The following is a 220,017-nucleotide window of genomic DNA, read 5'->3' as shown; positions in this document are numbered from 1 at the left end:
CGGAAGCTGAAGCGACGTATTATCGACAACTCGACGAGTCAGCCCTGGCGGCATGACTCACACCAAAGAGCCTCCGAGATTCCCGGGGCGGTTCATGTCAGCAACTTTGGCTCCATGCGGTTGACGGTGTTTATCAGCAGTTCACTTACGTTGGCCGTACCACCCAGCCTAGCGCCTCGCCCGCGTGTTGCTCGCAGGGTCTGCATGGCGCCTCGCGGCGACCACACACCACAAACCTCGTGGGACTACATTGTCAGGACGCTTCGCACCCCGCCGTTACCGGCGACGCACTGTCCCTAGGCTACTTTCTGGCTGAACAGAAGGTCTCGTGTCCCGGCCACCTTGCGGTTTTCGGGTGAGACAATGACAGCTATGGCTTGCGCCCTACGGATAGGAGCAGCCAGCTTTTTGGACACGATCTCCCATACCTCCCCTGTACTCAAAATACGAAATACAGGCTCAGTACGAATATCGTTTTATGGTCCCCACGGTGGAAGACCGGATATTTAGGCAACGAATTGCCGAATCCTTAGCGCCTTGACGGCACCCTGAATCCGGGCTTTTGTCGCCCGGATCTCAGATTTTTAGAGCTGTTTTGCGGGAAAAGCGGCCACCAACCATGTGGTGACCGCCTAGGATGTAGCCCGCTAGGTACTCCTACCTATAGCGACTCTCGTCGCACTACATCATGCCGCCCATGCCGCCCATGCCGCCCATATCCGGCATGGCCGGAGCCGGCTTGTCTTCGACGATGTCGGCGACCATGGCTTCGGTGGTGATCATCAGACTGCCGATGGAGGAAGCGGCCTGCAGCGCGGAACGGGTGACCTTGGCCGGATCAAGGATGCCCATCTCGATCATGTCGCCATAGGTATCGGTCGCGGCGTTGAAGCCGAAGTTGCCGGAACCTTGCTTGACCTTGTCGACCACCACGCTCGGCTCACCGCCGGCGTTGGCGACGATCTGACGCAGCGGCGCTTCGACAGCGCGACGCAGCAGGGCGATACCGACGTTCTGATCTTCGTTGTCGCCCTTCAGGCCTTCGATGGCCTGCAGTGCACGCACCAGAGCCACGCCGCCGCCGGGGACCACGCCCTCTTCCACCGCCGCACGGGTCGCGTGCAGGGCGTCTTCGACGCGGGCCTTCTTCTCCTTCATCTCGACTTCGGTGGCGGCGCCGACCTTGATCACGGCAACACCACCGGCCAGCTTGGCCAGACGCTCCTGCAGCTTCTCGCGATCGTAGTCGGAGGAGGTTTCCTCGATCTGCTTGCGGATCTGCGCAACGCGGGCCTCGATGTCGGCCTGGGCACCGGCGCCGTCGATGATGGTGGTGTTTTCCTTGTTCAGCACGACGCGCTTGGCGTTACCCAAGTGCTCCAGGGTGGCGCCTTCCAGGCTCAGACCGACTTCCTCGGAAATCACGGTGGCGCCGGTCAGGATGGCGATGTCCTGCAGCATGGCCTTGCGGCGATCGCCGAAGCCCGGAGCCTTCACGGCGGCGACTTTGACGATGCCGCGCATGTTGTTGACCACCAGGGTGGCCAGGGCTTCACCCTCGACATCTTCGGCGACGATCAACAGCGGACGGCCGGACTTGGCCACGGCTTCCAGCACCGGCAGCAGTTCGCGGATGTTGGAGATCTTCTTGTCGACCAGCAGCAGCAGCGGGTTGTCCAGCTCGGCGACCATGGTGTCGGGCTTGTTGATGAAGTACGGCGACAGGTAGCCGCGATCGAATTGCATGCCTTCGACGACGGACAGTTCGTTTTCCAGACCCGAACCTTCCTCGACGGTAATCACGCCTTCCTTGCCGACCTTGTTCATGGCCTCGGCAATGATGTTGCCAATGGACTCATCGGAGTTGGCGGAGATGGTGCCCACCTGGGCGATTGCCTTGGCGTCGGCGCACGGCTTGGCCAGCGACTTCAGCTCGGCGACGATGGCATGGGTGGCCTTGTCGATGCCACGCTTCAGATCCATCGGGTTCATGCCGGCGGCAACGGCCTTCAGGCCTTCGTTGACGATCGCCTGAGCCAGCACGGTGGCTGTGGTGGTGCCGTCGCCCGCTTCGTCGTTGGCCTTGGAAGCCACGTCTTTCACCAGTTGGGCGCCCATGTTCTCGAACTTGTCCTTGAGTTCGATTTCCTTGGCCACGGACACGCCGTCCTTAGTGATGATCGGTGCGCCGAAGCTCTTGTCCAGAACCACGTTACGGCCTTTCGGGCCGAGGGTGGCCTTGACGGCATCAGCCAGGACATTCACGCCTACCAGCATTTTCTTGCGAGCGGAATCACCGAACTTGACTTCTTTTGCAGCCATTTTGATCGTTCCTCAATCTTGGATTTTCTACGGAGACTCGCGGGAATCAGGCTTCGACGACGGCGAGGATTTCGTTCTCGCCCATCACCAGCAGATCTTCGCCATCGACCTTGATGGTGTTGTTGCCGGAATAGGGGCCAAACACCACCTTGTCACCGACCTTTACGGCCAGCGGACGGACTTCGCCGTTGTCCAGCACGCGACCGGTGCCGACAGCGACGACTTCGCCACGGTTCGGCTTCTCGGCAGCGGAACCCGGCAGCACGATGCCACCAGCGGTCTTGGTTTCTTCTTCGCTACGGCGAATCACGACGCGGTCATGCAGAGGACGAAGCTTCATTGTCGATCTCTCCTAGTTTTTCTATCGTTTCAGCAACCGATGCCTTCATCGGCCCATTAGTAAAAGCCGGCACTGCCGGTTGCGGCCCGCAACGCGGGACCGCGGAAGATAGCCTGTCGTCCGACAGGAACCTTGCGGTGTCCGCTAGATGTGGGCGCTCAAGGGCATTTCAAGGGTGGTGGAGAAAAATTTTCCGTCCGCCGATCGGCCAAGGGCGAGTGAAGGCTCAGCGCGACCGAAGGGCCGACAGTGCGGCCCAAAATCCGGAGGCAAGGTGAAGGCCTGTGGATCAGAAGGAAGGGAAACGGCTAATCGTCCCGGCGCTCGTACTCGCCCTCGATGACATTGGGCCGGGAGGCATCCGGGCGGGACTGCCCGGAGCGGGCGGCTAGATCGTCGAAGAAGGCCCGCTGGCGCAAGGCCTGCTCCTCGGTGCGGCGGCGCAGCCGCTCCAGCAAGAGGTGCCGGGTGAAGGGCAGCAGGCAAGGTATGGCAAGCAGATCGCTGACGAAGCCTGGCAGCAGCAGCAGGCCGCCACCGATGGCGACCAGCAGCCCGTCGAGCATTTCCAGCTCCGGCAACTCGCCGCGGGCCAGCCGCTCGCGGGCCCGCCAGGCGGTCGCCACGCCGGCGAGTCGCAGGACCAGCCCCCCCACCAGCACACCGAGGACGATCAGCAGCAGCGTCGGCAGGACACCGATCGCAGAGCCGACCTTGATCATCACGGCCAGCTCGAGCAGGGGGAACAGCAGAAACAGCAGTAGAAAAGCACGCATCAATGATTTCCCGGACGGAAGATGTTTTCCGGTTGACTGACTACTAAATGGGCCCATTGCGCCGCCAATTCAAGCCTGTTCCTGCCCGGCGGCCGGCCAGACCGCGGCGTGGGCCAGCTGTACCAAGGCCTGGCGCACCATGGCGGGATTGTTACAGGGTGTTTGGAAGGGCAGCCAGTACAGCGCCTGAGCGATGCGCAGATGAAAGCCTTCACTGTCGATGCCGACCATTTCCGCCAGCTCGTCGGCCGGCAGCCCGGCCAGCTCGACATAATGGGCAATGGCCTCGGCATGGTCGCGATTCATGTGTTCGATCATACCGGCTTCGACCTCACCGGCGAAGGGGTTGGCCAGCTCCACGCCCTCCAGCCAGTGGATCGAGCCGAAGCCGCCGATGAAGCGCCAGCGCACCGGCTCCAGCACCCAGAAATCGAAGTCGTGGGCGCGGTGGTAGTTACGCGCAGCCGGGAAATAGCGGTAGTAGCGCGCAGCGGCCGTCTCGATCAGGACCTCGTCCTGCAGTTGTCGGGCTTCGGCTACGAGGGTCAGGCGCCCGGTGGCCTGCACGTCGAGCGCGCCGCGCTCGCCGACCAGCAGTGAACACCTGCCGTCGGCCTGAAGGTTGCGGGTGTGCTGGGCGATCCGGCTGATCAGGAGCAGCGGGCGGCCCGCCGCATCCAGGCAGTAGGGCACCGCTGATCCGAAAGGAAAACCAGGGAGGCTCTGGGACAGGGTTGCTAGCGCTCCGCGGTACTCTTTGAGTAATAATTGTCGGGCATCCTTTAGGTCCTTCACCTTCACGCTCACCTTATGACTCCTCGTCGAAGATCCGTTGCAACGGACGAGTGCCCAGCATAACGAGTAACGGCACCGGCAAGGCAACAGTGAATCCATCCCAAAGAGGGATAGCAGATGCAACTGAACGATAAGGTCATCATCATCACTGGGGGTTGTCAGGGGCTGGGGCGGGCCATGGCCGAATATCTGGCAGCCAGAGGCGCAAAGCTCGCGCTTGTCGATCTCAACGCGGAAAAGCTCGACGCCGCCGTCACTGCCTGCCGGGCGGCCGGCGGCGAGGCCCGTGCCTACCTGTGCAATGTCGCCCGGGAAGAAGAGGTCATGCGGATGGTCGACCAGGTGGCGAAGGACTTCGGAGCGATCAACGGTCTGGTGAACAACGCCGGCATCCTTCGCGACGGACTCACCGTCAAGCTCAAGGATGGCGAACTGACCACCCTGAGTCTGGCCCAATGGCAGGCGGTGATCGACGTCAACCTGACCGGCGTGTTCCTCTGCACGCGGGAGGTGGCGGCGAAGATGGTCGAATTGGGCAGCCAGGGCGCGATCGTCAACATCTCCTCCATTTCCCGGGCCGGCAACATGGGCCAGGCCAACTATTCGGCGGCCAAGGCCGGGGTGGCGGCCGATACCGTGGTTTGGGCCAAGGAGCTGGCGCGCTACGGCATTCGCGTGGCGGCCATCGCCCCCGGCTTCATCGAGACCGAGATGACCGCCAGCATGCGCCCCGAGGCGCTGGAAAAGATGACCGCCGGCATCCCGCTCAAGCGCATGGGCACGCCCGCGGAAATCGCCCATGCCGCCGCCTTCATCTTCGAAAACGACTACTTCACCGGTCGCGTCATCGAACTGGATGGCGGTCTGCGCTTATAAGGACGGCAGGCTCCGGGCAAAAGCCTGGAGCCGTTTCTCCCATGTATCCCGCAAACCACCTCAACCAAGCCCACGAGCCCGCAGCGGAGAATGCCGCCAGCCGTCGGCAGGCCCTGTACCAGACCCTGGCCAGGGTGCCGGCCGGGCAGGTGATCAGCTACGGACGCCTCGCCGAACTGGCCGGACTCGGCCGGGCTGCCCGCTGGGTCGGTCGTATCCTGGCACAGTTGCCGGAAGACACCCGCCTGCCCTGGCACCGCGTGGTCGCCGCCGACGGCCGGCTCAGCCTGGCGCTGGGCAGCCCCGCCGGCGACGAGCAACGCGCCCGCCTGCGCGCCGAGGGACTGACCGTGCATGACAATCGCGTGGATATTCGCCGACATAGCTGGAATCCGGATGACGCTGCGGTTAGAGTGCGCCCTTTGCCCGCCACCACGAAGTCCCATGTCCCATAAATCCTGGCGCGATGCCCTTGCCGCCTATGCCAGCCCTGCTACCTTGGCCCTGCTGCTGCTTGGCTTTGCTGCCGGTCTGCCGTACATGCTGGTGTTTTCCACCCTGTCGGTGTGGCTGCGCGAAGCCGGGGTCGCCCGCGAGACCATCGGATATGCCAGCCTGATCGGCCTGGCCTACGCCTTCAAGTGGATGTGGGCTCCCTTGCTCGACCAGTGGCGCCTGCCGCTGCTCGGCCGCCTCGGCCGGCGGCGATCCTGGCTGTTGCTGTCGCAGGTACTGGTCGCCCTGGGGCTGGCCGGGATGGCGCTGTGCGATCCGCAGAACTCCCTGCCCTGGCTGATTGCCCTGGCCGTGCTGGTCGCCTTCGCCTCGGCCACCCAGGACATCGCGGTGGATGCCTATCGTCTGGAGATTGCCGAAGGCACCCGCCAGGCCGCCCTGGCGGCCAGCTACATGGCCGGCTACCGGGTATCCGCCCTGCTGGCCACCGCCGGGGCCCTGTACTTTGCCGACTGGTTCGGCTCCACCAGCGGGCTCTACAAGGCTTCCGCCTGGGGTTCCACCTACCTGATGTTCGCTCTGCTGATGCTGCCCGGCCTGACCACCACCCTGCTGATGCGCGAACCTGCGGTCCCCCAGCAGACCCAGCAGGAGGCGGCGCGCTTCAGCTTCAACCACCAGATGCTGTCGATCCTGGTGTTGATCGTGCTGATGGTCTCGGTGCCGGCGACCTTCACCCAGCTCTACAGCAGCGACATCCTGCTGGTGCTGCAGGGCCGGATGGGCGTGGTCGAGCTGATCGGCGAAGATCGCGCCTTCCTGCGCTTTCTGCTCTACCTCATCCTCACCACCCTGTGCCTGTCGGCCATGGGTCGGCGCAGCCTGGCGCCGGTGCTGACGCCGATCAGCGACTTCATCCAGCGCTACCGCTGGCAGGCTCTGCTGCTGCTCGGCCTGATCGCCACCTACCGCCTGTCGGATACGGTGCTCGGCGTGATGGCCAACGTGTTCTACATCGACCAGGGCTTCAGCAAGGAGCAGATCGCCAGCGTCAGCAAGCTGTTCGGCCTGATCATGACCCTGCTCGGCGCCGGCTTCGGCGGCCTGCTGATCGTCCGCTTCGGCATCCTGCCGATCCTCTTCATTGGCGGTGTGGCCTCCGCCGCCACCAACCTGCTGTTCCTGATGCTGACCAGCATGGGTGCCAACCTGGAAATGCTGGTAGTGACCATCTCCTGCGACAACTTCAGCTCCGGCCTGGCGACCTCGGCCTTCGTCGCCTACCTGTCGAGCCTGACCAGCCTGAAATTCTCCGCCACCCAGTACGCCCTGCTCAGCTCGATCATGCTGCTGCTGCCGCGACTGATCGGCGGCTATTCCGGCGTGCTGGTGGAAAAGCACGGCTACGGCCAGTTCTTCCTGTTCACCGCCCTGCTCGGCGTGCCGACCCTGCTGCTGATTCTCTGGCAGTCGCGGCAGCAGCCTCTCGCCCCAGAGCCCTCGGAAGACGGCGATGCGGTGACCGAACGGACCTGACCCTGGCGCGCCCCACAATGCAATCGCCCCGGCCTGACCGGGGCGATTGCATATCGGACACAGCGTCCCGAGGCGCGGAGCGGGTCAGTCGCGGAAGTTGTTGAACTGCAGCGGCATGCCCAGCTCTTGGGTGCGCAGCAGAGCGATGGCCTCCTGCAGGTCGTCGCGCTTCTTGCCGGTGACGCGCACCTGCTCGCCCTGGATCGCCGCCTGCACCTTGAGCTTGGCGTCCTTGATCAGCGCGACGATCTTCTTCGCCAGCTCCTTGTCGATGCCTTCGCGCAGGACCACCTCCTGCTTGACCACTTTGCCAGAGGCGTAGGGGTCCTTGTATTCCAGGCACTGGATATCGATCTTGCGCTTGATCAGGGCCAGCTTGAGGATCTCGATCATCTGCTCGAGCAGGAAGTCGGCCTCGGCGGTCAGGGTGACCGTCTTCTCCTTGAACTCGAAGCTGCCTTTGCCGCGCAGGTCGTAGCGCCGGTCCAGCTCCTTGATCGCATTGTCGATGGCATTGGTGACTTCGTGCTTGTCCAGTTCGGACACCACGTCGAACGAGGGCATGGGATTCCTCCAGTTGGGGGCGCGGCCGACATCGCAGCGGGCGCCTGGCTTGACGGTTGAAATGACCAGTCATTATAACGGCTCGACCAAGGCGCACTGCACAACGACCGCCGCCCTTGCCCGCCCCAAAGCCCACCAGCGAGTCCAGCCATGTCCCTGCCCCCGCTCGATGCATCCCAGTCCCCTGCCAGCGAGACGACCTGGCACGTGCTCGGCGCCGGCAGCCTGGGCAGCCTCTGGGCCGTGCGCCTGTCCCGCGCCGGCCTGCCGGTGCGGCTGATCCTGCGCAATCCAGAGCGGCTGGCCGCCTACCGGGTCGCCGGCGGCCTGCGGCTGGTGGAGGACGGGGCCGAACAGCTGTATCCGATTCCGGCCGAGAGCCTCGGCGCCGCTACGCCCATCCGCCGCCTGCTGCTGGCCTGCAAGGCCTATGACGCGGCAGCGGCGGCCGAGCGCCTGGCGCCCCGGCTGGGACCGGGCGCCGAACTGGTCCTGCTGCAGAACGGCCTCGGCAGCCAGGAGGCGGTTGCCGCCCGGCTGCCCGGACGCCGCTGCCTGCCCGCCTCGACCACCGAGGGTGCCTTCCGCGACGGCGACTTCCGGGTGGTGTTCGCCGGCCAGGGGCATACCTGGCTCGGCGATACAGGTCGGCCGCCGGCCTGGCTGGACGCACTGGCCGCAGCCGGCATTCCCCACACCTGGAGCGAGGCGATCCACGGCCGGCTATGGCGCAAGCTTGCCCTCAACTGCGCGATCAACCCGCTCAGCGTCCTGCACGACTGCCGCAACGGCGGCCTGCAGGCGCATGCCGGGGAAGTCGCCGCGCTCTGTGCCGAGCTGGCCGAACTGCTGCGCCATTGCGACCAGCCGGCCGCCGCCGAGGACCTGCAGGAAGAGGTCGAGCGGGTGATCCAGGCCACGGCGGCGAACTATTCGTCGATGCATCAAGACGTGGCCCGCGGCCGGCGCAGCGAGATCACCTATCTGCTCGGCCATGCCTGCCGCGAGGCCGAACGCCGGGAACTGCACCTGCCACGCCTGCAGGCGCTGCAGCAGCGACTGCAGCGGCATCTGGCCGAGCGCGGATTGCCGGTCGACTGAGGCCCGCGCTACCCTGCCCACTCCTTCCCCCGCCGCGTGATGCCCATGGGTCTGCGCCAGCGCCTCGAAAATCTGCCGGTCGGCCGCAAGCTCCTGGCGGCTCTGGTGATCCTGCTCGCTGCCGTGCTGCTGCTGGCCAACCTGGCTTTCATCAGCGCCGCCTACTGGATCTCCCAGCAGAGCATGACGCCCCAGGCACTCGGCAGCCTCGGCCAACTGATCGCCAGCCCGCCGCTTGCCCACCAGGCCCTCGCCTCGCCGGAGGCGGCCCGGGAGGTGCTGCAACGCCTGGAGTCCTATGCACCGCTGCGCAGCGCCGCCCTGTATGGCCACGACGGACGGCTGCTCGCCCAGCTGCAGCGGGGCGACAGGCTGCAGCTGCCGGAGCATGTCGACAAAGTGCGGGCCTGGCGGCTGCTCGAATTCCGCGTCACCCAGCTGATCGAGCTGCCGCAACCGGGACAGCTCCCCGGCCATCTGCTGCTGGTCGCCTCCAGCGAGTTGCCGGGAGCCTTCTATACCGGCACTCTCAGCGCCAGCCTGCTGATCCTCGCCTTCAGCGTGCTGCTGTGGATGCTGGTGGCCCGGCAGATTCGCCGACTGGTCACCCGGCCGATCCGCAAGCTGGAGGAACTGTCGCGCCGGGTCACCCTCGAGGAGAACTATTCGCTGCGCGCCAAGCGCGGCAACCAGGACGAGATCGGCAACCTGGCCGACGCCTTCAACACCATGCTGTCGCGCATCGAGGCTCGCGAGCATCAGCTCAAGCGTGCCCGCGACGAGGCGCAGAGCGCCTTCGACCAGGCTCAGAGCCTGACCGAGGAAACCCGCCGCTTCAACCGCAAGCTGGAGCTGGAAGTCCAGGTACGCAGCAAGATCGAGAAAAAGCTCACCGGCTTCCAGAACTACCTCAACAGCATCATCGACTCCATGCCCTCGGCGCTGATCGCCCTCGACGAACAGCTCTACGTCACCCAGTGGAACCAGGAGGCCAGCAGCCTGTCGGGAACGCCCCTGCACGAGGCCCTGAACCAGCCGATCTTCCTCGCCTTCCCGCCGCTGCAGCCGTTCCTCAACCAGCTCCGCCACACTGTCGAGCGGCACCACGTGGAGAAGATCGAGCGCGTCACCTGGATGCGCAACGACGAGCCCCGCCACTACGCACTGACTTTCTACCCGCTGATGGGCGGCGGCGGGCGCGGCGTGGTGATCCGCATCGACGACATCACCCAGCGCCTGTCCATGGAGGAGATGATGGTGCAGTCGGAGAAGATGCTGTCGGTCGGCGGCCTCGCCGCCGGCATGGCCCACGAGATCAACAACCCGCTGGGGGCCATCCTGCACAATGTGCAGAACATCCGCCGGCGCCTGTCAGCGGAGCTGCCGAAAAACCTCGAACAGGCCGAGGAATGCGGCCTTTCGCTGGCTGCAGTGAACGACTACCTGGAGCGGCGCGAGGTGCCGCAGTTGCTCGACGGCATCCAGCAGGCCGGAACCCGCGCGGCGAAGATCGTCAGCCACATGCTCAGTTTCAGCCGGCGCAGCGACCGGCAACTGACCCCCACCCTGCTCCCGCCGCTGATCGACCAGGTCCTGGAAATCGCCGGTAACGACTTCGCTCCGGCGGAGAGCTTCGACTTCAAGAACATCCGCATTCAGCGCGATTTCGACCCGAACCTCGGTCCGGCGCTGGTCATCGCCAACGAACTAGAACAGGTGCTGCTCAACCTGCTGAAGAACGCCGCCCAGTCGATCCACCAGCGCCAGAGCGGCCCACCCGGGCGCATCGTCCTGCGCACCCGACTCAATTCGCCCTGGGCGGAGATCATCATCGAGGACAACGGCATCGGTATCCCCGAAACCGTGCGCAAGCGCATATTCGAGCCGTTCTTCACCACCAAGGAAGTCGGCCAGGGCACCGGCCTCGGCCTGTCGGTGTCCTATTTCATCATCACCAACAACCACAAGGGACGGATGGAGGTGCAGTCGCGGCCCGGCCAGGGCAGCAGCTTCACCCTGCGCCTGCAACTGGCCGAAACGCCGGAAGGTGCCGAGCTCTGAGCCCGCCAGACAGAGACAGATATGGGCAACCGACTCTCGAAGATCTACACGCGCACCGGCGATGCCGGTGAAACCGGCCTGGCCGATGGCCGCCGGGTACCCAAGGATCATCCCCGGATAGAGGCCATGGGCGAGGTCGACAGCCTGAACAGCCAGCTCGGCCTGCTGCTCGCCGAGCTGGACGAGCAGCAGGGGCGTTGGCCGGGCCTTGGTGAGCTGAGCGAAATCCTGGCGCCCTGCCAGCACCGCCTGTTCGATCTCGGCGGCGAACTGGCGATGCCCGCCTACCAGGCGCTCGAGGCGCGCGAGATCGCTCGCCTGGAGGCCGCCATCGACCACTGGAACGCCGAGCTGGGGCCCCTGCAGGACTTCATCCTGCCCGGGGGCTCGCGGTTGATCGCTCAGGCCCATGTCTGCCGCAGCCAGGCCCGCAACGCCGAGCGGCGCTGCCAGCAGCTGAATACCGTCGAGGCACTGCGCCCGGAACTCCTCGCCTATCTCAACCGGCTCTCCGACCTGCTGTTCGTCGCCACGCGGCTGCTCGCACGCCGTCAGGGCCGGGCAGAGATCCTCTGGCGGGCAGCCAATCCGCCCGCCTGATCAGTCCGGCCAGAGCCCACGGATGCCGGCGATGCCCTGGGCACCGGCCTGCCAGGCACGCATCAAATGCTGGCTGTCGAGTCCACCGAGCAGAAAGGCCGGGCGGTCGAAGTCCTGCAGCAGTTCGGCTGCCTGCTCCCAGCCCAGGGGCCGGACTTCGGGATGACTGCGGGTGGCCTCGATCGGCGACAGGGTGACGAAGTCCACGCCCATCCGCGCGGCCAGGGCCAGTTCCTCAGCATCGTGGCAGGAGGCCGCCAGCCAGCGCTCGGCCGGGAAGGGTCGGCCGTTGGCGGCGTATTCGCGCAGCTGGCGGGCGGTCAGGTGCCAGCCGGCGGCCGGGAAATCGCCGAGCCACTCCAGCGGCCCCTTGAGCATCAGCTGTGCCCGTCCGGCGCAAAGCCCCTGCACATCGACTGCCATATCGCGGTATTCGGGATCGTACATATTCGGCGCGCGCAGCTGGACCAGGCGGACACCTCCTTCGAGGGCGGTTCGCAGGCCCTGCAGCAGCGCCTGCGAAGGGAGATTGTCCGGCGTGATCAGGTAGCGCTCGGGCAGCCGGGCAGCGGCGACGATCGGATAGTTGGCGGCAGGAAACTCATATTCCGGCAGCTGCCGCGGGGCGACCCAGGCCAGCGCCTGGCCTTCGGCACCGTGGGGCTCGCCGGCGAAAGCGCCAACCTCCCAGACATCCAGCAGCACGCGCTGGTCGGGGTAGTCGTGGCGTATCTGGATCAGCGGCCTGGCAGCGGCCACGCGGATGCCCAGCTCCTCCTCCAGCTCGCGGGCCAGGGCGGTCTCGACCGCCTCCCCCGCCTCGACCTTGCCGCCGGGGAACTCCCAGAGGCCGCCCTGATGCTTGTCCTCGGGGCGCCTGGCGAGCAGGACCCGGCCGTTGGCACCGCGAATCACTGCCGCCGCGACATGCACACGCTTCATTCGATCGTCTCCGTTTCCTGCAGGGCCGCCTGGTACCAGCGCTGGAAGGCTGGCCACTGGTAGAGGGTTTCCACGTAGGCCGCCGCCGGCTCCGGCAGGGCCACCGCATAGCCGCGCAGCCGCGCCGCCACCGGCGCATAGAAGGCGTCGGCGATGCCGGCATGGCCGAACAGGAAGGCTCCGTCCGCACCGAAGCGCTGCCGGCAATCGGCCCAGAGCGCGCAGATGCGGCCGATATCCTCCTGCACGGTAGCCGGCAGCGGCAGTGCCAGCGGTTTCGGGCGGCGCCTGAGGTCCATCGGCAGGTGGCTGCGCAGCGCGGCAAAGCCGCTGTGCATCTCGGCACACACCGAGCGCGCCACTGCCCGCGCATATTCGCCGCGTGGCCAGAGATGGCACTCGCCGTAGGTTTCGGCCAGGTACTCGGCGATTGCCAGGGAGTCCCAGATCGGTCCCTCCTCGGTCAGCAGCACCGGCACCTTGCCGGTCGGCGAGTGGCTCAGCAGGCGGGCGCGACTCGCCTGCTGATACAGGGGAATCCGCACCTCCGCATAGGGCTCCTCGGTCAGCTCCAGCACTAGGGCGGCGCGCATCGACCAGGAGGAGTAGTTCTTGTTACCGATGATCAGGGTCAAGGACATGGCAGTCTCCTTGGCTGCGGGCCGCTCGCGGTGCGAGTGCCGCCGGAAGCCCGCAGCCGGTGGCGCGAGGCGGCGCTTACGTCCGGTACTCGGCGTTGATCTTCACGTACTCGTGGGACAGGTCGGTGGTCCAGATGGTTTCGCTGCAGTCGCCCCGGCCCAGCTCGATGCGGATGCCGATCTCCGCCTCGGCCATCACCGCGGCGCCCTGCTCCTCGGTGTAGGTCGGTGCACGGCCGCCCTGCCTGGCGATGCAGACCTCGCCGAGGAAGACGTCGATCCGGCTCACGTCGAGCTGCGGCACACCGGCGCGGCCGACGGCGGCGAGGATGCGCCCCCAGTTCGGGTCGGAGGCAAACAGCGCAGTCTTGATCAGCGGCGAGTGGGCCACGGCGTAGCCAACGTCCAGACACTCCTGATGGGTGGCACCGCCGTTGACCTGCACGGTGACGAATTTGGTCGCGCCTTCGCCGTCGCGGACGATGGCCTGGGCCACCTCCATACTCACCTCGAACACCGCCTGCTTCAGCTTGGCGAACAGCTCGCCCTTCGCTTCGCGGATTTCCGGCAGCGCCGCCTGGCCGGTGGCGACCAGCATGCAGCAGTCGTTGGTGGAGGTATCGCCGTCGATGGTGATGCGGTTGAAGGACTTGTTCGCCGCATCGCGCAACAGGTCCTGCAGCACCGGCTGGGCGACCCTGGCATCGGTAGCGATGTAGCCGAGCATGGTGGCCATGTTCGGACGGATCATCCCGGCGCCCTTCGAGATGCCGGTGACGGTGACGGTCACCCCGTCATGCACGAACTGCCGGCTGGCGCCCTTGGGCAGGGTGTCAGTGGTCATGATGGCTTCGGCGGCGACCGCCCAGTTGTCGACCTTGAGATCGGCCAGAGCGGCCGGTAGCGCGGCCTCGATCTTCTCCACCGGCAGCGGCTCGCCAATCACCCCGGTGGAAAACGGCAGCACCGCCCCTTCATCGACCCCGGCCAGCTCGGCCAGGCGGGCACAGGTATGTGCGGCAGCCTGCAGGCCTGGTTCGCCGGTGCCGGCGTTGGCGTTGCCGGTATTGGTCAGCAGGTAACGCACGGTGCCCTGCACGCGCTGTTTGGCGAGGATCACCGGCGCCGCGCAGAAGGCATTGAGGGTGAACACCCCGGCAACCGTGGAGCCTTCGGCACAGCGCATCACCACCACATCCTTGCGCCCGGGGCGCTTGATGCCGGCGGAGGCGATGCCGAGTTCGAAACCGGGGACCGGGTGCAGGATGGGCAGAGGGCCAAGACCGACAGCCATGAAGGGCTCCTTCGTATAGATTCTGTTGAGTGAGCGTACCGGGGGTACGGGGAACGGGCGGAAAAACGCCGCGCCCGGTCCGACCGGGCGCGGCGCTGCGGACGCGGCTTTGCGCATTCCGAACCTGCTGCGTCGAAACGCAGCCTGACAACTCTAGTTGAGCTGCCCGTGGCAGTGCTTGTACTTCTTGCCGGACCCGCAGGGACAGGGCTCGTTGCGCCCGATTTTCGGCTCGGGGCGCACCGGCACGGCGCCCGCCTGGGGCTCCTCGACGACCTCAAGGTCGCCGTCCTCCGTCTGCGGGGCCAGGGCCGAAGCAGTGGCATGCTGGAACTGCATGCGCCGGGCCAGGGCCTCGGCCTCGCGGCGCAGACGCTCCTCTTCCTCGGCCGGATCCTCGCGGCGGACCTGCACATGGGAGAGCACGCGGATGGCATCGCGCTTGATCGACTCGAGCAGGGACTGGAACAGCTCGAAGGACTCGCGCTTGTATTCCTGCTTGGGATTCTTCTGCGCGTAGCCGCGCAGGTGGATGCCGTGGCGCAGGTGATCCATGGTCGACAGATGATCCTTCCACAGGTCGTCCAGCACGCGCAGCAGGATCTGCTTCTCGAAGGTGCGCAAGGCTTCGGCGCCAGCGATCTCCTCCTTCTCCCGGTAGGCCGCCAGCAGCGCTTCGAGGATGCGCTCGCGCAACGCCTCCTCATGGAGCCTGTCGTCCTCGTCGAGCCACTGCTGCAACGGCAGCTGCACGCCGAAATCACCCTGCAGGGCGGCTTCCAGACCGGCGATGTCCCACTGCTCGGGCAGCGACTGCGGCGGAATGTGCTGGTCGATGGCGGCGCCCAGCACCTCCTCGCGGAATTCGGCGATGGTTTCGCCGATGTCCTCGGCCACCAGCAGGTTGTTGCGCATATGGTAGATTACCTTGCGCTGCTCGTTGGCCACGTCGTCGAATTCGAGCAGTTGCTTGCGCATGTCGAAGTTGCGCCCCTCGACCTTGCGCTGGGCCTTCTCGATGGCATTGGTCACCATGCGGTGCTCGATGGCCTCGCCGGACTGCATGCCGAGCGCCTTCATGAAGTTCTTCACCCGGTCGGAGGCGAAGATGCGCATCAGATTGTCTTCCAAGGACAGGTAGAAGCGGCTGGAGCCCGGGTCTCCCTGGCGGCCGGACCGGCCGCGCAGCTGGTTGTCAATGCGCCGGGACTCATGGCGCTCGGAGGCGATCACATGCAGTCCGCCGGACTCGATCACCTGCTGGTGGCGCTTCTGCCAGTCGGCCTTGATCTGCGCGACCTGCTCTTCGCCCGGCTCACCCAGCGACGCGACCTCGACCTCCCAGTTGCCGCCGAGGAGGATGTCCGTACCCCGGCCGGCCATGTTGGTGGCGATGGTCACCGCACCGGGACGACCGGCCTGGGCGATGATCTCGGCTTCCTTCTCGTGATACTTGGCGTTGAGCACTTGGTGCGCAATACCTTCCTTCTTCAGCAGCAGGGAAACGTATTCGGAACTCTCGATCGAGGCGGTCCCAACCAGAACCGGGCGCCCCTGGGCCTGGCACTCCTTGATGTCGACGATAATCGCCGCGTACTTCTCTTCCTGGGTCAGGTAGACCAAGTCGTTGAAGTCCTTGCGCGCGATCGGCCGGTGGGTCGGAATCACCACCACGTCGAGGCCGTAGATCTGACGGAACTCGAAGGCCTCGGTGTCGGCGGTGCCGGTCATGCCGGCGAGCTTGTGGTAGAGGCGGAAGTAGTTCTGGAAGGTGGTCGAGGCCAGAGTCTGGCTTTCTGCCTGAATCGGCAGCCCCTCCTTGGCCTCGATAGCCTGGTGCAGCCCCTCGGAGAGGCGGCGACCGGGCATGGTCCGGCCGGTGTGCTCGTCGATCAGCAGCACCTGGTTGCCCTGCACGATGTACTCGACGTTGCGATGGAACAGGACGTGCGCGCGCAGGCCTGCATAGACATGGGTCAGCAGCGGCAGGTTGTGGGCGGAGTAGAGGTTGTCGCCCTCGGGCAGCAGGCCGACGCGGGTCAGCAGCTCCTCGATGAACTGGTGGCCCTGCTCGTTCAGCTCGATCTGCCGGGTTTTCTCGTCGACGCTGTAGTGCCCCTCCTGGGTGACCACGCCCTCCTCTTCCTCGATATGGCGCTTCAGCTGCGGAATCAGGGCGTTGATCTGCAGGTACAGCTGGGAGCTGTCCTCGGCCTGGCCGGAAATGATCAACGGCGTGCGCGCCTCGTCGATCAGGATGGAGTCGACCTCGTCGATCACCGCATAGTTGAGTTCGCGCTGGAACTTGTCCTCCAGGCTGAAGGCCATGTTGTCGCGCAGGTAGTCGAAGCCGAACTCGTTGTTGGTGCCGTAGGTGATGTCGGCAGCGTAGGCGGCGCGCTTCTCCTCCGGCGGCTGGAAGGGCGTGACCACGCCGACGGAAAGACCGAGAAACTCGTACAGCGGGCGCATCCAGTTGGCGTCGCGGCGGGCCAGGTAGTCGTTCACCGTCACAACGTGCACGCCCTTGCCGGCCAGAGCATTGAGATAGACGGCCAGGGTCGCCACCAGGGTCTTGCCTTCACCGGTGCGCATCTCGGCGATCTTGCCTTCGTGCAGAACCATGGCACCGATCAGCTGCACATCGAAGTGGCGCATACCCATCACCCGCTTGCCCGCTTCGCGGGCGACGGCGAAGGCCTCCGGCAACAGCTGGTCGAGGGTTTCGCCCTTGCCGAGACGCTCCCTGAACTCCTCGGTCCTGGTGCGCAGCTGCTCGTCCGTCAGCGCCACCATCTGCTCTTCGAGGGCATTGATCGCCCGCACGGCTCGACGCATGCGTTTGACTTCACGATCGTTCTTGCTTCCAAAGAGCACTCTCAACAAAGGCGCAAACATATCGACAGGTTCTTCCTCACATATGAATGGAGAGCGGGCACGGGGCCGACCCGGCAGCCGAAGACGGCCGCAATGGGAAAAGGGGCATTCTACTCGTAAACCCGCCCGGCAAGAAAAGCGGCATCATGCAGCATAGGATCGGCCACACGCCAAAAATGCCAAGGGCCGCATGCTGGGCGCAAGCATGACCATCAACTCCCGGAGCCGGACCGGAGGAGGTATGGGATCTGCTACCATGGGCATCCGCAGCCTCAGGCCAACCACCATGACCTTTCGCCCCTTGCCGGCCCAGGCCCCTGCCGCGCTGTTGCGCCAGGCCAAGCCACTCAAGTCACTGTTCAGTCAGGCACAACAGCTGGCCCAGCTGCAGCGGCTGCTCGACAGCCAGCTGCAACCTGCCGCACGCGGGCATTGCCATGTGGCCTCGTGGCGCGAAGGCTGCCTGCTGCTGATCGTCACCGACAGCCAGTGGGCCACCCGGCTGCGCTACCAGCAACGCCGCCTGCAGCGTCAGTTGCTGACCTTGGAGGCGTTCCGGGGGCTGACCAGGATTCTCTTCAAGGTGCAGCCGCCCATGCAGACGGGGTCCTCATCCAGCCGCACGATCAAGCTGTCCCCGGCCGCTGCTGAAAGCATCCAGACTGCCGCCGAAGGCATCGACGACCCCAGGCTCCGCGCCGCCCTGGAGCGGCTGGCCCGGCATGCCCAGCCCGAGTAGCCAAAAGAAAGGCCACCGGCAGGTGGCCTTGATAAGGAAAAGGAAAAAGGGAAAAAACGCCAGGTTCAGACAGCTGCCACAGGGCGCATGTAGGAGATGGGAGCAGTCGAAGAGTCCTCGAAGGTGACAACCTCCCAGGCATCCTTCTGTTCGAGCAGAGTGCGCAGCAGACGGTTGTTCAGGGCATGCCCCGACTTGTAGCCACGAAATTCGCCGATCAGGCTGTTGCCCAACAGGTAGAGATCGCCAATGGCGTCGAGGATCTTGTGCTTGACGAACTCGTCCTCGTAGCGCAGGCCATCTTCATTCAGCACACGATTCTCGTCGACCACGATGGCGTTATCCACGCTGCCACCGAGCGCCAGATTGTGCGAACGCAGGTATTCGATGTCGCGCATGAAACCGAAAGTTCGTGCACGACTGACTTCCTTGACGAACGAGGTGCTGGAGAAGTCGACGCTCGCCGTCTGGGTGCGACCGCGGAACACCGGGTGATCGAAGTCGATTTCGAAGCTCACCTTGAAACCGTCGAACGGCAGGAAGACGGCACGCTTGTCGTCTTCCTCCACCGCTACCTCACGCTTGATGCGAATGAACCTCTTGCAGGCTTCCTGCTCCTGCAAACCTGCCGACTGGATCAGAAAGACGAAGGGACCGGCACTGCCATCCATGATCGGCACTTCGGACGCTGAGAGTTCGACGTAGGCATTATCGATCCCCAGACCAGCCATGGCCGACAGCAGATGCTCCACTGTATCTACCTTGACTTCACCCTTGACCAGCGTAGTGGACATGGTGGTTTCACCGACGTTTTCGGCCCTTGCGGGGATGTCCACCACCGGATCGAGATCGATACGCCGGAACACGATCCCTGTGTCGACGGGGGCGGGCTTCAGGGTCAGGTAAACCTTTTCCCCCGAGTGCAAACCCACTCCCGTGGCACGGATAATGTTCTTCAGGGTGCGTTGTTTGATCATGGCTTGGCCGCTAGCAGTTGCGAATCTTTTTCAATAAACAGCAGAAATAATAGCAGAACCGATCTTTGCTGGACACCAATCAAAGCAATACCCCTGATAAATACAGTCAATCAGCCTGGCGACGCAGGAAGGCCGGAATGTCCAGATAATCCAGATCGTCCTGCGGGTTGAGCTTGGCAGCCGTGGCACTGGCGGCATGGCTCTGGCGCTGTACGGTGGGACGCTCGTAGTCCTTGTAGTTCACCGTCTGATCGCCACGCGGCGCGGCGGGGGCGCTGGTAGCGCTGGCCGGCTGCAGGGTGTTGTCAACCACCTTCATCGGCTTTTCGGTACGTGCCCCCAGACCAGTGGCGACCACGGTCACATGCAGTTCGTCGCGCATATCCGGATCGATCACGGTACCCACCTTCACCATGGCCTGATCGGATGCGAACTGCTCGATGATGTTGCCCACATCGGAGTACTCGCCCAAGGACAGATCGGGGCCGGCGGTAATGTTCACCAGGATGCCGCGAGCGCCCTGCAGGTGGACGTCTTCCAGCAGCGGGTTGCGGATCGCCGCCTCGGTGGCCTCGCGGGCACGGTTCGGGCCGCTGGCACAACCGGTCCCCATCATGGCCATGCCCATCTCGCTCATCACGGTCTTCACGTCGGCAAAGTCGACGTTGATCATCCCGGGACGCTTGATGATGTCGGAGATGCCGCGGACTGCGCCGGCCAGCACGTCATCGGCCTTGGCGAAGGCGGACAGCAGACTAGCATCCTTGCCGAGGATGGTCAGCAGCTTCTCGTTGGGAATGGTGATCAGCGAATCGACGTGCTCGGCCAGCAGGCGGATGCCCTCCTCGGCAACCTGCATGCGCTTGCGCCCTTCGAACGGGAACGGACGGGTCACCACGGCCACGGTCAAGATGCCCAGCCCCTTCGCCACCTCGGCGATGACCGGTGCCGCGCCGGTACCGGTACCACCGCCCATGCCGGTGGTGATGAACACCATGTCGGTGCCCTGCAGCACCTCGGCGATACGCTCGCGGTCTTCCATGGCAGCTTCGCGGCCGACCTCGGGATTGGCGCCGGCGCCCAAGCCCTTGGTCACCCCCGAACCCAGCTGCAGTACAGTTCGTGCAGTAATGTTCTTCAGTGCCTGGGCATCGGTATTGGCGCAGATGAACTCGACGCCCTCGATGTTGGTGGCCGCCATGTGATTCACGGCGTTGCCGCCACCACCACCGACACCAATAACCTTGATCACTGCACTTTGCGGAACGTTGTCTACGAGCTCGAACATATTCCCTCTCCTTTCCTTTTCTTTTTTACTGCCTACTGCCGTTGTCAGAAGTTGCCCTGGAACCAGCGCTTGAGTCGCTCCAGGACAGATGGCTTGGTGTCTTCGCTGTAACTGCCGGAACCGGACAGAGGCACGCCATCGGCCTGTTTCTGCAGTCCGTAGAGCAGCAGCCCCACCCCGGTGGAATAGATCGGATTGCTGATCACATCATCCATTCCCCTGACGCTGTGCGGCACGCCCAGACGTACCGGCATGTGGAAAATCTCCTCGGCCAGCTCGACGGCCCCTTCCATCTTCGCCGAGCCCCCGGTGAGAACGACGCCGGCAGGGATCAGATCCTCGTAGCCACTGCGCCGCAGCTCGGCATGAATCAGGCTGAATAGCTCGTCGTAACGGGGTTCGACCACCTCGGCCAGAGCCTGGCGGGAGAGCTCCCGCGAGGGACGCTCGCCAACGCTGGGAACATTGATGGTTTCACCGGCACCAGCCAGCTTGGCCAGGGCGCAGGCATAGCGGATCTTGATTTCCTCGGCATACTGGGTCGGGGTGCGCAACGCCATGGCAATGTCGTTGGTGACCTGATCGCCAGCTATCGGAATCACCGCGGTATGGCGGATTGCCCCCTCGGTAAAGATGGCGATATCGGTGGTACCGCCACCGATGTCCACCAGGCATACGCCCAACTCCTTCTCGTCCTCGGTGAGCACCGCATGGGCCGAAGCCAGCTGCTCGAGGATGATGTCGTCCACCTCCAGATCGCAGCGGCGCACGCACTTCTCGACGTTCTGCGCCGCGTTCACCGCGCAGGTCACCACGTGCACCTTAGCCTCCAGGCGCACGCCGGACATGCCCAAGGGCTCGCGCACGCCCTCCTGGTTGTCGATCACGTAGTCCTGCGGCAGGGTATGCAGCACCCGCTGGTCCGAGGGAATGGCCACCGCCTGGGCCGCATCCAGGACGCGCTCCAGGTCGGCCTGACTGACCTCGCGATCACGGATGGCGACAATCCCGTGTGAGTTCAGACTGCGGATATGGTTCCCCGCCAGGCCGACGAAGGCCGAGTGAATCTGGCAGCCAGCCATCAGCTGGGCCTCCTCCACCGCCCGCTGGATGGACTGTACGGTGGATTCGATATTCACCACCACACCCTTCTTCAAGCCCCGCGAAGGATGGGAACCGATTCCGACGATTTCCAGCCGGCCATCGGCCGCCACCTCGCCTACCAAGGCCACCACCTTGGAGGTACCGATGTCGAGACCAACGATCATCTTGCCACTCTGCGCGCTTGCCATATTTGTCTATCTGCTCCTCAACTCAGTGCACGGCGGCGGGTTCGGCCCCCGCCGTGGGCGCGACCGGCTCTCGCCACGCCACGGCAAGGCCGTTGGCATAGCGCAGATCGATACGCGCGATATTCGCGTTCTGCTCTTTCAGGGCCCGCTCGTAGATGGCGCTGAAGCGGCGCATCTTGGCGAGCAGATGATCACGCCCGAGCAACAACTCGATGCCCTGGGTGGTGGTGACGTACCAGCTGCCACGCTCGCGCAGCTCCAGACGGGCGATGGAGAACCCCAGCGGCCTGAGCAACTGGTTGAGCACATGATATTGCTGCATCACCTTTTCCTGCGCCTGCTGGGGACCGGCCAGCTGCGGCAGGTGCTCGTAGTGAGATACCTCGCTCGGAGCGAAGGCCTCGCCCTGGTTGCTCAGCAACGCCTCGTCGCCCCAACGCGCTATCGGCAGCTGCTCCTCCAGATGGACCACCAGCCGATCCGGCCATACACGCCGCACTTCGGCCTTGGCGATCCAGGACATGCTCTCAAGCTCGCTGCGGATGCCGGCCAGATCGACACTGAAGAAGCTGGCCTGACGGAAGGGTGCGATGCGATCGAGGACTGCCTGGCTGCTGACATAGCTCAGATGCCCCTCGAGCTTGACGTCGGCGATCGGCTGGTCTGCATAGGGCATCAGGCGCAGCCCCAGGAAATAGCTACCGGCCCCGAGGGCTGCCAGCAACAGCAAACCACCCAGCTTTTTCAACAGGCTCATGCCCAGCTTCGACAGACGTGCCGACACGGGCGGCTTGGCCACCATGCGGCTAGCCCCCCGACGCGCCGGCATGCGCCCCGCGCCCGGCTGCCGATGACGAAGCATGGTGCCGTACATGGCTTACCCCCTTGCCGCGCCGCTGTCGGCCAAGACCGCCAGCACCAGCTGCTGGAAATCCAGTCCGGCAGCGCGGGCCGCCATTGGCACCAGACTGTGGTCGGTCATGCCCGGCACCGTATTGACCTCGAGCAGCCAGAAGCGGCCTTCGGCGTCCTGCATCACATCGACCCGGGCCCAGCCCTGTACGCCCACAGCCTCGCAGGCGCGAGCGCACAGTCCCTTCAGCTCCTCTTCCTTGCCGGAATCAAGTCCGCAGGGAATCCGGTACTGGGTATCCGAAGCCATGTACTTGGCGTCGTAGTCGTAGAAGCTGTGCGGCGTGCCCAAACCGATCGGGGGCAGCACCTGGCCGCGCAGCAGGGCCACGGTGAATTCCGGCCCCTGGATCCACTGCTCGACCAGCACCTGGGGATCGTAGGTGCGGGCGGCCTGCCAGGCGGCGATCAGCTCATCGATGCCGTTCACCTTGGCCATGCCGATGCTGGAACCCTCGTGGGCCGGCTTGACGATCAGCGGGAAGCCGAGAGCCTGCGCGGCCGCCCGGCAGTCGGCCTCGCTGGCCAGTACCGCATGGCGCGGCGTCGGCAGCCCCAGACTCTGCCAGACCTGCTTGGTGCGCAGCTTGTCCATCGCCAGGGCCGAGGCGAGGACGCCACTGCCGGTGTAGGGAATGCCGGCGCACTCGAGCAGGCCCTGCATGCTGCCATCCTCGCCACCGCGGCCATGCAGGACGATGAAGGCGCGGTCGATCCGCTCGCGGCTCAGCCGCTCGAGCAGGTCATCGCCGACGTCGATGCCGAAGGCATCCACCCCGGCGCTCTGCAGCGCTTCCAGCACGGCCTGGCCGGACTTCAGGGAAACTGCGCGCTCGGCGCTCTTGCCACCGAACAGCACGGCGACACGACCGAAGGCTTGCGGGGCCAATGTGGATTGCAGGGCGTGAGTCATGGCATGTCCCTCTGGGCGACCGCTTCGGGCGAGCCGCCGAACAACGGATTCTGGAGCAGTTGCGGCGCCAGGCCGCCGATGTCGCCGGCTCCCTGGCAGAGCAGGATGTCACCGGGGCGCAGCAGCGGCTTGAGCAGCGGCGCGATATCCGCACCACGCTCGACGTAGATCGGGTCCAGCTGGCCGCGCTGGCGGATGCTGCGGCACAGGTTGCGGCTGTCGGCACCGGGTATCGGCTCCTCGCCAGCCGGGTAGACCTCCATCAGCAGCAGCACGTTGGCATCGGACAGGACCTGAACGAAGTCCTCGTAGAGGTCGCGCGTCCGGGTGAAGCGATGCGGCTGATAGACCATCACCAGGCGACGCTCCGGCCAGCCGCCGCGGACCGCCTTGATCACCGCGGCGACCTCGCGCGGGTGATGACCATAGTCATCGACCAGCATCACGCCGCCGCCGTCGACCTGCAGTTCGCCATACACCTGAAAGCGCCGACCGACGCCCTGGAAGCCCGACAGCCCCTGGACGATGGCGGCATCCTCGATACCCTCGTCGCAGGCGATGGCGATGGTGGCCAGGGCATTCAGCACGTTGTGCACCCCAGGCATGTTGACCGACACCTCGAGCGGCGCGCGCCCCTGGCGCAGCACGGTGAAGTAGGTATGCATCCCCTCCTGGCGGATGTCGATGGCGCGCACGTCTGCATCCTCGCTGAGGCCGTAGGTGATCGTCGGGCGCGCGACCTGGGGCAGAGTCTCGCGCACCACCGGGTCGTCCACGCAGAGCACCGCCAGACCGTAGAACGGCAGGTTGTGCAGGAAATCCACGAAGGTCTTCTTCAGCCGGCTGAAGTCACCCTCATAGGTATCCATGTGGTCGGCGTCGATATTGGTGACCACCGCTACCAGGGGCTGCAGGTGCAGGAAACTGGCATCACTCTCGTCGGCCTCGGCAATCAGGTAGCGGCTGCTGCCGAGCTGAGCATTGGTGCCGGCGGCATTCAGCCGGCCACCGATGACGAAGGTCGGGTCCAGCCCGCCGGCAGCGAACACCGAGGCGATCAGGCTGGTGGTGGTGGTCTTGCCGTGGGTACCGGCCACGGCAATGCCATGCCGGTAGCGCATCAGCTCGGCGAGCATTTCCGCCCGAGGCACCACCGGAATGCGCCGCTCCAGGGCAGTCGCCACTTCCGGGTTGGAGCTGTTCACCGCACTGGAAACCACCAGCACGTCGGCGCTGGCGGCATTCTCGGCGCGATGACCGATGTAAATCTGTGCGCCGAAGCTTTCCAGGCGCGCGGTGACTGGCGAAGCCTTGAGGTCGGAGCCGGAGACTTCGTAACCGAGGTTCAGCAATACCTCGGCAATGCCGCACATGCCGACCCCGCCGATACCGACGAAGTGAATGCGCCCGATGCGGCGCATGCGGCGGATTTCGGCCTGAATCGCGTCCTTGGACTTAACCACGCGCCACCTCCAGGCAGATATCCACGACCGTGCGGGTTGCATCGGGTTTGGCCAGGCGGCGGGCACTGGTGGCCATGCTTTCGAGTCGTTCGGGGTGCATCGATACCTCGGTCAGACGCGCGGCCAGATCGGCAGCCGCCGTAAATGCTTGCGGCAGCAGGAAGGCCGCGCCTTCCCGCGCCAGATAATCGGCATTGCGGGTCTGGTGGTCGTCAATGGCATGGGGCAGCGGCACCAGCAGCGCCGGCAGTCCGGCGGCCGCCAGCTCGCTCACGGTCAAGGCGCCGGCACGACAGACCACCAGGTCGGCCCAAGCATAGACGCGGGCCATGTCCTCGACGAAGGGCACGACTTCGGCCTCGACTCCGGCCTCGCGGTAACGCTCGGCGGTGATCTCGTGGTGCTGTCGGCCAGCCTGATGAAAGATCTCCGGCCGCTGCCCAGCAGGGATCAGTGCCAATGCCGCGGGCAGCAACTTGTTCAGGGGCTCGGCGCCCAGGCTGCCGCCCAGGACCAGCAGACGCAGCCTGCGCCCCTCCAGGGGCTGGCGCGGCAACTCCAGAAACAGCTCGGGGCGCACCGGATTGCCAGTGGTACGCCGCTTGTCGGTGACGCCGAAGGTATCCGGGAAGGCTTCGCAGACCCGGCTGGCGAGTGGCGCCAGTGCCCGGTTGGAGGTGCCGGCCACGGCATTCTGCTCGTGGATGATCAGAGGCACACCAGCCAGCTTCGCCGCCACACCGCCAGGGCCGGTGACGAAGCCCCCCATGCCCAGCACGCACACCGGGCGCAGCTCGCGCATGACCCGACGGGCCTGGAACAGAGACTTCAGCAGCTGGAAGGGGGCCTTGAGCAGAGTCGCCAGCCCCTTGCCACGCAGCCCGCCAATCTGGATCCGATGCAGCGGCAGCCCGGCCGAAGGCACCAGCTCGTTCTCGATTCCCCGCGGTGTGCCCAGCCAGTGCACGGCATAGCCACGGGCCTGGAATTCGCGGGCACAGGCCAGCGCCGGGAACACATGTCCCCCGGTACCGCCGGCCATGATCAATACGTTAGCGCCCATCAGCTTGCTCCTCGTGGTCCTCGGCGAAATCCTCCTCGCTGAACCGCGCATTCTCGTTGCCCAGCTGGGTGCGACGCTCCCAGTCCAGACGCAACAGCAGGCCCAGGCTGACGCAGCAGATCACCAGCGAGCTGCCGCCATAGCTGAGGAAGGGCAAGGTCAGGCCCTTGGTCGGCAGAAGACCGACGTTCACCCCGATATTGATGAGGAACTGGCCGATCCACAGGAAAGCCAGTCCATAGGCCACATAGGCCGAGAAGTAGTGCCGGGCCTTCTCCGCCCACAGTCCGAGATAGAGAGCACGCACGCAGACGAAGGTGAACAGGCCGAGGGTGGCCAGCGCACCGAACATACCCAGCTCCTCGGCCAGCACGGAGAAGACGAAGTCGGTATGCGCTTCCGGCAGGTAGAACTGTTTCTGCACACTGTTGCCGAGCCCGACGCCCAGCCATTCCCCGCGCCCGAAGGCGATCAGCGCCTGGGTCAGCTGGTAGCCGGCGCCGAATTGGTCGGCCCAGGGATCGGTAAAGGTGATCAGTCGTTGCAGGCGGTATTCCTGGGTCTGCACCAGCACGAACACCGCCGCGATGGCGGCGGCGGCCAGCAGGATGAAGCGGAACAGGCCGACCCCACCGAGGAACAGCATGGCCGCAGCAGAGCCCAGCATCACCACGGTGGCGCCGAAGTCCGGCTCCAGCAGCAGCAGTCCAGCCAACGGAATCAGCACGATGATCGGCTTGATGAAGCCGATCCAGCGCCGGCGCACCTCATCCTCGCGGCGTACCAGATAGCCGGCGAGGTAGATCACCACGAACAGCTTGGCGATCTCCGAGGGCTGGACGTTGAAGGCGCCGAAACCGATCCAGCGCATCGAGCCGTTCACCTCGCGACCGATGCCCGGAACAAGCACGAGGATCAGCACACCGAAGGCGGCCAACAGCAGCTTGCCGCCCATGCTCTGCCAGGTTTCCAGCGGTACCAGCATCACCACGCCGCCGGCGACGATGCCAATCAGCAGATACACCAGGTGACGGACCATGTAGTAGAAGGTGTTGCCGGCCTGCACCGCCGCCACTTCGGAAGATGCCGAGGTGATCATCACCAGCCCCAGACCGAGCAGCGTCAGACAGCCCGCCAGCATCGGGAAATCGACATCGAAGCCGCGCCGGCTGAACAGCGGCGACGGATAGGGACGCAGCAAGGCAAGCATCAGGAGAGCGCCTCCACCGCCCGGGCGAACAGCTGTCCGCGCTCTTCGAAGTTTCGGAACATGTCCAGGCTGGCACAGGCTGGCGACAGCAGCACGGCGTCACCGGCCTCGGCCAGGGCAGCCGCGCGCTCGACCGCCTCCTCCAGCGTCCTCACCCGGACCAGCGGCACGACACCCTCCAGCACTGCGGCAATACGCTCGGCGTCGCGGCCGAGCAGAATCACCGCGCGGCAGTGTTCGGCGACTGGCTGGCGCAGGCTGGAGAAATCCGCGCCCTTGCCGTCGCCACCGGCAATCAGCACCAGCTTGCCGACGATGTCCGCGCCCAACCCCTCGATTGCGGCCAGCGCGGCACCGACATTGGTGGCCTTGGAGTCGTCGTAATAGCCGACCCCCCGCAATTCCCGCAGCCACTGGCAGCGGTGCGGCAACCCGGCAAAGCCCTTCAGGGAGTCCAGCATCGGCGCGAACGGCAAGCCGGCCGCATGGCCCAGCGCCAGTGCCGCCAAGGCATTGGCCTGGTTGTGGGCACCGCGGATCTTCAGCTCGCGGACCGGCAGCAGCGCCTCGAACTGGAAGGCCAGGTGCTTCTCGCCGCTTTCCTCGAGCAGGCCGAAGCCCTTGAAGTCCGGCTTGCCGAGACCGAAGGACCAGCACGGCAGTTGGTCGGCGACCAGCGGGCGGGACAGCGCGTCGTCGCGGTTCACCACCACCTGGTGGGCACCACGAAAGATGCGATGCTTGGCCAGGTGATAGGCCTGCAGATCGGCATAGCGATCCATGTGGTCTTCGCTGACGTTGAGGCAGGTGGCCACCTCGGCATTCAACCGTTCGGTCGTCTCCAGCTGGAAGCTGGAGAGTTCCAGCACGTACAGCTCGACGCTGTCGTCCAGCAGGTCGAGGGCCGGCGTGCCCAGATTGCCGCCCACCGCCACGCGCCGGCCGGCCGCACGGGCCATCTCGCCGACCAGGGTGGTCACAGTACTCTTCGCGTTGGAGCCGGTGATGGCGACGATCGGCGCCCGGGCATGCCGGGCGAACAGCTCGATGTCGCCGGACAACTTCACCCCATGCGCCGCCGCAGTCTGCAGCGCCGGCGTGGCCAGTGCCAGCCCCGGACTGACGTAGAGCTCGCTGGCTCGGCAGAGAAAGTCCACGTCCAGCGGGCCGCAGTGCACCTCGACCTGCGGGTAGTCGCGCCGCAGCGCAGCCAGCTCCGGGGGATTGGCGCGGGTGTCGACCACGGCAAAGTGTGCACCCTGGCGGGCCAGGAAGCGCACCAGGGACATGCCGCTCTTGCCGAGACCGACGACGATGCGGAACTGGTCGGAAGCGATCAGGCTCATGTCCCGGTCCTCAGCGCAGCTTCAGGGTCGCCAAGCCTATCAGCACCAGTACCACGGTGATGATCCAGAAACGCACGATCACCCGCGGCTCCGGCCAGCCTTTCAGCTCGAAGTGGTGGTGGATCGGCGCCATGCGAAACACGCGCTTGCCGGTGAGTTTGAAGGAGGCGACTTGGATCATCACCGACAGGGTTTCCATGACGAACACCCCGCCCATGATGAACAGCACCACTTCCTGGCGGACGATCACTGCGATGGTGCCGAGCGCCGCTCCCAAGGCCAGCGCGCCGACGTCGCCCATGAAGACCTGCGCCGGATAGGTGTTGAACCAGAGAAAGCCGAGGCCGGCGCCAATCAGCGCACCACAGAACACGATCAGCTCACCGGCCCCTGCCACGCTGGGAATCAGCAGGTATTCGGCAAAATTCACGTTGCCGGACAGGTAGCAGAAGATTCCCAGGGCGCCACCGACCATCACCGTGGGCATGATCGCCAGGCCGTCGAGGCCGTCGGTCAGGTTCACTGCATTGCTCGAGCCGACGATGACGAAATAGGTCAGCACGATGAACGCAGCCCCAAGGGGAATCTCGATGGTCTTGATCAGCGGCAGGATCAGGGTGGTCTCGACCGGGGTTTGTGCAGTCATATAAAGGAAGAGCGCAGCGCCAAGGCCGAAAACCGACTGCCAGAAGTACTTCCAGCGGCTCGGCAGGCCACGAGAGTTTTTCTCGATCACCTTGCGGTAATCGTCAACCCAGCCGATGGCGCCGAACAGCAGAGTTACGGCCAGCACGACCCAGACGTAGCGGTTGGACAAATCCGCCCAGAGCAGGGTGCTGATAGCGATAGCGGACAGGATCAGCGCGCCGCCCATGGTCGGCGTACCCTTCTTCGACAGGTGCGATTGTGGACCGTCGTCGCGCACCGCCTGACCGATCTGGCGAATCTGCAGGGTCCGGATCATCCAGGGGCCAAGGCACAGAGCCAGGATCAGGGCGGTCAGCACCCCGAGAATCCCGCGCAGTGTCAGGTACTGGACGACCGCGAAACCGGTATGGAACTGTTGCAGATACTCTGCCAGCAGCAGCAGCATTTAGTGAATCTCCTCGCTGGAACCGCAGAGAGCCGAGACGATCTTGTCCATCGCCGCACTTCGCGAACCCTTGATCAGAATGGTGGTATTGGGATGCTGCTCGCCGCGCAGGGCCTCGAGCAGGGTGGCCTGGTTGGCGAAATGCCGGCCGTTGTCTCCGAACGCCGCGACCGCATGCGCCATCAGCGGCCCGACGGCATATAGGGCATCGACCTTGCCGGCAGCATAGGCGCCCACCTGACGGTGGCCCTCCTCCGCCCACGCGCCCAGTTCGCCCATGTCACCCAAGGCCAGGACGGTGCGTCCGGAAAAGCCGGCGAGTATATCGATAGCCGCGCACATTGACGCGGGGTTTGCGTTGTAGCTGTCGTCGATCACCCGCATGCCGTTCGGCGCAAGCTGCGCCACGGCGCGCCCCTTGACCGGTTGCAGGCTCTCGAGCCCGGCCTGGATTCCGACCAGCGGCATACCCAGGGCATGAGCCGCAGCAGCGGCCGCCAAAGCATTGGCCACATTGTGCCGACCGAGCAGATTGAGCTGGATACGCGCCTCACCGGCGGGCCCCTGCAAGGTGAAAGCCGGGCAGCCACGGGCGTCGGGCTGGATATCCCTGGCCCGAAAATCGGCATCGCCATCGTCCAGAGCAAAACTCAGCACGCGCCGCTCGCCAGCACGCCGCTGCCAGGTGGCGAACGCCCGATCGTCGCGGTTGAGCACGGCGATACCGCCGGCCGGTAGTCCCTCGAGGATCTCGCCCTTGGCCTCGACGATCCTTTCCGGTCCGCCGAACTCACCGACGTGGGCCGTGCCAGCATTGGTGATGATCGCCACCTGCGGACGGGTCAGGCCGACGGTGTAGGCGATCTCACCGACCCGCGAAGCGCCCAGCTCGATCACCGCACCGACATGCTCGGGCGCCAGCTCCAGCAATGTCAACGGCACACCCAGGTCGTTGTTCAGGTTGCCGCGGGTAGCCAGCACCGGGCCACGGGTGCGCAGGATGCTGGCGAGCATTTCCTTGACCGTGGTCTTGCCGCTGGAGCCGGTCACCGCGGCCAGCGGGCCGCTGTAGGCCTGGCGGTTGAAGCCTCCCAACTGGCCGAGGGCAAGCCGGGTATCGGCCACCTGCAACTGCGGCAGTCCCGCTTCCGGCATCGTGCGCTGAACCAGAGCGGCCACTGCCCCCCTGGCAGCAACCTCGGCAAGAAAGGCATGACCATCGAAACGCGGCCCGACCAGCGCGACGAACAATTGCCCCGGGCAAATCGCCCGGCTGTCGGTACCGACCGAATCGAAAGCCACATCGCCCCCTACCAGGCCCCCCCGCAACAGACCGGCGACTTCGCTCAGATGCAGAGCCTTAAGCATGGGCCGCCTCCCAGGCGCTCAGAGCCTTGGCGGCCTCTTCAATGTCGGAAAAAGGCTGGCGCACGCCATTGATCTCCTGGTAGTCCTCGTGTCCCTTGCCGGCCAGCAACAGCACGTCGCTCGCCTCGGCATTGGCGATCAGGTGGGCGATGGCCTGGCCGCGCCCATGCAGGTAGGCGACCTTTTCCGGTGCGTCAATGCCGCTGCGGATATCGGCAAAAATCTGTTCGGGAGATTCGCTGCGCGGATTGTCGTCGGTGACCAGCACCTCGTCGGCCAGCCGCTCGGCAACCGCCGCCATCAACGGGCGCTTGCCGCGATCGCGGTCGCCGCCACAGCCGAACAGGCACAGCAGCCGCCCGCGGACATGAGGGCGCAGCGCCTCCAGCACCTTCTCAAGGGCATCCGGGGTATGGGCATAGTCCACCACCACCAGCGGTCTGGTGCCGCCACCCAGGCGCTGCATGCGCCCGACCGGCGCCTGCAGCTGCGGCATGACGCGCAGAATCTCGTCCAGCGCGTAATCCAGTCCCAGCAGCGCACCGACCATGGCCAGCAGGTTGCTCAGGTTGAAGCGGCCCAGCAGCGGGCTGTGCAGCAACCCTTCTCCCTGAGGGGTCACCACCTCGGCTCGCACGCCCCGCTCGTCGAAATGCACCCAACGACAGTGCAGCTGGGCGGAGCGATCCTCCAGGCTATAGCCGATCAGACGGGAGGACTGCGTCTCTTGGGCCAGCCGGCGACCAAAGGCGTCATCTAAGTTGAGCACCCGGCAACGCAGGCCGGGCCAGGCGAACAACTGGGCCTTGGCCGCGCCATAGGCGTCCATGGTGCCGTGGTAGTCCAGATGGTCACGCGACAGGTTGGTGAAGACCGCCACATCGAAATCCAGCGCCGCCACCCGCCCCTGTTCGAGACCGTGGGAGGAAACCTCCATGGACACGGCACGGGCACCGGCCTGCTTCAGCCTGGCCAGGGTCGCTTGCACGCCAAGCGGATCGGGAGTGGTATACCGGCCACTTTGCAGATCGCCGTGAAAACCATTTCCCAGAGTACCGATGATGCCGCAACGCTCGCCGAGCAGGTCCAGAGCCTGGGCCAGCAACTGGCTGACACTGGTCTTGCCGTTGGTGCCGGTCACACCGATCAGGCACAGGGCTCGGCTTGGCTCGCCATAGAAGCGTCCGGCGATCGCTGACAACTGCCCCGCCAGCCCCCTGATCGGCACCAGCGGCACGCCATTGCCGGCGGGCACCGCTGCACCCTCGGCCTCATAGGCCACGGCAGCCGCACCCCGGGCGAGCGCATCGCCGATATGGCTGCGGCCATCCTGCCGACCGCCGGGAACCGCGAGGAACAGATCGCCCGGACGCACCTGGCGGCTGTCCAGGGTCAGCTCACGGATCAACACCGCGCTCTCGGCCTGGGGCAACAGTTGATTGAGGGGCATGGGCATCAGATACGCTCTCCTGGGCCAAGTGCTTCCTTGTCGGCCGTCTTCGTCTCGACCGGTGGCGGCAGGTTGTCCGGCGCCACGTTCATCAAACGCAGCGCGCCGGCCATGACCCTGCCGAACACCGGCGCCGAAACAAGGCCACCAAAATAGGTGCCGTTGCTCGGCTCGTCGATCACCACGGCCATGGCGATGCGCGGGTTGCTGGTCGGAGCGAAGCCGGCAAATAGCGAGCGATATGACTTTTCCTTGTAGCCCTTGGCGCCCACGCTGGTCTTGCGCGCGGTACCACTCTTGCCCGCGACGTGATAACCCGGCACCTTGGCGCGGAACGCACCGCCCGGCGCCTCGACGACCTGTTGCAGCATGCCCTGAATGCTCTTGGCGACACTCGGGGAAATGACCTGGACGCCCTCCGGCTGATGCTCCTGCCGAGCCAATGCCAGCGGTACCGAGCGTCCATCGTTGGCCAAGGTGCCATAGGCATGGGCCAACTGCACGGCCGTCACCGAGAGACCGTAGCCGTAGGACAGGGTGGCCGTCTCCGCCTTGCGCCATTCGCGGTGGTTGGGCAGGTTGCCCACCCGCTCGCCGGGAAAGCCCAGGCCGGTATCCTGGCCAAAGCCGACGCGTTGCATAAGCGAGTAGATGGATGCACCACCGATATCGAAGGCCACCTTGCTCATGCCGACATTGCTTGACTTGATCAGGATGCCGGTCAGGTCCAGCACACCGCCCTCGGCGCGTGACACATCGCGAATGGTATAACGCCCGATCTGCAACCTTCCCGGAGCCACCTCCACCCTATCTTCCGGCTTCCAGCGTCCGGTTTCCAGCGCGGCGCTCATGGACAGCGGCTTCATCGTCGAACCGGGCTCGAACACATCGACCAGGGCACGATTGCGCATGGCCGCGGGGTTAAGGTTGCGTTTGTTGTTCGGGTTGTAGGTCGGCTGGTTGACCATCGCCAGCACTTCGCCAGTTTTCACATCGAGCATCACCAGGGTACCGGCCTTGGCGCCGACCTCGGTGATGGCGTTGCGCAACTCGCGATGTGCCAGGTACTGCAGACGCAAATCAATGGACAGTTCCAGTGTCTTGCCGGCCTTGGCATTCTGCACCACCTGCACATCCCGGATCAGACGGCCACGACGGTCCTTGAGCACCTGCCGCTTGCCAGGCACGCCGGCCAGCCACTCGTCGAAGGCCAACTCCATGCCCTCGCGACCGCGATCGTCGATATCGGTAAAACCAAGCACATGGGCAGTGACCTCACCCGCCGGGTAGAATCGCCGGAACTCTTCCAGTGCATAGACGCCCGGAATCTTCAGATCCAGTACGGCCTGCCCCTGCTCGGGGGTCAGCCCCCGAGCCAGATAAGTAAACTCGCGCCCAGCCAGTTGCTCCAGACGCTCGGTCAGCGCTTTCGCATCCTGGCCCAGAGCCTTGGCCAGAGCGGCCCACTGATCGCGCGCACCGATCAACTCCTTCGGATTACCCCACAGGGTGGTGACTGGAGTACTGACTGCCAGCGGCTCGCCGTTGCGATCGGTGATCAGCCCGCGATGCGCAGGAATGGGGATGTGCCGCATGCTGCGCGCATCGCCCTGCCCCTTGAGAAAATCATGGTCGAAGACGTGCAGGTCGATGATGCGCCAGGCGATGGCAGCCACCATCAGCGCCAGAAGAATCAGCACCAGACGGAAACGCCAAGGATAGAGTGCGCCCTCAAGCTTCATCATGGGGACACCAGCCGCACTTCTGCCGGGTCGGGAATACGCATCTTCAAGGTTTCGCTGGCCAAGGCCTCGACCCGGCCGTGCGCGGTCCAGGTGCTCTGCTCGAGAATCAGCCGCCCCCACTCGGCTTGCAGCTTGTCACGCTCGCTCAACTCGCCATACAGGGCATTGAGCAGTTGACGGTTCCAGTAGGCGCTGTAGGACACCGCGATGGCAGAAAACAGGGCGGCAATGAAGAGCACCAGCATCAGCACACTGCCGGCTGGCATGGCCTTGTCCGATATGCGCGTCATCGAAGCTTCTCCGCCACACGCATGACCGCACTGCGGGCACGCGGATTGGCCTTGATTTCGGACTCGGAAGCGTATTGGGGCTTGCCGATCAGCTTGAAGCGCGGCTCGAAGGCAGCCGGACGAATCGGCAGATCGCGCGGCAGCTTGTCCGCCTCGCCCTTGGCCTGGCGACGCATGAACTGCTTGACGATGCGGTCCTCCAGCGAATGGAAGCTGATCACCACCAGACGACCGCCGACCTCAAGCGCCTCCAGCGCTGCCTCGAGCCCCTGCTCAAGATCGCCAAGCTCATTGTTGATATGGATACGCAAGCCCTGGAAAGCACGAGTCGCCGGATTCTTGCCCTTCTCCCAGGCAGGGTTGGCGACTGCCAGCACTTGCGCCAGGTCGGCAGTGCGCTCGAACGGCCTTTCCTGGCGACGTTGCACCACGGCCTGCGCCATGCGTCTAGCGAAGCGCTCTTCACCATAATCCTTGAACACGCGGGCAATTTCCTCGACAGAGGCCTTGGCCAGCCATTCGGCTGCGCTCACGCCACGCCCCGGGTCCATGCGCATGTCCAGCGGACCATCGTTGAGAAAGCTGAAACCACGCTCGGGATCGTCCAGCTGCGGCGATGACACCCCCAGATCGAACAGCACACCACCGACCTTGCCGATCAGCCCGCGTACTTCCAGTTCGTCCGCCAGTTCGGCGAAACTGCGCTGCACAACGACAAATCGCCCATCCTCGGCAGCCAGTGCCTGCCCGGTGGCGATCGCCTGAGGATCCTTGTCGAACCCCAGCAAGACGCCATCCGGCCCGAGACGCCCGAGGATCAGCCGGCTATGCCCGCCCCGCCCGAAGGTGCCATCCAGGTAGCAGCCGTCTGCGCGGACGGACAGGGCATCGACCGCCTCTTCGAGCAGCACGGTGATATGGCTGAAGCCGCTATTCATAGTCACAGGATCAAGTCGCGCAATTCTCCCGGCAGATCACCGGGTTGTTGTTTGATAGCCGCCAGATCTGCATCTGCAATCGCGATCCAGGCTGCCTCGTTCCACAGCTGAAACTTGTTCAGTTGGCCGACCAGCATTGCGTGCTTGTCCAGATTCGCATGCTCCCGCAGACGTGGCGGGATCAAAAAACGTCCACTGCCATCCAGCTCAAGATCCACGGCATTACCAATCAGGAGACGCTGCAAACGGCGACTTTCCTCACGTAACGAGGGAAGCTCGCGCAATTTGGCCTCGATGAGTTCCCACTCTGGCAGGGGATATATGCATAGACAGGGATCCATCGCATCGATGGTGACAATGAGCTGACCTGCAGAGCGCGCAACAAGCTCGTCACGATACCGGGCAGGCATCGAGATCCGCCCCTTGGCGTCGAGACTGACGGCATTTGCTCCGCGAAACACGGTCGCGCTTCCCCTGACTGCAAGCTTCCCTGCCCACTAAAACCCACTTTATGCCACTTCGTACCACCCTACGCACACTATAGGAATGCCCTACCCCACCGTCAAGGCAGGGCAAAATGAAAAAATCCTTATGGGACGGCGATTTAGCTGAATATGAGAGAGGGAAATCGCAACTAATGAGGAACAAGTTCAAGAAAATCAACAAGCTGAAGCCAGCTCTTAAAACTGACTATGAGATGAAGGGGCTTTTTGCCACTCTTGGGAAGGCTTTGCAAAGGGTGGAGAAGAAAAAAGAGGGGGAGAGTCGATCTATAAGCCGGGTTCTGTCGAGGACAGTCATTCCTCTACGACGACCATCGCTGGCCGCCTCTAGCAACCTACCCGGATCCAGCGCGGGCCACGCCAACGGATCCCTATTTGGTCTTGCTCCGAGTGGGGTTTACCTAGCCACGGACTGTTGCCAGCCGTGCGGTGCGCTCTTACCGCACCTTTTCACCCTTACCGGCGCTTGCGCACTTAGGCGGTTGTTTTCTGTGGCACTTTCCGTAGGCTCACGCCTCCCAGGCGTTACCTGGCACTCTGCCCTATGGAGCCCGGACTTTCCTCCCTTCCATATTGGGGAACAATATGGAACAGCGACTGTCCGATCGACTCTCCGCCGACAAGAGTAATGGTCACGGAGACCATCCGCAAGCACTCCCAGATGCAGTGGCCAGGCCAACCTCACCCCTGGCGCTCCAAAGCCGCCTGATAGAGCAGATTCTTGCGTACTCCGGTGATTTCGGCCGCCAGTGCTGCAGCCCGCTTCAAGGGCATCTCCTTGAGCAGAAGCTCGAGGACACGGAGCGCCGCCGCCGGCACCGAGTTTTCGGCAGGCGCCTGCCAGCCTGCAACCAGCAACACGCACTCACCGCGCTGCTGATTGCCATCGGCAGCAACCCAGGCGCGCAACTTGCCGAGCGGCAGTCCCTGGAAAGTCTCGAACGCCTTGGTCAGTTCCCGCGCCATAACCGCCAAACGATCAGCCCCCAGGATCCGCTCGAGGTCCGCCAGACAGTCCAGCAATCGATGCGGCGCCTCGTAGAAGATCAGCGTGCGAGGCTCCTCCTTCAACTGCTCCAGACGTGCCAGCCGCCCAGCCGTCTTGGCCGGCAGAAAGCCTTCGAAGACGAAACGATCAGAAGGCAGACCCGCAGCGGACAAGGCGGCAATCAGAGCACAGGGCCCAGGCACCGGCACCACTCTTATGCCGGCAGCACGCGCCTGGCGCACCAGATGAAAGCCCGGATCGGAAATCAGTGGGGTACCGGCATCGGAAATCAGTGCTACATCCTCACCGCCCTGCAGGCGTGCCAGAAAGCGTCCACCTTGATCACGCTCATTGTGCTCATGACAAGCCACCAAGGGTGTCGTTATGCCAAAATGCTGCAACAGACGCGCCGAATGGCGCGTATCTTCGGCCGCGATCACGGCCACCTCACGCAACACCCGCAGCGCTCGCGCAGTGATGTCGTCAAGATTGCCAATCGGGGTAGCAACGACATAAAGCATGCCCGGCATTGGACTCAGAGCAGCGGACGTACTCACGGCAATTCACCCAAAACAGTCGAAACGCGCATTGTAGCCGGTTTCCCGAGCACGACATCGCACCCGGGACAAGGCTTGGGTACAATTCTCCAATTGTCTTGAGCATCAGGAACGCCTCAATGATCGCCTGCCTGCGCCCTCTTCCCGCCCTTTTCCTTGCCGGCCTTCTGGCGGCCTGTGCCAGCTCGCCGTCATCCAGGCTGGGCGAGCTGCCTACCCCCACACAAACCAGCGTCCAGCAACTGCTACAACAGGCCAGCGAAAGCAGGCCGGAAAAGGCCGCACTCCTACGCCTGACGGCCGCCGACCAGGCCTACCGCCAGAAGGATCTAGCCCAGGCCGTGCGTATTCTCGAACAGACGCCTCTGGATAGCCTCAAACCCGCCCAGCAGATCTTTGCCAGCACCCTCAGCGCAGAGATTGCCTTGGCCCGCAACAATGCCAAGGCGGCGCTCAAGGCCTTGAACCACCCCAGCATGCAGCACCTGGGCGAACTGCCCGTCCAGCAGCAGACCCGCACCCAACTGACTCGCGCCCGCGCCCTGGAGGCGGACGGCCAGCACCTGAACGCCGCCCGCGAGCGGGTATTCATTGCTCCCCTGCTGAGCGAATCGACGGCCAGCGAGAATCATGAAAGCATCTGGCGCCTGATCCAGGCTCTGCCGCAGGACGCTCTGAACGTGCCCGGAGAGGAGAACACCGAACTGGGCGGCTGGCTGGCCTTGGCACGCGCGACGAAAAGCGCTGGCACCCTGGAGCTGCAACAGGCAGCCATCGATAAATGGCGTACGGCAAACCCGCAACATCCGGCAGCCCTGCAATTGCCGGCACCGTTGCGCAAGCTGCGGGAACTGGCCAGCCAGCCCCTGAACAAGATCGCCCTGCTGCTTCCGGAGGAAGGGCAGCTCGCCTCGGTGTCCCGCGCCCTGCGCAACGGCTTCATGGCAGCCCACTACCAGGCACAGCAAAGCGGTCAGCGGCCGCCCAGCATCGAAGTCTACGACAGCAGCCGACTGACCTCCCTCGACGACTTCTATCGCCAGGCCCAGGCCGCCGGCGTGCAACTGGTCGTCGGCCCCCTGGAAAAGCCCCTGGTCAAGCAGCTCGGCGATCGCGAGCAACTGCCGATCACCACCCTTGCACTGAACTATGGCAATGCCGGCCAGGAAAGCCCGCCGCAACTCTTCCAGTTCGGCCTGGCGGCTGAAGACGAGGCTCGCGAAGCCGCCCGCCGCGCCTGGGCCGACGGCATGCGCCGGGGCGTCGTCATGGTGCCCTCCGGCGAATGGGGTGACCGCGTACTTCAAGCTTTCCAGCAGAACTGGCAAGCCGCCGGCGGCGGTTTGATCGCCGTCGTGCGCATCGACCAGCCCGCTCGCCTGGCCCAGCAGATCGCCGAGCTGTTCCAGCTGCGCCAGAGCGAGGCACGTGGCAAGCGCCTGCAGAGCGTGCTTGGCGGCGAGGTGGCGGCCCAACCCTCACGACGCCGGGACATTGACTTCATTTTTCTCGCAGCCACTCCGCAGCAGGCCCAACAGATCAAGCCGACCCTTGCCTTCCAGTATGCTGGCGATGTACCAGTGTATGCCACCTCGCATCTCTACAGCCCGAAGGAGGAGCAGAACTATTACCTCGACCTCGAAGGCATCCAGTTCTGCGAGACCCCCTGGCTGCTCAATACCAACCCGAGCGACAACCTCCCGCAAGTGATTGGCAGCCAATGGCCACAAGCCAGCAGCAGCTTGGGACGCCTCTACGCCATGGGAGTCGACGCCTACCGACTCGCTCCTCGTCTGGCACAACTCAAGGCCATGCCCGAAACCCGCATCGATGGCTTTTCCGGCAGCCTCAGTCTGAGCCCCGATCAACGCATCCAGCGCCAGCTGCCCTGGGCCGCGTTCCGCGACGGCCAGGTACAGCGCCTGCCGGCCAGCTACTGACATGGACAGGCAGCGCAGCGGACGCGATGCCGAGGCCCTCGCCCACCGACATCTCACAGCGCAGGGGATGCGCCTCTTGGCGCAGAACTGGCGCTGCCGATGTGGCGAGCTCGATCTGGTCATGCTCGACGGCGATACAGTAGTATTTGTCGAAGTACGCTATCGGCAACATCTTGCCTGGGGAGGCGCACTGGAGAGCGTCGATGCGCGCAAGCGCATGAAGCTCGTCCGTACCGCTCACTACTTCCTGCAGAAAGAGCCACGCTGGGCCAGGCACCCCTGCCGCTTCGACGTCATTGCCATCAACGCTGACAAGGGCGTATCCAGCCAGCTGAATTGGATTCGAAACGCCTTTGATGCCTGACCCTGCAACCGCATCGGTCTCGCGCCAGCAAGAGCCCCTGGCACCCAGTAGCCCCACCTCCCCCTGAGCCAGGGACACCTCCTGGCCACAGCGGACACCCGACTTTGAAGGTTATCGCCGATGGACATGCTCTCCCGCATCAGCCAACTCTTCCAGGCCAGCATCGAAACCAAGCAGCAGGCCATGGAAGTTGTCCTCCCCCACATCGCCCAAGCCAGCGAACTCATGGTCCAGGCGCTGCTCAACGAGGGCAAGATCCTTTCCTGCGGAAATGGCGGCTCGGCCGGCGATGCGCAGCATTTTTCCTCGGAGCTGCTCAATCGCTTCGAGCGCGAGCGCCCCAGCCTACCGGCCATGGCACTGACCACCGACAGCTCCACGCTTACCTCGATTGCCAACGACTATAGCTACAACGAAGTCTTTTCCAAGCAGATCCGCGCCCTTGGCCAGCCCGGTGACGTTCTGCTGGCCATCTCCACCAGCGGCAACTCTGCCAACGTGATCCAAGCCATCCAGGCGGCTCATGACAGGGAAATGCTGGTAGTTGCCCTGACCGGCCGTGACGGCGGCGGCATGGCCGCACTGCTGCTCCCCGAGGACGTCGAGATCCGGGTGCCCGCCAAGGTCACGGCACGCATCCAGGAAGTGCATCTGCTGATCATCCACTGCCTGTGCGACCTGATCGACAACCAACTGTTTGGAAGCGAAGAATGAAGCGCTCACTACTGCTGATGGCTGCCGCTCTGGCAGCAGGCCTTGCCTTGGGCGGCTGCAGCAATCGCAGCATCGGCCATTCGATCGACGATCAATTCATCGAACCCCAAGTCGCCGAGAAAATCCGCCAAGCCCATGCCGACCTGGGCAGCAACAGCTCGCATATCGTGGTCACTACTTACAACGGCGTCACCCTGCTCGCCGGCCAGACGCCCCGCACCGAACTCAAACAACTAGCCGAGCAAGCTGCCCGCTCGGTCCCCGGCGTGACCAGAGTACACAATGAACTGCAGATCCTCCTGCCCACTTCACTAGTGGTCCGCAGCAACGACTCACTACTGACCACCAAGATCAAAACCCAGATGCTTGCCGACAGCACAGTGCCTGGCTCGAAAATCAAGGTGGTCACCGAGAACGGTATCGTTTACCTGCTGGGCCTGATCACCCGCCAGGAGGCGGATCGGGCCGCCAATCTGGTCCAGAGCGTTTCCGGCGTACAGAAAATCGTCAAGCTGTTTCAGTACACCGATTGAAGATATGAACAGAATAAAAAGGCGATCCTGGATCGCCTTTTTATGAACTACTATTTGACCACCTTCAGGCTGGGCCGCCCGGCCGGCCGCGGCGGCTCGCCACCCGAAGGGCCATCGTCATCCGGACCGGCACTGCCCTCCGCAGCCGGCGGCTCGATCTCGAAGACCATGCCCTGACCATTCTCCCGCGCATAAATGGCCATGACAGCGTCGGAAGATATGTACAGACTATGGGCAACACCACCGAAGCGACCTTCGAAGCTCACCCCCTGATTATCCATGTGCAGATTCCGCACAGCGCTGGGGGAAACATTGAGAACGATCTGCCCATCGTTCACATAACCTGCCGGAACCTGCACGTTTGGCATCTCGGCATTGACCAGCAGATGGGGCGTACAGTCATTGTCGACAATCCACTCGTAGAGCGCGCGGAGTAGATAGGGACGACTGGAGTTCATAGCAACCTCCTTCATATTGGCCGCATATCGCGTTCGACAGCGGACAGGCTGGCCTGAAAGGCCTGGCGAGCGAACTGGCGCTCCATGTATTCGAGCAGCGGCTTCGCACTGCGTGGCATTTCTATACCCAGCAACGGCAACCGCCAGAGCAGCGGCAAGAGGCAGCAGTCCACCAAACTTGGCTCCTCACTGAGGAAATAAGGCTTTTCGGCGAACAAGGGCGACACATCAAGCAAGCTCTTCAGCAGCTCCCTACGCAACTGGTTGCAAACACTTTCCCCACTGCACCGATCGAGGATCCGATCAGCCAGCACACACCAGTCGCCCTGGATGCGGTGCATCAGCAGACGGCTGTTGGCGCGAGCCACAGGATACACCGGCAGCAGCGGCGGATGCGGATAACGCTCCTCAAGGTACTCCATGATCACCCCCGGCTCGTACAGAAGTAGATCACGATCGATTAGGGTGGGTAGCGAGCCATAGGGATTGATCTCGGCAAGCTTGCCCGAGCCCTGCTCCGGATTGATGTCGAAGACCTGCACAGCAATCCCCTTTTCGGCAAGCACCATCCTCACACGATGGGAATAGTGGTCAGCCGGATCGGAGTAACAGATCAAACGATTGGCCATACCCATAGCGAACTCCTCGCTCGCAGGTCATATTTCCAGAATAAAAAAACACACGCGCCCCTAGGGGCGCGTGTGTTTATAACTACAAGTGCAATGGATCAGTGCACGTCTTTCCAGTATTCGCGCTTGAGCAGATAGGCGAACACGAAGAAGACCGCCAGGAACAGGAGCACGTAGCTACCGATACGCTGGCTTTCCAGCTTGACCGGGTTGGCCGAATAAGCCAGGAAGGTCACCAGATTCTTGACTTTCTCGTCAAACTGATCCGCATCCAGAGTGCCAGTCTTCGGCAGGACGGTCAGCTGCTCACAAGCCTCGTGAGTGATCTCCGCCCCAGTGAGCGGGTCGTACTGCTTCTTGCCATCCTCAACCACCTGTACCTGCTTGCAACCGAAGACCTGACGCCCCTGCAGGCCAGCCAGCACGTTGGGCATGCCCACATTCGGGAATATGGTGTTGTTCACTCCCAACGGGCGCGACGGATCCTCATAGAAGCTGCGCAGATAGCTGTACAGCCAGTCGTTGCCACGCACCCGGGCGACCAGCGTCAGATCCGGCGGCGCCGCACCGAACCAGACCTTGGCGTCCTCGGGACGCATGCCGATCTTCATGTGATCGCCAATCTTGGCGCCAGTGAAGACGACATTTTCCAGCATCACCTCTTCCGGAATGCCAAGATCCTTGGCTACCCGCTCGTAGCGCTGGAACTGGGCACTATGGCAGCCCATGCAGTAGTTGGTGAAGGTCCGCAAACCATCCTGCATGGCCGCCTTATCGGTCAGATCGATGTCGACTTTGTCCAGTTCGGGCTCAACTCCCGCGGCAAATGAAAAAGCCGGCAGAATCGCGAAAATCATTGCAGCAAATTGCTTTTTCATCAGCCAGTCACCCTTTCCGGAACCGGTTTGGTCTTTTCCATCCTGGTGTAGAACGGCATCAGGATGAAGAACGCGAAGTACAGCGCCGTGCACACCTGCGACAACAGCGTGCGAGCGGGAGTCGGCGAGAGCACACCGAGCACGCCAAGGGTCAGGAAGGCGATGCAGAACACCAGCAGCCACAGCTTGCTCAGCCAGCCCTTGTAACGCATCGACTTGACCGGGCTGCGATCCAGCCAGGGCAGAACGAACAGCACGGCGATAGCCGCCCCCATGGCGATGACACCGAGCAATTTGTCCGGCACAGCCCGCAGGATTGCGTAGAACGGCGTGAAATACCACACCGGCGCAATATGCGCGGGGGTCTTGAAGGCATTGGCCTGTTCGAAGTTCGGCTTCTCGAGGAAATAACCTCCCATTTCCGGGAAGAAGAACACCACGGCACAGAAGACGAAGAGGAACACCACCACGCCAACGATATCTTTTACGGTGTAATAGGGATGGAAGGGGATGCCGTCCAGCGGCTTGCCGTTGGCGTCCTTGTTCTTCTTGATCTCGATGCCGTCCGGGTTGTTCGAGCCAACTTCGTGCAGCGCCAGGATGTGCAGCACGACCAGGCCAAGCAGGACGATCGGCAGCGCAATGACATGCAGGGCGAAGAAGCGGTTCAGGGTGATGCCGGAGATCAGGTAGTCACCACGGATCCACTGGGTCAGGTCCTCGCCGACTACCGGGATGGCGCCGAACAGGGAGATGATTACCTGGGCACCCCAGTAGGACATCTGTCCCCAGGGCAGCAGATAGCCCATGAAGGCCTCGGCCATCAGGCACAGATAGATTAGCATGCCGAAGATCCACACCAGTTCGCGCGGCTTCTGGTAGGAACCATAAAGCAGGCCGCGGAACATGTGCAGATAGACCACGACGAAGAATGCCGAAGCGCCGGTGGAGTGCAGATAGCGAATGATCCAGCCGTATTCGACATCACGCATGATGTATTCGACGGAGGCGAAGGCCTCCTCGGCGGACGGGGTGAAGCTCATGGTCAGCCAGATGCCGGTGAGGATCTGGTTGACCAGCACCAGCAGTGCCAGAGAGCCGAAAAAGTAGAAGAAGTTGAAGTTCTTCGGTGCGTAGTATTTGGACAGATGGTCTTCCCACATCGAGGTGGCGGGGAAGCGGGCATCGATCCACTCCATGAACTTGCTCATCAGGCCTTCTCCTGGTCCACGCCGACAATGATCACATCATCCGATTCATAGGTATGCGGAGGTACCGGCAGGTTCAAGGGAGCAGGTTGTGCCTTGTAGACGCGACCGGCCAAATCGTACTTGGAACCATGGCAGGGACAGAAGTAGCCCCCCATCCAGTCGGCTCCCAGATCCGCAGGAGCGAGTTCTGGCCGGAAGGAAGGGGCACAACCCAGATGGGTACAGAGGCCGACCAGAACCAGGATTTCCGGCTTGATCGAGCGCAGCTTCCGGTCAACATAGGCTGGCTGAACCGAGGCGGCCGAGTCGGGGTCCGCCACTGCAGATTCGACCTTCTTCAGGTTGGCGAGCGTCTCCTCGGTACGGCGGACGATAAACACCGGCTGGCCACGCCATTCAGCCACTATTTGTTGCCCCGGCCCGATTTTGCTGACATTCACCTTTACCGGTGCACCTGCGGCCTTGGCCTTGGCACTTGGGAACCAGGATCCCACGAACGGGACCGCAGCCCCCACCGCTCCTGCCGCACCCACCACTGAGGTGGCTGCAACCAGAAAGCGACGCCGGCCGACATTCACGCCGTCATTGCTCATTCAGTTGTCTCCCATCAACTTTGCGGCCCGTTATCCGGACCTGTAATAAAAAAACGAGGCGCGCGAAAAAATCGGCAAAATGTTAAAGAAAACCCTTAAGCCTGACAAGGTAATAGCCGGATACAATAATACCGAAGCCCCCGGAAAGGACGGCATCAAACTTGCGACAAGCTGTCGCAGAGATCATCTCCAAGCATAAAAAAACGCCCGGCATTCTTGCGAATGCCGGGCGTTCCTTGAACACGCCGAGATTAGCGCTTCGAGTATTGCGGACGCTTGCGTGCCTTGCGCAGACCGACCTTCTTACGCTCGACTTCGCGAGCATCGCGAGTCACGTAGCCAGCACGGCGCAGCGAGCTACGGAAAGTCTCGTCGTACTCGATCAAAGCACGGGTAATGCCATGACGAATAGCACCAGCCTGACCACTGACGCCACCACCGATAACGGTGACATAGACGTCGAACTTCTCCACGGTTTCGGTCAGCTCGAGCGGCTGACGCACAACCATGCGAGCAGTTTCACGACCGAAGAACTGCTCGAGGGAGCGATTGTTGATGGAAATCTTGCCAGTACCCGGTCGCAGGAAGACGCGAGCGGTAGCAGTCTTACGACGGCCGGTGCCGTAGTTTTGAGTCGCCGACATGATGAGCTATCCCCTTAAATCTTCAGTTCTTGAGGCTGCTGAGCGGTGTGCGGGTGAACGGCACCCTTGTACACCTTCAGCTTGCGGTACATGTCACGACCCAGCGGGTTCTTCGGCAGCATGCCCTTGACCGCGGTCTCGATCACACGCTCGGGAGCCCTGGCGATCAGCTTTTCGAAACTGATGGACTTGATACCGCCCGGGAAGCCGGAGTGGGAGTAGTACATCTTGTCGCTGCTCTTGGCACCGGTAACCCGCACCTGCTCAGCATTGATCACAACGATGTAATCACCGGTATCGACATGCGGAGTATATTCGGGCTTGTGCTTGCCACGCAGACGGCTGGCGATTTCAGTAGCCAGACGACCCAGAGTCTGGCCGGCAGCGTCGACGACGTACCAGTCGCGCTTAACGGTTTCCGGTTTCGCAGTAAAAGTTTTCATTCGTTATAGCCTCAGGGGCCACCCTGAAAATAAGGCGGCAAATCTTACTGAATAGTGCTTGCCTTGACAAGGTCGAGGCGGCCGGAAACAGACGCTATCGGGGGCTCGGGTCAGCGCGTCCGCAACGGCAGGGTCGGTAGGCTAGGCATCCCCTACCTGATTTCCAGCGAGCTAGGCATCCTCACCAGAAAATCCTTAAAATCATACCGACTGCAGGAAAAATAGCAACCGTCTATCTGCCAGGGCAGAGAACAGAAGCCACGCATAACAAAAAGCACCCTCCCGGAGGGCACCGAAAGCTACCCTAGCCAACCAGGCCTCACCTCAGGCAGGCGGTGAATATCCTGCCCTTCGCGAGGCGAGCCGATCGGCCAGCCGCGTCGGCTCAGGCAAGCGATAGCGCGTGACGCAGGCCATGACCAGCCCTGGCGCACTGGCCAGACTGACCCGATGCCCTGGCGAAACGATCAGCGGCCGCACCCCGTCCTTGCTCCGCAGCACCGTCCCCAGCACATCGCCCCGATACATCAAAGGGACTTGGTCGCCGCGCTTGGATCCCAGCTCGGCATGAGTACCGACGAGAATCTTTTTGGCCACGCCAATGGTCGGCAGGCCGCTGGCCACACCCAGGTGGGCCGCGATTCCCAACCTGCGCGGATGGGCGATCCCTTGTCCATCGCAGAAGACCAGATCCGGAACCCGAGGCAGCTCCGCCAGGGCACACAAGACGGCCGGAAGCTCGCGAAAGGACAGCAGACCCGGGATGTAGGGCATCGAGGTCGGAATGCGCACCAGTCGCTCGGCAAGCGGCTCCAGGGTATCAGCATCGAGCAATACCGCCGCCGCTCGGGTAATGCTCCCGCCGCCTTCGAAGCCGACATCCACACCGGCAATCAGGCGCAGGACTGGAAAATCGTCCTGCAGCACGACCCGCTTGGCCAACTCCTGCTGCAGAAGGCGGGCTCCGGCAGGCGTACCGTCCCAATCACCGAAAGGCGAGTCGGGCGCAACCAAGGGTGCAGACATGTCTTCAATGCCCTCCAGCACGGCCTGGCCGGCAAGCAGAAAGCTCCAGACGACACCTTACAACAGCAAGGACCGCCTCAGTGGCGGCCCTATCGATCACGGCTTGTGCGGCCGCGCGAGGAACTCGTGGGACTGCATCTCCAGCAGACGGCTCAGGGTGCGCTGGAATTCGAACTCCAGACGACCGCCAGCATAGAGATCCTTGAGCTCGACCTCGGCAGAAATGATCAACTTGACATTTCGGTCGTAGAACTCGTCGACCAAGTTGATGAAACGCCGCGCCATGTCGTCCTTGGAAACATTCATCTGTTCAACATTCGACAGCAATACTGCCTCGAAGATCTTGCCCAGCTCGATGTAGTCGTTCTGGCTGCGCGGACCGTCGCACAACTCGCGGAACTCGAACCAGGCCACGTCGTTGGCGGTTTTACGTGCGCGAATCTCGCGGCTCTCGATCAGCAGGACATCGTTGTCCTTCACCGCACAGTGCTCGGTGAGCAGGCTGTTGAAGCTGCGCTCCAGGCTCCTCTCCGCTTCGGCATCCAGCGGCCAGTGGTACAACTCGGCCTGCTCCAGGGCACGCAGGCGGTAATCGATGCCACTGTCGACGTTGACGATCTCTGTGTGCTCCTTGAGCAGGGCGATCGCCGGCAGGAAACGGGCACGCTGCAGGCCGTCCTTGTAGAGGCCGTCCGGCACGATGTTGGAGGTGGCCACCAGGCTCACGCCGTTCTTGAACAGCTCCTCCAGCAGGGTGGCGAGAATCATCGCATCAGTGATATCGGACACGAAGAATTCGTCGAAGCAAATGACCCGAGCCTCACTGGCAAAGCGCTGGGCAATGATGGTCAGCGGGTTCTTCTCACCCTTGAGGGTCTTCATTTCCTCGTGCACCCGCTTCATGAAGCGATGGAAATGGGTGCGCATCTTCTGCTCGAAGGGCAGAGCATCGTAGAAGGTGTCGACCAGATAGGTCTTGCCGCGGCCCACGCCCCCCCAGAAGTAGATGCCCTTGACCGGGCCCCTCTGCAAACTCTGCGGCTTCTTGCCGAGCAGCCTGTCGAACAATCCGAGCTTGCTGCCCGCAGCTAGCCCCTGCGGGCCGACGCTGATCAAATCGTCGTAGAGGCGCTGCAGGTGACGCACAGCGTTTTCCTGAGCGGCATCGTGGAAGAAATCCGGGCGTTTCAGGTCGGCTTGATAGCGCTCAAGGGGAGTCATGGCAGAATCGGCATGGAGTCGGGGGGAGGCCGCCTTGGCGGCGCCCTCGGCTGTTGGGAATGTCGTCAAGTCGTTCAAAACGGGCCACCCTCATCAAGAGTTCAAAGGTTCGCGACCATCCGAGCCAAAGGCTGAAAATCCGGCACAGGGTCGCACGGCAATCAGTCGGCAAGCCCTGCAATCGCTTCTCGCAGGCGCAGCATGGCTGCCTCCAAGGCATCCGGATCGGCATACACCGGACTGTCGGCCATGCATTCGCCGTCCAGCCAGAGACTGAACTGGGCGCCCTCGTCGGCACGCAATTCGAGTGCATCCGGCCCCAGAGCAATCAACCGCTGGCTGATCCGCCCCACCGCCTTGGGATCGTCAAACGGCCGCGACAGCAGCAATTCCTCGCCATCGGCAGCCAGAAAACGGAAACGAAACCTTCCATCGGTTTCGCGGAAACTGACGAAACGCGCGGCTTTTGCCGCTTTCTTCCTGCCGCTGGCAGCCTGACTATGCACGTCGCTACGGAACGAGCGCAATCCAATCGCTTCGCGCAGCTCGCCGAGGAAGGGGGTGGCGATCTTGCGCGCTTTGGCCGCACCAGCCTGGAGAATGTCCTCCAAGTCAAGCGGTCTCGCAATCAGCGTTTGGTAGCGCTCGCGAGCTTCACCCAATTCGTTTTCCAGCAACTGGAGCAGGCGCTGCTTGGCCTCCCCCCAGGCCAAACCGGCAAGCAGATCGGCACGAAATCCGGCGAGTTGCTCGGGCGTGGCGAACGCCTGGTAGAGCGTGAACAGATGCGAGCTGTCCGGATCCTTCGGCTCACCCGGCTCTCGCGAATCGGTGATGATGCGAGCGATGGCATCCTTCAGCTGACGGGCCGAGCCGAACAGAGGAATGGTATTGTCATAGCTCTTCGACATCTTACGGCCGTCGAGCCCCGGCAGGGTGGCGACCTCCGCCTCGACCACCGCCTCCGGAAGGGTGAAGAACTCACTACCCCGGCCAAACAGATGATTGAAGCGCTGCCCGATATCACGCGCCATCTCCACGTGCTGGATCTGATCGCGACCGACCGGCACCTTGTTCGCGTTGAACATCAGGATATCTGCCGCCATCAGCACCGGATAGCTGAACAGCCCCATGGTCACCCCGGCATCGGGGTCCTCGCCGACCTCAAGATTCTTGTCCACCGAGGCCTTGTAGGCATGCGCACGGTTGAGCAGACCCTTGGCCGTCACGCAGGTGAGCAGCCAGGTCAGCTCGGTTATCTCGGGAATGTCCGACTGGCGGTAGAAGGTCGTCTTCTCCGCGTCCAGCCCGCAGGCCAACCAGGTGGCGGCGATTTCCAGACGCGAGCGCTGAATGCGCTCCGGGTCGTCGCACTTGATCAACGCATGGTAGTCGGCGAGGAAATAGAACGAGTCGGCATGGGGGTCGCGACTGGCAACGATCGCCGGGCGGATGGCACCAGCGTAGTTGCCGAGATGCGGAGTGCCGGTGGTGGTGATACCGGTGAGGATTCGAGTGGTCATGGTGTGCGCTTGTCTATGCTCAAAGGCGTGAACTGACCAAGTCCTTCAACTCGCCCAGCTTGCCATGGAAGAAATGCCCGCATTCTGCCACTTTCAGCAACTCGTGGGGACGCTGTAGGGCTGCCGACCAGTCGTAGACCAGTTGCGGACTGACCACCTCGTCCTGCTCCGGCTGGATGACCGTCAGACTGCTGCCCTGTGGCGGCACCATTGTCTCGCTCTCCAGGCGCATCACCGCCGGCGCGACCAGGAATATCCGCTCCGGCACCTGCCCCTGTGCAGCCAGGCGCTCCGCGAGATTGAGCGCGACGTAGCCGCCGAAGGAAAAGCCGAACAGACTCAAGGGCAGCTGCGGCCACTGCTCGCGTACCCACTGAACGACGGCTTCGGCATCATCCACCTCGCCGCTGCCCATGTCGTGACTGCCTGCGCTGGTGCCGACGCCACGGTAGTTGAAGCGCAGCGTGCTGTAACCGGCATCCCGGGCGGTGCGTTGCAGGGTGGAGACGACCTTGTTCAGCATGGTCCCGCCCTTCACCGGATTGGGATGACAGAGCAGAGCCAGGCCACGGGCCTGCGGCAGTTCGAGGTAGAGCGCTTCGAGCGGACCGCAGGGCCCATCGATGAACAGGGAACTTTCACGATTCGACAAACTGTATCTCCGTGAGCCCGCCTGGGGCCGGCTCGTCTTGGATGGTTGGATCGCCACGCCCCGCGGAAAGACCGTCTAGCACAAAGATGTGCTGCAGCAGCATTCGTGCCGGACCATGACTAGGCTTGCGCAATGGCGGCACGAATCGCTGCATGCGTCTAGACCGGCTATACAGGGCAGACTGGAGCCGCTAACGTAAAACAAAGAAGCCTATAGAGGAAGGATCGTGGAACAGACGCTCATGGCCTGGTTGCTACCGGCCCTCACCCTGCTTGTCGGCATCACCATCGGCTTCGTTGCCGCTCGTCTATTGCCCAATGCGGCACCCGGCCGGACACAACGCCAGCTGGACGAGTTGCAGGAGCGCTTCGACACCTATCAAAATGAGGTGATCACCCACTTCAACACCACCGCCAGCCTGGTGAAGAAGCTCACCCAGAGCTATGCGGAAATTCAGGAACACCTGTCCGAGGGTGCCAGCCGTCTCGCGCTCGACGAGTTGACCCGCCAGCGCCTGCTCGCCACGCTGCAGAACCAAGAGAGCCTCGGCGATCATGAGCGCCTGCCCGGCGCAACGGCACCCGAAGCGCCCAAGGATTATGCCCCCAAGATCGCCAACGCCCCCGGCATGCTGGACGAGCAATTCGGCCTGAAAGGCAAGCACTGAAGCCTGGCCGACGAGCGGCGCTGACGAACCTGGCTGTGCATGCCTGGGAGTGCTTGTGCCTGGGAGTGCTTGTGTCCGTGCCCGAATGCACGCCAGCCTGCCAGAGGGAGCGGACTACCCCCTGAACACCAAGACAGCCTTCTTCTAGAAGATGATGCATCTGAGCCCCCAAAACCCTCGCAGCCGGGGGCTGCGAGGGCCTGGTCGAGACGGCAGGTCGTCTTAGAGGGCGCCGCGGCTGCGCAGCAGTTCGAGCACCTGCTTCACCCCCTCCTCCACCGAGTGATGCTGGGTATCGATCACCAGATCGGCATCCAGCGGTATGTCGTAGGGGAAGGACTCGCCGGGAATGTTGTCGCTGCCGGAAGCATACAGCCCTTGCGGATCGCGCTCGCGGCAGGCCAACGGCGAGGCCTGTACATAGACGGTCATCAGCCGCTCGGCGCCGATCAGCGCCTGGGCCTGGGCGCGCCCCTCGGCATCCGGAGCGACAAAGGCGGCCAAGGTCAAGAGGCCAGCCTCGTTGAACTGCCGGGCCACCTGAGCGGCGCGCCGCCAGTTCTCGGCACGCCCGACGCGATCCAGCGGCAGGCCCTTGTTCAGGTCGTGGCGCAGGTTCTGCCCGTCCAGCACATAGACCGCTCGGCCCATGTCGAACAGCTTGCGCTCCAAGGCATAGGCCAGGGTGCTCTTGCCGGCACCGGACAGGCCGGTGAACAGCACCGTGGCCGGCTGCTGGCCGAAGCGGGCGGCGCGCTCCCCGGCACTGACATGGGCAAGCCGGCCGTGGTGATTCCCGGCGTTCTGCCCGGACAGCGGCTCGGCGGCGATCATGCCGGCGCCGACGGTGCCGTTGGTCAGGCGGTCGATGACGATGAAGGCGCCGCTGGTGCGGTTGTACTCATAGCCGTCGAGGGCGATGGGCGCGTCCAGACTGATCCGCACGCGGGCGATCTCGTTGAGCTTCAGCTCGCTGGCCGGCGCATGCTCGAGGGTGTTGACGTCGATACGGTGCTCGATACCGACGATATTGCCCGGCACATAGCTGGTGGCGCGCTTGATATCGTACTTCTTGCCCGGCAGCATCGGCTCCTCGGCCATCCACACCAGCATGGCCTCGAAACCGTCGGTGACCTGCGGGCGGTTATCGGCATGCACCAGCATGTCGCCGCGCGACACGTCGATCTCGTCCTCCAGGGTCAGGGTGACCGCCTGGCCGGGAATCGCCTGCTCCAACTCGCCGTCGTAGGTGACGATGGAGCGCACTCGGCTGGTCTTGCCCGAGGGCAGCACGGCGACTTCGTCGCCCTTGTGCACGATGCCGCTGGCCAGGGTACCGGCGAAGCCGCGGAAGTTCAGGTTCGGCCGGTTGACGTACTGCACCGGAAAGCGCATGTCGGCCAGGTTGCGGTCGGCGGCGATCTCGACGGTCTCGAGGATTTCCATCAGCGACGGGCCCTGATACCAAGGCGCGCGCTCGCTCCGGTTGACCACATTGTCGCCCTTGAGGGCGGACATCGGCACGAAGTGCAGCGAGCTTGGCTTGAGGCCGAGACGCTCGGCAAACTGCAAGTAGTCGGCCTGGATGCGCTCGAAGACGCCCTGATCGAAATCCATCAGGTCCATCTTGTTGATGGCGACCACGATGTGCCGGATGCCCAGCAGCGAGGCGATGAAGCTGTGCCGGCGGGTCTGGGTCTGCACGCCGTAGCGGGCGTCGATCAGGATGATCGCCAGGTCGCAGGTGGACGCCCCGGTGGCCATGTTGCGGGTGTACTGCTCGTGTCCGGGCGTGTCGGCGATGATGAACTTGCGCTTGGCGGTCGAGAAATAACGGTAGGCCACGTCGATGGTGATGCCCTGCTCGCGCTCGGCCTGCAGGCCGTCGACCAGCAGCGCCAGATCGACCTCGTCACCGGTGGTGCCGACCTTCTTGGAGTCGCGAGTGATGGCTTCCAGGTGATCCTCGTAGATCATCTTGGAGTCGTGCAGCAGGCGGCCGATCAGGGTGCTCTTGCCGTCGTCGACATTGCCGCAGGTGAGGAAGCGCAGCAGTTCCTTGCGTTCGTGCTGGGCCAGGTAGGCGAGGATGTCCTCGCTGATCAGTTCGGATTGATGCGACATGAGGCGAAGACCTTAGAAGTAGCCCTGACGTTTCTTTTCTTCCATCGAACCGGCACCATCATGGTCGATGACCCGGCCCTGGCGTTCGGAGGTGCGGGTCAGGAGCATCTCCTGGATGATGTCCGGCAGGGTGGCGGCGGTGGACTCCACGGCGCCGGTCAGCGGGTAGCAGCCGAGGGTGCGGAAGCGCACCATCTTCTTCTGGATGCGCGCCCTCTCCTCGTCGGAGAGATGCTCGAGGATGCGCTCGTCGTCGATCATGATCAGGGTGCCGTTCTTCTCGATGACCTCGCGCTCGGCGGCGAAGTACAGCGGCACGATGGGAATCTGTTCCAGGTAGATGTACTGCCAGATGTCCAGCTCGGTCCAGTTGGACAGCGGGAACACGCGGATCGACTCACCCTTCTTTACCTTGCCGTTGTAGACGTTCCACAGCTCGGGGCGCTGGTTCTTCGGGTCCCAGCGGTGCTTGCTGTCGCGGAAGGAGTAGACGCGCTCCTTGGCGCGGGACTTCTCCTCGTCGCGCCGGGCACCACCAAAGGCAGCGTCGAAGCCGTACTTGTCGAGAGCCTGCTTGAGACCTTCGGTCTTCATGATATCGGTGTGCTTGGCACTGCCGTGGGTAAAGGGGTTGATACCCTGCGCCACCCCTTCGGGATTGACATGGGTGATCAGCTCCAGGCCCATCTCCGCGACCATCTTGTCGCGAAACTTGTACATTTCCTGGAACTTCCACTGAGTATCGACATGCATCACCGGGAATGGCAGCTTGCCCGGAAAAAAGGCCTTGCGCGCCAGATGCAGCATGACGGCAGAATCCTTGCCGATGGAATACAGCATCACCGGGTTGTCGAACTCGGCGGCCACCTCACGGATGATGTGGATGCTTTCCGCCTCCAGCTGTTTCAGATGCGTCAGTTTGTCGACCATGGCTACTCACGGATTGCGGATGGGTTACGGCCTGCGGGCCGTGGGACGTTGGCGCACTCTAGCACAGACCATTCTTCTAATAGGATCACCTCTTAGATCAAGACGATCTAGAGATATAGCTACCGCTCAGACCGGGTTGGGACAATCGACGAACAGGTGTTCGATGCCGAAGGTCCGTGCCAGGTATTCGCCGAGGGCCTGCACGCCGTAGCGCTCGGTGGCATGGTGCCCTGCCGCCAGGAAGTTGATGCCGCTCTCCCGCGCACAGTGCACGGTGGCTTCGGAAACCTCGCCAGTCAGGTAGGCGTCCACGCCGGCGGCGATCGCCTGCTCGATATACCCCTGCGCCGCCCCGGTGCACCAGGCGATACGCCGGATCGGCCGGTCGGCCTCGATCAGCAGGGGCTGGCGATCCAGCGCCTGCCGCACTCGGCGGGCGAACTCCTGTGGCGCGAGTGGCTCGGGCAGATTGCCGACCAGACCGACCGACCGAGGATTGCCCGGCTCCAGCGGCCCCTCCACGCGCAGCCCGAGGCGCTCGCCCAGTTGCACGTTGTTGCCCACCACGGGGTGCACGTCCAGTGGCAGATGATAGGCCAGCAGGCTGATGTCGTTGCTCAGCAGGGTCTGCAGCCGGCGGCGCTTGCTGCCGACGATGCAGGGGTTCTCGTTGCGCCAGAAATAGCCATGATGCACCAGCACCAGATCCGCCTCTGCCTCGACCGCGGCATCCAGCAGCGCCTGGCTGGCCGTCACGCCGCTGATGATTCTGGCGACCCAGGCCCGCCCCTCGACCTGCAAGCCGTTCGGGCAATAATCGGTCATGCCGGACGCCGCCAGATAGCGATCGGTTTCCTTCACCAGCTCGGACAGGGCAATGGCCATCGATGTCTCCATGAAAGGTTTGCGAGCCGCTAGCCAGTCGGCGGCTCACTCGTATAATGGCGCACCTTACGGTCCCCCCTTAGCCCTCGCAACCCCAAGGACTCCCGCTCCATGCTAAAGGCCCTGCGTTTTCTCGGCTGGCCCCTGGCGGTCGGAGTGCTGCTGGCCCTGCTGATCATCCAGCGTTATCCGGAGTGGGTCGGCCTGCCGCAACGCAACGGCAACGGACCGCAGCCCCCCCTGCCCATTCTTTCCCCACAAAGCCCCGCCTCCTATGCCAACGCCGTTAGCAGCGCCGCGCCGGCGGTAGCCAACCTGTACACCACCAAGGTCGTCAAGAAACCAAGCCAGCCGCTGTTCGATGACCCACTGCTGCAGCAGTACTTCGGCAACTCTCTGCCCAGCCAGCGACGCTTGGAGTCCAGCCTGGGTTCCGCGGTAATCATGAGCCAGGAGGGCTATCTACTGACCAACAACCACGTCACCGCCGGTGCCGACCAGATCGTCGTCGCCCTGAGGGATGGCCGCGAAGTCCTTGCCCGGGTGATCGGCAACGACCCGGAAACCGACCTGGCAGTGCTCAAGATCGATCTGGACGAGTTGCCGGTCATGCATCTGGGGCGCTCCGACAGTATCCGCATCGGCGATATCGCCCTGGCCATCGGCAACCCCTTCGGCGTCGGCCAGACCGTGACCATGGGCATCATCAGTGCCACCGGGCGCAACCAGCTGGGGCTGAACACTTATGAGGACTTTATCCAGACCGATGCGGCAATCAATCCGGGCAACTCGGGAGGCGCGCTGATCGATGCTAATGGCAACCTGATTGGCATCAATACCGCCATCTTTTCCAAATCGGGCGGTTCCCAGGGTATCGGCTTCGCAATTCCGGCGAAGCTGGCTCTGGAGGTGATGGAGGAAATCATCAAGCATGGCCAGGTGATTCGCGGCTGGCTCGGTCTCGAAGTGCAGCCACTGACCAAGGAATTGGCCGAATCCTTCGGCCTGGAGGGCCGGCCGGGCATCGTCATCGCCGGCATCTACCGGGACGGCCCTGCCCAGCGGGCCGGTCTGCAACCGGGCGATCTGATCGTCAGCATCGACGGCCAGCCAGCCGCCGACGGGCGCCATGCCATGAATCAGGTCGCCCAGACTCGACCGGGAGAGACCATCGAGATCGAGATCCTGCGAAACGGCCAAGCCCTGACCCTGACCGCCGAGATTGGCCTGCGCCCACCGCCCACCGCCGTACAGCCGTAAAGCACCCCGCCCGGAAACGGACAAGAGTAGTGCCACCTACGACTCAGCAGAGGCCTGCCAGCGCATCGATCAGCGCCTGATTCTGCTCGGGGGCACCGATGGTGATGCGCAGGAACTGGCGAATCCGCTCCTGCTTGAAGTGACGGACGATAACCCCCTGCTCGCGCAGCCCTGCCGCCAACCCCTCGGCATCGCGCCCGGGATGTCGGGCGAAGACGAAGTTGGCTGCCGACGGCAGCACCTCGAAGCCCAAGCGCTGCAGCTCACCAACCAGTTGTTCGCGGCTGGCGATCACTTGGCGGCAGGTCTGCTCGAAGTAGGCGCGATCCTCGAAGGCCGCAGCCGCCCCAACGATGGCCATGCGGTCCAGCGGGTAGGAGTTGAAGCTGTTCTTGATCCGCTCCAATGCCTCGATCAGCTCAGGGTGGCCGACCGCCAGGCCGACCCGTAGCCCGGCCAGGGAGCGCGACTTGGACAGGGTCTGGGTGACCAGCAGGTTGGCATGGCGATCGACGAGCGCGATCGCCGTCTCGCCGCCGAAATCCACGTAGGCCTCATCCACCACCACCACTGAATCCGGGTTGGCCTCGAGCAGCCGCTCGATGGCCTCAAGCGACAACAGACATCCGGTCGGCGCATTGGGATTGGGGAAGATGATCCCGCCGTTGGGCCGCGCATAGTCCTCGACGCGGATGCGAAACTGCTCGTCCAGCACCACGGTTTCGAAGGGGATCCCGTACAAGCCGCAGTACACCGGATAGAAGCTGTAGGTCACGTCGGGGAACAGCAGCGGCCGGCCATGCTGAAACAGTCCATGGAAGATGTGCGCCAGCACTTCGTCGGAGCCATTGCCGACAAATACCTGGCCGCTCTGCACACCATAGTAGTCGGCAATTGCCTGCTTCAGGCGCTCGCCATTGGGGTCCGGGTACAGGCGCAGGCTGTCGTTCAGCTCGGCCTGCATGGCGGCAATCGCCCGAGGCGACGGCCCGTAGGGATTTTCGTTGGTATTGAGCTTGACCAGCCTGCTCAGCTTCGGCTGCTCGCCCGGTACGTAGGGCACCAGGTTCTTGACGAAGGGGCTCCAGAATTTGCTCACGCCCTTCTCTCCTCGAATGCGGTTCGGTCTGCTTTGCATAGGAGCCAGCTCTCTGGCGATCTTCTCGGACATGAATCGCCAGCAAGCCGGCTCCTACGGGTTCGGGGGCGGCCTCAGCCCTTGATCCGGTACTCGGCGCTGCGCGCATGGGCGGTCAGCGATTCGCCACGGGCCAGCACCGAGGCGGTCCTGCCCAGCGCAGAAGCCCCGTCCGCCGAGCAGAAGATGATCGATGAGCGCTTCTGGAAGTCGTACACGCCCAGCGGCGAAGAAAAGCGCGCGGTACCGGAAGTCGGCAGCACGTGGTTGGGGCCGGCGCAGTAGTCGCCCAGCGCCTCGGCGGTGTAGCGGCCCATGAAGATGGCACCGGCATGGCGGATCTTCGGCAGCCACTGCTGCGGCTCGGCCACCGACAGCTCAAGGTGCTCGGGAGCGATGCGGTTGGCCACGGCGATGGCCTGCTCCATGTCGGCGACCTGGATCAGCGCGCCGCGTCCCTCCAGCGAGGTACGGATGATCTCGGCGCGCTCCATGGTCGGCAGCAGGCGGGCGATGCTCTCGGCCACCCGCCCGAGGAAAGTGGCGTCCGGGCTGACCAGGATCGACTGGGCGTCCTCGTCATGCTCGGCCTGGGAGAACAGGTCCATGGCAATCCAGTCCGGCTCGGTCTGACCGTCGCAAACCACGAGGATTTCCGAAGGGCCGGCGATCATGTCGATGCCGACCTGGCCGAATACATGACGCTTGGCCGTGGCCACGTAGATATTGCCCGGGCCGACGATCTTGTCCACCTGCGGCACGCTCTCGGTGCCGTAGGCCAGCGCGGCCACGGCCTGGGCACCACCGATGGTGAACACCCGATCAACGCCGGCCACGCAGGCAGCGGCCAGCACCAGCTCGTTGAGCTCGCCACGCGGGGTCGGCACCACCATAACCACTTCGGCAACACCGGCCACCTTGGCTGGAATGGCGTTCATCAGCACCGAGGATGGATACGCCGCCTTGCCGCCCGGCACATACAGCCCGGCGCGATCCAGAGGCGTGACCTGTTGGCCGAGTACGGTGCCGTCGACCTCGGTATAGGTCCAGGAGTCCTGCTTCTGCCTTTCATGATAGAGCCGCACGCGCTCGGCAGCCTTTTCCAGGGCCTCGCGCTGCTCCGGAGAGATACGCGTCAGAGCCAGCTCCAGGCGCTCGCGCGGCAGGATCAGCTCAGCCATGGAGCCGGCCTCGACGCCGTCGAAGCGCCGGGTAAACTCGACCACGGCAGCATCGCCACGCTCGCGTACGGCCTGGATGATTTCCAGCACACGCTGGTTGACGGCCTCATCGGAAACGCTTTCCCAGCTCAGCAGATGATCCAGATGGCGCGGAAAATCCGGATCGGCGGCATCGAGTCGGCGAAGGGCGATGGGTGCGGTCATAACGGGCCTCTTGAATGGCTGGAACTCGGGCGCCGCTAGCCTAGCAAGCCTTCCGCGCGGGCACCCGAGAAATTTCGCTATGACACGGATAGGCGTTGGCGGGTCGGAATCAGGCCGGGTGTCGACTCTCGACGGCTTCGCGCAGGGTATCGATCAGGGCCTGGATGCGCGCATGCTGCATCTTCATCGAAGCCTTGTTGACGATCAGCCGCGAGCTGATGGTGGCGATCAGCTCCTGGGGTTCCAGACCGTTGGCGCGCAGGGTGTTGCCGGTGTCGACCACGTCGATGATCTTGTCGGCCAAGCCCACCAGCGGCGCCAGCTCCATGGAACCATAGAGCTTGATGATGTCTACCTGGCGCCCCTGCTCGGCATAGTAGCGCTTGGCCACACTGACGAACTTGGTGGCCACCCGCAGACGCCCGCTGGGCGCCCCGGCACCGACCTTGCCCGCGGTCATCAGCTTGCAATTGGCAATCTTCAGGTCGAGCGGCTCGTACAGCCCCTGACCGCCATACTCCATCAGCACATCCTTGCCGGCCACCCCCAGGTCGGCAGCACCGTTCTCGACATAGGTCGGTACATCGGTGGCGCGGACGATCAGCAGGCGTACATCCTCCTGGCTGGTCGGAATGATGAGCTTGCGGCTCTTGTCCGGATTCTCGATCGGCACGATGCCGGCTTCGGCGAGCAACGGCAGGGTGTCGTCGAGAATCCGGCCTTTGGACAGGGCAATGGTAAGCATGAAAACGGGTGTCCTTGGATATTGGCCCCTCGGGGGCTGAGGCCGGCACCACAGCGGGCGCCGAACCTACCCCGGGATGCGGCGGATCTTGGCGCCGAGCAGCTGCAGCTTTTCCTCGATGCATTCGTAGCCGCGATCGATATGGTAGATGCGGTCGATCAGGGTATCTCCCTCGGCCACCAGGCCGGCGATCACCAGGCTGGCGGAGGCTCGCAGGTCGGTGGCCATAACCGGAGCGCCCTTCAGACACGGCACGCCGGTAACGATAGCGGTATTGCCCTCCACCAGAATGCGCGCGCCCATGCGATTCATCTCGTAGACATGCATGAAGCGGTTTTCGAACACGGTTTCAATGACCGTTCCCGTGCCTTCGGCAATGGCATTCAGGGAAATGAACTGGGCCTGCATATCAGTGGGGAACGCCGGATACGGCGCAGTGCGTACGTTCACCGCCTTGGGCCGGTTGCCCTTCATGTCCAGCGAGATCCAGTTGTTGCCAGTATCGATCTGCGCACCCGCCTCTTCCAGCTTGAGCAGTACCGCCTCGAGGATAGTGGGATCGGTATCCTTGAGCTTGACCCGCCCCCGGGTAGCGGCCGCAGCCACCAGATAGGTACCGGTCTCGATACGATCGGGCATCACGCTGTAACGACCGCCGCCCAGACGCTTGACGCCCTCAATGACGATGGTGTCAGTACCGGCACCCTTGATCTGCGCACCCATGCCGTTCAGGAAGTTGGCCAGATCGACCACCTCCGGCTCGCGGGCCGCATTCTCCAGCACGGTACGCCCATTGGCCAGCGCGGCAGCCATCATGATGTTCTCGGTGCCGGTCACGCTGACGATATCGAAAAAGAAGTGTCCGCCACGCAGACCCCCGGCCGGAGCCTTGGCCTTGATATAGCCGCCTTCCATTTCGATCTGTGCACCCAGCGCCTCGAGACCACGGATGTGCAGGTCGACCGGCCGCGAACCGATGGCGCAACCTCCCGGCAAAGCCACCTCGGCCTCGCCGAAACGGGCAAGCATCGGACCGAGCACCAGAATCGAGGCGCGCATAGTCTTGACCAGCTCGTAGGGGGCTACCAGCGTCTTGATGCTGTTGGCATCCACTTCCACGCTGAGCTTCTCGTCGATCACCGGCTGCACACCCATGCGGCCGAACAGTTCGATCATCGTCGTGATGTCGTGTAGGTGCGGTAGATTGCAGACGGTGACCGGCGTATCGGCCAGCAGGGTCGCAGCCAGAATCGGCAGCGCCGCGTTCTTTGCTCCGGAAATACGGATCTCGCCATCGAGGCGCTGGCCGCCGGTAATGATCAGTTTGTCCATGTTCTCTCGCGCAGGCAGGCTCAGGAACGCTCGGCCCAAGCGGCGCGACTGAAGAATTTCATGGTAATGGCATGAATGCGGCCATCGACGATCCAGTCGTTCAGCTGGGCATAGACCAGTTGCTGGCGCTTTACCGGACTCATGCCGGCCAGTTCATCGCTGATCAGGTTGAGCTGAAAATCGCAACCCTGCCCCTGCACCTCGACCTGGGTGCCGGCCAGCCTACTCTCCAGAAAGCTTTTGACTTCGGTGGGCTGCATGCATACCTCGGAAGCTGTCATGAATTACTCCTGCGGTGGATGTCGGCGCAAAGCAAACGGAATCGAGAGATCACCGGCTTCCTGGACACCCGGAAAGCCGCCCATCTTACAAAAAAGCCCGCCTACTGCGAACCCTGCAAATAGCGGCCCCGACGGAGAGCCCTGTGCGAGCCATCAAGCATCCAGCGGCAGCAACTCAAGCAGACCGCAGACCTGGGCAATCTCGCGCATGTCCTGAGGCAGTGCACGTATCCGCAGGCGCTTGCCAGCGGCCTTGGCGTCACGCAGATAGGCCAGCAGCAGGGACGGCCCGACACTGCTGGACTTTTCCACGCCCGCACAGTCGAGCACCAGGTCCTTGGCCTCGGCTGCGCCGATCAGTACCCGCCCCTGCTGACGCAGGGCCGGGCCAGTGCTGTAGTCGAGCACGCCGACAAGGGCGAGCACGCCAGGTTCGTCCTGGCGAATCGAGGCCTCGCTCATTGCCCCGCAGCCTTCTTGCCTTCTTCACTATCCTTGGCCTTGGCTACCACGTCAGCCCAGCCATCGATGGTCTTGTCCAGATTCTGGCCATTGCGCTGCATGCTCTCGGCGAACTGATCACGGAACAGTTTGCCGATGTTGATGCCATTGATGATGACATTGCGCAGCATCCACTGGCCCTGCTTATTCACCATGGTGTAGGAGACCGGGTAGACGGTACCCTGAGTATCGCGAACCTCCATGCCGACACTGGCTCGGTCACCTTCGACTGGCACGGAGGAAGGTAGAACACGAATATCCTGATTGTTGTACTCCAGGAGAGCGTTGCCATAGAACTGCATCAGGCTGCGCTTGAAATTCTCCTGAAAGCGGGTCATCTGTTCCGGAGTCGCCTTGTGCGAATACTTGACGGTCATGATGCTGCGGGAAATTCCGTCGGCATCCACCACAGGCCCGAGAATCCGGTCCAGCGCATCGTAAAAAGCCTGCGGGTTGCTTTTGTAGGCGGCCTTGTTCTTTTTCAGATCGCCAAGCAGGTTATCGGTGGTCTGCTGCACCACCTGATGAGGGGTGGTCGATGCAGTTGCAAACAGCGGCATGAGAGCCAGCAGCACCAGAAAACCACGACGCAAAACAGTAAGCATAGGGATATCCTCTGTGACCTATTCTTCTTTGTCCTTGTTGACGGAGTTCATCAGGAACTTGCCGATCAGATCCTCGAGCACCAATGCCGACTGAGTATCCTGGATGGAGTCACCATCCTTCAGCAATTCTTCCTCGCCCCCGACACTGATACCGACATACTTCTCGCCCAGCAGGCCCGCAGTCAGGATTGACGCCGTGGAGTCACTCGGCAGATTGTCGACGCGCTTCTCCAACTCCATAGTCACGCGACCGGTATAGCTGTTGCGATCCAGGTCGATGGCCGTGACCTTGCCGATAGCGACGCCCGCCATGGTCACTTTTGCCCGGACCGTCAGGCCGGCGATGTTATCGAAATACGCATAGAGCTTGTAGGTATCGCCATTGGTGCTGACCGTCAGGCCGCTGACACGCAGTGCCAGCAACAGGAGGGCCAGCATACCTGCCAGGATGAACAGGCCGACACCGGTTTCTAGGGTGCGGGTTTGCATCAGTTATCTCCAAACATCAAGGCTGTCAGAATGAAGTCCAGTCCCAGCACGGCCAGCGAGGCATAGACCACTGTTCTTGTAGTAGCGCGGCCGATTCCTTCCGAAGTCGGCTCGCAGTCGTAACCCTGGAACACGGCGATCCAGGTCACCACGAAGGCGAAGACAACGCCCTTGATCGCACCATTGATCACGTCGTCGTAAAGATCCACGCTGCTCTGCATGCTGGCCCAGAACGAACCCTCGTAGACCCCCAGCCAGTCCACCGCGACCATGGCACTGCCCCAGATGCCGACCACGTTGAAGATCGCGGCCAGCAGCGGCATGGAAATGAAGCCGGCCCACAGGCGCGGCGCGATGATGTACTTGAGCGGATCGACGCCGATCGTCTCCAGACTGGAAAGCTGCTCGGTGGACTTCATGTTGCCGATTTCCGCAGTGAGCGCCGAACCGGCACGCCCAGCGAACAGCAGGCCGGTGACGACCGGCCCCAGTTCGCGCAACAGGGTCAGGGCGACCAACTGGCCGACCGCCTGCTCCGAGCCATAGCTGACCAGGATGTTATAGCCTTGCAGCGCCAGCACCATGCCAATGAAGAGACCAGAAACGACGATGATCGGCAACGACAGCACGCCGATCGAATGAATCTGCCTCATCAGCAACTGGAAACTGCTGCCAGCACCACCCCGACCGAACATGGTATGCAGCAGGAACAGAGCGGAACGCCCCATTGCCTCGACCACGTCGATGGCGGAGCGACCCAGCAGAGCGATCTGTTCGAGGAGGGATCTCCTGTGCATCAGCGCCTCCCCAGAAGGTCGTTGTGATAATCGGGCGCCGGAAAATGAAAAGGCACCGGGCCATCCGGCAAACCCTTCATGAACTGGGTGACGCGCGGATTCTTGGAGTTCATCAAGTCCTGGGGAGTCCCCTCTCCCAGCACCTGACCATCGCCCACCACATAGAGGTAATCGGCGATGCTGGCCGTTTCGGCCAAATCGTGGGAAACCACTATACTAGTAATGCCCAAGGCATCATTGAGCAGGCGAATCAGCCGCACCAGTACGCCCATGGCGATCGGGTCCTGGCCGACGAAGGGTTCGTCATACATGAGAATCTGCGGATCGAGAGCAATTGCCCGAGCCAGCGCCACGCGACGCTTCATGCCGCCGGAAAGCTCGTCGGGCATCAGGTCGATGGCACCACGCAAGCCGACCGCCTGCAGCTTCATCAGCACGATGTCGCGGATCATTTCATTTGGCAGCTTGGTATGGACCCGCAGCGGAAAGGCAACGTTCTCGAACACATCCAGATCAGTGAACAGCGCACCGCTCTGGAACAGTACTCCCATCTCCTTGCGCACATCGAACAGCTCGCTGCGCGACAGATGCGGAAGGTTATGCCCATTGACCCAGACTTCGCCGCTTTCCGGCTTGAGCTGGGCGGCTATCAGACGCAACAGAGTGGTCTTGCCACACCCCGAGGGCCCCATGATGCCAGTGACTTTGCCGCGCGGTATGCGGATGTCTACATTATTGAAGATGCTGCGCGAGCCTCGCTTGAAGGAGACCCCCTTCAGCATGACTGCGTAGTCGTTTGAGTCGCTCATCTAGACTCCTTGTGAATACCCCCTCGGCTAAACGCCGCTGCCCCCAGGACAGGAGGGCGCCGTACCGCTTGACCGAACTGGCGGGCACTATAACACTGCCAGCACCGGCGTCCCAAGCATACAGGCACCGTAGACCGCTTTGGTCGCAATCGCGCCGCGAGAGCATGAGCAAATATGACTTTACCGCTATAATCGGCGCCTTTTTCAAGCGACGAGCCGCCACCATGCCTCACTCGAGCAACCCGATCCAGTCAGCCCAGCGAACCATACGCCTGGAAATCGAGGCCATTGAGGCACTTCTTGCGCGCATCGACGATGACTTTGCCACAGCCTGCAAGCTGATCCTGGACTGCAAGGGACGGGTCGTGGTCGTCGGCATGGGCAAGTCCGGGCACATCGGGCGCAAGATCGCCGCCACCTTGGCGAGCACCGGTACGCCGGCCTTCTTCGTTCATCCTGGCGAGGCCAGCCACGGCGACATGGGCATGATCACTCGCGATGACCTGGTACTGGCCCTGTCCAATTCCGGCTCCACGGCGGAAATCATCACCCTGCTGCCCCTGATCCAGCGCCTCGGCATCACCCTGATCAGCATGACCGGCAAGCCTGACTCCCCCCTAGCGGAAGCAGCTGCGGTCAATCTCGACGCCAGCGTCAGCCAGGAAGCCTGCCCGCTCAACCTGGCGCCCACCTCCTCCACCACCACCGCCCTCGTGCTCGGCGACGCACTGGCCATCGCCCTGCTCGAGGCACGCGGATTCACCGCCGAGGACTTCGCCTTCTCCCACCCCGGAGGAGCACTCGGTCGTCGCCTGCTGCTGAAGGTGGAAAACATCATGCACGCCGGCGACAGCCTGCCCTGCGTGCAGCGCGGCACCACGCTGCGCGACGCGCTGCTGGAAATGACCCGCAAGGGCCTCGGCATGACCGTGGTACTCGAGACCGATGGACGCCTGGCCGGCATCTTCACCGACGGCGATCTGCGCCGCACCCTGGATCGCAATGTCGACGTGCGCCAGGCAACCATCGACGAGGTGATGACACCCCACGGCAAGACTGCCCGCGCCGAGATGCTCGCCGCCCAAGCCCTGAAGATCATGGAGGACCACAAGATCAACGCTCTGGTGGTGGTCGATGGTGCCGACCGGCCGATCGGCGCACTGAACATGCATGACCTGCTGCGGGCGGGAGTTCTATAGAATGAACGACGAACTGCTGCAGCGGGCCAGGGGCATCCGCCTGGCGATCTTCGATGTCGACGGTGTTCTTACCGACGGGCGCCTGTATTTTCTGGCCGATGGCAGTGAATTCAAGACCTTCAACACCCTTGACGGTCACGGCATCAAGATGCTGATCAATTCCGGCGTACGCACCGCCATCATCAGCGGCCGCACCACACCGGTCGTCGAACGCCGCGCCCGGAATCTGGGCATCCAGCACCTCTACCAGGGGCGCGAGGACAAGCTGGTCGTACTGGACGAACTGCTGGCCGAACTGGGACTCGACTACGAGCAGGTCGCCTACCTCGGCGACGACCTGCCCGACCTGCCGGTTATCCGTCGCGTCGGCCTGGGCATGGCCGTGGCCAGCGCCGACAGCTTCGTTCGCCGGCATGCCCATGGCGTCACCCTGGCACGCGGCGGCGAAGGCGCGGCCCGCGAATTCTGCGAACTGATCCTGCAGGCCCAGGGCAACCTCGAAAACGCTCAGGGCGCTTATCTATAGAGGCGATCATGCTGCGCAAACTCCGCATCCCCCTGACCCTCGCCGCCTTGGCCGCCGTACTGGTGGCAGTGGGCTATTGGAATATCCGCCCGGCGAGCTTCATGGACAAACCCGGCATCTCCCCAGACGACAGCGCCATCGACTTCTACGTCACCAATGCCCATACACTGCAATATCAGGCGGAAGGCGCGCTGCACTACGAGATGACCGCCGACAAGGTGGAACACCTGAAGAGCAGCGAGATCACCCTGCTCACCCAGCCCGACCTGCTGATTTTTCGCGGCACCCCCACTCCCTGGCATGTACGCAGCGAGCGCGGCGAGGTCAGCCCCCAAGGCGACCAGGTTGAATTGATCGATGCGGTACGGGTCGAGCGCACCGATACCCAGGGTCGTCCTACCGTCCTCACCACCAGCCGCCTGAGCGTGTTCCCGGAGCGGGAATATGCCGAAACCCAGCAACCCGTTAAAATCGAGGCGGCCAACGGAGTCACCACGGCTGTCGGGATGAAAGCGTATTTGGATGACAGCAGGATGCACCTGCTGTCCAGTGTAAGAGGCCAGCATGAGGTTCGCTAACCGTTTCTCCCACCGGGCCCTCCCTCTCCTGTTCAGTCTGTGCTCCGCACTGGGCGCAGCGAGTGCCTGGGCTCTCCCCTCCGACCGCGACCAGCCGATCCGCGTCCAGGCCGACAGCGCCGAACTCGACGACAAGCAAGGGGTTGCGGTTTACCATGGCGACGTGGTCATCACCCAGGGCACGTTGAAGATCACCGGCAACAAGGTCACCATCACCCAGGATGACAATGGTGACATCAAGGTCTTCACTTCGGTCGGCAATCCCGCCTACTACGAGCAGAAGCCGGCGCCTGACAAGAGCATCGTCCAAGCCTACGGCCAAACCATCCAGTACTTCGCCGAAAACGAACGCATCGTGCTGATCGATAAAGCCCGGGTAATTCAGGACGGCAACACCTTCGAAGGCGAGAAGATCGTCTACGACACCCAGCGACAGATCGTCAATGCCGGTCGCGCCACGGGAACCAAGATATCCAGCCCGAAACCACGGATCGACATGGTCATCCAGCCGAAAAAGAAACAGCAGCCAGGGCAGACACAGTAATGGCCACCCTCAAAGCCCAGCATCTGGCCAAGAGCTACAAGGGCCGCCAGGTCGTCCGCGACGTCAGCCTCTCCATCGAAAGCGGCCAGATCGTCGGCCTGCTCGGCCCCAACGGAGCCGGCAAGACCACCTGCTTCTACATGATCGTCGGCCTGGTGCGTGCCGATCAGGGCCGCATCCTGATCGATCAGGACGATGTCACCCATCTGCCCATGCATGGCCGCGCCCGGGTCGGCATCGGCTACTTGCCCCAGGAGGCCTCGATCTTCCGCAAACTCACGGTAGCCGACAACATCATGGCGATCCTCGAAACCCGCAAGGATCTCGACGGAGAAGGCCGCCGCCAGGCTCTGGAAGCCCTGCTGCAGGAGTTCCACATCAGCCATATCCGCGACAGCCTCGGCATGAGCCTCTCGGGCGGCGAACGGCGCCGGGTCGAAATCGCCCGCGCCCTGGCCACCACACCGAAGTTCATCCTGCTCGATGAGCCCTTTGCCGGTGTCGACCCTATCTCGGTCAACGACATCAAGCAGATCATCCATCACCTGAAGAACAAGGGCATCGGCGTCCTGATCACCGACCACAACGTGCGCGAGACGCTGGATATCTGCGAAACCGCCTACATTGTCAACGATGGGCAACTGATAGCCGAAGGCAATGCCGAGGCCGTCCTCACCAACAAACTGGTGCAGGAGGTCTATCTCGGCCATGAATTCCGACTATGAGACCCCCCATTCGATGGGATAGACCAATCAAATTCCGTTATAATCAGGCATGTAATTTGCCTTAGAAAGGCGCATCGTCGCCTCGTAGTGATTGACGCGAATGCTTCGGCAAATATGGTGCTTCCTACAATATGAAACCATCGCTAGTCCTTAAGATGGGCCAGCAGCTGACGATGACCCCGCAGCTGCAACAAGCCATCCGTCTGCTTCAACTGTCGACCCTGGATCTTCAGCAGGAAATCCAGGAGGCCCTCGACTCCAACCCCATGCTGGAACGTCAGGAAGACGCTGAGGACTACGACAGCCCGGATACGCTGGCCGAACATGGCGACCAGTCGGCGATCAATGCCACGTCTGACTCCTATCAGGAGAGCTACGACCGTGCGTCCGCCAACGAAGAAGGTGGCAGCCTGGAGGATGGTGACTGGCATGAACGCATTCCCAGCGAGCTGCCGGTGGATACTGCCTGGGAGGACATCTACCAGACCAGCGCCAGCAGCCTGCCGAGCAGCGACGACGACGAGTGGGACTTCACCACCCGCACCTCCACGGGCGAGAGCCTGCAGAGCCATCTGCTCTGGCAGCTCAACCTGGCGCCGATGTCTGATACCGACCGCCTGATCGCCGTCACCCTGATCGACAGCATCAGCAGCGACGGCTATCTGGAAGCTTCTCTGGAGGAAATCCTCGCCTCCCTGGACCCGGAGCTGGGTATCGAACTCGACGAACTGGAAATGGTGCTGCGCCGCATCCAGCAGTTCGAGCCGGCAGGGGTCGCCGCCCGCGACCTCAGCGAATCGCTGCTGCTGCAGCTGCGCCAGCTACCGACCGATACGCCCTGGCTGGAAGAGGCGCAACGGCTGGCCAGGGATTACCTCGACCTGCTCGGCAACCGCGACTTCACCCAGCTGATGAGGCGCATGAAGCTCAAGGAGGAAGAGCTGCGTCCGGTGATCGAACTGATCCAGAGCCTCAACCCGCGCCCTGGCTCACAGATCGAGGCCAGCGAACCCGAGTACGTGGTGCCCGACGTCATTGTGCGCAAGCACAACGATCGCTGGCTGGTGGAGCTCAACCAGGAGGCCGTACCGCGCCTGCGCATCAACCCCCACTACGCCGGCTTCATCAGACGTGCCGATGCCAGCGCCGACAACACCTTCATGCGCAACCAGCTGCAGGAGGCGCGCTGGTTCATCAAGAGCCTGCAGAGCCGCAACGAGACGCTGATGAAGGTATCCACGCAGATCGTCGAGCACCAGCGCGGCTTCCTCGACTATGGTGAGGAAGCCATGAAGCCTCTGGTACTGCATGACATCGCCGAGGCTGTCGGCATGCACGAGTCGACCATTTCGCGGGTCACCACCCAGAAGTACATGCACACCCCGCGCGGCATCTACGAGCTGAAATATTTCTTCTCCAGCCACGTCAGCACCGCCGAGGGTGGCGAGTGCTCCTCCACGGCGATCCGCGCCATCATCAAGAAGCTGGTTGCGGCGGAAAATCCGAAAAAGCCATTGAGCGACAGCAAGATCGCTGGTTTACTGGAAGAACAGGGCATACAGGTGGCTCGTCGCACAGTCGCCAAATACCGGGAATCGCTCAGTATTGCGCCTTCCAGCGAACGCAAGCGACTCATGTGACAGGATTGAGCCGGCCGTTGAAAGGGCAGCAGCCTTATCAGCGGCAGTCGAAGCAGCGTATACCGGTGGCAGGCCCGTCAGCCTGCGTCAAAACAGAAACAAGGAGAAAGCGGTATGCAAGTCAACATCAGTGGACATCAGCTGGATGTGACCGACGCCCTACGCGACTATGTTGAGGAGAAAATCAACCGACTCGAGCGCCATTTCGATCGCATCACTAATGTGCAGGTGATCATGTCCGTCGAAAAGCTCAAGCAGAAGATCGAAGCGACCTTGCATGTCTCCGGTGCCGAAGTGGTCGCCAACGCCGAGCATGAGGACATGTATGCAGCCATCGACCTCCTTGTCGACAAGCTCGACCGTCAACTGATCAAGTACAAGGAAAAGCAGATCGAACGCCAGCAGGGCGCTACGGCCCGCTGACTCTTCCGTCCCATGATCAGACTCGAAGACATCCTGACTCCCGGCCGTTCCCTGGTGAACGTGCCGGGGGGAAGCAAGAAGCGCGCTCTCGAATACATCGCCAATCTGGTCGCCCGCGAAATGCCCGACCTGGATCAGCAGACCATTTTCGAGAGCCTGATTGCCCGTGAAAAACTGGGTTCGACCGGTTTTGGCAATGGCATCGCCATTCCCCATTGCCGCCTGCCCGGTTGTCCTGCCCCGATCAGTGTCCTGCTTCGTCTGGAGGCTCCGATCGATTTCGATGCCATCGATGGCGCACCGGTCGACCTGCTGTTCGTCCTGCTGGTTCCGGAGGCCGCCACCGACGAACATCTGCAATTGCTTCGTCAGATCGCCAGCATGCTCGATCGCGGCGAGATACGCGAACGCCTGCGTCAGGTCGAGAGCAGCGAAGCCCTTTACCAGGTCGTGGCGGACGCGCAGAAGGGCCAGTAGGGTTCCGCGTCCGGGAGTGCGGAGGTTCGTCGACTGTGAACGAGCAATTGGCAGCCCAGCTTTCGGCAACCACTCCTGACGACGGAAAACCCCCATCATGCGCGTGATCATCGTCAGCGGCCGCTCCGGCTCCGGCAAAAGCACCGCCCTCGACGTACTGGAAGACAACGGTTTCTTCTGCATCGACAACCTGCCGGCCGTCCTGCTTCCAGAGCTGGCCGAACGGGCGCTGCTGCATACCGAACTTATCCAACCCCAAGTCGCGGTATCCATCGATGCACGCAACCTGCCCAGCCAGCTGAAACGCTTCCCCGAGTTGCTGGCCGAGGTGCGCACCCGCTACATCCTCTGCGACCTGCTCTATCTGGACGCCGACGACGAAACCCTGCTCAAGCGTTTCTCGGAAACCCGTCGACGCCATCCGCTGACCAACGAGAACCGCTCGCTGGCCGAAGCGATTCGCGACGAGAGCCGGCTGCTCGCGCCGATCAAGGATCTGGCCGACCTCAAGATCGACACCAGCCACCTCAACCTCCATCAGCTACGCGACACGCTCAAGCTGCGCCTGCTGGACAAGCCGGAACCGGGCACGGCTTTTCTGATCGAATCCTTCGGCTTCAAGCGGGGAATGCCGGTGGATGCGGATCTGGTGTTCGATGTGCGCTGCCTGCCCAACCCCTACTGGAAACCGGACCTGCGCAACTTTTCCGGCCTGGATCGACCGGTCGCAGACTATCTCGCCGCCCAGCCGGACGTCGAGGAGATGTATCAGGACATCCAAGCCTATCTGCATAAATGGCTGCCCCGCTTCGCTGCCAGCAACCGCGCCTATGTCACCATCGCGATCGGCTGTACCGGTGGCCATCACCGCTCGGTCTACCTGGCCGAGCGGCTGGGCCGAACATTGAAACAGTCACTCAAGAACGTTCAGGTTCGCCACCGCGACCTCTGCTGAAGGATGGATAACGCGATGCCCGCCTGCGAAATCACCATCATCAACAAGCTTGGGCTGCATGCCCGGGCAGCGGCCAAGTTCGTCGGGGTCGCCGGGCGCTACGCCTGTGCGGTGCGCATCGGCCGAGCGCCGGAGAGCCTGGTCGACGGCAAGAGCATCATGGCGGTCATGATGCTGGCCGCCGGCAAGGGAACGCCCATTCACCTGCATACCGAAGGCGAACAGGACTGCGAGGCGCTGGAGGCACTGGTCGAGCTGATCAACAATCGCTTCGACGAAGACGAATAAATACGCGACGCCTCTGCCACCGGGCCGTCCGGCGGCAGACGCCTCGGCCGGCATCACTTCGCTCAGCTTCCTGCCAGGGTCATTCGCTCGACAAGCACCGAACCGGTGCAAATGTTGCTGCGGTGTTCCAGATCGTTACCCACTGCAACGATCTGCCGGAACATGTCGCGCAGGTTGCCGGCGATGGTCACCTCCTGCACCGGGTACTGGATCTCGCCGTTCTCCACCCAGAAGCCGCCGGCACCACGGGAATAATCGCCGGTCACCAGATTGAGCCCCTGCCCCATCAGTTCGGTCAGCAGCAGTCCGCGCCCCATCCGGCGGATCAGTGCGGCCTGATCCTCCTCGCCATGGCTGACGAACAGGTTGTGCACCCCACCGGCATTGGCCGTGCTCGGCATGCCCAGCTTGCGTCCCGAATAGGTGCCTAGGGCATAGCTGGCCAGACGGCCCTGCTCGACGAAATGCTTGGCGCGGGTCGGCAGCCCGTCGGCATCGAAGGCCGCACTGCCTAGAGCCCGGGGAATGTGCGGACGCTCGTCGAGGTTCAGCCATTCGGGGAACAACTGCTCCCCCAGGGCGCCCTCGAGGAAGGAGGCGTGCCGATAGAGATTGCCGCCGGTGATGGCGCCGATGAAATGGCCGAACAGCCCGGTGGCCAGTTCGGCGGAGAACAGCACCGGTACCTCGCAGGTCGGCACCGGCCGCGCGCCGAGACGCCGTGCCGCCCGCTCCGCCGCCCGCCGGCCGATCGTCTGCGGATCGGCCAGCGCCTCGCCGCGCCGGTTGACGTCATACCAGTAGTCGCGCTGCATCTGCCCTTCGCCTTCGGCGATCATCACGCAGCTGAGGCTGTGCCGGGTGCTGGCATAGCCGCCGATGAAGCCATGGCTGTTGCCGTAGACCCGGCAGCCCTGATGGGAGTTGAGCGAGGTGCCGTCGGCGTTGCGAATCCGCGGATCGGCGGCGAAGGCCGCCGCCTCGCACTCCAGCGCCCGCTCGATGGCCTGTTCGGGGCTGATCGCCCAAGGATGGAAGAGATCCAGTTCCGGAAGTTCGCCGGGCATCAGCGCAGCGTCCGGCAGGCCGGCGCAGTCGTCCTCGGAGGCATGCCGGGCGATCGCCAGCGCGGCGGCCACGGTTTCCCGGATCGCCGCCTCGCCGGTCGCCGAGGTGCTCGCCGAACCCTTGCGCTGGCCGAGATAGAGGGTGATGCCGAACCCTTGGTCGCGATTGAACTCGACGGTTTCCACCTCGCCTTGGCGCACCGTGGTGGACAGGCCCTGCTCGATGGATACGGACACCTCGCAGGCCGTGGCACCCTGATGCGCGCTCTCGGCGAGTATCCGCTCGACCTTGGCCCGCAACTCCGGCAGCGCCTGCGGACCGACCATTTCTGCTGAATTCATAACTACTCCTGTCAGGTCCGGGCCAGTCGCTCCGGAGCTGCTGTTATCATGGCGGCGTATATCTCTGGACCACCACCATGTCTGAATTTCACCAAGACTTCTCCGAGGAGAAGAGCAAATCCCAGGTCAAGCGCGAACTGCATGCCCTGCAGGAACTCGGCGAGCGCCTGACCACCCTCAGGCCCGAGCAACTCGATCGCCTGCCGCTGACCGACGCCCTGCACCGTGCCCTGCTGGATGCGTCGAAACACACCGCGCACATCGCCCGCAAGCGGCACCTCCAGTACATCGGCAAGCTGATGCGTGACCAGGACGTCGACGCCATTCTCGCTCTCTTCGAGCAGTTGGATGCCTCCAGCCGCCAGTACAACGAACGCTTCCACGCCCTCGAACGCTGGCGCGACCGGCTGCTCGCAGGCGGCGACGACGCGCTCGAAGCCTTCGTCGGCGACTACCCGGACACCGACCGCCAGCACCTGCGCGGCCTGATCCGCCAGGCCCGCCACGAAACTGAGCAGAACAAGCCGCCGGCCGCCAGCCGCAAGATCTTCAAGTACATCCGTGATCTCGACGAAAGCAAACGCGGGCTGCGCTGACGGCACAGGGCGGCCCGGCCATCCTGTCCCGCCTCAGGCACCGGTACCGCCCACGGTGATCGCATCGATCTTCAGGGTCGGCTGGCCGACGCCAACCGGCACCGACTGGCCATCCTTGCCGCAGGTGCCGACGCCGCTGTCCAGCGCCAGGTCGTTGCCGACCATGGAAACCCGCGTCATCACCTCCGGACCGTTGCCGATCAGGGTCGCGCCCTTGACCGGCGTGGTGATCCGGCCATCCTCGATCAGATAGGCCTCGCTGGTGGAGAAGACGAACTTGCCGCTGGTGATGTCCACCTGACCGCCGCCCAGGCTGGCACAGTAGATCCCCCTCTTCACCGAGGCGATGATCTCCTCGGGCTCGCTCTGCCCGGCCAGCATGTAGGTGTTGGTCATCCGCGGCATCGGCAGGTGCGAGTATGACTCGCGGCGGCCGTTGCCGGTCGGCGCCACGCCCATCAGGCGGGCGTTCAGCTTGTCCTGCATGTAGCCGCGCAGGATGCCGTTCTCGATCAGCGTGGTGCACTGGGTCGGCGTGCCCTCGTCGTCCACGCTGAGCGAACCGCGCCGGCCGGCCAGGGTACCGTCGTCGACGATGGTGCAGAGGCTGGAAGCCACCCGCTCACCGACCCTCCCGCTATAGGCCGAGCTGCCCTTGCGGTTGAAGTCGCCCTCCAGACCGTGACCGACCGCCTCGTGCAGGAGCACGCCGGACCAGCCCGGGCCGAGCACCACCGGCAGCGTGCCGGCCGGCGCCGGAATCGTCTCGAGGTTGACCAGCGCCTGACGCACCGCCTCGCGGGAATACTCCATGGCGCGATCCTCGTCGAGGAAGAAGCGGTAGTCGGTGCGTCCGCCGCCGCCCTGCCCGCCGCGCTCGCGGCGGCCGTTCTGCTCGACGATGACACTGACGTTGAAGCGCACCAGCGGCCGCACATCGGCCCCCAGGCTGCCATCGCTGGCGGCGATCAGGATGTGCTCCCAGACTCCGGCCAGGCTCACCGTGACCTGCTTGATGCGCGGATCCAATGCCCGGGTGGCGGCATCGATGCGCTTGAGCAGCTCGACCTTCTCCGCCCGGTCGATCACCTCCAGCGGATTGCCCGGCGCATAGAGACGCGTCACCGGGGCCGCGGCGAAGGCCTGCACGCGGCCCCGCTGCCCGGCACGGGCGATCGAGCGGGCCGCTTGGGCCGCCTGGCGCAGCGCCTCGCCGGTGATCGCATTGCTGTAGGCGAAGCCGGTCTTCTCGCCGGACTGGGCGCGCACGCCGACACCCTGGTCGAGATGGAAGCTGCCCTCCTTGACGATGCCGTCCTCCAGCACCCAGGACTCGGACACCTGGCTCTGGAAGTACAGGTCGGCCGCGTCGATGCCGGGACCGGCCAGCTCGCCGAGCAGGGCCGGCAAGGCATCGAGATCCAGGCCGCCGGGGCTCAGCAGCTGCTGACTGACGGGTAACAACAACTCGCTCATATTCACTCCATTTCGACCGGCCGCGGCACGGCCGACACTGAAAATCGCCGATGGCGGTGCATCGGCATACGCTGACGGATCGCCGCCTGCTCCTCGGCATCGCGGCTGGCCAGCAGCACCCCCTCGCCCTGCGCCTGTTCGGCCAGCAGCCGCCCCCAGGGGTCGACGATGGCCGAATGGCCATAGGTTTCCCGGGGTCCGGGATGCCGACCGCCCTGGCCGGCCGCCAGCACATAGCACTGGGTCTCCAGTGCCCGTGCGCGCACCAGCACGTGCCAGTGGGCGGCGCCGGTCACCGCGGTGAAGGCCGAGGGGGCGCTGATCAGCTCGGCTCCGGCGTCGCGCAGGGCGCCGTAGAGTTCGGGAAAGCGCAGGTCGTAGCAGACCGTCAGGCCGAGACGGCCGACCGGGGTGTTCGCCACCACCAGCCGCTCGCCGTGGGCGTAATCGTCCGACTCGCGGTAGCGCCCGCGCTGGTCCGCCACGTCCACATCGAACAGGTGCAGCTTGTCGTAGCGGGCCACCAGCTCGCCATGGTCGTCGAACAACAGCGAACAGGCATGGGCCTTGGCCTGCGGCCGACCGGCCGGCGGCAACGGCAGGGTGCCGGCGACTATCCACAGGCCGAAGTCGCGGGCCGCCTGGCGCAGGCAGGGCAGCACCGGACCGCGGCCCTCGGCTTCGGCGCGGCCCAGGGCGGCGCCGTCGCGCCGGCCCATGGCGGCGAAGTTCTCCGGCAGGACGGCAAGGCGCGCTCCGCCGGCGGCGGCCTGTTCGAGCAGGCGGCGCGCAGTCACCAAGTTGGCCGGCACATCGTCCTGGCTGACCATCTGCAGTACCGCCACGCTCATTGGCCTTCTCCGCTGTTTCCCGGTTTCGCCCGCCCACGCTCTCGCACTTCGCCGCCCACTGCAACCCTCTTTCCTGTCAGCGCGGCTTCTCGAAGGGCTTCTCGAAGGTAATTCTAGGCTCTCGCCAGGGACCCTGGACGCGGTACTGCACGCTGGCGAAACGCGCCACGTGATTTCCGAGCAGCTTGTCGACGACGAACAGCGCCCCGCCGACCGCCGGTGCGCCGACCAGCAGTGCGGCGAGCGGCAGGTTGTTGCTGATCGGCAGGGTGACCAGCAGCTTGGCATCGATGCTGTCGCCGGGCAGGTTGAGGATGCCGTCCAGCTCGAGGTTGCTCGACGGTCCGCTCAGGGTCAGCGGGACTTCCGTCCTGAAGATCCCGTTGCGCCCCTCGACCAGACCTGTGACCTTGTCGTAGCTCAGTCCCTTGCCGAACAGGTCTGAAAAATCCAGGCGCAGCCGGCGGCCGATGGCGTTGAAATTGAGTACGCCGAACATCCGCAAGGCCGAAGCAGCCCCTTCCACCTCGCGGAACTGCCCCCGGCTCAGACTGATGTCGAAGCTGCCGGTGTAGCGCTGCAGGGCCAGGGCCGCCGGCGATCCCGGCCAGTTGCCATCGATGTCCACGCGGAACTCTTGGCTGCTCGCGCTCGGCGCAAACCCCCAGGCCAGCAGCACATCGGCGAGATCGCCGCCCCGCAGATGCCCGCGGAACCAGCTGCGGGTGGCGCCGGGCGGCCCCTGCCAGCCGGCGCTGCCAAGCACCCGCAGGCCCTTGAGGTCCAGGTTCAGGTCGCTGAACTGCACCCCGTCGGAACGCGGCCGCGCCTTCAGCGACCAGGCCCCGAGCAGCTCGGCGCCCTGCTGCAGGCGGGCAATGCGCACATCCAGCGCCGGAATCTTCCGTGGGTCGACCGCCCGCAGAGGATCCGCCGCGGCTGCCGTGGTCGTCGGCGCACCGGCCGTGCCCGGCGTGCTGGCCGGCAGCTGCAGATGGGATAGATCGACGACGATCGGCGCCTGGGCCGCCGTCGGGACAGCGACGCGCCCCCGGATCTGCGGACCGTCGAGCAGCAGGCTCCAGCCGGCCCGACTGGGGGTCATCCGGACGCTGAGCGGACTCAGGGTAGTGCCGAAGCCCTGGAAGCGGCCGATATCCAGCTCGGCGCCGCTCAGCAGGCGATCCTGCCCCCCCTGGGAGACCATGGCGCCCAAGGCCGCCTGCCAGGCATCCCAGTCCAGGTGAGCGACGCGGCCGCGCACCCACAGCCCCTGCGTCGCAGGCAGCCGGGCCTGATCGGAGCCGAGCAGCAGCTCGCCGCGGGCCTTCTGGAAACGCTCCGGCGGCGCAGCCAGAGCCAGGCTGGCCAGGTCGGCATAGTCCAGCCGATAGCGGCGCTCGGCGCCGTCCAGGGTCATGTGCCAGCGCGTGTCACGGGATTCCTGGGCCACCTTGCCGAACGGCTCCGGCAGGTCGATGCGCAGGCCGCGCAAGCTGGAGTCGGCCTGCAGCCAGCTGTTCGCGCCATCCAGCAGCAGCTCGAGGCGATAGGGTAGCTCGCCGGAGAGCGGCAGGCGCTGGGACACCTGCAGCCACCCGAGCAGGGAGGCTGCCGCCACCTGCCCGTCGGCCAGGATGCGGGTCCGCGCCTTGCCGTTGCGCCCCTCGGCGAGCGCCCGACCGCGCACCGGCCGGCCGAACACCTGGGCGCGGATCTCCGGCGCGCTGAGCCCCTTCGTCGTGTCGTAGGTGAAGGCGCCCTGCAGGCGGGTCAGTTGCAGGTTCGGCTGGGCCATCTGCAGCCGCGCGCCCTCGGTGCGCAGCTCGGCCACCACGCGCGTCGGCCGCTCCGCCTCCCGGCGCAGCGGGATGTCCAGCGTGAGCCGGCCCTGCAACGGCCCCTCGCCGGTCCAGCCGGCGAAAATCTCCCTGGTTTCCAGCGGCGCCTCCTGGAGAATGCGCAGGCCGTCGCCGACGCTGCCCTCCAGCTCGCCCTTGAGCAGCAGCCGCGGCACGCCGTCCTTGGCCGAGGGAATCTCGGCCGTGGCCGATGTCAGCCGGGTGTCGAGCACCCGCCCTTCATCCAGGACCACACGCACGCCGCTGTCCTCGACGAACACCTGCCCCTGCGCCTCGCGCAGCTCCGGCCAGCCCGGCTGATAGGCCAGCTCGGCGTCGCGCACCTTGAAGAACAGGCCGAGGCTGCGTGCTGCATCCTCGGCCCCCTTGTTCAGCGAACCCTGATAGAGGAAATAGCCCTCCTCCACGCGACCGGCGCGGATCGAGGTCTTCAGCCACTCGGCCAGCTGCGGCGACAATCCGGGCGCCAGCGTCGGCAGATATTTCTCGGCGTAACGGGCGTCGCCGTCGCGCAGGCCGACGCGCAGGTCCATGTAGTCCTCTTCGGCGGGGTCGCTACGCAGGCGGATCAGGAAATCGCCGGCGGCGCGACCCTCCTCGCCGTCCGTCTGCACATAGGGGCTGCGCAGGGTCACGCCCTGCTCGTCGATCTGCCAGAACAGTCGCCCGGCGGCATGCCGGTAATGCCAGGGGCGGGGGAATAGGCGCGCGAGATGCAGCGAGAGGTCGTTGCCATTGAACCGCAGCTCGCCGCCGGCCAGATCGCCGCTGACGCTGCCGCTGACATTGCCCGCCGCCGGCGCGCCGTACCAGGCGTCGAAGGCCACCCCCTGGAGATTGGCCGCATAGGCGAGTCGCTGGCCGCCCTCGGCCTGCGGCCGGTAATCCAGCCGCAGATTGCGCAGAGTGCCGCGCGGCCGCAAGGCCGCCAGGGCGGTCTCGGCCGCCTGCGGCAGCGGCGCCAGCGACTGCACCAGCGGCATCAGCGGGGTCAGGTCGAGCTGATTGGCGGTCAGCGTCCAGGCGTCTGGCGCATCAGCCGCCACCCGGTGTTCGAGGGCGACCTGCACACCGTCCCAGCGGGACTTGCCAAAATCGACCGCCAGGGAGTCGAGCAGCGCACGGAAATCCTCGCCATCGCGCAGGAAATGCCCGCTCAACGCCAGATCGCACACTTCGGCCGGCACCTGCCCGGCGCGGCGGACACGCAACTCGGGCGCCTGCAGGCGGGTCGCCGCGCGCTGCAGGCGGCCCTCGGCCCAGGACAGCCAGAACTCCCCACCGGCACGCAGCCGCTCGATCCGCCAGTCGCCGGTCAGACTGCGCGGCACCCAGCCCGCCCAGTCGCTCTGCGGCAGACTGACGTACAGCTCGGCAGGACTCTGCCGCCAGCCCGCGTCGGCCAACTGGCCGTGCAGGCTCCACTGCAGCGGCTGACCGTCGGGCAGACTCAGGCGACCATCGAGGCGCTGCTGCCAGCCGTCGCTGCGCAGCGTGAGGTCGACGCTCTGGAAGGAGAAAGGCTCCTGTCCGTGCGGCGCGAAGGTGATCTGGCTGTCCAGCAGCGACAGATGGTCGATCCGCTCGAGCGCGCGCAGGGACTCGTCCGGATTGAACGGCCGCTGCCGGCCGCGCTGCGGCGCCCCCTCCAGGGCCCAGCGCCCCTCGGCATCCTGCGCCAGGGTGAAACTTACCCCCTCGACCTCCAGCGCGGCGACGCGCAACTCGCGGGCCAGCAGGGTGCGCAGCAGATCGAGGCGCACCTGGACCCGCTCCAGATGCAGCGCATCCTCGCCCTCGCCGATCGTCACGTCGCGCGCCAGCAACCGTGGCGCCAAGGCGCTCCAGCGTCCCTCCAGAGCGCGGATGGCGACCGGCATGTCCAGCACGTCGCGGACCCGCGCCTGCACCTCGAGACGGGTATCGGCGACCAGCGGCGCCAGCTGGCGACCTAGGCTGACGCCCAGCGCCAGCAGCATCAGGCCGAGAAAGCCGAGCCCCAGCAGGATGCGCAGAACGACCGCAGGCAGGCGGGAGAGTCGCGGCATGGTCAGGGCTTACAGCAGGACAACATCGTACTGCTCCTGGGAGTAGGTGCCCTCGACCTGGAACTTGATGGGCCGGCCGATGAAGGCCTCGAGATCGGCGACGTTGCCCGACTCCTCGTCGAGCAGCCGGTCGACCACCTTCTGGTTGGCCAGCACCAGGTAGCCCTCGGCCTGGTAGGCACGGGCCTCCCGGAGAATCTCGCGGAAGATCTCGTAGCAGATGGTTTCCGCCGTCTTCAGCTTGCCGCGTCCCTGGCAGCAGTTGCAGGGCTCGCAGAGCACCTGCTCGAGGCTTTCCCGGGTACGCTTGCGGGTCATCTGCACCAGCCCGAGCACGGTGATGCCGATGATGTTGGTCTTGGCGTGGTCGCGCTCCAGCTGCTTCTCCAGGGTACGCAGCACCTGGCGCTGATGCTCCTCGTCCTCCATGTCGATGAAGTCAATGATGATGATCCCGCCCAGGTTGCGCAGGCGCAGCTGGCGGGCGATCGCGGTGGCCGCCTCGAGGTTGGTCTTGAAGATGGTTTCTTCCAGGGTGCGATGGCCGACGAAGGCGCCGGTATTGACGTCGATGGTGGTCATCGCCTCGGCCGGATCGATGATCAGGTAGCCACCGGACTTGAGCATCACCTTGCGCTCCAGGGCCCGCTGGACCTCGTCCTCGACCCCGTACAGGTCGAAGATCGGCCGCTCGCCGGGATAGTGCTCGAGACGGTCGGCGATCTCCGGCATCAGTTCGGCGACGAAATGCGAAACCTTCTGGAAGGTTTCCCGCGAGTCGATGCGGATCTTCTCGATACGCGGGCTGACCAGATCGCGCAGGGTGCGCAGGGCCAGGCTGAGATCCTCGTAGATCACCGTCGGCGCGCTGGCAGTCTGCATCTGCCCGGCGATCTGATCCCACAGGCGGCGCAGGTAGCGGATGTCCGCGAGGATCTCGTCGGCCCCGGCGCCTTCGGCAGCGGTGCGCAGGATGAAGCCGCCCTCGTGCTCGATCCCTTCGCCGGCCACGCAGTCGGCGACCACCTTCTTCAGGCGCTCGCGCTCGGCCTCATCCTCGATCTTCAGGGAGATGCCGACATGGCGGGTGCGCGGCATGTAGACCAGGTAGCGCGAGGGAATCGACAGATGGGTGGTCAGCCGGGCCCCCTTGCTGCCGATCGGATCCTTGGTGACCTGCACCACCAGGCCCTGCCCCTCGTGCACCAGGGCCGCGATGTTCTCCACCGCACTGCCCTCGCGGCTGGAAATCTCCGCGGCATGGATGAACGCGGCGCGCTCCAGGCCGATGTCGACGAAGGCCGCCTGCATGCCCGGCAGCACCCGCACCACCCGGCCCTTGTAGATGTTGCCGACGATGCCGCGGCGCTGGGTGCGCTCGACATGCACCTCCTGCAGCACCCCATTCTCCACCACCGCCACGCGCGACTCCATCGGCGTGATATTGATCAGAATCTCTTCGCTCATTGCATAGTCCCGAAGCTGGGCGCAGCTTGTCTGCTCAGGCGCCTTGTCATTGTTGTTGCCAGCACGGAATGCCGAACTCGGCCAGCAGTTGCGCGGTTTCACAGAGTGGCAGGCCGACCACCGCCGAATAGCTGCCCTCGAGGCCGCTGACAAACACTGCGGCCAAGCCCTGGATGGCATAGCCGCCGGCCTTGTCCAGCGGCTCGCCGGTGGCCCAGTAGGCCTCGGCCTCGGCGCTGGTGAGCGGACGGAAGGCCACCCGGCTGCGCACCACCCGCACCGCGCTGCGCCCGGCCGCGGCCAGGGCCACCGCGGTCAGCACCTCGTGCTCGCGCCCGCCGAGCGCCTGCAGCATGGCCAGCGCCTCGGCATGGTCCCCCGGCTTGCCGAGGATGCGCCCGTCCAGTACCACCGTGGTGTCCGCGCCGAGCACCACCGCCTGCCGGTCGGCGAGGCTGGCCAGGCCAGCCGCCGCCTTGCCGCGCGCCAGGCGCTCCACATAGGCGGCCGGCGTCTCGTCCGGCGCGGGAGTTTCGTCGATGGCCACGCTGAGCGGAACGAAGGGCACGCCGATCTGCGTCAGCAGCTCGCGCCGGCGGGGCGAACCGGAAGCCAGGTAAAGCGTGGCAGCCATGCGATTTCCCTCTGTCCGAAGCCCCGCCCGCCGTCTCGCCGGGGACGGGGGGTTAATTGACATTGAAGCGCAGTCGTAGGCTACGCAGGGCGGTGAACACCCAGGGCCAGAGCAAGGCGCTGACCAGGGCCGGCAGCAGGAAGGCGAGGGTCGGCGGGCGGTTGCCGGCCAGCGCATTGAGCCAGAGCTGCACCAGCTGGGCCAGACCGAAGACTACCAGCAGGACCAGGCTCTGTTGCCACAACGGAAACATGCGGACACGCTGCTGCAGCGTCAGCATCAGGAAGGCAATCAGCGTCAGGGTCAGCGCATGCTGCCCGAGCAAAACGCCGTAGAGCACATCCATCGCCAGCCCCAGCAGCCAGGTCACAGTCATGCTGACCCGCTGCGGCACGGCCAGAATCCAGTAGGTGATGAACATCGCCAGCCACAGCGGCCGGCCAACCTCCATGAAGCCCGGCATGGGCGCCACGCTGAGCAGCAGGCCCACCAGGTAGCTGGCCCAGATCAGCCAACCGTTGTGCTCGCCCATCAGCGCGCCCCGCCTGTGCCCGCCGGGGCCGGCCGCGACGGCGGGGCCGGTGCGGGAACGGCCGCTGCAGGCGCCGGCGCGGCGGGCACAGGCGCCTGGCTTCCGGCCTGTTCGGCGAGCTGGCGGTCATGCGCCTCCTGGGCCTGGGCCGCCTCGCTGGCGCGCTGCTCCGGCGAGCGCGGATCGCTGAACACCATCAGCATGTAGCGGGTGCGGTTGAGGGCCGCCGTGGGCACGGCGCGGACGATGGCGAACGGCTGCCCGGAGTCGTGGATCACCTCGCTCACCACGGCCACCGGATAGCCGGCGGGAAAGCGCTGGCCCATACCGGAGCTGACCAGCAGGTCGCCCTCCTTGATGTCGGCGGTATCGGCGACATGGCGCAGCTCCAGGCGCTCCGGATTGCCGGTGCCGACGGCGATGGCGCGCAGGCCGTTGCGGTTGACCTGCACCGGGATGCTGTGGGTGGTGTCGGTGAGCAGGAGGACCCGCGCCGTGTAGGGCATGACCTCCACCACCTGGCCCATCAGGCCGCGGGCGTCGAGCACCGGCTGACCGAGAAACACGCCGTCGCGCTCGCCCTTGTCGATCAGGATGCGATGGGTAAAGGGATTGGGATCGACGCCGATCAGCTCGCCGACCAGCACCTTCTCGTCGACCAGCGCCGCGGAATTGAGCAGTTCGCGCAGGCGCACGTTCTGCTCGGTCAGCGCCGCCAGTTTCTGCAGGCGGCGCTGCATCAGCAGGGCCTCGGCCTTGAGCTTCTCGTTCTCCGCGAGCAGTTCGCTGCGGCTGCTGAACTGCTGGTTGATGCCATCCCAGATACGCACCGGCAAATCGGCCAGCCCGTAGAAGGGGGTCAGCACCAGCCCCAGCTGGCTGCGCACCGGCTTGAGGGTATCGAAACGGGCATCCACCACCATCAGCGTGGCGGCAAGCACCGCCAGCACCAACAGGCGCATCACGAGCGAAGGCCCTTTGCTGAAGAGCAGTTTGATAGCGGGTTCCTCGCGACTACTACAAGCCTCGACCGTCAGCCAGGCGCCGAAAACGGCGCCAGGCGTCGCTTTCGGCGTACAACCCGAAGCCTGCCCCTGTGGCTCACTCGGTGGAGAGCAGATCCATGCGGTGGCTGTCGATCATCTCCAGTGCCCGGCCACAGCCGCGCGCCACGCAGGTCAGCGGATCCTCGGCGACGATCACCGGCAGCCCGGTTTCCTGGGCCAGCAGCTTGTCCAGGTCGCGCAGAAGGGCGCCACCACCGGTCAGCACCAGACCGCGCTCGGCGATGTCCGCTGCCAACTCCGGCGGGGACTGCTCCAGCGCGCTCTTCACCGACTGGACGATGGTCGCCAGCGACTCCTGGATCGCATCCAGCACCTCGTTGGAGTTGAGGGTGAAGCTGCGCGGCACGCCCTCGGCCAGGTTGCGCCCGCGCACATCGATCTCGCGCACTTCGCTGCCCGGCCAGGCGATACCGATTTCCTGCTTGATGCGCTCGGCGGTGGCCTCGCCGATCAGGCTGCCGTAGTTGCGCCGCACGTAGGTGACGATGGCTTCGTCGAAGCGGTCGCCGCCGACCCGCACCGACTCGGCGTAGACCACGCCGTTCAGGGAGATCAGGGCAATCTCGGTGGTGCCGCCGCCGATATCCACCACCATCGAGCCATGCGCCTCGTCCACCGGCAGGCCGGCGCCGATGGCCGCCGCCATCGGTTCCTCGATCAGAAACACCTCGCGGGCGCCGGCGCCCAGGGCCGATTCGCGGATGGCGCGACGCTCGACCTGGGTCGACTTGCAGGGCACGCAGATCAGCACACGCGGACTGGGCTGCAGGAAGCTGCTTTCGTGCACCTTGTTGATGAAGTACTGCAGCATCTTCTCGCAGACGCTGAAGTCGGCGATCACACCGTCCTTCATCGGGCGGATCGCGGTGATGTTACCCGGGGTTCGTCCCAACATGCGCTTGGCTTCGGTCCCAACCGCCACGACGCTCTTCTGATTGCCGTGCGTGCGGATGGCGACCACGGACGGCTCGTTCAGAACGATGCCGCGCTCGCGCACATAGATGAGGGTGTTGGCAGTCCCCAGATCGATCGACAGATCGCTGGAAAACATGCCACGGAGTTTCTTGAACATTGACAGGAACCCTGAGGCGAAGCATGGGTAAAAAAGAGCGCAGACTCTAACAATGGCAGGGATTTTGGGCAAGGCGCCCACTGTGCTAAATTCCCCGTTTTCAGCAGCCCGCAAGGCCGTCAAACGCGGCTTTCGACCAGCGGCCGGCTGCCCGTTTTTCCTGGAGAATCCCGATGGCGCTTGAACGCTCCGACGTGGAAAAGATCGCCCACCTGGCCCGCCTGGGGCTGGATGACGCCGAGATCCCACGCACCACCCAGACCCTGAACGACATCCTCGGTCTGATCGACCGGATGCAGGCGGTCGACACCCACGGCATCGAGCCCCTCGCCCACCCCCTGGAGGCCACCCAGCGCCTGCGCCCGGACGAGGTCACCGAGTGTGACCACCGCGACGCCTACCAGGCCATCGCCCCGGCCGTGGAGAACGGCCTGTATCTGGTTCCCAAGGTGATCGAGTGATGCATCGACTGACTCTGGCGCAAATCGCCCGCGGCCTGGCCGCCAAGGACTTCTCCGCCGTCGAGCTGACCGAGGCCCTGCTGACCCGCATCGGCGCGCTCGACCCGCAGCTCAACAGCTTCATCACTGTCACCGCCGAGCAGGCCCGCGCCCAGGCCCAGGCCGCCGACGCGCGCCGCGCCGCCGGCGAGAGCGGCGCCCTGCTCGGCGCGCCGATCGCCCACAAGGACCTGTTCTGCACCAAGGGCGTGCGCACCAGCTGCGCCTCGAAGGTCCTCGACAATTTCATCTCGCCCTACGATGCCACCGTGGTGGAAAAGCTCGCCGCCGCCGGCTGCGTGAGCCTCGGCAAGCTGAACATGGACGAGTTCGCCATGGGCTCGGCCAGCGAATCCAGCCACTACGGCCCGGTGAAGAACCCCTGGAACACCGAATGCGTGCCCGGCGGCTCCAGCGGCGGCTCCGCCGCGGCGGTGGCGGCGCGGCTGATCCCGGCGGCCACCGGCAGCGATACCGGCGGCTCGATCCGCCAGCCGGCGGCGCTGACCAACCTCACCGGCCTCAAGCCCACCTACGGCCGCGTCTCGCGTTGGGGCATGATCGCCTACGCCTCCAGCCTCGACCAGGGCGGCCCGATCGCCCGTACCGCCGAGGACTGCGCCCTGCTGCTCGGCGCCATGGCTGGCTTCGACCCGAAGGACTCCACCTGCGTCGATCAACCGGTCGACGACTACCTGGCCGCGCTGAACCGGCCGCTGGCCGGCCTGCGCATCGGTCTGCCGCGCGAATACTTCGGCGCCGGCCTCGACCCGCGCCTGTCCGATGCGGTGATGGCCTGCGTCGAGGAGCTGAAGAAGCTCGGCGCCACGGTCAAGGAAATCGGCCTGCCGAACATGCAGCATGCGATTCCCGCCTACTACGTGATCGCCCCGGCGGAGGCCTCCTCCAACCTGTCGCGCTTCGACGGCGTGCGCTTCGGCTACCGCTGCGAGAACCCGCAGAACCTCGAGGACCTCTACAAGCGCTCGCGCGGCGAGGGCTTCGGCGCGGAAGTGAAGCGCCGCATCATGGTCGGCACCTACGCCCTCTCCGCCGGCTACTACGACGCCTACTACCTCAAGGCGCAGAAGATCCGCCGGCTGATCCGCAGCGACTTCATCGGCGCCTTCCAGGAAGTCGACCTGATCCTCGGCCCGACCACGCCGAACCCGGCCTGGAAGCTCGGCGAGAAGAGCAGCGATCCGGTCGCCGCCTACCTCGAGGACATCTACACCATCACCGCCAACCTCGCCGGCATTCCCGGCCTGTCCATGCCGGCCGGTTTCGTCGATGGCCTGCCGGTGGGCGTGCAACTGCTCGCGCCCTACTTCCAGGAAGGCCGCCTGCTCAACGTCGCCCACCAGTACCAGCAGGCGACCGACTGGCATCAACGGGCACCGGAAGGCTTCTGAGGAATACGCACATGCAATGGGAAACCGTGATCGGGCTGGAAATCCACGCGCAGCTCGCCACCCGCTCGAAGATCTTCTCCGGCAGCGCCACCACCTTCGGCGCCGAGCCCAACACCCAAGCCAGCCTGATCGACCTCGGCATGCCCGGCACCCTGCCGGTGCTCAACCAGGAAGCCGTGCGCATGGCGGTGAAGTTCGGCCTGGCGATCGATGCCGAGCTGGGCCGCAGCAACGTCTTCGCCCGCAAGAACTACTTCTACCCCGACCTGCCCAAAGGCTACCAGACCAGCCAGATGGACAAGCCCATCGTCGGCAAGGGCCATCTGGACATCAGCCTGGAAGACGGCACGGTCAAGCGCATCGGCATCACCCGCGCGCACCTGGAAGAGGACGCCGGCAAGAGCCTGCACGAGGACTTCCATGGCATGACCGGCATCGACCTCAACCGCGCCGGCACGCCGCTGCTGGAGATCGTCTCCGAGCCGGACATCCGCTCGGCCAAGGAGGCGGTGGCCTACGTCAAGGCGATCCACGCGCTGGTCCGCTACCTGGGCATCTGCGACGGCAACATGGCCGAAGGCTCGCTGCGCTGCGACTGCAACGTCTCGGTGCGCCCCGTGGGCCAGGAAGCCTTCGGCACCCGCGCCGAGATCAAGAACGTCAACTCCTTCCGCTTCATCGAGCGCGCGATCAACCACGAGGTGCAGCGGCAGATCGAGCTGATCGAGGACGGCGGCAAGGTCGTCCAGGAAACCCGCCTGTACGACCCGAACAAGGACGAGACCCGTTCCATGCGCAGCAAGGAGGAAGCCAACGACTACCGCTACTTCCCCTGTCCCGACCTGCTGCCGGTGGTGATCGAGCCGGACTTCCTCGACGAGGTGCGCGCCGGCCTGCCGGAGCTGCCCGGCGAGAAGCGCGCGCGCTTCGAGAGCCAGTTCGGCCTGTCCGCCTACGATGCCAGCGTGCTGTCCGCCAGCCGCGAGCTGGCCGACTACTTCGAGCAAGTGCAGACCGTCTGCGGCGACGCCAAGCTGGCGGCCAACTGGGTGATGGGCGAGCTGTCCAGCCTGCTCAACAAGGACAACCTCGAGATCGACCGATCGCCGGTCTCGGCTGCGCAACTGGGCGGGCTGATCCTGCGCATCAAGGACAACACCATCTCCGGCAAGATCGCCAAGATGGTCTTCGAGGCCCTGGCCGCCGGCGAAGGCGCCTCCGCCGACGCCGTCATCGAGGCCAAGGGCCTCAAGCAGGTCACCGACTCGGGCGCCATCGAGGTGATGCTCGACGAGGTGCTGGCCGCCAACGCCGCGCAGGTCGAACAGTACCGCGCCAGTGACGAGGCCAAGCGGGCCAAGATGTTCGGCTTCTTCGTCGGCCAGGCGATGAAGGCCTCCAAGGGCAAGGCCAACCCCGGCCAGGTGAACGAACTGCTGAAGAAGAAGCTCGAAGGCTGAGCCAGCGACAACGCCGGGTCCGCCCGGCGTTGCACTTTCCGGAGCCTCGATCATGCTGCGAACACTATCCCTCGCCCTCCTCCTCGCCCTGCTCGCCGGCTATCCCGCGCCGCGGCTCGAGGCGGGCACTTACGCCACCAAGGGCATGGCCTCCTACTATGCCGCCCGGCATCACGGCAAACGCACCGCCAGCGGCGAGCGCGTGGACCGCAATGCCCTCACCGCCGCCCACCGCAGCCTGCCGCTCGGTAGCCGGGTGCGGGTGACCAGCCTGCAGACGCGCCGCAGCGTGGTGGTGCGCATCAACGACCGCGGCCCCCACTCCCGCGGCCGGATCATCGACCTGTCCTACAAGGCCGCCCGCCAGCTGGAAATGCTGAATGCCGGCGTGGCCATGGTGCGTCTGGAACTCCTCGACAACTGAGGGATCGGTGCCGGGAAGCGGCGCCATCATAAGGAGCATTGATGACCCTGATGACATTCGTCTACCTGATCGCCGGCCTGGCCCTGCTGGTCGCCGGCGCCGAGGCTCTGGTCCGCGGCGCCGCGCGCCTGGCCGCCCGTTTCGGCATCCCGCCGCTGGTCATCGGCCTGACCGTGGTCGCCTTCGGCACCAGCGCCCCGGAAATGGCGGTCAGCGTGCAGTCGGCCAGCAATGGACAGGGCGACATCGCGGTGGGCAACGTCCTCGGCAGCAACATCTTCAACGTGCTGATGATCCTCGGCCTGTCCGCGCTGGTCATTCCCCTGACGGTATCGCGCCAGCTGATCCGCCTCGACGTACCGCTCATGATCGGCGCCAGCCTGCTGGCCTGGCTGCTGGCCATCGACCAGCACTACGGCCGCCTCGACGGCCTTCTGCTGCTTGCCGGCATCATCGCCTATACCACCTTCCAGGTGCGCAGCGGTCTGAATGCCAAGACCAACGGCGAAAGCAACGAGTTCGAGGTGGAGTACGGCGGAAGGCCCGAGGGACGCCTGGCCCTGCTCGGCCACCTGGGGTTCGTCGTCCTCGGCCTGGCCCTGCTGGTCTGGGGCTCCAGCCTGCTGGTCGACGCCGCGGTGACCCTGGCCCGCGCCCTCGGCCTGTCGGAGCTGGTGATCGGCCTGACCATCGTCGCCGCCGGCACCTCGCTGCCGGAGCTGGCCACCTCGGTGATGGCCGCCCTCAAGGGCGAGCGCGACATCGCCGTGGGCAACATCGTCGGCAGCAACCTCTTCAACCTGCTCGCCGTCCTCGGCCTGGCCGCGCTGGTCACCCCCGCTCCGATCAGTGTCTCGCCCAATGCCCTGGCCTTCGACTACCCGGTGATGGTCGCGGTGGCGGTGGCCTGCCTGCCGATCTTCTTCACCGGCTACCGCATCAACCGCTGGGAGGGCCTGCTGTTCTTCGGCTACTACCTGGCCTACGCTGCCTATCAGGTGCTGTTCGCCACCGGCGCCTCGGCCGTCGCCCTGCTGCACACCGCGCTGGTCTGGTACGCCCTGCCGCTGACCGCGCTGACCCTGCTGGTCATCGCCGCCCGCGAGTGGCAACGGCGGAGCTGAGGGCGCGCCTCAGATCCAGCCGAGCCACTGCAGGACGAAGATGCCGATATTGGTGGTCACCGCCGCCAGCAGCGTGGTGATCACCACGATTCCGCCCGCCAGCTGGTGATTGCCGCCCACCGCCTTGGCCATGACGAAGCTGGCCGCGGCGGTCGGGCTGGCGAAATAGAGAAACAGCACGCCCAGATCGGCCCCGCGGAAACCGCACAGCCAGGCGCCCAGGGTCGCCGGCAGCGGCAGCCAGACCATCTTCAGCAGACTGGCGCTGAGCGCAAGCCTGCCGCTTTCGCGCAGGGCGGCGAGGGAGATGGTGGCGCCGATGCAGATCAGCGCCAGTGGCAGGGTCATCTGCGCGAAGTAGTCGCCGGAGGTGAGCAGCCAGGCCGGCAGGCCGACATGCCAGTAGGCGAACGGCAGCGCCACCAGCACGCCGATGATCAGCGGGTTGCCGAGAATGCTCTTGGCGATGCTCCAGGGGTCGGTCCGCACATGCGGGCTGTAGAACGCCAGCACCACCGAGGCGAGCGTGTTGTAGACCAGGATCACCGCGCCGGCCAGCACCCCGCCGAGGGACAGCCCGTAGTCGCCGTACAGGCTGGTGGCCAGGGCCAGGCCGACGATGCCGTTGTTGCCGCGGAACGCTCCCTGGACATAGACGCCGCGGTCGGCGCGCGGACAGCGCCACAGCGACCAGGCCCAGGCGAGCAGGAAACCGGCGACGGAAGCCAGGGCGAAATAGCCGAGCAGCGCCGGCTGCAGCGCCGTGTCCAGATCCGCGTGGAGGATCGCAAGGAACAGCATCGTCGGCATGGTGCCCTTGAACACCAGCTCCGAGGCGGTGTTGATGAAGGCGACGTCGATCCAGCCAAGACGCCGCAGCAGGACGCCGAGAAACAGCATGGCGAACACTGGCGCGGTAATGGCCAGGGTTTGCGAGAACAGCGCGAGCATGGAGAGCATCCGGAAAACGATAGGCGCCTATCATAAGCGCATCTCTCCCGCCGGAAGACAAGCGGTACGGTCTGCCCGGACACGGCCGGCATCCCGTACTCCGGGACGCCGTCGTGACGGCCTGCGGCGGACAGGCCGGAGCGTGCCGCCTCAGCGGCGGACCGGGCGCTTCTGCAGCTTGCGCTGCAGGGTGCGCCGGTGCATGCCCAGGGCGCGGGCGGTGGCGGAGATGTTGCCGTCGTTCTCGGTGAGCACGCGCTGGATGTGCTCCCACTGCAGGCGGTCCACCGACATCGGGTTGTCCGGCACCAGGCTGTTCAGATCGACGTGCTCGGAGAGCAGCGCGGTGAGCACGTCGTCGGCATCGGCCGGCTTGCACAGGTAGTTGCAGGCGCCGCGCTTGATCGCCTCCACCGCGGTGGCGATGCTCGAATAGCCGGTGAGGATCAGCACGCGCATCTCGCCGTCCAGTTCGAGCAGCTTGGGCAGCAGCACCAGCCCCGAGTCGCCCTCCATCTTGAGGTCGAGCACGGCATAGTCGGGCACGTCCTGGGTCGCCAGCTCCAGCCCCTCCTCCGCCGAACTGGCGCAGCTCACCCGGAAGCCACGGCGGGTCATGGCCCGCATCATGACTCGGGTGAAGGTCGTGTCGTCGTCCACCAGCAGCAGGTGCGGCTGCTGCTCTTCTCCCTCGATCGGATGCTCACTCATAGTAGTCTCCTGGGCCCAGGCGCGGCAGACGCAACTCGGTCAGCGTGCCGCCCTCCTCGTGGTTGTAGAGTTTCACCGAGCCGCCGGCGCGGGTCACGCTGGCCTGGCTCAGGAACAGGCCGAGGCCGAAGCCCTTGCCCTTGGTGGTAAAGAAAGGCTTGCCCAGTTGCTCGGCGATCGCCAGCGGCACGCCTTCGCCATGGTTGCGGATGCTGATGCACAGCTCCTCGACATCCCAGTCGAGGCAGATGTCCAGGTCCTCCGGGCAGGCATCGGCGGCGTTGTTGAGCAGGTTGAGCAGCGACTGGGTCAGGTCCGGCGCCGGCGCCAGCCGCGGCATCGAGCCCGTGCCGAGGATCTCGTAGCGGTAGTTTGCCTCCGGGCGCATCAGGTGCCAGCGATTGAGCGTGGCTTCCAGCCAGGCCGCCGCGCTCTGCTCCTTCACCGACTGCATGCGATCGGCCTCGGCGGCACGCACCAGCTGCTGCAGGGTGTCCTTGCACAGCCTCACCTGTTCCTGCAGCACCGCCAGATCCTCCTGCAGCAGCGGATCGTCGTGCTCCTGGCGCAACTCGGTGATCAGCACGCTCATGGTCGCCAGCGGTGTGCCCAGCTCGTGGGCCGCGCCGGCCGCCTGGGTGGCCACCGCCAGCAGCTGCTGATCGCGCATGCTCTCCTCGCGGCGCGTGGCCTGGAACTCCTCCTGGCGACGCAGTTCGCCGGCCATGCGGCCGACAAAGAAGGTGATCAGCGCCGCCGCCAGGGCGAAGCTCAGCCACATGCCGTAGATCAGCAGGGTGACGCGATGCTCCGGCGGCAGGGTAGTCGGGTTGTACCAGAACACCAGCAGGGTGTAGGCCACCAGCGCCAGGCCGGCGAGCATCACCGTGTGCAGCCTGGGCAGGGTCGCCGCGGCGATGGTCAGCGGCACCAGGTAATAGGAGACGAAGGGGTTGGTCGGGCCGCCGGTGAAATACAGCAGCAGGCTGTGGATGACCAGATCGCAGGCCAGGTGGCCGGCGTACTCCAGGTCGGTCACCGGCCACGACATGTTCAGGCGCAGGGCGGCGCCGAGGCTGAGCATCGCCGACAGGCTGAGGGTGAAGGCGAGCGCCAGCCAGGGCAGCAGCAGCAGATCGGTGAGATAGGCGAGTCCGACCGAACCGGCCTGGGCGCCCAGCACGAGGACGCGGATCAGGATGAGCCGGCGGAGATTGTGGCGGCTGGCCGACAGCATTTGAACGGGTGCGAGCATGGTATTCCTCGGATGCGCCCGCCAGTATACCCAAAAGCCTGCCAGCGACCGGCCCGAATGCGGCAACCGGACGCAGGCAGGGCTGCAAAAACTGGACTACCCCGCTAGAGTCTGGCTCAAATCATCCAACGGACATGCCCACACCTCACACAAGGACCGCCCATGCCTCGCCTTTTCCGCCTCGCCACGCCCCTCGTCCTCGCCGCCCTGGCCAGCCTGCCGGCCCTGGCCGAGGAAGCGCCCCGCTACAACCAGATCAGCCTGCAGGCCGAGGCCAGCCGGGAGATCGCCCACGACCTGATGCTGGTGACCCTCTACAGCGAAGCCCAGCACAAGGACCCGGCCCAGCTGGCCGGCGACATCACCCGCAGCCTGAATGCCGCGGTGGAGCGGGCGCGCCAGGTGGCGGGGGTGAAGGTCAGCCTCGGCCACCGCAACAGCCATCCGGTCTACGACGACCAGGGACGCCGGATCGTCGCCTGGCGCGAGCGCGCCGAACTGCGCCTGGAAAGCGCCGATTTCGCCGCCCTCTCCCAGCTGAGCGCCGAACTGCTCGGCGAGCTGAAGATCGGCGACATGCGCTTCGCCATCGCCGACGCGACCCGCAAGAAGAACGAGGACACCCTGCTGCAGGACGCCGTGAAAGCCTTCAGCGAGCGCGCCCAGCTCGCCACCCAGGCGCTCGGCGGCAGCGGCTACAAGCTGGTCAGCCTGAGCCTGAACAGCGCCGGGATAGTCCCGCCGCCCTTCCCGCGCGTCGCGATGATGAAGAGCATGGATCGCGAGGCGGGCGCGCCGGCCCAGGAGATCGAAGCCGGCAGCAGCCAGGTGAGCATCCGCGCCGATGGCGTGATCGAAGTGCAGATGCCCTGAGGTGCCGTCCAGCGTGACGTCCCGAGCCCGCCGAGCGGATCGCCCCATGCCCCGACGCCCGACCGCCCTCCTCCTCGCAGGCCTGCTTGCCGGCGCCGTCCAGGCCGCGCCGAGCAGCCTGGTGGTGTGCACCGAAGGCAGCCCGGAAGGCTTCGACATCGTCCAGTACACCGCCGCCGTCAGCGCCGATGCCTCGGCGGAGACGGTGTTCGACCGCCTGCTGCGCTTCGCCCCCGGCGGCACCGAGCTGCTCCCCGCCCTCGCCGAGCGCTGGGAGGTGTCCGCCGACGGCCTCGAATACACCTTCCAGCTGCGTCAGGGTGTGCGCTTCCAGCGCACGCCCTGGTTCACCCCGAGCCGGGAATTCAACGCCGACGACGTGATCTGGAGCTTCCAGCGCCAGATCGACCCCGGGCACCCCTGGCACAGGCTGTCGCCGCGCGGCTTCCCCTATGCCGAGTCGATGGCCGTCGGCGAGCTTATCCGGCGCATCGACCGGCTCGACGACCATCGCGTGCGCTTCGTCCTGCGCCACCCGGAGGCGCCCTTCCTGGCCAACCTGGCGATGGGCTTCGCCTCCATCTATCCGGCCGAATACGCCGACCGGCTGCTCGCGGCCGGCACCCCGGAGCGCCTCAACAGCCAGCCGGTGGGCAGCGGCCCCTTCGTCTTCGAGCGCTACGAGAAGGACGCCCAGGTGCGCTTTCGGCGCAACCCGGACTACTGGGACGGCGCGCCGGCCATCGAACGGCTGATCTTCGCCATCACCCCCGAGCCCAACGTGCGGGTGCAGAAGCTCAAGGCCGGCGACTGCCAGATCGCCCTCTACCCGCGCCCGGTGGACCTGCCCGGCCTGCGCAGGGACACGCGCATCGAAGTGCTGGAGGACGAGCCGCTCTTGACCGCCTACATCGGCATCAACACCCGCCACCCGCCGCTGGACGACGTGCGGGTGCGCCAGGCTCTCAACCTCGCCTTCGACAAGACCGCCTACCTGCGCACCCAGTACGGCGAGGACGGCGCCAGCCCGGCGGTGGCGCCCTACCCGCCGAGCCTGTGGGGCTCGGACCCGAGCCTCGAAGGCTGGCCCCACGATCCGGCGAAGGCCCGTGCCCTGCTGGCCGAGGCCGGGCACGCCAAGGGCCTGAAACTGAGCATCTGGACCCGCCCCGGCGGCGGGCCGACCAATCCCAACCCGGGCATCGGCGCCCAGCTGCTGCAGGCCGACCTGGCCGCCATCGGCATCCAGGCGGAAATCCGCGTGCTGGAATGGGGCGAGCTGATCAAGCGGGCGAAGAACGGCGAGCACGACCTGGTGTTCATGGGCTGGGCCGGCGACAACGGCGACCCGGACAACTTCCTCACCCCCAACCTGTCCTGCGCCGCCGCCGCCTCGGGAGAGAACCAGGCCGGCTGGTGCGACGAGCGCTTCGACGCCCTGCTGCGCGAGGCCCGCCGCACCACCGACCAGGCGCAGCGCGCCGCGCTCTACCGCCAGGCCCTGGCGATCTTCCACGAACAGGCGCCGTGGATACCCCTGGCCCATCCCCGCGAGTTCGCCGCCGTGCGCCGCGACGTCCAGGGCTTCGTGATCAGCCCGCTGGGCACCAACAACTTCGCCGGAGTGCGCCGCACTTCGGCCAGCGATCCGGAGTGAGCCCCACGCATGTTGTCCTTTCTCGCTCGCCGTCTCGGGCTGCTGATCCCCACCTTCCTCGGCGTGACCCTGCTGACCTTCGCGCTGATCCGCCTGATCCCCGGCGATCCGGTGGAGGTGATGATGGGCGAGCGGCGCCTCGACCCGCAGATGCATGCCGAAGCCATGCAGCGCCTCGGCCTCGACCGGCCGCTGCACGAGCAGTACCTGAGCTACCTCGGCCAGCTGGCGCAGGGCGACCTCGGCCAGTCGCTGCGCACCCGCGAGAGCGTCTGGAGCGAGTTCGCCAGCCTGTTCCCGGCCACCGTCGAGCTGGCCTTCGCCGCCCTGCTGCTGGCCGGCGTGCTCGGCCTGCTCGCCGGCACCCTCGCGGCGCTGAAGCGCGGCTCGCTCCTCGATCACGGCACCATGGGCCTGGCGCTGACCGGCTACTCGATGCCGATCTTCTGGTGGGCGCTGATCCTGATCATGTTCTTCTCCGTGGAACTCGGCTGGACCCCGGTGTCCGGGCGCCTCGACCTGCTCTATGACGTGGAGCCGGTGACCGGCTTCATGCTGATCGACACCCTGCTCAGCGAAGAACAGGGCGCCTTCCTCGACGCCCTGCGCCACCTGATCCTGCCGGCCATCGTGCTCGGCACCATCCCGCTGGCGGTGATCGCCCGCATGACCCGCTCGGCGATGCTCGAGGTGCTGCGCGAGGACTACATCCGCGCCGCCCGCGCCCGCGGCCTGTCGCCGGCGCGGCTGGTGTTCGTGCACGCCCTGCGCAACGCCCTGGTCCCGGTGCTCACGGTATTCGGCCTGCAGATCGGCTCGCTGCTCTCCGGCGCGGTGCTCACCGAGACCCTGTTCTCCTGGCCGGGTATCGGCAAGTGGCTGATCGAGGCGATCGGCGCCCGCGACTACCCGGTGGTGCAGAACGGCATCCTGCTGATCGCCGCACTGGTCATCCTGGTCAGCTTCGTCGTGGACATCCTCTATGGCCTGGCCAATCCGCGCATCCGTCACCGGCAATGAGGACATACCGATGAACACCCCCCTCCCCCTCACTGCCGAACCGGCCTGGCCCTCGCCCTTGCGCGAGTTCTGCCAGGCCTTCGCGCGCAACCGCGGCGCCCTCGCCGCCCTGCTGTTCCTCGCCCTGCTCGTCGCCTGCGCGCTGCTGGCCCCCTGGCTCGCCCCCTTCGATCCCGCCGCCCAGCACCGCGACTTCCTGCTCACCCCGCCGGCCTGGCTGGAAGGCGGTCAAGCCCGGTTCCTGCTCGGCACCGACGAACTGGGCCGCGACCTGCTCTCCCGGCTGATCTTTGGCGCGCGCCTGTCGCTCCTGATCGGCCTGGCCTCGGTGGCGCTGTCGCTGCTGCCCGGCGTGCTGCTCGGCCTCTGCGCCGGTTTCTTCCCCCGCCTTCTGGGCCCTGCGATCATGCGCCTGATGGACATCATGCTGGCGCTGCCCGCCCTGCTGCTGGCGGTGGCGGTGGTCGCCGTGCTCGGCCCGGGGCTGCTCAACACCGTGCTGGCGATTGCCATCGTCTCGCTGCCCGCCTACGTGCGCCTGACCCGCGCCGCGGTGCTCGGCGAGATCCACCGCGACTACGTCACCGCCGCACGGCTGGCCGGCGCCGGGCGGCTGCGCCTGATGTTCGTCGCGGTGCTGCCGAACTGCCTGGCGCCCCTGATCGTCCAGGCCACCCTGGGCTTTTCCGCAGCCATCCTGGATGCCGCCGCGCTGGGTTTTCTCGGCCTCGGCGTGCAGCCGCCGACCCCCGAATGGGGCACCATGCTGGCCTCGGCGCGCGACTACATCGAGCGCGCCTGGTGGGTGGTGAGCCTGCCGGGCCTCGCCATCCTCACGAGCGTGCTGGCGATCAACCTGCTGGGCGACGGCCTGCGCGACGCGCTGGACCCGAAGCTGAAGAACCTGGCCTGAGGAGTTAGCCATGAGCCTTCTGGAAATCGACAACCTCAGCGTGCGCTACGGGCCCGCCGACGCCCCGCCGGTGGTCGACGGCCTCGACCTGCGCCTGGAGGCCGGCGAGGTGCTGGCCATCGTCGGCGAGTCCGGCTCCGGCAAGTCGCAGGCCATGCTCGCCCTGCTCGGCCTGATCGACCCGCCCGGCCGGGTCGCTGCCGACCGCCTGCAGTTCGCCGGCCACGACCTGCTCGCCCTCGGCGAGCGCCAGCGGCGCAGGCTGCTCGGCAAGGAACTGGCGATGGTCTTCCAAGACCCGCTGGCCGCCCTCGACCCGAGCTACCGGGTCGGCTTCCAGCTCGAGGAAGTGCTGCGCCAGCACCTCGGCCTGCGCGGTCGCGAAGCCCGCCGGCGCGCCCTGGAGCTGCTCGAACAGGTGGAGATCCCGGCCGCCGCCAGCCGTCTGGACGCCTACCCGCACCAGCTCTCCGGCGGCATGGCCCAGCGCGTGGCCATCGCCTTGGCGATCGCCGCCGAACCGCTTCTCCTGATCGCCGACGAGCCGACCACCGCCCTCGACGTGACCATCCAGGCGCAGATCCTCGAACTGCTGCTGAACCTGCAGCGCGAGCGCGGCATGGCCCTGCTGCTGATCAGCCACGACCTCGCCGTGGTCGCCGAATGCGCCAGCCGGGTCTGCGTGATGTACGCCGGCCAGGCGGTGGAGGTCGGCGCCCTGCCCGGGCTGTTCGACGCCCCGGCGCATCCCTACACCGAGGCGCTGCTCGCCGCGCTGCCCGAGGCCGGCACCGCGCGCCGCCCGCTGCGCGGCCTGCCGGGCAGCGTCCCCGGCCGCCACGACCGTCCCGTGGGCTGCCTGCTGGCGCCGCGCTGCGCCTACGTGCAGGACGACTGCCGCGCCCGCCGTCCGCCGCTGGAAGCCAAGCGGCAGAGCCAGGCGCGCTGCTATCACCCGCGCAACCAGGAGAGCCCATGAGCCCGGTGCTGATCGCCCGCGACCTGACCCGCCACTACCGTGTCTCCCGCGGCCTGTTCCGCCCAGCGGCCAACGTCCAGGCGCTGAACGGCCTGTCCTTCGCGCTCGAGGCCGGCGAAACCCTGGCGGTGGTCGGCGAATCCGGCTGCGGCAAGTCGACCCTGGCCCGCGCCCTGACCCTGATCGAGGCGCCGACCGCCGGCTCGCTGCAGATCGCCGGGCAGGACACTGCCGGCGCCGATCACCGCCAGCTGCGCCGTGACGTGCAGATGGTCTTCCAGAACCCCTACGCCTCGCTCAACCCGCGCCGGCGGATCGGCGACCAGCTGGCCGAGCCGCTGGCCATCAACACCGCCCTCTCCGGCACCGAACGCCGCGCCCGGGTGCTGGCGATGCTCGAACAGGTGGGCCTGCGCGCCGAGCACTATGCGCGCTATCCGCACATGTTCTCCGGCGGCCAGCGCCAGCGCATCGCCATCGCCCGGGCGATGATCCTGCACCCCAAGGTGCTGGTCGCCGACGAGCCGACCTCGGCGCTCGACGTGTCGGTGCAGGCCCAGGTGCTCAACCTGTTCCTCGAGCTGCAGGAAGCGTTCGGCACCGCCTATCTGTTCATCTCCCACAACCTGGCGGTGGTCCGCCACATCGCCGACCGCCTGCTGGTGATGTACCTCGGCCGGCCCATGGAGCTCGGCCCCGCCGAGCGGATCTACCGCAAACCGCTGCATCCCTACACCCAGGCGCTGCTGGCCGCCACGCCGAGCCTGCATCCCGAGCCGGGACGCCAGCGCATCCGCCTCGCCGGCGAGCCGCCCAACCCGCTCGAACCGCCGGCCGGCTGCGTATTCCATCCGCGCTGTCCGTATGCGACGGAGCGCTGCCGAGGGGAAGTGCCGGCGCTCAGGGAGGTGGATGGGCGGGAGGTGGCTTGTCATTATGCGGAGCGGTTCGTGTGAGGCTTATGTATTTGTCGGCTTGGGCCTGACCCAAGGGGCAATGACGATGCGCTTTCCTCGGCGCGACCGACAGGTTTCGCCTTGCACGGCGACTCACTTTTTTCAGTCGCGAAAAAAGTAAGCAAAAACGCTTGCCCCTATCATCCGGCCCCGCCTGCGGCGGGGTTCCCTCCCTCCGTCGTCGCTCCAGGGGCCCGGCCCGAAGGGCCATCCATGGCCAACGGGCCTTTCGCCGCATCCATGCGGCTCAACCCCTTCCTCGACGACTCCGCTCGGCCTTCTGCAAGGGGCGTTCGGCGCTGCCTGGCAGCTCTGGCGTCAAAAAGCAAAAAGCCAGAAGCCATCGCCTGAAACCTGAAAGGTTTTGTGAAGGTTCAAGCCACACCCAAATCCCGTACAGAAGGCCGAGTGCAGGCGCTGCGTAGGGGGACGCGAGGCATGGACGCCGAGCGAGTCGCGAAGGGACAGGGACGTCCCTTCGTGACGGCCCCCGGAGCGGCGCCGGAGCGAGGAACCCGTAACGAAGCGCAACGCAGTGAAGGGCCGGATGTCGGGTGCCCTTCTTCTTTGGTTCCTTTCTTCTTGGGCAAGCAAGAAGAAAGGAACTCGCCGTGCAAGGCGAAACCTGTCGGCCGGGCCGAGGAAAGCGCTGAGATTGCTCGCGAAAGCCAAGCCAGAGAAATTCGGCAAGCGCTCAGCGCCCGAAGAACCGATAGAACTCCCGCATCTCCCCCTGCACCGCCTCCACCGCCACCCGCTCGAAACGCACCGTCCGGTGCGCCGGACACTGCGCCAGCAGCCCAAAGTCCAGCGGATGCACCCAGCCGAGGATGGGATAGCCGCCCATGGTCTGCCGATCGGCCAGCAGCACGATCGGCTGGCCGTCCGGCGGCACCTGGATCGCCCCCGTAGTCACCCCCAGCGACCACTGCCGCGCCGGCGCCCGCAGCGGCTCGCCCAGAAGACGCGCGCCCATGCGGTCGGACTGCGGGCTCAACCGCCAGGGCTGGGCGAAGAAGCGCCGGCGCTCGGCCACCGAAAAGTCCCCGGCATCGCCGCCGGGCATCACCCGCAGGCGGGGTTCGGCCCGGTAGTCCGGCACGAAGCGCCAGGGCACGCTGGTTGCGCCGGAGCGGCTGGCCGGCGCGCAGGGCAAGAGATCCCCGGCGCGCAGAGGCTGGCCGTCGCCGTGCAGGCCGCCGAGGCCTTCGCGGGTCTGGGTCGCCACGCTGCCGAGCAGCGCCCCGGCGCGAAAGCCCCCCGCCACCGCCAGGTAGCTGCGCTGGCCGCTGCGGGCGAAGCCCAGGCACAGGCACTGGCCGGCGCGCAGGGGAAAGCGCGACCAGTTCGGCCGCGGCGCCCCGTCCAGCGTTATATCCAGCTCGGCGCCGCAGAGCGCCACCCAGGTGTCGAGCCGGCTTTCCAGCTCGACGCCGCCGAGGGCGATCTCGACGAGCGGCGTGCCCCAGGGATTGTCCAGCAGACGGTTGGCCCAGGCCGCCGCCTGGACATCCAGCGGGCCGGCGGGGGACACACCGAGGTGCTGCCAGCCGAAACGGCCGGCATCCTGCAGCAGGCTGAGCGGGCCGGGGCGGAGCACCGCAAGGCCCGTCACGGCACGCCGCCTTCGGCGCGGAAGGCCGCCTCGTCGATGGCGCAGAAGCGCACCCGGTCGCCCACCGCCAGCGGACAGGGCGGCTCGGCGCGGGCGTCGAACAGGCGCCGCGGGCAGCGCCCGAGCAGGTGCCAGCCGCCCGGCGAAGCCTGCGGGTAGATCGCCGTCTGCCGCTCGGCGATGGCCAGGCTGCCGGCCGGCACCCGGGTGCGCGGACTGGCCCGGCGCGGCAGGGCCAGGCGCGCGTCCAGCTCGCCGAGATAGGCAAAACCCGGCGCGAAGCCGATGGCGCCGACCCGGTACTCGGTACCACTGTGCAGGGCGATCACCTCGGCCTCGCTCAGGGCGCAGGCACGGGCGACCTCGGCCAGGTCCTCGCCGGCGTACCAGACAGGAAGCTCATGCAGGCGCCCGAGCCGCGGGGACTCTGGCTCGGCATGCCAGTCCTCGAGCAACGGCAGCAGGCGTTTGCCGAGCTGCAGGTGGTCGGTGCGCAGCAGGTCGTAGTGCAGCAACAGGGTAGTCCAGCCCGGCACCAGATCGATGAGCAAGGGCCCCAGTTCGAGATGGATTCGGTCGGTCAGGGTGGCGATGCGCAGCGGCAGCCCGGCGTCGGGCTGCTCGGCCAGGACGATCAGCAGGGCGTCGGCGCCGGCCGGCTCGAGGCGCATCAGAGCGCGTCGAGAGCGGCGCGCAGGCGGCGCAGCACGGCCAGCGACTCGGCGTTGTCGCCGTGCACGCAGAGACTGTCGGCGCGCAGGCGCAGCGGTTTGCCGTCGAGGTCCGGGAAGGGCGCGCCGCGGGCGATGGCCAGCGCCTGGGCGAGGATGCGCTCGGGGTCCTGGTGCACCGCCCCGCTCAGCCGGCGCGGCGCCAGGCGGCCGTCGGAGAGGTAGGCGCGGTCGGCGAAGGCCTCGAACAGCAGCGGCACCCCGGCGGCCCCGGCCAGACGCGCCTCGCGGGTGTTGTCGGCCAGCGCCAGGACCATCAGCGGCAGCCCCGGGCGGAAGGCCGCGCAGGCCTCCAGCACGGCAGCGAGCAGCGCGTCGTCGCGCACTAGGTCGTTGTACAGCGCGCCGTGCGGCTTGACGTAGTCGATGGCGGTGCCGGCGGCGCGGCAGAAGGCGTCCAGCGCGCCGAGCTGGTAGAGCACCTGGGCACGCACCTCGTCGGGCGAGCAGTCGAGATGGCGACGGCCGAACCCGACCAGGTCCGGGTAGGCCGGATGGGCGCCGATGCTCGCCCCGTGGCGCAGCGCCAGGGCCACGCTGCGCTGCATGGTCAGGGGATCGGCGGCGTGGAAGCCGCAGGCCAGGTTGGCCTGGTCGATCAGCGGCATGGCGAGCGCGTCGTTGCCCATTTTCCAGGCGCCGAAGCTCTCGCCCATGTCGCAGTTGAGGAGGATGATGGTCTTCATGGAACTAGCTTGCGGCCTCCACCGGGCGGCCGCAAGCCCGCCTCAGAAGAGATCGCGGCGCAGGCGCTGCTCGTCGCGCAGGCGCTCGACCTCGGCGCTGCCGAGCAGCTCGATGAGCGCCGCCTCGACGCCGGACGCCATGCCACGGCTGCCGCACAGGTAGATGACCGCGCCCTCGGTCAGCCAGCCACGCAGGACATCGGCGGACTCGCGCAGACGGTCCTGCACGTAGACCTTGCGCCCCTCGTTGGTGGAGAAGGCCAGGTCGAGACGGGCCAGCCGGCCCGCCGCCTGCCACGCCAGCAGTTCCTCGCGGCAGAGGAAGTCGTGGGCCTCGCTGCGCTCGCCGAAGATCAGCCAGTTGCGGTTCTGCCCGCGGCGGATGCGCTCGCGCAGCAGGCCGCGCAAACCGGCGAGGCCGGCGCCGTTGCCGATCAGCAGCAGCGGCCGGTCGTCCGCCGGCAGGCGGAAGCCGCTGTTGGCGCGCAGGCGCAGCGCCACGCGGGCGCCCGGCGCCAGCTCGCACAGCCAGCCGGAACACAGCCCGGGCGTGCCGTCGGGACGCCGCTGCCGGCGTACCAGCAGCTCCAGCACGCCATCTCCCTTCAGCGAGGCGACCGAGTAGCAGCGCGGCAGCGCGCCGGCCTGCGGCGGGCGGATCTCCACCAGGTCGCCGGCTTCCCAGCGCTGTCCGTCCGGGATCTGCAGGACCAGGCGCCAGACCGGCTCGGCCGTGCTGCTGGGGTTGAGGCATTCGCGGGCCAGCAGCGTCCAGTCGGTGAAGCCCTCCTCCTCCAGCGCGACCGGCGGCTCGCTGCCGGACAGCCGGCCGAGCTGCTCGCGCCAGCTTTGCAGGGCCGCGGCATCGCCGCTGTCCACCTCCACCGGGGCGAACAGCCTGCGGGCGCCCTGATCCTGCAGCCACTCGTCGAGCTGCCGGGCGAAGGCGCAGAAGCGCTGGTACTGGCGGTCACCGAGCCCGAGCAGGGCGTACTGCAGATGGTCCAGTTCGCAGTCGCCGCCGAGCACCCGGCGCACGAAGCCGCGGGCGCTGTCCGGCGCCTCGCCGTCGCCGAAGGTGCTGACCACGAACAGCGCGCGTTCGGTGCCGCGCAGGTCGCTCGCCTCGAGCTGCGCCAGCGAGCGCACCTGCACCGTGGCGCCGCCCGCCTGCAGCTGGCCGGCAGCCTGCCAGGCCAGGCGCTCGGCGAAGCCGTTCTGGCTGGCGAAACCGACCAGCCACGGCTGGCCGCCGGTCGAGGCCGCCAGCGCCTGCTGCGCCTCGCGGGCGGCGCGGCGGCTGCGCCGACGCTCGAGGTAGAGCTGCCAGCCGGTGATGAAGAACAGCGGCATGCCCAGGCTGGCGAGCAGCATCAGCACGCGGCCGGGCTGGCCGAAGTATTCGCCGGTATGCAGCGGATAGAGGCTGGCGAGCAGGCGCCGGGGCAGGCTCTTGTCCGCGTAGCGTTCGTGCTTGAGCGGTGTACCGCTGTCGATATCGAGGCTCAGCCGGTTGATCGCCCGGGGATGGTCGGCGTCGGGCGCGACATACATGACCTGTAGCGGCTGGCCGGGACGCTCGGGCAGCGTCAGGTTGACCTGCCGGTAGGCATCCCCCACCTCGCGGCGGAAGGCCTGGAACAGCGGATCGAGGCCGATCGCCGGCACCGCGGGCCGGGCCTGCTCGCCGTCCGGCGGCGGACCGCGGCGTCCACCGGGACCGCCGTGCTGCGGGGCGGCTTCGCCGGCGAGGGCGAAGAGGCCCTGGCGGTACCAGTCGTAGGACCAGCTCAGGCCGGTCAGCGCGGCCAGCAGATAGAGCAGCAGCACCCAGGTGCCGGCCACCGCATGTAGGCTCCAGAGGAACGCCCGTCCCCGGCGCGACCAGTCGAGGCTCAGCCAGGCGCGCCAATCGCCGGCCCGGCGCGGCCAACGCAGGTAGAGGCCGGACAGGCAGAGGAACACCAGGATCAGGGTCGAGGCGCCGGTGATCGCCTTGCCGGTATCGCCGATGGCCAGCCAGCGGTGCACCTGCATCATGAAGCGGAAGAAGCCCAGCCCGCGCGCCGCGCCGAGCAGGTCGCCGCTGTAGGGATCGGCGTAGAGGGTCTCGCCGCGCGGACCGCCGCCGCTGACGATCAACTGGGCGGCATCCTCCGGCGCGCCCGACAGGGTCAGCCCCAGCACCTGGCGCTGCCCCACCTGGCCGCGCAGGCGCTCGAGCAGTTCGTCCGGACTCAGCGCCTGGGCGCCCGACGGCGCCTCGACGGTCATCACCCCGGGATTGAGAAAGCGCAGCAGCTCGCCCTGATAGGACAGGGTCGCGCCGGTCACGCCCATCACCGCCAGCACCAGCCCGGCACTGATGCCGAGCAGCCAGTGCAGCTGGAAAAGGATCTTCTTCAGCACCTGATGTCACCTGATCGATGCCGCTCTCGGCGGCACACCTGGAATCGGAATGCGGTCACCCGCACGCTACACCGCCACGGCGGCGGTGCGGAAAATTCTATTCGAGAACAGTTTGCAACAAACCGGCTTTACCCAACTTTTACCGGCAACCGGCAGACACGCGAAGGCCGCCCGCAGGCGGCCTTCGACGGCTTCGCAACCGAATCAGAAGTGGAAGTTGGTGGCCAGCAACACGGTACGTCCCGGCGCCACGTGGGCCATGTGGGTCGTGAAGACCTGGTCGAAGTAGCGCTTGTCGGTCAGGTTCTGGATATTCAGCTGCAGGTCGAGGCTCTTGCTCACCTTCAGGTTGGCCATGGCATCGTAGCGCCAGTAGCTGGACACCTGGATCGTGTTGGCGGCGTTGCCATAGCGCGAATCCACGTAATTGGCGCCGCCGCCGACGGTCAGGAAGGGGAACAGCTGGTAGGTGCTCCAGAAGCTGAAGCTGTTTTCCGGGGTGCTGGGGTTCTCGTTGCCGTCGTTGGCACCGTCGACGCCGCCGACTACGCCGCCGTCGACGATCTCGCTGTCGAGGTAGGTGTAGTTGGCGAAGACCTGCCATTCGCGGGTGAGCCGGCCGTTGACGCCCAGCTCGAAGCCCTTGATCTCCACCTCGCCCATGTTCTGCGTCCGGCCGTCCTCATCGGTGACCCGCGCGTTGGACTTCTTGGTCTTGAAGATCGCCGAGTCCAGCGCCAGGCGGCCGTCGAAGAACTCCCACTTGGTGCCCAGCTCGATGTTGCGGTTGCGTTCCGGCTCGAGGTCCTGGGTGGCACCGGCGATGCTGTCGTTGCCTTCGCCGGCGGTTTCGCCGACCGGGTTGCGCGAGGTCGACCAGGCCGCGTAGATGCTGCCGTTGGGCAGCGGGTTGTAGACCACGCCCAACTGGTGGCTCCAGAAGTTGTTGTTGTTCTCCAACTTGAAATTGCCTGCAGGCTGGGTACGGGTACCGGTGCTATAGCCCGAGGACTCGGTCTCGAAGTCGTCGTAGCGCAGGCCGAGGTTCAGCGACCACTTGTCGTTGAACTTGAGGGTGTCGAACAGGTAGGCGGACTTGGTCTGGGTGTCCGTGTCGGTGTAGGACAGGCCGTCGGTGTAGTAGCCATCCCAACTGTCTTTGTAGGTCGGGTTGTTCAGGGTGGTGCAGTTGCCCGAGGACAGGCTGGCGCTGTTGCAGCTATTGGTGGTGGAGATGGCTCTGCCGTCCGCGGTGTAGAAGGCATAGGGGCGGTTGTGCACGTCCTGGTCGGTGATCTCGATGCCGCCTACCATGGTGTGCTCGATGAAGCCGGTGTTGAACTTCGCCTGGATGTCGGTCTGGTTCACCCAGCCTTCCGAGGTGGAATTGCGGCTCTTCGGCGAGCGCCACACCAGTCCCCTCTCGAGATTGCCGGCGACCGAGTCGTTCGGGTTGGTGGCGATGTAGTCGAGGGTGGTGCGCACCTGGCGGAAGGTGTTGGAGATCGTCACGTTCTCGTTGATATCGTGCTCGATCCTGAAGGTGCCGGAGTCGGTGCTGCTTTCCCGGAAGTCGCGGCCGGTCAGGCCGTAGAAGTGGTCCTTGTCGCCGCTCACCGGCTTGCGCACCGGGTTGCTGGCGGTTGCCGGCTTCACTGGAATGCCGTAGTCCGGCATGTCGTCGGCCTCCACGTGGTAGTAGGAGAAGGTCGCGCGGGTCGGGGTGTCAAAGCCGAAGGTGATGGTCGGCGCGAAGCCCCAGCGGCTGACGTCCACCCCGTCGCGGCCGGCGACGTTGGCGTCGTGCTTCATCAGGTTCAGGCGGAAGCCGATCTGGTCGGTCAGCATCCGGTTGAAGTCCAGGGTCGAGCGACGGGTCTGGTCCGAGCCGAAGGTCTGGCTGAGGTCGAGGAAATCGTTGCGCTTGGCGGTCTTGGTGATCATGTTGATGCTGCCGCCGGTGGAGCCGGCGCCGGTATAGGCCGAGCCGGGGCCCTTGCTCACCTCGATCTGCTCGATGTTGAATATCTCGCGGGTCTGCGAGGCAACGTCGCGCAGGCCGTCGATGAAGGTGTCGCTCTCGGCGTTGAAGCCGCGGATGATCGGCCGGTCGCCCGCCGGATTGCCGCCCTCGCCGGCGCCGAAGGTGATGCCCGAGGTGGTGCGCAGGGCGTCGACCAGGGTCAGCGAGCCGGTGTCCTCGATGACCTGCTGGGAAATGATGGTGACCGACTTGGGCGTCTCGCGCAGCGGTGCGGTGAACTTCTTCGATGCCGACTCGACCTTGTAGTCGTCCTCGCGCTGGCCGATGACGCTATCGGCCTCCAGCGACAGAACCTCCTTCTTCTCCGCGTCCTTGCGAGCGGTTTCCTTCTGTGCCGCCTCCTCGGCACGCAACCCACCGACCGTGGTCACTGCGGTGACGACTCCCAAGGCGGAAGCCAGCACGCACGGCTTGGTGGCAGGACGCTCGTTGATACGCGACATAATAGTTTCCCCCCTAACGAAACGAATGGCGCGCACTCTAATCAAGAACGATTCTCGTAATCAACAGATACAAATTTACATACACGAATTATTATTTTTTTGTTTCAGCGCTCCATTTACTCAGCAAATAAAAGGAAATAACATTTGAGATATATTCTCGATTAATAGGGGCCAGCCATCATGCTGCTACACATACCGGGGGTGTTTTCCCGCGACGAGGTCCGGCGCATCCGCCAGGCGCTGGAGCAGGCGCAGTGGCTCGACGGCAAGGTGACCGCCGGTTATCAGTCGGCTCGCACCAAGCACAATCTGCAACTGGCCGAGGACGACCCGCTGGCCCAGGAGATCGCCACCGCCATGCTCGAGCGCCTGTGGCAGAACCCGCAGTTCATGTCCGCCGCGCTGCCGCACAAGGTCTATCCGCCACTGTTCAACTGCTACACCGACGGCGGCACCTTCGGCTTTCACATCGACAACGCCGTGCGCCAGGTGCGCGGCTCCGCCGAGCGGGTGCGCACCGACCTCTCCTCCACGCTGTTCTTCAGCGACCCGGACGAGTACGACGGCGGCGAGCTGGTGATCCAGGACACCTACGGCATGCAGCGGGTCAAGCTACCGGCCGGCGACCTGGTGCTCTACCCGGCCACCAGCATCCACCAGGTCACTCCGGTCACCCGCGGGGCGCGCTACGCCTCGTTCTTCTGGACCCAGAGCCTGGTCCGCGAAGACCCCCAGCGCAGCCTGCTGTACGAGATGGACCAGGCGATCCAGAGCCTGTCGCGCGACGTGCCCGAGCACCCGGCGCTGGTCCAGCTGACCGGCAACTACCACAACCTGCTGCGCCGCTGGGGCGAGGTGTGAGCGGACGACCATGAGCTTCATCCTGCACCGCAGCGAAACGCCCGACCTCGCGCAACTGGGCCGCAGCCTGGCCGAAGATCCGCGCCAGGCGGCACGCTGGACGCTCGCCGCGGCGAGCGCCGGCGAAGCGGAGGCCCAGGCCCTGCTAGGCCAACTTCTGCTCGATGGTCTCGGCATCCAGCGCGACGCGGCGCTGGCCCGCGACTGGTTCGAGATCGCCGCCCGGCGCGGCCATGCCATGGCCAGCAACATGCTGGGCCGCTGCTGCGAACTGGGCTGGGGCGGTCCCGTCGACGAAGCGGCCGCCGCCCGGCATTACCGCACGGCGGCCGAGCGCGGTCTCGACTGGGGCATGTACAACTACGCCAACCTGCTCGCCACCGGCCGCGGGGTGGCGCGCGACGAGGAACAGGCCTTCGCCTGGTACCAGCGCGCCGCCGCGCTGGGGCACGCCAAGTCGATGAACCTGGTCGGCCGCTACTACGAGGAAGGCCGGGTGGTCCGCGCCGACCCGCAGGCCGCCTTCGACTGCTACCGGCGCTCCGCCGAGGCTGGCGACTTCCGCGGCCAGTTCAGCTATGCCTCGGTGCTGATGGGTCTCGGCCGCTGGGACGAGGCTCGCCACTGGCTGCGCGAAGCCCTCGCCCGCGGCCATCTGAAATTCCTGCGCAAGGCCTGCGACGAACTGCAACGGGCCGCCGTCGCGGAACTCGCCGACCTCGCCGAGGCCTACGCCCGGCGCTGCGCCGAGCAGGAAGCCGGCGCTCTCGCCGGCTGAAAGGTTCTCAGCGGTCCACCAGTCCCGGCCCTATATCGGCCAGGGTCCGGCAGCCGGTCAGGGCCATGGCCACCTCCAGCTCGGCGCGCAGCAGCTGCACCACATGGCAGACCCCCGGCGCGCCCGCCGCGGCCAGGCCGAAGACGTAGGGCCGCCCCACCAGCACCGCGCTGGCACCCAGGGCCAGGGCCTTGAACACGTCGGTGCCGCGGCGGATGCCGCCATCCAGCAGCAGCGGAACCCGTCCATCGACGGCCCGGGCGATTTCCGCCAAGACCTCGATGGTCGCCGGCTGGGTGTCCAGGGTGCGCCCGCCGTGGTTGGAGACGATGATCCCGTCGATGCCCTCGGCCACCGCGCGGCGGGCGTCCTCGGGATGCATCACGCCCTTGACCAGCACCGGCAGGCGAGTCAGCGAGCGCAGCCAGGCGAGATCCCGCCAGGCCGGAGCGGCGGCCAGCAGCGGGCCGCCGAACAGCACGCTGTCGCCGATCCGAGTGGCGGTCGGCGGCAATGTGCGCATGCCGCGCAGGTTGACCGCCTCCACGCCCGCCGGCAGCGCGAAGCCGGCGCGCTGCTCGCGGTTGCGCAGGCCGTTGACCGGCGCATCCACGGTCACCACCAGCGCCTGGTAGCCGGCCGCCTCGGCGCGCCGCACCAGCTCGCGGGTGAACTCGCGGTCGGGCTGCACGTAGAGCTGGAACCACAAGGGCGTCTGCGCCTGGCGGGCGATCTCCTCCAGCGCCAGGCTGGCCTGGGTGCTGACCACCATCCCGGCGCGCACCGCCGAGGCCGCCAGCACCGTGGCCAGCTCGCCGTCCGGGTGGACCAGCTTCTGGTAGGCCACCGGCGCCAGCAGGATCGGCTGCTCGAGGCGCTGGCCGAACAGCTCCAGGCGGGTGTGCCCGCCGCTCAGGTCCGGCAGCGCCCGGCTGCGCAGGCGCAGGCGCTGGAACGCCGCACAGTTCTCGCGCAGGGTCAGCTCGTCCGCCGCGCCGCCGGCCATGTAGGCCCAGGCCTGCTCGCTCATCCGCTCGCGGGCAAAGGGCTCGTAGTCGGCGACCGCGGCGATGCTCGCGGGGATCTGCTGCAGCGTGGGCAGGGGGCTGTGCATGGCGTCCGCTCCTCGGCTATCGGGGCTATCGGGATTCGCAATGAAAAACGCCGCGACAGGCGCGGCGTTGTTTCGCTGGCAGGCGGATCTTATATGTAGAAGGCCTTCAGCGGCGGGAAGCCGTTGAACTCCACGGCGCTGTAGCTGGTGGTGTAGGCGCCGGTGGACAGCCAGTACAGGCGGTCACCGCTGGCCAGGTTGAGCGGCAGGCCGTACTTGTAGTTCTCGTACATGATGTCGGCGCTGTCGCAGGTCGGCCCGGCGATCACCACCTCCTCCATCTCGCCCTTCTTCTCGGTCCAGATCGGGTACTTGATGGCCTCGTCCATGGTCTCGATCAGCCCGGAGAACTTGCCCACGTCGGTGTACACCCAGCGCTCCACGGCGGTGCGCGACTTGCGCGAGACCAGCACCACTTCGCTGACCAGGATGCCGGCGTTGGCGATCAGCGAACGGCCCGGCTCGAGGATGATCTCCGGCAGCTCGTCGCCGAAGTCTTCCTTGAGGAAGCGGATGATCTCCTCGGCGTAGGTTTCCAGGCTGTTGGTCTTGGTGATGTAGTTGGCCGGGAAGCCGCCGCCCATGTTGATCATCTTCAGCTCGATGCCGTCCTCTTCCCTGAGGCGCTCGAAGATCACCTTGACCTTGGCGATCACCGCGTCCCAGACGTCGATGTCGCGCTGCTGCGAGCCGACGTGGAAGGACACGCCATAGGGCACCAGGCCCAGTTCGCGGGCGAGGATCAGCAGGTCCAGGGCCATGTCCGGCTGGCAGCCGAACTTGCGCGACAGCGGCCAGTCGGCGGTGGTGGAACCCTCGGAGAGGATGCGCACGTAGATCCGCGAGCCCGGCGCGGCCTTGGCGATGTTGCGCAGGTCGGCCTCGGAGTCGGTGGCGAACAGGCGCACGCCCTTCTCGTAGAAGTAGCGGATGTCGCGGGACTTCTTGATGGTGTTGCCGTAGCTGATGCGCTCGGCGCCGACACCCTCGTTCAGCACCTTGTCCAGTTCGTAGATCGAGGCGATGTCGAAGTTCGAGCCCTTGTCGCGCAGCAGGCGGATGATCTCCACCGCCGGGTTGGCCTTCACCGCGTAGTAGATGCGGGCGAAGGGGAAGCAGTCGCCCAGCTCGTCATAGGCGTTGGCGATGGTTTCGGTGTCGATGACCACGAAGGGGGTTTCCTGCTTGTCGGCAAAGGCCTTCATGCGCTGGAAGGTGGCGGGCGGGTAGTAGTCTTCGATCTTGATCGACATGCACGGACTCCAATGGCAAAACGCGGAAAGGATGGAAAAAGGGGTTACACGAACGCCTGATCAGTTTCCCCACTTTGGTTCGCCTACTTCCCAAGGCATGTCGCCGAAAGCAAAAAAGGTCAACCGGGGACACGGGTTGACCTTGCTGTCTCGTCGTCAGTACTTGAGCCGGATGGATCGTTTCCAGCATGGACGTTCGGGCGCGAACTTTAGGACCATGGGGGGTCAAGATCAACCCTAAATTGCCGCTTTGCGCCCCCTCGATGGTCCAATCCGCGAACGTCCAGTATCGGCAACGAAAGCATTCAGAATCTCGAACAGCCTGGCGAGCGGAGAAACGCACGGCAGCGAGCGCCCTCTCGCGCTCGCCCCCGTTCTGACAGACCGAGATGACAGCGCGATGTTCCTGCCCGGCAAGCCGCCGGCCTGGCGTCGGCGCGGGCTGGCCGGCGTCCGGTTTCAGGTATAATTCCGCGCTTTTCCGGGCCCTTCCCGCCCGCCACCGCATCCTCCCAGGCACGAATTCATGACCACCCAGGCCGCCGAAGTCGCGAAGCGCCGTACCTTCGCCATCATCTCCCACCCCGACGCGGGCAAGACCACCATCACCGAGAAGCTGCTGCTGATGGGCCAGGCGATCGCCGTGGCCGGCACGGTGAAGTCGCGCAAGTCCGACCGCCACGCCACCTCCGACTGGATGGAGATGGAGAAGCAGCGCGGCATCTCCATCACCACCTCGGTGATGCAGTTCCCCTACCGCGAGCACATGATCAACCTGCTCGACACCCCCGGCCACGAGGACTTCTCGGAAGACACCTACCGCACCCTGACCGCGGTGGACAGCGCGCTGATGGTCCTCGACGGCGGCAAGGGCGTCGAGCCGCGGACCATCGCGCTGATGGACGTCTGCCGGCTGCGCGACACGCCGATCGTCAGCTTCATCAACAAGCTCGACCGCGACATCCGCGACCCCATCGAGCTGCTCGACGAGATCGAGGCGGTGCTGAAGATCAAGGCCGCGCCGATCACCTGGCCGATCGGTTCGTACCGCGACTTCAAGGGCGTCTATCACCTCAGCGAAGACAAGATTTTCGTCTACACCCCGGGGCACGGCCACGAGCGCATCGAGACCAAGGTCATCGAGAAACTGGACTCCGACGAGGCGCGCGTCCACCTGGGCGACCTCTACGACGGCTTCGTCGAGCAGTTGGAACTGGTCCAGGGCGCCTGCCACGCGTTCGACCGCGAGGCCTTCCTCAAGGGCGAGATGACTCCGGTGTTCTTCGGCACCGCGCTGGGCAACTTCGGCGTCGACCAGGTGCTCGACTGCATCGTCGACTGGGCGCCGCAGCCGCTGTCGCGCGCCGCCCACGAGCGGGTGGTGGAGCCGACCGAGGAGAAGTTCAGCGGCTTCGTGTTCAAGATCCAGGCGAACATGGACCCGAAACACCGCGACCGCATCGCCTTCATGCGCATCTGCTCGGGCAAGTACGAGAAGGGCATGAAGATGCGCCACGTGCGGATCAAGAAGGACCTGAAGATCGCCGACGCGCTGACCTTCTTCTCCAGCGAGCGCGAGCAGCTGGAAGAGGCGTATGCCGGCGACATCATCGGCCTGCACAACCACGGCACCATCCAGATCGGCGACACCTTCAGCGAGGGCGAGGTGCTCGGCTTCACCGGCATCCCGCACTTCGCCCCGGAGCTGTTCCGCCGCGTGCGCCTGAAGGACCCGCTGAAGTCCAAGCAGCTGCGCCAGGGCCTGCAGGAGCTGGCCGAGGAAGGCGCCACCCAGGTGTTCTTCCCCGAGCGCAGCAACGACATCATCCTCGGCGCGGTCGGCGTGCTGCAGTTCGACGTGGTGGCCAGCCGGCTGAAGGAGGAATACAAGGTCGAGTGCGCCTACGAGGCGATCAACGTCTGGTCGGCGCGCTGGATCGAGTGCGACGACAAGAAGAAGCTCGAGGACTTCAAGGTCAAGGCCTTCGAGAACATCGCCATCGACGGCGGCGGCCACCTCACCTACCTGGCGCCGACCCGGGTCAACCTCAGCGTGATGGAAGAGCGCTGGCCGGAGGTGAAATTCCGCGCCACCCGCGAGCATCACTGAGCCCTTGCGTTACCCGGTAAAACCGTAGGGCGGGTGAAACCCGCCCTACGGGCTGATCGCCAGCAAGCTGGCGATCAGCCTCACCCCTGCTCCACCGCCGGCACCGGCATCGCCTCGACCACCTCCCCGCGCTTGAGCACGGCATACAGCACCCCGGTCACCAGGCTGCCGGCGACGATCGCCAGCAGGTAGGCCAGCGCGTGGTTGATCGCGTTGGGGATCAGCAGCACGAACAGTCCGCCGTGGGGCGCCATCAGCTTGCAGCCGAAGAACATCGACAGCGCGCCGGTCAGGGCGCCGCCGGCGATGCTGGCCGGGATCACTCGCAGCGGGTCCTTGGCGGCGAAGGGAATCGCCCCCTCGGAGATGAAGCACAGTCCCAGCACGCCGGCCGCCTTGCCGGCCTCGCGCTCGGCCTTGGCGAACTTGTAGCGGGCCAGCACGGTGGCGATGGCCATGCCGAGCGGCGGCACCATGCCCGCGGCCATGGTCGCCGCCATCGGCGCGTAGGTCTGCGAGGCCAGCAGTCCCACCGAAAAGGCATAGGCCGCCTTGTTGACCGGCCCGCCGAGGTCGACGCACATCATCCCGCCGAGCAGCAGGCCGAGCAGCACAGCGTTGGTGCTGCCCATGCCGTTGAGGAAATCGGTCAGCCCGGCGAGCATGCCGGCCACCGGCGTGCCGACCACGTAGATCATCACCAGACCGGTGAACAGGCTGGCCAGCAGCGGGATGAGCAGGATCGGCTTGAGCGACTCGAGGCTCTGCGGCAGGCGCAGCCAGCGGCTGAGCGCGCTGGCGCAATAGCCGGCGAGGAAGCCGGCGATGATGCCGCCGATGAAGCCCGCCCCCAGGCTGCCGGCCAAGAGGCCGCCGATCATCCCCGGCGCCAGGCCGGGGCGGTCGGCGATGGAATAGGCGATGTAGCCGGCCAGCACCGGCACCATCAGCTTGAACGCGGTGTCGCCGCCGATCTGCATCAGCGCTGCGGCCAGGCTGCCCTCCTCCTTGAACGCCTCGATGCCGAAGACGAACGACAGGGCGATCAGCAGGCCGCCGGCCACCACCATCGGCAGCATGTAGGACACCCCGGTCAGCAGATGCTTGTAGGGGCCGGTCTTGGTCGCTGCCTTGCCCGGCGCGGCGGCCGCGGAGGGGCTTGCGCCAGCCTGCGGCACCGCCTCCTCCAGGGCGCGGCGCAGGGTCTGCTGCGGCTGCTTGAGGGCCACGCCGGTGCCGCAGCGGTAGATCTTCTTGCCGGCGAAGCGGCTGGTGTCCACCTCGATGTCGGCGGCCAGCAGCACCACGTCGGCGGCGGCGATGGCCGCCTCGTCGAGCAGGTTGCGCGCGCCCACCGAGCCGCGGGTTTCCACCTGCAGCGCGTAGCCGAGCTGTTTGGCGGCCTGCTGCAGGGCCTCGGCGGCCATGAAGGTGTGGGCCACCCCGGTCGGGCAGGCGGTCACCGCCACCAGCCGCGGCTGGGCCGAGGCCGGCGCCGCCGGCGCGGCCGCCCCGGCCTGGAGCACTTCGGCATGTTCGGCGGCCTCGCTGAGGAAGCGTTGCGGCTCCTGCAGCGCCTCGGCCGGGGTGGACTGCACCAGGCGCTTGCCGACGAAGCGCTCGAGCGCCAGCTCGCCGGTCTTGACCACGACGATCAGGTCGGCGGCGGCGATGTCGCCTTCGGAAAGCGGCGAGCCGATCGCCTTGGGATCATGCACCTCGACGCGAGCGGTCCAGCCCAGACGCAGGGCAGCCGCTTCCAGCAGGCGTGCGCAGAGCACGCTGGTGACCATGCCGTTCGGACAGGCAGTGACGATCAGCAGATTCATGAAAAAGAGACCTCTTTTCTTGTTGTGTCGTATCAAGCCAGCGACGTGACCGTCACGCCCGCCTCCAGGCGCGCCAGCTGTTCCCGGTCGTGAATGCCGAAGCCCAGCTGGGTGACCGCCTGGGCAGCGATGGCGGTGGCCTGGCGCAGGGTGCGCTCGGCCGGCCAGCCTTCGAGCAGGCCGTGCAGGGTCGCGGCGAGCAGCGAATCGCCGGCGCCCACCGTGCTGACCACCTCGACCTTGGGCGGCCGCGCCTCCAGCGCGATGTCCGGGCCGAACCAGCTGACCCCGGCGGCGCCGCGCGACAGCAGCACGTGCTCGACGCCCTGGGCGCGCAGGTGCAGCGCCGCGGTCAGCAGCTCGGTCGAGGCAACGCCCAGGGCCTCGGCCAGTTCCTCCTCGTTCGGTTTGACCAGCCAGGGCGCCACCGCCAGGCCGGCGCGCAGGGCCGCGCCGCTGCTGTCCAGCACCAGCGGCACGCCGCAGGCCTTGAGCCGGCGCAGCAGCAGGGCGAACCAGTCCGGCTCGACGCCCTGCGGCAGGCTGCCGGCGACCACCACGGCGTCGTGCCCGGCGACGATCTGCTCGAGGCGCTCGAGCAGCGCCTCGCGATGCTCGGCCTCGACCAGCGGCCCCGGCCCGTTAATATCGGTGATCCGTCCACTGTGCTCGCTCAGCTTGATGTTGCTGCGGGTTTCCCCGGGCACCCGGACGAAGGCGTCGAGGAAGCCGCGGCGGTGGAACAGCGCTTCGAAGGGCGCCGCATTGGCACTGCCGAGAAAGCCGCCGACGGTCACCCGGTGGCCCAGGTCGGCGAGCACCTGGGCGACGTTCAGGCCCTTGCCGGCGGCATGGCTGACCAGCGCCTGGCCGCGGTTGACCGCGCCCGGCTGCAGGCTGTCGAGGCGCAGGGTCAGGTCCAGTGCCGGATTCAGGGTCAGGGTCAGGATGCGCGCCATCAATGCGTCTCCCCGACCAGGTCGCGCACCGCGCCAGCGCTTTCCAGAGCCAGCGCCCGTTGCGCCAGCGCCCGGCTGTGGGCGAAATCCAGCTCGCGCACCCGCGCCTTGACCAGGGCGATGGCGCGCGCCGAGACGCTCAGTTCGTCCACCCCGAGGCCGACCAGCAACGGCACGGCGAGCATGTCGCTGGCCAGCTCGCCGCACACGCCGACCCACTTGCCTTCGGCATGGGCCGCCTCGACGGTCAGGCCGATCAGCCGCAGCACCGAGGGATGCAGGCCGTCGGCCTGGGCCGACAGGGTCGGATGGCCGCGGTCGATGGCCATGGTGTACTGGGTCAGGTCGTTGGTGCCGATGCTGAAGAAATCCACCTCGCGGGCCAGCACCGGGGCCAGCAGCGCCGCCGAGGGCACCTCGACCATGATGCCGAGCTGCAGGTCGGCGATCGGGATCTCCTCGCGCAGGCTCAGGGTCAGGTCGCGGGCGATGCGCCACTCCTCGACGCCGCCGACCATCGGGAACATGATCCGCAGCGGCCGGCCGTCGGCCGAGGCCAGCAGGGCGCGCAGCTGGGTCTCCAGGATGTCCGGGCGCTGCAGGCTGAGGCGGATGCCGCGCACGCCGAGGAAGGGGTTCTCCTCCGCCGGCATCGGCCAGTAGGGCAACGGCTTGTCGCCGCCGACGTCCAGGGTGCGCACCACCAGCGGCCGGCCGGCCAGCCCGTCGAGCACGCGGCGGTATTCGGCTTCCTGGGCGTACTGATCCGGTGCCTGGGCATGGTCCATGAACACCAGCTCGGTGCGCAGCAGACCGACGCCCTCGGCGCCCAGCTCGACCGCCTCGGCGCTCTCGGCGCTGGCGCCGATGTTCGCCGCCACCTCCACCCCGTGGCCGTCGCGGGTCACCGCCGGCAGCATGCGCTCGGCATGGGCGCGCTCGCGGCGCAGGCGGTTGGCCTCGCGCTCGCGCCGGGCCTGCTCCAGGGTCTGCGCATCCGGCGCGACGCGCAGCACGCCGTGGTCGCCGTCGAGCAGCAGCGGGGTACCCTGGGCCAGCGCCAGCACCCCCTCGCCGGCGCCGACGATGGCGGGAATCCCCAGGGCGCGGGCGATGATCGCGCTGTGCGCGGTGGCGCCGCCGCGGGCGGTGAGGATGCCGGCCACGCGCTGGCGATTGAGGCTGGCCACGTCGGAGGGTGCCACCTCGTCCATCACCAGGATGTAGGGCTCGTCCGGCTCGCGCGGCGCCTCGACGCCGCACAGGTGCGCCAGCACCCGCCGGCCGATGTCGCGCAGGTCGGCGGCGCGCTCGGCGAGCAGCGCATCGTGCAGGGCCTCCTGCTGCTGCGCCGCCGCCTCGGTTTCCACGCTCCAGGCGGCCTCGGCGCTGAAGCCGTCGGCCAGGCGCGCATTGACATCCTCGCGCAGCGCCGGGTCGCGCAGCATCGCCTGGTGGGTGATGAAGATGTCGCGGATGTTGGCTTCCGTGCTGTTGTCGATCAGCCGCTGGATATCCGCGGTGACCTGCGCCAGGGCGCTGTCCAGGCGCTGCAGCTCGACCAGCATGCCCTGGCCGCGTTGCGGATAGTCGAGCTCCAGCGGCGTGCGCACCAGCGCCGGGCCGATGGCGATGCCCGGCGCCGCGGCGACCGCCTGCAGGCGCGCTCCCGCCGCCGGCGCCTGCGGCCGGATGAAGGTGGAGCTACTCGGCGCCGCCTCGGGCGACGGCGTCTCGCCGTGCACCGCCAGGGGCTCGATGCTCTCGCCGAGGCCGGCCAGCACGGCCGCCTCGATGGCCGTCAGGGCATCGGCGGCGATCGTCGGCTCGGCGCTGAACTCCAGCTCCTGGCCGCGCCGCGCGCCGAGGGCCAGCAGCTTGCTCAGGCTCTTGGCCGACACCCCGCGGCCGGTTTCGCCGGCCAGGCGGATGCGGATCTCGCCCTCGAAGGCCTGGGCGACCTCGACCAGCGCCTTGGCCGGCCGCGCGTGCAGGCCGTGGGCATTGGCCAGGACCACGCGCAGGCTCGGCCAGTCGTCCGGCAGCTCGGCGCCCAGCGCCTCCAGCACGGCGCGGCTGCAGGTGGCCTGGCTGAAGGTCGCGCCGCGCCCCTCAATCAGCAGGTCGCAGAGCCGCTCGAGCAACTGGCTGTGCGCCTCGCCCAGGCTGGCCAGGCAGAACAGCCCGGCCAGCGGCTGGCCGTGCAGGCTGAGCGGCTGCCCCGGGGTGACGAAGGCCAGTCCGGGCTGCTCCACCGCCTGCTCGCTGTTGAGCCACCAGAGCCCCTCGCCCAGCGGCAGCGGCTGGCCCTGCAGCAGGCTGCCGGCGAAGCCGGAGGCCACGCAGCCGGCCCGCCTCAGGAGGCGCGCGCCGTGCCAGACCAGGTCGTCGAACTCCTCGGCAGCCACGCCCAGGCCGATCAGCTGGCTGTCCAGGGCCAGCTCGCGCGGCGCACCCTGCAGCAGCGCGACGAGCTGCTCGGCCTCGCGGGCCTCGCGCAGCGCCTGGCTGAGATCGCCCTCGCCGAGCGCCCGGGTCAGCAGCTGCAGCAGGTGCAGGTGCTCGTCGGAGCGGGCGGCGATGGCGATCGCCAGGTAGACCTGCTGGCCGTTGCCCCAGTCCACGCCCTCGGGAAACTGGATCAGGCGCACGCCGGTGCGCCGCACCTGGTCGCGGGTTTCCGGCGTGCCGTGGGGAATCGCGATGCCCTGGCCGAGGTAGGTCGAGCCCTGGGCCTCGCGGGCCTGCATGCCGGCGAGGTAGCCGGGCTCGACCAGCCCGTCGTCGATCAGGCCCTCGGCCAGCAGCGCCAGCGCCGCCTGCTTGTCTGGCGCGCTGCGGCCCATGCGAATCTGCGCGGCATTCAACTCGAGCATGGAAATCTCCTAATTGTTCTGTTCTGGCAAGAGCCACCGTCGAGCGCGGGCGAGTCCGGTCATCCTTGGAAGAATAGTCCACCGGACCGCCTGCTGAATCGTTTCATCATGGACTGGCACGTTACCCCATAATGGGCGATCCTTGAAGCCCTGCCGTCATCCATTCAGGACCCGACCTTGAAACTCAGCGACATCGCCCGCCTGGCCCAGGTTTCCGTCACCACCGCCAGTTATGTGATCAACGGCCAGGCCGCCCAGCGGCGCATCAGCCCGGCCACCGTGGAGCGCGTGCTGGCGGTGGTCGAGCAGCACGGCTATCTCCCCGACCAGCAGGCCGCCGGCCTGCGCCGCGGGCAGAGCCGCTGCCTGGGCTTCATCCTTCCCGATCTGGAGAACCCCAGCTACGCGCGCCTGGCCAAGCTGCTCGAACAGGGCGCCCGCGCCGCCGGCTACCAGTTGCTGATCGCCAGCTCCGACGACGATCCGGCCAGCGAGCGCCAGCTGCTCGAGCTGTTCCGCTCGCGGCGCTGCGACGCGCTGATCGTCGCCAGCTGCCTGCCGCAGGACGATCCTTTGTACCGCAACCTGGTCGAGGGCGGACTGCCGGTGATCGCCGTCGACCGCGCCCTCGACCCCGTACACATCCGCTCGGTGGTCAGCGATGACCAGCTGGCCGGCGCCCAGCTCACCGCCAGCCTGCTCGATCCGCCGCCGCGGCACATCGCGCTGATCGACGCCTCCAGCGCCCTGCCGATCAGCCAGGCGCGCGAGCGCGGCTTCCACCAGGCCCTGGAGGGGTTCGACGGGATCGTCAGCGTGCACCACGCCGAGCAGTTCAGCCGGGCCTGCGGCTGCGAGCAGATGCGCGCCCTGCTGGACAGCGCGGAGCGGCCGGACGCCGTGGTGACCACCTCCTACGTGCTGCTGGAGGGCGTCTTCGAGGCCCTGCGCGACTACCCGGCGGAAACCTTCTCCGAGCTGCGCCTGGCCACCTTCGGCGATGCCCAGCTGCTGGATTTCGTGCCGCTCAGGGTCAACACCATCGCCCAGCAGTATGACCGCATCGCCGAGCGGGTGCTCGACCGGACCCTGCGCGCCATCGAGGGCGACTACCAGCCCGGCATCGAGGCCATCCCGCGCACCCTGAAGGTCCGCCGCGGGCAGCCGTAGGCCTGCCCCCGGCGGCCGCGGCTCAGGCGGGTTGCAGCTCCTGGCTGTACACCGCCAGGCCGTCGATATCGCGCAGCGACACCCGCAACAGGCCGCTCTGCGCCTCGATCTCCACCTCGCCGAAGAACTGGTAGCCGGCCAGCGGCGAGCTGTTGGCCACCGGCGGCGCCTTCTGGAACACCACCTGGGGACCGAAGGTGCCGTCCAGCGGGTTGGGGCCGAAGCTGCCGGCGTTGAGCGGACCGGCGACGAACTCCCAGAACGGCCCGAAATCCTGGAAGACCGCCCGCTCCGGGCTGTAGTGGTGGGCCGCGCAGTAGTGTACGTCGGCAGTCAGCCAGAGGGTGTTGCGGATCTCCTGCTGGCGGATGAAGGCCAGCAGTTCGGCGATCTCCAGCTCGCGGCCGAGGGCCGGGCCATCGTTGCCGTTGGCGATCGCCTCCCAGCGCCGCTGGCCCTGGGCATCCTGGCCGTCGGGGATGAGCAGGCCGATCGGCATGTCCGCGGCGATCACCTTCCACAGCGCCTTCGAGGCGCGCAGCTCGCGCTTCAGCCAGTTCAGCTGGGGATGGCCGAGGAAGGCGGTGCCCGGCCCTTGGCGCGGCTGCAGGTTGTCGCTGTTGGCGTCGCGGTAGCTGCGCATGTCCAGCACGAACACGTCCAGCTGCGGACCGTAGCCAAGCTTGCGGTAGATGCGCCCGGCGCCGTCGGGGCGCAACAGGCGCATCGGCGAGTACTCGAGGAAGGCCTGGCGGCCGCGGGCGGCGAGCAGGCCGATGTCGCGGACCTGATAGCGATCGTCCAGCTCCTTGCCCGGCGACCAGTTGTTGGTCACCTCGTGGTCGTCCCACTGCCAGATCTGCGGCACCTCGGCGTTGAAGCGGCGCAGGTTGTCGTCGAGCAGGTTGTAGCGGTAGTTGCCGCGGAACTCGTCGAGACTCTCGGCCACCTTGCTCTTGGCCTCGGTGACCAGGTTCTTCCACAGCTGGCCGTCGGCGGTCTGGATCTGCGCGCTGATCGGCCCGTCGGCGTACACGCAATCGCCGCTGTGCAGGAAGAAGTCCGGCTGGCGCCGGCGCATGGCCTCGTAGATGCGCATGCCGCCGATCTCCGGGTTGATGCCGAAGCCCTGCCCGGCGGTGTCGCCGCCCCACACGAAGCGGATGTCCCGCGCCTGCGCCGGGGCGCTGCGCAGGTGGCCGAACCAGGGCTCGCTGAGGCTGCCGTCGCGGGCATCCTCGAAGCGCACCCGGTAGAAGATCGACTGGTCCGCCGGCAGCCCGCTCAGGTCGAGGCGCGCGGTGAAGTCCTGGCTGGCGTCGGTCACCTCCCCGACCAGCCGCCGCGGCGCGCCGAACACGCTGCGGGTGTCCCACTCGACGATCATCCGCGCCGCCCGGTCGCAGCGGCTCCAGATCACCGCGCGGTCGCCCTGCAGATCGCCGGACTGCACGCCGTCGGTGAGTTGCGGCCGCGCGCCGGGCGCGGCGATCAGAGCCGGGGCAACGCCCATCCCCGGCAGCAGCAGGCCGGCCCCCATGCCTTGCAGCAGGCGGCGACGGTTGGTATCGATATCGCTCATGTGCGTCTTCCCATACGGACGTTGGGGAAGTACGGGTTTAAGCCATCCCGTTGACCGGAGCATGACGGTGCGGCGAGGGCATTCGGCCACTATTGGCAGCGGGATCAGCCCATCTGCCACACAAGCGTAAAATCCCTGACACATCCCTCCCCCAGCATCAGTTCATCGCTTGCGCACTCGGGGGAATCCATCTTGAAAATCAGCGTCTTCGGCATCGGTTACGTGGGCCTGGTGCAGGCCGCGGTCATGGCGGAAGTCGGCCACGACGTGCTCTGCATGGACATCGACGCGGTCAAGATCGCCCAGTTGCAGCGCGGCCAGGTGCGCCTCTACGAGCCGGGCCTTGCCGAACTGGTGCGGGAGAACCTGGAGGCCGGGCGGCTGCGCTTCACCACCGACGAACGGGCGGCCGTCGAGCATGGCCGGGTGCTGTTCATCGCCGTCGGCACCGACTCGCAAACGGACGGCTCGGCCAACCTCGCCGGCGTGCTGGCGGTCAGCGACGCCATCGCCCGCCATCGCCGCGAGCCGCTGGTGATCGTCGAGAAGTCCACCGTGCCGGTCGGCACCGGCGACCGCCTGCAGGCGCGCATCGCCCAGGCCGCGAAGGATGCCGGGCGGCGGCTGGAGTTCGAGATCGTCTCCAACCCGGAATTCCTCAAGGAAGGCTCGGCCCTGGCCGACTGCCGGCGGCCGGACCGGATCATCGTCGGCAGCGCCTCGGCAGCGGCCCGCGAGACCATGCGCGAGCTCTACGAGCCGTTCAACCGCAACCACGACCGCATGCTGTTCATGGACCTGCGCAGCGCCGAGCTGACCAAGTACGCGGCCAACGGCATGCTGGCCACCAAGATCAGCTTCATCAACCAGATGGCCGAGCTGGCCGAACACCTGGGCGCCGACATCGAGGCGGTGCGCCAGGGCATCGGCGCCGACCCGCGCATCGGCTACCACTTCATCTACCCCGGCTGCGGCTACGGCGGCTCGTGCTTTCCCAAGGACCTGCGGGCGCTGATCCACAGCGCCGGCGAGGCCGGCTGCGCCAGCGACCTGCTGCAGGCGGTCGAGGCGGTCAACGCGCGGCAGAAGGGCAAGCTGTTCGAGCGGGTGCGCCGCTACTTCGGCGACGACCTGCGCGGACGGACCTTCGCCCTCTGGGGCCTGGCCTTCAAGCCGAACACCGACGACATGCGCGAGGCGCCCAGCCGCGACCTGCTGGAAGCGCTGTGGACCGCCGGCGCGCGAGTGCGCGCCTATGACCCGGAGGCCATGCACGAGGCCCAGCGCCTCTACGGCGACGACGACAGGCTGCAGCTGATGGGCACCCCGGAGGCCGCACTGGGCGGTGCCGACGCCCTACTGATCTGCACCGAATGGCAGCAGTTCAAGGCCCCGGACTTTGCGCTGATCGCCCGCAAGCTGGCCGCCCCGCTGATCTTCGACGGGCGCAACCTGTTCGACCCCGAACGCCTGACCCGCCAGGGCATCCGCTACTTCGCCATCGGCCGCGGCGAGCGCCTGCCGGCGCTGGGCAGCCCGCAGGTGGAAAGTCTGCAGCGCTCGGCCTGAACCACGGATGCGGCGACGGGATATTCTTGGAAGAAGCCCGCTTTTCCGAGGAGTCCGCCGCCGGTGCGCCTGATCGACACCCACAATCATCTCGACTTCCCCGACTTCGACGCCGACCGCGCCGCCGTACTGGCCCGCTGCCGGGCGCTCGGCGTCGGCCGCCAGGTGCTGGCCGGGGTGTACCGCGCGAACTGGCAGCGGGTGTGGGATCTGGCCTGCGCCGAGCCCGGCCTGTACGCCGCCTTCGGCCTGCACCCGGTCTATCTGGAGCAGCACCGCGCGGCCGACCTGGACGACCTCGGCGCCTGGCTGCAGCGCCTGCGCGGCGCCGACCGGCTCTGCGCGGTCGGCGAGTTCGGTCTCGACTACTACCTGGCGGAGCTGGACCGCGAGCGCCAGCAGACGCTGTTCGAGGCCCAGCTGCGGCTGGCAGCGGAGCTGGAGCTGCCGGTGCTGCTGCACGTGCGCCGCGCCCATGCCGCGACCATCGCCACCCTCAAGCGCCTGCGCCTGCCCCGCGCCGGCATCGTCCATGCCTTTGCCGGCAGTCACGAGGAAGCGCGGGAGTACCTGAAACTGGGTTTTCGCCTCGGCCTCGGCGGGGCGCCGACCTGGCCCCAGGCCAACCGCCTGCGCCAGGTCGTCGCCGGGCTGCCGCTGGAGGCCGTGGTGCTGGAAACCGACGCCCCGGACATGGCGCCGGCGATGCATCCGGGCGGACGCAACAGTCCCGAGTATCTGCCGGAAATCTGCGCGGCCATCGCCGCACTCATGGGCATCGAGCCGGAAGCCCTGGCCGAAGCCAGCACGCGCAACGCCTGCGAACTGTTCGGCTGGGCCGACTGAGGCCGATCTCAGAGGAACAGGATCGCCAGCGCCAGCACCACATACCAGAGCATCCCGGCACGCACCAGGAGCTGCCACAGCTCGTCCAGGGTCATCAGCCCCGCCTCGCCGATCAGCACCTCCGCCTCCTGCCCCTCGTTGGCCGCGCGCCCGGCCTCGATCACCAGCTTTGCCGCCGGCACCTCGCGATCCGACAGGTAGCGCAGCAGCACGCGGAATACCGCAGCGAAATTGCCGACCAGGGCGAAGCTCAGGGCCAGGGCGCGCGCCGGCAGCCAGTCGAACAGGTGGCGCAGGCGCACCGAGCGCTCGCGCAGAACCGGCAGGGTCGTGTGCTCGCCGGTCAGCGCCAGCAGGCGGTAGGCCAGCGCCGCCACGGGACCGAGCAGGGCGTACCAGAAGATCACCGCGAAGAAGCTCTGGTAGGCCTGCCACAGCAGGTAGCCCTGCACCCGGCGCAACAGCGACAGGCTTTCCTCGGCTTCCACCGCCAGGTCGCGCTCGGCCACCAGGCAGGCGGCCTCGCTGTCGCCTCGCCGCCAGGCTTCGCGGAACGGCCGCAGCTCGGTCAGCACATCGCCGCGCCCCAGACTGTAGATCAGCACGAAGAGATGCAGCGGCAACGCCAGCCAGCCGTAGAGCGGTAGCGACAACAGCGCCAGCAGCACGCCCACCACCAGCACCGGCAGCAACACCAGACGGAACAGCGCCCGCCGCGGATCGCCGGCCAGGTCCGGGTCCAGCTCGACCCGATCCAGCAGGCGCAGCCAGAAGATGTCCTGCTGGAGACGCAGGCGCCAGCGGGAAAACCGTTCCACCAGCAGCGCCAGCAGAAGCACCAGAAAGGTCATTACATATCTCCAGAGTCGGACAGCGCCGTGCGATAGCGCGCCCAGTCGAAGGCCGGCCCCGGGTCGGTCTTGCGCTGGGGGGCGATATCGGCATGGCCGCAGATGCGCCGGACGTCGAGCGCCGGATAGGCCTGCTGCAGCAGCCGGGTGAGGGTCGTCAGGCTGGCGTACTGGGCGTCGCTGTAGGGCAGCGCGTCGGTGCCCTCCAGTTCGATGCCCAGGGAAAAGTCGTTGCAGTTCTCGCGTCCCTCGAAGCACGACTGCCCGGCGTGCCAGGCACGATCCAGGCAGGAGACGAACTGGGTGATCGCACCGTCGCGCTCGATGAAGAAATGCGCCGACACCTGCAGCGCGGCGATGGAGGCGAAATAGGGATGTTCGTCCGCCGGCAGGCAGTTGCGGAACAACTGCTGCACCTTGCCGGTGCCGAAGCAGCCCGGCGGCAGGCTGATGTTGTGGATCACCAACAGGGAAATCTCACCTTGCGGACGGGCATTGAAATTCGGCGACGGGCAATGGCGAATGCCTTGGCACCAGCCGGTGGAGGGGTCGAACCGCATGCGTCTCTCCTGAAAACAGCCGACACTCTAGAGCAGCTGGGCCGCCGGGCCAAGTGACGCCCGCCACACCATGGCCGACGGGCAAGATCCCGACTGCACGGGAAGCGGCATGCGTCCTATAATCCGGCGCACCCCACCTGCCGGAGTCCCCCATGCCTGACCTCATCCTTGCCGACCTGAGCGCCGAAATCGCGGCGAACGTCCGCCGCGCCCTGGCCGAGGACATCGGCAGCGGCGATCTCACCGCGCAGCTGATTCCCGAAGAGCGCCTGGCGCGCGCCCGCGTCATCACCCGCGAGGCGGCAGTGATCGCCGGCCGCGCCTGGGTCGACGAGGTGTTCCGCCAGATAGACCCGCGCGTCGCCGTGCACTGGGAGGTCGCCGACGGCGAGCGGGTCGACGCCGACAAGCTGCTGTTCAGCCTGGAAGGCCCGGCCCGCGCCCTGCTCAGCGGCGAACGCAGCGCCCTGAACTTCCTCCAGACCCTCTCCGCCGTGGCCACCCGCTGCCGCCACTACGCCGACCTGGTCGAAGGCACGCCGGTGCGCCTGCTGGACACCCGCAAGACCCTCCCCGGCTTGCGCCTGGCGCAGAAATACGCGGTCACCTGCGGCGGCTGCCACAACCATCGCATCGGCCTGTTCGACGCCTTCCTGATCAAGGAAAACCACATCGCCGCCTGCGGCGGCATCGCCGAGGCGGTCGCCGCCGCCCGGCGCATCGCCCCCGGCAAGCCGGTGGAGGTCGAAGTCGAGGACCTGGAAGAACTCGACCAGGCCCTGAGTGCCGGTGCCGACATCGTCATGCTCGACGAACTCAGCCTGGAGGACATGTATACCGCCGTGCGCCGCACCGCCGGCCGCGCCAAGCTGGAAGCCTCCGGCGGCATCAACGGCGACAACCTGCGCCGCATCGCCGAGACGGGGGTGGACTACATCTCCCTCGGCACCCTGACCAAGGACATCAAGGCGGTGGACCTGTCGATGCGCTTGCAGTTGTGAGGGGGAGCGCCTTCCGCCCCCTGTAGGGTGCAACCCGCCAGGCATGGCAAGGCCCGATCCGCAATGGCGGCGGATTGCACCTGCCCTACAAGGCTACCGCGCAGCGGCCCAGGCGGATGGCCGGCAACGGGTAACTAATGACCGGGCAAGAATCGCCACCCCTGCTTGTCGATCTTGCCTGCCCTCGGGCTTGTGCAGGCCCCCACACCGGACTAAGCTCGTCAGACTAAGTCTGACGGAGTCTCTCATGCACACGGTTAATATCCACGAAGCCAAAACCAATCTCTCGCGCCTGATCGAACAGGCCGTCCAAGGGGAACCGTTCATCATCGCCAAGGCGGGCAAACCCTTGGTGAAGGTATCCCGGCTGGATGCCCCCGACACGACACGGATGAAACGCCTGGGTTTCATGGCCGGCCAGATTGCCGTGCCGGACGATTTCGACCGCATGGGCAGCGAAGAAATCGAGCAGTTGTTCGGAGGCGAAGCTTGAAGCTGCTGCTCGATACCCACCTTCTGCTGTGGGCTGCCGGCAGCCCCGAGCGACTTTCGGCGACGACTCGCGCCCTGCTCGAAGCCCCGGAAAACGAACTGTTCTTCAGCGCCGCGAGCCTGTGGGAAATCGCCATCAAGCGCGGCCTCGGCAGAAACGATTTCCAGGCCGACGCACGGGTACTGCGCAGGGGCCTGCTCGACAATGGCTACAACGAACTGCCGATCACCAGCGAACACAGCGTTGCGATCGACGCCCTGCCGCCGATTCACAAGGACCCGTTCGACCGGATTCTCGTCGCCCAGGCGATGGTCGAGGGCATCATCCTGTTGACCGCCGACGCGCTGGTTGCTCGATATCCCGGCCCTGTACGGCTGGCCTGACCCATAAGTAGGGTGCAACCCGCCGCTTTCGGGCCGGCCCTTGCCGTTTCCGACGGGTTGCACCCGCCCCACAAGGCTCGGCCTGCTTCACGAACGGTCAGACCAGAACGGCCAGGCTGGTGTATTTGGCGACTGCCGGATCTGCAGTCAGGAGCCGCATGGGCTCGGTAATCGCTGTCGCCACCAGAATCCGGTCGAACGGGTCGCGGTGGTGATGGTCGAGTTCGCGAACGGCCATGGCATGCTCGACGGCGACGGGAAGCTCGATGAATCCGCTTTCCCGGCAATGGTCGCGAATCGCGTCGAGATCGACCTCCAGCCTGCCGAGGCCGATCTTGATGGCAAGCTCCCAGAAGGTTGCGGCGCTGGTGTATATCTCGCTGGCCTCCTCGATCAAGCGTCTGGCCTTGTGGGAAAGCCTCGGATCGTCGGCAAGCGCCCATAGCAGGATGTGCGTATCCAGCAGCACCCTCATGAATGCCCCTCGAAGGCCTCCACGACCTCATCGGGCAATGGCGCATCGAAGTCGTCCGGAATCACCAGCTTACCCTTCATCGCCCCGATTCGCTTGCCGGAAGGTTTTCCAGCCGGCACCAGCCGGGCGAGCGCGCGGCCATGCTTGGCAATGGTTATCACCCGGCCGGCGGCAGCCTCGTCGACCAGCTTGGAAAGATTGTTCTTGGCTTCGCCAAGCGGAACCGTGGTCATGTCGATGCCTCCAGTCATTTTTGGCCAAATCTAGCCAAAATCAGGCGAGATGACAAACACCGTTCGGTAAGGCGGGTGAAACCCGCCGAAAATGGCAAAAACCCACCTCGAAACGGCGGGTTTCACCCGCCCTCCCCCTCCGCAACCGACCCATCGTTCCCGACACCGGCCCAATCGGCAGGATAGACGCCTTGCCTCGCCCACCGGTGAAAGCTGGACCAGGGCCAGTCCACGACCCGCTCGACCAGCCCGTGCTTCAGCGGATTGCCGTGCAGGTAGTCGAGATCCCGGCGAAAGTCGTGCTCGTCGCGAATCAGGTGTTCCCAGAAGCGGTGCTGCCAGAGCGTGCCGCATTGCTTCGCGGTACGCCGCCCGGTCAGATAGTTGGAACGGCCATGGGCAGACCCGCAGGTGCGGGTGACATGCCGCTTGATCAGCCGCCAGCGTGCGGAGAAATCGGCATCGCCCTCGGGCAGAGTCCAGATGGCGTGCAGATGATCCGGCAGCAGCACCCAGCCGTCGATGCGAAACGGCAGCGTTTCCCGCACGAGCACGATGGCCTCGCGCAAGGCCAGGCGAACATCCGCATGGGTCAGGATCGGTTGAGGCCGCTCGGTGACCACCGTGAAGAAGTAGGTGCCACCGGGAACACGGGCGCGGCGATAACGCGACATGACAACATCCTTGTTGTGCGGACAATACGGGCAGCGGATTAACGGCGGGTGAAACGCGGCATCGTCCAATGTCGGCCTGCCAGGATATCGGCAACGAGAAAACCAAAACGCAAACGCCCCGCACAAAGGCAGAGCGTTCGTAGGGCGGGAGAAACCCGCCCTACAAGGCTGCCAAGGCATTGGGCTGCCTTGCTACGAATGCTCCGGCACGAAATCCGACATCCGCTGCGTTTGCGGGTCGAAGCAGATCGAACCGCTCCGGTAGGAAGACTCGATATCCACCCGAAAGCAACCGCCCTCTGCCTCCCAGACGGCGCCATGGAGGATCTTTTCCAGGACCTGGCGGTCGGTCGTCAGCTCGCGGTACAGGTCTATGCGCTGCTGGAGTGGCGTCTCGCCGTTAAGCAAAGCCCTGGTGTGCTGAGCCAGAAACTCCGCCTGACTTTCGGGCACTTCGACATAGAAATATCGGGGCATCCAGCCCGACAGGCGCTCCAGTTCGCCTTCCGCGACATTCAGCTGGAGATAGTCCTCCCGATTGAGCACATGGAAGGTGTCAAACACCTGCACCACTGCCAGGGGACGAACCTTGAGCACCTGCCAGAAACCGCCCCCCAAGGCGAGCACCTGTACCAAGGCGATCAACGACAGGTCCCTGACCAGCTCCCCCCGTGGCTTCATCGGATTGAACACGATCAAGGTCAGGCAGGGACCGAGCACCAAGTCGACCGCAACGACGATTTGCAGCCCCTCCCAACCGCCTGCAGCCTGGAACAAGCCACCAGGAAATAGCCAGAACAGAGCAGTGAACGCCAGCAAGGCAAGGATCGCCAGACTGATCAGAAGGTGCAGCACACTGGCACTCCAGCGACTCAACGGCTTTCTCATCAACATCCCAAGAACTCCAGAGAATCCGAAAATCCACAACCCACAAAGCAGAAGACCCCTTGCAATCAAGGGGTCTTCTGCTTATTCAAGAGCGGCCGCTCAGGACACCTGGAGCACCCTAGGCTGCCGCTTCTCGCTTAGCGGCACTCGCTCGGCGCGAACTGGGACGGCAGACTACCGGGGGTCAGAGCATCCAAACCACGGCCGCCTGCAACAGCGTTGGCATCGGAAGCGCAACCCCAATCGATGGAACCGGTCACACCGGCGGTGAAGCTGGTGGCCAGCTGGGTGGGGGTAGCAGCAGCACCCATCACGTAGGGGGTGTAAACCAGGGTGGAACCAGCCGGGATACTACCTACGTTGGCTTCGTTGAAGGTGACAGTGATTTCGCCAGTGGCGTCATCAATCTGCACAGAAGTCACGTACTTACTGGTCAGACCAACACCACCAGCCTGAGCATTGAAGGAAGTAGCGGTTGCTGCCAGCTCACCTGCAGTGGTGGCGCTTTCGCCGATCAGCTGCTTGGCACTGGAAGCCAGGCCCACACCCTCAGTCACGCGGGCACGGATGGTGTAATCCTGATAAGCCGGCAGGGCAACGGCGGCCAGAATACCGATGATCGCAACCACGATCATCAGTTCAATCAGGGTAAAACCTTTTTGCAGTTGAGCTTTCATCAAACATCTCCTTGAAGTGGTCAGGCTTTCTTTCTGGCCTGCCAGAACCAGTGCAGGCGATATGCCAGCCACTCATGGAGTCAACCTGAGAAAGTTTGTCTTCAGCGCTCTTTTCAACCCTTAAAGAACAGCTGCAAGCCCCATCATTGCTGGGCCTCCTTGTACCTTCCGCATATACGGACAACTCCACAGCAACTTCGCAAGATCAAGAATGCATCACAAAATCCGATATAGCCGTGCGACAAAGCGCCCGAGCCTTCAAGCCCATCCACTTTTCCAAATGACAACTCTGCATCAAAGCACCAACCGCAAACCCGCCAGTTCCTGACACTTTTTGTCACCCACTTTTCTGCGTTTGGCAGAGGCGGGCAACTGGGTTATAAGGCGGACCATTGTTGCCATGGCATATAGCCTGCATTGGTCGAGAGCTTTTCCTTATCTTCTCCGCTTTAAAAAACCTCCTTGATTCCCAGCTCTATCTCCTAGGAAAAATAAGATGGCTGGTGAAATGCACTAGCAGCGCCCTGCCCCACTCATTACATAGAGAGTTGCCCACTCGATGAACAGCGATATTTCCCTCCCCGGCCTGGCACGGCAGATGGTGCTGGCCGGGCTGATCGACGAGAAGACCGCCCAGCAGGCCCAGCAGCAGGCGCAGCGCAACCAGACCCCGCTGGTCACCTGGCTGGTGCAGAACAAGCTGGTCAAGAGCCGGGCGCTGGCGGAGCTGGCCGCCGAGCAGTTCGGCATCGCCCTATTCGACCTCAAGACGCTGGACCGGGAGAGCCAGCCCCGGGATCTGCTCAGCGAAAAGCTGATCCGCCAGCACCGCGCCCTGCCGCTGTGGCGGCGCGGCAACCGGCTGTTCGTGGCGATTTCCGACCCGACCAACCACGAGGCGATCCGCGAAATCCGCTTCGGCACCGGCTTGAACACTGAGGCCATCCTTGTCGAGGACGACCGCCTGGGCGAGGCCATCGAGAAATATTTCGAGGGCGCCGGCACCGGCCTGGACGACCTGGCCGACGCCGATCTGGACGGACTCGACGTCGAGGCGGGCGGCCAGAAGGAAGACGAGGCCGACCCGAGCGGCGGCGCCGAGGACGCGCCGGTGGTGCGCTTCATCAACAAGATGCTGCTGGATGCGATCCGCCGCGGCTCCTCGGACCTGCACTTCGAACCCTACGAGAAGAGCTACCGGGTGCGCTTCCGTACCGATGGCATCCTGCATGAGGCGGCCCGGCCGCCGATCCAGCTGGCGCCGAAGATCGCCGCACGCCTGAAGGTGATGGCCGGGCTGGACATCTCCGAGCGGCGCAAGCCGCAGGACGGCCGGATCAAGATGAAGCTGTCGAAGACCAAGGCCATCGACTTCCGAGTCAACACCCTGCCGACCCTGTGGGGCGAAAAGACGGTGATGCGGATTCTCGACCCGTCCAGCGCGCAGATGGGCATCGACGCCCTCGGTTACGAGGAGGCGCAGAAGGAACTCTACCTGGCGGCGCTGAGCCAGCCGCAGGGGATGATTCTGGTGACCGGCCCGACCGGCTCGGGCAAGACGGTGTCCCTGTACACCGGCCTGAACATCCTCAACACCCCGGAGGTGAACATCTCCACCGCCGAAGACCCGGTGGAGATCAACCTGGAGGGTATCAACCAGGTCAACGTCAATCCGCGCCAGGGCATGGACTTCTCCCAGGCGCTGCGCGCCTTCCTGCGCCAGGACCCGGACATCATCATGGTCGGCGAGATCCGCGACCTAGAAACCGCCGAGATCGCCATCAAGGCCGCACAGACCGGGCACATGGTGATGTCCACCCTGCACACCAACAGCGCCGCGGAAACCCTGACCCGCTTGCGCAACATGGGCGTGCCCTCCTTCAATATCGCCACCTCGGTGAACCTGATCATCGCCCAGCGCCTGGCGCGCAAGCTGTGCGCCTGCAAGAAGGCGGTGGACATTCCCCGCGAGGCGCTGCTCGAGGAGGGCTTTCCGGAGGCGCGCATCGGCACCTTCAAGCTCTACGCCCCGGTCGGTTGCGAGAACTGCAACGGCGGCTACAAGGGCCGGGTCGGCATTTATGAAGTGGTTAAAAACACCCCGGCCCTGCAGCGCATTATCATGGAGGACGGCAACTCCATCGAAATCGCCCGGCAGATGCGCGCCGACGGCTTCAACGACCTGCGCACATCCGCCCTGCTGAAAGCCATGCAGGGCGTCACCAGCCTGGAAGAAGTCAACCGCGTCACCAAGGACTAGCGCGGTGCATGGAATGCCCGATTTGTAGGGGGATGAAACCCGCCAAACACGGCAAAGGCCCCACGCCAAAAATCGGCGGGTTTCACCCGCTCTACGCGAAGCGGTTCGCAAGTCCAGATAATTCGATGGCAGGCCCAGCATGGCTGGTACATGGAATGCCCGATTTGTAGGGCGGGTGAAACCCGTCAAGCACGACAAAGGCCTCACGCCAAAAATCGGCGGGTTTCACCCGTCCTATGCGAAGCGGTTCGCAAACCCAGATAATTCGATGGCAGACCCAACATGGCGGAAAAAGCGTTAAAGACCAGTTTGTTCACCTGGGAGGGCACCGACCGGCGCGGCGCCAAGGTCAAGGGCGAGCTGAGCGGACAGAATCCGGCGCTGGTCAAGGCGCAGCTGCGCAAGCAGGGCATCAACCCGACCAAGGTGCGCAAGAAGGCCGCCTCGCTGTTCGGCGCCGGCAAGAAGATCAAGCCGATGGACATCGCCCTGTTCACCCGGCAGATGGCGACCATGATGAAGGCCGGCGTGCCGCTGCTCCAGGCCTTCGACATCATCAGAGAGGGCTTCGACAACCCGAACATGCGCACGCTGGTGGACGAGGTGAAGCAGGGGGTGGCGGCCGGCAACAGCTTCGCCAGCGCCCTGCGCAAGAAGCCGCAGTACTTCGACGACCTCTACTGCAACCTGGTGGACTCCGGCGAGCAATCCGGCGCCCTGGAAAACCTGCTTGACCGGGTCGCCACCTACAAGGAAAAGACCGAGGCGCTGAAGGCCAAGATCAAGAAGGCGATGAACTACCCCATTGCGGTGATCGTGGTGGCGATCATCGTCTCGGCGATCCTGCTGATCAAGGTGGTGCCACAGTTCGAGTCGGTGTTCGCCAATTTCGGCGCCGAGCTGCCGGCCTTCACCCGCATGGTCATCCGCATGTCGGAGGTCATGCAGGCATACTGGTTCTACGGGCTGTTGGGGCTATTCGCCATAGCCTTCACCCTCAAGCAAGCGCACCAGCGCTCGGAGAAGTTCCGCAACTGGACGGACCGCACCCTGCTCAAGCTGCCGATCGTCGGCGAGATCCTCTACAAGTCGGCGGTGGCCCGTTTCGCCCGCACTTTGGCCACCACCTTCGCCGCCGGCGTGCCGCTGGTCGAGGCGCTGGACTCGGTGGCCGGCGCCACCGGCAACGTGGTGTTCCGCACCGCCACCGAGAAGGTCAAGGCCGACGTCACCACCGGCATGCAGCTGAACTTCTCCATGCGCACCACCGGCACCTTCCCGACCATGGCGATCCAGATGACCGCCATCGGCGAGGAGTCCGGCGCGCTCGACGAGATGCTCGACAAGGTGGCGAGCTTCTATGAAGCCGAGGTGGACAACATGGTGGACGGTCTGACCAGCCTGATGGAGCCATTGATCATGTCTGTGCTCGGCGTGCTGGTCGGCGGCCTGATCATCGCCATGTACCTGCCGATCTTCCAGCTGGGGGCGGTGGTCTGAGCATGTCCATTCACGATCTTCTGGCCGGTCCCGGGCCGGCCTTCGCTTTCTGGGCGGGACTGCTGGGCCTGGTGGTCGGCAGCTTTCTCAACGTGGTGATCCATCGCCTGCCGAAGATGATGCTGCGCGACTGGCAGGCGCAGGCGCGGGAAGTGCTGGAACTGCCCGGCGAAGCGCCGGGTGAACCCTTCAACCTGCTGCTGCCCCATTCCCACTGCCCGCATTGCGGGCACGAAATCCGCCCCTGGGAGAACATCCCGCTGCTCGGCTGGCTGGCCCTGCGCGGCCGCTGCTCGGCCTGCAAGGCGCCGATCGGTGCGCGCTATCCGCTGGTGGAGCTGGCCTGCGGGCTGCTCTCTGCCTATATCGCCTGGCATTACGGCTTCGGCTGGCAGGCCGGCGCCATGCTGCTGCTCGGCTGGGGCCTCTTGGTCATGAGCCTGATCGACTACGATCATCAGCTGCTGCCGGACTCGCTGGTGCTACCGCTGCTCTGGCTGGGGCTGATCCTCAACAACTTCGGGCTGTTCGTTTCCCTGGAGGACGCCCTGTGGGGCGCGGTGGCCGGCTATCTCAGCCTGTGGTCGGTGTACTGGCTGTTCAAGCTGCTCACCGGCAAGGAAGGCATGGGCTACGGCGACTTCAAGCTGCTGGCGATGCTCGGCGCCTGGGGCGGCTGGCAGATCCTGCCGCTGACCATCCTGCTCTCCTCGCTGGTCGGCGCCGTGCTGGGAATCGTCATCCTGCGCCTGCGCAAGGCTGAAAGCGGCACGCCGATCCCCTTCGGCCCCTTCCTCGCCCTCGCCGGCTGGATCACCCTGCTCTGGGGCGAGCGGATCACCGGCAGCTATCTGCAGTTCGCCGGTTTGTAGGGCGGGCACAGCCCGCCGTTGCGGATCGGCCCCTTGCGCAGGGCGGCGGGTTGCCCCCGCCCTGCGCAAGGGGCCCCATTGCCCGCAAGCCATTGCATATCCGCCGGCAAAGCGGTATCTACACGGCACTTCGGCGTTGAGGGCTGTCATGAAACCCTGGATTCTCGGTCTGACCGGCGGCATCGGCAGCGGCAAGAGCGCCGCTGCCCAGCATTTCAGAGCGCTCGGCGTGCACCTAGTGGACGCCGACGACGCGGCGCGCTGGGTGGTCGAGCCCGGCCGCCCGGTATTGGCGGAGATCGCCGCGCATTTCGGCGTGGAAGTCCTCCAGCCCGACGGACGCCTGGACCGCGCCGCGCTGCGCGCCCGGGTGTTCGAGAACGCCGAGGAGCGTCGCTGGCTGGAGCGGCTGCTGCATCCGCTGATCCGCCAGGAAATCCGCAGCTATCTCGAGTGCGCCAGCTCGCCCTATGCCATTCTGGTTTCCCCCCTGCTGGTGGAAACCGATCAGCACACGATGACCCAGCGCATCCTGGTCATCGATGTGCCCGAATCCCTGCAGCTCGAACGGGCCATGCAGCGCGACCAGGCCGACCGCAAGCAGGTCGAGGCGATCATCAAGGCCCAAGCCAGCCGCGAGGAGCGCCTGCGCCATGCCGACGACGTACTGGTGAACGACCGTGATCTGTCCTGGCTGCAGGGCGAGGTCGAGCGCCTGCACCGGTTCTATCTGACCCTGCGTGGAGGCCAGCCATGAAACAACCGTTGACAGTCACCTGCCCTACCTGCCGGGCGCCAGTCGAGTGGGGGCCGCAAAGCCCGCACCGGCCGTTCTGCAGCGAACGCTGCAAGCTGATCGACCTGGGTGCCTGGGCGGCCGAGGCGCATGCCATTCCCGGCGAAAATCTCGAGGATGAGCTGTTTTCCGGAGAGCTGCCGCCACGCGGGCATTGAAGTGCACAGAAGGAAAAAGATCAGCTCGGCTCGTCGTCCTTCCAGGGCGCCGCCAGGTAGCGGCTGCGGTTGAAGGTTTCCAGCCATTCCGGGCAGTACACTACCAGCCCGCTGACCACCGCGCCGTTGATGAACGCCTCGGGGAACATCACCAGCCACAGGTAGCCGAGGTAATCGAGCAGCCACGGCGGCATTTCGTAGCGACCATCCATCCACAGCACACCGAACCCCGCCAGCAGGCAGGCCAGGGCGCTCAGCGCAGCCGGAAAGAAGCCCGAGCAGAAGATGTAGACGAACAGGTTGCGCGGCTGCGCGCGCTCGACCAGGAGAGCGCAGCCTTCGGTGATCGAGACGGGAATGGCCACCAGCAGCAGGCCATTGACGCCCAGCGCCGCCAGGTCCTGACGCCCCAGAAGCAGCAGCCCGATCTGCGCGGCCAGGCCCGCGAGCATGGCCAGCGGCCAGTCGAGCAGCAGGGTCACCGCCGTCATGCCGATGAAGTGGAAGGACAGCCCGGAGACGAAATCGCGCCGCACCAGCCAGAGCAGAAATAGCGCAAGGACAGTGCCGAACAGCAGATGCTGGCGCCGGCTGTCGCTGAACAGCTCGAGCCAGGGCGCCCGCCAGGCGGCATAGAGCAGAAGTCCCAGATAGAAGCCGCTGCCGATCAGTTGGGTATCGGGCGCCAGCAGATCGGCGGCGATCACGGTGTCACCTGCTCGAGGGCCGCAGCCAAGGCACCGGCATCACCGAACTCGCGCCGGGCGCGCAGCTGCCCCTGCTCCAAATCGAGCCACAACACCTTGGCCGGATCGCCCGGATAACGAGAAGCGACCCGGGCATCGCGGTCGAGCAGCACACGATAGGGATAGTCACGCATCGCCGGAACGGCGAACAGACGGGCGATCAGCGAGGGCATGCGGCTGATATCGGCGACGAACACGACCCGGCGCGCCTCCAGGTAGCCCTGCGGTCGTGCCTTGAGTGCGCTCTCGACCAGCCGGGCGCCGTCCATGCTGCGCGCGACCAGCAGGATGCGGGTTTCCTCGCTCAGGCTGCAGGCCTGGTCATGCTGGTCCAGCAGGGTCCAGGGCGCGAGCCGCTCGCCCACCTCGAGTGCCTGAGCCCAGAACGGTGCCAGGCAAAGCACGATACCGGCGAAAAATCTCACTCGCTGCCCCTCCGCGTGGAATAGACCCGAATATCGCTGCGGCCCTCCCAGCCGGCCTGGGCTTCCCAGAAGGCCTGTGCCTGCGGAGCGTCCCGCAGGACGAAGACATGGGACTTGTCGACTCCCAGCTGCGCGAGCCTGGCCAGCGCCTCGCCCAGCAGCGCCCGGGCGAAGCCGCGGCCGCGACAGGGTTCGTCGACCGCCAGATGTTGCAGATAACCGCGCCGTCCATCATGGCCGACCAGCAGCGAAGCGACGATCCGGCCATCGAGCTCGACCAGCAGGCTCAGCCCGGGATTGCGCGCCAGATAGATGCAGAAGGGTTCGAAATCATCTTCGGCGCGCAGTTGCAGACCCGGCATGCGCCGCCACAACGCCAGCAAGGCCGGATGATCGGCAGGAGTGATGGAGCGAACGAACATGGGAAACTCCGGGGAGCGGGCGGCAGAGTCTACACCGCATGCTGTCCTGCCAGCACAAAGCAGGCTTGCGGGGCAAGTAGCCGTCCGGCCAGACGAACGGGCCCATCCGGATGCGCCTCCTGGAGGCTGGTCTTGAGGCCTCCCTTGAGCTTGGCGTCATTTTTGGAATGCGAACTTTCGCCACATTGAAAATTTTAGCCAAAAGACATCTTGCCAGCCGAGAGGCACAAGGAGTTATGATTCACATCAACAAAGCATGGGCTTTCCGGGTAGCCGGATTGCTCAGCGAACGATTTTTGCAGAATGCGAGTCCTGCATGGCAAGCCGCCTGAAACCCGAGGATCAGCAACGAGTCGACGAGTACCTGAGCGCCCCGCAGCATCAGGTGGAACGCCAGCCGTTCCGCCCCTGGCGCCTCGCACTGATCGTGCTGACCGTGGTCGTCTGCCTGGGCCTGCTGAGCCGTATTCTGGGTCGCCTGGTGCTATGAGCTGCCTTGCGCTCGCCCCGACGTCCCTGCTCTGCCTTTCCAACCTTTTCATTTCAACCTTGTGAGGCTCTAGCTATGACTCATCGCATCGTAATTGTAGGCGGCGGCGCCGGCGGCCTGGAACTTGCCACTCGCCTCGGCAAGACCATGGGCAGGAACTTCCAGGCGAAGATCACCCTGGTCGATGCCAACATGACCCACCTGTGGAAACCGCTGCTCCACGAAGTCGCCGCCGGCTCGCTGAACTCGACCGGCGACGAACTGAACTACGTGGCCCAGGCCAAGTGGAACAACTTCGAATTCCAGTTTGGCCGCATGTGCGGGCTGGATCGGGCCAACAAGCGCATCCGCCTGGCCGCCCAGCCGGCTCTGGAGGACCGCGCCCCGCTGCCCGAACGCGAACTGAGCTACGACACCCTGATCCTCTCCGTCGGCAGCACCACCAACGACTTCGGCACCCCGGGCGCCGCCGAGAACTGCATCTTCCTGGAAAGTCGCGAACAAGCCGAACGCTTCCGCCGCCTGCTGCTCAGCCATTACCTGCGCGCCCATGCCAGCGACGATGACGGCCATCAGGTGAATGTCGCCATCGTCGGCGCCGGCGCCACCGGGGTCGAACTGGCCGCCGAGCTGCGCCACGCTTCCGAAGAACTGGTCGCCTACGGACTGGAGCGCATTCCGCCGGAAAACCTCAGCATCACGCTGATCGAATCCAGCCCGCGCGTACTGGCCGCCCTGCCCGAACGCATCAGCCGCTCGGCACATGCCACCCTGGAAAGCCTCGGCGTTCGCGTCCATACCAGCACCGCCGTCAGCGAAGTCACCGCCAAAGGCCTGAACACCAAGGATGGTCAGTTCATCTCCGCCGATCTCATGGTCTGGGCGGCAGGCGTTCGCGCCCCCGCCTTCCTCAAGGAGCTGGACGGCCTGGAAACCAACCGCATCAACCAGCTGGTGGTGCGCCCGACCCTGCAGACCAGCCTCGACGACGACATCTTCGCCTTCGGCGACTGCGCCGCCTGCCCGCAGCCGGGCACCGACCGCACCGTGCCGCCGCGCGCCCAGGCAGCCCACCAGCAAGCCTCGCTGTTGGCCAAGTCGCTCTATCGCAAGCTTCAGGAAGACAAGCCCCTGCTGGAGTACCACTACAGCGATCACGGCTCGCTGATTTCGCTGTCGAGCTTCTCGGCGATCGGCAACCTGATGGGCAACCTGACCGGCACTGTAACCCTGGAGGGCTGGCTGGCCCGCAAGTTCTACATCTCGCTCTACCGGATGCACCAGATGGCGCTGTACGGCACCTTCCGCACCCTGATGATGATGGTGGGCGACCGCTTCCGCAGCAGCACCGAACCCCGCCTCAAGCTCCACTGATCCCCTCGCCCCGGCGCAGCGCCAGCCGCTCGCCGGGGCATCTTCACCGCCTCATTGCGACCGCCCGCACGGCAGAGCGCTGCTACGCCTTGCTGCGCAAACACGCCAAGCCCAATGTTCGAACACACCGAAACCCGCCACAGGGAAACCCCGGACGACTGGCGAAAAGATTGAACGCGCAGAATTACTGCAATGAACTATGAAAGAGTAGTTTTGACATGCACGGGTGTGCAAGGAGGGAAATGGTGGGTCGTGTAGGATTCGAACCTACGACCAATTGGTTAAAAGCCAACTGCTCTACCGACTGAGCTAACGACCCAAACACATGAAGAGATGGTCGGGGTAGAGAGATTCGAACTCCCGACATCCTGCTCCCAAAGCAGGCGCGCTACCGGACTGCGCTATACCCCGTCTGAAAGCTGGCTCCGCGACCTGGACTCGAACCAGGGACCCAATGATTAACAGTCATTTGCTCTACCGACTGAGCTATCGCGGAACTTTCATCACTTCTACCTACAACAGATCAAGGAATACCGTCTCCGTTGCAGTGGCGCGCATTTTACGGCTCACGGCGCCCCTGTCAACCCTTGAAAATGCTTTTTGTGGCAATCACTTATTTTCTTCGCCCTCTCCCCCATGGAGAGAGGGTCGAGGAGCGGCATCAGCCGAAGACGATCTCGTCGCCTTCCACCCGGGCGGAGATCTTCGTGCCGGGGGCGAACTGGCCGGCGAGGATCAGCTGCGCCAGCGGGTTCTCGATCCAGCGCTGGATCGCCCGCTTCAGCGGTCGCGCCCCGTAGACCGGGTCGTAGCCGACGGCAATCAGCTTGTCCAGGGCCTCGGCAGAGAGCTCGAGGCTCAGCTCGCGTTCGGCCAGGCGTCGACGCAGGCGCTTGAGCTGGATCTCGGCGATGCCGGCAATCTGCTCGCGGGCCAGCGGGTCGAATACCACCACCTCGTCGATACGGTTGATGAACTCCGGCCGGAAGTGATGGCTCACCGCATCCATCACCGCCGCCCGCTGGGCCTCGCGATCGCCGACCAGCTCCTGAATCTGCATCGAGCCGAGGTTGGAGGTCATCACCACCACGGTGTTCTTGAAGTCCACGGTGCGCCCATGGCTGTCAGTCAGACGACCATCTTCCAGCACCTGCAGGAGGATGTTGAACACGTCGGGGTGGGCCTTCTCCACCTCGTCCATCAGCACCACCGAGTAGGGCTTGCGGCGCACCGCCTCGGTCAGATAACCGCCCTCCTCGTAGCCGACATAGCCGGGAGGGGCGCCAATCAGCCGGGCCACCGAGTGCTTCTCCATGAACTCGGACATGTCGATGCGCACCAGTGCCTCCTCGGTATCGAAGAGGAACTCGGCCAGCGCCTTGCACAGCTCGGTCTTGCCCACCCCGGTCGGGCCGAGGAACAGGAAGGAGCCGCTCGGCCGGTTCGGGTCGGCGAGGCCGGCACGGGAGCGCCGCACCGCGTTGGCCACGGCGACCACCGCCTCGTGCTGACCGATCACCCGCTGGTGCAGCAGCTCCTCCATCTTCAGCAGCTTCTCGCGCTCCCCCTCGAGCATCTTGGCCACCGGGATGCCGGTCCACTTGGACACCACCTCGGCGATCTCCTCGTCGGTGACACGGTTGCGCAGCAGCTGGTTCTCCCGCGGCTCGCCGCTGTCGGCGGCGGCCAGCTTGCGCTCCAGCTCGGGAATCGAGCCGTATTGCAGCTCGGCCATGCGGTTCAGATCGCCCTTGCGCCGCGCCGCCTCCAGGTCCAGCTTGGCCTGCTCCAGCTGCTGCTGGAGCTGCGCCGAGCCCTGCACCTCGGCCTTCTCCGACTTCCAGATCTCCTCGAGGTCGGCGTACTCGCGCTCCAGCTTGGCGATGTCTTCCTCGAGCTTGGCCAGACGCTTTTTGGTCGCCTCGTCGGTTTCCTTCTTCAGCGCCTCGCGCTCGATCTTCAGCTGGATCAGACGGCGATCCAGACGGTCCAGCGCCTCGGGCTTGGAGTCGATCTCCATGCGGATGCGGCTGGCCGCCTCGTCGATCAGGTCGATGGCCTTGTCCGGCAGCTGGCGGTCGGTGATGTAGCGGTGCGACAGCTTGGCCGCGGCGATGATCGCGCCGTCGGTGATGGTCACCCCGTGGTGCACCTCGTAGCGCTCCTTGAGGCCACGGAGGATGGCGATGGTGTCTTCCTCGCTCGGCTCGTCCACCAGCACCTTCTGGAAGCGCCGCTCCAGGGCGGCGTCCTTCTCGACGTACTGGCGATACTCGTCGAGGGTGGTGGCACCGACGCAGTGCAGCTCGCCGCGCGCCAGGGCGGGCTTGAGCATGTTGCCGGCATCCATGGCACCCTCGGCCTTGCCGGCACCGACCATGGTGTGCAATTCATCGATGAACAGGATGACCCGCCCCTCCTGCTTGCCCAGCTCGTTGAGCACCGCCTTCAGGCGCTCCTCGAACTCGCCGCGGAACTTGGCGCCGGCGATCAGCGAGCCCATGTCGAGAGCCAGCAGGCGCTTGTCCTTGAGGCCGTCCGGCACCTCGCCGTTGATAATCCGCTGGGCCAGCCCCTCGACGATGGCGGTCTTGCCGACGCCCGGCTCGCCGATCAGCACCGGATTGTTCTTGGTCCGGCGCTGCAGGACCTGGATGGTGCGACGGATCTCGTCGTCGCGGCCGATCACCGGGTCGAGCTTGCCCTCCTCGGCCCGTGCGGTCATGTCGACGCAGTACTTGTCCAAGGCCTGACGGGACTCCTCGGCGTTCGGGTCGTTCACCGTCTGGCCGCCGCGCAGGTTGTTGACGGCGTTCTCGATGGCCTTCTTCGATACGCCCTGCCCCAAAAGGAGCTTGCCCAGACGGGTATCGCCATCCAGCGCGGCGAGCAGCACCAGCTCGCTGGAGATGAACTGATCGCCCTTCTGCTGGGCCAGGCGATCGGCCTGATTGAGCAGGCGCGCCAAGTCCTGAGACAGGTTCATGTCGCCGGTGGGGTTCTGCAGCTTGGGCAGTTGCTCCAGCTCCTTGGCCAGCGCCTGGCGCAGGCCATTGATGTCGAAGCCGACCTGCATCAGCAGCGGCTTGATCGAGCCGCCCTGCTGATCGAGCAGCGCCTGCATCAGGTGCAGCGGCTCGATGGCGGCATGGTCGAGACCGACCGCCACGGACTGGGCATCGGACAGGGCAAGTTGCAGTTTGCTGGTCAATCGGTCGATTCGCATGGAGTCATCCTTCCTATGAGGAGCGGGCTGGCGCGCTGGAGGCCTGCCGAGTTGAAGCATAGATAAGGATGATCGGCGGGGATTCAAGGCCGCAGGATTGATCCACGTCAGCAGCCGGACCGATGAGCGCAGACCGTGGGCTTAATGCGCGCCGTGGCGAGAAAAGGCGATCAGGGGAGCGTCAGCCAGACCAGACTGGCGAAGCGCCCGGTGTGCGGGGCGCGGCGGTAGGAGTAGAAGCGCGGGTCGCTGTAGGTGCAGAAGCCACCGCCATAGACAGCCACGACGCCCCGAGCAGCCAGACGGATACGCGCCAGCTGATAGAGGTCGGCCATGAAGCGACCCGGATTGCGGCTCGCCACGAAGGCCTCTGCCGCCCGCGGGTGGCGTTCGAGAAAGGCCTCGCGCACCTCGGGGCCGACCTCGAAGGCCGCCGGGCCGATGGCCGGGCCGAGCCAGACCAGCAGCTCCTCCGGCGCCACGGCCAGGGCGTCCAGGGTCGCCTCCAGCACCCCGCCGGCCAGCCCGCGCCAGCCGGCATGGGCCGCCGCCACCCGCGTGCCGGCGCGGTCGCAGAACAGCACCGGCAGGCAGTCGGCGGTAAGGATGGCGCAGGCGATACCGGAGCGGTCCGTCCAGCTGGCATCGGCCTCGGATGTCAGCGCCGGATCGGCCGGCACCACCGTCACGCCATGCACCTGACGCAGCCAGGCCGGCTCGCAGCCGAGACCGGCCTGCAGGCGCCGGCGATTCTCGGCCACCGCCCCCGGCTCGTCCCCGACATGGTCGCCGAGATTGAGACCGTCGAAGGGCGCAGCACTGATGCCACCCTCGCGAGTCGTCACGCAGGCGCGTACGCGTGCTGGTGCTGGCCAGTCCGGCACCAGCCAAGCGTCCATCAGACGAACGCCTCGCTGTCCTGGCGCAGCAGCGTCAGCAACCAGACGAAATCGTCCGGCAGCGGCGCCTCCCATTTGAGACGTTTGCCGCTGGCGGGGTGGTCCAGCTCGAGGAAGCGCGCGTGCAGCGCCTGGCGCGGAAACTCCCGGAGCGCCTGCACCAGGGTCGGACTGGCCGCCGGCGGGATGCGAAAGCGCCCGCCATAGACCGGGTCACCCACCAGCGGGTAGCCGATGTGCGCCATGTGCACGCGGATCTGGTGGGTGCGCCCGGTTTCCAGCTTGATGCGGCTATGGGTATGCGCGCGGAAACGCTCGAGCACGCGATAGTGGCTGACCGCCGGCTTGCCGCCCTCGACCACCGCCATGCGCTGGCGCTGCTGGCCATGACGACCGATGGGCGCGTCGACGCTGCCACCGGCGGTGATCACGCCGACCACGATGGCCTCATAGATGCGGCTGACACTGCGCGCCTGCAGCTGCTCGACCAGCCGGGTCTGCGCCTGCAGGGTCTTGGCCACTACCATCAGTCCAGTGGTGTCCTTGTCCAGGCGATGGACGATGCCGGCGCGTGGCACATTGACCAGCCCCGGCACATGGTGCAGCAACGCATTGAGCAGGGTGCCATCGGCATGCCCCGCAGCCGGATGCACAACCAGTCCGGCAGGCTTGTTCAGCACCAGTATCTGCTCGTCCTCATGGACGATGTCCAGCTCGATGGCTTGGGCGATCCACTCGCCCTGCGCCTGCTGCTCGGCATCCAGCTCGAGCAGGGCGCCACCATGCACGATGTCGCGGGGGCGCAATACGGCGCCGTCCACGGTCAGGCGCCCGTCCTTGATCCAGGCGGCCAGACGCGAGCGCGAATGTTCGGCGAAAAGCTGGGCGGCGACCTGGTCGAGGCGCTGACCGCCCAGTTCGAAGGGGACTTCGGCGCGAAGTCGGATGGCCTGATCGTTGTGTATTGACATGCTCGGCAACGGCGGGGCACGGCCTTTGGTTTCGGCCATGCGCTTGTGGTTAAATACGGCCCCTCTGCCCCGACTCACGCGGGGCGCCCATCATAACAGGACGGCCCGCCCCCCGACAGCCGCCGTCACAGGGACGCACAGCATCCATGCACCTGAAACACCTGCTGCTGATCGCCACGCTCGTTCTCATCGCCGCCTGCGGATCGAAGAAGGAGAAGGAGGATGTCGTCGACGAGAACCTGAGCGAAACCGAGCTGTACCAGCAGGCCCAGACCGATCTCAACAACGAGAACTACAGCGCCGCGACCAGCAAGCTGAAGGCCCTGGAGTCGCGCTATCCGTTCGGTCGCTACGCGGAACAGGCGCAGCTCGAACTGATCTACGCCTATTACAAGAGTCAGGAGACAGAAGCCTCGCGTTCGGCTGCCGAACGCTTCATCCGCCTGCATCCGCAGCACCCGAACGTCGACTACGCCTACTACCTCAAGGGACTGGCCTCCTTCGACCAGGATCGCGGCCTGCTGTCACGCTTCCTGCCACTGGACATGACCAAGCGCGACCCCGGCGCGGCCCGCGACTCCTTCAACGAGTTCGCCCAGCTCACCAGCCGCTACCCGAACAGCCGCTATGCGCCGGACGCCAAGGCGCGCATGGTCTACCTGCGCAACCTGCTGGCCGCCTACGAGATCCACGTCGCCCACTACTACCTGAAGCGCGAGGCCTACGTAGCCGCCGCCAACCGCGGCCGCTACGTGGTGGAGAACCTTCAGGAAACGCCCGCGGTAGGCGATGGCCTGGCGGTGATGGTCGAGTCCTACCAGCGCCTGACCCTGGACGAACTGGCCGCCACCAGCCTGGAAACCCTGAAGCTGAACTACCCGGACCACCCGAGCCTGCAGAACGGCCAGTTCGTGCCGCTGGAGGAGGAGGACGACAACCGTTCCTGGCTGGGCAAGTACACCCTCGGCCTGATCGAGAGCAAGCCTCCGCTGCCTCCGGGCGAAACCCGCGCCAACCAGGATGTTCGCCGCATGTACGAAGAGGCTCGCCAGGAAATCCGCCTCGACCTGAAACAGGGCGAGGAAACGCCAGAAAACGTCGAGGCCGCCGATCGCAAGCCCAAGCGCGCCTGGTGGAACCCCCTCCGCCTGCTCGACTGAAGTCAAGACAGATAGCGAAACAAAAAGGGAGGCCGAGGCCTCCCTTTTTGCGTGTTACCAGTCATGCCTTACACCTTTGCACACTCTCTCAGACGAGCCTGGAGCCAGGCCCGCTCCTGTTCGGCGATTCGCGCGCGCACACGCCGCTGATACAGAGCCAGCCGCGTCTTGCGCTCAACAGCCGAGAGCCCGTCCCAGCCACAGAACAGACCGGCATCGTCCACCGGCTCCTCCACATCCGCTTCCGGTTTCGGCGAGGAGCGCAGCCAGCTTCCCAGATACAGTCCACTCGCGAACAGACCGCAGCATGCAAGTACAAGAGAAAGAATCGGATTGATGGTCATCAGTTGCCCTTCCTGGCGTTGCAGCTCATACAAGGTTAGGTGGTTGCCGTTGTGACAGCACAACGCCGGCAAAGTGCAATCCGCCCCCTCGCACAACCAGCACGCTTACACGCCCCACACCGCGACCGAGGGCGAATTGCACGAGAAAGATCGCGGCTAGAGCACTGGCATTACGAATGCATCCTCGTCCGCCTTGCCTCACCCAACGCCGTGACGCTTGCCCCGTGCTTTGCATTCCGTTTTTTCTAGTTGTCGTGGCAGCCTGCGGTTTCCGGATATAGATAGCGAATGGTGTTGAGCTCGCCCATGGAGTCCTCGTAGGTCATCTGTGCCGGAATGACCCCACAAAAATCCGGTTCGGGGGGGAAATACTCCATGGCCACCACTTCGGCAATATCCAGGCGCATGCCATAGCTATAGTCCCGGACCTGAGGCATCTGCGAATAAACAACCATCTCCTCCAGCTCTGTCGGACCTGCGGCAGGTCGGCTATCAGTCTCTGCCAAGGCCAAGGACGCCGGCAAAAGTAGCGCTACGGTGAAAATCAGCTTTATGGGTTTCATACTGAACACTGTCATGGAATATCCCTCCCACAGGAGAAGAATAGGAAGCGTGCGACACAGAGCACTGACTCGCTCGCACCCCTCAGGCAGTCATAAAAAGCAGTGCTGGCCAAAGTGACCGGCACGGCTGTCCTCCCAATCAGCGAAACCGCGGTGGTCCGGATAACGTCTCCCTGTTAGAGCCCTTGTCATCTTCGACAGCCCGGCGCTCGGGTTTAGGCGAAAGCACACGACCGCCTGATACATCCCACACTCATGCTCATGCATGCTCATGCGACATCTGGCCTTGGCATTCGAGATGCCCTGCCATATCCAGCCCCGAGAAAACCTGTATTTACCGCAACCCATTACAAGAAAAGATCCTGCAGGCACCGGGGTCAAGGCGGCACTTATTGGATAGGGATATTTCCAGGCAACCATTTAGAAGCAAACATCTCTTAAAAAGAGCGGCCCCATAAAATGAAATAAAAATATAAGCCCAACACACCCAGAGCATCAAAACTGCAACAAACCATGCCAGCAGAGATTCCAGCCGCCATTCAGTCAAGCAAGGAAATTACCCATGAACCCGACCAGCCCCAGACATGGAAAAGCCTCTGGCTGTCCCCCTGCCTGTCGGCAAGACCTGCCCACAGGTGCGACGAACTGCCGCCGAAGCAGTGCCGTCCCATCGACGGCGCTCCCTCCATTGCCAGCCGAGGAAGAGGCAACCATCCATCCTACAAGAGCGGTAATTTCCTGCAAAAATTATCATTTTTAGAGAAAATATCTGCAATTTCCCCACAATATAACCACTCGCAAAAACCTTCCGCTCTGGGGCTTGGCTTTTTCCGCGGACTTGGCGTACAGTATCTAAACTGTGTTTGCGTGGGTCGCTGTTGAATCTTGACTTGGTGGCAGTAGGTCCTACAGGTCCGCTACATCCCGCTCGACTTCTCTTACTCTCTGCAACCAGTTCCAGCTCTCTGTTGTCACAGGGACTGCCATCAACTCCAGTTTCAAGGAAATAAGACATGTCGAATCGTCAAACCGGCACCGTCAAGTGGTTCAACGACGAGAAGGGCTTTGGCTTCATCACCCCCGAGAGCGGTCCGGATCTGTTCGTCCACTTTCGCGCAATCGAAGGCACCGGCTTCAAGAGCCTGAAAGAAGGCCAGAAGGTCACCTTCGAAGCGGTACAAGGCCAGAAAGGCATGCAGGCTGACAAAGTTCAGATCCTGGGCTGATTCTAGGCTTGCGGAAAGCCCCTGATGTCGCCATCAGGGGCTTTTTTGTGCCCGATATTTCGTAGAATGACGGCCTTTGCCTTACCGCGAGTCCGCCATGCCCAAACCCGCCCTGATCCCCCAAGGGGACTTCCCTGCCGCAGGACTGCCCCGCCGCCTGGCAGCGATGTTCTACGACTTTCTGCTCTGCGCTGCCCTGCTGATCGTCGTCACCTTTCTCTACAAACTGATCCAGATGGCCATCGTCGGCAGCGAACGGCTCAGGCAACTGTCCGACGCCGGCGCACTGGATGGCGACCCGCTGCTCTCCACCCTGCTGCTCTTCTGCCTGTTCGGCTTCTTCGCGAAATTCTGGACGCATAACGGCCAGACCCTCGGCATGCAGGTCTGGGGATTGCGCATCCAGAACAGCGACGGCACCGCCATCGATCTCTGGCAGGCCCTGCTGCGCTTTCTGATCGCCATCGTCTCCTGGCTGTGCCTTGGCCTGGGCCACCTCTGGATGCTCTGGGACAAGCAAGGGCGCACCTGGCAGGACCTGTACTCCAACAGCCGGGTGATCCGGCTGCCGAAGAACATCCACAAGAAATAGCATCCCCCGCCACCGGAAGGCGGGCGGCGTTCCCGCCCTACCCTGCCCGGCGCAACAGGTGCAGCCCCAGCAGCGCACAAAGCCCTGCCGGCAGAGCCACCGCCAGCAGGGGCGAGAAGCCGAACACCTGACTCGAAGGACCGAGCAGGTCCTGGAAGATGCGGAAGACGAAGCCGACCAGCACCCCCGTGAAGAGCCGCTGGCCGAGGGTGACCGAGCGCAGCGGGCCGAAGATGAAGGAAATCGCCATCAGCACCAGCGCCGCGGTCACCATGGGCTGCAGCACCTTGCTCCAGAAGGCCAGCCAGTAGCGCGTATTGTTCAGCCCCTGCTCGGCCAGATAATGGATGTAGCGCCACAACCCGGTCATCGACAGGGCTTCCGGATCCATCACCACGGTCCCCAGCAACTGGGGAGTCAACTGGACATCCCAGCGCTCGCCGGGCGCATTGACGATCTCGGTGCGGCGCTCGAGGAAACGGGTGGTCGTCACCTCCTCCAGCCGCCAGTATCCGTCCCGGTAGTGCGCCCTCCTGGCGAAGCTGGAGGACAACATATGGCGCTGATCATCGAAACGGTAGCGGGTCACCCCGTACAGCACGCCTCCCGGCTGCACCGCGTTGATGTGCACGAACTCCTCGCCCTGGCGATGCCAGAGGCCGTGCTTGGCCGTCTGCGCCTCGCCGCCACCCTGGGCCAGGGAGCGATGGGCCTCGGCCTTGTTTTCCGCCCAGGGCGCCAGGTACTCGCCAAGCAGCCCGCCAAGCAGCATCAGCACCAGCATGGGCTTCATCACCGCCCAGACGATGCGCCCGAGCGATACCCCGGCGGCCCGCATGACCGTCAACTCGCAGCTGCTGGCCAGAGTGCCGAGACCGATCAGGCAGCCGATCAGCGCCGCCATCGGCAGCATTTCATAGGTGCGCTGCGGCACGGTCAGAAAGACATACCAGGCCGCCGCGGCCAGATCGTAATTGCCCCGGACATCGCCCAGCTCGTCGACGAAGGCGAACAGCAGGGTCAGACCGACGATCACCCCGAGCACCGCCAGGATGGCGAGCAACACACTGATGCCGATGTATCTGTCCAGCTTACCCATGCTTCAGACTCCGCGCGGCACGACGGCTCGCCAGGTGCAGGCGCAGGGGCTCCCAGAACAGCAGCCCCAAGCCGATCAGCAGGAAGAGCCCGTGGACCCACCAGAGGCCGATCAGCATCGGAATCCTGCCCTTGTCCAGCTCACCGCGCACGGCGATCAACGTGGCCAGATAGGCCATGTAGAGAAGGATCGCCGGCAACAGCTTGAGAAAGCGTCCCTGGCGGGGATTGACCTTGGCCAGCGGCACCGCCAGCACGGCGACCACGAACACCAGGAGGGGCAGTGAAAGGCGCCACTGCAGTTCGGCCTGATGACGCAGCTGCTCGCTGCCGATCAGTTCACGGGTGGGAATCGCCTCGCGCTCGTTGATCTCGCCGCTCACCGCCGGCTTGGCCAGCAGCACGCCATAGGTGTCGTAGCGGATCACCCGGTAGTCGGCCTGCCCGGGATTACCGTCATAGCGATAGCCGTTCTGCAGGATCAGGTAGCGACTGCCGTCCGCCTGCACCTCCTGGCGACCGCCCTCCGCCACCAGCACGGCGATGCCGCGCTCCTTTCCGCCATCGCGGGACATCCGCTTCTCGCTGATGAACACGCTGGAAAGCTCAGTGCGATCGTCGGCCAGATCCTCGACATAGGTCACCCGCGAGCCGTCCTTCATGGTCTGGAAGCGCCCCGGCACCAGGGTATCGAACTCGGTCAGGGCCTTCTGCTCGTTGAGCAGTTGCTCCACCATCCGGATTCCCTGGGGCGCCAACCCCAGGCTCATCCAGGCGACCAGCGCGGCGATCGGGATGGCCGGAATCAGGGTGTAGACGACCAGGCGCCGCGGACTCATGCCGGTCGCCGCCAGCACCGTCATCTCGCTGTCGAGGTACAGCCGGCCATAGGTGAGCAGGATGCCGAGGAACAGCCCCAGTGGCAGGATCAGCTCGAGGAAACTGGGCATCCGGTAGAGCATGATCTGCAGCAGCACGCCCGGGTCGAGCTGGCCCTGGGCGGCCTGCGCCAGATACTTGATGAAGCGGCCGCTCATGATGATCGCCAGCAGCACGGCACTGACCGCGCTCAGCGTCATCAGCAGCTCACGGGAAAGATAGCGAGGGATGATCAAACCAGAGACACTCCAGGGTTGTCAGGCTCAGGCCGCTGTGCTCAAACTAGCCGCCTTGTTGCCGACCCACCGCCCCACAGGCCGTCGAAAAGGCCGCGAGCGAGGCCGGACAGGGCAAGATCAGGCAAGGCTGTGCAGTGTCCCTGACATGAAAGGACTCCGAACCCGATCCCACACCGATAGCCGAACGCAGCATTCTCAGCAGCCTGCAACGCGCCACAAAAAAGACCGGCATTATCCTGCAAACCAGACCCTTTGTCTTGGGGACATCACGCCATGCAACTCGTTGTCAAAAGTGCCAGCCCGCAAACCCTGAAAACCGCCACGCTGGTGGTTGCCGTCGGCGAAGGCCGCAAACTGGGCGCCACCGCCAAGGCCGTCGACCAGGCCACCGACGGCGCCCTGTCGGCCACCCTCAAGCGCGGCGACCTCGTCGGCAAGGTCGGACAGACCCTGCTGCTGCACCATCTGCCGAATCTCAAGGCCGAGCGCGTGCTGCTGGTCGGTACCGGCAAGGAGAGCGAGCTGGGCGACCGCCAGTTCCGCAAGATCGTCGCGGCAGCCCATAGCGTGCTGAAAGGTCTGGGCGGCAGCGACGCCGCCCTGACCCTGGGCGAACTCCACGTCAAGGGGCGCGACGCCTACGGCAAGGCCCGCCTGCTGGCCGAGACGCTGCTCGACGCCACCTACGTGTTCGACCACTTCAAGAGCGAGAAAGCCACCACGCCGACCCTGAAGAAGCTGGTCCTGGTCTGCGACAAGGCCAGTCAGGCTGACGTGGAGCGCGCCGCCGGCCATGCCCGGGCGATCGCCAGCGGCATGGCCCTGACCCGCGACCTCGGCAACCTGCCGCCGAACCTCTGCCACCCGAGCCACCTGGCCGACGAGGCCAAGGCGCTGGCCAAGGCGCATGACGCGCTGAAGGTCGAGGTCCTCGACGAGAAGAAGCTCAAGGAACTCGGCATGGGCGCCTTCCTCGCCGTCGCCCAGGGCAGCGACCAGCCGCCACGGCTGGTCGTGCTCAACTACCAGGGCGGCAAGAAGGACGAGCAGCCCTTCGTGCTTGTCGGCAAGGGCATCACCTTCGACACTGGCGGCATCAGCCTCAAGCCCGGCCCGAGCATGGACGAGATGAAGTACGACATGTGCGGCGCCGCCAGCGTGCTCGGCACCTTCCGCGCCCTGCTCGAACTGGCCCTGCCGATCAACGTCGTGGGCCTCCTGGCCTGCGCCGAGAACATGCCCAGCGGCGGCGCCACCCGCCCCGGCGACATCGTCACCAGCATGAGCGGGCAGACCGTGGAGATCCTCAACACCGACGCCGAGGGCCGCCTGGTGCTGTGCGACACCCTCACCTACGCCGAACGCTTCAAGCCGCAGGCGGTGATCGACGTCGCCACCCTCACCGGCGCCTGCATCACCGCCCTGGGCACCCAGGCTTCGGGCCTGATGGGCAACCACGACGCCCTGATCCGCCAGATCCTCAAGGCCGGCGAACATGCCGCCGACCGTGCCTGGCAGCTGCCGCTGTTCGAGGAATATCAGGAACAGCTCGACAGCCCGTTCGCCGACATGGCCAACATCGGCGGTCCCAAGGCCGGCAGCATCACCGCCGGCTGCTTCCTCTCGCGCTTCGCCAAGAACTACCACTGGGCACACCTGGACATCGCCGGCACCGCCTGGATCAGCGGCGGCAAGGAGAAGGGCGCCACCGGCCGCCCGGTCCCGCTGCTGACCCAGTTCCTGCTGGACCGCAGCGCCCCGTGAGCGGACGCGGGGGCGAGCTCCGCCCCCGCACAGCCGAGGACTCCATGCCCCAAGTCGACTTCTACATCCTGCCCTCCGCCGACCCGGCGGCACGCCTGGACTTCGCCTGCAAGCTGACGGAAAAGGCCTGGCGCCTGGGGCACCGTATCTATCTGTACTGCCAGGACGCGGCCCAGCGCGATGCGCTGGACGCCCGGCTGTGGAGCTACAAAAGCGAGGCCTTCCTGCCCCACGACATGATCGAGGAGGATGCCGACACACCGATCGCCCTCGGCCTGGACGACGCTCCCGGCAATCACCACGACCTGCTGATCAATCTGGCGCTGGCCGCCCCCCCCTTCTGCGAGCGCTTCGCGCGGATCGCCGAATTGGTGGTGAGCGAGCCGGCCATCCGTCAGGCCACGCGCGCCAGCTACCGCTTCTACCGCGAGCGCGGCTATCCTTTGCAGGATCACCGCCTGCCACGCATCTGACGCGCCATGGACAGCCTGAAACCCAAGCCGGAAACCGCCCACCTGCTGGACGACCTGCAGTCGATCCGCGACCTGCTGGAGGAAGACCTGCTGCCGCCCCTGCTCACCGAAACCCTCTCCGCCGACGACATTCCGCTGCTCTCGGAGATCGTCCCCCTGGACGATGAGGAGGAGGACGAGCCGCACCCGACCGCCCTGCCGCTGCGCCTGAAGCAGAGCCTGCACACCGAGGCCCAGTTGATCCTTCAGGAGGTCGTCGACGACTTCGTGCCGCAGATCGAGGCCGAACTGAAGCGCCGCCTCGAAGCCCGCCTGGAGCGGCTGCTCGCCCTGCACAAGCCCTAACCGCTCACCTGCGGCTCCGCTGCCCGACCCTCGAGACATTCCGCCTAGACTTGCAGGGATGCAGCCCACGGGTACGGGTTTGCCTTTATACTCCCCGGCTTCCCAGATCAGCCGTCTTATAAGGGTTTCCTCCGCATGGACAAGACCTACCAGCCGCACGCCATTGAATCCCGTTGGTACGCCGAATGGGAGTCGAAGAACTACTTCGCCCCGCAGGGCAGCGGCGAGCCCTACACCATCATGATCCCGCCGCCGAACGTCACCGGCAGCCTGCACATGGGCCACGGCTTCAACAACGCGATCATGGACGCGCTGATCCGCTTCCGCCGCATGCAGGGCCGCAACACCCTGTGGCAGCCGGGCACCGACCATGCCGGCATCGCCACCCAGATGGTGGTGGAGCGCCAGCTGGCCGCCCAGGGCGTCAGCCGCCACGACCTCGGCCGCGAGAAGTTCCTCGACAAGGTCTGGGAGTGGAAGGAGGAGTCCGGCGGCACCATCACCCGGCAGATCCGCCGCCTGGGCAGCTCGGTGGACTGGTCGCGGGAACGCTTCACCATGGACGAGGGCCTTTCCGAAGCGGTCAAGGAAGCCTTCGTGCGCCTCTTTGATGACGGCCTGATCTACCGCGGCAAGCGCCTGGTCAACTGGGACACCAAGCTGCACACCGCGATCTCCGACCTCGAGGTGGAAAACCACGACGAGAAGGGCCACCTCTGGCATCTGCGCTACCCGCTGGCCGACGACGCGCGCACCGCCGAGGGCAAGGCCTACCTGGTGGTCGCCACCACCCGTCCGGAAACCATGCTGGGCGACGCCGCCGTCGCCGTGCATCCGGAGGACGAGCGCTACAAGGACCTGATCGGCCGCCACGTGCTGCTGCCGCTGGTCAACCGCCTGATCCCGATCGTCGCCGACGAGTACGTCGACCGCGAGTTCGGCACCGGCTGCGTGAAGATCACCCCGGCCCACGACTTCAACGACTACGAGGTCGGCAAGCGCCACCACCTGCCGCTGATCAACATCTTCGACAAGAACGCCAGCGTCCTGGCCCAGGCCCAGGTGTTCGACATCGACGGCACGCCGAACACGCGCATCGACCCCAGCCTGCCGGACAGCTATGCCGGTATGGACCGCTTCGACGCGCGCAAGGCCATCGTCGCCGACTTCGACGGCATGGGCCTTCTGGAGAAGATCGACGACCACGCGCTGAAGGTGCCGCGCGGCGACCGCTCGGGCACCATCATCGAGCCCTGGCTGACCGACCAGTGGTACGTCTCCACCAAGCCGCTGGCCGAGAAGGCCATCGCCGCCGTCGAGGACGGCTCCATCCAGTTCGTGCCCAGGCAGTACGAGAACATGTACTTCTCCTGGATGCGCGACATCCAGGACTGGTGCATCAGCCGCCAGCTCTGGTGGGGCCACCGCATCCCGGCCTGGTACGACGAGGCCGGCAACGCCTACGTCGGCCGCGACGAGACGGAAGTGCGCAGCAAGTACGCGATCCGCAACGACGAGCCGCTGCGCCAGGACGAGGACGTGCTGGACACCTGGTTCAGCTCCGGCCTGTGGACCTTCTCCACCCTCGGCTGGCCGCAGCAGACCGAGTTCCTCAAGAACTTCCACCCCACCGACGTGCTGGTCACCGGCTTCGACATCATCTTCTTCTGGGTCGCCCGGATGATCATGATGTCCCTGCACCTGACCGGGCAGATTCCCTTCAAGACCGTCTACGTCCACGGCCTGGTGCGCGATGCCCAGGGCCAGAAGATGTCCAAGTCCAAGGGCAACGTCCTCGACCCGCTGGACATCGTCGACGGCATCGGCCTCGACACCCTGCTGACCAAGCGCACCAGCGGCATGATGCAGCCCAAGCTGGCCGAGAAGATCGCCAAGCAGACCCGCGCCGAATTCCCCGAAGGCATCGCCAGCTACGGCACCGACGCGCTGCGCTTCACCTTCTGCTCGCTGGCCTCCACCGGCCGCGACATCAAGTTCGACATGGGCCGGGTCGAGGGCTACCGCAACTTCTGCAACAAGCTGTGGAACGCCGCCAACTTCGTCTTCGAGAACACCGAGGGCAAGGACTGCGGCGCCGCCGGCGAGCCGGTGGAGCTGTCCCCCGTCGATCGCTGGATCGTTTCCCAGCTGCAGCGCACCGAACTCGAGGTGACCCGCCAGCTCGACGCCTTCCGCTTCGACCTCGCCGCCCAGGCGCTCTACGAATTCGTCTGGGACCAGTACTGCGCCTGGTACCTGGAACTGGTCAAGCCGGTGCTCTGGGACGAGAACGCCAGCATCGAACGCCAGCGCGGCACCCGCCGCACCCTGGTGCGCGTGCTGGAAACCGCGCTGCGCCTGGCGCACCCCTTCATGCCCTTCATCACCGAGGAAATCTGGCAGCGCCTGGCGCCGCTGGCCGGCAAGTCCGGCCCGACCCTGATGCTGCAGCCCTGGCCGGTGGCCGACGAGGCGCGCATCGACGAAGCCGCCGAGAACGACATCGAGTGGGTCAAGGCGCTGATGCTCGGCGTGCGGCAGATCCGCGGCGAGATGAACATCTCCATGGCCAGGCGCATCGACGTGATGCTCAACAACGCCTCGGACAGCGACCGCCGTCGCCTTGCCGAGAACCAGCCGCTCTTGATGAAGCTGGCCAAGCTGGAATCGATCCGCGTGCTGGAGGCCGGCGAGGAAGCGCCGCTGGCCGCCACCGCGCTGGTCGGCGAGATGCAGGTGCTGGTGCCGATGGCCGGACTGATCGACAAGGACGTCGAACTGGCCCGCCTGGACAAGGAAATCCAGCGCCTGGACGGCGAGGTCAAGCGCGTCGGCGGCAAGCTGGGCAACGCCAGCTTCGTCGACAAGGCCCCCGCCGAAGTGATCGCCAAGGAACGCGCCAGGCTGACCGAAGCCGAACAGGCCCTGGCCAGGCTGGGCGAGCAGCGCGCGCGCATCGCCAGCCTCTGAAGTCCCCGGCCGGCACACGCAAGGTGTGCCGGCCCTCCCTCCAGCGGAACGCCGAGCCAGGCCCCTCCCGCTGGCAGGTCTGCCCTTCCGACCCCGCCACTCCCGCCTTCCGTCCATCCGGCCTCGCCGCCAACGTTCCCGGCTGGGCTTCTTCCTGCATGCCCGTTTCCCGAGCCCCGGCTCGGGCATCGAAAAGCGTGCATGGTTCACATCTTCAAGCAGCACGGCCACATGATAGCAATACGCCATCAATCCGTGTGACGCATGCCTCTTGCCCCATGGCATCATTCCTCCGGTCGCTCCCGAAAACCGCACCGACCTGCCCGACGCTCGAATCGCCCAGGAGGCCCCTCCGACCGATCAGCGACGGCTGCCCGGAGTCGCACAGAAAAAGAATGAAGCAGCAGTCCTCCCCCTCCTCCCAAGCGTCCGCCGAGCGGATGGAACTGCTTGCTGCCCTCGAGCAGGCCATGGCGATCGCCGAGTTCAGCCCGGACGGCCGCATCCTGCGCGCCAACGGCAAGTACCGGCAGCTCTTCGGCTACACCGCGGAAGCCATTGTCAAACGCCGGCACCAGCAACTCTGCGCACCCGACCCGGCCAACCGCCACGACTTCGATGGTCTCTGGGCAGGGCTGGGGCGCGGCCAGTCGGCAAACGGCCGCTACCCCTACACCCGCGCCGACGGCCGGCGCCTCTGGCTGGAGGCGACCTATGTCCCCATTCTCGGCGCCGATGGGCAGCTGAAGCGCATCGTGCAGATCGCCACCGACGTCAGCGCCCAGGCCGAGCGCGAGGAAGCCGAGCGACAACGCTGCCGCCTGCTGACCCTGGAGCGCGAGGAAAGCCACAACCGGATTCGCCAGATGGCCTTCTACGACGCCCTCACCGGCCTGCCCAACCGCAGCCTGCTGCTGGTCCAGGCCGGCCAGGCGATCGCCCGGGCCAGACGCAGCCGCACGGCGCTGAACGTCCTGTTCTTCGACCTGGACCGCTTCAAGCAGGTCAACGACACCCTCGGCCATCCGGCCGGCGACGCCCTGCTGCGCATCGTCGCCCAGCGCCTGCGCGGCGAACTGCGCGCCACCGACATCGTCGGCCGGCTGTCCGGCGACGAGTTCGTCGTGGTCCTCACCGACTGCGACCCCCGGCAGACGACCGAGACCCTCAAGCGCATCCAGAGGCAGCTGTCGGCGCCCTGCCAGATCGCCGGGGCGACCCTCACGCCCTCGGCCAGCATCGGCATCAGCCAGTTCCCGGACAACGGCGAGGACATGGAAACCCTGCTGCACTACGCCGATCTCGCCATGTACCAGGCCAAGGGCAACGGACGCGGCCAGTTCAGCTTCTTCAGCGAGGAGCTGAACCGCCAGGCCCAGGAACGCCGGACCCTCGAGGTCGCCTTGCGCGAGGCGCTGCAGCAGCAGCTGCTGCAGCTCCACTACCAGCCGCAGGTCGACCTCAAGAGCGGCCGCCTGTGCGGCGTCGAGGCCCTGGCCCGCTGGGCCCACCCGCAGCTCGGCAGCATCCCGCCGGGCCGCTTCATTCCGCTGGCGGCGGAATGCGGGCTGGCCGGCGAGCTGGACCGCTGGGCGCTGGCCGAGGCCTGCCGGCAACTCGCCGCCTGGCGCAGCGCCGGGCTCGAGGTGGCAACCGTCTCGGTGAACCTGTCGCCGTACAGCTTCCACAACATCGAACTGCCCCGGCAGATCGCCGACACCCTGCAGCGCCATGCCCTGCAGCCGGCCGACCTCAACCTGGAGATCACCCAGGACGTGCTGCGCAGCGGCAACCCGAACAGCCTGAAAACCCTGCATGCCGTGCAGGCCATGGACATCGGCCTGACCGTCGACGACTTCGGCACCGGCTACTCCTGCCTCGGCTACCTGCGCCACCTGCCGGTCCGTGCCCTGAAGCTGGACCGCAGCTTCGTCCGCGACCTGGAACACGACGAGATCACCCGCGCCCTGACCGAAGCGGCCATGCGTATCGGCGACAGCCTGCGGATCGCGGTGTTCGCCGAGGGGGTGGAGAACGAGGAGCAGCGGCGCCTGCTCACCCACCGGGGCTATCAGGTGGCACAGGGTTTCCTGCTCTCGCGACCGCTGTCCGCCGAACAGCTGGCCGCCTGGCTGAAAGAGCGCCAGCCCGCCGAATAGCGGCGCCGGGCGGCGCGCCGGCCCGACTTGTGGGACAATCCGCCGCCCAGCCCACCACCAGCCTCCCGCAATGCCGAGCAAGCCCCGCCCCCCGTCGCCCCCCGCGCAGCCGCCGGAACGCCCGAGCCCGCTGCACCCGCGCAACCGCCACCAGGGCCGCTACGACTTTCCCGCGCTGATCCGCCGCCACCCGGCGCTCGCCGCCTTCGTCATCCTCAACCCCTATGGCAAGAAGAGCATCGACTTCGCCAATCCGGACGCGGTGAAGACCCTCAACCGCGCGCTGCTCGCCGAGCACTACGGCATCCGCCACTGGGACATCCCGCCCGGCTACCTGTGCCCGCCGATTCCCGGCCGCGCCGATTACCTGCACGGCCTGGCCGACCTGCTGGCCGCCGAGCACGGCGGCGTCATCCCGCGCGGCGCGGCCCTGCAGGTGCTGGACATCGGCGTCGGCGCCAACTGCATCTACCCGCTGATCGGCCAGCGCGAGTACGGCTGGCGCTTCCTCGGCGCCGACATCGACCCGACCGCCCTGGCCTCGGCGGAAACGATCGTCCGCGCCAATGCCCTGGAGGGATCCATCCGGCTGCGCCGCCAGGCCGATCCCGCGCACATCTTCCAGGGCCTGCTGCAGGCCGACGAGCGCTTCGACCTGACGCTCTGCAACCCGCCCTTCCACGCCACGGCGGAGGACGCCACGCGCGGCAGCCGGCGCAAGTGGCGCAACCTCGGCAAGCTCGACCCCAAGCGCACGCTGCCGCTGCTGAACTTCGGCGGCCAGGGCGCCGAGCTGCACTGTCCCGGCGGCGAGGCCGCCTTCGTCGGGCGGATGATCGCGGAAAGCGCGCAGTTCGCCGCGCAGGTGTACTGGTTCAGCAGCCTGATCTCCAGGGCCGCCAACCTGCCCGCCGTCCAGGCCGCGCTGAAAAGGGCCGGCGCCTGCGAGGTGCGCGTCGTACCCATGGCCCAGGGGCAGAAGCAGAGCCGCTTCATCGCCTGGACCTTCCTCGACCTTGACGCCCGGCGCCGCTGGCGGGAAGCACGCTGGAAGGTGCCGCGCTAAAAAACGGTTACCTTTGCGCGCTTAGCGCCGCCGCGCCGATGGCGTAGCATGACGCGCTTCTTCCCCTCCCTCGGTCGCCCATGGACCACGCGTGTCGCCAGCCGCCCGGCCACCCCGCCGGGCGGCACACTTTCCCGCCGGACCTGTCTCGGCCCTTCGCCCCGTCGCGGCCCGCACGCGCGCGTTTTTCATGCCGGAAGACCACAGCCCCATCTTCTTTCCGTATCACAACCAAAAAGGTAACCGCTCATGGAATGGCTGGCTGACCCCACGGCCTGGCTGGGTCTGCTGACCCTGATCGTGCTGGAGATCGTGCTCGGCATCGACAACCTGGTATTCATCGCCATCCTCGCCGACAAGCTGCCGCCCGGGCAGCGCGACCGCGCGCGGATCATCGGCCTGTCGCTGGCCCTGGTCATGCGCCTGGGCCTTCTGGCCAGCATCTCCTGGCTGGTGACCCTGACCGAGCCGCTGCTCTCGATCCTCGGCAAGAGCTTTTCCGGGCGCGACCTGATCATGCTGTTCGGCGGCGTGTTCCTGCTGTTCAAGGCCACCATGGAGTTGCACGAGCGCCTCGAAGGCCACAGCCACGCCCAGTCCGGCAGCCGCGCCTACGCCCGCTTCTGGCCGGTGGTGGCGCAGATCGTCGTGCTCGACGCGGTGTTCTCCCTGGACGCGGTGATCACCGCCGTCGGCATGGTCGAGCAGCTCGAGATCATGATGCTCGCCGTGGTGATCTCCATCGGCCTGATGATCGTCGCCAGCAAGCCGCTGACCGCCTTCGTCAACGCCCACCCGACAGTGATCATGCTGTGCCTGGGCTTTTTGATGATGATCGGCTTCAGCCTCACCGCGGAGGGCTTTGGCTTCCACATTCCCAAGGGCTACCTGTACGCGGCGATCGGCTTCTCGATTCTCATCGAAGTGTTCAACCAGCTGGCCCGCTGGCGCCGCAAGAAACACTTGCAGGGCCGCCACACGCGGCGCGAGCGTACCGCCCACGCGGTGCTGCGCCTGCTCGGCGGGCACCAGATGGAGGCCGAGGAGGTCGGCGAGGAGATCGCCGACATGCTCAAGGGCAACGAGGCCGGCAGCGCCCTGTTCGGCCGCCGCGAACGGGTGATGATCAGCGGCGTGCTGCATCTGGCCGAGCGGCCCATCGCCAGCGCGATGACCGACCGCATGCAGGTCGACCACATCGCCCTCGACGCCGACGAGGCGCAGATCCGCCAGCAACTGCTCGATTCGCCCCATTCGCGTCTGGTGGTGGCGCGCACCTCGGCCATCGACGAGCCCCTCGGCTACGTGCACAAGAAGGAACTGCTGCGCGCGCTGCTGCAGGGTGAGCATCCGGACATCGAGCAACTGGTGCGCCAGCCGCTCAACCTGCCGGACGGCTGCTCGGTGCTCAACGCCCTCGAACAGATGCGCCAGGCCTCCACCCACGTGGCCTTCGTGGTCAACGAATTCGGTCATTTCGAGGGCCTCTTGACCCTCACCGACATTCTCGAGGCGATCGCCGGCGAACTGCCGGATGCCAGCGAGATGGAAGGGCCGGATGTGATCGAGCGCGACGGGGTCTACGAGGTCAGCGGCGCCATCGGCCTGGCGCTGCTCGGCCAGCGCCTGGGCTTCCAGGCCCAGGCCACCGACGACTACCAGACCCTGGCGGGGCTGGCCATGAGCCTGCTCGACCGCCTGCCGGCGACCGGTGACGAGCTGGCCTATCGCGGCTGGCGCCTGCAGGTCAGCGAAGTGAAGGAGCGGCGGATCACCCGCATGCTGCTGCAGCCGCCGCGCCCGGCCTGACCGATCAGCGCTGGCCGCCGCGCCGGTGGTGCCTGGGCCAGCTGTCGGCGGCATGCGCCCAGAGCCGGCGGTCCTTCAGCTCGGCGGTGCGGATATAGCGCGGCGCGCCGCCGACCTCCTCCAGCTCGGTCATGCCCGCCAACTCGTCGACCACGCGATAGCGCTTGCCGACCCGCTTGTCCTCGAGGGGATAGAGTTGGGCGATCTGTTGGACGAGTTCGGTCAGGGTGGACATACCACAGGGCTCCGCATGGCGATGGCAGCTATTTACAGAAGATTGGTTACGGTTCCGCGACAGGGCGACCAGTGCCCGCTGCTGGTGCGGAAAGCCGGCCGGTCCTGCGGATTCGCGGAGCCGGGCCGGCCTCAAGCATATTTCACGCCATTTCTGCAGAAGCTGACTCAGGACAGGGCGAAGCGCCTTTCCAGGCTGCTGTAGCCCAGGCCCACGCCCTTGCTCACCCTGAGTTGCACCGGAATGCGCTCCTTCAGCGCCTCGACGTGGCTGATCACCCCGATGGTCTTGCCGCTGGCGTTGAGGCTGTCCAGCGCATCCAGGGCGACCTCCAGGGTCTCGCCGTCGAGGGTGCCGAAGCCCTCGTCGAGAAACAGCGAGTCGATGCTGGTCTTGTGGCTGACCAGATCGGACAGCGCCAAAGCCAGCGCCAGGCTGACCAGGAAGCTCTCGCCGCCGGACAGGGTGCGGGTGTCGCGGGCCGCATCGCCCTGCCAGGTGTCCACGACCTCCAGCTCCAGCTCGCCGCCGAAGCGCCGCGCCAGCTGGTAGCGGCCGTGCAGGCGCACCAGCTGGCGGTTGGCCAGCCAGATCAGGTGGTCGAGGGTCAGGCCCTGGGCGAACTTGCGGTACTTGGCGCCGTCGGCCGCGCCGATCAGTCCGTTGAGGTGCTGCCAGAGGTCGTACTCGCCCTGACGCGCGGCGATCTCGGCGAACAGCGCCTGCTGGCTTTGCCGGCGCTGCTCGTCGGCGGACAGCGTGGCGCGGATTTCACCCTGGCGCTGGGCCAGGCCCCTGAGCTGCTCGGCCAGGGCCTGCAGCTGCCGCTCCAGCTCCTCGCCGCTGGCCGTGGTGCGGGGTTCGGCCAGTAGCTGGGCGAGCTGCTGCTCGGTGGCGGCGAGCAGCGCCAGGGCCTCGGTCCGCGCCTGCTCCAGACGCGCCCTGAGGTCCTGCAGAGCGGTGCGCTCTGAATCGTCGAGCAGCGCGGCCTGGAACGCCGCCTCGTCGGCGAAGGGGCTTTGCGCCAGCTGCGCCTGCCAGTCGCCGGTGCAGGCCTCGAGTTGCCGGCGCTGCTGCTGCAGCTGCTCCTCCAGCGACAGCAGACGCCCGTCCAGTTCGTTGACCCGGCGCCGGGCGGCGTCCGCCTCGGCTTCCGCGTTGCCGAGGGCGCCGTGGGCATCGGCGCTCTCCGCCAGGGCGGCCCGCCCGGGCTCGCCCAGGGCGCTCCAGCGTTGCTGCCAGAGCGCGGCCTGCTGCTCCGCGGCCTCGACGGCGGCGTTGTGCGCCAGCTGCTCGCGCTCCAGTTGCTGCAGGCGGCTCTGCCCCTGCTGCCAGGCCTGCCAGTCGGCCTGACGCTGTTCGAGCCAGGCCGCGCCATCAGTCGGCAGCGGATGGCCGAAGGGGGCAAGATCTTCGGCCAGGGCCTGCTCGCACTGCTGCAACTGCGCCTGGCGCTGCTGCAACTGATCGTCCAGCTCCTGCAGCTGGCCCTGGCCGCTGCGCAGGCGTTCTTCGAGCAGTTGCAGCTGCTGGCTGCCCTGCTCGCAGCCGCGCTCCGCCTGCAGGCGGAGGTTGCCGGCCTGCTCCACGGCCTGCTTGCTCCGCTCGAGTCGCCGCAGACGCAGTTCGAGGGCTTCCAGCTGCTCGCCCAGCTCGCCCCGGCGCATGGCCAGCGCCGCCTCGTCGGCCACCTCCGCGCCCAGCTCCCGGCACAGCTGCCGCCAGCGCTCGCGCTGCTGCAGCAGCTCGGCCTCGTCCTGTTCGCGGCGCTGCTGCAGGGCCTTGAGTTCGGCCTCGAGGACGGCCAGTGCATCCCTCGCCGCCTCCCCCTGCCCGCGCACCGCTTCCAGCTCCGCCTCGCCGGCCTGCAAGGCGCGCTCGCTGGCGGAAACGTCCAGCGCCTGATAGGTCTCGACGGCCGGATGCTCGTGGGAGCCGCACAGCGGGCAGGCTTCGCCAGGTTGCAGCTGACTGCGATAGGCCTCCAGCTTGAGGATGCGCTGCTCCTGCTCCAGCAGTTTCCTCCTGGCCGCGACCAGGGCCTGCAGGTCCTTGTAGCGCAGGCGCAGGAGTTCCCGCTGGGTCTGCTGCTCGCTCTGGCGCAGTTGTTTATCAGCCAGCTCGGCGGCTCTCCCGGCCAGGCGCGCCGCGCTGCGGCTGCGCTGCTCGGCGTTCTGCTCCAGTTGCTGCAGCAGGTTCTGCCGGGCATGCAGCTGCTGCCAGTGTTCGCGCAGCGCGCCTTCGGACTGCCCCTGCAGCAGCGCGGCCAGGGCGTCTTGGGCCTGCTGCTCGGCCGAGCGGGCAGCGGCCAGCTCGGCCTGCTGGCTCTGCAGGCGCGTCTGCACCTGCCGTTGCTGCTCGGCCTGCCCGGCGAGCGCGGCCCGCTCGCCCTGCTGCCTGCGCTGGAGCGCGGCGATTTCGCCTTGCCACTGCTGGCGACGCTCGAACTGCCCGCGCCAGGCGCCGAGGCGCTCGCCCAGCTCGGCATGCCGCGGCTGTTCGGCCAGCTGCTGCACCAGCTGCCGATGTTGCAGCTGCAACTGCCGGGCATGCCCCTGCGCCGCTTCGGCGATCTGCCGGGCGAGCTGGCTGGCCTGCCACAGGCGCAGGCCGACCGCGTCGGCCGCCTGCTGCCGGTCGATGCGGGTCTGCGCCAGGCTCCGCTCGCCCTGCTCCAGCTGCAACCGGGCCTGCTGCCTGGCCCGATGGGCCGGTTGCAGGCGGGCGGCCGGCTCGCTCGCCGCCAGCCGCGCCAGTTGCGGCGTGGCCTCGGCCAATGCCCGTTCGGCCTGCTGGCGCGACTGCGCCGCGCCCTGGCAGCGCTGCTCCGCCCTGCTCAGATCCTCGCGCCACTGGCGCTGGGCCTGCAGCTCGCCTTGCTGCGCCAGCAGCGGCGCCTCCTCGGCGGCCAGGCCGGCGGCCTGCTCCTCCAGGGCCTGGCGCTGCTCGTCACTCAAGAGCTCGACCCCGGAAGCCCTGGCCTGCAACTGCTCGAGGGCGCTCTTCACCTCGCGGCAGCGCTCGAACACCCGCCGGGAGATCTGCCCGTAGATCTCGGTGCCGGTGAGCTGCTCGAGCAGCTCGGCGCGGCTTTTCGCGTCGGCCTCGAGGAAGGCGGCGAAACCGCCCTGGGCGAGCAGCATGGAGCGGGTGAAGCGCGCGAAGTCCAGGCCGGTGAGCGCCTCGATCCGCGCGAGCTTGTCGCCGACCTTGTCGGCGAGGATGGTCCCGTCCGCCGCGGCCAGCTCGACCTTGGGCATCTGCAGCGCGCCGTCGGCCTTGTCGCGGGCGCGGCGCTGGCTCCAGAAGGCCCGGTAGCCCTGCCCCTTGACCTCGAACTCCACCTCGGCCAGGCACTCGGCGGTATGCCGGGTCATCAGCTCGTTGGACTCCTTGGACAGGCGGTCCATGCGCGGCGTGCGGTGGTAGAGGGCCAGGCAGATGGCGTCGAGCAGGGTGGTCTTGCCGGCGCCGGTCGGCCCGGTGATGGCGAACAGGCCGTTGTCGCAAAACGGCGCCTCGCGGAAATCGATCTTCCACTCGCCCTTGAGGGAGTTGAGGTTCTTCAGGCGCAGGCTGAGAATTTTCATGAGGGAGCTAGGGTCTGTTGACGTTTTGGCGTGAGCCGCGTTGCCGCAGAGGGGCGGCCATTCTGGCATTGTCGGGCGCCCCAACGAACTCATGTCCGAAAACGAAGTGCTGCTTCATTTCGTCAATTGGGTTGGACATCACCCTCGGAACCCGACGCCTACAACCGGGAGCTGCAGGTCGTAGGCGATCGAGGCAAGGCGTGTTGCGGCGACGGTCACGACGCCGGCGACAAACGCGCCCGCGGTCGGCACTTTCAATGCCCGGAGCACCAGGTAGAGCAGGATGCCTGCTATCGCTGCAGTTGCGTAGATGTCCTGACGCAGTATCAGCGGCACCTTGGCGCTGAGCACGTCGCGAACGACGCCTCCACCCGCGCCGGTCAATGTCCCCATGAGAATGGTGACCAGGGGATGGCAGCTCGCCCGTTCAGCGACCTGGGCCCCCGAGATCGCGAACAGGGCCAGGCCGAACGCATCGGCAACCACCAGGGCATCCCGCGGCACGGGAAGATACTGCACCCAGACCACGGTGAACGCCGTTGCCGCCAGGATGGCGAGCAGGGGGCCGGAATCCTTGACCCAGAAGACCGGATAGCGGCCGAGCAGGACGTCGCGGATCGTGCCACCGCCCACGGCGGTAATCGAGGCGAGGACGAGCACGCCAAACAGGTCGAGCCGGGCGAGCAGGCCGGCAAGGGCGCCGCTGGCGGCAAAGACGGCAACGCCTAGCAGATCGAGGACGTACAAGAGCATCGGTGGTGCCCTGTGTGATGCCTGATGTCAAAAAGTCCGAGGGCGTGCCACTGGCGGCACGTCCCTCGAAGCGTAGTGTTAGCCATATCCTGACCTGCCATTCAGCCCTGCTCGGCCCGCAGGCTTTCCAGCACGCCGCGATACAGCGTCTGCAAGCGCTCCACATCGCCCGGGTCCAGCGCCTCCTGCTGCAGGCGACGGGCGAACACCTCCTCGGCGGTAAGCTCATCCAGCGTCTCGCGGGCCTCGGCCAGCTGGCCGGCACTGGCGCTGCCGCGCTCTCGACGGACACGCAGCACCTCGACCGGCAGCCCTTCGCACAGGACGCTGACGCGCTTCTGCAGGTCGCTCAGGTAGTCATCCGTGCTCACCTGCACCTCCAGCCACACCGGGCGCTCGGCGCTGCCCTGCGCGGCCGCTTCGGCGATGGCGCCGGCCAGCTCGGCGAGGGAGCCGCGCAGCGTGACCAGCGGCTGGAAACAGGGCACCGGCAGCGGCGTCACCGCCTCGAGGCCGTCCTCGTGCAGGTCGACCAGCAGCACCTCCTTCTGCTGGCGCGCCTCGTCGAAGGACAGCGGGATCGGCGAGCCGCTGTAGCGGATATGCTCCAGCCCGCCGACCTTCTGCGGGCGGTGGATGTGGCCGAGGGCGATGTAGGCCGCCGGCGGGAAGGCGTCGGAGGGGAAGGCCTCGAGGCTGCCGACGTAGATCTCCCGCACCGACTCGCTGGCGCTGGCGCCGACGGTGGTCAGGTGCCCGCTGGCGACGATCGGCAGCCTGCCGCCCAGCTCCGCACGGCGCGCCTCGGCGAGGGCGAACAGCGCCCGGTAATGTTCGTGGATCGCCGCCTGCAGCGCCTGCTGCTTGTCCTCGGCGCTCTGCCCGGCCTCGCTCTTCAGCACGTCGCGCGGGCGGATGAAGGGGATGGCGCAGAGCAGCGCCCCCGGCGTGCCGTCGCGCCGCGGCAGCAGCAGGAGCTGCTCGGCCGGGTCCGCCGCCACCCCCGGGATCACCCAGGTGTCCAGGCAGGCCAGCAGGTCGCGCGACTCGCCGAGCGTGGCCACCGAATCGTGGTTGCCGCCGAGCACCACCAGCCGCGCGCCAGTCTCGCGCAGCGCGACGATGAAGCGGTTGTACTGCTCGCGAGCGTAGCTGGGCGGCGCGCCGCTATCGAACACGTCGCCGGCGACGATCAGCGCGTCGACCGCGTGCTCGCGCACCTGCTCGATGAGCCAGGCGCAGAAGACCTGGTGCTCGGCCTGGCGGGTCTTGCCCATGAAGTGCTGGCCGAGATGCCAGTCGGAAGTGTGCAGCAGGCGCATGGCGGTCCGTCGTCCGGGGAATGGGAAAGCCGCGAACCATGGCACTTCCCCGCCCCTGCTGGCAATCCTCCGGCGCCTTGGCTTGGAACCTGTTCAGGCGATGCTCTCGACGATCCCGCCCTCCACCCGCAGCGCCGCGCCGGTGGTGGCGCTGGCCTGCGGCGAGGCGGCGTAGACGCAGAGGTGGGCGACCTCCGCGGGCTCGGCGAAGCGCCGCAGCAGGCTCGACGGACGATGGCGCTGGATGAACAGCCGCTCCATTTCCTCGGGGGTGACGCCCTCCTGGCGGGCCATCTCGCCGATGAAGGCGATCACTCCCTCGGTGCGCGTCGGCCCCGGCAGGATGCTATTGACGGTCACCCCGCTGCCGGCCAGCACCTTGGCCAGGCCGCGCGAGACGCCCTGCAGCGCCGCCTTGCTGACCCCGTAGTGGACCATCTCGCTGGGGATGTTCAGCGCCGACTCACTGGAGATGAACTGGATGCGCCCCCAGCCGCGGGCCTGCATGCCCCTGGCGTAATGGCGCGACAGGCGGATGCCGCTCATCACGTTGACCTGGAAGATCTCCTCCCACTCCTCGTCGCCGATCTCGAAGAACTCCTTGGCGCCATAGATGCCGAGGTTGTTGACCAGGATGTCGGCTTCCGGCTCGGCGGCGATCAGCGCCTGGCAGCCGGCGGCCGTGCCCAGGTCGCAGGCCACGCCGCGGGCCGAGGCGCCGCCCTTCGTATCGCGCAGCTGCGCCAGCGCCGCGTCGACCCGGGACTGCTCGCGGCCGTTGACGATGACGGTGGCGCCGGCCTCGGCCAGCCCGCGGGCGATGGCCAGGCCGATGCCGCCAGTGGAGCCGGTGACGAGGGCAGTCTTGCCGGACAGGTCGATGATCATGGGCAATCTCCTTGTGTTGTGATTAGTCGAAACGAAAGGCGGACAGGGTGGTTTCCAGCACCCGGTCGGAGAACACCCGCCGGCCGCTTCCGTCGGCCGCCGCGCCGGCGACCACCATGAGCGGCAGCAGGTGCTCCTCGGCACGCGGCGGATGGCAGAGCCGCGCCGCCGGCGCCTCATCCCAGTGCGCCAGACGCGCCGCACGCTCTGCCGGCCCGGCCTCCATCGTGGCGGTCAGCCACTGGTCGAACTCATCGGACACCGGGCCGAAATGCGGGTCGCCGTAGCCGCGCATGTTGTGGAAGCTCATGCCGCTGCCGACGATCAGCACGCCCTCCCCCCGCAGCGGCGCCAGCGCACGGCCGGCGTCGAGGTGTGCCTGCGGGTCGAGGTCCCCGCGCAGCGACAGCTGCACCACCGGGATCTCGGCGGCGGGGAACATCAGCTTCAGCGGAATGAACATGCCGTGGTCGAAGCCGCGCTCCGCATCCTGCCGGCTGGGCAAACCCGCCGCACCGAGCAATCCGGCGACCCGCGTGGCCAGCACCGGATTGCCGGGCGCGGGATAGCGCAGCTCGTAGGTGTGCGGCGGAAAGCCGTAGTAGTCGTAAATCAGCCCCGGCTGGCGGGCGGCTGTGACGGCAAACTCCGCCTCCAGCCAGTGCGCCGAAACCATCAGGATCGCCCGCGGCGGCTGCGGCAGCGTGCCGACCACTCCCTTCAGGAAAGCGGCCATGGCGTTCCAGGCATCCGGCGGATTCCAGTCCATGAAGAAGCAGGGACCGGCGCCGTGGGGCACGAACAGGGTCGGCTGGATGGCTTCGCGGGCGGACATGGGCAGACTCCTCGGCGGCAGATGGCAAGGAGTATGGACCTACGCCTGGCAACGGATAATCTGCCAATCCGCAGCAGCAGTTCTCACCAAAAGTAGGAAATCATCATGCTCGACCGCATCACCGGCATGCGTGTCTTCGTCCGCGCCGCCAGCGCCGGCAGCCTGTCCGCCGCCGCCCGCCAGCTGGAGATGTCGCCGGCCATGGCGACCAAGCATGTGGACGCCCTGGAGCGGCGCCTCGGCCTCAAGCTGTTCCAGCGCAGCACCCGGCGCCTGGTCCTCACCGACGCCGGCAGCCAGTACCTGGAGACCTGCCAGCGCCTCCTCGGCGAACTCGACGAGGCCGAGGCGGCTCTGCTCTCGCAGCGGGTCGAGGCCAGCGGCCTGCTGCGCATGAACGTGCCGCTGAGCTTCGGCAACCGCTTCATCGCCCCGCTGCTGCCGGCCTTCGCCTGCCGCCATCCGGCGGTGCGCATCGAGCTGGGCCTGACCGACAGCCAGGTCGATCTCATCGAGGGCCGCTGGGACCTGGCGGTGCGCATCGGCCGGCTCGCCGACAGTCCGCTGCAGGCGCGCCGCCTCGGCGACTGCCCGATGCTGGTCTGCGCCGCGCCGGACTATCTCGACCGGCGCGGGGTGCCGCGGCGGATCGCCGAGCTGGGCCAGCACAACTGCCTGGGCTACACCCTGTCGTCCTGGGGCGGGCGCCGGGAGTGGGCCTTCGGCCGCGACGGCAGCGTGCGCGTGGCGGTTTCCGGCGACCTGGCGGCGAACAACGGCGAGGCCCTGCTGGCCGCCGCGCTCGGCGGCCAGGGGCTGATCTACCAGCCGCTGTTCATCGTCGCCGACGCCCTCGAGCGCGGTGCGCTGGTACCCCTGGAGTTCGACCACCCGCCGCATCCCCTGGGCGGCATCCACGCCCTCTACCCGCCCGAACGCCGTCCGCCGGCCAAGGTCCGGGCGATGCTCGACTACCTGGTCGAGGCCTTCGCCGCCCGCCCGGCGTGGGTGCGCTGACCGGCGGGGCGGAACGCGCGTCCTGATGCCTTGCGCATCGCGCCACTACAAGGGTTAGATGCCCCTTTGCACAACGACAACCCGATGCGAAGAGGCCCTTGCCCATGAATCGAACCAGCCATATCGACCTGCTGATCTGCGACTGCGACGGCGTACTGATCGACAGCGAGATCATCACCGGCCGCGTGATCCGCGAGGCGCTCGCCGCGCTGGTGCCGGAACACGAGCTGGACGCGCAGCTCCACGGCTCCTTCGGCCTGCAGAGCCGCGAAATCATCGCCCGTGCCGCCATGCATTTCGGCCTCGACCTGCCGGAGGACTTCCATCCCAACGTGCGCCGCCGCGCCGAGGAAATCATCCGCGCCGAAGTGCAGGCGATCGCCGGCGTGCGCGAGGCGCTCCACGCCATCGACCTGCCCCTGGCGATCGCCTCCAACAGCCAGCACGAGGCAGTGCGCCATGCGCTCGAGCGCACCGGGCTGACCGGGCGGGTCGACGTGGGCGTGTTCAGCGCCGACCTGGTCAAGCACCCCAAGCCGGCACCGGACGTCTACCTGCTGGCGGCCAGCACGGCCGGCGTGGACCCGCAGCGTTGCCTGGTCGTCGAAGACAGCGCTACCGGAGCGACCGCCGCCCTGACTGCCGGCATGCAGGTGATCGGCTTCCTCGGCGCCAGCCACATCCCCCCCGAGCAGGGCGAGGTTCTACGCGGACTGGGCGTCGAGCACCTGCTGCACGACATGCGCGAGTTGCCGGCGCTGGTGGATAGATTGCGCTACCTCAGAACTGCCGAAACCTCTGCCTGAACATTCGCCCATTACCCCGGGCACCAGTTCCATCTCCCTCCATCCGCCGAGCCCCTTGCGACCGCCTGCTACAGTTAAGGAACATCCCGCAATGGAGAGCGACCGATGCTCACGATCAGTACCACTCTTATCCTTGCGCTGTTGGGCTGCGCCCTGATTGGCCGGAGGCTGTATTTGAATCGAGGGATGCGAGCGAGGGCGTCACATCAATTCGACGGTACGCGGAACGATCCATGGGACCGGCAAGAGATCGTTGCGCAGGAACAGGCCTGGCAGCATCTGCAGCAGCTGGCGGACCGCAAGAAAAGACGATAGGAAGCAGGCAAAAAGCGAAAAGCCCGCAGGACGCGGGCTTTTCAGGCTGTGTGAAGCACGATCCGCGCGAATGCGCAGAGCTACGAGACATACCGCCGAACCACCCGCCGCCAGTCCCTCCAGAAATCCCCACGGCGCTTTTGCCGGGGCCTCGCCCCACACCCGCGCCACTCCCCGGTAAACTTCCGCGTCCCTCTTTCCACTGTCCGAGACCACCGTGCCGATACGCCACTGCATCGTCCACCTGATCGACAAGAAACCCGACGGCAGCCCCGCCGTGCTGCATGCCCGCGATTCGGCGCTGGCCGAGTCGCAGGCCCTGGAGAACCTGCTCGCCGACCTCAACGACAGCTACAACGCCAAGCAGGGCAAGGCCTGGGGGCTGTTTCAGGAAGAGTCCGGCGCCTATCCCTTCAGCGGCTGGCTGAGCGGCTACCTGGAGGGCAACCGGGACTTCGTCGCCTTCAGCCGCCAGGCCGTCGAGCACCTGAAGGCGCTGATGGAGGAGTCCAACCTGTCCACCGGCGGCCATGTGCTGTTCGCCCACTACCAGCAGGGCATGACCGACTACCTGGCCATCGCCCTGCTCCACCACAGCGAGGGGGTGACCGTCACCGACAGCCTCGACGTCGCGCCGGCCAAGCACCTGGACCTCGCCCAGCTGCACCTGGCCGCGCGGATCAATATCTCCGAGTGGCAGAACAACCAGCAGTCGAAGCAGTACATCTCCTTCATCAAGGGCAAGAACGGCAAGAAGGTCTCGGACTACTTCCGCGACTTCATCGGCTGCCGGGAAGGCGTCGACGCGCCCGGCGAGACGCGCACCCTGCTCAAGGCCTTCAGCGACTTCGTCGAGAGCGAGGAGCTGGCCGAGGAAGAGGCCCGCGAGAAGACCAGCGCACTGGTCGACTACGCCAGCACCCAGGCCCGCCTCGGCGCGCCGATCGCCCTGGAGGAGCTGTCCGGGCTGATCGACGAGGAGCGCCCGCGGGCCTTCTTCGAGCACATCCGCAACAAGGACTACGGCCTGTCGCCGGAGATCCCGCCGGACAAGCGCACGCTCAGCCAGTTCCGCCGCTTCACCGGGCGCGCCGAGGGCCTGTCGATCAGCTTCGAGGCGCACCTGCTCGGCTCGCGGGTCGAGTACGACGAGGCGCACGACACCTTGACCATCCGCCAGCTGCCGAGCCAGTTGAAGGACCAGCTCAAGCGCCGCAAGGACCAGTAACCCGCTGCCCGCGCGGGCTCAGCGGCCGGTGACGCGAAACCCCAGGCGCGGCAGGTGCACGTGCAGCAGCCCGGCGCGCGGGTCCTCGCGGCGCAGGATCAGCTCCTCGAGCCCGGCATGCAGCAGCTCGCCCTCCACCGGGTCGACGCCGTAGTCGGTGGCGGCGACGGCCACCTGTTGGCCGACGCGCCAGCCGTTGCCCTCGAGGCCGGGCTCGGCCGGCAGCGGCGCCGGAGTCGCCGTGCGGGCGATCTCGATGGCCTCGGCAGCGGACAGCTCGCTGTACGAGCCATGACCGAAGCCCAGCACCCGGTCGAGCCAGGCGGCCACCGCCGGCCAGGCGTCGACCAACCCGGCGGTGAGCGGCATGGCGCGCAGCAGCCAGAGCGAATGGGCCACGGCGAAGTCGGCCAGCGAGGGTTCGCCGAACAGGTAGTCGCCGTCCGCGTGCGACAGTTGCTGCTCCAGCCGCGCCATCAGGGTCGGCCACTGCTGGCGGGCCTGCTCCAGCGGCAGGCGATCGAAGGTGCCGCCGCTGAACAGCGCGGCGCGATCCGCGACGAAGGCCTTGAGTTCGCCCGGCGGCGACTGGGCAAAGCGCTGGGCGACCGCCTCGGCCTGGAAGGCCAGGCTCGCCGCGTGCAGGAACAGTTGGCCGTCAGCCCAGGCGGCGAGGCTGGCGACGTTGAACGCCTGCCCTTCCGGAAGCAGCGGCGGCGAGGCCTTCTCCGCCTCCAGGCGATGGGCGATCAGCGCGCTGTCGCAGTAGATGTCGGCGCCGATCTGCAGCACCGGAGTGCGCCGGTAGCCGCCGGTCAGAGCCAGCAGATCGGGCTTGGGCATCACCCGTGGAATGATCACCGAACGCCAGGACAGCTGCTTGAAGCCGAGGATCAGGCGCACCTTCTCGGCGAACGGCGAACTCGGGTAATGGTGCAGGACGGGCTCGTGCATCGCGGCTTTCTCCAGGGGGGATCGGGTAGCTACAGGCAGTCGCCGGCGCCGGCGGCCACCAGGGCTTCCTTGGCCGGCTTGGCCAGGCGCTTGATCGCCCGCTCGCGGCGCAGGGCGGCACCCTTGTCGGCGCAGGCCTCGACATAGGCCAGCTCGCGGGCCGGGCTGGTATGGAAGAAGCGCGCGCCGCGGCCACGCTGGTGCATGGCGAAGCGCCGCTGCGGATCGTCGCTGACGCCGCAGTAGAGCGCGCCGTTGGCGGCACGTACCAGGTAGACGAACCAGGGTCGGGACAGTTCCGCGCTCATGCCCAGACCCTCGCACGCAGCCGTTCGCAGTAGGCCAGCAGCGGCGGGAACTCGCGCGCCAGACGGTTCAGCGGGGTATCCAGGAGACACAGCAGCAGGTTGGCGAGAATGCCGTAGGCCGCCGCGTCGGCGCTGCACGGCCGCTCGCCGCCGAAGAACGGCGCCGCGCCGAGCAGGTCGGCCAGCGCCTGCAGATCCTCGCGGGCGAAGCTCAGCAGCTCGTCGGGACTGTGCCGCCCCAGGCCCTGGGCCCACAGCGCCTGGCGCATCCGCCGCTGTACCAGGGACGGCAGCAGCAGGCGCAGCGGCGCCGGCAGGCCGCCGAAGAAGCTGCTGCGGACCTGCCGCCAGCCTTCGCCGTCGAGCCAGCGGAAATACAGCAGCAGCAGGGCCAGGTGCTCGTCGCACAGCCGCGTGATGACCAGCGCCCGGCCCCGATCGGCGGCGTCCAGATGGGCGTCGAGGTTCAGCGGAAAGCGCTCGGCGAGACGCCGCTGGATGATCGCCGAGTCGGCGATGGCCTCGCTGTCCAGCTCGATGTAGGGCAACTTGCCCTTCGGCGCCCGGCGTGGGTTGCCGACGCTGCGCACCTGGTAGTCGAGGCCGGCCAGACGCAGGAAGGTCTCCAGCTTGAGGCAGTAGGGACTGGGGTTGGGCACGCCGAAGGCGGCGGGAAACTGGTAGAGGACGATCATCGCGGCCGGCCGGTGAAAGGGTCTGGGGCGAGGGTAGGCGATTATCCGGCCGATCTCCAATCGCCGGCGGCAAAGCGCGGAGCCGCGCGGCAAACTTGTGTACCCTTGGCGCCAGAGCACAGCCCGGAGCCCACCATGACCCTACCCCTGATCCTCGAACCGCCGGTCGCCGCCGATGCCTGCGTCATCTGGCTGCACGGCCTCGGCGCCGACCGCCACGACTTCGAGCCGGTCGCCCGCCTCCTGCAGCGCCGCCTGAGCAGCGTGCGCTTCGTCCTGCCGCAGGCGCCGAGCCGGCCGGTGACCATCAATGGCGGCTGGAGCATGCCCAGCTGGTACGACATCCTCGCCATGAGCCCGAGCTCCCGGGCCATCGACGAGGACCAGCTGGAGGAATCGTCGCGCCATGTCATCGAGCTGATCGAGGCGCAGCGCGTCGCCGGCATCGACCCGGCGCGGATCGTCCTCGCCGGCTTCTCGCAGGGCGGTGCGGTGGTCCTGCATACCGCCTTCCTGCGCTGGAAAGGCCCGCTGGCCGGCGTGCTGGCGCTCTCCACCTATGCGCCGACCTTCACCCGGCTCGAACTCGACGCGGAGCAGGCCCGCTTGCCGGTGCTGCACCTGCACGGCCGCCACGACGAGGTGGTGCCGCCGGCCCTCGGCCGCGCCGCCCATGACGCCCTCGCCGCCCGCGGCGTGCCGGTGGAGTGGCAGGAGTATCCGATGGGCCACGAGGTGATCGCCGACGAGATCCACGACATCGGCCTCTGGCTCGCCGAGCGCCTGGCCCGCTGAGCCCCTGTTCCGCACGGACGCCCCCATGAAGCGCACACTGTCGATCGCCCTGCCGCTGCTCGTCCTGCTCGGACTGGGCGGCTTCTTCCTCGTGCCGGTCGTGGCCGACTGGCGCCTGAATGCCGTGGCCAAGGCGCCGCCCTACCCGGTCGGCGCGGCGGCGCGCCAGTTGCACGAGCGCCTGTTCGTCGCCGACCTGCACAACGACGCGCTGCTGTGGAACCGCGACCTGCTCGAACGCGCGCACTACGGCCACAGCGACCTGCCGCGCCTGCTCGAGGGCAATGTCGCGCTCACGGTGTTCGCCGCCGTGACCAAGAGCCCGCACGGGCTGAACCAGGAGCGCAACGCCGCCGACAGCGACGACATCACCCTGCTGGCCGTCGCCCAGCGCTGGCCGCCGGCGACCTGGAGCAGCCTGTTCGAGCGCGCCCTGTACCAGGCCGGACGCCTGCGCGAAACGGCCGCCGCCAGCGACGGGCGCCTGGTGCCGATCCGCAGCCGGGCCGAACTGCAGGCCTTTCTCGAGCAGCGCGCAAACGACCGCGGCCGGGTCGCCGCCGTGCTCGCCGCCGAGGGCCTGCATCCGCTGGAAGGCCGCCTGGAGAACCTCGATCATCTCTTTGACGCGGGCTTTCGCATCGCCGGGATCACCCACTACTTCGACAACGAGGTGGGCGGCTCGGCCCACGGCCTGGAAAAGGGCGGCCTCAGCCCCTTCGGTCGTCAGGTGATCGCGCGCCTGGAGGACAAGCGCATGCTGATCGACCTGGCCCACGCCTCGCCCGCGGTGATCGACGAGGTGCTGGCCATGGCCCGGCGTCCCGTGCTGGTCTCCCACAGCGGCGTGCAGGGCACCTGCCCGGGCACCCGCAACCTGTCCGACGAGCAGTTGCGGCGCGTCGCCGCCAACGGCGGACTGGTCGGCATCGGCTTCTGGGACATCGCCGTCTGCGACACCTCGGTGGCAGCCATCGTCAGGGCGATCCGCCATGCCACCGATCTGATCGGCGTCGAACACGTGGCGCTGGGTTCGGACTTCAACGGCACGGTGCGCACCGCCTTCGACGCCAGCGGCCTGCCGCTACTGACCGAGGGCCTGCTCGCCGCCGGCTTCGACGAGGCCGAGATCGCCGCGATCATGGGCGGCAACGTACGCCGCCTGCTGCTGGCCAGCCTGCCCTAACCGACGACCGCTGCACCTCGCGGTCGGCAACCCTTCGCCGGACCGGCGTCTTGCTTTACACTGGTGGCAATACATTCCTCCTTTATCGACGAGATAATCGTGCTCAAGGCACTCAAGAAACTTCTAGGCATGGGCGAACAGACGCAACCGTCTGTCGTCGCCGACACGCCAGCTTCAGCCCCCGCCACCCGCTCCGCCGCACCCGCCACCCCACCCAAGCCGCCCCGGCAGAAAGCCAAGCCCCCCCGCACCGAAACCAAGCCCGCCGGCAAAAAGACCTCTTCCGACAAGCCCGCCGGCGAGCGCAAGGCGGCCGCCAAGCCCCGGGTCGAGCGGCCGCGCCGCGAGCCGCCGCCGAGCAAGCCGGCGGCGGAATGGCGGCTGGAGGACTTCGTCGTCGAGCCCGTGCCGGGCAAGACCCGCTTCCACGACTTCGCCCTCGACCCGCGGCTGATGCACGCCATCCACGACGTCGGCTTCCCCTACTGCACGCCGATCCAGGCCCAGGTGCTCGGCTACACCCTCAAGGGCCAGGACGCCATCGGCCGCGCCCAGACCGGCACCGGCAAGACCGCCGCCTTCCTCGTCTCGATCATCAGCCAGTTGCTGCAGACCCCGCCGCCCAAGGAGCGCTACATGGGCGAGCCGCGCGCGCTGATCATCGCGCCGACCCGCGAGCTGGTGGTGCAGATCGCCAAGGACGCCCTGGCGCTGACCCGCTACACCGGCCTCAACGTGATGAGCTTCGTCGGCGGCATGGACTTCGACAAGCAGCTCAAGCAGCTGGAGGAGAAGTTCTGCGACATCCTGGTGGCCACCCCCGGCCGCCTGCTGGACTTCAACCAGCGCGGCGAGGTGCACCTGGACATGGTCGAGGTGATGGTGCTGGACGAAGCCGACCGCATGCTCGACATGGGCTTCATCCCGCAGGTGCGACAGATCATCCGCCAGACCCCGTACAAGGGCGAACGGCAGACCCTGCTATTCTCGGCGACCTTCACCGAGGACGTGATGAATCTGGCCAAGCAGTGGACGGTCGATCCGGCCATCGTCGAGATCGAGCCGGAGCAGGTCGCCAGCGACACCGTCGAGCAGCACGTCTACGCGGTGGCCGGCAGCGACAAGTACAGGCTGCTGTACAACCTAGTGAGCCAGAACAACTGGGAACGGGTGATGGTGTTCGCCAACCGCAAGGACGAGGTGCGGCGCATCGAGGAACGCCTGACCAAGGACGGCATCAGCGCCGCGCAGATGTCCGGCGACGTGCCGCAGCACAAGCGCATCAAGGTCCTCGAGGGCTTTCGCGAGGGCAAGATCCGCGTGCTGGTGGCCACCGACGTGGCCGGCCGCGGCATCCACGTCGAGGCTGTCAGCCACGTGATCAACTACACCCTGCCGGAAGATCCGGACGACTACGTGCACCGCATCGGCCGCACCGGCCGGGCCGGCTCGAGCGGCACCTCGATCAGCTTCGCCGGCGAGGACGACGCCTTCGCCCTGCCGCCGATCGAGGCGCTGATCGGTCGCAAGATCCAGTGCGAGATGCCGCCGGCCGAACTGCTCCAGCCGGTGCCGCGCCACTCCTGAAGCCTGGCCAAACCCGTAGGGTGGACAACGCCGCAGGCTTGTCCACCGTGGTGGATGGCTCCGGCCATCCACCCTACCAGTCCGGGCGACCCCGTAGGGGGGTGTAACCCGCCAGCGGAGGCCGGGCCACGCCGCCGCCCGACGGGTTATCCCCTCCCGCAGGCACCAGCAAAAAGCCCCGGCCATTCGGCGCGGGGCTTTTTGCTGTACGGCGTATCGCGACGGTTACGCCAGCTTCTTGTAGCGCACCCGGTGCGGCTGGGCGGCGGCGTCGCCGAGGCGCTTCTTGCGGTCGGCCTCGTACTCGGTGTAGTTGCCCTCGAAGAACACCACGCTGGAGTCGTCCTCGTAGGAGAGGATGTGGGTGGCGATGCGGTCGAGGAACCAGCGGTCGTGGGAGATCACGATGGCCGAGCCGGGGAAGTCCAGCAGCGCCTCTTCCAGGGCGCGCAGGGTTTCCACGTCGAGGTCGTTGGACGGTTCGTCGAGCAGCAGCACGTTGCCGCCCTGCTTCAGGGTCAGCGCCAGGTGCAGGCGCCCGCGCTCACCGCCGGAGAGGTCCTTGACGAACTTCTGCTGGTCGGCGCCCTTGAAGTTGAAGCGGCCCACGTAGCTGCGCGAGGGTACCTCGTAGTTGCCGATGCGGATCGAGTCGAATCCGTCGGAGACCTGCTCCCAGACGGTCTTGCTGCCGTCCAGGCTGTCGCGGCTCTGGTCGACGCTGGCGACCTGCACGCTGTCGCCGAGGTCGATGGTACCGGCGTCCGGGGTTTCCCGGCCGAGGATCATGCGGAACAGGGTCGACTTGCCCGCGCCGTTGCCGCCGATCACCCCGACGATGGCGCCCTTGGGCAGGGCGAAGGACAGGTCGTCGATCAGCACGCGGTCGCCGTAGCCCTTGCGCACATGGCTGAACTCGATGACCTTGTCGCCCAGACGGGGACCGGCCGGGATGTAGATCTCGTTGGTCTCGCTGCGCTTCTGGAATTCCTGGGACTGCATCTCCTCGAAACGCTGCAGGCGCGCCTTGGACTTGGCCTGACGGGCCTTGGCACCCTGGCGCACCCATTCCAGCTCGGCCTTCATGGCCTTGGCGTGGGCAGCCTCGGCCTTGGCTTCCTGGGTCAGGCGGGCGGCCTTGGATTCCAGCCACTGCGAGTAGTTGCCCTCGAAGGGGATGCCGTGGCCGCGGTCCAGTTCGAGGATCCAGCCGGCGACGTTGTCGAGGAAGTAGCGGTCGTGAGTGATCGCCACCACGGTGCCGGGGAAGTCGTGGAGGAAATGCTCCAGCCAGGCCACGGAGTCGGCGTCCAGGTGGTTGGTCGGCTCGTCCAGGAGCAGCATGTCGGGGGCCGACAGCAGCAGGCGGCACAGCGCCACGCGGCGCTTCTCGCCGCCGGAGAGGTGCTCGATCTTCGCCTCCCACGGCGGCAGGCGCAGGGCGTCGGCGGCGACTTCCAGCTGGCGCTCGAGGTTGTGGCCGTCGGACGCCTGGAGAATGGCCTCCAGCTTAGCCTGCTCGGCGGCCAGCGCGTCGAAGTCGGCGTCCGGTTCGGCGTAGGCGGCGTAGACCTCGTCGAGGCGGGCCTGGGCCTGCTTGATCTCGCCCACCGCCTCCTCGACGATGTCGCGTACGGTCTTCTCCGGATCGAGCTGCGGCTCCTGCGGCAGGTAGCCGACCTTGATGCCGGGCATCGGCCGGGCCTCGCCGTCGAACTCGGTGTCGACCCCGGCCATGATCCGCAGCAGGGTCGACTTGCCCGCGCCGTTGAGGCCGAGCACGCCGATCTTGGCGCCGGGGAAGAACGACAGGGAGATGTCCTTGAGGATTTCACGCTTCGGGGGCACGACCTTGCTGACCCGATGCATGGTGTAGACGTATTGAGCCATGGATGACCTTGGTTTCGACCAGGAAATGGAAACGGGAAGGCGGGGGCGCGGCCGAACGGCGCTCCGCGACAGCTCCGGCGACACCGGCTGCCCGGCCCCCGCGCGTGGCGGCAAAGCTACCCGAAATGCGCTGGGCAAGCCAGACGAGGGGCGCCCCGGGCGGCGAGCGGCTTTACTGGAAGAGAGATGACGCGACCCGCCGGATGAGCCCGGCTCTTCCACAGTTGATCGCGTTTCATGTGCCGGCCTGCTGCGGATAGGGTAGAATTCGCGCCCTCTTTGAATCTACCGCCCAGCCGAACCCAGGGGATTGCCATGTTCAGCCGTGATTTGACCCTCGCCCGCTACGACGCCGAACTGTTCGCCGCCATGGAGCAAGAAGCCCAGCGTCAGGAAGATCACATCGAGCTGATCGCCTCCGAGAACTACACCAGCCCCGCCGTGATGGAGGCCCAGGGTTCGGTGCTCACCAACAAGTACGCCGAAGGCTACCCGGGCAAGCGCTACTACGGCGGCTGCGAATACGTCGACATCGTCGAGCAGCTGGCCATCGACCGCGCCAAGCAGCTGTTCGGCGCCGACTACGCCAACGTCCAGCCGCATGCCGGATCGCAGGCCAACGCCGCGGTCTACCTGGCCCTGCTGAATGCCGGCGACACCCTCCTCGGCATGAGCCTGGCCCACGGCGGCCATCTGACCCACGGCGCCAGCGTGTCCTCCTCCGGCAAGCTGTACCACGCCGTGCAGTACGGCATCGACGGCAACGGCCTGATCGACTACGACGAAGTTGAGCGCCTGGCCGTCGAGCACAAGCCGAAGATGATCGTCGCCGGCTTCTCCGCCTACTCCCAGGTGCTGGACTTCCCGCGCTTCCGCGCCATCGCCGACAAGGTCGGTGCCTACCTGTTCGTCGACATGGCCCACGTCGCCGGCCTGGTCGCCGCCGGCGTGTACCCCAACCCGGTGCCCTTCGCCGACGTGGTCACCACCACCACCCACAAGACCCTGCGCGGCCCGCGCGGCGGCCTGATCCTCGCCCGCAGGAACGAGGAGATCGAGAAGAAGCTCAACTCCGCGGTCTTCCCGGGCGCCCAGGGCGGCCCGCTGGAGCACGTGATCGCCGCCAAGGCGGTGTGCTTCAAGGAAGCCCTGCAGCCGGAATTCAAGGAATACCAGCAGCAGGTGGTGAAGAACGCCCAGGCCATGGCCCAGGTGTTCATCGAGCGCGGCTTCGACGTGGTGTCCGGCGGCACCCAGAACCACCTGTTCCTGCTGTCGCTGATCAAGCAGGACATCACCGGCAAGGACGCCGACGCCGCCCTCGGCCGCGCCTTCATCACCGTGAACAAGAACAGCGTGCCGAACGACCCGCGCTCGCCCTTCGTCACCTCCGGCCTGCGCATCGGCACCCCGGCGGTGACCACCCGCGGCTTCAAGGAAGCCGAATGCCGCGAGCTGGCCGGCTGGATCTGCGACATCCTTGCCGACCTTAACAACGCCGCGGTGATCGACGCCGTGCGCGAGAAGGTCAAGGCCGTTTGCACCCGCCTGCCGGTGTACGGCAAGTAAGCCCCGCCCGTCAGGAAAAGCCCGGCCCAGCGCCGGGCTTTTTCGTTGCGGGCCACACATCCCCCGCTGCGCAAGCCGTTGCACCGCCGAATCCCACCGTGGCCCCCTGTAACAGCCTCCGGCCCCGGCGGCCGCGGCCGTCGGCGAGCGGCAACTTCCCGCCCGCCCCTACGCAGGAAGCTGCGCAGCGCTTGCCGACGGCCGTCACACAATGCCCGCCACCTCAAACCATGTCATTGATTTAAAAAAAGTAATTCACGCGGCACGCATCTTGTCCAGTTCCGGCCTCCGGACCGCATCGGTCCACTATCCAGCCAGGAGAGCCTCCATGCCAACACCCGCGTACCTTTCCCTCGAAGGCACCAAGCAGGGCCTGATCACCGCCGGCACCTTCACCGAGGATTCGGTCGGCAACATCTTCCAGGAAGGCCACGAGGACCAGATCTTGGTCCAGGCCTTCAACCATCAGGTGATCATTCCCCGCGACCCGCAATCCGGCCAGCCCACCGGCCAGCGGGTGCACAAGCCGCTGATGATCACCAAGGTGTTCGACAAGTCCTCGCCGCTGATCTTCAACGCCCTGACCTCCGGCGAGCGCCTGGCCAAGTGCCGCCTGGAGTGGTTCCGCACCTCGGCCACCGGCACCCAGGAGCACTACTTCACCATCGAGCTGGAGGACGCGGTGATTGTCGACGTGCAATCGCGCATACTGAATTGTCCAATAAATCTCTAATATTTCCGCATCGCTACCACATACCAACAGATTCTGTGATAAATTTTTTCTACTAATTGCATGTATGCTATTGACTTTTAGCAATCAGCGTGAGAGAATCATAATCTGGTCAGAGAAGACGTACTGCTGGCCCCGTCCGGGTGTGGTTGCTCCAGCCACAGTGCCAGCAACCCAATTCCAAATTCCTGTGTGGTGAACTACCCAAGCTGCGGCTTGGGTTTTGTTCGTCCCCACACTTTTACTGTCATCCAACTTGAAGGAGGCCCTATGGCAACAGTCTTGCGACGATGTGCCGTCTGCAGAAGTGCTATGCAGACAAGACAAAGTACAAGAACAACGTGCAGCCCTAAGTGCCGCATGAAGTTATATAGAATGAAACTACAACAGAAGGAAACAGAACATGAGAGTGAATCTGAATGAAGTGACAGCCCAGCGGCTGATTGCTCTGAAAGACCATTATGGCCACGCAACGATTACACACTTGGTCAACATCCTAGTGAACAAAGAGTACGACGACATGATTAACAGTGCCCAAAATAATGAGGTAGCCCATGAATCCAGCAGCAGCATCCGTAACACCGACTAACACCCGCCTTTGCAAGCATTGTCTCACTCCGTTTGAGTTCAAGCGCAAAACCGCAGAGTTTTGCTGTGACACTTGCCGTAAAGCTTACAAGCGTCAGCAGCAGCGCTCTATCAAAAAGAAGCGGCTATATCGCGCTGAATCTTCCCCGTTCTTTACCTTCCTTGCTCAAGAATGCAAGCGTGCAGGGACAATCCAGGTGTTGCAAGGCCACACTCTAGAATCGCTACTTGAACTGCATGAGGTCTATGCTCTGCGTCTCCGTGGCAACTTGCTTGGAAGTGTGAACAAATATTCAGTCTGCCACATATTTCCCGTGTCACATCCGACTCATATCGGGATGCTACATGCTGGCAATTTGGTTGTGGGCCTGAAGGAGCACAATCAGAATCACGGGAATAAGTTGCTTGGTAATGCTGGCATGAGTATTCCCCGTGTTCGTCTCCTTCCGAAGTGGAGGGTTGATGAGGAGGAGCCAATTAAGACTATTGCCGACAGGATTGTCGAGTACCTTGGCGGAGAGCTGGTTGCCCAACTTGCAGTGAAAGCGAAGCTCCAGCCATCTAGGCGCCAGGTACTAACGATGTGGTTGCAGAGTTGCCCGGATGAACGCATTCCGCCGCAGGAGAAGCTGGCCGAGATGACGACTCAGCAGCTCAGTCAATTGCAGTCTCAGATCAAGGACGGTAAGGAAAGTGGCTTCGATATATCTAGCAGGGCAGCATGTATCGAGCCCGAGGATATGGCTCTACGTGAACTCCGTAGACTCGCCCGGTATCGGCCTGAGCTATTGAAGCTGGAGGAAGTCTTTGCCGGCTATGCCGCTGAGGTGATTGCCTATGTCAACCGTCTAGGAGGTTACCCGCACATCCCCAAAGAGCTGCGACAACTTCAGTTCGAGGTGCTGCATGGTGCCTGCGTGCATGACTTCCTGCGGGAGTTAGAGCGGATCAGGGATGCAGAGCGTGAAGCCTTCAAGCCGAAGGTCTGGAGTGCTGCGGAGATGGAGGAGTTTGATCGTAGTCTGCCATTCTGAGGTATGGCCTCCCCTCTGAAAGCCCCGCAGTTGCTATCTGCAACTGAATTTGTCCGCCTAATTTCTGTAACCCGACTTCAAGGATTGATCTGGTCAGTTGCACTCTATTTCCTCCGTGTGCGTGAGCACACAACTTTACTCCCCGCATGCCATGCATGCAGCGTTATCCCGGCTACATGTGAAACATGTGGAGTTATCCCAGCCACATGCTTTGCATGTAAGGCTCGCCTCGCTTCGCGAGAGCGAATGCCAGTGTCGCAGTTGGTGACAAGTATTCACCCCCCTACATGCGAAGCATGTTGAGTTATTGGGCCAGATATACAGATGACAATCTGGCCCGCTCTTGCTTTTGCGCTTGCACGCTGCGTTGAGCTGCAACATTTGTTCTTCCCAAGAGGGACAACACTTTGTCGCAAGCGATAAACACCCCCCAGCCTCAGCCTGTCCCGTACAGCTTGGAGCGCATCACAGCCTTGGTGGGGCAGATGATCACGGAGCGAAAACAGGCTCGAAAGGCCCTGAATACCCTACTCAATTAGTGTGGTATTTCAGCCTGATTGCACGATGGGGGACGCTGGGAGCCGCATGTTTCGGGGTCTCCTGTGCTGAATTGCTTAACCAGACGATCCCCCCGCTATCCCAGTGATCCAATGGAAGCATTGTGCTGCTGAGTCCCCCTGTCACAGAGACACCCTGCCACGTCGACATCGTCTTTGATCCGGCTACACTGAATCCATTCACTGTGCTTTGTGCTTCTATAGCACTCTCAGCCGGCATGTTGCCCTCCAGCAGCATCGCCGGCTTCTTCTTTTATCGGCTACTGCCCACCATCCTTTTCCTCTGTCTGGCCTCCTCGACTGTGTCCAACCGGGTATAGCCTGTCGAATACAGCCGAATGAATACGAAACGGCTGTCATTGCGTATTCATCAGCGTTGTTTTTGCCAATGAACACAGATACTCTGTGCACATCTTAGATTTAGATGAACACAGGAGCAGGCAGATGGCACAGGTTGGGTATGTTCGTGTTAGCACGGTAGATCAGAACACTGAGCGCCAGCTTGATGGTGTCTCTCTGGACAAGGTGTTCGAGGACAAGTGCAGCGGCAAGGATACGAATCGTCCTGCTCTCCAGGCACTGATCGAGTACGTGCGGGAAGGCGACACAGTGCTAGTCCACGACATTAGCCGGATGGCCCGTAACCTCGAAGACCTCTTGTCGCTGGTGAAGATGTTCAACGCGAAAGGTGTCGCAGTTCGGTTCAACAAGGAGGGCTTGAGCTTCACGGGCGAAGCCAACGCCATGCAGGAGCTGATGTTGTCCATGCTGGGAGCGGTGTATCAGTTCGAACGGAAGATGGCATTGGAGCGCCAGCGGGAGGGCGTGCAACAGGCCAAGAAGGCGGGCAAGTACAAAGGTGGGAAGCCTCGCGTAGATACTCAGGCGATCAGGGAGGCCCTTGAATCCGGTATGTCGATCCGCAAGACAGCCGATCATCTCAAGGTCGGAGTGAGCACTGTGCAACGTGTGAAGCTGGCCATGTAGGATAATTTGAAATCATTAGCCGGCATCGAGCGGGAGTAGGGGCGGCATTAAGTGTTGTTCCCGGATATTCGGGAAATCGGCATCAACAGCCTGCCCCTTGAATCTGTTCTGGTGCTGGCGGGGGGTGGATTATTCCTCGAAGCTGACCAGTCGATGAGTGGCGCTCGGCTTTGCTTGATAGTCGCACCTATGCTCGAAAAGCCCCCATTAGGGTGCATAGGGTGATCCCCAGCAAGGCAAGACGCTGGGATTCTCTCCTTAAGGAGGGTCAGCTCGGCGGTTATTCCCCTTTCCGCCGGGCTGGTTTGTTGCTCGATCCGCAGCAACGCTTCCCGCAGCTCTCTACCTCATCACGCAGTAGCCGATTCTCTGTCCGGGTCGCCTGCTGCTCCTCACGCAACAGCTTCAGTTCTTCCTGCAGTGGGGCCAATGTCTCCAGCGCTAGCACAGATCGAAGGGGGTCGGAATCTGTTCAAGGTGGGTTCGACACAACTCTACCTAGCCCGTGCCTCCCACATCACACCGGCAATGGCAACCACCGAGAGCAACGCCCAGAAGGGCAGTTCAACATCCATATAGACCTCCACAGCAGCAATCTGGGTAATCGTATACACCTAAGACATGCAGAATGCCGAATCGATTCAGCAAAGAAGACAGAAAGGTGGCATAGAAACGGAACGCTGACAGGCTTAGTGCTCGATCAAGGCAATCAGAAAGAAGACCATCGCCAGTGCAACTGACAGGATGACATAGTCCATAGCCACCTCAGACCAACAGGCTGCGAGCAATGACTATAGCTGGCAGTAGCGTGCGCGCCTGACTGACAAGCCGCGAATCGGACTCCGTCTGGCGGCGGGAGTGGGGTCATATGATTGTAATCAACAGGGTGTGTAATGGCGGCTCGGATCGGAAGCCGTATCTCCCGCGTGGCTGTTGCAAGTACGGAGTACATGCACACGCACTAGCCCTCTTTCGTCCGACCGGTGATTGAGGGCTTTTTGCTTTCAGCGCCAGCATGCCCTATCGCAACAGGTAAATCTGAGATTTGATGGAACGATTCATCAATGAAGACAGAGCACTGCATAGGAGCGGAACGCTGACCGGCTTAGTGTTCGATCAAAGCGATCAGCAAGAAAGTCATCGTCAAACCGACAGTTAGGACGACGATATCCATAGCCACCTCAGACCAACAGGCTGTGAACCCATGATTATAGCCGGCAGTAGCGTGCACGCCTGACTGACAAGCCACGAATCTGATTCCGTCTGGTCGGGAGAGTGCTCACTCTCTTCTATAAGTTTTCAGCTTTACTAATGTAAGCATTCTTTCTTTTCATAAGTACCAGCAAGGGGGATGGATCTTTTGTTGTGCTGGCTACTGCTTTAAGCCTTGCCTCCTTCTCTCTCTCATTCTTGTTGATGTAGATAAGCTGCCCAACTTCCACCATCAAATCAATCAACTTGAACCTGTCCGTCTTTCGTTCGTACCCTGCATATCGGAATGACTGATCGTCCACAGTAATCCGTGCATCAGGGAACACGGATATCTTATATCCGACTTTCTGGAGCAGTGCGTTCAATCGGAGAGGGTCATCAAGTAGCAAAGTTGCCTCCGCTTTCACAATTGAGCGTATATCCGTAGTGTCCGTTTGTTGCAGCAGAATGGTTTGCTCAAGCTCCAGAGACTCTCTTTCATTCTTGAGTTCGCTAGCCTTGGCAACAATCTCCGGTAATGCGCCTACACTAACAATCGTATCGGCTAGGCTCTTGAGTTGGCTGTGCAGTGCAGATAATTTCTGGTCTATCTCTGCCAATCTCGTCGTATTGACGGAGGGCTGTGTGCTGAGAATGGCTTTCTCAATGTATTCCAGCCCGGTCATCATTCTTACAGTTTCGAGTACAGCGACAGGGATTGCTTTTTTGTTAGAGCAGTTCCTGTTGTCGAGTTCATCTCGACGACTGCAATGCATCACTTTGCTTTTGCCTGTTTCAGCTTTGACTCGATATGTGCAGCCGCATACGCCACACACAACAAGCCCGGCAAGCGGATGTTTAGTTGGAGCAGATAGCTTCTTCCCTTTGCTTCTTCTCTCTCGCTCCTTCTGCACACGCCACCATAGTTCCTCGGATATCACGGCAGGGTGAACATTCGGGGAGTCGTTCCAATACCCGATAGCAAGCTTCATCGACACCCAATGTTGGATGCCAGCGTTGCTTATCTTGATACTGATCCCTTTCTCTTGGCAGCGTTGTTTAATACGGTGCTGAATCCGTCTTGTGCCGAATCCACTGGCATATAGCTCGAATATCTCTACAACTATAGGTGCTATATCTTGATTTAGTGTGTTGTCTGGGTTGATCCAGATGGGTAAACGACGTTTAACAGGTTCGCCCCTGTCGGCCTGTTTCCGTTTCGCGTCCCATGATGCAGTGGCTCGGCGAGATAAGTTCTCGCTGAATAAGTTCGCCTGCTGCACTTTAGCAGCCAATAAGAACAAGTGCTGACCGTTAACGCTGTCCTTTGTGTATTCAATCCCATCGTCAAGCGTAATGATATTGACGCCATTCGATAGTATGTTGGACAAATGCCTGATCATTTCAATCGGCTGAAGCCGTCCAATACGATCTATTGCTTCAACCAACACAACACTCCCTGCTGGTATGTACCCCTCCCTGATCGCAGCGATCAGTTTGCCAAATCCGTAATCAAGGTGTTCTCCGTTCCATCCGCTTATGCCGAGATCTTCGAACCGCATCGTGGCGAGTAGAAAGTCAGGGTGGAGCTGAAGCCACGCTGCGATCATTTGGTGTTGGCGCTCATAGCTGTTGCCTTGAGCCTGTTTGCCGCTGCTGAACCGAAGGTATGGGATTGCCAATGGCTTTGTCACGGTGGGCCTCTGTTGCTTGTTGATGGACTCATCGTACTACTTAGCATGCCGAACTGCCAGGACCCGAACATGGCGCACTTCACCCACCTGGAGGACGTCTACTTCACCTACCGCAAGATCGTCTGGACCCACGAGGTGTCCGGCACCTCCGGCTCCGACGACTGGCGCGCGCCGATCTCCGCCTGACCGCCACTCCCGCCTCGGCCGGCACACCCGGCCGAGGATTCCCAGCCCCCTCACCGCTCGGACGTCTGCCGGCAACCGGCTGCGACCCGGTCCTGCGCCGGGAACTGCCTGAAACGCAGTGCTGGCTCGGTACCGATCTGGCGGCCCGATGCCTTCGGCGCCACGCGGGAGAATCCGGCGCGCGGGCCGCTCCGCCCGCCCCGGGGCGCCGGCAGGCGCGGGCGCCGGCTGCTAAGGTGAAAGGGTCCGTTCACGACCACAGGAGGAGCGCCTCATGCACGTCGATACCCATCCCCTGAGCAAGGACTTTCCGGAAATGAGCGAGGCGTTGCAGCGACTGCGGCAGACGGACGCCGGCTTTTCCCGCCTGGTCGAGTCTTACGAGGTGCTGGACAAGCGCATCTGCCGCGTCGAGGGCGGCACGGAGAACATGGACGATCTGCAGCTGAACGCGCTGAAGCAGGAGCGGGTGGTGATGAAGGACGACATCGCCCGCCAGCTCCGCAAGGCCCTCGGCAACAACCGCGGAGGCTGATTCGCGGCGCGCCGGGATACAGGCCGCGGCCCGGCCGCTATCATGGGGGCTTTCCCCGGAGCGGAGTTCCCATGGCCAAGGCCAAGCGCATGTACGGCTGCACCGAGTGCGGCGCCACCTTCCCCAAATGGGCCGGCCAGTGCGGCGAGTGCGGCGCCTGGAACACCCTGGTGGAAACCCTGCTGGAGGGCGCGGCGACGCCGAACGGCCGCGGCGGCTGGGCCGGCCAGCAGGCCAACGTCAGGACTCTGGCGGAAGTCAGCGTCGAGGAGCTGCCGCGCTTCTCCACCGCCTCCAAGGAGCTCGACCGGGTGCTCGGCGGCGGCCTGGTGGACGGCTCGGTGGTGCTGATCGGCGGCGACCCCGGGATCGGCAAGTCGACCATCCTCCTGCAGACCCTGTGCAACGTCGCCGAGCGCTTCCCGGCGCTCTACGTCACCGGCGAGGAGTCCCAGCAGCAGGTCGCGATGCGCGCCCGCCGCCTCGACCTGCCGCAGGACAAGCTCAAGGTGATGACCGAGACCTGCATCGAGGCGATCATCGCCACCGCCCGCCTGGAAAAGCCCAAGGTGATGGTGATCGACTCGATCCAGACGATCTTTACCGAGCAGCTGCAGTCGGCCCCCGGCGGCGTCGCCCAGGTGCGCGAGAGCGCGGCGCTGCTGGTGCGCTTCGCCAAGCAGAGCGGTACGGCGGTGTTCCTGGTCGGCCACGTCACCAAGGAGGGCGCGCTGGCCGGCCCGCGGGTGCTCGAGCACATGGTCGACACCGTGCTGTATTTCGAGGGCGAATCCGATGGTCGCCTGCGCCTGCTGCGGGCGGTGAAGAACCGCTTCGGCGCGATCAACGAGCTGGGGGTGTTCGGCATGACCGACAAGGGCCTCAAGGAGGTCACCAACCCCTCAGCGATCTTCCTCACCCGCGCCCAGGAGGAAGTGCCCGGCAGCGTGGTGATGGCCACCTGGGAGGGCACCCGGCCGATGCTGGTGGAAGTGCAGGCGCTGGTTGATACCAGTCATATGGGCAACCCGCGCCGCGTCACCCTGGGCCTGGACCAGAACCGCCTGGCCATGCTGCTGGCCGTGCTGCACCGCCACGGCGGCATTCCCACCTACGATCAGGACGTGTTCCTCAACGTGGTCGGCGGGGTCAAGGTGCTGGAGACCGCCTCCGACCTGGCGCTGCTCGCCGCGGTGATCTCCAGCCTGCGCAACCGGCCGTTGCCCCACGACCTGCTGGTGTTCGGCGAGATCGGCCTGTCCGGCGAGATCCGCCCGGTGCCGAGCGGCCAGGAGCGCCTCAAGGAAGCCGCCAAGCACGGCTTCAAGCGCGCCATCGTGCCCCGCGGCAACGCGCCCAAGGAGGCGCCCGAGGGGCTCTCGGTGATTCCGGTGACGCGCCTGGAGCAGGCGCTGGATGCGTTGTTCGAATAGAACAGCCCCGGAGCTGGGCAGCGCTCGCTGAGCGGCTTTGACAGCAGGAGGTTCGACGCCAAGACTCTACGGATGTCAGCATCTTTCAAGGGATGAACAATGAACATCAAAGGTCTGCTCTTGAGCTTGCTATGCGCCACCAGCGTGGCTGCGACTGCCGCGGAGGAGTCCGGCGATACCGGAGGCGGCGGCGGTGGCTGTGGCTGGGGCAACATGGTCTGGGAGGGCAAGCGCGGCCTGCCGCCCTACCTGCTGGCAAGCACCACCAACGCCACGTCCGGCAACGCCACCTTCGGCATGACCTCCGGTACCAACGGCTGCGACACCACCAAGCGGATCGGCTACGGCGGCAAGTCCTGGCTGGGACTGGCCGGAATGATCGACTCCATCGCCGAGGACATGGCCCAGGGACAGGGCGAGGCCCTGGATGCCTATGCGACCCTTCTGGGCGTCGAGCAGGCCGACCGGGCGCATTTCGCCAAAGTCACCCATGACAATTTCGAGCGGATCTTCACCCGTCAGGATGTGACCGGCGAAGAGGTCGTGGCCGCCACGCTCCAAGTGATGCGCCAGGACCCGAGGCTGGCGCGCTATGCCAACCAGCCGGCATGATCGCCGGCTTCAGAGCCAGCGCCGCACCCGCGCCCGATAGGCCTCGAACTGCTCGCCGAACAACTGGGAGAGCAGCGCCTCTTCGTGGCGGATCACCCAGCGACTCATGCACAGGATCAGCGCCGGCAGCAGCAGCCAGGGCCAGGCACTGGCCAGCAGCAGGGCGATGCCGCAATAGATCAGGGTGTCGGCCAGGTAGATGGGGTTGCGTGACAGGCGGAACGGGCCGCTGACGATGAGCTTCGCCGGCGTGCCGTAGGGGTTGACCGTGGTCCGCTGGACGAACATCTGCAGCGCCGCCCAGAGCATCATCAGTATTCCGCTGTCGATCAGGCCCCAGCCGGCCCAGTGGGTCCAGACATCGTCCGTCAGTGGCAGGGGCAGCAGTTCGCCAAGGCCATAGGCCAGGCCGATGAAGAGTAGATAGATCACGGGCGGGGGCAGGAAGATTCGGCGGGGACGCATGGGCATGTGGCCTCCCGGGCAGTCATTGGGCGGATTGTAGTGCCAGGCACTGGCTGGAGTGAAAACCTCTCAAAGCCGGGAAGCGCTCAGGGCATACCTGATCAGCGCCGCCGAGCCGTCGATGTTCAGCTTGCGGCGGATGCTCAGGCGATGGGTTTCCACGGTGCGCACGCTGATGTCGAGTTCACGGGCCATGGCCTTGCTGTCCAGCCCCTGGGCGAGCATCTGCAGGATCTGGCACTCCCGTGGCGTCAGGTTGTGGGGCTCCGCGGTCCGCTCAGCGAGCTTGCGGGCGATTTCCGAACTGTAGAAGCTGCCGCCGGCGGCGATGGCCTCGATGGCGGCGACGATCTCCCGGGACGAGGCGTCCTTCAGCACATAGCCGCAGGCCCCGGCGCGGATCGCGGTGCGCACGTATTCGATGTTGTCGTACATGCTGAGGATCAGCACCTTGAGGTCCGGGTGCTGGCGGCCCAGGCTGCGGGTCAGCTCCAGGCCGTTGGTGTCCTTCAGGCCGATGTCGAGCAGCAGCAGGTCCGCCGGCACCCGGCCGAGCAGTTCGAGCGCCTCGGCGGCGCTTTCCGCCTCGCCGACCACCTCGATCCGCGGCATGACGGCCAGCAAGGCCCGAATGCCCTCGCGTACCAGTGCATGGTCGTCGACCAGGACGATCCGGGTCGGGTTGCTGGAGTTCATGCTGCAGCTCTTCTTATAGGGTGAACGAGGTGCCGGCCGCTGAGGCGGCCGGCACGGGTAATATTACACAGATCCCGGTGTGGCCAGAGCTGGACGATAGGCTGAAGCGGCCGCCGAGATGCTCGACCCGTTCGCGCATGTTGCGCAGGCCGATGCCCTCCTGCGGCTGTTCGATGGTCCGCGGATCGAAGCCGATGCCGTCGTCCTGCACCCGCAGCTGCACGCCGTTCACGCAGGGCTCGAGTTCGACGAGCACCGTGCCGGCCCCGGCGTGGCGCTCGATGTTGGTCAGCGCCTCCTGGACGATGCGGAACAGCGCCACCGCCACCCCGTCGGGCAGCCGGGCGTCGGGCAGGCCGTTGCGGTAGACGACCGCCAGGCCGCAGCGCTGCTCGAACTCGGTCGCCAGCTGGCCGATGGCGGCCGGCAGCCCCAGGGTGTCGAGCAGCGAGGGGCGCAGGTCGTGGGAGATGCGGCGGATCTCGCCGATGGCGCCGCCCAGCCGCTCGATGGCCGTGCCGAGCGTGACGAGGCCGCTGGACTGCCCCGCCTCCAACTGGTGGCCGGCCAGCTCGAACTGGAACTTGATGGACACCAGCAGCTGGCTGATGCCGTCGTGCAGTTCCCGCGAGACCCGCGAGCGCTCCTCCTCCTGCAGATGGACGATGCGCCGGTTGAGCGACTGCAGCTTGCTGTCGGCCAGCCGGTGCTCGCGGACACTCAGGGCCAGGCCGCCGGCGAAGACCAGCAGCACCGCCACCAGCGCGATAGTGGCGATGGCGGCCATGGTGGAGCGTATCCCGCCGGCCACCTCCTCGCGGACCTGGCGGGTCGCCTGCTCCACATCCTCGAGGTAGATTCCGGTGCCGAGCATCCAGCCCCAGGGTTCGAGCATCACCACATGGGCCAGCTTGTCGGTCACCCGGCCGGTCGAGGGCTTCTGCCAGGCATAGCGCTGGAAGCCGTCGCCATGGGTGGCGCTCTCGATCAGCGCCCGGACGGCGGGCAGGCCTTGGGGGTCGGTCAGGTTCCACAGGTCGCGGCCGACCAGCTCGGCCTGGCGGGGATGCATCAGGTTGCGGCCCCGGGTGTCGTAGACGAAGAAGTAGCCGTCCTGGCCGAAGTCGATCCTGGCCAGGGCCTCCAGGGCCTGCCGGCGAGCCAGGGCATCGTCCTGCCCGCCGGCCTGCAGCGGGGCGATGACGCTCAGTGCCATGGCCACGTAGTTCTTCAACTCGGCCCGCTTGCTGGACAGGATGGCGTTCTCGATCAGCCGGACCTGCTCCTCCCCCAGCCGCTGGTTCTGGACGATGACCAGGGCGCAGATCAGCGCCACGGCCAGCAGCAGCGGCAGGATGCTGAGGGCGACGATCTTGTGTTTGAGCTGCATGGGGGCTTCTCGTCGGGAACGGAGGACGCTGGCCGGCTCGCGGACACCCGGGCGGAGGGGGCCGAGACCGCCGGGCCTGGCGATTCTGTCCTAGGATTTTCGGCAGGAGCGTTTCTGCCGGACGCTGCCGCCCGTCTGCCTGCCGCCTCCCGCCAGGCGCCGCGCCAGAGGGCTGCCGGAGCCGTCCGGGGACGGGGCGTGACACCGCCGCCCTTGCCACCTCTGCGTAGTTCTACGTAGTAGCCCTGAGTAGCACTGCGAATATCGGCGCGTGCGAGATGTGGCGATAGTAGCAAGGCTCCATCTCCGGAGCGCGACAATTCCAACAATGACGCCGCAGGCCGCCCGGCCGCTGGCAGGAGAACGCAATGAACCGATTGGTCACTCATCTCGCCTGGCTCGCCCTGGCGCTGCTGGGCGCCACCGCCTTGGGCGTCGTGGCCCTGCGCCGCGGCGAAGCCATCAACGCCCTGTGGATCGTGGTCGCCGCGACGGCCATCTACCTGGTCGCCTATCGCTACTACAGCCTGTTCATCGCCACCCGGGTGATGCAGCTCGATCCGCTCCGCGCCACCCCGGCGGTGCTCAACAACGACGGCCTGGACTTCGTGCCGACCAACCAGCACGTGCTCTTCGGCCATCACTTCGCCGCCATCGCCGGCGCGGGCCCGCTGGTCGGCCCGGTACTGGCCGCACAGATGGGCTACCTGCCCGGCACCCTGTGGCTGATCGCCGGGGTGGTGTTGGCCGGCGCGGTGCAGGACTTCCTGGTCCTGTGCATCTCCACCCGCCGCAACGCGCGTTCGCTGGGCGACATGGTGCGCGAGGAAATGGGCCGGATTCCCGGCACCATCGCGCTGTTCGGCTGCTTCCTGATCATGGTGATCATCCTCGCGGTGCTGGCGCTGATCGTGGTCAAGGCCCTGGCCCACAGCCCCTGGGGCATGTTCACGGTGATCGCGACCATCCCGATCGCCATGTTCATGGGTCTCTACATGCGCTACATCCGCCCCGGACGCATCGGCGAGATCTCGCTGATCGGCATCGTCCTGCTGCTCGCCTCCATCTGGCTGGGCGGCGCGATCTCCACCGATCCCTACTGGAGCGAGGTGTTCACCTTCAGCGGCGTGCAGATCACCTGGATGCTGATCGGCTACGGCTTCGTCGCCGCGGTGCTGCCGGTGTGGCTGATCCTCGCCCCGCGCGACTACCTGTCGACCTTCCTGAAGATCGGCACCATCGTCGCCCTGGCGATCGGCATCGTGATCCTCAACCCCGACCTGAAGATGCCGGCGGTGACCCAGTTCATCGACGGCAGCGGCCCGGTGTGGAAGGGCGCGCTGTTCCCCTTCCTGTTCATCACCATCGCCTGCGGCGCGGTATCGGGCTTCCACGCGCTGATCGCCTCCGGCACCACGCCCAAGCTGCTGGCCAACGAAACCCAGGCCCGCTACATCGGCTACGGCGGCATGCTGATGGAGTCGATGGTGGCCATCATGGCCATGGTCGCCGCCGCGGTGATCGAACCCGGCGTGTACTTCGCCATGAACAGCCCGCCGGCCATTGTCGGTGCCGACGCCGCCAGCGTGGCGGCCGCGGTCAGCAACTGGGGCTTCGCCATCACCCCCGAAGCGCTGGAAGGCGTCGCCCGCGACATCGGCGAAACCACCATCCTGGCCCGTGCCGGCGGTGCGCCGACCCTGGCCGTGGGCATCGCGCAGATCCTCCATCAGGTGCTGCCGAGCGCCGGCTCTATGGCGTTTTGGTATCACTTCGCCATTCTGTTCGAGGCGCTGTTCATCCTCACCGCGGTGGACGCCGGCACCCGCGCCGGGCGCTTCATGCTCCAGGACCTGCTCGGCAGCTTCGTGCCGGCCCTGCGCCGCACCGACTCCTGGGGCGCCAACATGCTGGCCACCGCCGGCTGCGTGATGCTCTGGGGCTACCTGCTGTACCAGGGCGTGGTCGACCCGCTGGGCGGCATCAACACCCTGTGGCCGCTGTTCGGCATCTCCAACCAGATGCTCGCCGGCATCGCCCTGATGCTCTGCTGCGTGGTGCTGATCAAGATGAAGCGCCAGCGCTACGTCTGGGTCACCCTGCTGCCGGCCGCCTGGCTGCTGATCTGCACCACGGTGGCGAGCCTGATCAAGCTGTTCGATCCGAACCCGGCGGTCGGCTTCCTCGCCCTGGCCAACAAGTACGCCGTGGCGCTGGACGCCGGCCAGGTCCTGGCCCCGGCCAAGGACCTCGGCCAGATGCAGAACGTGATCATGAACGCCTATACCAATGCCGGTCTCAGCGTGCTGTTCCTGGTGGTGGTGTTCAGCATCCTGTTCTACGCGCTGAAGGTCGGCCGTGCCGCCTGGATCGTCGAGGAGCGCACCGACAAGGAAACGCCCTTCCAGGCGATTCCCGGCGCCTGACCCAGCCCCGGGCTCCTTCGGGAGCCCGGTCCCGAGCTAGAGAGAGGAGAGGTTCCGTGTTCAACGATCTCAGCCGCATGGGCAAGTATCTCGGCCAGGCCGCCCGCATGCTGGTCGGCATGCCCGACTACGACACCTACGTCGAGCACATGCAGAGCAAGCATCCGGACCAGCCGGTGATGAGCTACGAGGATTTCTTCCGCGAGCGCCAGGACGCCCGCTATGGCGGCGGCAAGGGCAGGCCGGTACGCTGCTGTTGACCTGGGGTAGGGCGGATTAAACCCGCCGACTCCGGTGTGGTTCCGCACCATGTCCGGCGGGTTGCCCCCCCCTACGCCCTTGTCAGATCGTTGCACCTGGCATTGCATCCCCGCGCCACGCTCCGCCGTGGCGCGTTTCGTTTCGAGGAACGCTTCATGTCCCCAACCCCCATCCCGGTCACCGTGCTCAGCGGCTTTCTCGGCGCCGGCAAGACCACCCTGCTGCAGTACCTGCTCGAGGCCGAGCACGGCCTGAAGATCGCGGTGATCGAGAACGAGTTCAGCGAGACGCCGATCGACGGCCAACTGCTCGGCGCCGCGCCGGTCGAGCTGATGACCCTGGCCAACGGCTGCGTCTGCTGCTCCATCCATGTCGAGCTGGAAAAGGCCCTGTTCCTCCTGCTCGAGCGCCTGGACGCCGGCGAGCTGGCCTTCGACCGCCTGGTCATCGAGTGCACCGGGCTGGCCGACCCGGCGCCGGTGGCGCAGACCTTCTTCGCCGACGACGAGCTGTGCGACCGCTATGTGCTCGACGGCATCATCACCCTGGTGGATGCCGCCAATGCCGAGCGCCACCTGCAGGAAGCCATCGCCCAGGCCCAGGTCGGCTTCGCCGACCGCATCCTGCTGAGCAAGACCGACTTGGTAGCGAGCGAAGCGGTCGAGGCGCTGAACCAGCGCCTGCAGCGCATCAACCGCCGCGCGCCGGTGCGCATCGTCGAGCATGGACGCATCGATCTGGGCGAGCTGCTCGACGTGCGCGGCTTCAACCTCAACGCCGACTTCGGCCAGGCCCTGACCCTGCGCCCGCTCGTCCCGGCCGCCAGCAAGGACCGTATCGCCACCCTGGTGCTGCGCAGTGAGCAGGCGCTGGACCTGGAGCGCCTCGGTCTGTTCATGGAGGGCCTGCTGGCGCGCTACGGCGATTCGCTGCTGCGCTACAAGGGCGTGCTGAGCCTGGCCGGCGAGTCGCGGCGCATGGTGTTCCAGGGCGTGCTACGCCTCTACGGCTTCGACTGGGCGGAGGAATGGGGCGCGGACGAGGCGCGCGAGAGCGTGCTGGTGTTCATCGGCGACAACCTGCCCGAGGAGGAGATCCGCACGGGGTTTGCCGAGGTACTGGGCTGAGCCGCGCCCGTCGCCGCCGGCCCGGGCTTCCGCAGGCCTCTCCGAGGCCCGGACTAGACTGCAAGCGTCACCTCAACCAGGAGCGCTTCCATGGGCATGCTCAGCGAGTTCAAGGCCTTCGCCGCCAAGGGCAACGTGGTGGACATGGCGGTGGGGATCATCATCGGCGCCGCCTTCGGCAAGATCGTCTCGTCCTTCGTCGGGGACCTGATCATGCCGCCGCTCGGCCTGCTGATCGGCGGGGTGGACTTCTCCGACCTGGCCATCACTCTCAAGCAGGCCGAGGGCGCTGCGCCGGCGGTGGTGCTGGCCTACGGCAAGTTCATCCAGACGGTGATCGACTTTCTGATCGTCGCCTTCGCCATCTTCATCGGCATCAAGGCGGTCAACCAGCTCAAGCGCAAGGAGGCCGAGGCGCCGAGCCTGCCACCGGCGCCGACCCGCGACCAGCAGCTGCTCGAGGAGATCCGCGACCTGCTCAAGGCGCAGCAGCGCTCCTGATCAGCCGAGGGCCTTCTCGATCGCCTGCAGCAGCGCCGGATCGTCCGGCGCGGTGCGCGGCGAAAAGCGCGCCAGCACGCGGCCATCGCGCCCCACGAGAAACTTCTCGAAATTCCAGCCGATGTCGCCGGGAAACGCCGCGCCCTCCCCCGCCAGCAGCTGGTACAGGGGATGGCGGCCGGGGCCGTTGACCTCGAGCTTGGCCGCCAGGGGGAAGGTCACACCGTAGTTGAGGGCGCAGAACTCGCGGATCTGTGCCTCGCTGCCCGGCTCCTGCCCGGCGAACTGGTTGCACGGCAGGCCGAGCACGCTGAAGCCGCGCTCGCGGTACTGCTGGTGGAGCTTCTCCAGGCCGGCGTACTGGGGCGTCAGGCCACACCTGGAGGCGACGTTGACCAGCAGCAGCACCCGGTCGCGGAACTGCGCCAGCGGCAGGTCCTGCCCGTCCAGTCCGCGCAAGGACAGATCATGGAACGCACTCATCTCTCGACTCCCCTGCTTGACAGAGAAAAGGCGCCAAACGGCGCCCTTTCGGTGTGTCTTCGGTCGACCGGCAGCCGGCCTCAGTGGTGGTGACCACCCTCGCCATGGATGTGGCCGTGGGCGATCTCTTCCGGATTGGCATCGCGCACGTTGACCACCTTGACCTGGAAGGTCAGCCGCTGGCCGGCCAGCGGGTGGTTGCCGTCGACGGTCACGTCATCGCCATCCAGATCACGGATGGTGACGATCTGCATGCTGCCGTCCGGGCCGGAGGCGTGAAACTGCATGCCCACCGCCAGCTCGTCGACGCCTTCGAACATGCCGCGGTTGAGGACGGCGACCAGTTCGGGGCTGTACTCGCCGTAGGCCTCTTCCGGCTCGATGGCGACCTTCAGCTCGTCTCCGGCCTGCTTGCCTTCCAGCGCCTTCTCCAGGCCGACGATGATGCTCCCGGCCCCATGCAGGTAGACCAGCGGTGCACCGCCGGCGGAACTGTCGATCACCTCACCGGCATCGTTGGTCAGGGTATAGTCGATGGAGACAGCCTTGTTGGCGGCAATCAGCATGGGCGAACAACCTTTTGCAAAAGAAGAATGAAGCAACGAGTGTAACCGCCGCCTCGCGGGAAAGCGAACCGGGCGGGGACGAGCGGGCCGGACCGCCGCGCCTGACCGGCTTCCGCCAGGACGCCGACGGCCACTGGGTGGCGCTGCTGTCCTGCGGGCATACCCAGCATCTGCGCCACCAGCCGCCTTGGCAGAACCGCCCCTGGGTGCCAGGGCCTGTTGACGTTTTGGCGTAGGCCGCGACGGCGGCCCGTTTGGCGCAGAACAAGGAGCGAGGAGTGAAGTTTGGTCATTCCAAATGAACGACGAGCAACGCCGTGCTGCGCCAAACGGGCCCCGTCCCTGCGGGTTGCGCGGCAAATGCCGCCATGCGGCGTTGCGGGTCTTGGCAAGGGAATGACCATTGCCGGCGACCCGCGCCTTGCCTGGCGGCATTTGACGCGGCAACGCGGCTCACGCCAAAACGTCAACAGGCCCTATACCCGGAACATCGCCGGCGCCTGCTCGGTCAACCCTTTCCCTGCGGCTGGTGCCTGAAGGAACGACTCCGGGAGGACTGATGGCCACACGCAACATACTCGTGCTCAACTGCGGCAGCTCGTCGCTCAAGTTCGTCCTGATCAGCCAGGCGCACTCCACGCCCCTGCTCGCCGGCCAGGCCGAACGCCTGGACAGCCCGCAGGCCGTGCTGCACTGGTGGCAGGCCGCCAATCTGCGCCAGCGGCGCGAGCTGCCCGGCGCCGACCACCGCGCCGCGCTCGAGGCACTGCTGCCGCTGGTCGAGGAGGCCTGCGGTGGCCGGCTGCACGGCATCGGCCACCGGGTGGTGCACGGCGGCGAGCAGTTCACCCAGTCCTGCCTGATCGACGCGCGGGCGCTCGCGGCGATCCGCGCCACGGTGCCGCTGGCGCCGCTGCACAATCCGCAGAACCTGCTCGGCATCGAGACCGCCCTTGCGCTGTTCCCCGACCTGCCGCAGGTCGCGGTGTTCGACACCGCCTTCCACCAGAGCATGCCGGAGCACGCCTACCGCTATGCCATCCCGGAGCGCTTCTACCGCGAGCACGGCGTACGCCGCTACGGCTTCCACGGCACCAGCCACCGCTACGTCGGCCAGCGCGCCGCGGAGCTCACCGGGCTGGAGGTCGGCGACAGCTGCTGGCTGACCGCCCACCTGGGCAACGGCTGCTCGACCTGCGCCATCGTCGACGGCCAGAGCCGCGACACCAGCATGGGCCTGACCCCGCTGGAAGGCCTGGCGATGGGCACCCGCAGCGGCGACGTCGACCCCAACCTGCACAGCCACCTGGCCCGCGTGCTGGGCTGGAGCCTCAAGGAGATCGACCACCTGCTGAACAGCGAGAGCGGCCTGCTCGGCCTGTCCGGGCTGTCCAACGACATGCGCAGCCTGGAACAGGCGCGCGCCCGGGGCCACTGCCAGGCGACCCTGGCCATCGAGGTGTTCTGCTACCGCCTGGCCAAGTCGCTGGCCGCGCTGTCCTGCGCCCTGCCGCGCCTGGACAGGGTGATCTTCACCGGCGGCATCGGCGAGAACTCGCCGCTGGTGCGCGCCAGCAGCGTCGCCCACCTGGGGCTGCTCGGCCTGGCCATCGACAACCCCGCCAACGCCCGCTGCGTCGGCGGGGTCAGCGGGGCGATCAACGCCCCCGGCCACCCGCGCCTGCTGGTGATCCCCACCAACGAGGAGAAGCAGATCGCCCTGGACACCCTGGCGCTGCTCGACTCCCCCGCCCCAGACAAGGACAGCCCATGCAGACCTTCCTGATCGTCCCCAGCGGCTACGGCGTCGGCCTCACCTCGGCCAGCCTCGGCCTGGTCCGCGCCCTGGAACGGCGCGGCCTGAAAGTCGGCTTCTTCAAGCCGGTCGCCCAGCCGCAGCCCGGCGATAGCGGTCCGGAGCGCTCCACCGCGCTGATCGCCCGCACCCATCACCTGAACCCGCCAGAGCCTCTGCCGCTGGCCCAGGTGGAGCGGCGCCTCGGCGACGGCCAGTTGGACGAGCTGCTGGAGGACATCATCGGTCGCCTGCAGCAGATGGAGAACGGCCACGACGTGCTGATCGTCGAGGGCCTGGTGCCGAGCCCGCAGGTCGGCTACGCCATACGCCTCAACGGGCATCTGGCGCGCAGCCTGAACGCCGACGTCGTCCTGGTCTCCACGCCGGCCGAGGAAAGCCTCGAAGAGCTGCGCGACCGCCTGGAGATCCAGGCCCGCCTGCTCGGCGCCGGCCAGGACACGCCGGTCGCCGGGGCGATCCTCAACAAGGTGCGCCCAGGGCCTTTGGCCGAGCGCCTGTGCCAGCCCGAACCGCTCGGCAAGACCCTGCGCCTGCTCGGCTGCGTGCCCTGGCACGACACGCTGAACACCCCGCGCACCAGCGACATCGCCGACCTGCTCGGCGCGCGCCTGCTCAACCCCGGCGACTACCGCCAGCGCCGGGTGCAGCACAGCCTGCTGTGCGCCGCCGCCGCGCCGAGCCTGCTGCCGCGCTTCAGGCCGGGCACCCTGCTGCTGGTGCCCGGCGACCGCCACGACGTGATCCTCGCCGCCGGCCTGGCCAGCCGCAACGGCATGGCGCTGGCCGGCCTGCTGCTGTGCGGCGAACTGCCCGCCGATGAGCGGGTGCTCGAGCTGTGCCGCCCGGCCATGGCCGACGGCCTGCCGGTGCTCGCCGTGGAGCGCACCCCCGAGGAAACCCTGCACGAACTGGAGCGGCTGAATCGGGAGATCCCCCTCGACGACCAGGAGCGCGCCGAACGGATCAGCGACTACGTGGCCAGTCACGTCGACCACGCCTGGTTCGCCCGGCGCTGCGGCACGCCCCGCGAGCCGCGCCTGTCGCCGCCGGCGTTCCGCTACCAGCTGGTCAGGCGGGCCAAGGCGGCGAACCGGCGCATCGTCCTGCCGGAAGGCAGCGAGCCGCGCACCGTGCAGGCCGCGGCGATCTGCCAGCAGCGCGGCATCGCCCGCTGCGTGCTGCTGGCCCGGCCCGAGGAGGTGCAGGCGGTGGCCCGGGCGCAGGGCATCGAGCTGCCCGCCGGCCTGGAAATCGTCGATCCCGAGCGGATCCGCGAGCGCTATGTCGAGCCGATGGTCGAGCGGCGCCGGCACAAGGGCCTGAGCGCCCCGGCGGCGCGCGCCCTGCTGGAGGACAACGTGGTGCTCGGCACCATGATGCTGGCCCTGGACGAGGTCGACGGTCTGGTTTCCGGCGCCGTGCACACCACCGCCAACACCATCCGCCCGGCGCTGCAGCTGATCAAGACCGCGCCCGGCTGCCGCCTGGTGTCCTCGGTGTTCTTCATGCTGCTGCCCGACCAGGTGCTGGTCTACGGCGACTGCGCGGTGAATCCCGACCCGAGCGCCGCGGAACTGGCCGACATCGCCCTGCAGAGCGCGGCTTCGGCCGAGGCCTTCGGCATCCCGCCGCGGGTGGCGATGATCAGCTATTCCACCGGCGCCTCCGGCGAGGGCGTCGACGTGGAGAAGGTCCGCGAGGCCACCCGCCTGGCCCGCCAGGCGCGCCCGGAGCTGGTGATCGACGGCCCGCTGCAGTACGACGCCGCGGCGATCGCCGAGGTGGCCCGCCAGAAGGCCCCGGACAGCCCGGTGGCCGGCCGCGCCACGGTGTTCGTGTTCCCCGACCTGAACACCGGCAACACCACCTACAAGGCGGTGCAGCGCAGCGCCAACTGCGTCAGCGTCGGCCCCATGCTGCAGGGCCTGCGCAAGCCGGTGAACGACCTCTCCCGCGGCGCGCTGGTCGACGACATCGTCTTCACCATCGCCCTCACCGCGATCCAGGCCGAGACCGCCGCCGGCTGAAAACGAAGAAGCCCGGCATCGGCCGGGCTTCTCCACTGCGCATGGCCTTTCGGCTTACGGCTTATGGCTGCTGGGCAGCCCCCGGCAGCGGCCGCAGGTTGATCTCCACGCGGCGGTTCTGCGAACGGCCGGACTCGGTGGCGTTGCTGGCCACCGGGCTGTCCGGGCCGAGGCCGCGGGTGCTTACCCGCGCGCCGTTGACGCCCTGGGCGACCAGGTAGTTGGCGACGCTCTGCGCACGGCGCTGCGACAGGCTCAGGTTGTTCTGGTAGGAACCGGTGCTGTCGGTGTGGCCGACGATCTCGATGCTGTTCTGGTCGTACTGCTTGAAGGAGGTCGCCAGGTCGTTCAGCGGGGTGTAGAAGTTGCTGGCGATTTCCGCCGAACCGGTGGCGAAGGTGATGTTGCCGGGCATGATCAGCTTGATGTCGTCGCCCTGGCGCTGGACTTCGACGCCGGTGCCGGCCATCTGCTGGCGCAGCTGGGCTTCCTGCTTGTCCGCGTAGTAGCCGTAGCCGGCACCGGCGGCACCGCCCACCGCAGCGCCGATCAGCGCGCCCTTGCCACGGTTGTCATGGTCGATCAGCGCACCGGCGGCGGCGCCGGCCAGCGCACCGAGACCACCGTACTTGGCGGTGCGGCCGATGCCACCCTGCTGCCCGGTCTGGGTCTGGTCCTGAGTCTGGTAGGGATTGTTGTTGGTAGCACAACCGGCCAGCAGCGCCATGGCAGTTGCGGCGATCAACAGGCGAGACGGAGTAAACATGCAGTACTGCTCCTCAGAGATTCATCAGCCCCTTGAAAAAGGGAGGGCGATTTGAACACGAAAACGACAAGAAATTCCCTGCACAATCCGCAGGGTATTGGCAGAGGGAATCCGCCCGCTAGCGATGGGGCATTCCGTGCCCCCTTCGACACCGGGCGGACAGGCTGCCCGCCCGGCGCCTTCAGGCCCGGACGAAGGGATTCTCCCGCATCTCGTCGCCCAGGCAGGTATCCGGACCGTGGCCGGTGACCACCGTGGCCTCCTCATCCAGACTGTAGAGGCGCTCCTTGATCGAGCGCTTGAGCGCGGCCGCATCCCCGCCCCACAGGTCGGTGCGGCCGACGCTGCGGTGGAACAGGGTGTCGCCGGCGATCAGCAGCTTGGCCTCGGCGAACCAGAAGCTCATCGAGCCGGGCGTATGCCCCGGCGTGTGCAGCGCGACGCCGCAGCCGCAGGCCAGCTCCTCGTCATCGCTCAGCCACTGGTCGGGCGCCGGCACCGGGATGTAGGGCACACCGAACATGCGGCACTGCATCTCCAGATTGTCCCAGAGGAACTGGTCGCCCTGGTGCAGGTGCAGGGTCGCGCCGGTCAGCTCCTTGAGCTGCCCGGCGGCGAGGAAGTGGTCGAGGTGGGCATGGGTGTGAACGATGCTCACCACCTTCAGCCCGTGGCGTTGCAGGCGCGCCAAGATCAGCTCCGGGTTGCCGCCCGGATCGACGACGATGGCCTTCTTGCTGACAGGATCGCCGATGATGGTGCAGTTGCACTGCAGAGGGCCGACGGGGAAGGTTTCGCGGATCATCGCGGTGGGCGCGGTCATGGGGGAAAGGCTCCGGAAGCTTCGGTGCGCCATCTTGGCACACTGCGCTGGAAGGTTGAGCATTTTGCGTGCGCAGGGCTGCCGCGCCGCGAATGACGACTCCCCTGCCCCCCGGTTCACGAGGGGCAGGCGCGTGCTCAGCCATCCACCCCCGCCGTCGACGCCAGGATGGCGGCGACCCGCGCAGGCCGGCAGTTCAGGTAGAGGGACGAGGCCAGCCACTTCTGGTCGGGATAGTAGGAGAACATGAACTGCCCGCCCTTGAGGCTGTCGACTACCATGCGCGCCACTTCCGGGCGCACCGCCGGACAGCCGTGGCTGCGTCCGAGGCGTCCCTCCCGGGCGATCCAGGTCGGGCTCACGTAGTGGGCGGCATGGATGACGATGGCCCGCTCGCGCGCCCGGTCGTTGATGCCCGGCTCAAGCCCGTCCATGCGCAGCGAGTAGCCGTGCTGACCCTCGTAGCTTTCCTGGGTGCGGAACAGGCCGATGCTCGACTGATGGCTGCCTTCGATATTGGAGAAGCGCGTGGCGTAGTCCTCCCCGGATTGCTGCCCGTGGGCGACATAGTCTTCCAGCAACAGGCTGCGACGCTGCAGGTCGAAGATCCACAGGCGGCGCCTGGACGACGGCAGGGAGAAGTCGATCACCGCCAGCCGCTGGGCCGGCGCCGAGCCGTTGTTGATGGCGCACTGCATGGCCGCCAGCGCGCTGTCCAGCACCTTGCGGTTCAGTTTCGGGGCAGCCCTGGACAGACTGTCGAGCAGGGAATGGGGGGCCGGTGCCGCGTGGACGGAAACAGCAAAGCCCGCCAGCGCCAAAATGAGCAGCCGGAAAAGACTGGACATGAAAAACGCGCCTCTTTCTGGTTGAGTGGCGAACGATCCGGGCTCCCCTTTGCCTTGCCGGCCAATAGGGTTGATGATGGACGCCAGATGATTGCAGTCTAGCCGGCAACCTGCGATCCGAATGTTCCGCAGGCGTGGGAGCCAGCCATTGTATAAAAAGTGCACAGTTCTGTTAACCGGTCTGTTCCTGGCAACCAGGCTCGCCCTGGCAGCCCCGGGTGATCCCCTGCCCGGCGACGAGGCGATCCGCCAGCAGCTGGCGCAGCCGTCGCTGAGTTGCGTCTCCCCCGCCGTCGTCCCCGATGCCTTGGCCCTGGAGGCGCTGACGGCCTTCTATCGCCAACTCGACTACCAGCGCGTCTGGACCGCCGATGCCCGCCTGGAAAAGCTGCTCGAGCAGCTCGCCCAACTGGTCGACGACGGCCTGGACCCGACCAACTACCAACTCGCCACCCTGCGCCGGCTCGCCGACGACCCGGCCAGCCATCCGCAGCGCAGCGCCTGCACCGATGTCCTCGCCACCCATGCCTACCTGCAAGCCCTGCGCCATCTTGCCTACGGCCAGCTCGACCAGACCCAGGCGGAACCGCTCTGGCGCTCTTCGAACAGCCGCGCACCGGCACCACCTGCGCTGTTTCCGACCTTCGCCGTGACCCGTCTGGACGACCTGCCCGCCGCCTTCGCTGCGGCCCGTCCGGACTTCGAGCCTTATCTCGCGCTGCGTCGCGCCCATGCGGCGCTGCGCCAGAATCCGCCGCGCAACTGGCGGCGCGTGCCGGCAGGCGACCTGCTGCGCCCAGGCATGGCGGACGAGCGCGTGCCCCTGCTCGAGCGGCGCCTGGCCGACGAAGGCTATCTGACCGAAACGGCGCGCTCCGGCCCCGACCCGCAACGTTACACGCCGCGACTGGTCGAGGCTGTGAAGCGCTTCCAGGCACGGCATTTCCTCGAGGACGACGGCGTCGTCGGCCCGGCCACCCTGGCGGAGCTGAACGTCAGCCCCGCCGCGCGCCTGGAGCAGGTCCGCGTCAACCTCGAACGCTTCCGCTGGCTGGCCCGGGAAATGGAGCCGACCCTGCTGCTGGTGGATGTTGCCGGCGCCCAGCTGACCCTCTTCCGCGACCGCCAGGCACGCTGGCAGACGCGCACCCAGGTGGGGCGCCCGGCCCGCCCCACGCCGCTGCTCAAGTCGCAGGTCACCCACCTGACCCTGAACCCGACCTGGACCATACCGCCGACCATCCTGCGCGAGGACAAGCTGCCGCAGATCCAGCGCAACATCGGTTTTCTGGCCAGCCAGAACCTCAAGGTGATCGACTACCAGGGCAACGAGGTCAACCCGCACAACGTCGACTGGCACAACCCCAGCGGCATCATGCTGCGCCAGGACCCCGGCCCGCACAATCCGCTCGGGCAGATCGCCATCCGCTTCCCGAACCCCTTCTCGGTATACCTGCACGACACACCGAGCCAGCACCTGTTCACCCGGGAGACACGCACCTTGAGCTCCGGCTGCGTGCGCGTGGAACGGGCGATGCAGCTCACCGACCTGCTGCTGGAGGGCGCCAGCCCGGCCGAGCGCAGGCGTTTCGAGGAACTCCTCGCCAGCGGCAAGACCCGCAACCTGAACCTGCCCAAGCCGGTGCCGATCCTGCTGGCCTACTGGACCGCCCAGGTCGACGACAGCGGCCAGCTGACCTTCCGCCCGGACATCTACGCCCACGACGAGAAGGTCCTCGCGGCGCTGCAGGCCTCGCGCTGAGCGGTGGACGCCCGGACTAGAAGCGCACGCCGAGGCTGAGCAGCAGGTAGTCGCGATCCACCAGGGTGCTGTATTCGCCGCCGAAGAAGTCGGTGTAGGACAGCCCCGCGCTGTAGGTGTCCAGGTAATCGACGTCCAGGCCGAGGCCGAGCGACTTGCGGCCCTCCACGAAGTTGCCTTCGGGGCCGGGGGAATAGCCGTCCACGTCGTGGGACCAGGCGATCCCCGGCTTGAGGTCCAGCCCCGGCAGGACGTCGCGATACTCCCAGGTCGCGCGCAGCCGGTAGCCCCACGAGTCGCGAGTGGTGAAACCGTCGTTCTCGCAGTAGCGGCCGAGGTTCTTCTGCGAGCGGCCCGCCAGGGTCGCGGCATTCTGCGCCTGGCAGGCACCCTCCGGCAGCGGGCCGGCGCCGAACACCGGATCGCGGCCGTAACGCAGCCGGCTCGCCCCTTCCAGACCGCCAACGTGGATCCAGCCGACCTCCCCTTCCAAGGTCAGGCGGCTGGTGCCCATCAGCCCATCGAACTCCTGGCTGAAGCCGGTCTGCAGCTGGATGATCTCCTTGCGCCGGTAGCCGTGGACATCCTGCCCCGGACTCGCCTGCAGCAGCGCCGCGCTCGGCTCCAGCGGGGTCAGGGTGGCGCCGAGCAGATCGTTGATGTTGAGCTGCACCGGGGCGTTCGGCCGGTAGCTCAATTCGCCGCGCCAGCGGGTCCCGGCCGGCAGCGTGGTGGAAAAGCTCAGGCCGAACAGGCGGATGTCCTCGGGGTATTCGACGAAATAGCGCGCGTTGCCGGCCGCCGCCAGCGGCCGCAACGCCTGCGGCAGGTTGGCGGCGAACGCCGCCGGGCCGGCGGCGCCGGTGCTGAAGATCGCCGCGCGGCTGTGATAGTTCATGAAGTAGACGCCGAACTCGGTATCCAGCGGCTCGGCGAAATAGCGCAGGGCGATCCCCCACTGGCCGCCGTCGCGGGCATCGCGGTCGCCGCCGCGGCGCACCAGCACGCCCTCGTCGGGCGAAGTCCAGGCGACGCCCTGGGCCTCGAGCGCGGCGATATCGGCGGCGTTCAGGGCGCCGGCCCGGCTGAGCACCGCCAGGTTGCGATCGCAGCCATCGGCCAGCATGTCCGCCTGGGAAAAGAAGGTGCCGCAGTTGTCGCTCAGGGTCTGGTCCCAGGCCAGTTGGTAGAAGGCCTCCAGGCTGAAGGCATCGTTCAGGCTCTGGGCGAGGTGCAGCAGGGCGACCGGCAGCCGTCCCTCGCGAACCTCGGTGACGGGGCGGCGGAAGGTCTGCGTATCGAGGGGATTGATCGCATCGATGCCGCCCTGCAGGAACAGGCCCTCGCCCCAGTTCACCACCTGCCGGCCGAGGCGCAGCGAGCCCGGCAGCTCGCCGACGAGGTAGTTGCGGTAGACGAAGGCGTCGAGCAGCCGAGCGCCGGAGGAGCGCACGCCCTCCTTGCGGTTGCTCTCGTCGATGTCCTTGAACGGGCGCTGCTCGTCCTTCAGCTCGAAGTCGTACCAGTAGTCGCCGCGCAGGAACAGGCCGCTGTCGCCGCGCTTCAGCTCCAGGCCGTGCACACCGCGCAGGCGCTTGGCGAAGGTTTCGCCGCGCTTGAAGTTGCGCCGGCCGTCGTCGCTGATCGGCGACAGGCCGCGCCCGCCGTCGGCGCCGATCAGGTCCTTGTCCGTCCTGGCCGTCGACCAGCCGGCCTCCAGCGTCAGGCTGGAGTCGAGCTGCGCCTCGAGCGGACCGATATTGAAGCTCACGGCGCCGGCCGGCGCGGCCAGCGAGGCGGCACAGGCGACGGCCAGGGGCCGGAGGACGGGAAGGGATGGCATCGAGGCGACTCCAGGGAGCGGCAGGCAAAGCGCCTATTGTCCCTGTCTCCCCCGGGCTGCCGCCAGCCCGCAGTGCCCTTCGCGCCGAACGGAACATCTCTGTTAGGCTCGCCGCTTGCCCATTTTTCCAGCCAAGGAAATTTCGATGAATGCACGTCGCGCCGTCTTCCTCGACCATGCCTCCCTCGATCTCGGCGATCTCGATCTCGCCCCGCTGCGCCAGGCCTTCGACGAACTGGTGCTGCACGACGCCAGCCGCGCCGACGAGGCGGCCGGGCGGCTCGCCGGCGCCCGGGTGGCGATCGTCAACAAGGTAGTACTGAGTGCGGAGACCCTCGCCGCCTGCCCCGACCTGGAGTTGGTGCTGGTCTCCGCCACCGGCACCAACAACGTCGACCTCGCCGCCGCCCGGGCGCGGGGCATTGCGGTGTGCAACTGCCAGGGCTACGGTACGCCCTCGGTGGCCCAGCACACCCTGATGCTGCTGCTCGCCCTGGCCACCCGCCTGCCCGACTACCAGGCGGCGATCCGCGCCGGGCGCTGGCAGCAGGCGACGCAGTTCTGCCTGCTCGACTTCCCGATCGTCGAGCTGGAGGGCAAGACCCTCGGCCTGCTCGGCCACGGCGAGCTGGGCAGCGCCGTCGCCCGGCTGGCGGAAGCCTTCGGCATGCGCGTGCTGCTCGGCCAGTTGCCGGGCCGCCCGGAACGCGCCGACCGCCTGCCGCTGGCCGAGCTGCTGCCGCAGGTCGATGCCCTGACCCTGCACTGCCCGCTGACCGAGCAGACCCGCAACCTGATCGGCGCCGAACAGTTGCAGGCGATGAAGCCCGGCGCCTTCCTGATCAACACCGGCCGCGGCGGGCTGGTCGACGAACAGGCGCTGGCCGATGCCCTGCGCCGCGGCCAACTGGGCGGCGCGGCCTGCGACGTGCTCAGCGAGGAGCCGCCGCGCCACGGCAATCCGCTGCTGGCGCCGGACATCCCGCGGCTGATCCTCACCCCCCACAGCGCCTGGGGCAGCCGCGAGGCGCGCCAGCGGATCGTCGGCCAGCTGACGGAAAACGCCCTGGCCCATTTCGCCGGCACGCCGAAGCGCCGGGTCGACTGAGCCGGAAAGGGCTCTGCTAAGCTGCCGGCTTTTTCCGAGGAGGTTTCATGGACCCGCGTAGCGAAGTGCTGTTGCGCCAGGCCGAACTGTTCGGCGGCGACCTGCTGCTGGCCGGCCTGCCCGCCGACGACCTGCTCGGCCAGTTGCCCGCCGCCCACGGCTGGAGCTGGCAGGCCGGGGAGCACGCCGCGCTGGCCGCGCGCTTCGCCGGACGCTGCCAGTTCGGCGTCGTTCCCGGCGAACGGCCCTTCGCCGCCGCCGTGCTGTTCCTGCCCAAGTCCGCCGAGCTGGCCCGCTATCTGCTCGACGCCCTCGCTGCCCGCCTGCCCGGCGGCGAGCTGTACCTGGTGGGCGAGAAGCGCGGCGGCATCGAGAGCGCCGCCCGCCAGCTGCAGGCTTTCGGCCGGCCGCGCAAGCTGGACAGCGCGCGACACTGCCAGCTCTGGCAGGTGACGGTGGAACAGGCCCCACCAGCGCCCGTGCTGGAGGAGCGCGCCCAGCGCTACCGGCTGGAGCTGACCGACGGTCCGCTCGAGGTGGTCAGCCTGCCGGGGGCGTTCAGCCACGGCCGCCTCGACCGCGGCAGTGCCCTGCTCCTCGAGCATCTCGACGGGCTGCCGCCGGGCGATCTGCTCGACTTCGGCTGCGGCGCCGGGGTGCTCGGCGCGGTGCTCAAGCGGCGCCATCCGCAGAGCCGGGTGAACCTGCTGGACGTCGACGCCTTCGCCCTGGCCAGCAGCCGCCTGACCCTGGCCGCCAATGGCCTGGAAGCGGAGCTGATCGGCGGCGACGGCATCGGGGCGGCGCCCGACGGGCTGGCGGCGATCATCAGCAACCCGCCGTTCCATCAGGGCGTGCACACCGACTACCAGGCCACCGAGGAGCTGCTGCGCGAGGCCGCCCGGCACCTGCGCCCCGGCGGCGAGCTGCGCCTGGTCGCCAACAGCTTCCTCAAGTATCCGCCGCTGATCGAGCGCCACCTCGGCCCCTGCCAGGTGCTCGCCGAGGCCCACGGCTTTCGCATCTACCGCGCCGTCCGGGCGCGCTGAGCTTGCCCGTCATCGGCAGCTTGGGCACAATGCGCGCCGTCCTGGGGGAGTAGTCTCCCGCGAGCGCCCGCTCGCCCGGCACCCGTCAACATGCTTGGCCCACCGGCCATGGCGGGTGCGACCCCGGCCCGCCACGCAGGCCGCAGGGTTTGACAAGACCCATGACACGTACACCTTACGCCGGGGCGGGAGGTGCGCGTGTCATGGAAACGTGTCGACCCGCCCCGCAGGAAATCCGATGGAATCCCTCTTCGTCCCCACCCTGATCGTTGCCCTGGCCGAAATCGGCGACAAGACGCAACTGCTCGCCCTGCTCCTCGCCGCCCGCTTTCGCCAGCCCTGGCCGATCATCTGGGGCATCGTCGTCGCCACCCTGGCCAACCACTTCGCCGCCGGCGCGGTCGGCAGCTGGGTCGCCGGCTTCTTCTCGCCGGCCACGCTGAGCGCCATCCTTGCCGCTGCCTTCGCCGCCGTGGCGGTCTGGACGCTGGTTCCGGACAAGCTGGACGACGACGAAGAATCCGCCCTCAAGCGCTACGGCCCCTTCGTCACCACCCTGATCGCCTTCTTCCTCGCCGAGATGGGCGACAAGACGCAGATCGCCACGGTGATGCTGGCCGCGCAGTATCCGCACTTCGTCCTGGTGGTGATGGGCACCACGCTGGGCATGCTGATCGCCAACGTGCCGGTGGTGCTGGCCGGCAACTTCGCCGCCGACCGCCTGCCGCTGACCCTGATCCGCCGCATCGCCGCTGCCGGCTTCGCCGCCCTGGCGGTCTACACCGGCTACCAGGCGCTGCAGCTGGCCGGCTGGCTGTAAGCCCTTCGTCCAAGGGGACCGCGCTTGCCCGGTGCGGCCCCCTTGGGCACAATGTCCGCCGTCCTAGGGGAGTTTTCTCCCGCCCGTTCGGACCTGTCGACAGGTCCGGCCATGACGCGTGCACTCCAGGCCCGTCGTATACATGCCCAAGGTATGACACGCGTTCCTCACACCCGGGGCGGGAAGGCGTGCGTGTCCTGGAAAACTGTCGCCCCGCCCCCAGGAAGTCCGATGGAATCACTCTTCATCCCCACCCAGATCTCCATCCTCGCCGAGATCGGCGACAAGACGCAGTTGCTGGCCATGCTGCTGGTCCTGCGTTTCCGCAAACCCTGGCCGATCGTCTGGGGCATGCTCGTCGGCATCCTCGGCAACCACATCCTCGCCGCCGAAGTCGGCCACCTGGCCGCCGGCTTTCTCTCGGAAGTCGCACTGAACGGCATGCTCGCCGCGGCCTTCGCCGCGATCGCCGTCTGGACCCTGCTGCCGGATCAGCGCGGCGACGACGACGACTCCAAGCTCAAGCGCTACGGCCCCTTCCTGACCAGCACCGTGGCCTTCTTCTTCGCCGAGATGGCCGACAAGACCCAGGTCGCCACCCTGGTGCTGGCCGCGCAGTACGAATATCCCTTCTTCGTGGCGGTCGGCACGACGCTCGGCATCGTGATCTCCAACACACCAGTGGTGCTGCTGGCCGGCAACTTCGTCGCCCAGAACCTGCCGCTGAAGCTGATCCGCCGGATCGCCGCCCTGGCCTTCATCTGCCTGGCGGTGTATTCGGGCTACGAAACAGCGAAGCTGGCCGGCTGGCTGTAATGCCGGCAGCGCTGCCCCCGAGCAGGGGCAGCGCGTCGGCTCAGTTGCCGCCCCGGGCCTGCCGATACAGCGGCATGACCTTGGGAATCGCCGCCTCCAGCGCCGCCGTGCGGTTGCCGGGCGCGGGGTGGGTGCTCATGAACTGCGGGGTGCCGTTGTTGCCCGCCTGGCTCATCTTCTGCCACAGGGTGATCGCCGCATTCGGGTCGTAGCCGGCGCGCGCGGCCAGCTCCAGGCCGATCAGATCGGCCTCGTTCTCGTTGCTGCGGCTGTTGGGCAGGGTCATGCCGTACTGCACCGCCACGTCCGCCATGGCCATGCCGCTCTCGCCCACGCCGAGCAGTGCGCCGGCGCCCTGCTTGGCCATCTGTACGCCATAGGCCTTGGACATCGCCTCACGGCCGTGCTCGCGCAGGGCATGGGCGATCTCGTGGCCCATGACCGCGGCGATCTCGTCGTCGGTCAGGCGCAGCTTCTCGATCAGCCCGCTGTAGAAGATGATCTTGCCGCCCGGCCCGCAGCTGGCGTTCAGCTCGTCGCTGTCGATCAGCGCGACCTGCCACTGCCACTGCGCGGCGTCGGCGCGGAACAGCGGCGCCTTGGCGATCAGCCGCTGGGCGATGGCGTTCAGGCGCCGGGCATTCTCGCTACTGGTGTCCAGGACGCCCTTGGTGGAGGCCTCGCCCAGGGTCTGCTGGTAGGACTGGGCATACATCTGGTTGACCTGCTCGGTGGAAAGCATGCTGAACATGTACTGCTTGCGCTCGACCCCCACGGCGCCGCCGCTGGTGGTCTGGACGGGCTGGCAGCCGGCCAGCAGCAGGGCGGCGGCCACAGCGGTGAGATAGGAAGACTTGCCCATGTGGGTACTCCTGACGAACACGGCCCGTATGCTAGGTCGCCGGCACAGGGGCGGCAACCGGGGCGGAGGATTGAGTAATAGCTATGAGCCAGCTCCGCAAACGGAGCCGGCAAGAGAACTCCGCCAGACTGGAAAGTTCCCGCCGCGCCGCGGCTCAGGCGGGTGTCAGACACTCCGGGGCGTCCAGCTGCGGGTCGTTGACCAGCGCCGCCAGGGCCCGCTCGCGCAGCGCCGGGGCAGGCCGCAGCAGCAGCGCCTGCAGGGAGGCCGGGGGGCTGGCAGCATCCAGCCAGAGCGCCTGTTCTGCTTCGTCGAGGATCAGCGGCCGGCGCTGGGCGGCCACCGCCAGGGTGATCATGGCGACGCTCAGGTAGACTTGTCCGCCGACCGGATAGGCCTCCCAGACCGCTGCGAAATGCAGCAGCGGCGCCGCGCCGGTCAACCAGTAGGGGCGCTTGCGCGCAGCGCCGCGCCACTCGTAGAAACCGTTGGCCGGCAGCAGGCAGCGGCGCGACCGGAAGGCCTCGCGGAACATCGGTTGCTCGACCAGGGTTTCCGCCCGGGCATGGGCCGGGGCGCGCGACAGGTCGGTCAGCCAGGCCGGGGTCAGCCCCCAGCGCGCCAGCGCCGCCTCCCGCGCGTCGGCCACGCCGCGCAGCATCAGCACCTGGGCGGCCGGGGCGATGCTCCAGTGCGGCGCCAGATCCGCGGGAAATCCGCGCAGGCCCGCCAGGGCCGGCGGCCAGCGAAACAGGGCGTAACGTCCAGTCATGGCGGCAAGCTCTCGGGACAGGATTGGCAAAGGCATCGGCCATTGTAGCGGCGCTGCCCCGCCCACGCCTCAGTCATCCTCCCGACGGACCGCCAAAGTCCAGTCGACGCCATCGGTATGCAGCTCGAACAGCAGCGGACGGCAGCACACCGGGCAGTCCTCGATGTACTGCTGGTCGCCGGCGGAGAGATCGAGCAGCGCCTCGACCGTCTCGCCGCAACAGGGACATTGATAGCTCTGCATTTCCAGCATCGTGGACTCTCCCGAGTTGCCGCTATAATGCTCGACCGATTTTTCCCCGCGACAGGAGGCGCAGGCCCGCGCCTCCGCCTCTTTTTTATCTACCCAGTCCTGATCAAGAGCACATGATGGGCGAATTCGATGCCATCCGACCCTATGCCGACGCCGAAGTCCCTGCTGTCCTGCAACGGCTGATCGCCGACGCCGACTTTCTCGACATTCTTACCCGCTTTCGCTTTCCGCGCCTGGCCGGGCCGCTCGGCTGGCTGCTCAAGCCGCTCATCGCCTTGCGCCTGCGTGCCGAGTTCACCCGCATCGACAGCGTCGCGGCCCTGCAGACGAAGATCGAGACCTATGTCGACCACACCATCGAGCGCGCCACGGATGGCGTGACCTACAGCGGTGTCGAGCAGCTCCGGCCCGGCAAGGCCCGGCTCTTTCTCGCCAACCACCGCGACATCGTCATGGACCCGGCCTTCGTCAACTATGCGATCTACCACGCCGGACTGCCCACGCCGCGCATCGCGATTGGCGACAACCTGCTGCAGAAGCCCTTCGTCAGCGACCTGATGCGCCTGAACAAGAGCTTCATCGTGCATCGCTCGCTGAGCGGACGGCGGGAAAAACTCGCTGCCTACCAGCTGCTCTCCGCCTACATCAACCATTCGATCCGGGTGGAGGACGAGTCGATCTGGATCGCCCAGGCCGAGGGCCGCGCCAAGGACGGCGACGACCGTACCGACTCGGCGATCCTCAAGATGTTCCACATGAGCCGCAAGGACGAAGCCTTCGCCGAGGTGGTGAAGTCCCTCAACCTGACGCCGGTGTCGATCAGCTACGAATACGACCCCTGCGATCAGGCCAAGGCCCGCGAGCTGTACATCCGCGCCAGCACCGGCAGCTACACCAAGGCGCCGGGCGAGGACGACCAGAGCATCGCCCTCGGCATCACCGGTTACAAGGGCCGGGTGCACATCCACTTCGGCACGCCGCCGGAAACCCTTCCGGAGGATGCCAAGCAGCTCGCCGCGGAAATCGACCGGCAGATCCTCGGCAACTACCGGCTGTTTCCCGTCCACTACCTGGCCTATGCCATGCATGCCGGACGCGATCCCGGACTGCAGGTTCCGGAGGCGGCGCAGCTGTTTCCGGCCGACGAAGTCGCCCGCGCCGAAGCGGAGTGGCAAAAGCGCCTGGCCGCCTGTCCTGAGGAGCAGCGGCCCTACCTGGTCCTGCAATACGCCAACCCGGTGCGCAACCAGTACCGGGTCAAGGCCGGCCTGCCGCTGTAGGAGCGACGGCGGCGCACCCCGTCAGAGCCGGGTGCTGCTCCAGGAGAGGAGCAGCGCCAGCAGCAGGGTGCCGGCGCCGAAGCGGTAGAAGAAGCGGTTGACCCGTCCGGTCGCCGCCTCCAGTGCCCAGGCTCCCTCCTCGTCCAACTCCCCTTCGCCGGCCAGACGCGCCAGGGCACGCTGCTCGCGCAGACGGGTGGCGAGCAGCAGCCAGCTCCCGGCGAGGGCAAAGAACAGGGCCACGGTATTCAGCAGCAGTGACGGGGGAAGCGGCAGGGAAACCCCAAGAGCCGGCAATAACATCGAAACCTCCGCATCGGCAAGGTGCACGGAGGAGTCGCGCGCACCACAACTGGGAAAGACGGAGCCGCTCGGCGGCGGGTGGAAAACGTCACTGCCCGCAGCCGCAACCGGGAAACCCCTGTCGCAGAGTGGCCTGGCGACGTCCGCACGCCCCGCGGGGGCGGCTGGCCGATGGCTTGCATGAAGCCTCGGCGCGGACAGAGAAGACTCGGATATATTCTACGCAAGCCGAGCGCCTTATAAGCGCTGCTTTCGACCAAATACCCAATAAGTCCTCGAAGTTCTGATTCCGTCGGGAAACGGTCATCCGACCGTTCTACAGTCCGAAGTCCTGGCCATGGGGCAAGGCATCCGATCAGCCACGGAGGAACCGACATGCAGCACGCCGAATCTCTCGAACGCCCGTTCGAGTTGCAGGACGAGATGGAGGAGCGCATCGGACTGGACTTCTGCGTCCACGACCAGGACTGGCTGGACTACTGCCGGCTGGGCGGCCACGAGCACTACGAACTGCCCGCCGCCAGTCGGCCGAAGAGACGCTACGCCAAGGCCGCCTGACAAGCCGCACAGCCGGGTACCAGCACCGCCACGAGCGCCAGCTGGAAGCGAGCCCGGCTCCGGCAAGCGGACCGGGCTGCACGAATCCCCGCCTCAGCGCCCCAGCAGCAACTGGCCGATGGCCGGATCCTTGAAGGCACGGGTCAGGGCATCGCTGAGCACATCGCCGACCAGCTTGGTGTTGGTCTGCTGGTTCGGCGCCATGCCGAAGCGCTGGTTCAGCGAGGCACCATAGCGGCCGCTGTAACGACGCCCGCTGTTCTGCACATCGACCCGCAAGGTCGCGCCGATATCCGCCTCGGTGACATACATCCCCTTCTTCGGCGACTGGTACTTCAGCTCGGCCAGGGTCAGGGTCAGCTGCGGCGCATTGTAGGCATTGGGCGAAGGGGTGAAACCGAGCAGGCGCACCGCCGTCTCGGCCTGGGTCTGCAGCCGGGGCAGCACATCCTGGCCGCGCACGACGATCATGCTGGTCTCCGGATACATTCCGCCGCGGGTGCCCAGGTTCGGCGAGGCGCGTCCGTCGACCACCCGCACGACGACGGGCTGGCCGCTGCCGACCGCAACGAGTGACGCGTTGAGCTTGGGCTCGGGGGTGATTTGTTGCGGGCTGAGGGCGCAGCCGGCCAGTCCCAGGCTGGCGACGGCGACCAGGCCCAGCAACAGACGATGCAGCATGCTCGATTCTCCAGAAGTGGCGAGGGAAGCGCAGTATAACGGCCTCGGCAGCCGCCCGCAGCCGGCGTCACGGCCCCGGAGCGCAGCCCTTCGCACCGCGCGGGGAGCCCCGGAATAAAACTAAAGCCAAAGGGTCAACTTTGTTGATTTGGCGCTATACTCGACCCCCGATTATAAGGTTGCTCCTGATCGGGCATCGTCATGCACAGCCGTGCAGCGCCATTTGGCACGACTTCCCGCAGAGAGTCGCCACCCGCCGCCACTGTCGGCATCGGTTTTATTTTCCGCCCATCGCGCAGAACACTGTCGCTTGCAAGGACGCAGCCTGTCTCGCTACGCCCGGGTATCGGCGTGCCCGAGACAACGACTGAACAAGGGCCACGACTTCAAAAGAGCGTGGCAATACAGTTTTTTCACTACTTCAAAAGAGTGTGGCGAGCAATGAACGACGATGCGTCCCGAGCGAACATTGATGCTCCTTCGCCCATCGACAATCCACTGACCGAGAGATCGGGGTCTACCCGCTAGGGCCGGCCGAATGGATGCCGGCGACGAGAGTCGCCGATTGCCGGAGCGGAAACCCGTCCGCTTTCCCGGCAGCCACGCAGGTGTCCCGTGTAAGCACGGCCGATCATTCGGCAGGTGCCCGTCAAGGAACAACGGATAACAGGCCGACCGGGCGGCTGGAGCATCCTCGAGTGGTGCAACGGCGCAGCCAGCTGCCTGAGGAACAGGCGCAAGGTCGTACTGCCAATTTGGTGTTGCAGATTTGGAGGCGTTAATGGCGCATAAAAACTACGAAGTCGATGTGGTGCTGGTCGGTGCCGGCATCATGAGCGCGACACTGGGCGTGCTGCTGAAGGAACTCGATCCCGGCATCAAGCTGGAAATCATCGAAATGCAGGACTCCGATGCCCTGGAAAGTTCCAACCCCTGGAACAACGCCGGTACCGGACATGCCGGCCTGTGCGAGCTGAACTACACCCCGCAGGCGGCAGACGGCTCGGTCAAGGCGCAGAAGGCCGTCGAGATCAACGCCAAGTTCGAGGTTTCCAAGCAGCTCTGGGCCTACCTGCTGGAGCAAGGCAGCTTCGGCTCGGCGCAGTCCTTCATCAATCCCGTTCCGCACCTGAGCTTCGTGCGCGGCGAGAAGGACATCGGCTTCCTCAAGACGCGCTTCGAGGTGCTGAAGAAGCATCACTGCTTCGCCGACATGGAATACACCGAGGACAAGGCGACCCTCGAGGAGTGGATGCCGCTGATGATGGCCGGCCGCGACCCGAACGAGCGCCTGGCCGCGACCCGCGCCCTCGGCGGCACCGACGTCAACTTCGGCGCCCTGACCGGCCAGCTGCTGCAGCACCTGACCGGCAAGGCCGACGTCACCGTCAGCTACGACCACAAGGTCACCGGACTCGAGCGCGCCGACAGCGGCTGGAAGGTCACCGTCAAGGACAGCAAGACCGGCGTGAGCCGCGACATCAAGGCCGGCTTCGTGTTTCTCGGTGCCGGCGGCGGCGCCCTGCCCCTCCTGCAGATGTCCGACATTCCGGAAAGCCACGGCTACGGCGGCTTCCCGGTCAGCGGCCAGTGGCTGCGCTGCGACAATCCCGAGGTGGTCAAGCAGCATCAGGCCAAGGTCTACAGCCTGGCCGCGGTCGGCGCGCCGCCGATGTCGGTGCCGCACCTCGACACCCGCGTGGTCGACGGCAAGAAATCCCTGCTGTTCGGGCCCTACGCCGGCTTCACCACCAAGTTCCTCAAGCGTGGCTCCTTCCTCGACCTGCCCAAGTCGATCCGCCTGGGCAACATCGGCCCGATGCTGGCGGTGGCCCGCGACAACATGGACCTGACCCGCTACCTGATCAAGGAAGTGAAACAGTCCATGGGCGATCGCCTGGAAACCCTGCGCGGCTTCTACCCCGAGCTCAACCCCCAGGACTGGCGCCTGGAAGTCGCCGGCCAGCGCGTGCAGATCATCAAGAAGGATGCCGAGCGCGGTGGCAAGCTGGAGTTCGGCACCGAGATCGTCGCGGCCGCGGACGGCTCCATCGCCGCTCTGCTGGGCGCCTCGCCGGGTGCCTCGGTTTCCGTGTCGGCCATGCTCGACCTGCTGCAGCGCTGCTTCGCCGAGCGCATGCAGTCCGAAGCCTGGAGCGGCCGTCTCAAGGAGATCTTCAAGGCCTCCGGCAAGGAACTGGAGAACGACGCCGAACTGTACCGCAGCGTGCAGGCCGCCTCGAACCAGCGCCTGGGCCTGTTCACTCCCGCTCCGGCCAAGACCGCACCCGCGGCAGCCAGCGTCGACAGCTGAGCGAACCGCCGGCCATGAAAAAACCGCCTGAACAGGCGGTTTTTTCGTTTCCAGGAATCGCCCGCTTCAGCGCTGGGCGGCAGCCCGCACGATGTCGATGTAGGGCTCGGCAAGTCGCTGGTCCTGGACCAGCGCGATGAAGTCGCGGCCCTGGACGTCCTGCGCCGCGAGGTCGTAGCCGGCCTCGACGAAGAAGCCCACGAAGCGCTCGAAATCGTCCACCCGCAGCCCCCGGTAGGCCTTGACCAGCTTGTGCAGGGCGGGCGGCGTGGCGTCGGCCGGCTCGACATCGAGGAACAGGCGGATCCTCTCCTCGCTGATTTCCTCGCCAATCACCTGCTTCTTGTCTTTCTTGCGCATGTTTCGCTCCATTGATCGATGTCGAAGGGGTGGCAGTTTAGCCGCGCTCGACGCACGGTGCCTCACAGCCCCTTGACCGCATAGATGCCGGCAGCGTTGCGCCAGTAGCCCTTGTAGTCCATGCCGTAGCCGAAGACATAGCGGTCCGCGCAGCTCAGTCCGACGTAATCGGCCTTGAGATCGGGCGAGGCCTTGCGCTGGTGCTGCTTGTCCACCAGCACCGCGGTATGCACGGTGCTGGCCCCCTCGTGGCGGCAGAAGTCGATGATCGCCGCCAGAGTGTGCCCCTCGTCGAGAATGTCGTCGATGATCAGCACGTCGCGGTCGATCAAGGAGATCTCCGGCTTGGCCTTCCAGAACAGGTCGCCGCCGCGGGTCTCGTTGCGGTAGCGGGTGGCATGCAGATAGGACAGCTCCAGGGGGAAGCCCAGCAGCGGCAACAGCTTGCCGGCGAAGACCAGCCCGCCGTTCATCACGCAGAACACCACCGGATTGCGCTCGACCAGTTCGGCGTTGATCGCCTCGGCGACGCGCCCGATCGCCGCCTCGACTTCGGCATGATTGAACAGGCAGTCGGCCTCCGCCATGACTTGGCGGATATGGGCGAGATCGACGGACATGGCATTTTCCTCGGGTGGGTGGAGCACTGAAGGCCTGCCGCAGCAGGCCGGCCCCGGCAATCGGAGCGGGAACGTTACCCAGCGCCCCCGCCGCGGGCAAGCCCCGCGGCCGGGCCGTGCAACGCTGCCCATTCATTCTCCGCCGGGCCGGTGTTTTAATTCGGGCACCATCCCAGAACGCCGGAGCCCTTCATGCCCATCCACGAAATCCGCCACCCGCTGATCCGCCACAAGCTCGGCCTGATGCGCCGCGCCGATATCAGCAC

208 protein-coding genes, 3 tRNA genes, 1 other RNA gene and 3 pseudogenes (1 of these 215 running past the window's edge) are annotated in these 220,017 nt (G+C 66.0%); 93 read left to right on the top strand and 122 right to left on the bottom strand.

Features of this window, described 5'->3' with window-relative positions; all coding sequences use genetic code 11:
* Positions 1-681 precede the first annotated feature (681 nt).
* The 4 genes from groL to EV691_RS05295 form a co-directional block, all read right to left on the bottom strand.
* Positions 682-2,322, bottom strand: coding sequence for a chaperonin GroEL (gene groL / locus EV691_RS05310; RefSeq protein ID WP_131300253.1), 1,641 nt, complete (start codon positions 2,320-2,322; stop codon positions 682-684).
* 46 nt (positions 2,323-2,368) lie between these two features.
* Positions 2,369-2,662, bottom strand: a complete 294-nt coding sequence (locus EV691_RS05305; protein ID WP_089167450.1) for a co-chaperone GroES — start codon at positions 2,660-2,662, stop codon at positions 2,369-2,371.
* A gap of 308 nt (positions 2,663-2,970) precedes the next feature.
* Positions 2,971-3,438, bottom strand: a complete 468-nt coding sequence (locus EV691_RS05300) for an FxsA family protein (protein WP_131256438.1) — start codon at positions 3,436-3,438, stop codon at positions 2,971-2,973.
* Positions 3,439-3,507: 69 nt separating this feature from the next.
* Complete coding sequence (locus tag EV691_RS05295; RefSeq protein ID WP_242672602.1) at positions 3,508-4,239, bottom strand: HugZ family pyridoxamine 5'-phosphate oxidase; 732 nt, start codon at positions 4,237-4,239, stop codon at positions 3,508-3,510.
* Positions 4,240-4,350: 111 nt separating this feature from the next.
* Between EV691_RS05295 and EV691_RS05290 the strand changes: the two genes are divergently transcribed.
* The 3 genes from EV691_RS05290 to EV691_RS05280 are packed head-to-tail and all read left to right on the top strand — an operon-like array spanning position 4,351 to position 7,101.
* A complete protein-coding gene (locus EV691_RS05290; protein ID WP_131300248.1) occupies positions 4,351-5,109 on the top strand; it encodes an SDR family oxidoreductase in 759 nt (252 codons plus the stop codon).
* A gap of 41 nt (positions 5,110-5,150) precedes the next feature.
* A complete protein-coding gene (locus EV691_RS05285) occupies positions 5,151-5,564 on the top strand; it encodes an MGMT family protein (protein WP_131300246.1) in 414 nt (137 codons plus the stop codon).
* The gene (locus EV691_RS05280; RefSeq protein ID WP_089167445.1) at positions 5,554-7,101 is read left to right on the top strand and encodes an AmpG family muropeptide MFS transporter; all 1,548 of its coding nucleotides are present in this window, start codon (positions 5,554-5,556) and stop codon (positions 7,099-7,101) included. The genes EV691_RS05285 and EV691_RS05280 overlap by 11 nt, the downstream gene beginning before the upstream one ends.
* A gap of 84 nt (positions 7,102-7,185) precedes the next feature.
* Here the strand turns inward: EV691_RS05280 and EV691_RS05275 are convergent, their stop codons facing one another.
* Positions 7,186-7,665, bottom strand: a complete 480-nt coding sequence (locus tag EV691_RS05275; RefSeq protein WP_039805567.1) for a YajQ family cyclic di-GMP-binding protein — start codon at positions 7,663-7,665, stop codon at positions 7,186-7,188.
* A gap of 150 nt (positions 7,666-7,815) precedes the next feature.
* On the opposite strand from EV691_RS05275, the gene EV691_RS05270 reads away from it, so the two are divergent.
* Genes EV691_RS05270 through EV691_RS05260 form a run of 3 tightly spaced genes read left to right on the top strand, consistent with a single transcriptional unit; the run spans position 7,816 to position 11,427 of the window.
* Entirely contained in the window at positions 7,816-8,766 is a 951-nt protein-coding gene (locus EV691_RS05270; protein WP_165496585.1) for a putative 2-dehydropantoate 2-reductase, read from the top strand.
* Positions 8,767-8,811: 45 nt separating this feature from the next.
* The gene (locus tag EV691_RS05265) at positions 8,812-10,827 is read left to right on the top strand and encodes a sensor histidine kinase (protein WP_131300244.1); all 2,016 of its coding nucleotides are present in this window, start codon (positions 8,812-8,814) and stop codon (positions 10,825-10,827) included.
* A gap of 21 nt (positions 10,828-10,848) precedes the next feature.
* A complete protein-coding gene (locus tag EV691_RS05260; protein ID WP_131300242.1) occupies positions 10,849-11,427 on the top strand; it encodes a cob(I)yrinic acid a,c-diamide adenosyltransferase in 579 nt (192 codons plus the stop codon).
* On the opposite strand, the gene EV691_RS05255 is transcribed toward EV691_RS05260, so the two are convergent.
* The 4 genes from EV691_RS05255 to secA all read right to left on the bottom strand — a co-directional run bounded on the left by EV691_RS05255 (position 11,428) and on the right by secA (position 17,202).
* A complete protein-coding gene (locus tag EV691_RS05255) occupies positions 11,428-12,369 on the bottom strand; it encodes a Nudix family hydrolase (RefSeq protein WP_131300240.1) in 942 nt (313 codons plus the stop codon).
* Positions 12,366-13,010 (bottom strand): glutathione S-transferase family protein, encoded by a 645-nt coding sequence (locus EV691_RS05250; RefSeq protein ID WP_090734315.1) that lies wholly within the window; start codon positions 13,008-13,010, stop codon positions 12,366-12,368. The genes EV691_RS05255 and EV691_RS05250 overlap by 4 nt, the downstream gene beginning before the upstream one ends.
* Before the next feature lie 76 nt (positions 13,011-13,086).
* Positions 13,087-14,304 (bottom strand): bifunctional glutamate N-acetyltransferase/amino-acid acetyltransferase ArgJ, encoded by a 1,218-nt coding sequence (gene argJ, locus EV691_RS05245; protein WP_131300238.1) that lies wholly within the window; start codon positions 14,302-14,304, stop codon positions 13,087-13,089.
* Between the two features lie 153 nt (positions 14,305-14,457).
* Entirely contained in the window at positions 14,458-17,202 is a 2,745-nt protein-coding gene (gene secA / locus EV691_RS05240) for a preprotein translocase subunit SecA (RefSeq protein WP_131300236.1), read from the bottom strand.
* A gap of 265 nt (positions 17,203-17,467) precedes the next feature.
* Between secA and EV691_RS05235 the strand changes: the two genes are divergently transcribed.
* Positions 17,468-17,920 carry a DciA family protein gene (locus tag EV691_RS05235; RefSeq protein WP_131300269.1) on the top strand — a complete coding sequence of 151 codons (453 nt, stop codon included), beginning with the start codon at positions 17,468-17,470 and terminating at the stop codon, positions 17,918-17,920.
* 65 nt (positions 17,921-17,985) lie between these two features.
* Here the strand turns inward: EV691_RS05235 and lpxC are convergent, their stop codons facing one another.
* The 18 genes from lpxC to rsmI form a co-directional block, all read right to left on the bottom strand.
* Positions 17,986-18,897, bottom strand: coding sequence for a UDP-3-O-acyl-N-acetylglucosamine deacetylase (gene lpxC, locus EV691_RS05230; protein ID WP_089167438.1), 912 nt, complete (start codon positions 18,895-18,897; stop codon positions 17,986-17,988).
* A gap of 106 nt (positions 18,898-19,003) precedes the next feature.
* A complete protein-coding gene (ftsZ, locus tag EV691_RS05225) occupies positions 19,004-20,185 on the bottom strand; it encodes a cell division protein FtsZ (RefSeq protein WP_131300235.1) in 1,182 nt (393 codons plus the stop codon).
* Between the two features lie 44 nt (positions 20,186-20,229).
* Complete coding sequence (gene ftsA / locus EV691_RS05220) at positions 20,230-21,477, bottom strand: cell division protein FtsA (RefSeq protein ID WP_039805576.1); 1,248 nt, start codon at positions 21,475-21,477, stop codon at positions 20,230-20,232.
* Positions 21,478-21,499: 22 nt separating this feature from the next.
* Positions 21,500-22,351 (bottom strand): cell division protein FtsQ/DivIB, encoded by an 852-nt coding sequence (locus EV691_RS05215; RefSeq protein WP_131300233.1) that lies wholly within the window; start codon positions 22,349-22,351, stop codon positions 21,500-21,502.
* Positions 22,352-22,354: 3 nt separating this feature from the next.
* Entirely contained in the window at positions 22,355-23,302 is a 948-nt protein-coding gene (locus EV691_RS05210; protein WP_039805578.1) for a D-alanine--D-alanine ligase, read from the bottom strand.
* Positions 23,299-24,765: a UDP-N-acetylmuramate--L-alanine ligase gene (gene murC / locus EV691_RS05205; protein WP_131300231.1), complete on the bottom strand. Its 1,467-nt coding sequence runs from the start codon at positions 24,763-24,765 to the stop codon at positions 23,299-23,301. Before murC ends, EV691_RS05210 begins: the two co-directional genes overlap by 4 nt.
* Positions 24,758-25,828, bottom strand: a complete 1,071-nt coding sequence (gene murG / locus EV691_RS05200; protein ID WP_131300229.1) for an undecaprenyldiphospho-muramoylpentapeptide beta-N-acetylglucosaminyltransferase — start codon at positions 25,826-25,828, stop codon at positions 24,758-24,760. The genes murC and murG overlap by 8 nt, the downstream gene beginning before the upstream one ends.
* Positions 25,818-27,038, bottom strand: a complete 1,221-nt coding sequence (gene ftsW / locus EV691_RS05195) for a putative lipid II flippase FtsW (protein ID WP_131300227.1) — start codon at positions 27,036-27,038, stop codon at positions 25,818-25,820. Before ftsW ends, murG begins: the two co-directional genes overlap by 11 nt.
* Complete coding sequence (murD, locus tag EV691_RS05190; RefSeq protein WP_131300225.1) at positions 27,038-28,384, bottom strand: UDP-N-acetylmuramoyl-L-alanine--D-glutamate ligase; 1,347 nt, start codon at positions 28,382-28,384, stop codon at positions 27,038-27,040. The genes ftsW and murD overlap by 1 nt, the downstream gene beginning before the upstream one ends.
* 10 nt (positions 28,385-28,394) lie before the next feature.
* Positions 28,395-29,477: a phospho-N-acetylmuramoyl-pentapeptide-transferase gene (gene mraY, locus EV691_RS05185; RefSeq protein WP_039805583.1), complete on the bottom strand. Its 1,083-nt coding sequence runs from the start codon at positions 29,475-29,477 to the stop codon at positions 28,395-28,397.
* On the bottom strand, positions 29,478-30,845 hold the full coding sequence (locus tag EV691_RS05180) for a UDP-N-acetylmuramoyl-tripeptide--D-alanyl-D-alanine ligase (RefSeq protein WP_131300223.1): 1,368 nt from the start codon (positions 30,843-30,845) through the stop codon (positions 29,478-29,480).
* Positions 30,838-32,301, bottom strand: coding sequence for a UDP-N-acetylmuramoyl-L-alanyl-D-glutamate--2,6-diaminopimelate ligase (locus tag EV691_RS05175; protein WP_131300221.1), 1,464 nt, complete (start codon positions 32,299-32,301; stop codon positions 30,838-30,840). Before EV691_RS05175 ends, EV691_RS05180 begins: the two co-directional genes overlap by 8 nt.
* Positions 32,301-34,040 carry a peptidoglycan D,D-transpeptidase FtsI family protein gene (locus EV691_RS05170; protein ID WP_131300219.1) on the bottom strand — a complete coding sequence of 580 codons (1,740 nt, stop codon included), beginning with the start codon at positions 34,038-34,040 and terminating at the stop codon, positions 32,301-32,303. Before EV691_RS05170 ends, EV691_RS05175 begins: the two co-directional genes overlap by 1 nt.
* Positions 34,037-34,330 carry a cell division protein FtsL gene (gene ftsL / locus EV691_RS05165; RefSeq protein WP_089167428.1) on the bottom strand — a complete coding sequence of 98 codons (294 nt, stop codon included), beginning with the start codon at positions 34,328-34,330 and terminating at the stop codon, positions 34,037-34,039. The genes EV691_RS05170 and ftsL overlap by 4 nt, the downstream gene beginning before the upstream one ends.
* Positions 34,327-35,268: a 16S rRNA (cytosine(1402)-N(4))-methyltransferase RsmH gene (gene rsmH / locus EV691_RS05160; protein ID WP_089167427.1), complete on the bottom strand. Its 942-nt coding sequence runs from the start codon at positions 35,266-35,268 to the stop codon at positions 34,327-34,329. The genes ftsL and rsmH overlap by 4 nt, the downstream gene beginning before the upstream one ends.
* A 2-nt stretch (positions 35,269-35,270) precedes the next feature.
* The gene (mraZ, locus tag EV691_RS05155) at positions 35,271-35,729 is read right to left on the bottom strand and encodes a division/cell wall cluster transcriptional repressor MraZ (protein WP_039805589.1); all 459 of its coding nucleotides are present in this window, start codon (positions 35,727-35,729) and stop codon (positions 35,271-35,273) included.
* Between the two features lie 296 nt (positions 35,730-36,025).
* Positions 36,026-36,384: RNase P RNA component class A (gene rnpB / locus EV691_RS05150), an RNA gene on the bottom strand.
* A gap of 68 nt (positions 36,385-36,452) precedes the next feature.
* The gene (gene rsmI, locus EV691_RS05145; protein WP_165496586.1) at positions 36,453-37,289 is read right to left on the bottom strand and encodes a 16S rRNA (cytidine(1402)-2'-O)-methyltransferase; all 837 of its coding nucleotides are present in this window, start codon (positions 37,287-37,289) and stop codon (positions 36,453-36,455) included.
* Positions 37,290-37,435: 146 nt separating this feature from the next.
* On the opposite strand from rsmI, the gene EV691_RS05140 reads away from it, so the two are divergent.
* The 4 genes from EV691_RS05140 (at position 37,436) to EV691_RS05125 (ending at position 40,867) form a co-directional block, all read left to right on the top strand.
* On the top strand, positions 37,436-39,256 hold the full coding sequence (locus EV691_RS05140; protein WP_131300215.1) for a penicillin-binding protein activator: 1,821 nt from the start codon (positions 37,436-37,438) through the stop codon (positions 39,254-39,256).
* A gap of 1 nt (position 39,257) precedes the next feature.
* On the top strand, positions 39,258-39,620 hold the full coding sequence (locus tag EV691_RS05135) for a YraN family protein (protein WP_039805593.1): 363 nt from the start codon (positions 39,258-39,260) through the stop codon (positions 39,618-39,620).
* A 120-nt stretch (positions 39,621-39,740) separates the two neighbouring features.
* A complete protein-coding gene (locus tag EV691_RS05130) occupies positions 39,741-40,334 on the top strand; it encodes a phosphoheptose isomerase (RefSeq protein ID WP_039805594.1) in 594 nt (197 codons plus the stop codon).
* On the top strand, positions 40,331-40,867 hold the full coding sequence (locus tag EV691_RS05125) for a BON domain-containing protein (protein WP_131300213.1): 537 nt from the start codon (positions 40,331-40,333) through the stop codon (positions 40,865-40,867). Before EV691_RS05130 ends, EV691_RS05125 begins: the two co-directional genes overlap by 4 nt.
* A 50-nt stretch (positions 40,868-40,917) precedes the next feature.
* Here the strand turns inward: EV691_RS05125 and EV691_RS05120 are convergent, their stop codons facing one another.
* From EV691_RS05120 to EV691_RS05070, 11 genes are all read right to left on the bottom strand, one after another.
* Complete coding sequence (locus tag EV691_RS05120) at positions 40,918-41,325, bottom strand: ClpXP protease specificity-enhancing factor (protein WP_131300211.1); 408 nt, start codon at positions 41,323-41,325, stop codon at positions 40,918-40,920.
* Between the two features lie 11 nt (positions 41,326-41,336).
* Positions 41,337-41,960 (bottom strand): glutathione S-transferase N-terminal domain-containing protein, encoded by a 624-nt coding sequence (locus EV691_RS05115; RefSeq protein WP_131300209.1) that lies wholly within the window; start codon positions 41,958-41,960, stop codon positions 41,337-41,339.
* A gap of 92 nt (positions 41,961-42,052) precedes the next feature.
* Complete coding sequence (locus EV691_RS05110; protein WP_131300207.1) at positions 42,053-42,832, bottom strand: cytochrome c1; 780 nt, start codon at positions 42,830-42,832, stop codon at positions 42,053-42,055.
* Positions 42,832-44,043 (bottom strand): cytochrome b, encoded by a 1,212-nt coding sequence (locus tag EV691_RS05105; protein WP_089167422.1) that lies wholly within the window; start codon positions 44,041-44,043, stop codon positions 42,832-42,834. Before EV691_RS05105 ends, EV691_RS05110 begins: the two co-directional genes overlap by 1 nt.
* A complete protein-coding gene (gene petA, locus EV691_RS05100; RefSeq protein ID WP_039805599.1) occupies positions 44,043-44,636 on the bottom strand; it encodes a ubiquinol-cytochrome c reductase iron-sulfur subunit in 594 nt (197 codons plus the stop codon). Before petA ends, EV691_RS05105 begins: the two co-directional genes overlap by 1 nt.
* A 251-nt stretch (positions 44,637-44,887) precedes the next feature.
* A complete protein-coding gene (gene rpsI, locus EV691_RS05095) occupies positions 44,888-45,280 on the bottom strand; it encodes a 30S ribosomal protein S9 (protein WP_039805601.1) in 393 nt (130 codons plus the stop codon).
* A gap of 14 nt (positions 45,281-45,294) precedes the next feature.
* A complete protein-coding gene (gene rplM, locus EV691_RS05090) occupies positions 45,295-45,723 on the bottom strand; it encodes a 50S ribosomal protein L13 (protein WP_039805602.1) in 429 nt (142 codons plus the stop codon).
* A gap of 324 nt (positions 45,724-46,047) precedes the next feature.
* Positions 46,048-46,749, bottom strand: coding sequence for a deoxyribonuclease V (nfi, locus tag EV691_RS05085; protein ID WP_131300205.1), 702 nt, complete (start codon positions 46,747-46,749; stop codon positions 46,048-46,050).
* A gap of 96 nt (positions 46,750-46,845) precedes the next feature.
* A complete protein-coding gene (gene zapE, locus EV691_RS05080) occupies positions 46,846-47,970 on the bottom strand; it encodes a cell division protein ZapE (protein ID WP_131300203.1) in 1,125 nt (374 codons plus the stop codon).
* 161 nt (positions 47,971-48,131) lie between these two features.
* Positions 48,132-49,493: a tryptophan--tRNA ligase gene (locus tag EV691_RS05075; RefSeq protein WP_131300201.1), complete on the bottom strand. Its 1,362-nt coding sequence runs from the start codon at positions 49,491-49,493 to the stop codon at positions 48,132-48,134.
* Positions 49,494-49,512: 19 nt separating this feature from the next.
* Positions 49,513-50,145 (bottom strand): alpha/beta hydrolase, encoded by a 633-nt coding sequence (locus EV691_RS05070; protein WP_131300199.1) that lies wholly within the window; start codon positions 50,143-50,145, stop codon positions 49,513-49,515.
* 226 nt (positions 50,146-50,371) lie between these two features.
* Here EV691_RS05070 and EV691_RS05065 point away from each other — a divergent pair, with 226 nt between their 5' ends.
* Positions 50,372-50,812 carry a Z-ring associated ZapG family protein gene (locus EV691_RS05065; RefSeq protein ID WP_131300197.1) on the top strand — a complete coding sequence of 147 codons (441 nt, stop codon included), beginning with the start codon at positions 50,372-50,374 and terminating at the stop codon, positions 50,810-50,812.
* 222 nt (positions 50,813-51,034) lie between these two features.
* Here the strand turns inward: EV691_RS05065 and cysN are convergent, their stop codons facing one another.
* The 3 genes from cysN to EV691_RS05050 form a co-directional block, all read right to left on the bottom strand.
* Complete coding sequence (gene cysN / locus EV691_RS05060; RefSeq protein ID WP_131300195.1) at positions 51,035-52,936, bottom strand: sulfate adenylyltransferase subunit CysN; 1,902 nt, start codon at positions 52,934-52,936, stop codon at positions 51,035-51,037.
* Positions 52,937-52,948: 12 nt separating this feature from the next.
* A complete protein-coding gene (gene cysD, locus EV691_RS05055; RefSeq protein WP_131300193.1) occupies positions 52,949-53,866 on the bottom strand; it encodes a sulfate adenylyltransferase subunit CysD in 918 nt (305 codons plus the stop codon).
* Between the two features lie 126 nt (positions 53,867-53,992).
* The gene (locus EV691_RS05050; protein ID WP_131300191.1) at positions 53,993-54,751 is read right to left on the bottom strand and encodes a Nif3-like dinuclear metal center hexameric protein; all 759 of its coding nucleotides are present in this window, start codon (positions 54,749-54,751) and stop codon (positions 53,993-53,995) included.
* Positions 54,752-54,862: 111 nt separating this feature from the next.
* Here EV691_RS05050 and algW point away from each other — a divergent pair, with 111 nt between their 5' ends.
* Entirely contained in the window at positions 54,863-56,011 is a 1,149-nt protein-coding gene (gene algW, locus EV691_RS05045) for a Do family serine endopeptidase AlgW (RefSeq protein WP_131300189.1), read from the top strand.
* Positions 56,012-56,054: 43 nt separating this feature from the next.
* On the opposite strand, the gene hisC is transcribed toward algW, so the two are convergent.
* The 10 genes from hisC to EV691_RS04995 all read right to left on the bottom strand — a co-directional run bounded on the left by hisC (position 56,055) and on the right by EV691_RS04995 (position 64,093).
* Positions 56,055-57,110, bottom strand: a complete 1,056-nt coding sequence (hisC, locus tag EV691_RS05040; RefSeq protein WP_131300187.1) for a histidinol-phosphate transaminase — start codon at positions 57,108-57,110, stop codon at positions 56,055-56,057.
* A gap of 113 nt (positions 57,111-57,223) precedes the next feature.
* Positions 57,224-58,534 carry a histidinol dehydrogenase gene (hisD, locus tag EV691_RS05035; protein WP_131300184.1) on the bottom strand — a complete coding sequence of 437 codons (1,311 nt, stop codon included), beginning with the start codon at positions 58,532-58,534 and terminating at the stop codon, positions 57,224-57,226.
* A 109-nt stretch (positions 58,535-58,643) separates the two neighbouring features.
* A complete protein-coding gene (gene hisG, locus EV691_RS05030) occupies positions 58,644-59,279 on the bottom strand; it encodes an ATP phosphoribosyltransferase (protein WP_131300182.1) in 636 nt (211 codons plus the stop codon).
* Positions 59,280-59,345: 66 nt separating this feature from the next.
* A complete protein-coding gene (gene murA, locus EV691_RS05025) occupies positions 59,346-60,611 on the bottom strand; it encodes a UDP-N-acetylglucosamine 1-carboxyvinyltransferase (protein WP_089167415.1) in 1,266 nt (421 codons plus the stop codon).
* A 20-nt stretch (positions 60,612-60,631) separates the two neighbouring features.
* Entirely contained in the window at positions 60,632-60,871 is a 240-nt protein-coding gene (locus EV691_RS05020) for a BolA family protein (RefSeq protein ID WP_089167414.1), read from the bottom strand.
* Between the two features lie 174 nt (positions 60,872-61,045).
* Positions 61,046-61,354, bottom strand: a complete 309-nt coding sequence (locus EV691_RS05015; protein WP_089167413.1) for an STAS domain-containing protein — start codon at positions 61,352-61,354, stop codon at positions 61,046-61,048.
* Entirely contained in the window at positions 61,351-61,998 is a 648-nt protein-coding gene (locus EV691_RS05010) for an MlaC/ttg2D family ABC transporter substrate-binding protein (protein ID WP_131300180.1), read from the bottom strand. Before EV691_RS05010 ends, EV691_RS05015 begins: the two co-directional genes overlap by 4 nt.
* 18 nt (positions 61,999-62,016) lie before the next feature.
* On the bottom strand, positions 62,017-62,487 hold the full coding sequence (mlaD, locus tag EV691_RS05005) for an outer membrane lipid asymmetry maintenance protein MlaD (protein WP_131300177.1): 471 nt from the start codon (positions 62,485-62,487) through the stop codon (positions 62,017-62,019).
* On the bottom strand, positions 62,487-63,284 hold the full coding sequence (mlaE, locus tag EV691_RS05000) for a lipid asymmetry maintenance ABC transporter permease subunit MlaE (RefSeq protein ID WP_131300175.1): 798 nt from the start codon (positions 63,282-63,284) through the stop codon (positions 62,487-62,489). Before mlaE ends, mlaD begins: the two co-directional genes overlap by 1 nt.
* Entirely contained in the window at positions 63,284-64,093 is an 810-nt protein-coding gene (locus tag EV691_RS04995; RefSeq protein WP_089167411.1) for an ATP-binding cassette domain-containing protein, read from the bottom strand. The genes mlaE and EV691_RS04995 overlap by 1 nt, the downstream gene beginning before the upstream one ends.
* Before the next feature lie 224 nt (positions 64,094-64,317).
* Between EV691_RS04995 and EV691_RS04990 the strand changes: the two genes are divergently transcribed.
* The 10 genes from EV691_RS04990 to EV691_RS04945 all read left to right on the top strand — a co-directional run bounded on the left by EV691_RS04990 (position 64,318) and on the right by EV691_RS04945 (position 71,448).
* Positions 64,318-65,292 (top strand): KpsF/GutQ family sugar-phosphate isomerase, encoded by a 975-nt coding sequence (locus EV691_RS04990; protein ID WP_131300172.1) that lies wholly within the window; start codon positions 64,318-64,320, stop codon positions 65,290-65,292.
* A gap of 1 nt (position 65,293) precedes the next feature.
* The gene (locus EV691_RS04985) at positions 65,294-65,818 is read left to right on the top strand and encodes a KdsC family phosphatase (RefSeq protein WP_039805623.1); all 525 of its coding nucleotides are present in this window, start codon (positions 65,294-65,296) and stop codon (positions 65,816-65,818) included.
* Positions 65,819-65,826: 8 nt separating this feature from the next.
* Positions 65,827-66,396, top strand: a complete 570-nt coding sequence (gene lptC / locus EV691_RS04980) for an LPS export ABC transporter periplasmic protein LptC (protein ID WP_165496584.1) — start codon at positions 65,827-65,829, stop codon at positions 66,394-66,396.
* Complete coding sequence (gene lptA / locus EV691_RS04975) at positions 66,383-66,940, top strand: lipopolysaccharide transport periplasmic protein LptA (protein WP_039805625.1); 558 nt, start codon at positions 66,383-66,385, stop codon at positions 66,938-66,940. Before lptC ends, lptA begins: the two co-directional genes overlap by 14 nt.
* Entirely contained in the window at positions 66,940-67,665 is a 726-nt protein-coding gene (lptB, locus tag EV691_RS04970; protein ID WP_089167407.1) for an LPS export ABC transporter ATP-binding protein, read from the top strand. Before lptA ends, lptB begins: the two co-directional genes overlap by 1 nt.
* Positions 67,666-67,796: 131 nt before the next feature.
* Entirely contained in the window at positions 67,797-69,305 is a 1,509-nt protein-coding gene (locus EV691_RS04965) for an RNA polymerase factor sigma-54 (protein WP_131300167.1), read from the top strand.
* Between the two features lie 114 nt (positions 69,306-69,419).
* The gene (hpf, locus tag EV691_RS04960) at positions 69,420-69,728 is read left to right on the top strand and encodes a ribosome hibernation-promoting factor, HPF/YfiA family (protein WP_089167405.1); all 309 of its coding nucleotides are present in this window, start codon (positions 69,420-69,422) and stop codon (positions 69,726-69,728) included.
* Between the two features lie 12 nt (positions 69,729-69,740).
* The gene (gene ptsN / locus EV691_RS04955; protein WP_131300165.1) at positions 69,741-70,205 is read left to right on the top strand and encodes a PTS IIA-like nitrogen regulatory protein PtsN; all 465 of its coding nucleotides are present in this window, start codon (positions 69,741-69,743) and stop codon (positions 70,203-70,205) included.
* A 97-nt stretch (positions 70,206-70,302) separates the two neighbouring features.
* A complete protein-coding gene (gene rapZ / locus EV691_RS04950; RefSeq protein WP_089167403.1) occupies positions 70,303-71,160 on the top strand; it encodes an RNase adapter RapZ in 858 nt (285 codons plus the stop codon).
* Between the two features lie 15 nt (positions 71,161-71,175).
* A complete protein-coding gene (locus EV691_RS04945) occupies positions 71,176-71,448 on the top strand; it encodes an HPr family phosphocarrier protein (protein ID WP_089167402.1) in 273 nt (90 codons plus the stop codon).
* Between the two features lie 62 nt (positions 71,449-71,510).
* Here EV691_RS04945 and pmbA read toward each other — a convergent pair whose 3' ends face one another.
* On the bottom strand, positions 71,511-72,857 hold the full coding sequence (gene pmbA, locus EV691_RS04940; RefSeq protein WP_131300163.1) for a metalloprotease PmbA: 1,347 nt from the start codon (positions 72,855-72,857) through the stop codon (positions 71,511-71,513).
* Positions 72,858-72,934: 77 nt separating this feature from the next.
* Here pmbA and yjgA point away from each other — a divergent pair, with 77 nt between their 5' ends.
* Complete coding sequence (gene yjgA / locus EV691_RS04935) at positions 72,935-73,453, top strand: ribosome biogenesis factor YjgA (RefSeq protein ID WP_089167400.1); 519 nt, start codon at positions 72,935-72,937, stop codon at positions 73,451-73,453.
* Positions 73,454-73,486: 33 nt separating this feature from the next.
* On the opposite strand, the gene tldD is transcribed toward yjgA, so the two are convergent.
* From tldD to EV691_RS04895, 8 genes are all read right to left on the bottom strand, one after another.
* On the bottom strand, positions 73,487-74,929 hold the full coding sequence (gene tldD, locus EV691_RS04930; RefSeq protein ID WP_131300160.1) for a metalloprotease TldD: 1,443 nt from the start codon (positions 74,927-74,929) through the stop codon (positions 73,487-73,489).
* Between the two features lie 2 nt (positions 74,930-74,931).
* Positions 74,932-75,780 (bottom strand): carbon-nitrogen hydrolase family protein, encoded by an 849-nt coding sequence (locus tag EV691_RS04925; protein ID WP_131300157.1) that lies wholly within the window; start codon positions 75,778-75,780, stop codon positions 74,932-74,934.
* Between the two features lie 76 nt (positions 75,781-75,856).
* A complete protein-coding gene (locus tag EV691_RS04920; RefSeq protein ID WP_131300155.1) occupies positions 75,857-79,690 on the bottom strand; it encodes a YhdP family protein in 3,834 nt (1,277 codons plus the stop codon).
* 9 nt (positions 79,691-79,699) lie between these two features.
* Positions 79,700-81,157: a ribonuclease G gene (gene rng, locus EV691_RS04915; RefSeq protein ID WP_131300153.1), complete on the bottom strand. Its 1,458-nt coding sequence runs from the start codon at positions 81,155-81,157 to the stop codon at positions 79,700-79,702.
* Between the two features lie 46 nt (positions 81,158-81,203).
* Positions 81,204-81,791 (bottom strand): Maf family protein, encoded by a 588-nt coding sequence (locus EV691_RS04910; protein WP_131300151.1) that lies wholly within the window; start codon positions 81,789-81,791, stop codon positions 81,204-81,206.
* Between the two features lie 52 nt (positions 81,792-81,843).
* Positions 81,844-82,323 carry a rod shape-determining protein MreD gene (mreD, locus tag EV691_RS04905; protein WP_039805639.1) on the bottom strand — a complete coding sequence of 160 codons (480 nt, stop codon included), beginning with the start codon at positions 82,321-82,323 and terminating at the stop codon, positions 81,844-81,846.
* Positions 82,323-83,315 (bottom strand): rod shape-determining protein MreC, encoded by a 993-nt coding sequence (mreC, locus tag EV691_RS04900; RefSeq protein ID WP_278250244.1) that lies wholly within the window; start codon positions 83,313-83,315, stop codon positions 82,323-82,325. The genes mreD and mreC overlap by 1 nt, the downstream gene beginning before the upstream one ends.
* A gap of 109 nt (positions 83,316-83,424) precedes the next feature.
* The gene (locus tag EV691_RS04895) at positions 83,425-84,462 is read right to left on the bottom strand and encodes a rod shape-determining protein (RefSeq protein ID WP_039805641.1); all 1,038 of its coding nucleotides are present in this window, start codon (positions 84,460-84,462) and stop codon (positions 83,425-83,427) included.
* A 173-nt stretch (positions 84,463-84,635) separates the two neighbouring features.
* On the opposite strand from EV691_RS04895, the gene gatC reads away from it, so the two are divergent.
* From gatC to EV691_RS04870, 5 genes are read left to right on the top strand one after another with little or no spacing between them, the layout of a single operon-like run.
* Entirely contained in the window at positions 84,636-84,923 is a 288-nt protein-coding gene (gatC, locus tag EV691_RS04890; RefSeq protein WP_039805642.1) for an Asp-tRNA(Asn)/Glu-tRNA(Gln) amidotransferase subunit GatC, read from the top strand.
* Positions 84,923-86,374 carry an Asp-tRNA(Asn)/Glu-tRNA(Gln) amidotransferase subunit GatA gene (gatA, locus tag EV691_RS04885; RefSeq protein ID WP_131300149.1) on the top strand — a complete coding sequence of 484 codons (1,452 nt, stop codon included), beginning with the start codon at positions 84,923-84,925 and terminating at the stop codon, positions 86,372-86,374. Before gatC ends, gatA begins: the two co-directional genes overlap by 1 nt.
* Before the next feature lie 11 nt (positions 86,375-86,385).
* On the top strand, positions 86,386-87,834 hold the full coding sequence (gene gatB, locus EV691_RS04880; protein ID WP_131300147.1) for an Asp-tRNA(Asn)/Glu-tRNA(Gln) amidotransferase subunit GatB: 1,449 nt from the start codon (positions 86,386-86,388) through the stop codon (positions 87,832-87,834).
* Positions 87,835-87,886: 52 nt separating this feature from the next.
* A complete protein-coding gene (locus tag EV691_RS04875; RefSeq protein WP_039805645.1) occupies positions 87,887-88,258 on the top strand; it encodes a septal ring lytic transglycosylase RlpA family protein in 372 nt (123 codons plus the stop codon).
* 41 nt (positions 88,259-88,299) lie between these two features.
* Positions 88,300-89,382: a calcium/sodium antiporter gene (locus EV691_RS04870; protein ID WP_131300145.1), complete on the top strand. Its 1,083-nt coding sequence runs from the start codon at positions 88,300-88,302 to the stop codon at positions 89,380-89,382.
* Positions 89,383-89,391: 9 nt separating this feature from the next.
* Here the strand turns inward: EV691_RS04870 and EV691_RS04865 are convergent, their stop codons facing one another.
* From EV691_RS04865 to EV691_RS04855, 3 genes are all read right to left on the bottom strand, one after another.
* A complete protein-coding gene (locus tag EV691_RS04865) occupies positions 89,392-90,333 on the bottom strand; it encodes an AEC family transporter (RefSeq protein WP_131300143.1) in 942 nt (313 codons plus the stop codon).
* 150 nt (positions 90,334-90,483) lie between these two features.
* Positions 90,484-91,044 carry a response regulator transcription factor gene (locus tag EV691_RS04860; protein WP_131300141.1) on the bottom strand — a complete coding sequence of 187 codons (561 nt, stop codon included), beginning with the start codon at positions 91,042-91,044 and terminating at the stop codon, positions 90,484-90,486.
* Positions 91,037-92,299 (bottom strand): ATP-binding protein, encoded by a 1,263-nt coding sequence (locus EV691_RS04855; protein ID WP_131300139.1) that lies wholly within the window; start codon positions 92,297-92,299, stop codon positions 91,037-91,039. The genes EV691_RS04860 and EV691_RS04855 overlap by 8 nt, the downstream gene beginning before the upstream one ends.
* A 162-nt stretch (positions 92,300-92,461) precedes the next feature.
* On the opposite strand from EV691_RS04855, the gene EV691_RS04850 reads away from it, so the two are divergent.
* The 6 genes from EV691_RS04850 to EV691_RS04825 are packed head-to-tail and all read left to right on the top strand — an operon-like array spanning position 92,462 to position 98,697.
* The gene (locus EV691_RS04850; protein WP_131300137.1) at positions 92,462-93,172 is read left to right on the top strand and encodes an SIMPL domain-containing protein; all 711 of its coding nucleotides are present in this window, start codon (positions 92,462-92,464) and stop codon (positions 93,170-93,172) included.
* 46 nt (positions 93,173-93,218) lie between these two features.
* Positions 93,219-94,829, top strand: coding sequence for an ABC transporter substrate-binding protein (locus tag EV691_RS04845; protein WP_131300135.1), 1,611 nt, complete (start codon positions 93,219-93,221; stop codon positions 94,827-94,829).
* 9 nt (positions 94,830-94,838) lie between these two features.
* Entirely contained in the window at positions 94,839-95,849 is a 1,011-nt protein-coding gene (locus EV691_RS04840) for an ABC transporter permease subunit (protein WP_131300133.1), read from the top strand.
* 10 nt (positions 95,850-95,859) lie between these two features.
* The gene (locus EV691_RS04835; RefSeq protein ID WP_131300131.1) at positions 95,860-96,762 is read left to right on the top strand and encodes an ABC transporter permease subunit; all 903 of its coding nucleotides are present in this window, start codon (positions 95,860-95,862) and stop codon (positions 96,760-96,762) included.
* Positions 96,763-96,772: 10 nt separating this feature from the next.
* Positions 96,773-97,741 carry an ABC transporter ATP-binding protein gene (locus tag EV691_RS04830; protein ID WP_131300129.1) on the top strand — a complete coding sequence of 323 codons (969 nt, stop codon included), beginning with the start codon at positions 96,773-96,775 and terminating at the stop codon, positions 97,739-97,741.
* The gene (locus EV691_RS04825) at positions 97,738-98,697 is read left to right on the top strand and encodes a peptide ABC transporter ATP-binding protein (RefSeq protein WP_131300127.1); all 960 of its coding nucleotides are present in this window, start codon (positions 97,738-97,740) and stop codon (positions 98,695-98,697) included. Before EV691_RS04830 ends, EV691_RS04825 begins: the two co-directional genes overlap by 4 nt.
* Positions 98,698-99,391: 694 nt before the next feature.
* Here the strand turns inward: EV691_RS04825 and EV691_RS04820 are convergent.
* From EV691_RS04820 to EV691_RS04800, 5 genes are all read right to left on the bottom strand, one after another.
* The gene (locus EV691_RS04820) at positions 99,392-100,312 is read right to left on the bottom strand and encodes a 5-oxoprolinase subunit C family protein (RefSeq protein WP_207390238.1); all 921 of its coding nucleotides are present in this window, start codon (positions 100,310-100,312) and stop codon (positions 99,392-99,394) included.
* A complete protein-coding gene (pxpB, locus tag EV691_RS04815) occupies positions 100,309-100,986 on the bottom strand; it encodes a 5-oxoprolinase subunit PxpB (protein ID WP_207390240.1) in 678 nt (225 codons plus the stop codon). Before pxpB ends, EV691_RS04820 begins: the two co-directional genes overlap by 4 nt.
* Positions 100,983-101,729: a 5-oxoprolinase subunit PxpA gene (locus EV691_RS04810; RefSeq protein WP_131300123.1), complete on the bottom strand. Its 747-nt coding sequence runs from the start codon at positions 101,727-101,729 to the stop codon at positions 100,983-100,985. The genes pxpB and EV691_RS04810 overlap by 4 nt, the downstream gene beginning before the upstream one ends.
* 42 nt (positions 101,730-101,771) lie before the next feature.
* A complete protein-coding gene (locus EV691_RS04805) occupies positions 101,772-104,138 on the bottom strand; it encodes a PepSY domain-containing protein (protein WP_131300121.1) in 2,367 nt (788 codons plus the stop codon).
* A 204-nt stretch (positions 104,139-104,342) separates the two neighbouring features.
* A complete protein-coding gene (locus EV691_RS04800) occupies positions 104,343-106,625 on the bottom strand; it encodes a TonB-dependent receptor (protein ID WP_131300119.1) in 2,283 nt (760 codons plus the stop codon).
* 180 nt (positions 106,626-106,805) lie between these two features.
* Between EV691_RS04800 and EV691_RS04795 the strand changes: the two genes are divergently transcribed.
* The gene (locus tag EV691_RS04795; RefSeq protein WP_131300117.1) at positions 106,806-107,486 is read left to right on the top strand and encodes a Fe2+-dependent dioxygenase; all 681 of its coding nucleotides are present in this window, start codon (positions 106,806-106,808) and stop codon (positions 107,484-107,486) included.
* A 10-nt stretch (positions 107,487-107,496) separates the two neighbouring features.
* Positions 107,497-108,264: a tetratricopeptide repeat protein gene (locus EV691_RS04790; RefSeq protein ID WP_131300115.1), complete on the top strand. Its 768-nt coding sequence runs from the start codon at positions 107,497-107,499 to the stop codon at positions 108,262-108,264.
* 7 nt (positions 108,265-108,271) lie between these two features.
* Here EV691_RS04790 and EV691_RS04785 read toward each other — a convergent pair whose 3' ends face one another.
* The gene (locus EV691_RS04785) at positions 108,272-109,378 is read right to left on the bottom strand and encodes an alpha-hydroxy acid oxidase (protein WP_131300113.1); all 1,107 of its coding nucleotides are present in this window, start codon (positions 109,376-109,378) and stop codon (positions 108,272-108,274) included.
* Positions 109,379-109,467: 89 nt separating this feature from the next.
* Positions 109,468-110,631: a type III PLP-dependent enzyme gene (locus EV691_RS04780; protein ID WP_089167373.1), complete on the bottom strand. Its 1,164-nt coding sequence runs from the start codon at positions 110,629-110,631 to the stop codon at positions 109,468-109,470.
* Positions 110,632-111,157: 526 nt separating this feature from the next.
* On the opposite strand from EV691_RS04780, the gene EV691_RS04775 reads away from it, so the two are divergent.
* A complete protein-coding gene (locus EV691_RS04775; protein WP_131300111.1) occupies positions 111,158-112,741 on the top strand; it encodes a peptide chain release factor 3 in 1,584 nt (527 codons plus the stop codon).
* Between the two features lie 80 nt (positions 112,742-112,821).
* Here the strand turns inward: EV691_RS04775 and EV691_RS04770 are convergent, their stop codons facing one another.
* From EV691_RS04770 to ptsP, 3 genes are read right to left on the bottom strand one after another with little or no spacing between them, the layout of a single operon-like run.
* The gene (locus tag EV691_RS04770; protein WP_131300110.1) at positions 112,822-114,570 is read right to left on the bottom strand and encodes a PTS fructose-like transporter subunit IIB; all 1,749 of its coding nucleotides are present in this window, start codon (positions 114,568-114,570) and stop codon (positions 112,822-112,824) included.
* Positions 114,571-114,602: 32 nt separating this feature from the next.
* Entirely contained in the window at positions 114,603-115,529 is a 927-nt protein-coding gene (gene pfkB, locus EV691_RS04765) for a 1-phosphofructokinase (RefSeq protein WP_131300108.1), read from the bottom strand.
* On the bottom strand, positions 115,529-118,405 hold the full coding sequence (gene ptsP / locus EV691_RS04760; protein ID WP_131300106.1) for a phosphoenolpyruvate--protein phosphotransferase: 2,877 nt from the start codon (positions 118,403-118,405) through the stop codon (positions 115,529-115,531). Before ptsP ends, pfkB begins: the two co-directional genes overlap by 1 nt.
* A gap of 177 nt (positions 118,406-118,582) precedes the next feature.
* Here ptsP and cra point away from each other — a divergent pair, with 177 nt between their 5' ends.
* Positions 118,583-119,575 carry a catabolite repressor/activator gene (gene cra / locus EV691_RS04755; RefSeq protein ID WP_131300104.1) on the top strand — a complete coding sequence of 331 codons (993 nt, stop codon included), beginning with the start codon at positions 118,583-118,585 and terminating at the stop codon, positions 119,573-119,575.
* Between the two features lie 22 nt (positions 119,576-119,597).
* Here cra and EV691_RS04750 read toward each other — a convergent pair whose 3' ends face one another.
* Positions 119,598-121,157 carry an alkaline phosphatase D family protein gene (locus tag EV691_RS04750; RefSeq protein WP_131300102.1) on the bottom strand — a complete coding sequence of 520 codons (1,560 nt, stop codon included), beginning with the start codon at positions 121,155-121,157 and terminating at the stop codon, positions 119,598-119,600.
* 192 nt (positions 121,158-121,349) lie between these two features.
* Between EV691_RS04750 and EV691_RS04745 the strand changes: the two genes are divergently transcribed.
* Both EV691_RS04745 and EV691_RS04740 read left to right on the top strand, forming a co-directional pair.
* Positions 121,350-122,726, top strand: coding sequence for a UDP-glucose dehydrogenase family protein (locus EV691_RS04745; RefSeq protein WP_131300100.1), 1,377 nt, complete (start codon positions 121,350-121,352; stop codon positions 122,724-122,726).
* 63 nt (positions 122,727-122,789) lie between these two features.
* Positions 122,790-123,572, top strand: a complete 783-nt coding sequence (locus EV691_RS04740; protein ID WP_131300098.1) for a TatD family hydrolase — start codon at positions 122,790-122,792, stop codon at positions 123,570-123,572.
* An 8-nt stretch (positions 123,573-123,580) separates the two neighbouring features.
* On the opposite strand, the gene ampE is transcribed toward EV691_RS04740, so the two are convergent.
* On the bottom strand, positions 123,581-124,423 hold the full coding sequence (gene ampE / locus EV691_RS04735; protein WP_131300096.1) for a regulatory signaling modulator protein AmpE: 843 nt from the start codon (positions 124,421-124,423) through the stop codon (positions 123,581-123,583).
* The gene (gene ampD, locus EV691_RS04730; RefSeq protein WP_131300094.1) at positions 124,423-124,983 is read right to left on the bottom strand and encodes a 1,6-anhydro-N-acetylmuramyl-L-alanine amidase AmpD; all 561 of its coding nucleotides are present in this window, start codon (positions 124,981-124,983) and stop codon (positions 124,423-124,425) included. The genes ampE and ampD overlap by 1 nt, the downstream gene beginning before the upstream one ends.
* Before the next feature lie 152 nt (positions 124,984-125,135).
* Between ampD and nadC the strand changes: the two genes are divergently transcribed.
* The 3 genes from nadC to EV691_RS04715 all read left to right on the top strand — a co-directional run bounded on the left by nadC (position 125,136) and on the right by EV691_RS04715 (position 126,860).
* A complete protein-coding gene (gene nadC, locus EV691_RS04725) occupies positions 125,136-125,984 on the top strand; it encodes a carboxylating nicotinate-nucleotide diphosphorylase (protein ID WP_131300091.1) in 849 nt (282 codons plus the stop codon).
* 247 nt (positions 125,985-126,231) lie between these two features.
* A complete protein-coding gene (locus tag EV691_RS04720) occupies positions 126,232-126,477 on the top strand; it encodes a type II toxin-antitoxin system Phd/YefM family antitoxin (RefSeq protein ID WP_039805677.1) in 246 nt (81 codons plus the stop codon).
* A complete protein-coding gene (locus EV691_RS04715; RefSeq protein WP_131300089.1) occupies positions 126,474-126,860 on the top strand; it encodes a type II toxin-antitoxin system VapC family toxin in 387 nt (128 codons plus the stop codon). The genes EV691_RS04720 and EV691_RS04715 overlap by 4 nt, the downstream gene beginning before the upstream one ends.
* Positions 126,861-126,957: 97 nt before the next feature.
* Here the strand turns inward: EV691_RS04715 and EV691_RS04710 are convergent, their stop codons facing one another.
* The 5 genes from EV691_RS04710 to EV691_RS04690 all read right to left on the bottom strand — a co-directional run bounded on the left by EV691_RS04710 (position 126,958) and on the right by EV691_RS04690 (position 129,807).
* On the bottom strand, positions 126,958-127,335 hold the full coding sequence (locus tag EV691_RS04710; protein ID WP_131300086.1) for a type II toxin-antitoxin system VapC family toxin: 378 nt from the start codon (positions 127,333-127,335) through the stop codon (positions 126,958-126,960).
* On the bottom strand, positions 127,332-127,568 hold the full coding sequence (locus EV691_RS04705) for a type II toxin-antitoxin system Phd/YefM family antitoxin (protein ID WP_131300083.1): 237 nt from the start codon (positions 127,566-127,568) through the stop codon (positions 127,332-127,334). The genes EV691_RS04710 and EV691_RS04705 overlap by 4 nt, the downstream gene beginning before the upstream one ends.
* Positions 127,569-127,690: 122 nt before the next feature.
* Positions 127,691-128,242 carry an REP-associated tyrosine transposase gene (locus EV691_RS04700; RefSeq protein WP_131300080.1) on the bottom strand — a complete coding sequence of 184 codons (552 nt, stop codon included), beginning with the start codon at positions 128,240-128,242 and terminating at the stop codon, positions 127,691-127,693.
* Between the two features lie 192 nt (positions 128,243-128,434).
* Positions 128,435-129,097: a hypothetical protein gene (locus EV691_RS04695; RefSeq protein ID WP_131300078.1), complete on the bottom strand. Its 663-nt coding sequence runs from the start codon at positions 129,095-129,097 to the stop codon at positions 128,435-128,437.
* Positions 129,098-129,267: 170 nt separating this feature from the next.
* Entirely contained in the window at positions 129,268-129,807 is a 540-nt protein-coding gene (locus tag EV691_RS04690; RefSeq protein ID WP_131300075.1) for a pilin, read from the bottom strand.
* A 559-nt stretch (positions 129,808-130,366) separates the two neighbouring features.
* Here EV691_RS04690 and pilB point away from each other — a divergent pair.
* The 5 genes from pilB to yacG all read left to right on the top strand — a co-directional run bounded on the left by pilB (position 130,367) and on the right by yacG (position 135,393).
* Positions 130,367-132,067, top strand: coding sequence for a type IV-A pilus assembly ATPase PilB (gene pilB / locus EV691_RS04685; RefSeq protein WP_131300074.1), 1,701 nt, complete (start codon positions 130,367-130,369; stop codon positions 132,065-132,067).
* 282 nt (positions 132,068-132,349) lie between these two features.
* Complete coding sequence (locus EV691_RS04680) at positions 132,350-133,567, top strand: type II secretion system F family protein (RefSeq protein WP_131300072.1); 1,218 nt, start codon at positions 132,350-132,352, stop codon at positions 133,565-133,567.
* Between the two features lie 2 nt (positions 133,568-133,569).
* Positions 133,570-134,439, top strand: a complete 870-nt coding sequence (locus EV691_RS04675) for a prepilin peptidase (RefSeq protein WP_131300071.1) — start codon at positions 133,570-133,572, stop codon at positions 134,437-134,439.
* Positions 134,440-134,587: 148 nt separating this feature from the next.
* Positions 134,588-135,196 (top strand): dephospho-CoA kinase, encoded by a 609-nt coding sequence (gene coaE / locus EV691_RS04670; RefSeq protein ID WP_131300069.1) that lies wholly within the window; start codon positions 134,588-134,590, stop codon positions 135,194-135,196.
* A complete protein-coding gene (gene yacG / locus EV691_RS04665) occupies positions 135,193-135,393 on the top strand; it encodes a DNA gyrase inhibitor YacG (protein ID WP_131300067.1) in 201 nt (66 codons plus the stop codon). Before coaE ends, yacG begins: the two co-directional genes overlap by 4 nt.
* Positions 135,394-135,413: 20 nt before the next feature.
* On the opposite strand, the gene EV691_RS04660 is transcribed toward yacG, so the two are convergent.
* Genes EV691_RS04660 through EV691_RS04650 form a run of 3 tightly spaced genes read right to left on the bottom strand, consistent with a single transcriptional unit; the run spans position 135,414 to position 136,986 of the window.
* Entirely contained in the window at positions 135,414-136,100 is a 687-nt protein-coding gene (locus EV691_RS04660) for an energy-coupling factor ABC transporter permease (protein ID WP_089167356.1), read from the bottom strand.
* Positions 136,097-136,564, bottom strand: coding sequence for an FAD/FMN-containing dehydrogenase (locus EV691_RS04655; protein WP_131300066.1), 468 nt, complete (start codon positions 136,562-136,564; stop codon positions 136,097-136,099). Before EV691_RS04655 ends, EV691_RS04660 begins: the two co-directional genes overlap by 4 nt.
* Positions 136,561-136,986, bottom strand: coding sequence for a GNAT family N-acetyltransferase (locus tag EV691_RS04650; protein ID WP_131300064.1), 426 nt, complete (start codon positions 136,984-136,986; stop codon positions 136,561-136,563). The genes EV691_RS04655 and EV691_RS04650 overlap by 4 nt, the downstream gene beginning before the upstream one ends.
* A 316-nt stretch (positions 136,987-137,302) precedes the next feature.
* Here EV691_RS04650 and EV691_RS04645 point away from each other — a divergent pair, with 316 nt between their 5' ends.
* Together EV691_RS04645 and EV691_RS04640 are read left to right on the top strand one after the other, a co-directional pair.
* Positions 137,303-137,476, top strand: a complete 174-nt coding sequence (locus EV691_RS04645) for a DUF3094 family protein (protein WP_039805690.1) — start codon at positions 137,303-137,305, stop codon at positions 137,474-137,476.
* Positions 137,477-137,551: 75 nt separating this feature from the next.
* Entirely contained in the window at positions 137,552-138,850 is a 1,299-nt protein-coding gene (locus EV691_RS04640) for an NAD(P)/FAD-dependent oxidoreductase (RefSeq protein ID WP_131300062.1), read from the top strand.
* A gap of 243 nt (positions 138,851-139,093) precedes the next feature.
* Here the strand turns inward: EV691_RS04640 and EV691_RS04635 are convergent.
* The 6 genes from EV691_RS04635 to rluD all read right to left on the bottom strand — a co-directional run bounded on the left by EV691_RS04635 (position 139,094) and on the right by rluD (position 143,946).
* Positions 139,094-139,169, bottom strand: a tRNA-Lys gene (locus EV691_RS04635).
* Between the two features lie 15 nt (positions 139,170-139,184).
* Positions 139,185-139,261: transfer RNA gene (locus tag EV691_RS04630), tRNA-Pro, on the bottom strand.
* A gap of 9 nt (positions 139,262-139,270) precedes the next feature.
* A tRNA-Asn gene (locus EV691_RS04625) sits at positions 139,271-139,346 on the bottom strand.
* 165 nt (positions 139,347-139,511) lie between these two features.
* Positions 139,512-142,076 (bottom strand): ATP-dependent chaperone ClpB, encoded by a 2,565-nt coding sequence (gene clpB, locus EV691_RS04620; protein WP_131300060.1) that lies wholly within the window; start codon positions 142,074-142,076, stop codon positions 139,512-139,514.
* 170 nt (positions 142,077-142,246) lie between these two features.
* Positions 142,247-142,975 carry a peptidoglycan editing factor PgeF gene (pgeF, locus tag EV691_RS04615; RefSeq protein ID WP_131300058.1) on the bottom strand — a complete coding sequence of 243 codons (729 nt, stop codon included), beginning with the start codon at positions 142,973-142,975 and terminating at the stop codon, positions 142,247-142,249.
* Positions 142,975-143,946, bottom strand: coding sequence for a 23S rRNA pseudouridine(1911/1915/1917) synthase RluD (rluD, locus tag EV691_RS04610; RefSeq protein WP_131300056.1), 972 nt, complete (start codon positions 143,944-143,946; stop codon positions 142,975-142,977). Before rluD ends, pgeF begins: the two co-directional genes overlap by 1 nt.
* 146 nt (positions 143,947-144,092) lie before the next feature.
* Between rluD and EV691_RS04605 the strand changes: the two genes are divergently transcribed.
* On the top strand, positions 144,093-145,106 hold the full coding sequence (locus EV691_RS04605; RefSeq protein WP_131300054.1) for an outer membrane protein assembly factor BamD: 1,014 nt from the start codon (positions 144,093-144,095) through the stop codon (positions 145,104-145,106).
* Between the two features lie 68 nt (positions 145,107-145,174).
* Here EV691_RS04605 and EV691_RS04600 read toward each other — a convergent pair whose 3' ends face one another.
* Positions 145,175-145,450 carry a hypothetical protein gene (locus EV691_RS04600; protein ID WP_131300052.1) on the bottom strand — a complete coding sequence of 92 codons (276 nt, stop codon included), beginning with the start codon at positions 145,448-145,450 and terminating at the stop codon, positions 145,175-145,177.
* Positions 145,451-145,695: 245 nt separating this feature from the next.
* A complete protein-coding gene (locus EV691_RS04595) occupies positions 145,696-146,028 on the bottom strand; it encodes a DUF2790 domain-containing protein (RefSeq protein ID WP_242672598.1) in 333 nt (110 codons plus the stop codon).
* Positions 146,029-146,526: 498 nt separating this feature from the next.
* Here EV691_RS04595 and EV691_RS23270 point away from each other — a divergent pair, with 498 nt between their 5' ends.
* The 3 genes from EV691_RS23270 (at position 146,527) to EV691_RS04585 (ending at position 147,831) form a co-directional block, all read left to right on the top strand.
* Positions 146,527-146,895 (top strand): hypothetical protein, encoded by a 369-nt coding sequence (locus EV691_RS23270; RefSeq protein ID WP_165901248.1) that lies wholly within the window; start codon positions 146,527-146,529, stop codon positions 146,893-146,895.
* Positions 146,896-147,026: 131 nt separating this feature from the next.
* On the top strand, positions 147,027-147,239 hold the full coding sequence (locus EV691_RS04590) for a cold-shock protein (protein ID WP_039805696.1): 213 nt from the start codon (positions 147,027-147,029) through the stop codon (positions 147,237-147,239).
* A gap of 97 nt (positions 147,240-147,336) precedes the next feature.
* Complete coding sequence (locus tag EV691_RS04585) at positions 147,337-147,831, top strand: RDD family protein (RefSeq protein WP_089167348.1); 495 nt, start codon at positions 147,337-147,339, stop codon at positions 147,829-147,831.
* Positions 147,832-147,868: 37 nt separating this feature from the next.
* On the opposite strand, the gene lptG is transcribed toward EV691_RS04585, so the two are convergent.
* Both lptG and lptF read right to left on the bottom strand, forming a co-directional pair.
* Positions 147,869-148,930, bottom strand: a complete 1,062-nt coding sequence (gene lptG, locus EV691_RS04580; protein WP_131300050.1) for an LPS export ABC transporter permease LptG — start codon at positions 148,928-148,930, stop codon at positions 147,869-147,871.
* On the bottom strand, positions 148,923-150,044 hold the full coding sequence (gene lptF, locus EV691_RS04575; RefSeq protein WP_131300047.1) for an LPS export ABC transporter permease LptF: 1,122 nt from the start codon (positions 150,042-150,044) through the stop codon (positions 148,923-148,925). Before lptF ends, lptG begins: the two co-directional genes overlap by 8 nt.
* Before the next feature lie 276 nt (positions 150,045-150,320).
* Here lptF and EV691_RS04565 point away from each other — a divergent pair, with 276 nt between their 5' ends.
* From EV691_RS04565 to EV691_RS04535, 7 genes are all read left to right on the top strand, one after another.
* A complete protein-coding gene (locus EV691_RS04565; RefSeq protein WP_131300044.1) occupies positions 150,321-151,811 on the top strand; it encodes a leucyl aminopeptidase in 1,491 nt (496 codons plus the stop codon).
* A 44-nt stretch (positions 151,812-151,855) separates the two neighbouring features.
* Positions 151,856-152,284, top strand: coding sequence for a DNA polymerase III subunit chi (locus tag EV691_RS04560; protein WP_039805701.1), 429 nt, complete (start codon positions 151,856-151,858; stop codon positions 152,282-152,284).
* A 6-nt stretch (positions 152,285-152,290) separates the two neighbouring features.
* Complete coding sequence (locus tag EV691_RS04555) at positions 152,291-152,629, top strand: DNA polymerase III subunit chi (RefSeq protein ID WP_131300041.1); 339 nt, start codon at positions 152,291-152,293, stop codon at positions 152,627-152,629.
* 135 nt (positions 152,630-152,764) lie between these two features.
* On the top strand, positions 152,765-155,599 hold the full coding sequence (locus EV691_RS04550) for a valine--tRNA ligase (RefSeq protein WP_131300038.1): 2,835 nt from the start codon (positions 152,765-152,767) through the stop codon (positions 155,597-155,599).
* Positions 155,600-155,994: 395 nt separating this feature from the next.
* Complete coding sequence (locus EV691_RS24115) at positions 155,995-157,758, top strand: putative bifunctional diguanylate cyclase/phosphodiesterase (protein ID WP_131300035.1); 1,764 nt, start codon at positions 155,995-155,997, stop codon at positions 157,756-157,758.
* A 70-nt stretch (positions 157,759-157,828) separates the two neighbouring features.
* A complete protein-coding gene (gene rlmF, locus EV691_RS04540; protein ID WP_131300032.1) occupies positions 157,829-158,824 on the top strand; it encodes a 23S rRNA (adenine(1618)-N(6))-methyltransferase RlmF in 996 nt (331 codons plus the stop codon).
* A gap of 249 nt (positions 158,825-159,073) precedes the next feature.
* Complete coding sequence (locus EV691_RS04535) at positions 159,074-160,633, top strand: TerC family protein (RefSeq protein ID WP_131300028.1); 1,560 nt, start codon at positions 159,074-159,076, stop codon at positions 160,631-160,633.
* A 4-nt stretch (positions 160,634-160,637) separates the two neighbouring features.
* Here EV691_RS04535 and EV691_RS04530 read toward each other — a convergent pair whose 3' ends face one another.
* From EV691_RS04530 to EV691_RS04505, 6 genes are all read right to left on the bottom strand, one after another.
* Positions 160,638-160,868 carry a hypothetical protein gene (locus tag EV691_RS04530; protein ID WP_039805707.1) on the bottom strand — a complete coding sequence of 77 codons (231 nt, stop codon included), beginning with the start codon at positions 160,866-160,868 and terminating at the stop codon, positions 160,638-160,640.
* A gap of 167 nt (positions 160,869-161,035) precedes the next feature.
* Complete coding sequence (locus EV691_RS04525; RefSeq protein ID WP_131300023.1) at positions 161,036-164,458, bottom strand: AAA family ATPase; 3,423 nt, start codon at positions 164,456-164,458, stop codon at positions 161,036-161,038.
* 138 nt (positions 164,459-164,596) lie between these two features.
* The gene (locus EV691_RS04520; RefSeq protein WP_131300018.1) at positions 164,597-165,211 is read right to left on the bottom strand and encodes a trimeric intracellular cation channel family protein; all 615 of its coding nucleotides are present in this window, start codon (positions 165,209-165,211) and stop codon (positions 164,597-164,599) included.
* 101 nt (positions 165,212-165,312) lie between these two features.
* Positions 165,313-166,533 carry an exonuclease subunit SbcD gene (sbcD, locus tag EV691_RS04515; RefSeq protein ID WP_131300014.1) on the bottom strand — a complete coding sequence of 407 codons (1,221 nt, stop codon included), beginning with the start codon at positions 166,531-166,533 and terminating at the stop codon, positions 165,313-165,315.
* Positions 166,534-166,626: 93 nt separating this feature from the next.
* The gene (locus tag EV691_RS04510) at positions 166,627-167,421 is read right to left on the bottom strand and encodes an SDR family NAD(P)-dependent oxidoreductase (RefSeq protein ID WP_131253323.1); all 795 of its coding nucleotides are present in this window, start codon (positions 167,419-167,421) and stop codon (positions 166,627-166,629) included.
* Positions 167,422-167,443: 22 nt separating this feature from the next.
* Positions 167,444-168,256: a DODA-type extradiol aromatic ring-opening family dioxygenase gene (locus EV691_RS04505; protein WP_131300009.1), complete on the bottom strand. Its 813-nt coding sequence runs from the start codon at positions 168,254-168,256 to the stop codon at positions 167,444-167,446.
* 105 nt (positions 168,257-168,361) lie between these two features.
* Here EV691_RS04505 and EV691_RS04500 point away from each other — a divergent pair, with 105 nt between their 5' ends.
* Both EV691_RS04500 and EV691_RS04495 read left to right on the top strand, forming a co-directional pair.
* Positions 168,362-169,273: a LysR family transcriptional regulator gene (locus EV691_RS04500; RefSeq protein WP_131300006.1), complete on the top strand. Its 912-nt coding sequence runs from the start codon at positions 168,362-168,364 to the stop codon at positions 169,271-169,273.
* A 104-nt stretch (positions 169,274-169,377) separates the two neighbouring features.
* Positions 169,378-170,079, top strand: coding sequence for an HAD family hydrolase (locus EV691_RS04495; protein ID WP_039805713.1), 702 nt, complete (start codon positions 169,378-169,380; stop codon positions 170,077-170,079).
* 201 nt (positions 170,080-170,280) lie between these two features.
* On the opposite strand, the gene EV691_RS04490 is transcribed toward EV691_RS04495, so the two are convergent.
* Positions 170,281-170,631 (bottom strand): hypothetical protein, encoded by a 351-nt coding sequence (locus EV691_RS04490; protein ID WP_131300002.1) that lies wholly within the window; start codon positions 170,629-170,631, stop codon positions 170,281-170,283.
* Here EV691_RS04490 and yejK point away from each other — a divergent pair.
* Entirely contained in the window at positions 170,612-171,622 is a 1,011-nt protein-coding gene (gene yejK / locus EV691_RS04485) for a nucleoid-associated protein YejK (RefSeq protein WP_131299997.1), read from the top strand. The two genes, EV691_RS04490 and yejK, sit on opposite strands and share 20 nt — an antisense overlap.
* An 18-nt stretch (positions 171,623-171,640) precedes the next feature.
* Here yejK and EV691_RS04480 read toward each other — a convergent pair whose 3' ends face one another.
* From EV691_RS04480 to EV691_RS04470, 3 genes are read right to left on the bottom strand one after another with little or no spacing between them, the layout of a single operon-like run.
* A complete protein-coding gene (locus EV691_RS04480; RefSeq protein WP_131299993.1) occupies positions 171,641-172,576 on the bottom strand; it encodes a glutathione S-transferase family protein in 936 nt (311 codons plus the stop codon).
* Between the two features lie 29 nt (positions 172,577-172,605).
* Complete coding sequence (locus EV691_RS04475; RefSeq protein WP_131299990.1) at positions 172,606-172,884, bottom strand: GIY-YIG nuclease family protein; 279 nt, start codon at positions 172,882-172,884, stop codon at positions 172,606-172,608.
* Positions 172,881-173,579 carry a glutathione S-transferase family protein gene (locus EV691_RS04470; protein WP_131299986.1) on the bottom strand — a complete coding sequence of 233 codons (699 nt, stop codon included), beginning with the start codon at positions 173,577-173,579 and terminating at the stop codon, positions 172,881-172,883. Before EV691_RS04470 ends, EV691_RS04475 begins: the two co-directional genes overlap by 4 nt.
* A gap of 135 nt (positions 173,580-173,714) precedes the next feature.
* Here EV691_RS04470 and EV691_RS04465 point away from each other — a divergent pair, with 135 nt between their 5' ends.
* The 3 genes from EV691_RS04465 to rhlB all read left to right on the top strand — a co-directional run bounded on the left by EV691_RS04465 (position 173,715) and on the right by rhlB (position 177,147).
* Positions 173,715-174,374 carry an alpha/beta hydrolase gene (locus EV691_RS04465; protein ID WP_089167327.1) on the top strand — a complete coding sequence of 220 codons (660 nt, stop codon included), beginning with the start codon at positions 173,715-173,717 and terminating at the stop codon, positions 174,372-174,374.
* Between the two features lie 25 nt (positions 174,375-174,399).
* Complete coding sequence (locus EV691_RS04460; protein ID WP_131299983.1) at positions 174,400-175,560, top strand: dipeptidase; 1,161 nt, start codon at positions 174,400-174,402, stop codon at positions 175,558-175,560.
* Between the two features lie 99 nt (positions 175,561-175,659).
* Positions 175,660-177,147: an ATP-dependent RNA helicase RhlB gene (rhlB, locus tag EV691_RS04455; protein WP_207390237.1), complete on the top strand. Its 1,488-nt coding sequence runs from the start codon at positions 175,660-175,662 to the stop codon at positions 177,145-177,147.
* Between the two features lie 225 nt (positions 177,148-177,372).
* Here rhlB and ettA read toward each other — a convergent pair whose 3' ends face one another.
* A complete protein-coding gene (gene ettA, locus EV691_RS04450) occupies positions 177,373-179,037 on the bottom strand; it encodes an energy-dependent translational throttle protein EttA (protein WP_131299977.1) in 1,665 nt (554 codons plus the stop codon).
* A 315-nt stretch (positions 179,038-179,352) separates the two neighbouring features.
* Between ettA and glyA the strand changes: the two genes are divergently transcribed.
* The 5 genes and pseudogenes from glyA (at position 179,353) to EV691_RS04430 (ending at position 184,502) form a co-directional block, all read left to right on the top strand.
* Positions 179,353-180,606 (top strand): serine hydroxymethyltransferase, encoded by a 1,254-nt coding sequence (gene glyA, locus EV691_RS04445; protein ID WP_131299974.1) that lies wholly within the window; start codon positions 179,353-179,355, stop codon positions 180,604-180,606.
* A gap of 328 nt (positions 180,607-180,934) precedes the next feature.
* A pseudogene (locus EV691_RS04440) lies at positions 180,935-181,324 on the top strand (Hcp family type VI secretion system effector); the annotation flags it as partial.
* Between the two features lie 415 nt (positions 181,325-181,739).
* Positions 181,740-181,925 carry a hypothetical protein gene (locus EV691_RS23265; RefSeq protein WP_165496583.1) on the top strand — a complete coding sequence of 62 codons (186 nt, stop codon included), beginning with the start codon at positions 181,740-181,742 and terminating at the stop codon, positions 181,923-181,925.
* Positions 181,891-182,958: a hypothetical protein gene (locus EV691_RS04435; protein ID WP_131299971.1), complete on the top strand. Its 1,068-nt coding sequence runs from the start codon at positions 181,891-181,893 to the stop codon at positions 182,956-182,958. Before EV691_RS23265 ends, EV691_RS04435 begins: the two co-directional genes overlap by 35 nt.
* A gap of 1,001 nt (positions 182,959-183,959) precedes the next feature.
* Positions 183,960-184,502, top strand: a complete 543-nt coding sequence (locus EV691_RS04430) for a recombinase family protein (protein WP_131299968.1) — start codon at positions 183,960-183,962, stop codon at positions 184,500-184,502.
* Between the two features lie 1,289 nt (positions 184,503-185,791).
* On the opposite strand, the gene EV691_RS04425 is transcribed toward EV691_RS04430, so the two are convergent.
* Entirely contained in the window at positions 185,792-187,387 is a 1,596-nt protein-coding gene (locus tag EV691_RS04425) for a recombinase family protein (protein ID WP_131299965.1), read from the bottom strand.
* A gap of 45 nt (positions 187,388-187,432) precedes the next feature.
* Between EV691_RS04425 and EV691_RS04420 the strand changes: the two are divergent.
* The 4 genes and pseudogenes from EV691_RS04420 to EV691_RS04405 form a co-directional block, all read left to right on the top strand.
* Positions 187,433-187,573 (top strand): annotated as a pseudogene (locus EV691_RS04420) (Hcp family type VI secretion system effector); the annotation flags it as partial.
* 274 nt (positions 187,574-187,847) lie between these two features.
* Positions 187,848-188,108 carry an HP1242/YdcH family protein gene (locus EV691_RS04415; protein ID WP_039802311.1) on the top strand — a complete coding sequence of 87 codons (261 nt, stop codon included), beginning with the start codon at positions 187,848-187,850 and terminating at the stop codon, positions 188,106-188,108.
* Positions 188,109-188,179: 71 nt separating this feature from the next.
* Entirely contained in the window at positions 188,180-189,541 is a 1,362-nt protein-coding gene (gene radA / locus EV691_RS04410) for a DNA repair protein RadA (RefSeq protein ID WP_131299962.1), read from the top strand.
* A gap of 99 nt (positions 189,542-189,640) precedes the next feature.
* Positions 189,641-190,153 carry a DUF3015 domain-containing protein gene (locus EV691_RS04405; RefSeq protein WP_131299959.1) on the top strand — a complete coding sequence of 171 codons (513 nt, stop codon included), beginning with the start codon at positions 189,641-189,643 and terminating at the stop codon, positions 190,151-190,153.
* Positions 190,154-190,162: 9 nt separating this feature from the next.
* Here EV691_RS04405 and EV691_RS04400 read toward each other — a convergent pair whose 3' ends face one another.
* From EV691_RS04400 to EV691_RS04390, 3 genes are all read right to left on the bottom strand, one after another.
* The gene (locus EV691_RS04400) at positions 190,163-190,624 is read right to left on the bottom strand and encodes a methyltransferase family protein (RefSeq protein WP_131299955.1); all 462 of its coding nucleotides are present in this window, start codon (positions 190,622-190,624) and stop codon (positions 190,163-190,165) included.
* Positions 190,625-190,687: 63 nt separating this feature from the next.
* The gene (locus EV691_RS04395; RefSeq protein WP_039802306.1) at positions 190,688-191,314 is read right to left on the bottom strand and encodes a response regulator; all 627 of its coding nucleotides are present in this window, start codon (positions 191,312-191,314) and stop codon (positions 190,688-190,690) included.
* 13 nt (positions 191,315-191,327) lie between these two features.
* Positions 191,328-192,704 carry a cache domain-containing protein gene (locus tag EV691_RS04390; protein ID WP_131299952.1) on the bottom strand — a complete coding sequence of 459 codons (1,377 nt, stop codon included), beginning with the start codon at positions 192,702-192,704 and terminating at the stop codon, positions 191,328-191,330.
* A gap of 368 nt (positions 192,705-193,072) precedes the next feature.
* Here EV691_RS04390 and EV691_RS04385 point away from each other — a divergent pair, with 368 nt between their 5' ends.
* From EV691_RS04385 to mscL, 4 genes are all read left to right on the top strand, one after another.
* On the top strand, positions 193,073-195,130 hold the full coding sequence (locus tag EV691_RS04385; RefSeq protein WP_131299949.1) for a carbon starvation CstA family protein: 2,058 nt from the start codon (positions 193,073-193,075) through the stop codon (positions 195,128-195,130).
* Positions 195,131-195,186: 56 nt separating this feature from the next.
* A complete protein-coding gene (locus tag EV691_RS04380) occupies positions 195,187-195,390 on the top strand; it encodes a YbdD/YjiX family protein (RefSeq protein ID WP_131299946.1) in 204 nt (67 codons plus the stop codon).
* Positions 195,391-195,546: 156 nt separating this feature from the next.
* Complete coding sequence (yjiA, locus tag EV691_RS04375; protein WP_131299943.1) at positions 195,547-196,518, top strand: GTPase; 972 nt, start codon at positions 195,547-195,549, stop codon at positions 196,516-196,518.
* A 90-nt stretch (positions 196,519-196,608) separates the two neighbouring features.
* On the top strand, positions 196,609-197,019 hold the full coding sequence (gene mscL, locus EV691_RS04370) for a large-conductance mechanosensitive channel protein MscL (RefSeq protein WP_039802293.1): 411 nt from the start codon (positions 196,609-196,611) through the stop codon (positions 197,017-197,019).
* Here mscL and EV691_RS04365 read toward each other — a convergent pair whose 3' ends face one another.
* Both EV691_RS04365 and EV691_RS04360 read right to left on the bottom strand, forming a co-directional pair.
* Complete coding sequence (locus EV691_RS04365) at positions 197,020-197,502, bottom strand: glutathione peroxidase (RefSeq protein WP_131299938.1); 483 nt, start codon at positions 197,500-197,502, stop codon at positions 197,020-197,022.
* A gap of 80 nt (positions 197,503-197,582) precedes the next feature.
* The gene (locus EV691_RS04360) at positions 197,583-198,068 is read right to left on the bottom strand and encodes an FKBP-type peptidyl-prolyl cis-trans isomerase (protein WP_039802290.1); all 486 of its coding nucleotides are present in this window, start codon (positions 198,066-198,068) and stop codon (positions 197,583-197,585) included.
* On the opposite strand from EV691_RS04360, the pseudogene EV691_RS04355 reads away from it, so the two are divergent.
* The 3 genes and pseudogenes from EV691_RS04355 to pta all read left to right on the top strand — a co-directional run.
* Positions 198,037-198,286 (top strand): annotated as a pseudogene (locus tag EV691_RS04355) (DUF3565 domain-containing protein); the annotation flags it as partial. The gene EV691_RS04360 and the pseudogene EV691_RS04355 sit on opposite strands and share 32 nt — an antisense overlap.
* Positions 198,287-198,627: 341 nt before the next feature.
* Entirely contained in the window at positions 198,628-199,854 is a 1,227-nt protein-coding gene (locus EV691_RS04350; protein ID WP_131299935.1) for an acetate kinase, read from the top strand.
* Positions 199,839-201,914: a phosphate acetyltransferase gene (gene pta / locus EV691_RS04345; protein WP_131299932.1), complete on the top strand. Its 2,076-nt coding sequence runs from the start codon at positions 199,839-199,841 to the stop codon at positions 201,912-201,914. Before EV691_RS04350 ends, pta begins: the two co-directional genes overlap by 16 nt.
* 61 nt (positions 201,915-201,975) lie before the next feature.
* Here pta and EV691_RS04340 read toward each other — a convergent pair whose 3' ends face one another.
* The 3 genes from EV691_RS04340 to EV691_RS04330 all read right to left on the bottom strand — a co-directional run bounded on the left by EV691_RS04340 (position 201,976) and on the right by EV691_RS04330 (position 204,351).
* Positions 201,976-202,680 carry a YiaD family glycine zipper/OmpA-like lipoprotein gene (locus EV691_RS04340; protein WP_089167315.1) on the bottom strand — a complete coding sequence of 235 codons (705 nt, stop codon included), beginning with the start codon at positions 202,678-202,680 and terminating at the stop codon, positions 201,976-201,978.
* 181 nt (positions 202,681-202,861) lie between these two features.
* The gene (locus tag EV691_RS04335; RefSeq protein ID WP_131299929.1) at positions 202,862-203,503 is read right to left on the bottom strand and encodes an MBL fold metallo-hydrolase; all 642 of its coding nucleotides are present in this window, start codon (positions 203,501-203,503) and stop codon (positions 202,862-202,864) included.
* Between the two features lie 137 nt (positions 203,504-203,640).
* Positions 203,641-204,351 carry a murein L,D-transpeptidase catalytic domain family protein gene (locus tag EV691_RS04330; RefSeq protein ID WP_089167313.1) on the bottom strand — a complete coding sequence of 237 codons (711 nt, stop codon included), beginning with the start codon at positions 204,349-204,351 and terminating at the stop codon, positions 203,641-203,643.
* A gap of 148 nt (positions 204,352-204,499) precedes the next feature.
* Here EV691_RS04330 and EV691_RS04325 point away from each other — a divergent pair, with 148 nt between their 5' ends.
* A complete protein-coding gene (locus EV691_RS04325) occupies positions 204,500-206,113 on the top strand; it encodes a L,D-transpeptidase family protein (RefSeq protein WP_207390236.1) in 1,614 nt (537 codons plus the stop codon).
* A 16-nt stretch (positions 206,114-206,129) separates the two neighbouring features.
* On the opposite strand, the gene EV691_RS04320 is transcribed toward EV691_RS04325, so the two are convergent.
* Positions 206,130-207,956, bottom strand: coding sequence for a DUF1302 domain-containing protein (locus EV691_RS04320; protein ID WP_131299926.1), 1,827 nt, complete (start codon positions 207,954-207,956; stop codon positions 206,130-206,132).
* Positions 207,957-208,101: 145 nt separating this feature from the next.
* Here EV691_RS04320 and EV691_RS04315 point away from each other — a divergent pair, with 145 nt between their 5' ends.
* The 4 genes from EV691_RS04315 (at position 208,102) to EV691_RS04300 (ending at position 211,749) form a co-directional block, all read left to right on the top strand.
* Positions 208,102-209,064 carry a 2-hydroxyacid dehydrogenase gene (locus EV691_RS04315; protein WP_131299923.1) on the top strand — a complete coding sequence of 321 codons (963 nt, stop codon included), beginning with the start codon at positions 208,102-208,104 and terminating at the stop codon, positions 209,062-209,064.
* A 47-nt stretch (positions 209,065-209,111) separates the two neighbouring features.
* Positions 209,112-210,113: a class I SAM-dependent methyltransferase gene (locus EV691_RS04310; RefSeq protein WP_131299920.1), complete on the top strand. Its 1,002-nt coding sequence runs from the start codon at positions 209,112-209,114 to the stop codon at positions 210,111-210,113.
* A 238-nt stretch (positions 210,114-210,351) separates the two neighbouring features.
* Positions 210,352-210,933: a TMEM165/GDT1 family protein gene (locus EV691_RS04305; RefSeq protein WP_131299917.1), complete on the top strand. Its 582-nt coding sequence runs from the start codon at positions 210,352-210,354 to the stop codon at positions 210,931-210,933.
* A 231-nt stretch (positions 210,934-211,164) separates the two neighbouring features.
* Complete coding sequence (locus EV691_RS04300) at positions 211,165-211,749, top strand: TMEM165/GDT1 family protein (protein ID WP_131299914.1); 585 nt, start codon at positions 211,165-211,167, stop codon at positions 211,747-211,749.
* Between the two features lie 40 nt (positions 211,750-211,789).
* Here EV691_RS04300 and EV691_RS04295 read toward each other — a convergent pair whose 3' ends face one another.
* The 3 genes from EV691_RS04295 to EV691_RS04285 all read right to left on the bottom strand — a co-directional run bounded on the left by EV691_RS04295 (position 211,790) and on the right by EV691_RS04285 (position 213,635).
* Entirely contained in the window at positions 211,790-212,611 is an 822-nt protein-coding gene (locus EV691_RS04295; RefSeq protein ID WP_131299911.1) for a M48 family metallopeptidase, read from the bottom strand.
* A 154-nt stretch (positions 212,612-212,765) separates the two neighbouring features.
* Positions 212,766-213,383, bottom strand: coding sequence for an SOS response-associated peptidase (locus tag EV691_RS04290; RefSeq protein WP_039802266.1), 618 nt, complete (start codon positions 213,381-213,383; stop codon positions 212,766-212,768).
* A gap of 69 nt (positions 213,384-213,452) precedes the next feature.
* The gene (locus tag EV691_RS04285) at positions 213,453-213,635 is read right to left on the bottom strand and encodes a CPXCG motif-containing cysteine-rich protein (protein WP_039802265.1); all 183 of its coding nucleotides are present in this window, start codon (positions 213,633-213,635) and stop codon (positions 213,453-213,455) included.
* Positions 213,636-213,751: 116 nt separating this feature from the next.
* On the opposite strand from EV691_RS04285, the gene EV691_RS04280 reads away from it, so the two are divergent.
* Complete coding sequence (locus EV691_RS04280; protein WP_169531239.1) at positions 213,752-214,915, top strand: 1-acyl-sn-glycerol-3-phosphate acyltransferase; 1,164 nt, start codon at positions 213,752-213,754, stop codon at positions 214,913-214,915.
* A gap of 21 nt (positions 214,916-214,936) precedes the next feature.
* Here the strand turns inward: EV691_RS04280 and EV691_RS04275 are convergent, their stop codons facing one another.
* Positions 214,937-215,218, bottom strand: a complete 282-nt coding sequence (locus EV691_RS04275) for a hypothetical protein (protein ID WP_131253368.1) — start codon at positions 215,216-215,218, stop codon at positions 214,937-214,939.
* A 375-nt stretch (positions 215,219-215,593) separates the two neighbouring features.
* Between EV691_RS04275 and EV691_RS04270 the strand changes: the two genes are divergently transcribed.
* Positions 215,594-215,776 carry a hypothetical protein gene (locus tag EV691_RS04270; RefSeq protein ID WP_131299908.1) on the top strand — a complete coding sequence of 61 codons (183 nt, stop codon included), beginning with the start codon at positions 215,594-215,596 and terminating at the stop codon, positions 215,774-215,776.
* Between the two features lie 93 nt (positions 215,777-215,869).
* Here EV691_RS04270 and EV691_RS04265 read toward each other — a convergent pair whose 3' ends face one another.
* Positions 215,870-216,457 (bottom strand): YajG family lipoprotein, encoded by a 588-nt coding sequence (locus tag EV691_RS04265; protein ID WP_131299905.1) that lies wholly within the window; start codon positions 216,455-216,457, stop codon positions 215,870-215,872.
* Positions 216,458-217,226: 769 nt separating this feature from the next.
* Here EV691_RS04265 and mqo point away from each other — a divergent pair.
* The gene (mqo, locus tag EV691_RS04260) at positions 217,227-218,771 is read left to right on the top strand and encodes a malate dehydrogenase (quinone) (protein ID WP_341352487.1); all 1,545 of its coding nucleotides are present in this window, start codon (positions 217,227-217,229) and stop codon (positions 218,769-218,771) included.
* 66 nt (positions 218,772-218,837) lie between these two features.
* Here the strand turns inward: mqo and EV691_RS04255 are convergent, their stop codons facing one another.
* Both EV691_RS04255 and EV691_RS04250 read right to left on the bottom strand, forming a co-directional pair.
* The gene (locus EV691_RS04255) at positions 218,838-219,131 is read right to left on the bottom strand and encodes a PA4642 family protein (protein WP_131299899.1); all 294 of its coding nucleotides are present in this window, start codon (positions 219,129-219,131) and stop codon (positions 218,838-218,840) included.
* Between the two features lie 62 nt (positions 219,132-219,193).
* The gene (locus tag EV691_RS04250; RefSeq protein ID WP_131299896.1) at positions 219,194-219,751 is read right to left on the bottom strand and encodes a hypoxanthine-guanine phosphoribosyltransferase; all 558 of its coding nucleotides are present in this window, start codon (positions 219,749-219,751) and stop codon (positions 219,194-219,196) included.
* A 192-nt stretch (positions 219,752-219,943) separates the two neighbouring features.
* On the opposite strand from EV691_RS04250, the gene upp reads away from it, so the two are divergent.
* Positions 219,944-220,017, top strand: the 5' end (the start) of a protein-coding gene (gene upp, locus EV691_RS04245; RefSeq protein WP_039802249.1) for a uracil phosphoribosyltransferase. Its footprint extends 565 nt past the window's final position; the window shows 74 of its 639 coding nt (coding positions 1-74); the start codon lies at positions 219,944-219,946; its stop codon lies beyond the right edge, outside the window.

The organism is Azotobacter chroococcum (assembly GCF_004339665.1).
Lineage (GTDB): Bacteria > Pseudomonadota > Gammaproteobacteria > Pseudomonadales > Pseudomonadaceae > Azotobacter > Azotobacter chroococcum.
This window is presented reverse-complemented; position numbering and strand designations above follow the sequence as displayed.

What these genes read in the sequence shown, in the direction of transcription:
- groL (WP_131300253.1), bottom strand. Translation starts at nt 2,322, where the DNA reads ATGGCTGCAAAAGAAGTCAAGTTCGGTGATTCCGCTCGCAAGAAAATG.
- EV691_RS05305 (WP_089167450.1), bottom strand. Translation starts at nt 2,662, where the DNA reads ATGAAGCTTCGTCCTCTGCATGACCGCGTCGTGATTCGCCGTAGCGAA.
- EV691_RS05300 (WP_131256438.1), bottom strand. Translation starts at nt 3,438, where the DNA reads ATGCGTGCTTTTCTACTGCTGTTTCTGCTGTTCCCCCTGCTCGAGCTG.
- EV691_RS05290 (WP_131300248.1), top strand. Translation starts at nt 4,351, where the DNA reads ATGCAACTGAACGATAAGGTCATCATCATCACTGGGGGTTGTCAGGGG.
- EV691_RS05285 (WP_131300246.1), top strand. Translation starts at nt 5,151, where the DNA reads ATGTATCCCGCAAACCACCTCAACCAAGCCCACGAGCCCGCAGCGGAG.
- EV691_RS05280 (WP_089167445.1), top strand. Translation starts at nt 5,554, where the DNA reads ATGTCCCATAAATCCTGGCGCGATGCCCTTGCCGCCTATGCCAGCCCT.
- EV691_RS05275 (WP_039805567.1), bottom strand. Translation starts at nt 7,665, where the DNA reads ATGCCCTCGTTCGACGTGGTGTCCGAACTGGACAAGCACGAAGTCACC.
- EV691_RS05270 (WP_165496585.1), top strand. Translation starts at nt 7,816, where the DNA reads ATGTCCCTGCCCCCGCTCGATGCATCCCAGTCCCCTGCCAGCGAGACG.
- EV691_RS05265 (WP_131300244.1), top strand. Translation starts at nt 8,812, where the DNA reads ATGGGTCTGCGCCAGCGCCTCGAAAATCTGCCGGTCGGCCGCAAGCTC.
- EV691_RS05260 (WP_131300242.1), top strand. Translation starts at nt 10,849, where the DNA reads ATGGGCAACCGACTCTCGAAGATCTACACGCGCACCGGCGATGCCGGT.
- EV691_RS05255 (WP_131300240.1), bottom strand. Translation starts at nt 12,369, where the DNA reads ATGAAGCGTGTGCATGTCGCGGCGGCAGTGATTCGCGGTGCCAACGGC.
- EV691_RS05250 (WP_090734315.1), bottom strand. Translation starts at nt 13,010, where the DNA reads ATGTCCTTGACCCTGATCATCGGTAACAAGAACTACTCCTCCTGGTCG.
- argJ (WP_131300238.1), bottom strand. Translation starts at nt 14,304, where the DNA reads ATGGCTGTCGGTCTTGGCCCTCTGCCCATCCTGCACCCGGTCCCCGGT.
- secA (WP_131300236.1), bottom strand. Translation starts at nt 17,202, where the DNA reads ATGTTTGCGCCTTTGTTGAGAGTGCTCTTTGGAAGCAAGAACGATCGT.
- EV691_RS05235 (WP_131300269.1), top strand. Translation starts at nt 17,468, where the DNA reads ATGACCTTTCGCCCCTTGCCGGCCCAGGCCCCTGCCGCGCTGTTGCGC.
- lpxC (WP_089167438.1), bottom strand. Translation starts at nt 18,897, where the DNA reads ATGATCAAACAACGCACCCTGAAGAACATTATCCGTGCCACGGGAGTG.
- ftsZ (WP_131300235.1), bottom strand. Translation starts at nt 20,185, where the DNA reads ATGTTCGAGCTCGTAGACAACGTTCCGCAAAGTGCAGTGATCAAGGTT.
- ftsA (WP_039805576.1), bottom strand. Translation starts at nt 21,477, where the DNA reads ATGGCAAGCGCGCAGAGTGGCAAGATGATCGTTGGTCTCGACATCGGT.
- EV691_RS05215 (WP_131300233.1), bottom strand. Translation starts at nt 22,351, where the DNA reads ATGTACGGCACCATGCTTCGTCATCGGCAGCCGGGCGCGGGGCGCATG.
- EV691_RS05210 (WP_039805578.1), bottom strand. Translation starts at nt 23,302, where the DNA reads ATGACTCACGCCCTGCAATCCACATTGGCCCCGCAAGCCTTCGGTCGT.
- murG (WP_131300229.1), bottom strand. Translation starts at nt 25,828, where the DNA reads ATGGGCGCTAACGTATTGATCATGGCCGGCGGTACCGGGGGACATGTG.
- ftsW (WP_131300227.1), bottom strand. Translation starts at nt 27,038, where the DNA reads ATGCTTGCCTTGCTGCGTCCCTATCCGTCGCCGCTGTTCAGCCGGCGC.
- murD (WP_131300225.1), bottom strand. Translation starts at nt 28,384, where the DNA reads ATGAGCCTGATCGCTTCCGACCAGTTCCGCATCGTCGTCGGTCTCGGC.
- mraY (WP_039805583.1), bottom strand. Translation starts at nt 29,477, where the DNA reads ATGCTGCTGCTGCTGGCAGAGTATCTGCAACAGTTCCATACCGGTTTC.
- EV691_RS05180 (WP_131300223.1), bottom strand. Translation starts at nt 30,845, where the DNA reads ATGCTTAAGGCTCTGCATCTGAGCGAAGTCGCCGGTCTGTTGCGGGGG.
- EV691_RS05175 (WP_131300221.1), bottom strand. Translation starts at nt 32,301, where the DNA reads ATGCCCATGCCCCTCAATCAACTGTTGCCCCAGGCCGAGAGCGCGGTG.
- EV691_RS05170 (WP_131300219.1), bottom strand. Translation starts at nt 34,040, where the DNA reads ATGATGAAGCTTGAGGGCGCACTCTATCCTTGGCGTTTCCGTCTGGTG.
- ftsL (WP_089167428.1), bottom strand. Translation starts at nt 34,330, where the DNA reads ATGACGCGCATATCGGACAAGGCCATGCCAGCCGGCAGTGTGCTGATG.
- rsmH (WP_089167427.1), bottom strand. Translation starts at nt 35,268, where the DNA reads ATGAATAGCGGCTTCAGCCATATCACCGTGCTGCTCGAAGAGGCGGTC.
- rsmI (WP_165496586.1), bottom strand. Translation starts at nt 37,289, where the DNA reads ATGCCGGGCATGCTTTATGTCGTTGCTACCCCGATTGGCAATCTTGAC.
- EV691_RS05140 (WP_131300215.1), top strand. Translation starts at nt 37,436, where the DNA reads ATGATCGCCTGCCTGCGCCCTCTTCCCGCCCTTTTCCTTGCCGGCCTT.
- EV691_RS05135 (WP_039805593.1), top strand. Translation starts at nt 39,258, where the DNA reads ATGGACAGGCAGCGCAGCGGACGCGATGCCGAGGCCCTCGCCCACCGA.
- EV691_RS05130 (WP_039805594.1), top strand. Translation starts at nt 39,741, where the DNA reads ATGGACATGCTCTCCCGCATCAGCCAACTCTTCCAGGCCAGCATCGAA.
- EV691_RS05125 (WP_131300213.1), top strand. Translation starts at nt 40,331, where the DNA reads ATGAAGCGCTCACTACTGCTGATGGCTGCCGCTCTGGCAGCAGGCCTT.
- EV691_RS05120 (WP_131300211.1), bottom strand. Translation starts at nt 41,325, where the DNA reads ATGAACTCCAGTCGTCCCTATCTACTCCGCGCGCTCTACGAGTGGATT.
- EV691_RS05115 (WP_131300209.1), bottom strand. Translation starts at nt 41,960, where the DNA reads ATGGGTATGGCCAATCGTTTGATCTGTTACTCCGATCCGGCTGACCAC.
- EV691_RS05110 (WP_131300207.1), bottom strand. Translation starts at nt 42,832, where the DNA reads ATGAAAAAGCAATTTGCTGCAATGATTTTCGCGATTCTGCCGGCTTTT.
- EV691_RS05105 (WP_089167422.1), bottom strand. Translation starts at nt 44,043, where the DNA reads ATGAGCAAGTTCATGGAGTGGATCGATGCCCGCTTCCCCGCCACCTCG.
- petA (WP_039805599.1), bottom strand. Translation starts at nt 44,636, where the DNA reads ATGAGCAATGACGGCGTGAATGTCGGCCGGCGTCGCTTTCTGGTTGCA.
- rpsI (WP_039805601.1), bottom strand. Translation starts at nt 45,280, where the DNA reads ATGTCGGCGACTCAAAACTACGGCACCGGCCGTCGTAAGACTGCTACC.
- rplM (WP_039805602.1), bottom strand. Translation starts at nt 45,723, where the DNA reads ATGAAAACTTTTACTGCGAAACCGGAAACCGTTAAGCGCGACTGGTAC.
- nfi (WP_131300205.1), bottom strand. Translation starts at nt 46,749, where the DNA reads ATGTCTGCACCCTTGGTTGCGCCCGACTCGCCTTTCGGTGATTGGGAC.
- zapE (WP_131300203.1), bottom strand. Translation starts at nt 47,970, where the DNA reads ATGACTCCCCTTGAGCGCTATCAAGCCGACCTGAAACGCCCGGATTTC.
- EV691_RS05075 (WP_131300201.1), bottom strand. Translation starts at nt 49,493, where the DNA reads ATGACCACTCGAATCCTCACCGGTATCACCACCACCGGCACTCCGCAT.
- cysN (WP_131300195.1), bottom strand. Translation starts at nt 52,936, where the DNA reads ATGTCGCATCAATCCGAACTGATCAGCGAGGACATCCTCGCCTACCTG.
- cysD (WP_131300193.1), bottom strand. Translation starts at nt 53,866, where the DNA reads ATGGTCGACAAACTGACGCATCTGAAACAGCTGGAGGCGGAAAGCATC.
- EV691_RS05050 (WP_131300191.1), bottom strand. Translation starts at nt 54,751, where the DNA reads ATGGCCATTGCCCTGTCCGAGCTGGTGAAGGAAACCGATCGCTATCTG.
- algW (WP_131300189.1), top strand. Translation starts at nt 54,863, where the DNA reads ATGCTAAAGGCCCTGCGTTTTCTCGGCTGGCCCCTGGCGGTCGGAGTG.
- hisD (WP_131300184.1), bottom strand. Translation starts at nt 58,534, where the DNA reads ATGACCGCACCCATCGCCCTTCGCCGACTCGATGCCGCCGATCCGGAT.
- hisG (WP_131300182.1), bottom strand. Translation starts at nt 59,279, where the DNA reads ATGCTTACCATTGCCCTGTCCAAAGGCCGGATTCTCGACGACACCCTG.
- murA (WP_089167415.1), bottom strand. Translation starts at nt 60,611, where the DNA reads ATGGACAAACTGATCATTACCGGCGGCCAGCGCCTCGATGGCGAGATC.
- EV691_RS05020 (WP_089167414.1), bottom strand. Translation starts at nt 60,871, where the DNA reads ATGCAGCCCACCGAAGTCAAAAGCTTTCTGGAGAGTAGGCTGGCCGGC.
- EV691_RS05015 (WP_089167413.1), bottom strand. Translation starts at nt 61,354, where the DNA reads ATGAGCGAGGCCTCGATTCGCCAGGACGAACCTGGCGTGCTCGCCCTT.
- EV691_RS05010 (WP_131300180.1), bottom strand. Translation starts at nt 61,998, where the DNA reads ATGCTTACTGTTTTGCGTCGTGGTTTTCTGGTGCTGCTGGCTCTCATG.
- mlaD (WP_131300177.1), bottom strand. Translation starts at nt 62,487, where the DNA reads ATGCAAACCCGCACCCTAGAAACCGGTGTCGGCCTGTTCATCCTGGCA.
- mlaE (WP_131300175.1), bottom strand. Translation starts at nt 63,284, where the DNA reads ATGCACAGGAGATCCCTCCTCGAACAGATCGCTCTGCTGGGTCGCTCC.
- EV691_RS04995 (WP_089167411.1), bottom strand. Translation starts at nt 64,093, where the DNA reads ATGAGCGACTCAAACGACTACGCAGTCATGCTGAAGGGGGTCTCCTTC.
- EV691_RS04990 (WP_131300172.1), top strand. Translation starts at nt 64,318, where the DNA reads ATGCCTCACTCGAGCAACCCGATCCAGTCAGCCCAGCGAACCATACGC.
- EV691_RS04985 (WP_039805623.1), top strand. Translation starts at nt 65,294, where the DNA reads ATGAACGACGAACTGCTGCAGCGGGCCAGGGGCATCCGCCTGGCGATC.
- lptC (WP_165496584.1), top strand. Translation starts at nt 65,827, where the DNA reads ATGCTGCGCAAACTCCGCATCCCCCTGACCCTCGCCGCCTTGGCCGCC.
- lptA (WP_039805625.1), top strand. Translation starts at nt 66,383, where the DNA reads ATGAGGTTCGCTAACCGTTTCTCCCACCGGGCCCTCCCTCTCCTGTTC.
- lptB (WP_089167407.1), top strand. Translation starts at nt 66,940, where the DNA reads ATGGCCACCCTCAAAGCCCAGCATCTGGCCAAGAGCTACAAGGGCCGC.
- EV691_RS04965 (WP_131300167.1), top strand. Translation starts at nt 67,797, where the DNA reads ATGAAACCATCGCTAGTCCTTAAGATGGGCCAGCAGCTGACGATGACC.
- hpf (WP_089167405.1), top strand. Translation starts at nt 69,420, where the DNA reads ATGCAAGTCAACATCAGTGGACATCAGCTGGATGTGACCGACGCCCTA.
- ptsN (WP_131300165.1), top strand. Translation starts at nt 69,741, where the DNA reads ATGATCAGACTCGAAGACATCCTGACTCCCGGCCGTTCCCTGGTGAAC.
- rapZ (WP_089167403.1), top strand. Translation starts at nt 70,303, where the DNA reads ATGCGCGTGATCATCGTCAGCGGCCGCTCCGGCTCCGGCAAAAGCACC.
- EV691_RS04945 (WP_089167402.1), top strand. Translation starts at nt 71,176, where the DNA reads ATGCCCGCCTGCGAAATCACCATCATCAACAAGCTTGGGCTGCATGCC.
- pmbA (WP_131300163.1), bottom strand. Translation starts at nt 72,857, where the DNA reads ATGAATTCAGCAGAAATGGTCGGTCCGCAGGCGCTGCCGGAGTTGCGG.
- yjgA (WP_089167400.1), top strand. Translation starts at nt 72,935, where the DNA reads ATGTCTGAATTTCACCAAGACTTCTCCGAGGAGAAGAGCAAATCCCAG.
- tldD (WP_131300160.1), bottom strand. Translation starts at nt 74,929, where the DNA reads ATGAGCGAGTTGTTGTTACCCGTCAGTCAGCAGCTGCTGAGCCCCGGC.
- EV691_RS04925 (WP_131300157.1), bottom strand. Translation starts at nt 75,780, where the DNA reads ATGAGCGTGGCGGTACTGCAGATGGTCAGCCAGGACGATGTGCCGGCC.
- EV691_RS04920 (WP_131300155.1), bottom strand. Translation starts at nt 79,690, where the DNA reads ATGCCGCGACTCTCCCGCCTGCCTGCGGTCGTTCTGCGCATCCTGCTG.
- rng (WP_131300153.1), bottom strand. Translation starts at nt 81,157, where the DNA reads ATGAGCGAAGAGATTCTGATCAATATCACGCCGATGGAGTCGCGCGTG.
- EV691_RS04910 (WP_131300151.1), bottom strand. Translation starts at nt 81,791, where the DNA reads ATGGCTGCCACGCTTTACCTGGCTTCCGGTTCGCCCCGCCGGCGCGAG.
- mreD (WP_039805639.1), bottom strand. Translation starts at nt 82,323, where the DNA reads ATGGGCGAGCACAACGGTTGGCTGATCTGGGCCAGCTACCTGGTGGGC.
- EV691_RS04895 (WP_039805641.1), bottom strand. Translation starts at nt 84,462, where the DNA reads ATGTTCAAGAAACTCCGTGGCATGTTTTCCAGCGATCTGTCGATCGAT.
- gatC (WP_039805642.1), top strand. Translation starts at nt 84,636, where the DNA reads ATGGCGCTTGAACGCTCCGACGTGGAAAAGATCGCCCACCTGGCCCGC.
- gatA (WP_131300149.1), top strand. Translation starts at nt 84,923, where the DNA reads ATGCATCGACTGACTCTGGCGCAAATCGCCCGCGGCCTGGCCGCCAAG.
- gatB (WP_131300147.1), top strand. Translation starts at nt 86,386, where the DNA reads ATGCAATGGGAAACCGTGATCGGGCTGGAAATCCACGCGCAGCTCGCC.
- EV691_RS04875 (WP_039805645.1), top strand. Translation starts at nt 87,887, where the DNA reads ATGCTGCGAACACTATCCCTCGCCCTCCTCCTCGCCCTGCTCGCCGGC.
- EV691_RS04870 (WP_131300145.1), top strand. Translation starts at nt 88,300, where the DNA reads ATGACCCTGATGACATTCGTCTACCTGATCGCCGGCCTGGCCCTGCTG.
- EV691_RS04865 (WP_131300143.1), bottom strand. Translation starts at nt 90,333, where the DNA reads ATGCTCGCGCTGTTCTCGCAAACCCTGGCCATTACCGCGCCAGTGTTC.
- EV691_RS04860 (WP_131300141.1), bottom strand. Translation starts at nt 91,044, where the DNA reads ATGAGTGAGCATCCGATCGAGGGAGAAGAGCAGCAGCCGCACCTGCTG.
- EV691_RS04855 (WP_131300139.1), bottom strand. Translation starts at nt 92,299, where the DNA reads ATGCTCGCACCCGTTCAAATGCTGTCGGCCAGCCGCCACAATCTCCGC.
- EV691_RS04850 (WP_131300137.1), top strand. Translation starts at nt 92,462, where the DNA reads ATGCCTCGCCTTTTCCGCCTCGCCACGCCCCTCGTCCTCGCCGCCCTG.
- EV691_RS04845 (WP_131300135.1), top strand. Translation starts at nt 93,219, where the DNA reads ATGCCCCGACGCCCGACCGCCCTCCTCCTCGCAGGCCTGCTTGCCGGC.
- EV691_RS04840 (WP_131300133.1), top strand. Translation starts at nt 94,839, where the DNA reads ATGTTGTCCTTTCTCGCTCGCCGTCTCGGGCTGCTGATCCCCACCTTC.
- EV691_RS04835 (WP_131300131.1), top strand. Translation starts at nt 95,860, where the DNA reads ATGAACACCCCCCTCCCCCTCACTGCCGAACCGGCCTGGCCCTCGCCC.
- EV691_RS04830 (WP_131300129.1), top strand. Translation starts at nt 96,773, where the DNA reads ATGAGCCTTCTGGAAATCGACAACCTCAGCGTGCGCTACGGGCCCGCC.
- EV691_RS04825 (WP_131300127.1), top strand. Translation starts at nt 97,738, where the DNA reads ATGAGCCCGGTGCTGATCGCCCGCGACCTGACCCGCCACTACCGTGTC.
- EV691_RS04810 (WP_131300123.1), bottom strand. Translation starts at nt 101,729, where the DNA reads ATGAAGACCATCATCCTCCTCAACTGCGACATGGGCGAGAGCTTCGGC.
- EV691_RS04800 (WP_131300119.1), bottom strand. Translation starts at nt 106,625, where the DNA reads ATGTCGCGTATCAACGAGCGTCCTGCCACCAAGCCGTGCGTGCTGGCT.
- EV691_RS04795 (WP_131300117.1), top strand. Translation starts at nt 106,806, where the DNA reads ATGCTGCTACACATACCGGGGGTGTTTTCCCGCGACGAGGTCCGGCGC.
- EV691_RS04790 (WP_131300115.1), top strand. Translation starts at nt 107,497, where the DNA reads ATGAGCTTCATCCTGCACCGCAGCGAAACGCCCGACCTCGCGCAACTG.
- EV691_RS04785 (WP_131300113.1), bottom strand. Translation starts at nt 109,378, where the DNA reads ATGCACAGCCCCCTGCCCACGCTGCAGCAGATCCCCGCGAGCATCGCC.
- EV691_RS04780 (WP_089167373.1), bottom strand. Translation starts at nt 110,631, where the DNA reads ATGTCGATCAAGATCGAAGACTACTACCCGCCCGCCACCTTCCAGCGC.
- EV691_RS04775 (WP_131300111.1), top strand. Translation starts at nt 111,158, where the DNA reads ATGACCACCCAGGCCGCCGAAGTCGCGAAGCGCCGTACCTTCGCCATC.
- EV691_RS04770 (WP_131300110.1), bottom strand. Translation starts at nt 114,570, where the DNA reads ATGAATCTGCTGATCGTCACTGCCTGTCCGAACGGCATGGTCACCAGC.
- pfkB (WP_131300108.1), bottom strand. Translation starts at nt 115,529, where the DNA reads ATGGCGCGCATCCTGACCCTGACCCTGAATCCGGCACTGGACCTGACC.
- ptsP (WP_131300106.1), bottom strand. Translation starts at nt 118,405, where the DNA reads ATGCTCGAGTTGAATGCCGCGCAGATTCGCATGGGCCGCAGCGCGCCA.
- EV691_RS04750 (WP_131300102.1), bottom strand. Translation starts at nt 121,157, where the DNA reads ATGAGCGATATCGATACCAACCGTCGCCGCCTGCTGCAAGGCATGGGG.
- ampE (WP_131300096.1), bottom strand. Translation starts at nt 124,423, where the DNA reads ATGACCTTTCTGGTGCTTCTGCTGGCGCTGCTGGTGGAACGGTTTTCC.
- ampD (WP_131300094.1), bottom strand. Translation starts at nt 124,983, where the DNA reads ATGCGGTTCGACCCCTCCACCGGCTGGTGCCAAGGCATTCGCCATTGC.
- nadC (WP_131300091.1), top strand. Translation starts at nt 125,136, where the DNA reads ATGCCTGACCTCATCCTTGCCGACCTGAGCGCCGAAATCGCGGCGAAC.
- EV691_RS04720 (WP_039805677.1), top strand. Translation starts at nt 126,232, where the DNA reads ATGCACACGGTTAATATCCACGAAGCCAAAACCAATCTCTCGCGCCTG.
- EV691_RS04710 (WP_131300086.1), bottom strand. Translation starts at nt 127,335, where the DNA reads ATGAGGGTGCTGCTGGATACGCACATCCTGCTATGGGCGCTTGCCGAC.
- EV691_RS04705 (WP_131300083.1), bottom strand. Translation starts at nt 127,568, where the DNA reads ATGACCACGGTTCCGCTTGGCGAAGCCAAGAACAATCTTTCCAAGCTG.
- EV691_RS04700 (WP_131300080.1), bottom strand. Translation starts at nt 128,242, where the DNA reads ATGTCGCGTTATCGCCGCGCCCGTGTTCCCGGTGGCACCTACTTCTTC.
- EV691_RS04690 (WP_131300075.1), bottom strand. Translation starts at nt 129,807, where the DNA reads ATGAAAGCTCAACTGCAAAAAGGTTTTACCCTGATTGAACTGATGATC.
- pilB (WP_131300074.1), top strand. Translation starts at nt 130,367, where the DNA reads ATGAACAGCGATATTTCCCTCCCCGGCCTGGCACGGCAGATGGTGCTG.
- EV691_RS04680 (WP_131300072.1), top strand. Translation starts at nt 132,350, where the DNA reads ATGGCGGAAAAAGCGTTAAAGACCAGTTTGTTCACCTGGGAGGGCACC.
- EV691_RS04675 (WP_131300071.1), top strand. Translation starts at nt 133,570, where the DNA reads ATGTCCATTCACGATCTTCTGGCCGGTCCCGGGCCGGCCTTCGCTTTC.
- coaE (WP_131300069.1), top strand. Translation starts at nt 134,588, where the DNA reads ATGAAACCCTGGATTCTCGGTCTGACCGGCGGCATCGGCAGCGGCAAG.
- yacG (WP_131300067.1), top strand. Translation starts at nt 135,193, where the DNA reads ATGAAACAACCGTTGACAGTCACCTGCCCTACCTGCCGGGCGCCAGTC.
- EV691_RS04650 (WP_131300064.1), bottom strand. Translation starts at nt 136,986, where the DNA reads ATGTTCGTTCGCTCCATCACTCCTGCCGATCATCCGGCCTTGCTGGCG.
- EV691_RS04645 (WP_039805690.1), top strand. Translation starts at nt 137,303, where the DNA reads ATGGCAAGCCGCCTGAAACCCGAGGATCAGCAACGAGTCGACGAGTAC.
- EV691_RS04640 (WP_131300062.1), top strand. Translation starts at nt 137,552, where the DNA reads ATGACTCATCGCATCGTAATTGTAGGCGGCGGCGCCGGCGGCCTGGAA.
- clpB (WP_131300060.1), bottom strand. Translation starts at nt 142,076, where the DNA reads ATGCGAATCGACCGATTGACCAGCAAACTGCAACTTGCCCTGTCCGAT.
- pgeF (WP_131300058.1), bottom strand. Translation starts at nt 142,975, where the DNA reads ATGGACGCTTGGCTGGTGCCGGACTGGCCAGCACCAGCACGCGTACGC.
- rluD (WP_131300056.1), bottom strand. Translation starts at nt 143,946, where the DNA reads ATGTCAATACACAACGATCAGGCCATCCGACTTCGCGCCGAAGTCCCC.
- EV691_RS04605 (WP_131300054.1), top strand. Translation starts at nt 144,093, where the DNA reads ATGCACCTGAAACACCTGCTGCTGATCGCCACGCTCGTTCTCATCGCC.
- EV691_RS04600 (WP_131300052.1), bottom strand. Translation starts at nt 145,450, where the DNA reads ATGACCATCAATCCGATTCTTTCTCTTGTACTTGCATGCTGCGGTCTG.
- EV691_RS04595 (WP_242672598.1), bottom strand. Translation starts at nt 146,028, where the DNA reads ATGACAGTGTTCAGTATGAAACCCATAAAGCTGATTTTCACCGTAGCG.
- EV691_RS23270 (WP_165901248.1), top strand. Translation starts at nt 146,527, where the DNA reads ATGCCAGCAGAGATTCCAGCCGCCATTCAGTCAAGCAAGGAAATTACC.
- EV691_RS04590 (WP_039805696.1), top strand. Translation starts at nt 147,027, where the DNA reads ATGTCGAATCGTCAAACCGGCACCGTCAAGTGGTTCAACGACGAGAAG.
- EV691_RS04585 (WP_089167348.1), top strand. Translation starts at nt 147,337, where the DNA reads ATGCCCAAACCCGCCCTGATCCCCCAAGGGGACTTCCCTGCCGCAGGA.
- lptG (WP_131300050.1), bottom strand. Translation starts at nt 148,930, where the DNA reads ATGGGTAAGCTGGACAGATACATCGGCATCAGTGTGTTGCTCGCCATC.
- EV691_RS04565 (WP_131300044.1), top strand. Translation starts at nt 150,321, where the DNA reads ATGCAACTCGTTGTCAAAAGTGCCAGCCCGCAAACCCTGAAAACCGCC.
- EV691_RS04560 (WP_039805701.1), top strand. Translation starts at nt 151,856, where the DNA reads ATGCCCCAAGTCGACTTCTACATCCTGCCCTCCGCCGACCCGGCGGCA.
- EV691_RS04555 (WP_131300041.1), top strand. Translation starts at nt 152,291, where the DNA reads ATGGACAGCCTGAAACCCAAGCCGGAAACCGCCCACCTGCTGGACGAC.
- EV691_RS04550 (WP_131300038.1), top strand. Translation starts at nt 152,765, where the DNA reads ATGGACAAGACCTACCAGCCGCACGCCATTGAATCCCGTTGGTACGCC.
- EV691_RS24115 (WP_131300035.1), top strand. Translation starts at nt 155,995, where the DNA reads ATGAAGCAGCAGTCCTCCCCCTCCTCCCAAGCGTCCGCCGAGCGGATG.
- rlmF (WP_131300032.1), top strand. Translation starts at nt 157,829, where the DNA reads ATGCCGAGCAAGCCCCGCCCCCCGTCGCCCCCCGCGCAGCCGCCGGAA.
- EV691_RS04535 (WP_131300028.1), top strand. Translation starts at nt 159,074, where the DNA reads ATGGAATGGCTGGCTGACCCCACGGCCTGGCTGGGTCTGCTGACCCTG.
- EV691_RS04530 (WP_039805707.1), bottom strand. Translation starts at nt 160,868, where the DNA reads ATGTCCACCCTGACCGAACTCGTCCAACAGATCGCCCAACTCTATCCC.
- EV691_RS04525 (WP_131300023.1), bottom strand. Translation starts at nt 164,458, where the DNA reads ATGAAAATTCTCAGCCTGCGCCTGAAGAACCTCAACTCCCTCAAGGGC.
- EV691_RS04520 (WP_131300018.1), bottom strand. Translation starts at nt 165,211, where the DNA reads ATGCTCTTGTACGTCCTCGATCTGCTAGGCGTTGCCGTCTTTGCCGCC.
- sbcD (WP_131300014.1), bottom strand. Translation starts at nt 166,533, where the DNA reads ATGCGCCTGCTGCACACTTCCGACTGGCATCTCGGCCAGCACTTCATG.
- EV691_RS04510 (WP_131253323.1), bottom strand. Translation starts at nt 167,421, where the DNA reads ATGATCATCGACCTGTCCGGCAAGACTGCCCTCGTCACCGGCTCCACT.
- EV691_RS04505 (WP_131300009.1), bottom strand. Translation starts at nt 168,256, where the DNA reads ATGTCCGCCCGCGAAGCCATCCAGCCGACCCTGTTCGTGCCCCACGGC.
- EV691_RS04500 (WP_131300006.1), top strand. Translation starts at nt 168,362, where the DNA reads ATGCTCGACCGCATCACCGGCATGCGTGTCTTCGTCCGCGCCGCCAGC.
- EV691_RS04495 (WP_039805713.1), top strand. Translation starts at nt 169,378, where the DNA reads ATGAATCGAACCAGCCATATCGACCTGCTGATCTGCGACTGCGACGGC.
- EV691_RS04490 (WP_131300002.1), bottom strand. Translation starts at nt 170,631, where the DNA reads ATGCAGTGGCGTATCGGCACGGTGGTCTCGGACAGTGGAAAGAGGGAC.
- EV691_RS04480 (WP_131299993.1), bottom strand. Translation starts at nt 172,576, where the DNA reads ATGCACGAGCCCGTCCTGCACCATTACCCGAGTTCGCCGTTCGCCGAG.
- EV691_RS04475 (WP_131299990.1), bottom strand. Translation starts at nt 172,884, where the DNA reads ATGAGCGCGGAACTGTCCCGACCCTGGTTCGTCTACCTGGTACGTGCC.
- EV691_RS04470 (WP_131299986.1), bottom strand. Translation starts at nt 173,579, where the DNA reads ATGATCGTCCTCTACCAGTTTCCCGCCGCCTTCGGCGTGCCCAACCCC.
- EV691_RS04465 (WP_089167327.1), top strand. Translation starts at nt 173,715, where the DNA reads ATGACCCTACCCCTGATCCTCGAACCGCCGGTCGCCGCCGATGCCTGC.
- EV691_RS04460 (WP_131299983.1), top strand. Translation starts at nt 174,400, where the DNA reads ATGAAGCGCACACTGTCGATCGCCCTGCCGCTGCTCGTCCTGCTCGGA.
- ettA (WP_131299977.1), bottom strand. Translation starts at nt 179,037, where the DNA reads ATGGCTCAATACGTCTACACCATGCATCGGGTCAGCAAGGTCGTGCCC.
- glyA (WP_131299974.1), top strand. Translation starts at nt 179,353, where the DNA reads ATGTTCAGCCGTGATTTGACCCTCGCCCGCTACGACGCCGAACTGTTC.
- EV691_RS23265 (WP_165496583.1), top strand. Translation starts at nt 181,740, where the DNA reads ATGAGAGTGAATCTGAATGAAGTGACAGCCCAGCGGCTGATTGCTCTG.
- EV691_RS04435 (WP_131299971.1), top strand. Translation starts at nt 181,891, where the DNA reads ATGAATCCAGCAGCAGCATCCGTAACACCGACTAACACCCGCCTTTGC.
- EV691_RS04430 (WP_131299968.1), top strand. Translation starts at nt 183,960, where the DNA reads ATGGCACAGGTTGGGTATGTTCGTGTTAGCACGGTAGATCAGAACACT.
- EV691_RS04415 (WP_039802311.1), top strand. Translation starts at nt 187,848, where the DNA reads ATGCACGTCGATACCCATCCCCTGAGCAAGGACTTTCCGGAAATGAGC.
- radA (WP_131299962.1), top strand. Translation starts at nt 188,180, where the DNA reads ATGGCCAAGGCCAAGCGCATGTACGGCTGCACCGAGTGCGGCGCCACC.
- EV691_RS04405 (WP_131299959.1), top strand. Translation starts at nt 189,641, where the DNA reads ATGAACATCAAAGGTCTGCTCTTGAGCTTGCTATGCGCCACCAGCGTG.
- EV691_RS04400 (WP_131299955.1), bottom strand. Translation starts at nt 190,624, where the DNA reads ATGCCCATGCGTCCCCGCCGAATCTTCCTGCCCCCGCCCGTGATCTAT.
- EV691_RS04395 (WP_039802306.1), bottom strand. Translation starts at nt 191,314, where the DNA reads ATGAACTCCAGCAACCCGACCCGGATCGTCCTGGTCGACGACCATGCA.
- EV691_RS04390 (WP_131299952.1), bottom strand. Translation starts at nt 192,704, where the DNA reads ATGCAGCTCAAACACAAGATCGTCGCCCTCAGCATCCTGCCGCTGCTG.
- EV691_RS04385 (WP_131299949.1), top strand. Translation starts at nt 193,073, where the DNA reads ATGAACCGATTGGTCACTCATCTCGCCTGGCTCGCCCTGGCGCTGCTG.
- yjiA (WP_131299943.1), top strand. Translation starts at nt 195,547, where the DNA reads ATGTCCCCAACCCCCATCCCGGTCACCGTGCTCAGCGGCTTTCTCGGC.
- mscL (WP_039802293.1), top strand. Translation starts at nt 196,609, where the DNA reads ATGGGCATGCTCAGCGAGTTCAAGGCCTTCGCCGCCAAGGGCAACGTG.
- EV691_RS04365 (WP_131299938.1), bottom strand. Translation starts at nt 197,502, where the DNA reads ATGAGTGCGTTCCATGATCTGTCCTTGCGCGGACTGGACGGGCAGGAC.
- EV691_RS04360 (WP_039802290.1), bottom strand. Translation starts at nt 198,068, where the DNA reads ATGCTGATTGCCGCCAACAAGGCTGTCTCCATCGACTATACCCTGACC.
- EV691_RS04350 (WP_131299935.1), top strand. Translation starts at nt 198,628, where the DNA reads ATGGCCACACGCAACATACTCGTGCTCAACTGCGGCAGCTCGTCGCTC.
- pta (WP_131299932.1), top strand. Translation starts at nt 199,839, where the DNA reads ATGCAGACCTTCCTGATCGTCCCCAGCGGCTACGGCGTCGGCCTCACC.
- EV691_RS04340 (WP_089167315.1), bottom strand. Translation starts at nt 202,680, where the DNA reads ATGTTTACTCCGTCTCGCCTGTTGATCGCCGCAACTGCCATGGCGCTG.
- EV691_RS04335 (WP_131299929.1), bottom strand. Translation starts at nt 203,503, where the DNA reads ATGACCGCGCCCACCGCGATGATCCGCGAAACCTTCCCCGTCGGCCCT.
- EV691_RS04330 (WP_089167313.1), bottom strand. Translation starts at nt 204,351, where the DNA reads ATGTCCAGTCTTTTCCGGCTGCTCATTTTGGCGCTGGCGGGCTTTGCT.
- EV691_RS04320 (WP_131299926.1), bottom strand. Translation starts at nt 207,956, where the DNA reads ATGCCATCCCTTCCCGTCCTCCGGCCCCTGGCCGTCGCCTGTGCCGCC.
- EV691_RS04315 (WP_131299923.1), top strand. Translation starts at nt 208,102, where the DNA reads ATGAATGCACGTCGCGCCGTCTTCCTCGACCATGCCTCCCTCGATCTC.
- EV691_RS04310 (WP_131299920.1), top strand. Translation starts at nt 209,112, where the DNA reads ATGGACCCGCGTAGCGAAGTGCTGTTGCGCCAGGCCGAACTGTTCGGC.
- EV691_RS04305 (WP_131299917.1), top strand. Translation starts at nt 210,352, where the DNA reads ATGGAATCCCTCTTCGTCCCCACCCTGATCGTTGCCCTGGCCGAAATC.
- EV691_RS04300 (WP_131299914.1), top strand. Translation starts at nt 211,165, where the DNA reads ATGGAATCACTCTTCATCCCCACCCAGATCTCCATCCTCGCCGAGATC.
- EV691_RS04295 (WP_131299911.1), bottom strand. Translation starts at nt 212,611, where the DNA reads ATGGGCAAGTCTTCCTATCTCACCGCTGTGGCCGCCGCCCTGCTGCTG.
- EV691_RS04290 (WP_039802266.1), bottom strand. Translation starts at nt 213,383, where the DNA reads ATGACTGGACGTTACGCCCTGTTTCGCTGGCCGCCGGCCCTGGCGGGC.
- EV691_RS04285 (WP_039802265.1), bottom strand. Translation starts at nt 213,635, where the DNA reads ATGCTGGAAATGCAGAGCTATCAATGTCCCTGTTGCGGCGAGACGGTC.
- EV691_RS04280 (WP_169531239.1), top strand. Translation starts at nt 213,752, where the DNA reads ATGGGCGAATTCGATGCCATCCGACCCTATGCCGACGCCGAAGTCCCT.
- EV691_RS04275 (WP_131253368.1), bottom strand. Translation starts at nt 215,218, where the DNA reads ATGTTATTGCCGGCTCTTGGGGTTTCCCTGCCGCTTCCCCCGTCACTG.
- EV691_RS04270 (WP_131299908.1), top strand. Translation starts at nt 215,594, where the DNA reads ATGCAGCACGCCGAATCTCTCGAACGCCCGTTCGAGTTGCAGGACGAG.
- EV691_RS04265 (WP_131299905.1), bottom strand. Translation starts at nt 216,457, where the DNA reads ATGCTGCATCGTCTGTTGCTGGGCCTGGTCGCCGTCGCCAGCCTGGGA.
- EV691_RS04255 (WP_131299899.1), bottom strand. Translation starts at nt 219,131, where the DNA reads ATGCGCAAGAAAGACAAGAAGCAGGTGATTGGCGAGGAAATCAGCGAG.
- EV691_RS04250 (WP_131299896.1), bottom strand. Translation starts at nt 219,751, where the DNA reads ATGTCCGTCGATCTCGCCCATATCCGCCAAGTCATGGCGGAGGCCGAC.